At 54.2% G+C, this 230,686-nt stretch carries 205 protein-coding genes, 1 tRNA gene, 1 other RNA gene and 1 pseudogene (2 of these 208 only partly in view); 99 read left to right on the top strand and 109 right to left on the bottom strand.

Going from position 1 to position 230,686, the window contains the following annotated elements; genetic code table 11:
• From P1X16_RS06490 to P1X16_RS31305, 4 genes are all read left to right on the top strand, one after another.
• Window positions 1-1,747, top strand: partial view of a TonB-dependent receptor gene (locus P1X16_RS06490; RefSeq protein ID WP_277227090.1) — the 3' portion only. The gene continues 737 nt to the left of window position 1, outside the view; 1,747 of the gene's 2,484 nt are visible here — the last part of the coding sequence; its start codon lies beyond the left edge, outside the window; the stop codon is at window positions 1,745-1,747.
• Between the two features lie 179 nt (window positions 1,748-1,926).
• Entirely contained in the window at window positions 1,927-2,277 is a 351-nt protein-coding gene (locus P1X16_RS06485) for a TonB-dependent receptor plug domain-containing protein (protein ID WP_346771236.1), read from the top strand.
• A gap of 143 nt (window positions 2,278-2,420) precedes the next feature.
• Window positions 2,421-2,654 (top strand): hypothetical protein, encoded by a 234-nt coding sequence (locus P1X16_RS06480; protein WP_277227089.1) that lies wholly within the window; start codon window positions 2,421-2,423, stop codon window positions 2,652-2,654.
• A gap of 107 nt (window positions 2,655-2,761) precedes the next feature.
• Window positions 2,762-3,190 carry a hypothetical protein gene (locus P1X16_RS31305; protein ID WP_346771234.1) on the top strand — a complete coding sequence of 143 codons (429 nt, stop codon included), beginning with the start codon at window positions 2,762-2,764 and terminating at the stop codon, window positions 3,188-3,190.
• A gap of 85 nt (window positions 3,191-3,275) precedes the next feature.
• Here the strand turns inward: P1X16_RS31305 and P1X16_RS06470 are convergent, their stop codons facing one another.
• Window positions 3,276-4,844, bottom strand: coding sequence for a PglZ domain-containing protein (locus P1X16_RS06470; RefSeq protein ID WP_277227088.1), 1,569 nt, complete (start codon window positions 4,842-4,844; stop codon window positions 3,276-3,278).
• 376 nt (window positions 4,845-5,220) lie between these two features.
• On the opposite strand from P1X16_RS06470, the gene P1X16_RS06465 reads away from it, so the two are divergent.
• The 6 genes from P1X16_RS06465 (at window position 5,221) to P1X16_RS06440 (ending at window position 11,693) form a co-directional block, all read left to right on the top strand.
• The gene (locus tag P1X16_RS06465) at window positions 5,221-6,450 is read left to right on the top strand and encodes an HD domain-containing protein (protein WP_277227086.1); all 1,230 of its coding nucleotides are present in this window, start codon (window positions 5,221-5,223) and stop codon (window positions 6,448-6,450) included.
• Window positions 6,451-6,891: 441 nt separating this feature from the next.
• The gene (lpxD, locus tag P1X16_RS06460; protein WP_277227084.1) at window positions 6,892-7,932 is read left to right on the top strand and encodes a UDP-3-O-(3-hydroxymyristoyl)glucosamine N-acyltransferase; all 1,041 of its coding nucleotides are present in this window, start codon (window positions 6,892-6,894) and stop codon (window positions 7,930-7,932) included.
• Window positions 7,933-8,043: 111 nt separating this feature from the next.
• Window positions 8,044-9,438, top strand: coding sequence for a bifunctional UDP-3-O-[3-hydroxymyristoyl] N-acetylglucosamine deacetylase/3-hydroxyacyl-ACP dehydratase (locus tag P1X16_RS06455; RefSeq protein ID WP_277227083.1), 1,395 nt, complete (start codon window positions 8,044-8,046; stop codon window positions 9,436-9,438).
• A 133-nt stretch (window positions 9,439-9,571) separates the two neighbouring features.
• Window positions 9,572-10,369 carry an acyl-ACP--UDP-N-acetylglucosamine O-acyltransferase gene (gene lpxA, locus P1X16_RS06450; protein WP_277227082.1) on the top strand — a complete coding sequence of 266 codons (798 nt, stop codon included), beginning with the start codon at window positions 9,572-9,574 and terminating at the stop codon, window positions 10,367-10,369.
• Window positions 10,359-10,991: an ABC transporter ATP-binding protein gene (locus P1X16_RS06445; RefSeq protein ID WP_277227081.1), complete on the top strand. Its 633-nt coding sequence runs from the start codon at window positions 10,359-10,361 to the stop codon at window positions 10,989-10,991. The genes lpxA and P1X16_RS06445 overlap by 11 nt, the downstream gene beginning before the upstream one ends.
• A 351-nt stretch (window positions 10,992-11,342) precedes the next feature.
• A complete protein-coding gene (locus P1X16_RS06440; RefSeq protein ID WP_277227079.1) occupies window positions 11,343-11,693 on the top strand; it encodes a hypothetical protein in 351 nt (116 codons plus the stop codon).
• 127 nt (window positions 11,694-11,820) lie between these two features.
• Here the strand turns inward: P1X16_RS06440 and P1X16_RS06435 are convergent, their stop codons facing one another.
• Window positions 11,821-12,582, bottom strand: coding sequence for a DUF4197 domain-containing protein (locus P1X16_RS06435; RefSeq protein WP_277227077.1), 762 nt, complete (start codon window positions 12,580-12,582; stop codon window positions 11,821-11,823).
• Between the two features lie 150 nt (window positions 12,583-12,732).
• Window positions 12,733-13,560 carry a DUF4197 domain-containing protein gene (locus P1X16_RS06430; protein ID WP_277227076.1) on the bottom strand — a complete coding sequence of 276 codons (828 nt, stop codon included), beginning with the start codon at window positions 13,558-13,560 and terminating at the stop codon, window positions 12,733-12,735.
• Window positions 13,561-13,658: 98 nt separating this feature from the next.
• Here P1X16_RS06430 and P1X16_RS06425 point away from each other — a divergent pair, with 98 nt between their 5' ends.
• The 3 genes from P1X16_RS06425 to P1X16_RS06415 all read left to right on the top strand — a co-directional run bounded on the left by P1X16_RS06425 (window position 13,659) and on the right by P1X16_RS06415 (window position 16,991).
• A complete protein-coding gene (locus P1X16_RS06425; protein ID WP_277227075.1) occupies window positions 13,659-14,924 on the top strand; it encodes a competence/damage-inducible protein A in 1,266 nt (421 codons plus the stop codon).
• 322 nt (window positions 14,925-15,246) lie between these two features.
• The gene (locus tag P1X16_RS06420; RefSeq protein ID WP_277227073.1) at window positions 15,247-16,695 is read left to right on the top strand and encodes a dihydrolipoamide acetyltransferase family protein; all 1,449 of its coding nucleotides are present in this window, start codon (window positions 15,247-15,249) and stop codon (window positions 16,693-16,695) included.
• 89 nt (window positions 16,696-16,784) lie between these two features.
• Window positions 16,785-16,991, top strand: a complete 207-nt coding sequence (locus P1X16_RS06415; protein WP_277227072.1) for a hypothetical protein — start codon at window positions 16,785-16,787, stop codon at window positions 16,989-16,991.
• Between the two features lie 79 nt (window positions 16,992-17,070).
• On the opposite strand, the gene P1X16_RS06410 is transcribed toward P1X16_RS06415, so the two are convergent.
• The 4 genes from P1X16_RS06410 to P1X16_RS06395 form a co-directional block, all read right to left on the bottom strand.
• Window positions 17,071-19,203 (bottom strand): S9 family peptidase, encoded by a 2,133-nt coding sequence (locus tag P1X16_RS06410; RefSeq protein WP_277227070.1) that lies wholly within the window; start codon window positions 19,201-19,203, stop codon window positions 17,071-17,073.
• Between the two features lie 184 nt (window positions 19,204-19,387).
• On the bottom strand, window positions 19,388-21,970 hold the full coding sequence (locus tag P1X16_RS06405) for a TonB-dependent receptor (RefSeq protein WP_277227069.1): 2,583 nt from the start codon (window positions 21,968-21,970) through the stop codon (window positions 19,388-19,390).
• Window positions 21,971-22,626: 656 nt separating this feature from the next.
• Entirely contained in the window at window positions 22,627-24,663 is a 2,037-nt protein-coding gene (locus P1X16_RS06400; protein ID WP_277227068.1) for a S9 family peptidase, read from the bottom strand.
• Between the two features lie 311 nt (window positions 24,664-24,974).
• Window positions 24,975-27,617, bottom strand: coding sequence for a valine--tRNA ligase (locus P1X16_RS06395; RefSeq protein WP_277227066.1), 2,643 nt, complete (start codon window positions 27,615-27,617; stop codon window positions 24,975-24,977).
• A gap of 253 nt (window positions 27,618-27,870) precedes the next feature.
• On the opposite strand from P1X16_RS06395, the gene P1X16_RS06390 reads away from it, so the two are divergent.
• Both P1X16_RS06390 and P1X16_RS06385 read left to right on the top strand, forming a co-directional pair.
• Window positions 27,871-28,821 carry a carbon-nitrogen hydrolase family protein gene (locus P1X16_RS06390; RefSeq protein ID WP_277227065.1) on the top strand — a complete coding sequence of 317 codons (951 nt, stop codon included), beginning with the start codon at window positions 27,871-27,873 and terminating at the stop codon, window positions 28,819-28,821.
• Window positions 28,822-28,938: 117 nt separating this feature from the next.
• The gene (locus P1X16_RS06385; protein WP_277227064.1) at window positions 28,939-30,144 is read left to right on the top strand and encodes an N-acetyl sugar amidotransferase; all 1,206 of its coding nucleotides are present in this window, start codon (window positions 28,939-28,941) and stop codon (window positions 30,142-30,144) included.
• A 130-nt stretch (window positions 30,145-30,274) separates the two neighbouring features.
• Here the strand turns inward: P1X16_RS06385 and P1X16_RS06380 are convergent, their stop codons facing one another.
• Window positions 30,275-30,625 carry a 4Fe-4S dicluster domain-containing protein gene (locus tag P1X16_RS06380; RefSeq protein WP_245123887.1) on the bottom strand — a complete coding sequence of 117 codons (351 nt, stop codon included), beginning with the start codon at window positions 30,623-30,625 and terminating at the stop codon, window positions 30,275-30,277.
• 250 nt (window positions 30,626-30,875) lie between these two features.
• On the opposite strand from P1X16_RS06380, the gene P1X16_RS06375 reads away from it, so the two are divergent.
• Complete coding sequence (locus P1X16_RS06375) at window positions 30,876-31,889, top strand: acyl-CoA reductase (protein ID WP_277227062.1); 1,014 nt, start codon at window positions 30,876-30,878, stop codon at window positions 31,887-31,889.
• A 135-nt stretch (window positions 31,890-32,024) separates the two neighbouring features.
• On the opposite strand, the gene P1X16_RS06370 is transcribed toward P1X16_RS06375, so the two are convergent.
• The 8 genes from P1X16_RS06370 to P1X16_RS06335 form a co-directional block, all read right to left on the bottom strand.
• Window positions 32,025-32,897 (bottom strand): nucleoside phosphorylase, encoded by an 873-nt coding sequence (locus P1X16_RS06370; RefSeq protein WP_277227061.1) that lies wholly within the window; start codon window positions 32,895-32,897, stop codon window positions 32,025-32,027.
• 104 nt (window positions 32,898-33,001) lie between these two features.
• On the bottom strand, window positions 33,002-33,955 hold the full coding sequence (locus tag P1X16_RS06365) for a rhodanese-related sulfurtransferase (RefSeq protein WP_277227058.1): 954 nt from the start codon (window positions 33,953-33,955) through the stop codon (window positions 33,002-33,004).
• Window positions 33,956-34,044: 89 nt separating this feature from the next.
• Window positions 34,045-34,677: a NeuD/PglB/VioB family sugar acetyltransferase gene (locus P1X16_RS06360; RefSeq protein ID WP_277227057.1), complete on the bottom strand. Its 633-nt coding sequence runs from the start codon at window positions 34,675-34,677 to the stop codon at window positions 34,045-34,047.
• Window positions 34,678-34,823: 146 nt separating this feature from the next.
• On the bottom strand, window positions 34,824-35,894 hold the full coding sequence (locus P1X16_RS06355; RefSeq protein WP_277227055.1) for a hypothetical protein: 1,071 nt from the start codon (window positions 35,892-35,894) through the stop codon (window positions 34,824-34,826).
• 191 nt (window positions 35,895-36,085) lie between these two features.
• Window positions 36,086-37,384 carry a DUF2851 family protein gene (locus P1X16_RS06350; RefSeq protein ID WP_277227053.1) on the bottom strand — a complete coding sequence of 433 codons (1,299 nt, stop codon included), beginning with the start codon at window positions 37,382-37,384 and terminating at the stop codon, window positions 36,086-36,088.
• A 154-nt stretch (window positions 37,385-37,538) separates the two neighbouring features.
• Window positions 37,539-38,183: an outer membrane lipoprotein carrier protein LolA gene (locus tag P1X16_RS06345; protein ID WP_277227051.1), complete on the bottom strand. Its 645-nt coding sequence runs from the start codon at window positions 38,181-38,183 to the stop codon at window positions 37,539-37,541.
• A 119-nt stretch (window positions 38,184-38,302) separates the two neighbouring features.
• Window positions 38,303-41,284, bottom strand: coding sequence for a DNA translocase FtsK (locus P1X16_RS06340; protein ID WP_277227050.1), 2,982 nt, complete (start codon window positions 41,282-41,284; stop codon window positions 38,303-38,305).
• Window positions 41,285-41,411: 127 nt separating this feature from the next.
• The gene (locus tag P1X16_RS06335; protein WP_277227049.1) at window positions 41,412-43,136 is read right to left on the bottom strand and encodes a DUF6044 family protein; all 1,725 of its coding nucleotides are present in this window, start codon (window positions 43,134-43,136) and stop codon (window positions 41,412-41,414) included.
• A gap of 257 nt (window positions 43,137-43,393) precedes the next feature.
• Here P1X16_RS06335 and P1X16_RS06330 point away from each other — a divergent pair, with 257 nt between their 5' ends.
• A complete protein-coding gene (locus tag P1X16_RS06330) occupies window positions 43,394-43,657 on the top strand; it encodes a hypothetical protein (protein WP_277227048.1) in 264 nt (87 codons plus the stop codon).
• 75 nt (window positions 43,658-43,732) lie between these two features.
• Here the strand turns inward: P1X16_RS06330 and xerD are convergent, their stop codons facing one another.
• On the bottom strand, window positions 43,733-44,635 hold the full coding sequence (xerD, locus tag P1X16_RS06325) for a site-specific tyrosine recombinase XerD (protein WP_277227047.1): 903 nt from the start codon (window positions 44,633-44,635) through the stop codon (window positions 43,733-43,735).
• Window positions 44,636-44,799: 164 nt separating this feature from the next.
• Between xerD and aroQ the strand changes: the two genes are divergently transcribed.
• The 5 genes from aroQ to rnpB all read left to right on the top strand — a co-directional run bounded on the left by aroQ (window position 44,800) and on the right by rnpB (window position 48,111).
• The gene (aroQ, locus tag P1X16_RS06320; RefSeq protein ID WP_277227046.1) at window positions 44,800-45,246 is read left to right on the top strand and encodes a type II 3-dehydroquinate dehydratase; all 447 of its coding nucleotides are present in this window, start codon (window positions 44,800-44,802) and stop codon (window positions 45,244-45,246) included.
• A 152-nt stretch (window positions 45,247-45,398) separates the two neighbouring features.
• On the top strand, window positions 45,399-46,463 hold the full coding sequence (locus tag P1X16_RS06315; RefSeq protein ID WP_277227045.1) for an aminotransferase class V-fold PLP-dependent enzyme: 1,065 nt from the start codon (window positions 45,399-45,401) through the stop codon (window positions 46,461-46,463).
• Window positions 46,464-46,559: 96 nt separating this feature from the next.
• A complete protein-coding gene (locus P1X16_RS06310) occupies window positions 46,560-47,120 on the top strand; it encodes a MarC family protein (protein WP_277227044.1) in 561 nt (186 codons plus the stop codon).
• A gap of 93 nt (window positions 47,121-47,213) precedes the next feature.
• Window positions 47,214-47,681, top strand: coding sequence for a ribonuclease HI (gene rnhA / locus P1X16_RS06305; protein ID WP_277227043.1), 468 nt, complete (start codon window positions 47,214-47,216; stop codon window positions 47,679-47,681).
• 29 nt (window positions 47,682-47,710) lie between these two features.
• An RNA gene (gene rnpB / locus P1X16_RS06300) (RNase P RNA component class A) lies at window positions 47,711-48,111 on the top strand.
• Window positions 48,112-48,202: 91 nt separating this feature from the next.
• Here rnpB and P1X16_RS06295 read toward each other — a convergent pair.
• Together P1X16_RS06295 and P1X16_RS06290 are read right to left on the bottom strand one after the other, a co-directional pair.
• Window positions 48,203-48,649, bottom strand: a complete 447-nt coding sequence (locus tag P1X16_RS06295) for a c-type cytochrome (protein ID WP_277227042.1) — start codon at window positions 48,647-48,649, stop codon at window positions 48,203-48,205.
• Between the two features lie 8 nt (window positions 48,650-48,657).
• Window positions 48,658-49,944, bottom strand: a complete 1,287-nt coding sequence (locus P1X16_RS06290) for a PQQ-dependent sugar dehydrogenase (protein ID WP_277227041.1) — start codon at window positions 49,942-49,944, stop codon at window positions 48,658-48,660.
• Between the two features lie 285 nt (window positions 49,945-50,229).
• Here P1X16_RS06290 and P1X16_RS06285 point away from each other — a divergent pair, with 285 nt between their 5' ends.
• On the top strand, window positions 50,230-51,387 hold the full coding sequence (locus P1X16_RS06285) for a sigma-54 dependent transcriptional regulator (RefSeq protein ID WP_277227040.1): 1,158 nt from the start codon (window positions 50,230-50,232) through the stop codon (window positions 51,385-51,387).
• An 86-nt stretch (window positions 51,388-51,473) separates the two neighbouring features.
• Here P1X16_RS06285 and P1X16_RS06280 read toward each other — a convergent pair whose 3' ends face one another.
• Window positions 51,474-52,475, bottom strand: coding sequence for an acyl transferase (locus tag P1X16_RS06280; RefSeq protein ID WP_277227039.1), 1,002 nt, complete (start codon window positions 52,473-52,475; stop codon window positions 51,474-51,476).
• 117 nt (window positions 52,476-52,592) lie between these two features.
• On the opposite strand from P1X16_RS06280, the gene P1X16_RS06275 reads away from it, so the two are divergent.
• Window positions 52,593-53,165, top strand: a complete 573-nt coding sequence (locus P1X16_RS06275) for a hypothetical protein (RefSeq protein WP_277227037.1) — start codon at window positions 52,593-52,595, stop codon at window positions 53,163-53,165.
• Window positions 53,166-53,318: 153 nt separating this feature from the next.
• Here the strand turns inward: P1X16_RS06275 and P1X16_RS06270 are convergent, their stop codons facing one another.
• Entirely contained in the window at window positions 53,319-55,739 is a 2,421-nt protein-coding gene (locus P1X16_RS06270) for an alpha-ketoacid dehydrogenase subunit alpha/beta (protein ID WP_277227036.1), read from the bottom strand.
• A gap of 189 nt (window positions 55,740-55,928) precedes the next feature.
• Between P1X16_RS06270 and P1X16_RS06265 the strand changes: the two genes are divergently transcribed.
• The 4 genes from P1X16_RS06265 (at window position 55,929) to P1X16_RS06250 (ending at window position 60,737) form a co-directional block, all read left to right on the top strand.
• Window positions 55,929-56,702 carry a DUF1573 domain-containing protein gene (locus P1X16_RS06265; RefSeq protein ID WP_277227034.1) on the top strand — a complete coding sequence of 258 codons (774 nt, stop codon included), beginning with the start codon at window positions 55,929-55,931 and terminating at the stop codon, window positions 56,700-56,702.
• Between the two features lie 230 nt (window positions 56,703-56,932).
• A complete protein-coding gene (gene ald / locus P1X16_RS06260) occupies window positions 56,933-58,060 on the top strand; it encodes an alanine dehydrogenase (protein WP_277227033.1) in 1,128 nt (375 codons plus the stop codon).
• 158 nt (window positions 58,061-58,218) lie between these two features.
• A complete protein-coding gene (locus P1X16_RS06255) occupies window positions 58,219-58,818 on the top strand; it encodes a hypothetical protein (protein WP_277227032.1) in 600 nt (199 codons plus the stop codon).
• Between the two features lie 23 nt (window positions 58,819-58,841).
• Window positions 58,842-60,737, top strand: a complete 1,896-nt coding sequence (locus P1X16_RS06250; RefSeq protein WP_277227030.1) for an LTA synthase family protein — start codon at window positions 58,842-58,844, stop codon at window positions 60,735-60,737.
• 57 nt (window positions 60,738-60,794) lie between these two features.
• Here P1X16_RS06250 and P1X16_RS06245 read toward each other — a convergent pair whose 3' ends face one another.
• Window positions 60,795-61,250, bottom strand: coding sequence for a type I restriction enzyme HsdR N-terminal domain-containing protein (locus P1X16_RS06245; RefSeq protein ID WP_277227029.1), 456 nt, complete (start codon window positions 61,248-61,250; stop codon window positions 60,795-60,797).
• Window positions 61,251-61,461: 211 nt separating this feature from the next.
• Here P1X16_RS06245 and P1X16_RS06240 point away from each other — a divergent pair, with 211 nt between their 5' ends.
• The 3 genes from P1X16_RS06240 (at window position 61,462) to P1X16_RS06230 (ending at window position 64,545) form a co-directional block, all read left to right on the top strand.
• Complete coding sequence (locus P1X16_RS06240) at window positions 61,462-62,235, top strand: AMP nucleosidase (RefSeq protein WP_277227027.1); 774 nt, start codon at window positions 61,462-61,464, stop codon at window positions 62,233-62,235.
• A 143-nt stretch (window positions 62,236-62,378) separates the two neighbouring features.
• Window positions 62,379-62,813 (top strand): hypothetical protein, encoded by a 435-nt coding sequence (locus tag P1X16_RS06235; RefSeq protein ID WP_277227025.1) that lies wholly within the window; start codon window positions 62,379-62,381, stop codon window positions 62,811-62,813.
• A 79-nt stretch (window positions 62,814-62,892) separates the two neighbouring features.
• Window positions 62,893-64,545 (top strand): amidohydrolase, encoded by a 1,653-nt coding sequence (locus tag P1X16_RS06230; protein WP_277227024.1) that lies wholly within the window; start codon window positions 62,893-62,895, stop codon window positions 64,543-64,545.
• Window positions 64,546-64,621: 76 nt separating this feature from the next.
• On the opposite strand, the gene P1X16_RS06225 is transcribed toward P1X16_RS06230, so the two are convergent.
• From P1X16_RS06225 to P1X16_RS06185, 9 genes are all read right to left on the bottom strand, one after another.
• Window positions 64,622-65,137, bottom strand: coding sequence for a DinB family protein (locus P1X16_RS06225; RefSeq protein ID WP_277227023.1), 516 nt, complete (start codon window positions 65,135-65,137; stop codon window positions 64,622-64,624).
• A gap of 137 nt (window positions 65,138-65,274) precedes the next feature.
• A complete protein-coding gene (locus tag P1X16_RS06220; protein WP_277227021.1) occupies window positions 65,275-66,717 on the bottom strand; it encodes an MFS transporter in 1,443 nt (480 codons plus the stop codon).
• A gap of 64 nt (window positions 66,718-66,781) precedes the next feature.
• Complete coding sequence (locus P1X16_RS06215; protein WP_277227020.1) at window positions 66,782-67,411, bottom strand: nucleotidyltransferase family protein; 630 nt, start codon at window positions 67,409-67,411, stop codon at window positions 66,782-66,784.
• A gap of 72 nt (window positions 67,412-67,483) precedes the next feature.
• The gene (locus tag P1X16_RS06210; protein WP_277227019.1) at window positions 67,484-68,671 is read right to left on the bottom strand and encodes an XdhC/CoxI family protein; all 1,188 of its coding nucleotides are present in this window, start codon (window positions 68,669-68,671) and stop codon (window positions 67,484-67,486) included.
• A 372-nt stretch (window positions 68,672-69,043) separates the two neighbouring features.
• Entirely contained in the window at window positions 69,044-71,380 is a 2,337-nt protein-coding gene (locus tag P1X16_RS06205) for a xanthine dehydrogenase family protein molybdopterin-binding subunit (protein WP_277227018.1), read from the bottom strand.
• Between the two features lie 68 nt (window positions 71,381-71,448).
• Window positions 71,449-72,429, bottom strand: coding sequence for a xanthine dehydrogenase family protein subunit M (locus P1X16_RS06200; RefSeq protein ID WP_277227017.1), 981 nt, complete (start codon window positions 72,427-72,429; stop codon window positions 71,449-71,451).
• Between the two features lie 124 nt (window positions 72,430-72,553).
• On the bottom strand, window positions 72,554-73,192 hold the full coding sequence (locus P1X16_RS06195; RefSeq protein ID WP_277227015.1) for a 2Fe-2S iron-sulfur cluster-binding protein: 639 nt from the start codon (window positions 73,190-73,192) through the stop codon (window positions 72,554-72,556).
• Window positions 73,193-73,713: 521 nt separating this feature from the next.
• On the bottom strand, window positions 73,714-73,941 hold the full coding sequence (locus tag P1X16_RS06190) for a hypothetical protein (RefSeq protein ID WP_277227013.1): 228 nt from the start codon (window positions 73,939-73,941) through the stop codon (window positions 73,714-73,716).
• Between the two features lie 233 nt (window positions 73,942-74,174).
• On the bottom strand, window positions 74,175-74,444 hold the full coding sequence (locus P1X16_RS06185) for a hypothetical protein (RefSeq protein ID WP_277227011.1): 270 nt from the start codon (window positions 74,442-74,444) through the stop codon (window positions 74,175-74,177).
• Between the two features lie 339 nt (window positions 74,445-74,783).
• On the opposite strand from P1X16_RS06185, the gene P1X16_RS06180 reads away from it, so the two are divergent.
• Complete coding sequence (locus tag P1X16_RS06180; RefSeq protein WP_277227009.1) at window positions 74,784-76,907, top strand: prolyl oligopeptidase family serine peptidase; 2,124 nt, start codon at window positions 74,784-74,786, stop codon at window positions 76,905-76,907.
• A 225-nt stretch (window positions 76,908-77,132) separates the two neighbouring features.
• Here the strand turns inward: P1X16_RS06180 and P1X16_RS06175 are convergent, their stop codons facing one another.
• On the bottom strand, window positions 77,133-77,342 hold the full coding sequence (locus P1X16_RS06175) for a hypothetical protein (protein WP_277227008.1): 210 nt from the start codon (window positions 77,340-77,342) through the stop codon (window positions 77,133-77,135).
• A 304-nt stretch (window positions 77,343-77,646) separates the two neighbouring features.
• Window positions 77,647-78,012 (bottom strand): hypothetical protein, encoded by a 366-nt coding sequence (locus tag P1X16_RS06170; RefSeq protein WP_277227007.1) that lies wholly within the window; start codon window positions 78,010-78,012, stop codon window positions 77,647-77,649.
• Window positions 78,013-79,159: 1,147 nt separating this feature from the next.
• Here P1X16_RS06170 and P1X16_RS06165 point away from each other — a divergent pair.
• Window positions 79,160-80,461 (top strand): SBBP repeat-containing protein, encoded by a 1,302-nt coding sequence (locus P1X16_RS06165; protein WP_277227006.1) that lies wholly within the window; start codon window positions 79,160-79,162, stop codon window positions 80,459-80,461.
• Window positions 80,462-80,490: 29 nt separating this feature from the next.
• Here P1X16_RS06165 and P1X16_RS06160 read toward each other — a convergent pair whose 3' ends face one another.
• Window positions 80,491-81,045 carry a 2'-5' RNA ligase family protein gene (locus P1X16_RS06160; protein WP_277227004.1) on the bottom strand — a complete coding sequence of 185 codons (555 nt, stop codon included), beginning with the start codon at window positions 81,043-81,045 and terminating at the stop codon, window positions 80,491-80,493.
• Between the two features lie 595 nt (window positions 81,046-81,640).
• Between P1X16_RS06160 and P1X16_RS06155 the strand changes: the two genes are divergently transcribed.
• Together P1X16_RS06155 and P1X16_RS06150 are read left to right on the top strand one after the other, a co-directional pair.
• A complete protein-coding gene (locus P1X16_RS06155) occupies window positions 81,641-84,139 on the top strand; it encodes an outer membrane beta-barrel family protein (protein WP_277227003.1) in 2,499 nt (832 codons plus the stop codon).
• Between the two features lie 177 nt (window positions 84,140-84,316).
• The gene (locus P1X16_RS06150; protein WP_277227002.1) at window positions 84,317-85,342 is read left to right on the top strand and encodes an aldo/keto reductase; all 1,026 of its coding nucleotides are present in this window, start codon (window positions 84,317-84,319) and stop codon (window positions 85,340-85,342) included.
• A gap of 89 nt (window positions 85,343-85,431) precedes the next feature.
• Here the strand turns inward: P1X16_RS06150 and P1X16_RS06145 are convergent, their stop codons facing one another.
• Window positions 85,432-86,118, bottom strand: coding sequence for a hypothetical protein (locus P1X16_RS06145; RefSeq protein WP_277227000.1), 687 nt, complete (start codon window positions 86,116-86,118; stop codon window positions 85,432-85,434).
• Between the two features lie 232 nt (window positions 86,119-86,350).
• Here P1X16_RS06145 and P1X16_RS06140 point away from each other — a divergent pair, with 232 nt between their 5' ends.
• Window positions 86,351-87,199 (top strand): DNA/RNA non-specific endonuclease, encoded by an 849-nt coding sequence (locus P1X16_RS06140; protein WP_346771233.1) that lies wholly within the window; start codon window positions 86,351-86,353, stop codon window positions 87,197-87,199.
• A gap of 108 nt (window positions 87,200-87,307) precedes the next feature.
• Here the strand turns inward: P1X16_RS06140 and P1X16_RS06135 are convergent, their stop codons facing one another.
• The gene (locus P1X16_RS06135) at window positions 87,308-88,537 is read right to left on the bottom strand and encodes a DUF1343 domain-containing protein (protein ID WP_277226998.1); all 1,230 of its coding nucleotides are present in this window, start codon (window positions 88,535-88,537) and stop codon (window positions 87,308-87,310) included.
• Window positions 88,538-88,678: 141 nt separating this feature from the next.
• Window positions 88,679-89,137, bottom strand: coding sequence for a hypothetical protein (locus tag P1X16_RS06130; protein WP_277226996.1), 459 nt, complete (start codon window positions 89,135-89,137; stop codon window positions 88,679-88,681).
• A 403-nt stretch (window positions 89,138-89,540) separates the two neighbouring features.
• Between P1X16_RS06130 and P1X16_RS06125 the strand changes: the two genes are divergently transcribed.
• Window positions 89,541-90,785 carry a site-specific integrase gene (locus P1X16_RS06125; protein ID WP_277226994.1) on the top strand — a complete coding sequence of 415 codons (1,245 nt, stop codon included), beginning with the start codon at window positions 89,541-89,543 and terminating at the stop codon, window positions 90,783-90,785.
• A gap of 127 nt (window positions 90,786-90,912) precedes the next feature.
• Here the strand turns inward: P1X16_RS06125 and P1X16_RS06120 are convergent, their stop codons facing one another.
• Window positions 90,913-91,392, bottom strand: coding sequence for a hypothetical protein (locus P1X16_RS06120; protein ID WP_277226992.1), 480 nt, complete (start codon window positions 91,390-91,392; stop codon window positions 90,913-90,915).
• 34 nt (window positions 91,393-91,426) lie between these two features.
• A complete protein-coding gene (locus P1X16_RS06115) occupies window positions 91,427-92,023 on the bottom strand; it encodes a hypothetical protein (RefSeq protein ID WP_277226991.1) in 597 nt (198 codons plus the stop codon).
• 922 nt (window positions 92,024-92,945) lie between these two features.
• Here P1X16_RS06115 and P1X16_RS06110 point away from each other — a divergent pair.
• The 4 genes from P1X16_RS06110 (at window position 92,946) to P1X16_RS06095 (ending at window position 94,132) form a co-directional block, all read left to right on the top strand.
• Complete coding sequence (locus tag P1X16_RS06110; protein ID WP_277226989.1) at window positions 92,946-93,188, top strand: hypothetical protein; 243 nt, start codon at window positions 92,946-92,948, stop codon at window positions 93,186-93,188.
• A 139-nt stretch (window positions 93,189-93,327) separates the two neighbouring features.
• On the top strand, window positions 93,328-93,693 hold the full coding sequence (locus P1X16_RS06105) for a hypothetical protein (RefSeq protein WP_277226987.1): 366 nt from the start codon (window positions 93,328-93,330) through the stop codon (window positions 93,691-93,693).
• 5 nt (window positions 93,694-93,698) lie between these two features.
• Window positions 93,699-93,914: a hypothetical protein gene (locus P1X16_RS06100; RefSeq protein WP_277226986.1), complete on the top strand. Its 216-nt coding sequence runs from the start codon at window positions 93,699-93,701 to the stop codon at window positions 93,912-93,914.
• 14 nt (window positions 93,915-93,928) lie between these two features.
• Window positions 93,929-94,132: a hypothetical protein gene (locus P1X16_RS06095; RefSeq protein ID WP_277226984.1), complete on the top strand. Its 204-nt coding sequence runs from the start codon at window positions 93,929-93,931 to the stop codon at window positions 94,130-94,132.
• A 166-nt stretch (window positions 94,133-94,298) separates the two neighbouring features.
• On the opposite strand, the gene P1X16_RS06090 is transcribed toward P1X16_RS06095, so the two are convergent.
• Window positions 94,299-94,700, bottom strand: coding sequence for a hypothetical protein (locus P1X16_RS06090; protein ID WP_277226982.1), 402 nt, complete (start codon window positions 94,698-94,700; stop codon window positions 94,299-94,301).
• A 381-nt stretch (window positions 94,701-95,081) separates the two neighbouring features.
• On the opposite strand from P1X16_RS06090, the gene P1X16_RS06085 reads away from it, so the two are divergent.
• On the top strand, window positions 95,082-95,369 hold the full coding sequence (locus P1X16_RS06085; protein ID WP_277226980.1) for a hypothetical protein: 288 nt from the start codon (window positions 95,082-95,084) through the stop codon (window positions 95,367-95,369).
• Window positions 95,370-96,270: 901 nt separating this feature from the next.
• On the opposite strand, the gene P1X16_RS06080 is transcribed toward P1X16_RS06085, so the two are convergent.
• The 6 genes from P1X16_RS06080 to P1X16_RS06055 all read right to left on the bottom strand — a co-directional run bounded on the left by P1X16_RS06080 (window position 96,271) and on the right by P1X16_RS06055 (window position 103,459).
• A complete protein-coding gene (locus tag P1X16_RS06080; RefSeq protein ID WP_277226978.1) occupies window positions 96,271-99,621 on the bottom strand; it encodes a hypothetical protein in 3,351 nt (1,116 codons plus the stop codon).
• 37 nt (window positions 99,622-99,658) lie between these two features.
• On the bottom strand, window positions 99,659-99,949 hold the full coding sequence (locus tag P1X16_RS06075; RefSeq protein WP_277226976.1) for a hypothetical protein: 291 nt from the start codon (window positions 99,947-99,949) through the stop codon (window positions 99,659-99,661).
• A gap of 89 nt (window positions 99,950-100,038) precedes the next feature.
• On the bottom strand, window positions 100,039-101,493 hold the full coding sequence (locus P1X16_RS06070) for a phage terminase large subunit (protein ID WP_277226974.1): 1,455 nt from the start codon (window positions 101,491-101,493) through the stop codon (window positions 100,039-100,041).
• Complete coding sequence (locus P1X16_RS06065) at window positions 101,483-102,271, bottom strand: terminase small subunit (RefSeq protein WP_277226972.1); 789 nt, start codon at window positions 102,269-102,271, stop codon at window positions 101,483-101,485. Before P1X16_RS06065 ends, P1X16_RS06070 begins: the two co-directional genes overlap by 11 nt.
• Before the next feature lie 38 nt (window positions 102,272-102,309).
• A complete protein-coding gene (locus P1X16_RS06060; protein WP_277226970.1) occupies window positions 102,310-102,972 on the bottom strand; it encodes a hypothetical protein in 663 nt (220 codons plus the stop codon).
• Between the two features lie 7 nt (window positions 102,973-102,979).
• Window positions 102,980-103,459, bottom strand: coding sequence for a terminase small subunit (locus P1X16_RS06055; RefSeq protein WP_277226968.1), 480 nt, complete (start codon window positions 103,457-103,459; stop codon window positions 102,980-102,982).
• Window positions 103,460-103,806: 347 nt separating this feature from the next.
• Here P1X16_RS06055 and P1X16_RS06050 point away from each other — a divergent pair, with 347 nt between their 5' ends.
• A complete protein-coding gene (locus P1X16_RS06050) occupies window positions 103,807-104,091 on the top strand; it encodes a hypothetical protein (RefSeq protein ID WP_277226966.1) in 285 nt (94 codons plus the stop codon).
• An 866-nt stretch (window positions 104,092-104,957) separates the two neighbouring features.
• Here the strand turns inward: P1X16_RS06050 and P1X16_RS06045 are convergent.
• The 11 genes from P1X16_RS06045 to P1X16_RS05995 all read right to left on the bottom strand — a co-directional run bounded on the left by P1X16_RS06045 (window position 104,958) and on the right by P1X16_RS05995 (window position 114,140).
• Complete coding sequence (locus P1X16_RS06045; protein WP_277226964.1) at window positions 104,958-105,599, bottom strand: hypothetical protein; 642 nt, start codon at window positions 105,597-105,599, stop codon at window positions 104,958-104,960.
• Window positions 105,600-105,638: 39 nt separating this feature from the next.
• Window positions 105,639-106,520: a hypothetical protein gene (locus P1X16_RS06040; RefSeq protein ID WP_277226962.1), complete on the bottom strand. Its 882-nt coding sequence runs from the start codon at window positions 106,518-106,520 to the stop codon at window positions 105,639-105,641.
• A gap of 54 nt (window positions 106,521-106,574) precedes the next feature.
• Complete coding sequence (locus tag P1X16_RS06035; RefSeq protein ID WP_277226960.1) at window positions 106,575-106,889, bottom strand: helix-turn-helix domain-containing protein; 315 nt, start codon at window positions 106,887-106,889, stop codon at window positions 106,575-106,577.
• Between the two features lie 36 nt (window positions 106,890-106,925).
• A complete protein-coding gene (locus P1X16_RS06030; protein ID WP_277226958.1) occupies window positions 106,926-108,947 on the bottom strand; it encodes a primase C-terminal domain-containing protein in 2,022 nt (673 codons plus the stop codon).
• Between the two features lie 22 nt (window positions 108,948-108,969).
• Window positions 108,970-109,863, bottom strand: coding sequence for a hypothetical protein (locus tag P1X16_RS06025; RefSeq protein WP_277226956.1), 894 nt, complete (start codon window positions 109,861-109,863; stop codon window positions 108,970-108,972).
• Between the two features lie 61 nt (window positions 109,864-109,924).
• Window positions 109,925-110,326, bottom strand: coding sequence for a hypothetical protein (locus P1X16_RS06020; protein WP_277226954.1), 402 nt, complete (start codon window positions 110,324-110,326; stop codon window positions 109,925-109,927).
• A gap of 191 nt (window positions 110,327-110,517) precedes the next feature.
• Window positions 110,518-111,315: a KilA-N domain-containing protein gene (locus tag P1X16_RS06015; RefSeq protein ID WP_277226953.1), complete on the bottom strand. Its 798-nt coding sequence runs from the start codon at window positions 111,313-111,315 to the stop codon at window positions 110,518-110,520.
• Window positions 111,308-111,589, bottom strand: coding sequence for a helix-turn-helix domain-containing protein (locus P1X16_RS06010; RefSeq protein WP_277226952.1), 282 nt, complete (start codon window positions 111,587-111,589; stop codon window positions 111,308-111,310). Before P1X16_RS06010 ends, P1X16_RS06015 begins: the two co-directional genes overlap by 8 nt.
• A 100-nt stretch (window positions 111,590-111,689) precedes the next feature.
• The gene (locus tag P1X16_RS06005) at window positions 111,690-112,700 is read right to left on the bottom strand and encodes a hypothetical protein (RefSeq protein ID WP_277226951.1); all 1,011 of its coding nucleotides are present in this window, start codon (window positions 112,698-112,700) and stop codon (window positions 111,690-111,692) included.
• A gap of 815 nt (window positions 112,701-113,515) precedes the next feature.
• Window positions 113,516-113,782, bottom strand: coding sequence for a hypothetical protein (locus P1X16_RS06000; protein ID WP_277226950.1), 267 nt, complete (start codon window positions 113,780-113,782; stop codon window positions 113,516-113,518).
• Window positions 113,783-113,786: 4 nt separating this feature from the next.
• On the bottom strand, window positions 113,787-114,140 hold the full coding sequence (locus P1X16_RS05995) for a hypothetical protein (RefSeq protein ID WP_277226949.1): 354 nt from the start codon (window positions 114,138-114,140) through the stop codon (window positions 113,787-113,789).
• A gap of 219 nt (window positions 114,141-114,359) precedes the next feature.
• Here P1X16_RS05995 and P1X16_RS05990 point away from each other — a divergent pair, with 219 nt between their 5' ends.
• From P1X16_RS05990 to P1X16_RS05975, 4 genes and pseudogenes are all read left to right on the top strand, one after another.
• On the top strand, window positions 114,360-114,539 hold the full coding sequence (locus P1X16_RS05990) for a hypothetical protein (protein WP_277226948.1): 180 nt from the start codon (window positions 114,360-114,362) through the stop codon (window positions 114,537-114,539).
• A 74-nt stretch (window positions 114,540-114,613) separates the two neighbouring features.
• Window positions 114,614-114,910 (top strand): hypothetical protein, encoded by a 297-nt coding sequence (locus tag P1X16_RS05985; protein ID WP_277226947.1) that lies wholly within the window; start codon window positions 114,614-114,616, stop codon window positions 114,908-114,910.
• A gap of 99 nt (window positions 114,911-115,009) precedes the next feature.
• Window positions 115,010-115,096, top strand: a pseudogene (locus P1X16_RS05980).
• 235 nt (window positions 115,097-115,331) lie between these two features.
• Complete coding sequence (locus P1X16_RS05975) at window positions 115,332-116,153, top strand: DUF3667 domain-containing protein (RefSeq protein WP_277226946.1); 822 nt, start codon at window positions 115,332-115,334, stop codon at window positions 116,151-116,153.
• A gap of 147 nt (window positions 116,154-116,300) precedes the next feature.
• On the opposite strand, the gene P1X16_RS05970 is transcribed toward P1X16_RS05975, so the two are convergent.
• The 4 genes from P1X16_RS05970 to P1X16_RS05955 form a co-directional block, all read right to left on the bottom strand.
• A complete protein-coding gene (locus tag P1X16_RS05970; protein ID WP_277226945.1) occupies window positions 116,301-116,858 on the bottom strand; it encodes a hypothetical protein in 558 nt (185 codons plus the stop codon).
• A gap of 8 nt (window positions 116,859-116,866) precedes the next feature.
• The gene (locus tag P1X16_RS05965; RefSeq protein ID WP_277226944.1) at window positions 116,867-117,649 is read right to left on the bottom strand and encodes a PD-(D/E)XK nuclease family protein; all 783 of its coding nucleotides are present in this window, start codon (window positions 117,647-117,649) and stop codon (window positions 116,867-116,869) included.
• Window positions 117,650-117,656: 7 nt separating this feature from the next.
• Window positions 117,657-118,316 carry an Abi-alpha family protein gene (locus P1X16_RS05960; protein WP_277226943.1) on the bottom strand — a complete coding sequence of 220 codons (660 nt, stop codon included), beginning with the start codon at window positions 118,314-118,316 and terminating at the stop codon, window positions 117,657-117,659.
• Window positions 118,317-118,383: 67 nt separating this feature from the next.
• Window positions 118,384-119,352, bottom strand: coding sequence for a hypothetical protein (locus tag P1X16_RS05955; protein ID WP_277226942.1), 969 nt, complete (start codon window positions 119,350-119,352; stop codon window positions 118,384-118,386).
• A 346-nt stretch (window positions 119,353-119,698) separates the two neighbouring features.
• Here P1X16_RS05955 and P1X16_RS05950 point away from each other — a divergent pair, with 346 nt between their 5' ends.
• From P1X16_RS05950 to P1X16_RS05920, 7 genes are all read left to right on the top strand, one after another.
• A complete protein-coding gene (locus tag P1X16_RS05950; RefSeq protein WP_277226941.1) occupies window positions 119,699-123,154 on the top strand; it encodes a DNA methyltransferase in 3,456 nt (1,151 codons plus the stop codon).
• Between the two features lie 40 nt (window positions 123,155-123,194).
• Entirely contained in the window at window positions 123,195-124,862 is a 1,668-nt protein-coding gene (locus P1X16_RS05945; RefSeq protein WP_277226940.1) for a T9SS type A sorting domain-containing protein, read from the top strand.
• Between the two features lie 34 nt (window positions 124,863-124,896).
• Window positions 124,897-125,148 (top strand): SHOCT domain-containing protein, encoded by a 252-nt coding sequence (locus P1X16_RS05940; RefSeq protein ID WP_277226939.1) that lies wholly within the window; start codon window positions 124,897-124,899, stop codon window positions 125,146-125,148.
• Window positions 125,149-125,161: 13 nt separating this feature from the next.
• Window positions 125,162-125,572, top strand: coding sequence for a contact-dependent growth inhibition system immunity protein (locus P1X16_RS05935; protein WP_277226938.1), 411 nt, complete (start codon window positions 125,162-125,164; stop codon window positions 125,570-125,572).
• Between the two features lie 99 nt (window positions 125,573-125,671).
• On the top strand, window positions 125,672-125,974 hold the full coding sequence (locus P1X16_RS05930; protein WP_277226937.1) for a hypothetical protein: 303 nt from the start codon (window positions 125,672-125,674) through the stop codon (window positions 125,972-125,974).
• A 184-nt stretch (window positions 125,975-126,158) separates the two neighbouring features.
• A complete protein-coding gene (locus P1X16_RS05925; protein ID WP_277226936.1) occupies window positions 126,159-126,326 on the top strand; it encodes a hypothetical protein in 168 nt (55 codons plus the stop codon).
• Between the two features lie 108 nt (window positions 126,327-126,434).
• Window positions 126,435-127,436: a hypothetical protein gene (locus P1X16_RS05920; protein WP_277226935.1), complete on the top strand. Its 1,002-nt coding sequence runs from the start codon at window positions 126,435-126,437 to the stop codon at window positions 127,434-127,436.
• A gap of 383 nt (window positions 127,437-127,819) precedes the next feature.
• Here the strand turns inward: P1X16_RS05920 and P1X16_RS05915 are convergent, their stop codons facing one another.
• From P1X16_RS05915 to P1X16_RS05905, 3 genes are all read right to left on the bottom strand, one after another.
• Window positions 127,820-128,554 (bottom strand): hypothetical protein, encoded by a 735-nt coding sequence (locus P1X16_RS05915; RefSeq protein WP_277226934.1) that lies wholly within the window; start codon window positions 128,552-128,554, stop codon window positions 127,820-127,822.
• Window positions 128,555-128,801: 247 nt separating this feature from the next.
• On the bottom strand, window positions 128,802-129,512 hold the full coding sequence (locus P1X16_RS05910) for a porin family protein (RefSeq protein WP_277226933.1): 711 nt from the start codon (window positions 129,510-129,512) through the stop codon (window positions 128,802-128,804).
• A 156-nt stretch (window positions 129,513-129,668) separates the two neighbouring features.
• Window positions 129,669-129,923 (bottom strand): hypothetical protein, encoded by a 255-nt coding sequence (locus tag P1X16_RS05905; protein ID WP_277226932.1) that lies wholly within the window; start codon window positions 129,921-129,923, stop codon window positions 129,669-129,671.
• 301 nt (window positions 129,924-130,224) lie between these two features.
• Between P1X16_RS05905 and P1X16_RS05900 the strand changes: the two genes are divergently transcribed.
• Window positions 130,225-130,509: a hypothetical protein gene (locus P1X16_RS05900; RefSeq protein WP_277226931.1), complete on the top strand. Its 285-nt coding sequence runs from the start codon at window positions 130,225-130,227 to the stop codon at window positions 130,507-130,509.
• A gap of 28 nt (window positions 130,510-130,537) precedes the next feature.
• On the opposite strand, the gene P1X16_RS05895 is transcribed toward P1X16_RS05900, so the two are convergent.
• Entirely contained in the window at window positions 130,538-131,836 is a 1,299-nt protein-coding gene (locus P1X16_RS05895; RefSeq protein ID WP_277226930.1) for a Y-family DNA polymerase, read from the bottom strand.
• Window positions 131,837-131,847: 11 nt separating this feature from the next.
• Entirely contained in the window at window positions 131,848-132,315 is a 468-nt protein-coding gene (gene umuD / locus P1X16_RS05890) for a translesion error-prone DNA polymerase V autoproteolytic subunit (RefSeq protein WP_277226929.1), read from the bottom strand.
• Window positions 132,316-132,708: 393 nt separating this feature from the next.
• Here umuD and P1X16_RS05885 point away from each other — a divergent pair, with 393 nt between their 5' ends.
• Together P1X16_RS05885 and P1X16_RS05880 are read left to right on the top strand one after the other, a co-directional pair.
• Window positions 132,709-134,346, top strand: coding sequence for a M48 family metalloprotease (locus P1X16_RS05885; RefSeq protein WP_277226928.1), 1,638 nt, complete (start codon window positions 132,709-132,711; stop codon window positions 134,344-134,346).
• 57 nt (window positions 134,347-134,403) lie between these two features.
• The gene (locus tag P1X16_RS05880; RefSeq protein WP_277226927.1) at window positions 134,404-134,850 is read left to right on the top strand and encodes a hypothetical protein; all 447 of its coding nucleotides are present in this window, start codon (window positions 134,404-134,406) and stop codon (window positions 134,848-134,850) included.
• A gap of 370 nt (window positions 134,851-135,220) precedes the next feature.
• Here the strand turns inward: P1X16_RS05880 and P1X16_RS05875 are convergent.
• Window positions 135,221-135,308: transfer RNA gene (locus P1X16_RS05875), tRNA-Ser, on the bottom strand.
• Window positions 135,309-135,377: 69 nt separating this feature from the next.
• Window positions 135,378-136,427 (bottom strand): asparaginase, encoded by a 1,050-nt coding sequence (locus P1X16_RS05870; RefSeq protein WP_277226926.1) that lies wholly within the window; start codon window positions 136,425-136,427, stop codon window positions 135,378-135,380.
• A 169-nt stretch (window positions 136,428-136,596) separates the two neighbouring features.
• On the opposite strand from P1X16_RS05870, the gene P1X16_RS05865 reads away from it, so the two are divergent.
• Together P1X16_RS05865 and P1X16_RS05860 are read left to right on the top strand one after the other, a co-directional pair.
• The gene (locus P1X16_RS05865; RefSeq protein ID WP_277226925.1) at window positions 136,597-137,877 is read left to right on the top strand and encodes a glycoside hydrolase family 28 protein; all 1,281 of its coding nucleotides are present in this window, start codon (window positions 136,597-136,599) and stop codon (window positions 137,875-137,877) included.
• Between the two features lie 94 nt (window positions 137,878-137,971).
• Complete coding sequence (locus P1X16_RS05860; protein ID WP_277226924.1) at window positions 137,972-139,543, top strand: glycosyl hydrolase family 28-related protein; 1,572 nt, start codon at window positions 137,972-137,974, stop codon at window positions 139,541-139,543.
• A gap of 180 nt (window positions 139,544-139,723) precedes the next feature.
• Here P1X16_RS05860 and P1X16_RS05855 read toward each other — a convergent pair whose 3' ends face one another.
• From P1X16_RS05855 to P1X16_RS05835, 5 genes are all read right to left on the bottom strand, one after another.
• Window positions 139,724-140,497 carry a TatD family hydrolase gene (locus P1X16_RS05855; protein WP_277226923.1) on the bottom strand — a complete coding sequence of 258 codons (774 nt, stop codon included), beginning with the start codon at window positions 140,495-140,497 and terminating at the stop codon, window positions 139,724-139,726.
• Window positions 140,498-140,577: 80 nt separating this feature from the next.
• The gene (locus tag P1X16_RS05850; RefSeq protein WP_277226922.1) at window positions 140,578-141,681 is read right to left on the bottom strand and encodes a glycosyltransferase; all 1,104 of its coding nucleotides are present in this window, start codon (window positions 141,679-141,681) and stop codon (window positions 140,578-140,580) included.
• 68 nt (window positions 141,682-141,749) lie between these two features.
• Complete coding sequence (locus P1X16_RS05845; RefSeq protein ID WP_277226921.1) at window positions 141,750-142,355, bottom strand: polysaccharide deacetylase family protein; 606 nt, start codon at window positions 142,353-142,355, stop codon at window positions 141,750-141,752.
• 95 nt (window positions 142,356-142,450) lie between these two features.
• A complete protein-coding gene (locus P1X16_RS05840; protein ID WP_277226920.1) occupies window positions 142,451-143,605 on the bottom strand; it encodes a glycosyltransferase family 1 protein in 1,155 nt (384 codons plus the stop codon).
• A 76-nt stretch (window positions 143,606-143,681) separates the two neighbouring features.
• Complete coding sequence (locus P1X16_RS05835; RefSeq protein WP_277229464.1) at window positions 143,682-145,082, bottom strand: polysaccharide biosynthesis C-terminal domain-containing protein; 1,401 nt, start codon at window positions 145,080-145,082, stop codon at window positions 143,682-143,684.
• A 254-nt stretch (window positions 145,083-145,336) separates the two neighbouring features.
• Between P1X16_RS05835 and P1X16_RS05830 the strand changes: the two genes are divergently transcribed.
• The 3 genes from P1X16_RS05830 to P1X16_RS05820 all read left to right on the top strand — a co-directional run bounded on the left by P1X16_RS05830 (window position 145,337) and on the right by P1X16_RS05820 (window position 148,973).
• Complete coding sequence (locus tag P1X16_RS05830) at window positions 145,337-146,410, top strand: hypothetical protein (protein ID WP_277226919.1); 1,074 nt, start codon at window positions 145,337-145,339, stop codon at window positions 146,408-146,410.
• Between the two features lie 87 nt (window positions 146,411-146,497).
• Window positions 146,498-147,976: an O-antigen ligase family protein gene (locus P1X16_RS05825; protein ID WP_277226918.1), complete on the top strand. Its 1,479-nt coding sequence runs from the start codon at window positions 146,498-146,500 to the stop codon at window positions 147,974-147,976.
• Between the two features lie 160 nt (window positions 147,977-148,136).
• Entirely contained in the window at window positions 148,137-148,973 is an 837-nt protein-coding gene (locus P1X16_RS05820) for a class I SAM-dependent methyltransferase (RefSeq protein ID WP_277226917.1), read from the top strand.
• 92 nt (window positions 148,974-149,065) lie between these two features.
• Here the strand turns inward: P1X16_RS05820 and P1X16_RS05815 are convergent, their stop codons facing one another.
• From P1X16_RS05815 to P1X16_RS05790, 6 genes are all read right to left on the bottom strand, one after another.
• Window positions 149,066-150,304, bottom strand: coding sequence for a PP2C family protein-serine/threonine phosphatase (locus tag P1X16_RS05815; RefSeq protein WP_277226916.1), 1,239 nt, complete (start codon window positions 150,302-150,304; stop codon window positions 149,066-149,068).
• Between the two features lie 126 nt (window positions 150,305-150,430).
• Entirely contained in the window at window positions 150,431-151,618 is a 1,188-nt protein-coding gene (locus P1X16_RS05810; protein WP_277226915.1) for an ABC transporter permease, read from the bottom strand.
• A gap of 2 nt (window positions 151,619-151,620) precedes the next feature.
• Window positions 151,621-151,878 carry a hypothetical protein gene (locus P1X16_RS05805; protein WP_277226914.1) on the bottom strand — a complete coding sequence of 86 codons (258 nt, stop codon included), beginning with the start codon at window positions 151,876-151,878 and terminating at the stop codon, window positions 151,621-151,623.
• A 131-nt stretch (window positions 151,879-152,009) separates the two neighbouring features.
• Complete coding sequence (locus P1X16_RS05800) at window positions 152,010-152,522, bottom strand: cytochrome c (RefSeq protein ID WP_277226913.1); 513 nt, start codon at window positions 152,520-152,522, stop codon at window positions 152,010-152,012.
• A gap of 215 nt (window positions 152,523-152,737) precedes the next feature.
• Window positions 152,738-153,940, bottom strand: a complete 1,203-nt coding sequence (locus tag P1X16_RS05795) for a glycosyltransferase (RefSeq protein ID WP_277226912.1) — start codon at window positions 153,938-153,940, stop codon at window positions 152,738-152,740.
• Window positions 153,937-155,037 carry a lysylphosphatidylglycerol synthase transmembrane domain-containing protein gene (locus P1X16_RS05790; RefSeq protein WP_277226911.1) on the bottom strand — a complete coding sequence of 367 codons (1,101 nt, stop codon included), beginning with the start codon at window positions 155,035-155,037 and terminating at the stop codon, window positions 153,937-153,939. The genes P1X16_RS05795 and P1X16_RS05790 overlap by 4 nt, the downstream gene beginning before the upstream one ends.
• Window positions 155,038-155,099: 62 nt before the next feature.
• Here P1X16_RS05790 and ruvC point away from each other — a divergent pair, with 62 nt between their 5' ends.
• Window positions 155,100-155,723, top strand: a complete 624-nt coding sequence (gene ruvC / locus P1X16_RS05785) for a crossover junction endodeoxyribonuclease RuvC (protein ID WP_277226910.1) — start codon at window positions 155,100-155,102, stop codon at window positions 155,721-155,723.
• Between the two features lie 8 nt (window positions 155,724-155,731).
• Here ruvC and P1X16_RS05780 read toward each other — a convergent pair whose 3' ends face one another.
• Window positions 155,732-156,397, bottom strand: coding sequence for a DUF664 domain-containing protein (locus P1X16_RS05780; RefSeq protein ID WP_277226909.1), 666 nt, complete (start codon window positions 156,395-156,397; stop codon window positions 155,732-155,734).
• Window positions 156,398-156,584: 187 nt separating this feature from the next.
• Here P1X16_RS05780 and P1X16_RS05775 point away from each other — a divergent pair, with 187 nt between their 5' ends.
• From P1X16_RS05775 to P1X16_RS05765, 3 genes are all read left to right on the top strand, one after another.
• Window positions 156,585-156,803: a KTSC domain-containing protein gene (locus P1X16_RS05775; RefSeq protein WP_277226908.1), complete on the top strand. Its 219-nt coding sequence runs from the start codon at window positions 156,585-156,587 to the stop codon at window positions 156,801-156,803.
• 168 nt (window positions 156,804-156,971) lie between these two features.
• Window positions 156,972-158,237: a hypothetical protein gene (locus tag P1X16_RS05770; RefSeq protein WP_277226907.1), complete on the top strand. Its 1,266-nt coding sequence runs from the start codon at window positions 156,972-156,974 to the stop codon at window positions 158,235-158,237.
• A gap of 2 nt (window positions 158,238-158,239) precedes the next feature.
• Window positions 158,240-158,941, top strand: coding sequence for a hypothetical protein (locus P1X16_RS05765; protein WP_277226906.1), 702 nt, complete (start codon window positions 158,240-158,242; stop codon window positions 158,939-158,941).
• A 123-nt stretch (window positions 158,942-159,064) separates the two neighbouring features.
• Here the strand turns inward: P1X16_RS05765 and P1X16_RS05760 are convergent, their stop codons facing one another.
• On the bottom strand, window positions 159,065-159,859 hold the full coding sequence (locus P1X16_RS05760) for a PhzF family phenazine biosynthesis protein (RefSeq protein WP_277226905.1): 795 nt from the start codon (window positions 159,857-159,859) through the stop codon (window positions 159,065-159,067).
• A gap of 233 nt (window positions 159,860-160,092) precedes the next feature.
• On the opposite strand from P1X16_RS05760, the gene P1X16_RS05755 reads away from it, so the two are divergent.
• The 4 genes from P1X16_RS05755 (at window position 160,093) to P1X16_RS05740 (ending at window position 163,910) form a co-directional block, all read left to right on the top strand.
• Complete coding sequence (locus P1X16_RS05755) at window positions 160,093-160,647, top strand: RNA polymerase sigma factor (protein WP_277226904.1); 555 nt, start codon at window positions 160,093-160,095, stop codon at window positions 160,645-160,647.
• Window positions 160,640-162,196 (top strand): outer membrane beta-barrel protein, encoded by a 1,557-nt coding sequence (locus P1X16_RS05750; RefSeq protein WP_277226903.1) that lies wholly within the window; start codon window positions 160,640-160,642, stop codon window positions 162,194-162,196. The genes P1X16_RS05755 and P1X16_RS05750 overlap by 8 nt, the downstream gene beginning before the upstream one ends.
• 69 nt (window positions 162,197-162,265) lie before the next feature.
• The gene (locus P1X16_RS05745; RefSeq protein ID WP_277226902.1) at window positions 162,266-163,261 is read left to right on the top strand and encodes a hypothetical protein; all 996 of its coding nucleotides are present in this window, start codon (window positions 162,266-162,268) and stop codon (window positions 163,259-163,261) included.
• A 103-nt stretch (window positions 163,262-163,364) separates the two neighbouring features.
• Window positions 163,365-163,910, top strand: a complete 546-nt coding sequence (locus tag P1X16_RS05740) for a 2'-5' RNA ligase family protein (protein WP_277226901.1) — start codon at window positions 163,365-163,367, stop codon at window positions 163,908-163,910.
• Between the two features lie 108 nt (window positions 163,911-164,018).
• On the opposite strand, the gene P1X16_RS05735 is transcribed toward P1X16_RS05740, so the two are convergent.
• The 14 genes from P1X16_RS05735 to kduD all read right to left on the bottom strand — a co-directional run bounded on the left by P1X16_RS05735 (window position 164,019) and on the right by kduD (window position 181,449).
• Window positions 164,019-165,557, bottom strand: a complete 1,539-nt coding sequence (locus tag P1X16_RS05735) for an aldehyde dehydrogenase family protein (protein WP_277226900.1) — start codon at window positions 165,555-165,557, stop codon at window positions 164,019-164,021.
• A 164-nt stretch (window positions 165,558-165,721) separates the two neighbouring features.
• Window positions 165,722-167,077 carry a Gfo/Idh/MocA family oxidoreductase gene (locus P1X16_RS05730; protein WP_277226899.1) on the bottom strand — a complete coding sequence of 452 codons (1,356 nt, stop codon included), beginning with the start codon at window positions 167,075-167,077 and terminating at the stop codon, window positions 165,722-165,724.
• Between the two features lie 135 nt (window positions 167,078-167,212).
• Complete coding sequence (gene fbp / locus P1X16_RS05725) at window positions 167,213-168,253, bottom strand: class 1 fructose-bisphosphatase (RefSeq protein WP_277226898.1); 1,041 nt, start codon at window positions 168,251-168,253, stop codon at window positions 167,213-167,215.
• A gap of 168 nt (window positions 168,254-168,421) precedes the next feature.
• The gene (locus P1X16_RS05720) at window positions 168,422-168,895 is read right to left on the bottom strand and encodes a nuclear transport factor 2 family protein (protein ID WP_277226897.1); all 474 of its coding nucleotides are present in this window, start codon (window positions 168,893-168,895) and stop codon (window positions 168,422-168,424) included.
• 114 nt (window positions 168,896-169,009) lie between these two features.
• A complete protein-coding gene (locus tag P1X16_RS05715) occupies window positions 169,010-170,368 on the bottom strand; it encodes an MFS transporter (protein WP_277226896.1) in 1,359 nt (452 codons plus the stop codon).
• A gap of 75 nt (window positions 170,369-170,443) precedes the next feature.
• Complete coding sequence (locus P1X16_RS05710; RefSeq protein WP_277226895.1) at window positions 170,444-171,115, bottom strand: bifunctional 4-hydroxy-2-oxoglutarate aldolase/2-dehydro-3-deoxy-phosphogluconate aldolase; 672 nt, start codon at window positions 171,113-171,115, stop codon at window positions 170,444-170,446.
• A gap of 10 nt (window positions 171,116-171,125) precedes the next feature.
• Window positions 171,126-172,133, bottom strand: coding sequence for a sugar kinase (locus P1X16_RS05705; RefSeq protein WP_277226894.1), 1,008 nt, complete (start codon window positions 172,131-172,133; stop codon window positions 171,126-171,128).
• Window positions 172,134-172,246: 113 nt separating this feature from the next.
• Window positions 172,247-173,695, bottom strand: coding sequence for a glucuronate isomerase (gene uxaC, locus P1X16_RS05700; RefSeq protein WP_277226893.1), 1,449 nt, complete (start codon window positions 173,693-173,695; stop codon window positions 172,247-172,249).
• Between the two features lie 196 nt (window positions 173,696-173,891).
• The gene (locus tag P1X16_RS05695) at window positions 173,892-175,544 is read right to left on the bottom strand and encodes an altronate dehydratase family protein (RefSeq protein WP_277226892.1); all 1,653 of its coding nucleotides are present in this window, start codon (window positions 175,542-175,544) and stop codon (window positions 173,892-173,894) included.
• Window positions 175,545-175,687: 143 nt separating this feature from the next.
• Window positions 175,688-177,223, bottom strand: coding sequence for a tagaturonate reductase (locus P1X16_RS05690; RefSeq protein ID WP_277226891.1), 1,536 nt, complete (start codon window positions 177,221-177,223; stop codon window positions 175,688-175,690).
• Window positions 177,224-177,235: 12 nt separating this feature from the next.
• Complete coding sequence (gene pelA / locus P1X16_RS05685; RefSeq protein ID WP_277226890.1) at window positions 177,236-179,314, bottom strand: pectate lyase; 2,079 nt, start codon at window positions 179,312-179,314, stop codon at window positions 177,236-177,238.
• Window positions 179,315-179,392: 78 nt separating this feature from the next.
• On the bottom strand, window positions 179,393-179,734 hold the full coding sequence (locus P1X16_RS05680) for a cupin domain-containing protein (RefSeq protein WP_277226889.1): 342 nt from the start codon (window positions 179,732-179,734) through the stop codon (window positions 179,393-179,395).
• Window positions 179,735-179,740: 6 nt separating this feature from the next.
• Window positions 179,741-180,571, bottom strand: a complete 831-nt coding sequence (kduI, locus tag P1X16_RS05675) for a 5-dehydro-4-deoxy-D-glucuronate isomerase (RefSeq protein ID WP_277226888.1) — start codon at window positions 180,569-180,571, stop codon at window positions 179,741-179,743.
• Between the two features lie 107 nt (window positions 180,572-180,678).
• On the bottom strand, window positions 180,679-181,449 hold the full coding sequence (gene kduD / locus P1X16_RS05670) for a 2-dehydro-3-deoxy-D-gluconate 5-dehydrogenase KduD (RefSeq protein WP_277226887.1): 771 nt from the start codon (window positions 181,447-181,449) through the stop codon (window positions 180,679-180,681).
• Between the two features lie 307 nt (window positions 181,450-181,756).
• On the opposite strand from kduD, the gene P1X16_RS05665 reads away from it, so the two are divergent.
• The gene (locus P1X16_RS05665; protein ID WP_277226886.1) at window positions 181,757-182,809 is read left to right on the top strand and encodes a LacI family DNA-binding transcriptional regulator; all 1,053 of its coding nucleotides are present in this window, start codon (window positions 181,757-181,759) and stop codon (window positions 182,807-182,809) included.
• A 305-nt stretch (window positions 182,810-183,114) separates the two neighbouring features.
• Here the strand turns inward: P1X16_RS05665 and P1X16_RS05660 are convergent, their stop codons facing one another.
• The 4 genes from P1X16_RS05660 to P1X16_RS05645 all read right to left on the bottom strand — a co-directional run bounded on the left by P1X16_RS05660 (window position 183,115) and on the right by P1X16_RS05645 (window position 191,747).
• Entirely contained in the window at window positions 183,115-184,956 is a 1,842-nt protein-coding gene (locus P1X16_RS05660; RefSeq protein WP_277229462.1) for a DUF4350 domain-containing protein, read from the bottom strand.
• A gap of 400 nt (window positions 184,957-185,356) precedes the next feature.
• Window positions 185,357-187,036 carry a glycoside hydrolase family 28 protein gene (locus P1X16_RS05655; RefSeq protein ID WP_277226885.1) on the bottom strand — a complete coding sequence of 560 codons (1,680 nt, stop codon included), beginning with the start codon at window positions 187,034-187,036 and terminating at the stop codon, window positions 185,357-185,359.
• A gap of 52 nt (window positions 187,037-187,088) precedes the next feature.
• Window positions 187,089-188,753 carry a RagB/SusD family nutrient uptake outer membrane protein gene (locus tag P1X16_RS05650; protein WP_277226884.1) on the bottom strand — a complete coding sequence of 555 codons (1,665 nt, stop codon included), beginning with the start codon at window positions 188,751-188,753 and terminating at the stop codon, window positions 187,089-187,091.
• Window positions 188,754-188,777: 24 nt separating this feature from the next.
• Entirely contained in the window at window positions 188,778-191,747 is a 2,970-nt protein-coding gene (locus P1X16_RS05645) for a TonB-dependent receptor (RefSeq protein WP_277226883.1), read from the bottom strand.
• A gap of 286 nt (window positions 191,748-192,033) precedes the next feature.
• On the opposite strand from P1X16_RS05645, the gene pncA reads away from it, so the two are divergent.
• Entirely contained in the window at window positions 192,034-192,642 is a 609-nt protein-coding gene (gene pncA / locus P1X16_RS05640; protein WP_277226882.1) for a bifunctional nicotinamidase/pyrazinamidase, read from the top strand.
• Between the two features lie 129 nt (window positions 192,643-192,771).
• On the opposite strand, the gene P1X16_RS05635 is transcribed toward pncA, so the two are convergent.
• Window positions 192,772-193,206 (bottom strand): BLUF domain-containing protein, encoded by a 435-nt coding sequence (locus P1X16_RS05635; RefSeq protein ID WP_277226881.1) that lies wholly within the window; start codon window positions 193,204-193,206, stop codon window positions 192,772-192,774.
• A gap of 359 nt (window positions 193,207-193,565) precedes the next feature.
• Here P1X16_RS05635 and P1X16_RS05630 point away from each other — a divergent pair, with 359 nt between their 5' ends.
• Both P1X16_RS05630 and P1X16_RS05625 read left to right on the top strand, forming a co-directional pair.
• Entirely contained in the window at window positions 193,566-194,675 is a 1,110-nt protein-coding gene (locus P1X16_RS05630; RefSeq protein WP_277226880.1) for a mechanosensitive ion channel domain-containing protein, read from the top strand.
• 207 nt (window positions 194,676-194,882) lie between these two features.
• On the top strand, window positions 194,883-195,437 hold the full coding sequence (locus P1X16_RS05625; protein ID WP_277226879.1) for a GNAT family protein: 555 nt from the start codon (window positions 194,883-194,885) through the stop codon (window positions 195,435-195,437).
• Window positions 195,438-195,545: 108 nt separating this feature from the next.
• Here P1X16_RS05625 and P1X16_RS05620 read toward each other — a convergent pair whose 3' ends face one another.
• Window positions 195,546-196,664, bottom strand: a complete 1,119-nt coding sequence (locus P1X16_RS05620; RefSeq protein WP_277226878.1) for a spore photoproduct lyase family protein — start codon at window positions 196,662-196,664, stop codon at window positions 195,546-195,548.
• 592 nt (window positions 196,665-197,256) lie between these two features.
• On the opposite strand from P1X16_RS05620, the gene P1X16_RS05615 reads away from it, so the two are divergent.
• Complete coding sequence (locus P1X16_RS05615) at window positions 197,257-198,786, top strand: malate:quinone oxidoreductase (protein ID WP_277226877.1); 1,530 nt, start codon at window positions 197,257-197,259, stop codon at window positions 198,784-198,786.
• A 105-nt stretch (window positions 198,787-198,891) separates the two neighbouring features.
• Here P1X16_RS05615 and P1X16_RS05610 read toward each other — a convergent pair whose 3' ends face one another.
• The 4 genes from P1X16_RS05610 to P1X16_RS05595 all read right to left on the bottom strand — a co-directional run bounded on the left by P1X16_RS05610 (window position 198,892) and on the right by P1X16_RS05595 (window position 203,538).
• Entirely contained in the window at window positions 198,892-199,680 is a 789-nt protein-coding gene (locus tag P1X16_RS05610) for an SDR family NAD(P)-dependent oxidoreductase (protein WP_277226876.1), read from the bottom strand.
• A gap of 154 nt (window positions 199,681-199,834) precedes the next feature.
• Entirely contained in the window at window positions 199,835-200,758 is a 924-nt protein-coding gene (locus tag P1X16_RS05605) for an arginine deiminase-related protein (protein WP_277226875.1), read from the bottom strand.
• A 99-nt stretch (window positions 200,759-200,857) separates the two neighbouring features.
• Window positions 200,858-202,678: an OmpA family protein gene (locus tag P1X16_RS05600; RefSeq protein ID WP_277226874.1), complete on the bottom strand. Its 1,821-nt coding sequence runs from the start codon at window positions 202,676-202,678 to the stop codon at window positions 200,858-200,860.
• A 200-nt stretch (window positions 202,679-202,878) separates the two neighbouring features.
• Window positions 202,879-203,538 carry a methyltransferase domain-containing protein gene (locus P1X16_RS05595; protein WP_277226873.1) on the bottom strand — a complete coding sequence of 220 codons (660 nt, stop codon included), beginning with the start codon at window positions 203,536-203,538 and terminating at the stop codon, window positions 202,879-202,881.
• A 61-nt stretch (window positions 203,539-203,599) separates the two neighbouring features.
• Here P1X16_RS05595 and P1X16_RS05590 point away from each other — a divergent pair, with 61 nt between their 5' ends.
• Together P1X16_RS05590 and P1X16_RS05585 are read left to right on the top strand one after the other, a co-directional pair.
• Window positions 203,600-204,370 carry a DUF1003 domain-containing protein gene (locus P1X16_RS05590; RefSeq protein WP_277226872.1) on the top strand — a complete coding sequence of 257 codons (771 nt, stop codon included), beginning with the start codon at window positions 203,600-203,602 and terminating at the stop codon, window positions 204,368-204,370.
• A gap of 221 nt (window positions 204,371-204,591) precedes the next feature.
• A complete protein-coding gene (locus tag P1X16_RS05585) occupies window positions 204,592-204,957 on the top strand; it encodes a hypothetical protein (protein WP_277226871.1) in 366 nt (121 codons plus the stop codon).
• Window positions 204,958-205,055: 98 nt separating this feature from the next.
• Here P1X16_RS05585 and P1X16_RS05580 read toward each other — a convergent pair whose 3' ends face one another.
• From P1X16_RS05580 to P1X16_RS05570, 3 genes are all read right to left on the bottom strand, one after another.
• Window positions 205,056-205,484 (bottom strand): BLUF domain-containing protein, encoded by a 429-nt coding sequence (locus tag P1X16_RS05580; RefSeq protein WP_277226870.1) that lies wholly within the window; start codon window positions 205,482-205,484, stop codon window positions 205,056-205,058.
• A 255-nt stretch (window positions 205,485-205,739) separates the two neighbouring features.
• Window positions 205,740-206,933 carry a heparan-alpha-glucosaminide N-acetyltransferase domain-containing protein gene (locus P1X16_RS05575; protein ID WP_277226869.1) on the bottom strand — a complete coding sequence of 398 codons (1,194 nt, stop codon included), beginning with the start codon at window positions 206,931-206,933 and terminating at the stop codon, window positions 205,740-205,742.
• Window positions 206,934-207,362: 429 nt separating this feature from the next.
• Window positions 207,363-208,211 (bottom strand): hypothetical protein, encoded by an 849-nt coding sequence (locus tag P1X16_RS05570; protein ID WP_277226868.1) that lies wholly within the window; start codon window positions 208,209-208,211, stop codon window positions 207,363-207,365.
• 392 nt (window positions 208,212-208,603) lie between these two features.
• Between P1X16_RS05570 and P1X16_RS05565 the strand changes: the two genes are divergently transcribed.
• Window positions 208,604-209,551, top strand: coding sequence for an NmrA family NAD(P)-binding protein (locus P1X16_RS05565; protein WP_277226867.1), 948 nt, complete (start codon window positions 208,604-208,606; stop codon window positions 209,549-209,551).
• Between the two features lie 179 nt (window positions 209,552-209,730).
• Here P1X16_RS05565 and P1X16_RS05560 read toward each other — a convergent pair whose 3' ends face one another.
• Window positions 209,731-210,213 (bottom strand): hypothetical protein, encoded by a 483-nt coding sequence (locus P1X16_RS05560; protein ID WP_277226866.1) that lies wholly within the window; start codon window positions 210,211-210,213, stop codon window positions 209,731-209,733.
• A 710-nt stretch (window positions 210,214-210,923) separates the two neighbouring features.
• Here P1X16_RS05560 and P1X16_RS05555 point away from each other — a divergent pair.
• The 21 genes from P1X16_RS05555 to P1X16_RS05455 all read left to right on the top strand — a co-directional run.
• Window positions 210,924-211,370 carry a hypothetical protein gene (locus P1X16_RS05555; RefSeq protein ID WP_277226865.1) on the top strand — a complete coding sequence of 149 codons (447 nt, stop codon included), beginning with the start codon at window positions 210,924-210,926 and terminating at the stop codon, window positions 211,368-211,370.
• 324 nt (window positions 211,371-211,694) lie between these two features.
• Window positions 211,695-212,687: an MBL fold metallo-hydrolase gene (locus P1X16_RS05550; RefSeq protein WP_277226864.1), complete on the top strand. Its 993-nt coding sequence runs from the start codon at window positions 211,695-211,697 to the stop codon at window positions 212,685-212,687.
• Window positions 212,688-212,901: 214 nt separating this feature from the next.
• Window positions 212,902-213,342, top strand: coding sequence for a hypothetical protein (locus P1X16_RS05545; RefSeq protein WP_277226863.1), 441 nt, complete (start codon window positions 212,902-212,904; stop codon window positions 213,340-213,342).
• Between the two features lie 150 nt (window positions 213,343-213,492).
• Complete coding sequence (locus P1X16_RS05540; RefSeq protein ID WP_277226862.1) at window positions 213,493-214,227, top strand: YebC/PmpR family DNA-binding transcriptional regulator; 735 nt, start codon at window positions 213,493-213,495, stop codon at window positions 214,225-214,227.
• Window positions 214,228-214,322: 95 nt separating this feature from the next.
• Window positions 214,323-214,958, top strand: coding sequence for a hypothetical protein (locus tag P1X16_RS05535; RefSeq protein ID WP_277226861.1), 636 nt, complete (start codon window positions 214,323-214,325; stop codon window positions 214,956-214,958).
• Window positions 214,959-215,051: 93 nt separating this feature from the next.
• Window positions 215,052-216,095: a proline iminopeptidase-family hydrolase gene (locus P1X16_RS05530; RefSeq protein ID WP_277226860.1), complete on the top strand. Its 1,044-nt coding sequence runs from the start codon at window positions 215,052-215,054 to the stop codon at window positions 216,093-216,095.
• A gap of 136 nt (window positions 216,096-216,231) precedes the next feature.
• Window positions 216,232-216,543, top strand: a complete 312-nt coding sequence (locus P1X16_RS05525; protein ID WP_277226859.1) for a hypothetical protein — start codon at window positions 216,232-216,234, stop codon at window positions 216,541-216,543.
• A gap of 136 nt (window positions 216,544-216,679) precedes the next feature.
• On the top strand, window positions 216,680-219,550 hold the full coding sequence (locus P1X16_RS05520; protein ID WP_277226858.1) for an FG-GAP-like repeat-containing protein: 2,871 nt from the start codon (window positions 216,680-216,682) through the stop codon (window positions 219,548-219,550).
• A 174-nt stretch (window positions 219,551-219,724) separates the two neighbouring features.
• Window positions 219,725-220,828, top strand: coding sequence for a 23S rRNA pseudouridine(2604) synthase RluF (gene rluF, locus P1X16_RS05515; protein ID WP_277226857.1), 1,104 nt, complete (start codon window positions 219,725-219,727; stop codon window positions 220,826-220,828).
• Between the two features lie 334 nt (window positions 220,829-221,162).
• Window positions 221,163-221,558, top strand: coding sequence for an inner membrane protein YiaA (gene yiaA, locus P1X16_RS05510; RefSeq protein ID WP_277226856.1), 396 nt, complete (start codon window positions 221,163-221,165; stop codon window positions 221,556-221,558).
• Between the two features lie 95 nt (window positions 221,559-221,653).
• On the top strand, window positions 221,654-222,208 hold the full coding sequence (locus P1X16_RS05505) for a sugar O-acetyltransferase (protein ID WP_277226855.1): 555 nt from the start codon (window positions 221,654-221,656) through the stop codon (window positions 222,206-222,208).
• Between the two features lie 113 nt (window positions 222,209-222,321).
• Window positions 222,322-222,714 (top strand): inner membrane protein YiaA, encoded by a 393-nt coding sequence (gene yiaA, locus P1X16_RS05500; RefSeq protein ID WP_277226854.1) that lies wholly within the window; start codon window positions 222,322-222,324, stop codon window positions 222,712-222,714.
• Window positions 222,715-223,101: 387 nt separating this feature from the next.
• Complete coding sequence (gene bioB / locus P1X16_RS05495; protein WP_277226853.1) at window positions 223,102-224,097, top strand: biotin synthase BioB; 996 nt, start codon at window positions 223,102-223,104, stop codon at window positions 224,095-224,097.
• 47 nt (window positions 224,098-224,144) lie between these two features.
• The gene (locus P1X16_RS05490) at window positions 224,145-224,408 is read left to right on the top strand and encodes a hypothetical protein (RefSeq protein ID WP_277226852.1); all 264 of its coding nucleotides are present in this window, start codon (window positions 224,145-224,147) and stop codon (window positions 224,406-224,408) included.
• Between the two features lie 78 nt (window positions 224,409-224,486).
• The gene (locus P1X16_RS05485) at window positions 224,487-225,137 is read left to right on the top strand and encodes a hypothetical protein (RefSeq protein WP_277226851.1); all 651 of its coding nucleotides are present in this window, start codon (window positions 224,487-224,489) and stop codon (window positions 225,135-225,137) included.
• Window positions 225,137-226,270, top strand: a complete 1,134-nt coding sequence (locus P1X16_RS05480) for an 8-amino-7-oxononanoate synthase (protein WP_277226850.1) — start codon at window positions 225,137-225,139, stop codon at window positions 226,268-226,270. Before P1X16_RS05485 ends, P1X16_RS05480 begins: the two co-directional genes overlap by 1 nt.
• Window positions 226,271-226,403: 133 nt before the next feature.
• Window positions 226,404-226,976, top strand: coding sequence for a hypothetical protein (locus tag P1X16_RS05475; RefSeq protein ID WP_277226849.1), 573 nt, complete (start codon window positions 226,404-226,406; stop codon window positions 226,974-226,976).
• A 9-nt stretch (window positions 226,977-226,985) separates the two neighbouring features.
• Window positions 226,986-227,606, top strand: a complete 621-nt coding sequence (bioD, locus tag P1X16_RS05470) for a dethiobiotin synthase (protein ID WP_277226848.1) — start codon at window positions 226,986-226,988, stop codon at window positions 227,604-227,606.
• A gap of 79 nt (window positions 227,607-227,685) precedes the next feature.
• Window positions 227,686-228,993 carry an adenosylmethionine--8-amino-7-oxononanoate transaminase gene (bioA, locus tag P1X16_RS05465; RefSeq protein WP_277226847.1) on the top strand — a complete coding sequence of 436 codons (1,308 nt, stop codon included), beginning with the start codon at window positions 227,686-227,688 and terminating at the stop codon, window positions 228,991-228,993.
• Window positions 228,986-230,314 (top strand): beta-ketoacyl synthase N-terminal-like domain-containing protein, encoded by a 1,329-nt coding sequence (locus P1X16_RS05460; RefSeq protein WP_277226846.1) that lies wholly within the window; start codon window positions 228,986-228,988, stop codon window positions 230,312-230,314. The genes bioA and P1X16_RS05460 overlap by 8 nt, the downstream gene beginning before the upstream one ends.
• 230 nt (window positions 230,315-230,544) lie before the next feature.
• Window positions 230,545-230,686, top strand: partial view of a M20/M25/M40 family metallo-hydrolase gene (locus P1X16_RS05455; protein ID WP_277226845.1) — the beginning only. Its footprint extends 1,217 nt past the window's final position; 142 of the gene's 1,359 nt are visible here — the first part of the coding sequence; the start codon lies at window positions 230,545-230,547; its stop codon lies off the right edge, out of view.

Raw genomic sequence — 230,686 nt, 5'->3', positions numbered from 1 at the left:
CAGCAATGGTACCGTCAATGCCAGCTACGGCCTCGGCCGCTATGGCAATGGCAAGTACATTGCGGGTATATCGGCAAATCACCGGCAGAAGAAGCTGAACCTGTTTGGCAGCTACTCCTACGCCGACCGCGAAAACTTTGGGGCGTTAACCATCAACCGCGACTTTTTCAGCTACCCCAACCAGCAGAAGCAGTTTGAAGGCAGCACCTTACAGGAGAACTTCAGCCACAGCCTCGGTCGCTCGCACACCTGGAAAGCCGGCCTCGACTACAACTTCGGCGAGAATACAGTAATAGGCGGCACCGTCAACGGCCAACAGTACAACACCGTACAGGATGGCACCAACAACTCCGAGCAACTAAATGCCTTTGGCGGGCCGCAGAGCCTCTACCGCTCTACTAACGACCGGAGTTACGTCACATCCAACGTAGCGGCCAACCTGAATTTCCGCCACACTTTCTCTACCGACTCGGCAGGCGCCCGTGAGTTGACCGCCGACGCCGATTATGCCTACTACGACAGCCGCCGCCTGCAACAGCTCAATACGCTGTTCACCCTTCCCAAAGACTCAACCGATTTATTAGATGGCAACCAAAAAGGCGAGCTGACTATCAAGTCGGTGAAGGCTGACTACACGCACCCCATCAGCAAGCAACTACGTCTGGAGGCGGGTGGCAAGGTAAGTTGGGTACACGCCGATAATGACGTACTGTTTCGGGTTCCGGGGCCTGATGGTATTGGGCTGGTGCGCGACCCATTTCGCTCCAACCACTTCATCTATGATGAGAATATCAACGCAGGCTACGTAAACGTGAACTATACCCTCACCGGCTGGACGCTGCAAGGTGGTTTGCGCGGCGAACATACCGACGTAACCGGTCGGCCAGAAGACCCCAAAGACAATTTCGACCGCAACTACTTTCAGCTGTTTCCAAGCGCCGCCGTTAAGCGCACGTTCTCCGACAAACACGAAACGTCCTTGTCGCTGAGCCGCCGCATCGACCGGCCTTCATATGGGCAGTTGAATCCATTCAGGACGTACATCGACGCTACCACCTTCGGAGCCGGCAATCCGAATCTACGCCCACAAACCAGCTACAACTTCGAGCTGACGCACACGTTCCGCCAGAAATATAGTATTGGCCTAAGCTACAGCGTCACCTCCGACCCCATTATCGGCACAGTGCAGCCCGCCGACGACAGCACCCGCGCCGTGGTATCCACCAGCCAGAACCTAGGTCAGCAGCAATACGTGGCCCTTACGCTGAACGCGCCGCTGGAAATAGCTAAGTGGTGGACCATGAACAACAACGTGGTAGTTTACTACAACCACTTCACTGGCTCCTTGGCAGGTACCAACCTAAACGCGGGCAAGGCGGCCTACAACGTCAACTCGACCAGCACGTTTCCGCTAGGCAAAGGCTGGACGATAGACCTAACCGGTAGCTACCAGTCGCCGGAGGTGTATGGGTTCTTCCGGCTGCGGCCGCAAGGACAAGTAACCGCAGGCGTTCAGAAGTCGGTTTGGGAGCGGAAAGGCACCCTCAAGCTCAACGTCACCGACATCTTCTACACTGGTGTCACACGGGCCACTTCTACCTATAACAACTACGTCGAGCGATTCTACCAGCGCGGCGACTCCCGCGTGGCCACTTTTTCTTTCTCTTACCGCTTCGGCAACGAGAAAGTAGCCCCCACCCGTCGCCGCCAAGGTGGTGCCGAAGACGAGAAACGTCGGGCCGGCTAGTATTCATGATCTTTCCGGCATTCCAGGCATCAAGCGGCGAGAGGAATCCGAGTTGGATCATGCAACAATTTAACTCTGGTTCCTCTCGCCGGCATGAAAGAAGTATTTATAAATACCGCGTTTCAAAATGATTCACGTAGAGGAAGTTGTATCTTACCTCCACCACAACTTCCACTGCTATGAGCAAGCTAACTCTACGTGCTTCCTTCCTGATGAGTCTCCTGTTTCTGGGCGTTGCCATTGGCTGTATAGCGCAGGAGGCACCTAGGCTAAAGGCTAGCCAGCCACTCCCTCTCATCGATCAAAGCGCAAAGAAGGCAACAACTTTAAGTGTATCCAGTGGGGCTTTTGCTCAATCTAGGAATGCCCCCTTGTATGTTGTAGATGGAACCCCTATTACTGAGGAGCGCATGAAGACGCTGGAACCTAATCAGATTGATAATATTACCATTCTGAAAGACAGCAAAGCTACCGCTGTATATGGTCCTGCTGGCCTTAACGGTGTGGTGCTCATTACGATGAAGAAGTAAAGCGCAAAACTCAGACGCATTGCCAAGACTTGCCTTGACCTATCTATTTTTGCTTCCCCTGAACTACCAAACCAGTTCATTCTACTTAATGAAGCGTCACCTCTCCACTAGCCACGAATTGTAGGTATCAACCTACAATTCACATGAAACAACCCAAAAAACGTTGGGCTTGGACTGCCCGGCAACGTGGCCGCATTCGACTTTACAAGAGCTGGCAGTACCGCCTTTATCAGCCTAGCAAGAGCTTCATTCAGCTTCAATGGAACCAGCACCGGATGCAGACACGCACAGCCCTGCATCAGCTACGTCAAGGAGCACAGGAAACTGAGGTTCAGTTCTTCTATCACCACAAACACAACGGCCATTGGCTGTGCTGATAAACAAAAAGGAACGCTCATCTGAGCGTTCTTTTTTGTTTATCAGCAACCCTAGTTTTCAGTGAGCAACAGGTTCAGAAGAAATAAGTAGGAATCACCTGTGTGGAATGAAGCTAGTTGCGGCATCTAATAAAAAAGCAAGACCGTCGCTGATTCTACCACTCAACAATCATCAACTGATTCTCTCCATGTCTCTTAATCCCTTTCTGTTTACTATCAGCTTACTATTACCGCTTACCCAAACAGTCCACGCCCAACTTATAGATTCCACTCAAACCGCCAAAGCGCGTCAGCCTGGCTCCAATCAGATGCCTATTCGCATCATCTGTATATCATCTCAGCAAACTGGCAACGAGCCCCTGTACATAGTAGATCGAGTATTCATTACACGAGAGCAATTGAATGCGTTAGATCCGAACCGGATAAGGAAGATTGATATCTTGAAGGACACTCAAGCCACAGCTATTTATGGCTCACGCGGTGCAAACGACGTAGTCATTATCACGACAAAGAGACGTTTTAGAACTGGTAGATAAGCACATAATCCTGCATAAACAGAAAACCCGAGGCGAACTGTAATACAGTTCGCCTCGGGTTTTCTGTTTATTAGAACTACTATCGCTACCCTTTAGGTGTGAGCGTGATGTACGGGATGATGCATTCCTCTAGCGAGATGCCGCCGTGCTGGAACGTGTCCTTGTAGTAGTTCACGTAGTAATTGTAGTTATTGGGGTAGGCGAAGAAATAGTCACCTACTGTGAAGACGTAGGCGGTACTCACATTTTCGCGGGGCAGGAAAATGCGCTCCGGTTTGCGCACCGTGTACACGTCTTTGCTGTCGTCGAAGCCGAGGTTTTTGCCGTGCTTGTAACGCAGGTTGGTGTTGGTGTTCCGGTCACCCACGATTTTGTAGGGACGCTTTACGCGGATGGTGCCGTGGTCGGTGGTGATGACCAGCTTGCCTTTGCGCTCGGCAATCTGCTGGAGCATTTCGTAGAGCGGCGAGTGCAGGAACCACGAACGGGTGATGCTACGATACGCCGACTCGTCGGCGGCCAGTTCCCGAATCATGGCCATGTCGGTGCGGGCGTGGCTGAGCATGTCCACGAAGTTGTAGACGATGATGTTCAGCTTGTTGTTGTTATGCAGGTTGGCCATTTTGCCGAGCAGGTCTTTGCCCGCTTGCAGGTTGGTTACCTTGTTGTAGCTGAACTTCTGCTTCTGACCCGACTTCTGGAAGTTGATTTCTACCAACTCGGCTTCGTGCAGGTTTTTGCCTTCGTCGTCGTCGTCCCACACCCACAGATTGGGGTATTTCTTCTGAATATCACCAGGCATCATGCCCGCGAAAATGGCGTTGCGGGCGTAGGCCGTGGTGGTGGGCAGAATGGAGTAATACATTTCCTCCTGGTCCACGGTGAATAGCTCGGCGATAATCGGCTCCAGAATCTTCCACTGGTCGTAGCGCAGGTTGTCGATGAGCACGAAGTAAACGGGCGTGTCGCCGGTGGCTTTCATGAGCGGGAACACCCGGTCCTTGAACAGCTGGTGCGACATGAGCGGGGCGTCCTTGTCGTCGCCGTTCACCCAATCTTCGTAATCCTCGGTAATAAAGCGGCCGAAGTAGGTGTTGGCCTCGTCTTTTTGCATGTTGAAGACGTCGGCCATGCTCTTGCCTTCCGTCTCGTTGATTTCCAACTCCCAATACACCAGCTTTTTGTATACGTCGGCCCACTCACTCGGGGTGAGGCGGTCGGAGAGCTGCATACCGAGCTGGCGGAAGTCGCGCTGGTAGCCGGAGTTCGTTTTTTCAGAGACAAGGCGCTTGTTGTCGAGCACCTTCTTCACCGAAAGCAGAATCTGGCTTGGGTTAACGGGCTTGATGAGGTAATCGGCGATTTTAGAGCCGATGGCCTCTTCCATAATGTGCTCTTCTTCGCTTTTCGTTATCATGATAACCGGCACGGTGGGGCGCACGGCTTTAATTTCGGTTAGGGTTTCGAGGCCGGTGAGGCCGGGCATATTCTCGTCCAGAAACACAATGTCGTAGGTCTGCTCTTGAATTTGCTCGATGGCATCGGCTCCGGAGTTAACGCCCGTTACATCGTATCCTTTTTCTTTGAGGAAGAGAATGTGGGGCTTGAGCAGGTCGATTTCATCGTCGGCCCAAAGTATGCTATAATGTTGCATATGGGGGTTGGGGAAGGGTGTGCGTGTACTGCCAACTTATTTATAGTTGGCGTCTCATTAAACGAGCTTCAGCAACTAGTTGCAACGCCCGCAAAGTAGCTTAGACTACAAAGAGGCCACTTGGCTTAAACAGGTTGCAACTGAAGTTTCGTAAGTAGCTTTACTGCCAATCCCTGGTTTTTGATTTTAAAAAATTACTGCCAACCGATATTCCCATCAAACTCCGCCGTAAAGTAGCGGAAAATACTTGGGTTATGTTCCCGCCGAAAGAAAGTGCGAAGCTCCAGCCTCGCGTATCGTTGCGCAAAACACGTTGGCCCGGCGTCATTCTCATCCATTCCCCGATGCGCGAAGCTGGAGCTTCGGGCTACTGCTTATGAACAAGAAGAAAATCTTCAACGACCCGGTGTATGGCTTTGTAACTATCCCCACGGAGTTGTTGTTCGACTTGATTGAACATTCTTATTTCCAGCGCCTTCGGCGAATTCAGCAACTCGGCCTGACCATGTTCGTGTATCCGGGGGCGCTGCACACGCGCTTCCACCACGCCCTCGGTGCCATGCACCTCATGACGCTGGCGTTGCGCACGCTCAAAGATAAAGGCATCAAGATTTCGGCCAAGGAAGGCGAAGCGGCCATGGCGGCTATCCTGCTCCACGACATCGGCCACGGTCCGCTCTCCCACGCCCTGGAGCGCAGCATTTTCCATGATGTCGACCATGAGCAAATAAGCTTGCACATCATGCGCAAACTGAACGCCGAGTTCGACGGCGCTCTGGATCTGGCCATCGACATCTTCCAAGGCACCTACCATCGGCCGTTCTTCCACCAACTTGTCAGCAGCCAGCTCGATATGGACCGGCTCGACTACCTCAACCGCGACTCGTTCTATACCGGCGTGCAGGAAGGCCGCCCCGGCGCCGACCGCCTCATCAAAATGCTTACTGTGGTAAACGAGCGGTTGGTGCTTGAAGAAAAAGCAGTGTACAGCATCGAGAACTTCCTGGTAAGTCGCCGCCTGATGTACTGGCAGGTGTATCTGCACAAGACGGTCACGAGTGCCGAGCAGATGATTATCCGCATCATGCAGCGCGCCCAAGAACTGACCCGTGCGGGTCATAAAGTACCCGCCTCGCCGGCCCTGCATTTCTTCTTAGCCAAAGCGGTAAGCCAGGCAGAGTTTGAAGCCGATGATGTGATTCTGCGCCGCTTCACGCGCCTCGACGACACCGACGTGTGGAGCGCCGTGAAGCTGTGGGCCGACCACCCCGACAAAGTACTCAGTTACCTCGCCCAAAGCATTCTGGATCGGCATCTGTTCAAAATCAGCCTTCAAACCGAAGCTTTTGATGATGATTTTCAACTAGGCATTGTGGAGTTGATTGCCGAACGATTTAGCCTTACTCCCAATGAAGCCGCTCAGCTCATGATTGCCGGCCGCATCAGCAACAACGCCTACGACGCCGATGGCCAAGACACCATCGACGTGCTTACCAAGCGCGGCCGCGTGGTGAACGTTGCCGAAGCCTCCGACCTTCCCAACATCAAAGCTCTCGGCCAGCGCGTTGAAAAGCATTACATCTGCTACCCCAAAGAGATACTATGAGTTAGAACAACTGAAAACCACCATTCAGAGCTGGCCTAAACATTTAAAGTACTGCTGTCACCAATACCACCCGCCCGTCATGCTGAGCTTGCCGAAGCATCTCGCGTGCTGACGTTGCCAAATTTCCTGTCATGCTGAGCTTGTCGAAGCATTCCGCTCGAATCGTTGCAACGGCAAAGAGATTTACTACACTAGCCAGATGCTTCGGCTCCGCTCAGCATGACAGGCCAGTCTAATGAGTTGGGGCAGTAGCGGCACGCGAGATACTTCGGCAAGCTCAGCATGACAGTTGCTTTCTTTGTCAATATCATTTAACAGCAACACGTTGGCGAGGCATTTCTACTAGCGCACGTTAACCGTGCAGGTTATTGTAAACCTTTATTGCTGCCCTATATAAACGAGTACGATGCACCAGCACCAACTTTTATCTACTTTTGCCCGATGGAATTTACGGTAGGCCAGATAGCAGAAGTACTGCGCGGCGCAGTGGAAGGCGACGCATCTCAGCGGATTGATCGGCTGGCAAAAATTGAAGAAGCCCAGGCGGGCTCCCTCTCTTTTCTAGCCAACCTAAAGTACGAAGCCCACCTCTACACGACGGGCGCTTCGGCTGTTATTGTGAGCCGCAACCTGGAGTTGCGCCAACCCGTTGGAACCGCGCTAATCCGCGTCGACGACCCGTATTCCAGCTTCACCACGCTGCTGGAGTTTTACCAGCAAGCTACCCGCACTGGGCGGCGCGGCGTAGAGGAGCCAAGCTTTATTGGAGCCAGTTCCAGCATCGGCGGCAACCACTACCGCGGAGCGTTTTCCTATATCGGGGAGAACTGCCAGATTGGCCACGACGTCGTAATATTTCCGCACGTCTTTATCGGCGACCGGTGTAAAATCGGCAACGGTACCATCTTATATGCTGGCGCTAAGATCTACGCCGAAACTGTAATCGGTGAGCGGTGCACCATCCACGCGGGTGCCGTTGTGGGTTCCGATGGGTTCGGATTCGCGCCGCAGCCGGATGGTTCGTACCGCACCATTCCGCAAATCGGCAATGTGGTGCTGGAAGACAACGTCAGCATTGGCGCCAATGCCACCGTCGACTGTGCTACCATGGGATCCACCATCATCCGGGAAGGCTCGAAGATTGACAATCTGGTGCAGATTGCGCACAACGTAGAAATAGGACGACACACGGTAGTAGCCTCGCAAAGCGGTATTTCGGGCTCCACCAAAGTAGGCGACTTCTGCGTGCTGGCGGGCCAAGTTGGCTTGGCGGGCCACCTGACGCTGGCTAATCGCACCACCGTTACGGCACAGTCGGGCGTGGGCAAGTCTATCAAAGAAGAAGGGCAGTTCTTACAAGGTGCTCCAGCCTTCAATTTGCGGGATAGTCTGCGGGCCCAAGCAGTTTTTCGGCACCTGCCCGATTTGGAGCGCCGCCTTACCCAACTCGAGCGCCGTACGAACCCGCCGGAAAAGTCCTAGCTTTGCTGCTGTAAGTGCCGCTACACATCGTAAGTTTGGCGGCCTTTTCATTACCTGTTTTTTCGCCTTCTTCGCTTGCAGCTTACAGCTTATTGCTGATAGCTACCCAAAATGAACGACAAGCAACATACCATCAAGGCTCCCGTGACGGTAAGCGGCATCGGGCTGCACACCGGCGTTCAAGCCACCATGACGTTTTGCCCGGCCCCAGTTGGCCACGGTTACCAGTTCCAGCGCATGGATTTGCCCGATCAGCCCATCGTCGTGGCTGACGTAGACAATGTAGTGGACCTTTCGCGCGGTACAACCATCGAGCAGAACGGAGCCCGCGTAAACACGGTAGAGCACACGCTGGCTGCCTTGGTTGGGTTGCAGATCGACAACGTCCTCATCAAGCTTGATGGCCCGGAGCCTCCCATCATGGACGGTTCCAGCTATCAGTTTATTCAGGCGCTGGAAGACGCGGGCTTGGAAGAACAAAACGCGTTACGCAACTTCTACGAGATTCCCGACGAAATCCGCTTCGTGGACAACGGTCGGGCCGTGGAGCTTGCTGCCCTCCCCCTCAACGATTACCGCCTGACGGTAATGGTGGATTACAACTCCCCCGTGTTGGGCTCTCAGCACGCGTCGCTGACGGACATCAGCTTGTTTAAAAACGACATTTCCAGCTCCCGGACCTTCTGCTTTCTGCACGAGCTGGAGGCGCTCTACAAGCAAAACCTTATCAAAGGCGGCGACCTAAGCAATGCTATTGTGGTCGTGGACCGCGTAGTGAGCGAAGACGAGTTGAGTGAACTAGCCACCATGCTCGGCAAGCCTAAAGTGGCGGTGAAGAAGGAAGGCATCCTCAACAACGTAGACCTGCGCTACAAAAACGAGCCCGCCCGGCACAAGCTCCTCGACTTGGTAGGCGACCTGGCTCTAGTAGGCCGGCCGCTGAAAGGGCAGATTCTGGCGGCTCGGCCGGGTCATGCCGCCAACGTGGCCTTCGCCAAGAAGATTAAGAAGAAGATGATGGAGGCCAACTCCTCTCCCGTGCCGCACTACGATCCTGCGCGGGAGCCGGTGATGGACATCAACCAGATCATGCAGGTGCTGCCTCACCGCTACCCGTTTCTGCTGATCGACAAGGTGATTCACCTCGACGAAACGTCAGTGGCTAGCATCAAGAATGTAACCATTAACGAGCCGTTCTTCACGGGTCACTACCCCGGCAACCCCGTGTTTCCGGGTGTGCTGCAAGTGGAAGCCATGGCTCAGACGGGTGGTATTTTGGTGCTGAATACTGTACCGGATCCAGAGAATTATACCCCGTACTTTGTGGGCATCGAAAATTGCCGCTTCCGCCGCATGGTGAAGCCCGGCGACACGATCATTTTCCGCTGCTGGTTGCTTGCCCCCGTTAAGCGCGGCATTGCGAAAATGAGAGGCCAGGCTTTTGTGAACGGCAAAGTGGTGATGGAGGCTGAAATGAGTGCCGCCATCGTACGTAAAGAAGCCTAAGCCAATTGCCATTTAACAATCAGCATTTAAACAGGCGGCCAAGCGCAATATTCAGCCATCGACTATGCGTTTGCTTACTACTGCCTTGCTGTTGATTGCTACATGCTAATTGATAATTGTTAACCGAATCCGAATGAATCAGCCGCTCGCCTATATCCATCCCGAAGCCAAAATCGCGCAAAACGTGGTAGTGGAACCCTTCACAACCATTGATAAGGATGTGGAGATTGGAGAAGGCACTTGGATCGGCCCAAACGTAACGATTATGGCGGGAGCCCGCATCGGGAAGAACTGTAAGATCTTCCCGGGCGCCGTTATTGCTGCCATTCCCCAAGACCTGAAGTTTGCCGGCGAAAAAACTACGGTCCTCATCGGCGACAATACCGTCATTAGGGAGTGCGTGACGGTTAACCGCGGCACTGTGGACCGGCTAAAAACAGTAGTGGGCTCCAACTGCTTGCTTATGGCCTACGTACACGTCGCTCACGACTGCATCATCGGCAACCATTGCGTTCTGGCAAATGGGGTGCAGCTTGCCGGACACGTAGAAATCGGCGACCATGCCATCATCGGGGGTACTTCGGCTGTGCATCAGTTTGTGAAGGTAGGACAGCACGCTATGGTTTCGGGTGGCTCGCTGGTACGCAAAGACGTGCCGCCTTTCGTGAAGGCTGGGCGCGAACCGCTCACTTATGCGGGTATCAACAGCATCGGGCTGCGCCGGCGCGGTTACTCCGACCAGAAAATTTCCGAAATTCAGCAGTTGTATCGGTTGCTGTTTTTGGGCGGCATGAACAACAACGATGCTCTCGATAAAATAGAATTGGAACTAGCCCCCTCACCCGAGCGCGACGAAGTAGTGAACTTCGTGCGCAACTCGGGTCGTGGCGTAATCAAGGGCTATTCGCGCAACGGCAACGGTGCAGATTGAGGCTACCGGGCTCGGCAAACGCTATGCCCGTGAATGGATTTTCCGGGGCTTGACGCATACGTTCCTGTCGGGCTCCGCTACGGCTATTTTAGGCCCCAACGGTGCAGGCAAGAGCACCCTGCTCAATACGCTTTCCGGCCAGCAGCTCCCCACCGATGGCACATTGCGGTACCAGCATAAAGGCGCGGTGGTACCCGTGGAAGAGGTGCCGCCGTTGCTCGCCTACGCCGCACCGTATCTGGAATTGATTGAGGAACTCACGCTAACGGAGTTGCTGCATTTCCATACCCGTTTCAAACCTCTCCGGCCGGGCATTACGCAACCGCAATTAATCGAGTTGATGTACCTCGAGAAGTCCCGCCACAAGCTGGTACGCGACTTTTCCTCGGGCATGAAGCAGCGCCTCAAGCTGGCGTTAGCGCTTTACGCTGATACGCCCCTGCTCCTGCTCGACGAGCCTACCACTAACCTCGACCGTGCCGGCGTAGCCTGGTACCAAGAGCATGTGCATGCCACACTAACGGACCGTACTGTGCTTGTATCCAGCAACGTACCGGAAGAGTACGACTTTTGCACAGCGCAGTTGAATGTGACGGACTTTGGGGCACGCGCGGCCCGCTAAAGTGCTGCGTAGCCCATGCAGGTGATGCTATTTACGGAGGGGTATGCCGAAGGTATTGGCTGCGCTAATACCGATACTACTAGTCGAAATACACCGAAAAATTACCCAAGTAGGTTTAACTGTTGGAGGTTGCGAAACACTTCTTATGTAAAGAATAACCCCCTGTTTTATTGGGCTATGGCATTCTAAATCGGGGGCTTTTGCCTTGAAACGCCATAAACTTACCTGCTTTGTCTGCGCTTTTTACCAGCTCAACCGTTAACCCAAAACCTTCCGTCACGTATCTTCGCACCGGTACCCTTGCCATTAGAGCCTAATTTTTTATCCACTTCCCAAGCCCCTGACAAGGCCATGAGACAATACGACGACCTCGACGACGACCTGGATGACGATGACCTGGATAGCTTCGCTAAGACTGGCGGCAGCAAAACCCGTGGCTCTTCCGAAGATCAGCTTTCGGCCAAATATGCCGATTACCTGATGTGGCGTGATACAGGTTCCTCTCACGACGAGGCGCTGGACCTGGCCAGCATGACTGAAGAAGAATATACCACTGCCGAAGCTGCCGAAGACCCCGACGGCAGCCGCGGTTTCGGTAGCCTCGACGATGAAGATGATGACTTCGACGATGATGACGATGACGACCTAGGTGGTTCGAGCCGCCGCAGTGGTCGTAGCAACTTCGACGACGACGATTTTTAATCCTGTAGCTTAACTTCAGGCTCTTAAGCAATAACAGTCCGCCGACTAAACAAAACAGCCCGTGCTATGTAGCACGGGCTGTTTTGTTTAGTCGGCGGACTGTTGCGTGGGCAACGGTATTGCTCTACTAGCTTTTGCTCCCAAACACGCGCTTCAACAGCTCCGTAGTACGAGCCACGGGATTCTCGCGGATGTTGGCTTCTTCTTGCGCAACCAGGGTAAACAAGCCGTCAATAGCCTTGCCTGTAGCGTACTGATTCAGGTCGGTTTGTACGGGCGTTACCAACGGAATTTTGTTGTAGCGGGTCGAGAGGTCGGTGTAGTAACGGGTGGCACCTACCTTGTCGAGGCTCTGCTGAATGATAGGCTTGAAAGCCGTGGTGAGCTGCGGCGTAGTGGTACGCTGCAGGTATTGCGTAGCCGCATTTTTCTCGCCAGTCAGAATGTTCCACACATCCGTAAACGTCAGGCTTTTGATAGCCGACAGAAAGATGGGCTTGGCACTTTTCGCGGCATCTTCTGCGCCCCGGTTCAACGACAGCTCGAACTTATCTACTTGACTGCCGAGGCCAATGGAGCGCAAGGTGTTGGCAACGCGCTGCGCATCGGGCGGAAACGGAATGCGGATGAGGCGGTTGAGGTAGAAGCCATCCGTTTTGGAGGCTTGGTCGGCGCCTTTGCTGATGCCTTGCACCAGTGCTTCTTTGAGGCCATTGGCCGCCTCGGTATTGGTGAGGCTGCCCCGGCTCGTGTTAGCGGGGCTGGTAGATGTCTTGGGAGTTGGGAGCTTGATCTGCCCGATTTTAGGTAAAGAGAATATTTGGGCAGAAGCACTGAGCTGCAACCCCAATAGCACAAGTGGTAAAGCGAGAAAACGGCGGTAATTCATGGCGAGAAAAGACGAGGTGCGGTTTGTAGTTGGCTGTTTGCAGAAACCGGACCAAAACCAATGCAGCGCGCTATAGCGCGGAAGCACAGAAAATCTGCTCCACGATACGGCGCGCCACACGGACGGTACTGCTTGCTACAGCACAGGTAATTACTTTCCGAAAACTCGCTTTAGTAGCTCACTGCCCCGAGCGGCCGGATTGGCCCTGATTTTTGCTTCCTCGGCGGCCACCAGCGTGAAGAGACCGTCTACCGTCTTCTGGGAAGCATAAGGCGTCAGTTGGGGCTCCAGTTTCGTGACGAGCGGAATCTTATTGTAGCGGCCCACCATTTCGGCGTAGAGCTTGGTAGCCCCAGTTTGATCCAACGACTGCTGGATAATGGGTTGGAAAGCAGTTTTGAGTTGATCGGCGGTTTTTCCGTACAGGAAGGTGGTAGCTGCATCTTCTTCTTTGCTGGTAGCCAACCCAAGCGCATCCTGAAAACTTATATTCTGCACTGCTCCTAGGAAAATAGGCCCGGCTTCTTTCGCGGCCGATTCGGCGCTCCGGTTCAAGGCAACTTCAAAGTTGTCGACCAAAGCCCCCAAACGCAGCTTCCGCATCGTGGCCGCTACCAGCTCAGCTTCGGGTGGAAACGGGATGCGGATGTCGGTGTTGGCGTTGAAGCCGTCGGTGGCGGAGGCTTGCTCGATACTACGCGTGATGCTTTGCGTAAGAGCTTCTTTCAGGCCGCTACTCGCTTCCGAATCGGTGAGCGGCGCTTTTACGACAGCGGCTACCGCGGCAGCAGCGGTGGTTTTGGCTGTTGTGGTCTTGGTGGTAGTTGTTGTTTTAGCTGGCGCTTTAGCAGCGGGCTTTTTGGTTGTAGTGGTCTTTTTTGTGGTGGTAGTTTTTTTGGCTGTGGTTTGAGCCTGAACAGCCAGCGGAGCCGCCACGCTCAAGGTTATGGCAAAAGTTAATGCGCGAAAACAATTCATAATAAATAAAAGACTAAAACCAGACCGCCCTCGTGGTGGTCTTACGCGTCGTGGCACCAAATTGCGCCATTTCCCTCTCCTATCCTAACCTCCTCCTTATGTCCTTGCTCCCCGACGTTGAAATCATGACCATTGGCGACGAACTGCTCTACGGGCAAGTCATCGACACCAATTCAGCCTTTATGGGCCAGGAGTTGGCCACTATTGGGTTGCGCGTGCGGCAGATTTCCAGCGTCTCCGACCGTGCCGATGAAATTGTAACCGCCCTCGATTTAGCTCGTCAACGGGCGCAAGTAGTCTTGATGACCGGCGGCCTCGGGCCTACCAAAGACGACCTTACCAAGCACGTGTTAGCGCGTTATTTCCAGAGCGAGCTGGTGCTCCATCAGCCTACTCTCACGCACGTTGAGGACATCTTTCGCCGCTTCAACCGCCCCATGCTTGATGTTAACCGCCAGCAGGCTATGGTCCCGGCTAACTGCGAAGTGCTGTTCAACGCCGTAGGAACGGCACCAGGCATGTGGTTTGAGGACGCGGGTACAGTGTTCGTGAGCATGCCCGGCGTTCCGCACGAAATGAAATACCTGATGACCGAACAAGTGCTGCCGCGGCTGCAAGCTCGGTTTCAGGTGCCACCCATCGAGCACGTGGTAGTCCAAACTATCGGCTTAGGGGAGTCGTTTTTGGCCGAGAAGATTGCGGATTGGGAAGCGGCCCTGCCGCCGAATATCAAGCTGGCTTACCTACCCTACTTAGGTGGGGTCCGGCTGCGCCTCACGGGCCACGACGATGGGCTTCCTCATTTACGGCAGCGGATGGAAGCCTTGCTACCCGAGCTACGAGCAGCCATTGGCGAATACATTTTTGCGGAAGGCGAAGTAAAGATTGAGGCCGCCGTTGGTCAGATGCTGCAAGCCCGCAACCTAACGGTGGGCACGGCCGAAAGCTGCACGGGAGGCCTGCTAGCGCACAAAATAACGAGCGTGCCGGGTAGCTCTGCCTATTTCCGCGGCAGCATTGTGGCCTACCACAACGATATAAAAATGCAGGAGCTGGGGGTATTGCCCGAAACATTGGCCGCTTATGGTGCAGTGAGCGAAGCTACGGTCCGGGAGATGGCCGAGGGTGCCCGCCGCCGCCTCGGCGTAGATGTAGCACTTGCTACCAGCGGCATTGCCGGCCCCGATGGCGGCACCGAAACCAAGCCCGTGGGTACCATCTGCATTGCTTACGCCGACGCCCATCAAACCGTTAGCCGCCAGTTCACGTTCAACCGCGGCCGCCAGCTCAACGTGGAATACACGGTAACCATGGCACTTAACCTGTTGCGGCAGAATTTGCCGACCATTCCCGCGCAAGTGTAGCAGTATTACTTCTTCCCCATCCATCTCCTGTCATGCTGAGCGGAGTCGAAGCATCTCGCTAGTGTGGTAAACCCTCTTAGCAGTGCAACGAGTCGAGCGAGATGCTTCGGCTGCGCTCAGCATGACAGTCACTTTGGCAACGTCAGCACGCCAGATGCTTCGGCAAGCTCAGCAGGACACTACTTTGGCAACTGAAGCGCCAGCATATACGGTCTCGTATCTCAGTGGAACGCAGATGCCCTACGGCGTCCGGGTTTTCGGTTACCTTTGAGCTCGAAAACTCCCCACCCAATCACAATAACACAACCCCTATCCCTACCGCATGGCACGAGTGGAAATGGTGATGCCCAAAATGGGCGAAAGCATTATGGAAGGCACCGTTCTGAAATGGCTCAAGCAAGTCGGCGACCCGATTGAGCAAGACGAATCGGTACTGGAAGTAGCAACCGACAAAGTAGATACCGAAGTACCCGCTATTCAGGCCGGCGTGTTGCAGGAGATATTGGTGCAGGAAGGACAGGTAGTAGCAGTAGGAGCACCCATTGCCATTGTAGAAACCGAACCGGCTAGCGCTAGTTCGGATGCCCCAGCCGCAACCCCGGCCGCCGAAGCAGCACCTGCTCCTACCCCCGAAACACCCGCCGTTCCTGACAATGGCGTGGCCGAAGTTCCGTACATACCCGAACCCGGTGCCACCGCGGCGCAGCCCGTTGCGCAGCCTCAGCCTGGCCGTTTCTACTCTCCGCTCGTACTTAGCATAGCGCGCGAAGAAGGTATTTCGATGGCCGATCTAGAGTATTTGCCTGGCACAGGCAGCGAGAACCGCGTCACCAAAAAGGATATTCTCGACTACGTAGCCGCCGGTAAAAAGCCGTTGGCTGCCCAAGCTGCCGCGCCTCAACCAGCCGCCCCAGCTCCTGCACCAGCAACCCCCGAGGCTACCGCTCCAGTAATTCCTGCTCCACAGCCTACTCCTGCCCCTCAAGCGGCACCTGCTCCTGCGGCGCCGCAACCCGCCGCTAGCAGTCAGCCCGTACCCAAGGCGGTACCGTCCATCAGCGGTGGTCAGGAACTGATTGAAATGGACCGGATGCGCAAGATGATTGCGCAACGCATGGTGGACTCCAAGCGGATTGCCCCACACGTCACGTCGTTTGTAGAGGCCGACGTAACGGACATCGTGAACTGGCGCAACGCGAATAAGGATGCGTATAAGAAGCGCGAAGGCGAGAACCTAACCTTCACGCCCATCTTTATTCAAGCCATTGCCCGCGCTATACAGGACTTTCCAAACATCAACGTATCAGTAGAGGGGGACTACATCATCAAGAAGCGCGACATTAATATTGGGGTAGCCGTGGCTTTGCCTTCCGGCAACCTGATTGTGCCCGTCATTCACAACGCCGACCAGCTCAACCTCAATGGCTTGAGCAAGCGCGTGAATGACCTAGCCAACCGGGCCCGCATCAACAAGCTCAAGCCCGAAGATCTGGAAGGCGGCACCTACACCATCTCCAACGTAGGATCATTCGGCAATGTAATGGGTACGCCCATCATCATGCAGCCGCAGGTAGCTATTATGGCCGTGGGCGCTATCAAGAAGAAGCCAGCCGTTATCGAAACCCCGCAGGGCGACCTGATTGGCGTGCGGCACTTTATGTTCCTGTCGCACTCCTACGACCACCGCGTGGTCGATGGTTCGTTGGGCGGCATGTTCGTGCGCAAAGTGGCCGATTATTTAGAGCAATTTGACCCTAATACGGCTATTTAATGGGTTGATTGTTGGCTGATGTTTGTTCTACCAATGACCAAAACGACAAACAGTCAACAACTAACTTTCAACAACCAACAAGCCACTCCATGAACAAAGTGCTGCCTCTTGCTGCCCTGCTCATTTCCTTAGGCCTCATCATTTTTCTATACCTGCGCATCAACAAACTAGAGGAAGCGCTGAAACAGTCAGAGCAACGCTTCTCGGACTGTGAGACTGTAAACTTCCAGCTGCAAAACCAACTAGTAGCTGCTACCCGTGGTCAAGTACCCGATAGCCTGAAGGTGCGCCACTAAGCTTAGCCTGCTTCGTCTTCCAACAAAAAACCCCGCTATGCGCAACATAGCGGGGTTTTTTGTTGGAAGACGAAGCAGGCTAAGCTTTCATTCCTAGCAACATCAATATGAAGGCATATTGCCGGGCCACGTCGTTGATGGACTTGAAGCGGCCGGAGGCGCCACCGTGGCCAGCGGCCATATCGGTGTGTAAGAGCAGCAAATTGTTGTCGGTCTTCATGGTGCGGAGTTTGGCTACCCATTTGGCGGGCTCGAAGTACTGTACCTGCGAGTCGTGCAAGCCGGTCGTGACGAGCATGTTCGGGTACGCTTGGGCTTTTACTTGATCGTAAGGCGAGTACGACAGCATGTAGTCGTAGAACTCTTTCTTGTTGGGGTTACCCCACTCGTCGTATTCACCGGTGGTGAGTGGGATACTGGCATCGAGCATGGTGGTTACCACATCCACGAAAGGCACGGCCGCTACTACGCCTTTGTAGTATTCGGGGTGCATGTTTACTACGGCACCCATCAGCAAGCCGCCCGCCGAGCCACCTTGGGCGAACAGCTTATCGGCCGAGGTAAACTTCTGGTCTATCAGGTACTTGGAACAATCAGTGAAGTCGGTGAAGGTGTTTTTCTTGTTTAGCTTCTTGCCGTTTTCATACCACTGTCGGCCTAATTCCTGCCCGCCCCGAATGTGGCAGATAACGTAGGCAAAGCCTCGGTCGAGCAAGCTTAGGCGCGCCGCGCTGAAGGTGGCGTTGGTGGAATTACCGTAGGAACCGTAGGCGTATTGCAGCACGGGCGCGGTACCATCCTTCTTGAAGCCTTTCTTATACACAATGGAGAGCGGAATTTTTGTCCCGTCGGTGGCGGTGGCGTAGGCGCGTTCCGTCACGTAGTCTTCCTTCTTGAACCCACCTAGTACGGCCTGTTCTTTGAGCAGCTTCTTGCTGCGCGTGGCCATGTCGTAGTCGTAGGTGGAAGCCGGCGTGGTGAGGGAGGTGTAGCTGTAGCGTAGCACCGGCGTGTCGAACTCGGGGTTGACGCTCACGCCCGCCGTGTAGGTAGGCTCGCCGAAGTTGAGGTAATGCTCCTGCTTGTCTTTCCACCGAATTACCCGAAGCTGCAATAACCCTTCTTTTCTTTCGCCGAGCACCAAGTAATCTTTAAACAGCTCCATGTTTTCCAGGAACACGTTCGGACGGTGGGCAATTACCTCCTGCCACGCCGTCTTGGCGGTGTTCGTCACGGGCGTTTTCAGCAACCGATAGTTGGGCGCGCCAGCGTTGGAGCGCACGTAGAAGTCGTTGCCAAAGTGCTCGATGTCGTACAAGTGGTCGGCCTCGCGGGGCAGAAATACCTGCAAAGCGGCGGTAGGCTTAGCAGCCTCCAAAAAGCGGGTTTCCGACGACATCGTACTTCCCATCTGCACGAAGATGTACTTCTTGGACTTCGAACGGCCGATGTACGTGCCAAAGGTGTTATCCTTTTCCTCGTACACCAAGGCATCTTGCTTGGGGTCGGTACCGAGCTGGTGACGATACACTTGGTACGGCAGCAGCGTAGTGACATCCTTTTTGGTGTAGAACACCGTTTTGTTGTCGGTAGCCCACACGGCATTGCCGCTGGTGTTGGCAATTTTCTCGGGGTAGAGCTTGCCAGTTTTCAGGTCGCGGAAACGGAGCGTGTAGAGGCGCCGGCTGACCGTATCGGCCGAGTAGGCTAGCACCTGGTTGTCGTCGCTTACTTCATAGCCTCCAATCTGGAAGTAAGACCGGCCTTTCCCCATGGTGTTGCCGTCCAGCAGCACTTCTTCGGGCGCACTCACGCTGCCTTTTTTGCGGCAGTAGATGGGGTACTCGCCGCCTTTCTCGAAGCGCGTGTAATAGTAGTAGCCATTGTCGCGGTACGGCACCGATTCGTCTTGCTCCTTGATGCGGCCCTTCACTTCCTGGAACAGCTTTTCCTGCAAGCCTTTCACCGAGGCCATTTGCTGCTCGAAATAGGTGTTTTCGGCGTTCAGATAGCCGAGCACCTCCGGGTTCTCGCGTTCATTCAGCCAATAGTAGTTATCGGTACGGGTGCCGAAGGGCGATACCAACTGCTTGGGTTTAATAGTGGCTACTGGGGGCTTGACTGCCCCGGTAGTAGCCGGTGTTTGGGCCTCGGCCAAGCCTATGGTTAGCGTGCATAGGCCAACCAGTAAGGAGTGTAATTGCTTGTTCATAGAGAAAGGTAAACGAGTTCAGTGCCAACCAATTTCAGCTGCAAACTGGTAAAGCACAGCTGGAACTTGGTATAGTATACAGCTAAAGCTACACTCCAAGAGCCATAAAGCAAATTGGCGACGCCTGTAGGCGTCGCCAATTTGCTTTAAATCAAAGAAATGCGCTGTGGGGCGCGGCACCTAGTTAGGGCCGACCGCCTTGCTGCTGGCCACCATTGTCGTTGCCGCCTTCCTCTTTCTGGTCGTCGTTGTTAACCGATTTTTTACGCTTGGGTGGTGCCGTAGTCAGCTTACCAATTCGGTAGCTTAGGTTCACGCGGAAGCCCGTACGATACAGCACGTTGATGCTGTTCTGCGCCAAAATTGGTGAAGTAATTTCAGTGCGAATGTTGTTGCGCGGCGTAAAGAAGTTGTCGGCGCCTACCCCAATGCTACCCTTCTTCTCATTGAAATCTTTCTTAACGCCTAGGCTATAGACCCCGAAACCGCCTTGGTAGCCCTGCAACTGCACCTGACGGCCCCGATAGAAGCTGAAGAACTGCAAGCCCCATCCTTTGGTAAAGGCATAGCTACCTTGCATCCGGCCGCTAATCACCCACCCCTGGTTTTTGGCCCGGAAGATGGGGTCCGATAAGTTGTTGTTCAATACCGCATAGTACGTATCGAAACCGCCGCCAAGGGTAAGCTTGTTGTTGAGGTTAACATTGGCGAATACGCTGCCGCCGTACGCATTTTCCTGTCCGATGTTATCGAAAGTGGTTTTGATGGTATCGAGGTTGCTGGTGCGCACCGCTTGGATGGAGCCAGTCGTGTTACGAGCGAAAAGAGAGAAGTTGAGCGAGGTTTTCTTGATGAATGTGTTGTAGCCCAGCTCGAAGTTGTTGGTGTATTCAGGGTCCAGCTCCGGATTTCCTTGGGTAATATTCAAGGGGTTAGCAGCCTGCCGGTTGGGATTCAGGAATTGCAACGAAGGGCGCTGAATCCGGCGGTTGTAACCAGCCTTGAGTGTGTTACCGCTGGCAAACTTGCGCGACAAGTTCACGCTCGGCACGAGCACGCCGTACGAAGGAATGTCAACGTCGGTGTCGGAGGCCTGAAAGTTGGCTTCGATGGTGGTGTACTCGTAGCGGGCACCGGCTTTCACCGTGTAATTCTTCAGAAAGCCCAACGTGTACGAAGCATAACCAGCCGCGACGTTCTGGTCGTAGGTGAAGGTGTTGGATAAATTGTTTCCTACGGTTTGCACCCCGTCCGCGAAAGTGGCGTACTCGCTGTTCACCTGGCGCATGATGTCTTTAGCGCCTACTTCCACCATTTGGTTTTTACCAACCGGCATCTGGTAGTCGAACTGCAACGTCATCTCCTGGTTGTAGCTGTCGTTCTGGTTGCGAATCTGGCTAACCGAATTCTCGTCGAGGCTTTCGAGGATGTCGTTGGTGTAGTTGTTTGTGCGGTTGTTACGACTATAGAGAGCCAGTATACTGAACTCTTGCTGCGGCGTCTCGAACGTATGCGTGTAGTTCAGGTTCAGATCCAGCGTGTTCGACTCATCCAGCGTCCGAGCGTTGCGCAGCGTGCGGCTGCTCAGCGGATAGTCGCCAAATGAATTGAGGCGGTATGATTCGCTGAGCAGATTATCCTGGTAGTTGGTGCCGTTGCGCACTCCTAGCTGCACCGAAGCCGACAGGAAGTTGTACTTGTTGATGTCGTAGTCCCAGCCCAACGAGTAGCGGCCGAACAGGTTGTTGTTGCGGGTTTTGGCAGTTTGTGTGGCCTGAGCTAAGAAGGTCCCGTCGGTATCGAACGTATTTTGCGTGTTCGAGAAACGGCCAGGCGTGTTGTACTGCGCCCGGCCTCCACCGCCGAGCGAGAAGCCCATCTTGCCGGTGCGGTAGCTGCCATTCAAGCCAAAGTCAGCACTACGCAAACCGCCGCTGCCGCGTGCATCCAGCGTAAAGCCCTGCAGGTTGTTCTGCTTGGTCACGATGTTGATGATACCACCCGAGCCTTCGGCGTCGTACTTGGCAGAAGGCGAGGTAATAACTTCCACCGACTTGATTTGGTCGGCCGGAATCTGCTTTAGCGCGTCGGCAATGCTGTTGGCCGAAATGGTGGAAGGCCGATTGTTGATGAGCACCCGGATGTTACTGCTGCCGCGCAAGCTCACGTTGCCGTCCAGGTCTACCGACAGCATAGGCACCCGCTTCAGTACGTCGGTAGCGTCGCCGCCCCGGGTGGTTTCGTCTTTCTCGGCGTTGTAAACTGTGCGGTCAACTTTTTCCTCCACCAAGGCCCGCTGCCCTTCTACTACTACTTCCTTGAGCGCCTGCGCCGAAGAAGCTAGCGCAATCGTGCCAAGGGCCACGGTATTGCCCGCATCGGTAATGACGATGCCCGGCTTATCAATCGACTTGTAGCCCAGAAAGCTGATTTGTACGGTGTAAGTGCCAGCAGCCACTTTGCTGACGGTGAACTTTCCACTTTCATCGGCGGCGCCCCCATCTACGGGCTTGCCAGTGGCCGGATTGAGTAGCACTACCGTAGCGTAAGGCACTGGCTGCTTGGTTGCGGCATCGGTGATAGTGCCCGTAATACGGCCACTGCCTTGCTGCGGCTGCACGGGTCCGCCCAATGCCGGACGCTGTCCACCCGCAGGGGGCCCGCCTGCGGGTGGCCCACCCGCGGGACGACCAGCCCCAGCCGGTTGCTGGGCTACCGCCAGATAGCCACTACTAAGAAGTACTACTAGAAAGGAAAGCTTTTTCATACAATCAACTACTGCAACTGCCCAGCATCTTGGCTTGGGACTTTATTTGTTTTCTGGCAAAGAGAATCGACTTGTTGTGTCGAGTGACTTGACTTTTCAATGCACTTGCCTTGGTAGGGGCAACCAGCAACCGGAGCCACAGACACAGCTTCAAGCAATTAGTGGCTTCTTCTCGCTAATAATTTGTACATGTTTTCGGGTGCTATACAGGCGGCAAAACCAGTTGCATCCATTAGCCCTGACCCGCTCTTTATGCTCAGCTGTATTGCTTACCCTAACTATCCCACGAAGGTTACTTGGCTGATGCACTGTTTTTCGAAAGGGCGAAAGAAGATAACTGACGGTTTTTCAAGCAAATGGGCTACTAACCTGGATGTCATTAGACGGTATAAACCCGTATGCTTGACCTATTGACTCGAAAAACCGCAGTATGTTTACTTCCAGTGGGCTTTGAATTAAAAAATAATTTCTTCTTACCTAAAAATCAGCATCTTACAAATTAAAATACAGCCACCTATGCTAATTAACCTTTGCTTTAACTAAAAGCAGAAGCGCTACCTAGCTGTGTGCTAAGTAGCGCTTCCATTCTATGAGGACGTAGTTGTTTGGCGAGGCAAAAAGTATCACGCTAACTATCACGCAAAGCGTAACACGAGCTAGTTGAGAAGCAGCAGCATAAACGCAAACTGCCGCGCCGCATCATGGATGGATTTGAAGCGGCCCGATGCCCCACCATGGCCGGCTTCCATATCGGTGTGGAGAAGCACGAGGTTGTTGTCGGTCTTGGTGGCGCGCAGCTTGGCCACCCATTTGGCAGGCTCAAAGTACTGCACTTGCGAGTCGTGCAAGCCGGTCGTGACGAGCAGATTCGGATAGGCTTGTGCCCGGACGTTGTCGTAGGGCGAATAGGATAGCATGTAGTCGTAGTAGGGCTGCTCGTTGGGGTTGCCCCACTCGTCGTACTCACCAGTGGTTAGCGGAATCGTATCGTCGAGCATGGTGGTTACTACGTCCACGAAAGGCACGGCCGCCACTACGCCTTTGTAGTACTCAGGGTGCAAGTTGATAACAGCTCCCATCAGCAAGCCGCCCGCCGAGCCTCCGGCAGCAAACAGCGTATCTGGTGAGGTGTACTGCTCCTGAATAAGATAGGCCGAGCAGTCGGTGAAGTCGGTGAAGGTATTCTTCTTGTTTAGCAGCTTACCATCCTCGTACCATTGCCGGCCTAGCTCCTGCCCACCCCGAATGTGGCAGATAACGTAGGCGAAGCCTCGGTCAAGCAAGCTCAGGCGAGCCGCGCTGAAAGTAGGATCAATAGAAATGCCGTAGGACCCATACGCGTATTGCAGCAGCGGTGCGCTTCCGTCTTTCTTAAATCCCTGCTTGTACACGATAGACATCGGAATCTGGGTGCCATCTTGAGCGGTGGCGTAGAGCCGCTCGGTCACGTAGTTTTCTTTCCGAAAATCACCCAACACGGCCTGCTCTTTCAGGAGCGTTTTGGTGCGGGTGGTCATGTCGTAGTCGTAGGTGCTGGTGGGCGTGGTGAGCGAGGAATAGCCGTAGCGCAGCACCGACGTATCGAACTCGGGGTTGATGCTGATGGCCGCCGTGTAGGTGGGCTCGCCGAAGTTGAGGTAGTGCTCTTCTCCACCCTGCCACCGCATCACGCGCAGCTGTAGTAGCCCTTCTTGCCGCTCCCCGAGTACGAGGTAATCCCGAAACAGCTCCATATTCTCCAAGAACACGTCGGCCCGGTGCGGAATTATTTCCTGCCACGCCGTCTTGGCGGTGTTCGTCACGGGGGTTTTTAGCAGCCGGAAGTTGGGCGCCCCGTCATTGGACAGCACATAGAAGTTGTCCTCGAAGTGCTCGACTTCATACAGGTGGTCTTCCTCGCGGGGCAGGAACACCTGGAAAGTGCCCGTTGGGCTGGTGGCTTCCAAAAAGCGCGTCTCCGACGACATCGTGCTACCCATCTGCACGAAAATGTACTGACGCGACTTTGATTGGCTTACGCCGATGTGGAAAGTGTTGTCTTTTTCCTCATAAACCAGCACATCCTGCGCCGGATCGGTGCCAAGCTGGTGGCGGTATATCTGGTAAGTCAGGAGCGTATTTACGTCCTGCTTGGAGTAGAACAACGTCTGGTTGTCGGCAGCCCATACGGCTTCGCCGCCGGTATTCACTATCTGTTCGGGATACAACTCACCAGTTGTCAGGTTCTTGAGGCGCAGCGTGTACATGCGGCGGCCCACTGTGTCCACGCTGAAGGCCAACAGTTGGTTGTCGTTGCTGACCTGGAAGCCGCCAATTTGAAAGTAGGCCTCGCCTTGCCCCATGGCGTTGGCATCAAGCAACACTTCCTCTAGCGCCTCTAGGCTACCTTGCTTGCGACAGTAAATTGGGTACTCCCCACCGGCTTCATAGCGCACATAATAATAATAGCCGTTGTCGCGGTACGGCACCGACTCGTCCTGCTCCTTGATGCGGCTCTTGATTTCGGTGAACAACTCGGCTTGCAGTTCTTTTACCGGCGCCATCTGCTCTTCGAAATAGGCGTTTTCGGCCTTCAGGTAGTCGATTACCTCTGGGTTTTCCCGCTCATTGAGCCAGTAGTAGTTATCGGTGCGGGTGCCATGGGGAGAAACAATTTGCTTGGGCTTCAGCGCGGCAACGGGTGGAGTGAGCATACGACGGTTCAGGTTCAACAAGAGTACTGCCGCCCCTAAAGCCAGTTTGGAGGCAGCTGAAATAAAACATAAGCGGCAACAACGAAAAAGGTTAACGTTGCCTGATGCCGCTGCTACTAAAACTGGCCGTTCCCTACTACCGCATTGCGGCTTCAGAAAACGGCCAGTGTAGTGTTAGTTAAGCCCATTTGATAGGACCATTAGCTGTCATTCCGACGCAGGAGGAATCTAAGGCAGTTTGTCCAACGATATACCTAGATTCCTCCTGCGTCGGAATGACAGCTAGCAGCCTTATTATGACAGCCGTTTAACTACAAGCTATTGAGGCTTTGCTGGAGGGTGGCAATTTTGGCTTCGGCGTCGGCGAGCTTGTGCCGCTCCCGTTCTAGCACATCCGGCTTGGCATTCTGCACAAACTTCTCGTTCGAGAGCTTTTTCAGCACCGATTCGCGGAAGCCATTGGCGTATTCCAATTCCTTTTCAAGCCGAACCTTCTCTGCGCCTAAATCAATCTGACCTTCCAGGGGCACGAAGTACTCTGTCCCGCCCGTTACAAAGCTCACGGAGGCGGCTGGCGCCGTTTCCACCAGCGTGACTTCGCTTAGTGCGGCCAGCTTCCGAATGACGCCGTCGTAATCTTGCAACAAGGTGCCATCGTCGGTTTTGGCAGCTAGGGTCAGTGGCTTGTTGGGTCCTAGCCCTTTCTGGTTGCGAATGTTGCGCACGCCGGCTACAATTTCCAGCGCCTTTTCCATCCGGCTGAGCAGTTCTGGAGCCCCTGATACGGACTGTGGCTTGGGCCAAGCAGCTACGCACACATAGTCCTTGGGGCCGCGCTCTGCAAGTTCATGCCAGATTTCTTCAGTAATGAAGGGCATGAACGGATGCAACAGCTTAAGCAGCGTCTCCAAGAAGCTAGTAGTATAGCGCAACGTTTCCGGGTCGATGGGAGCTTGGTAGGCTGGCTTGACCATCTCTAGGTAGAACGAGCAGAAGTCGTCCCACACCAGTTTATAAATGGTCATCAGCGCATCGCTCATCCGGAACTTGTCGAAATGCTCGTCCAATTCGGCCAGGGTGGTGTTCAGCTTTGCGGAAAACCATTCCACAGCTTTGGCATTGGCAAACGGTAAGGCCGCATCCACCTCCCAACCCTTCGTGAGGCGGAAGGCGTTCCAGAGCTTGTTGGTGAAGTTGCGCCCCTGCTCGACCAGCTTCACATCGTACAGCAAATCGTTGCCGGCCGGCGACGAGAACAGCATACCCGTCCGGACACCATCGGCGCCGTAGGTGGCAATCAGGTCGAGCGGATCGGGCGAGTTGCCAAGCTGCTTGCTCATTTTGCGGCCCTGATCGTCGCGCACAATGCCTGTGAGGTACACGTTGCGGAACGGCACTTCCCGACGGTATTCCAGCCCGGCCATAATCATGCGCGCCACCCAGAAAAACAGAATCTCCGGAGCGGTTACCAAATCATTGGTAGGGTAGAAATAATTGACATCCGCATTGTCGGGGTCTTTGAACCCGTCGAACACCGAAATCGGCCACAGCCACGACGAGAACCACGTATCGAGTACGTCTTCATCCTGCCGCAAATCAGAAACTTGCAACTCCTGGTTGCCGCTCTTTTCGCGCGCTAGCTTCAAGGCTTCCTCAGCGTTCAACGCCACTACGTACGTGCCATCGGGCAGATAGAAAGCCGGGATGCGCTGGCCCCACCACAACTGGCGCGAGATGCACCAGTCGTGCACGTTCTCCATCCACACCCGGTACATGTTCTTGAACTTGGGCGGGTGCAGTTTGATTTCGTCGCTCTCTACTGCGGCTAGCGCAGGCTTGGCTAAGTGCTCCATCTTCAGGAACCACTGCAAGCTCAAACGCGGCTCAATTACCGCCCCGGTCCGCTCGGACGTTTGCAGCACGCTGGCGTACTCTTCTACTTTGTCGAGCAGCCCTGCGGCCTCCAAATCCTTCACAATATTGCGACGCGCGGCAAACCGGTCTTGACCAACATACAGTTCGGCTTTCTCGTTGAGCGAGCCATCGTTGTTGAGAATGTCGATGACGGGCAGGTTGTGCTTCAGGCCTAGCTCATAGTCGTTCAGGTCGTGGGCGGGCGTCACCTTCAGCGCGCCCGTTCCAAACTCTATGCTCACGTATTCATCCAGAATAACCGGAATCTCGCGACCGAGCAGCGGAATCCGCACTTTAGCCCCGTGCAGGTGCGTATAGCGCGAATCATTTGGATTTACGGCCACGGCCACGTCCGCCATAATGGTTTCAGGCCGGGAGGTAGCTACCGTCATGAACTGAGGAGCCTGCTGAGCACTATCTGCTACCACCTCGTACCGCAGGTGATACATTTTGGCCATGGTATCCTTGGCAACCACTTCCTCGTCGGATACAGCAGTGCCCCCTTGCGGGTCCCAGTTTACCATGCGGATACCGCGGTAGATGAGGCCTTTCTGATGTAGATCCACAAACACGCGCAACACGGCCTCGGTCAGTTCGGGCTCCATGGTAAAGCGGGTCCGGTCCCAGTCGCAGGAAGCGCCGAGCTTCTTGAGTTGCTCGAGAATAATGCCGCCGTATTTCTCTTTCCACTCCCAGGCATGCTCCAGAAATTGCTCCCGGGTCAAGTCTTTCTTCTCGATACCCCTTTCTTTGAGCAAAGCTACCACCTTTGCTTCGGTAGCAATAGAGGCGTGGTCGGTACCAGGCACCCAACAAGCTTCCTTGCCTTGCATACGGGCCCGACGCACCAACACATCTTGAATGGTGTTGTTGAGCATGTGGCCCATATGGAGCACCCCCGTCACGTTGGGTGGCGGAATAACCACAGAGTAAGGCGTTTTTAACGGGTTGGCCTTGGCTTTAAAAAAGCCTTGCTCCTGCCAACGCTGATACCATTTGGCTTCAACATCGGCGGGATTGTACGTTTTGGCGATGGACATCGACAATAGAAAAAAGACAGTTTATATTAGCCGCAAAAGTACGGCTTTCGTGTTGTGACTCTACAGAGGCCAATTGTTAATCAGTAACAGCTAGCTTAAATTCTGATTTTAGTCACAAATTAAGCCAGTAAAATCAATGATAAACACTAATTTTGGGATGCTAAATTGATAAATAGCTGACTTTGTGCTACATCTTACTATTTTGATATAAAATAGTAACCTACTTCATCATTGGCTTCCCCTTTTCCACTGTATGGCTGCTTTATTTAAATTCCGTAAAACTGCTTCCTCGCAGCCCGTAGCTCCTGCTGCTCCGGCAGCTGCTACAGTGGTTACTCCGGCCGCATCAGTCGATACAACTACTATCCGTATCGGCATGGGGCAGTTGCTAGTTGAGGGTGGCGAACCAGACCGCAACCTAGCACGTGCCGCCTTAATGATTGCCGAGGCTGCCAGCCGTGGTTGCAACGTTATTCTGTTGCCCGAAACCCTAGATTTCGCCTGGACTCATCCAAGTGCCCTCACGGAAGCGCAACCTATTCCGGGCCTCTACTCCAACCTGTTGTGCCAAGAGGCGGTTAGGCATCAGATTTATATTTGCGCTGGCCTCACTGAGAAAGCCGCCGATGGCCGAGTGTACAACGCTGCGCTGCTCATCAACCCCAAAGGCGAGATCATCAGCAAATACCACAAAATCAACCTACTCACAGTAGAACAGCCTTACTATGCAATAGGGCAAACGCTGAATGTAGTAGACACTCCCCTCGGAAAAATCGGAGTTAACATCTGCGCCGACAACTTCATCGATGGGCTTTCCATTGGTCACACGCTGGCTCGTATGGGGGCCGAGTTTATTCTCTCCCCTTCCTCCTGGACCGTGGATTACTCCATCACCGAAGAGCATGATCCGTACCGTGAGAAATGGGTGAAGCCATATTCCATTCTCGCGCGGCTTTATAATGTGGCCGTCGTGGGCACTACTTCCGTGGGGTATATTGTGGGAGGGCCTTACGAAGGCAAAAAAAGTGTAGGTTGCTCTTTGGCAGTGGATGCAGCCGGCATTCGAGCCCAAGGAAAATTCAATGAATTTGCCGGCGACCTAGTGGTGGTGGACATACCCAAACCTAACCGCGCCGAAAAAGGCACGCAAATTGGGGAGATGCTGTTGCGCAAAGGCTTTAAATTCGATACTCTTCCTTCCTGACCTCGTACTACTGGAGCCTACAAGGTTCCTTTTTGCTCTATTCTTCCTGCTCCACTTTGCCTACTGGAATCCGCAAGATTCCACAACCAACCTGCTCTTCCTTAATTGCAACTAAACATGGAGATTCGTACTCGCGAAGGCACCTTACCCCAGTACTCGACTGCTCAACCTTACCAACGTTGCACCCGCTGTATTATGGATACCACTGTTCCTGGTATCACCTTCGATGAGCAAGGAGAGTGCAACTTCTGCGAAGTACATAACCACATGGACCGGGCTTTTCCACTCGGAGAAGCTGGCCGTAAGAAAGTACAGGAAATAGCAGCCGACCTCAAACGCCTAGGACGAGGCAAGAAGTACGACTGTGTGCTTGGCGTGAGCGGGGGACGCGACTCGTCGTTTACGCTTTGGTACTGCGTGGTAAAGCTGGGGCTGCGCCCACTGGCCGTACACTTCAACGACGGTTTTGGCAATCCGGTAGCCGGCGAGAACATGGTGAAGGCCTGCCAAAAGCTTGGGGTAGAAATGCGCACCATAACCTCGGATTGGCGCGAATCGAAGGACCTGAAAATCGCCTTCTTGAAAGCCTCCACGCCCGACATGGAAGAGGGCACCGACGTAGGCATTGCAACGGCGCTATATGGAGTAGCTGCCAAAGAAGGCATCCAGCGCATTGTTATTGGGCAGTCGTTTAGAACGGAAGGCATTGCCCCACTCACCTGGAACTACCTGGACGGCAAGTACCTGAAAGCCGTGCACAAGCGGTTTGGCACGGTACCACTGCGCCCATGGAAAGCCGATGACCCCGGCTTTCACCTGGATCTGGAGCAGATGTTTTACTACGCCTTCATCCGCCGCATCAAAACTGTGACGCTACTCTACCACGTGGATTACGTGCGAGCCGACGTAGATGAGTTGCTGGCGCGGGAGTTGGAATGGGTGAACCCAGGAGCACACTACTTCGACGACCTTTACCAGAGCGTCATTTATTACCTCAACCGGACCAAGTTCAATATCGACCGGCGGCTGTTCAACTACTCGGCGCTAATACGCTCCGACCAAATGAGCCGCGAGGTAGCGCTGGAACGTGTAAAGCACATCAACGGCATCGAAGACGAGCGAGTAATCAATTTGTGCATTAAGCGCTTAGGATTAACCCGCGCAGAGTTCGAAGAGATTGTAAAGGCCCCGCCCAAAACATTCCGCGACTACCCAAATAACTACTCTCTGATCCGCAAGCTTCGTTGGCCAATCAAAATTCTAAGCCAACTTAACTTGATTCCGGAGTCGGCTTACGACAAGTACTTTAACTGTGGTACTTGACTAGCAAGATTACACAATCGTTTCAGTGCAAACAGGAAGGGCTTGCCGCTTGGCAAGCCCTTCCTGTTTGCACTGAACAACCTTAGCGTTTCCAAGCTCTAATCAGCTTAGATACCGTAAACAAGAAGCGTTACGCTTCGTTGTGCAGCCACTGTTTTTTGGCGGTCAGCTTCTCGCGCGACTCCCGATAATCGGGGTCATCTACGCAGCAGTCAACTGGGCATACAGCGGCACACTGGGGCTCTTCGTGGAAGCCTACACATTCGGTGCACTTATCGGATACGATGTAGTAATACTCATCGGAGATGGGCGTTTGGGGAGAAACACCGGATACAGTTGCGCCACCGTCAATGGTTACTTCTTTTAAGGCAGTGCCATCAGACCAGCGCCAGGCAGCACCACCTTCGTAGATGGCAGTGTTCGGGCATTCCGGTTCACAGGCACCGCAGTTGATGCACTCGTCGGTTATCATGATGGCCATAGCCGTAGAATCAGGTAAAGTGAGTAATGGAAAGCATGTACGCGAAAAAAATACGCATGGCGATTTTTTTGGCCCTCAAAAGTAGAAACTAACTCGTAGTCTTGCGAGTTTTTTGCAGATACGTACTAGTGAAGTTGCGAATTGATGAAAAGTGCGTTTACTGTTTTTGTTGCGCTACTTGTGTGGTTGAAACTTTATAAGCTACCCTTCATCACTTTATTGCCTCACTCCTCACCTCTTTAGTAGTAGAATGACCCACTCCGACCGCCTGGCTGCTTTTGTAGCCCTAGGCCAACACCTACGCCAGCTACCGGCCGATGTTCTAGCAAGCCTAGCAGCTCAGGCCCGTAACCGCAACGCCTGGTTTGATTTGCCAAACGTAACCTTAGCTATACACAGTGTGGCTGACATGCTTGATGAGGAACCATTGCGGCGTTGGGCAGCCCGCTACCGTGCCGAGCCCGATACGCCGCGCCAAGTGGGTGTGGTGATGGCCGGCAACATCCCGTTGGTTGGCTTTCATGATGCTCTCTGCGTGCTGATAAGCGGCCATACGTTGCTAGCCAAGCTTAGCAAAGACGACACGGTGCTTATGAGCTGGATCTTAGGAGAATTGGTGCGGCTTGAACCACGCTTTCAGGAGCGAATTCAGCTTGTGGAGCGCCTCAACACGGCAGATGCCTTTATTGCCACTGGCTCCGACAACACGGCTCGCTACTTCGACTACTACTTTGGCAAGCGGCCCCATATCATTCGTCGCAACCGCACCAGTTTGGCAGTGCTGACGGGCAACGAAACCTCGCACGAACTAGGACTGCTCGGGGAGGACATATTTCGCTACTACGGGTTGGGTTGCCGCAACGTCAGCAAACTCTTCGTGCCAAAGGGCTACAACTTCTCGCCCCTGCTCGATTCCTTGCAGCCTTGGCATCAGGTACTCGACCACCATAAATACAACAACAACTACGACTACAATAAGAGCATTTTGCTGGTTAATGGCGTACCCCATCTCGATACCGGTTTCCTGCTCTTGCTAGAAAGTCCGTTACTGGTATCGCCCATTTCCCTAGTGCACTACGGCACCTACACCCACGAAATAGACCTAGTTGATCAGTTGACCGATGTTGCTGCTCAAACGCAGTGCTTGGTATCAGGCAATGGGCAGTGGGCAGGCAGCGTAGCATTTGGGCAGGCACAAAGTCCAGGCGTTACAGACTATGCCGATGGTGTGGATACTATGGCTTTTTTGGCGGAATTGACATAAGCTAACTGTGGCTTTTAGTGTCGACGTAACCCTTTGATAGCAAAAAGCCGCTCCAGTTGGAGCGGCTTTTTGCTGCTTACTAAACCAAGATTTTTAGAAAGTTTGGTACGGCGCGTAACGCGAAAGAAAACTGCTTTACACCCGCTCTAAGGTTTTAGTAATCAAATCATGCATTACGGCGTCAGAGTTCGTGGCAAACTCGCCCGTAGCACGGTTGGCTACTATAGCGTTCAACGATACTACCTCGTGGCCCAACAGACGACCTAAGGCGTAATAGCCCGCGGTTTCCATTTCGAAGTTGGTGAGGCGGAATTCGCCTTCTGCGCTTTCGTAGCGGAAGTTCTGAAACTGCTCAATTAGGTCGGGGCGGCGCAGGTCGAGGCGTAGTACACGGCCTTGGGGGCCGTAGAATCCCGGGCAGGTAAGCGTATTACCGACCACCATGCCTGCTCCGAGTTGCTCGCGTAACAAATCGGCACCGCGGACGCAGTAAGGGCGGTAGTCGAGAGCCAAGGCTTGTTGCACACCGGTTGCTACTTCTATCTCCAACCCGGTTTCCACCAGTGGGTAAAACTGCATCAAGGAATCGAGCCCTACGGCGTGCTCCGTAACTAGGTGTGAGCCAACGGGAATATCGGCTTGTAATGAGCCACTGGTACCTACCCGAATGATGCGCAAGGCAATATGCTCTTCGTGGGGCCGCACTTCGCGGGTTACAAAGTCAATATTAACCAAGGCATCCAATTCGTTGAGCAGAATGTCAATATTGTCGGTGCCCATACCCGTGCTAATGACCGTGAGGCGCTTACCCTTGTAGTAGCCTACGTGCGTCACAAATTCACGCTTGTGAACTTGAGTTTCGATGGAGTCGAAATGCTCACTTATCAACGGCACCCGCTCTGGATCCCCCACTGTGATAATGGTATCGGAAATGTGGTCGGGCTGCAGGTTGAGGTGATAGATGCTACCGTCTTTGTTGAAAATCAGCTCGGATTCGGGAATGGGCATGTTGTTGTTCGTTTGTTGTCGACACCACAGGCATTTGCGCCTGCAACTGCATAAGTGCTCCCTTTAACGGCGAAAAATGAAAAAGAGCAACAACCATCTACGATCTAACGCACCGGTGTACGGTAGGAAATCAAGCCTTGCTCGGGGCGGTAGTGGTTGCTGATTTTGGGGTACGTGCCCGTACCATCGTAAGGGCGCTTATCGGGGTGCTCTTGGCAGGTGGGTGAGCAAGCGCCCTGCAGCTGCGCACCACACGATTCACAAAGTGGCACGTGTGCATTGCAGTGTGGGTTGGCGCAGTTCACCATCCTGTCGGAAGGCGTGTGACAGTGGTGGCACTGGCTGATGATGGAGGGGTTGACGTGGTTGACGTCTACTGCCACGCGTCCATCAAATACGTAGCATTTGCCCTCAAAATCCTCACCGCCCGCTTCCAAACCGTACTTGATGATACCGCCGTGCAGTTGGTACACGTTTTCGAAGCCCTGCTCCAGCAAGTAGGCACTAGCTTTTTCGCACTTGATACCGCCGGTGCAATACGTGAGGATTTTCTTGTCCTTGTACTGCTCCAACCGTTCTAGCCGATCCGGAAACTCGCGGAAGTTTTCGATGTCGAGCGTGACGGCGTTTTTGAAGCGCCCTAGCTCGTACTCGTAATCGGAGCGCACATCCAGAATCACCACGTCGTCCTGATCCTTCATGTCGCGAAACTCCTCGGGCGAGAGATGAACGCCGGTTCGCTCGTAGGGTTTGATGTGCGGCAAGCCCACGTGCACGATTTCTGGCTTCACGCGCACGTGCAGCTTTTGGAATGTGTGAGCCTCGGCCTCTTCCACCTTGAACTCCAAGGCATCGAAGCGCGGATCAGCCTTTACCAGCCGCATGTACTCGGCGCAATCATCCACTAGCCCCGAAACGGTGCCATTTAACCCTTCAGGCGCCACAATAATGCGTCCTCGCAGATTCAGGCGCAGGCAAAGCCGGTGATGCTCCTCCCGGAATGCCTCGACATCCTCGATAGGCGTGTAGCAGTAATAAAGTAAAACGCGGTAATCCATTTTAATAGAAGTGAGATGTTAAAAGCTCAGCACTCAGACAACGCAAAGACGCTTCTAGGTTCTAAACCCTCAACTCTATTTTCCTGACACTAAACCTTGACAGCAGGGTTGCCGAATACCGTTTGGTTGGCGGGTATATCAGCTACTACCACCGAGCCCGCGCCCACACGGGCCTTATTGCCGATCTTAACACCCGCCACGACCACCACGCCAGCGCCAATAAAGACCTGCTCTCCGACGACAACACCGGCGTTCAAAATAGCGCCAGCACTAAGCTGCGAATAGTCGCCCAACTCGGCTTTGGCATCTACCACGGCGTTGGCCCCAATCAGGCAGCCATTGCCAATCTTAGCAGTACCCGCCACAACGGCATTGGCTCCTACCTGATTACCGTGCCCTAGCCACGCGTGCGGCGATACGCTAGCGCGCTGGTGAATGGCGTTGACGGGCACAACTTCGTACTCGTCGTGGAGCATGGTGGTAAGGCTACGGCGGCTAGCCGTGTCCTCGGTGGCCACAAATACTTCGCACTTTTTGCCCAGCAGCTTGAGCAATTCTTTGTCGTCGGTGTTGCCCATCACGGGCACGTCGAACACTTCAGTGTTCTGGAGCTTGGTGTCGTCGTCGAGGAGGCAGTACACCACCACGTCGTTGGAAAGGAAAGCGTCGAGGGCAGCAATACCCACAGTTTGGGCACCAAGGATAATAACGGGGTTTTCCATACGTAGCGAGAAAGAGCCGACGGCGCGCCGACCAGATTCAAACCACAAAGATACGCCACTCTTCTTTGCTGGTTACTGATTGCTGTTTGTTGATTAATGCTCTTACATCTCGTTGGCGACAATCACCTACCGGCAATACCCAATCACTACAACCCGAAGCGGCGAAGCACCCGAGCGGCATATTCGTTTTGGAGGGCCAACCATAACACGAATGGCAGCAAAGCCACCCGGTAGCGGTTCATCGTGCCGAGGTTAGGGGTACTCAAACCAATCAAAGCCGCCAAGGCAATGCAATAGAACAGCATAGCCACCACCAATGCAAAGGGCAACTCACCAGCCCGTCCTCGCACTAAGGCCAGCAAAGCAGTTGCTAAAATACCGAGCAACAGCAGGTTTTCCAGCCCTAACGCCTTGTAGCCCATGCTTCCCTCCCAAAACCAAGGCCGACTTATTGCCTCCCATACTGCTTGCGGCGCGTTTTGGGCTACGCTTTCGATGTTGGGACTGAAATCATTGAATACAATACGTGGCCGCTCCCCTGACTGCTTGCTTAACTCGTTGTAGTTGCGCAAAAGTTGAAGCGTAATTCGGTTCGGACGAAAAACTAAAACCACTTCGCTCCCAAGCCATGCTCCGACACTGATTGTGGCAAAGAAAATCAGGACAATCATCCACCGTTGGCGTGCCACTCCCAGCTGCTGTAGCATGCGCACTATCGTAAGCCCCCCTAGCGCGCTAAAAAGCAGAGCAGCAAAGAAGTAGCGCATCTTGAACTGAAGAAACGCCAACAGCATCAACACGAAAACACTTGGAATAGAAAAGCGCGTTTTGCCATAAAGCCAGCTTACCGACACAGCTACCAGCCCCGCAGCACTTCCCACTACCAAGCTCTCCTTGGTGATGCCCGCCGACCAGTAAACGACCGTTGGCCACACCAAAAACCCAATCAGTGCAGCACCAACAGGCGTTTGTGGAAACGTATGGGCTACCGTGCGAACCAAAGCCCAGCAGGCCACAAAACAGAACAACGACAAGTATAGCCCATTCCACCAGCTGTTGCTATAGCTAGCCAAGTTGAGGACCGACAAGATTTTGGCCGTGAAAAAGGTATTGGAGTAGCCGTGGTAGATGAGGTACAGTTCCTTATTGTAATGAAACTCGTTGCCAAGCATAGCTTGCAGCCACGCCCCCGGTCTTTCCCAAAGCTGCAAGGTCATAGTTGTTGAAAACTGATGCATGTGCTGCGCATCGGAGCTAGGCTTCCAACAGGCAGCCCCCCAAGCCAGCAGCTTCAAGGTCAATACCGGTAGCAACCAGTGTCCTAACTGTGGTTCACGTAGTTGAGTACGGAGCCAGCGCCAGAATAAGACTGCCAAGGCTGCATTAAGTGAAATGGCAACGGCGAGCTTCAACGGGCAGCTAAGTTACGTTGCATGATTCGGCTACCTACGGCGCATTGCAGGCAGCGGCGTGGCGCGCAGTAGGCGCGGTGCAGCGCCAATAGACCTTGCGAATCGGCGGAGCTGCGATGCTGGAAACCCAACCCGGCATAGTCGTCGGTGATATGGTTGTGCTCGGCTGGCAGCAAACTAAGCAGCGCTAGTGCACTTTCCACTAGCTCGATTTGGCCTGTGTGGCGAGCATACGCTACCCGTAGCGGTACTACTACGTTGGCAACCAATAAATGAATGCTGCTTTTGCCTAACCCGGGTACCTTGCCCGCTACGCCTGGCCGGTAATGTTCACGCCAATACGCCGAGGTTGGCACTTGGAAGAACTTTGTGAGCGTTGGTAAGTCAGCAGCCGTTAGCATAGCGTCAAACAGAGCTGGGCGGGCGTGTAATATAGCGGCTAATTGAGCTAAACGCACCGTAGGGAAGTTTGCGGGCCGCAGCCGCAAGAAATTCCACTCATGCGCGGCCAGTGCTGTGCCGTGCAGGCTGTACTTGTGACGCAGGAAATTAAACTCCCGATGCAGAGCAGTTATGTACTCATCTTTTGCTGCGGTTTCATTTTCCTCTAGAAATCCCGCCTGCCCAAATACCATTGCTTCCAGTTGCAGAAGGTCATGCCGGTGGCGGCGTATAATAGTTAGCGGTAGCGCCTTGGCAAGCCTCGCCAGTGGCTCACTATTCTTCTGAAAGCCGAAAGCAGCGGCTAGTGTATGATAAGCAGTAGCCTCCCAATCGTCGTTGAGGCGCTGATGCAAAGCAGCTACTACAGAAGCTTTAAGTTCCACCCGCTCTAACAGGGCACGCTCTACCATGCTAGTCCGGGTAATTTCGGGTACGGCCTGTAGTTGCGTAGCGCAAGGCAGTACGGCAGCTGGTTGCCCCAGCAAATCATGATAAGCTTGTAGTAAGTCGGGCGCAATACGCGCTGCCAAAGCCAAGGCAGGCACCGTGCTGCCATCGAGGCGCTGCACCAACTGGTCGGCTTCAAAGATTATGTGCAATACTACCTGGTCGTATTTGGGGTCGGTTTGATGTTGGTGCCGGTGCCAAGCAGAAGCTTTCAGATGGATTTCTACAGCCCCATTCCATTCTACTTCGTCTAGCTGCAGACGAGCATTAAGAAAGTCCGGCCCCGCATCGGCGTTGCGGTAGCCGGGTTTTAAAACGGTGATGAGTTGGCCGTCGGTAGTGCGTAGATCTATTTTATCGAAGTATTGATGCTGCCAAACGTAATGGAGGAAATCTTCTTGCATAATTAATCGGATATAGAAGCACGAAATATAACTGTTGTCCTTCTGCATTTGATGCAGACGCCCTGTATTTAGGCTGAATTAGCATCAACTCAAAAAAGCGGCCCGCCTCCACACAGAGCGGAAGCGGGCCGGACGAATTGGCAGGCTCGAAGCCTTAGCGCAGGTCAATAACTTTTACGCCTTTGTACTTGGTCTTGTCGAAAGCAAACGTGGTAGCGTCAACGGGCACGTTAGGCGTGAACTTGTTGATTTTGACGGTGTAGCGGTTGCCGTTCTTTTTGAACATCTGCCAGCTTCTTACCGATTTATCAACCTTGCTCACTTTCATGCGCACCTTGAAAACTGGGTTACTCCGATCCTCAGGGGCTAGTTCAATTACATCTACTACTTCGCCACCTTCCTTGGCCTCCTGTACATAGGAGTACTTGTAACCTTTCTTGTAGAGCGAATAGATTTGAGCGGGCGAGATTTCTTGCTCATCCGACTCATAATCAGAGATGTTCACCTCGTTTTCGGCTTTCATGTAGGTGTACATGGTTTTGCCGTCATTAATAACTTCTTGGCCGCTCATCTTCAACCGGAACTTCTGGCCGCTCACGGTGATGTCGCCGCTCATGTTCTCTTTTACTTTGGCTGCGTCGTTTTCCAGCGTTTGCGTGAAAGAGGCCTTGTAGGCTTTCATAGCCTGATACTTAGCACTCATCTGGTCCAGAATCTTACCAGCTTTGGGGTCCTGCTGCGCCGTAGCGGTTGAGCATAGCGAAACCGAAAAGGCAAACAGGGCGAAGAATTTTTTCATTACAAAAAGGTGGTTCAGTAGAAGTAAGTACAAGACGTACGAAACCGAGCTTTGTTTAAGACTTAACAAAAAGAACTTTATAAATGATCCTTTTTGTGCCCTGCATCATGCCTTACTTACTATTTAGGCAACGTATTCAACAACTGTTCCAAACTATATTCGTCCGGAATCAAAACCTCGCGCGCTTTGCTGCCCTCAAAAGGCCCTACCACGCCAGCATGCTCTAGCTGATCAATAAGGCGGCCAGCGCGGTTGTAGCCAAGCTTTAGGCGGCGCTGCAACAATGACGTACTGCCCTGCTGGTGCGTGACAATAACACGGGCGGCTTCCTCAAACATCGAGTCGCGTTGGGCAGGGTCCATATCTTCAAGGTCGCCGTTACCCCCACCCGATTCGCCTACCACTTCGGGGAGCATGTAGGCGTCAGGGTAGCCTTGTTGTTCGCCCACAAAATCGCACAGGCGGTCTACCTCGGGCGTGTCGATGAAGGCGCACTGCACCCGAATAATGTCGGAACCTTGCGAAATGAGCATGTCACCCTGACCAACCAATTGGTCGGCGCCGCCGGCATCGAGGATGGTGCGCGAGTCAATCTTGGAAGTAACCTTGAAAGAAATCCGGCACGGGAAGTTGGCCTTGATGATGCCCGTAATAACGTTGACCGAAGGCCGCTGTGTAGCCACAATCAGGTGAATACCGATAGCGCGGGCCAACTGAGCGAGGCGAGCAATTGGGGTTTCTACTTCCTTACCGGCTGTCATCATTAAGTCGGCCAACTCGTCGATTACTAGCACGATAAACGGCAGGTAGCGGTGGCCTTTCTTCGGGTTGAGGCGCCGCTCGATGAACTTGCGGTTGTACTCTTTCAGATTGCGGCAGCCGGCATCTTTCAGCAAATCGTAGCGCCGGTCCATTTCCATGCACAAGGAGTTCAGCGTGTTCACCACCTTCTTGGTGTCGGTGATGATGGCTTCGTCGGTATCGGGTAACTTGGCGAGGAAGTGACGCTCGATCTTATTGAAGATGCTTAGTTCCACCTTTTTGGGGTCGACGAGCACAAACTTCAATTGGGCCGGATGGCGCTTGTAGAGCAACGAAGCTAGAATCACGTTCAAGCCCACCGACTTACCCTGACCGGTGGCACCAGCCATCAGCAAGTGAGGCATTTTGGCCAAATCCACCACAAACACTTCGTTGGTGATGGTGCGCCCGAAAGCAATGGGCAAATCCATTTCGGTATGGGCAAATTTCTCGGTGCTGAACACCGACCGGATGCTTACCATCTCCTTCTTGGCGTTGGGCACCTCGATACCGATAGTGCCTTTGCCAGGTATTGGCGCAATGATACGAATACCTAAAGCGGCGAGGCTCAACGCAATATCGTCTTCCAGGCTCTTGATTTTCGAGATGCGCACCCCAGCGTCCGGCACGATTTCGTAGAGCGTGACGGTCGGGCCAATCGTGGCCTTGATGCTGGCGATGTTGATGCCGTAGTGGCCCAACGTTTCGACAATGCGGTCTTTGTTGGCTTCCAGTTCTTCCTTGGTTACCTGCGCCTTGGCCTGGCCGTAGTCGTTGAGCAGTTCCAGCGTAGGGTACTGGTACCGCGATAGGTCCAGCGTGGGGTCATAGTTGACGGCTGGCATGGCATCGGCATCCTCGTCCTCCTCGGCAATGACGGCCATATCGGCCCCAGCAGCTGGGTCTAGTTCAGCTCCTTTGTTGGTGATTTGCAAGGCTGGTTGTGGGGCAGCGCTAGCTGAAGGCTGACTGCTGGCAGCGGGTAGTGGCGCCTTGTCGTCAACCAAATCAGAAAGCGAAAGCGGCGTAGGAACCCGGGACGGCATAGCCACTACAGGCTCCGGATCAACCGCCGTTTCGATGGAGAAGCTAGGACCTTTTGCCGAGGTTGTTGCGCCACCAGAAGCTACGGTAGCCGCCGCGCTAGCAGCGCTAAGGGCCGCACTGGCGGCAGGTGCAACGGTAAGCGGCAAGGCGGCACCAGCCGCCGTAGCTGAGGCTGCTCCCGCTACTACACCAGTTCCAGCACTCGGTGTCACGCTGAAGGCGGGCGAGGCTATAGAACCAGACGTAACAACCGGAGCATCGGGCTCATCGTCTTCTTCGGGCTGCAAAACAGCAGCCGGTCGGGCAGCAGGTACGGGCGGAGTAGGCCGTAAGGACCGCACCGTCATACCCAAGTCACGCTCTTCTTCTTCCTTGATACCTATGGAAGCCGAAGCTCCGTAATTTCCTGCAGGACGGGCGTGGTTCGATACACTCTGATTTTCAGTAGCTTCCTCCTCTTCTTCAGCATCTGTGCCAAAGCGAGGAAGGGTAAGCGACGTGACATTGAAAAAGAAGACAACAAAGGAAATTAGCAGGAAGGCAAGGAGAAGCACGGTGCCCCAACCAATTAGGCTATCGAGCCAGAGGGCCACTTCGTAGCCAATGCCACCGCTCAGAAAGTCGAGGCGATGCCCTAGCGTGGGGTCCGCATCGGGGGCTTGCATTGTGAGCACGACGTAGCCAAGCAGCACGCTCAGCCAGCCCATCAGGAACAAGCACAAGGCCAGCACATAACTTACCGACACCTCTGCCCGTCGAAACACAATCTTGTAACCCAGGAAAAACACGATGGGTATGAGAGCAAATGCCGCTACCCCAAAGCCTTTATAAATAAAGACTTGTGCTATCATGGCCCCGAGCAGCCCAAACCAATTACCAGTTTCCTGACCGGCCTCTTTCGTCGTTGTCCGATCTAGCCCGGCCACTACGCTTTGATCGGCGTGGCCCGTAAACAGGAACGAGAGGAAAGCAATGGTGAGGTAGAGAGAACCAAGCAGAAAGAAGAACCCGAGAAAAAGCTGGAACCGCCGGTCGCGCACGAACCCGAACATACCGCCTAGGTTGAAGGACGGTAATTTCAGGGGTTGCCGTGGCGGTTTAGGAGCCGCTTTGGCCTCGGAGGCCCGACGATTTTCGCGGGGCGCGGTGGTTTCCGTTGCAACCGGCCGGGGCGTAGTGGCACGCGGTGGCCGCGGCTCGTTACTTCGGCTGGCCGGTGTAGGTTGATCTTGTTTGTATGTATTTTTAGCCATTCTAACGCTCCAAAGGGCCAAATCTAGGCATTTTTCAATGGTGATGTAGTGAAATAGCTAGCTAATGAGTGTAGCATTTTAGTAGGCTGATAAACTATCAAACTGCTAAGAAGGCTACTCTCTAGAATCACTGGTTCATCACCTCGTACAGGTAAATCCGCCAATAGGCATCTGGCCGGCTGAACACGCCAACCGAGCGGAGGCCGCTTTGAGCGGGTTGAGCTAGCCGGGCCGCCGACAATACGTAACGGCCCCTCAACTTTCGGAAGGTACTAGGATCAAACGTGAAATCCTGCACAACACGCTGCTGAAACGCGCCTACGCGGAAATCCTTGCCCAACTCCGCTGAAAATAAGAAGCACCGGTTACCCCAGGCATCGAAGTAAGCCTGCAGCATCGGGCTCTTGGCCAGCTCCCCGGCAATCAGCGGCCGAAACTTGTGCTTGTAAGAAAGCGGGTAGTTGTTTTGATAAGAATCTAAGGTGTAGAAGTCGTTTAGCTGGGCTACGGCCGGCGGGAAACCCAAGCAAGCCACCCGATACTGCGCGGGCTCGAGGGTAGTCTGCTGCCGTATAGTTTGCTGCACCTGCTCAAACAACGGCGCACTAACGTACGCTGCATAATTGGGCTCCTGGGCCCTTGGCCTGCCCGCTAACTCGCGCAGGTTGTTCAGCCATTCTGCATTCATGCCCAAGCCGACCAGCAACTGCAAGCCAATCACAGTTACTTGCCAACGAACTGGTAAGTCGCGCAGCGCCAGCGCCAGCACCATAAACCAGATCAACGGGCTCAGGAAATGGAATCGGCCAAAGTTGAAAGCTCCTACCGCTGGCACCTGCGTTTGTACGGCGGCCACCAATTGTGGATAAAACCCGCTGAACAGGGCCATTCCAACTAGTACGAGTAACCAGGATCCAAACCGCTGCAGCTGCTTGGTCCGCTGCCCCGCCGGAGTCCGCAGCATCACCACCCCTACCGCCAGCAAAACGGCTATTCGTAGAAAGCGGCTGGCATGATATTGCCCTACAAAAAAGAACTGGGCTGCACTTCGTAAGCCTTCAATCAAGCCCATGGGCGTGATTCGACGCATATCAAATTCTAGCCGGTGCGGCACGAACTGCTTGGCAAGCAGCAAAGAATAGAACAGCGGCCATTCCACCACCAAGTACACGCCTAGCAGCAGTAGTAAGCCCGCTACCAGACGCGCCTTTAGGCGGCGGGTTTGCCACCAGTCGTAGACAACGAATAGGCCGAGGGCAGCTAGTACAAACGGCCCCACAAACGCAAATATGCTCCATAGCGGGAAAGAGCCGATGAGCAGCCAGTGCCACCACCGCGCCGGCCCTCGGCGCAGTTCCAGAAAGGCCAGCAACAGTCCCGCCTGCCCCGGCACCGACCATCCATACATTGTGTAAAGTGGCAGCAGCGCCCAGCACAGCGCCACTCCGGCTGCTACTGCCTTTTGGTGCGCTTCTCGCAGCCAGTGTCGCCGCAACAAGGCATACATAGCCACTAAAGCGAGTAGCCGCACAAGGGCTTGCTGCACCAAATAAACAGCCCAGGGCGGCAGCATTTCAAACAGGCCAACGGTTACGTTTAGCCCCGACCGGGCCGCGTTGCGGGGCAGCCCATCCATCACGGCGGGCAGCACCGTAGTTGGGTCATAATCAAGCGCTACTTTCTGTTTGACAAGCAGATACGGTATAGCAAACTCTGCCTCTAGGTTGTCGTCGATGGTGATGTAGCTATGGTCTTGCAACACTGCGAATGGCAGCAGAAACACCAGCAACCCCAGTAGTGTTATCAAAAAGGGCGATGCGCGAGATGAATTATATATCCTAGATGATGGCACAATGATTAGATTTGTTGCGAAATTACCATTGCTCTGCTACTTCCCTCACACCTGTTGCAATGCCTGATTAAGGTTTTTCTTTGTCCTTGCATTGTCCTATGTCTCCAATTACCTCGCTTTCAGCTGAGCAGCCATCCTGCCAAGTTGAATATGATGCCAACAATCAATGGTTACGCGCTAATTGGCGCGGCTTTATCAATCCACAGCATGCTTTGCAAAGCATAGTCTCCTCTTTAGGTGTGCTTAGCAATCCGGTAGTGACTTTATTTCTAAACGATAACAGTCAAGTTCTCAATCCTTGGTTTGATTCGCTGACCTGGCTGCGGTATGCCTGGGACAGCACCCATACGGCCCCGCCGGCTTGCGTAGCGCACGTAATGCAGCCCGGTGGCGACGCCAACGTTAGTGACCTCGACACAAACTGGACCCGTAACACGGGCACTGAATTACAGCTTTTCGAGTCGGTAGAAGAAGCCGAGGATTGGTTGCGGGGATGCCACCACAATTCATGTGACTGTTAGCGTACATGCATATCTGTTTAATGCTCAGTTCAGTTAGCTGGTGATTGCAGACACTAAACAGTTCTGTTAACTACTTCAGCTGCGAGGGTGGAATTCCGTGATTATCTGCCGCAGGTAGTCTCGGTCTAAGTGCGTGTAGATTTCGGTGGTCGTGATGCTTTCGTGACCGAGCATTTCCTGGACGGCTCGCAAGTCGGCTCCTCCTTCAATAAGATGGGTGGCAAACGAGTGGCGTAAGGTGTGTGGGCTGATGCTTTTGCGTACTCCGGCGGTGCTGGCAGCTTCCTTTATGATGTTGAAAATCATAATCCTGGAAAGCTTGGCTCCTCGCCGGTTCAAGAACACATAATCTTCGTTGCCGGGCTTGATGTCGAGATGCGTACGGATACTTTGTAAGTAAATCCCGATATGCTTCAGGGCGTCGCGGCCGATGGGCACGAGGCGCTCCTTGTTGCCTTTGCCCGTCACGCGCACAAACCCCTGATCGACATACAGATTTGAAAGGCGTAGTTCGGTTAGCTCGCTTACGCGCAGACCAGAGCTGTAAAGCACTTCCAGAATGGCCCGGTTACGGGTGCCTTCGGCAGTGCTTAAGTCTATGGCTTCCAACAACTGTACGATGTCCTGGTAGCTGAGTGTGTCAGGGAGCTTCCGGCCGGTTTTGGGAGCTTCCAGCGTGTCAGTAGGATCAATGAGCAAGAGGTCCTCCATAATCATAAAGCTGAAAAACGCCTTGATGCCGGAGAGCGTGCGGGCCTGTGAGGTAGCCGACATTCCGAATTCGCCGAGCCAGTCGAGAAACTCGCGCAGCAGGGCGGTAGTCACCTCCTTAGGATTGTTGGGCAAGTGCCGGATTTCCAGAAAATAGCGCAGCTTGCCTACGTCGCGCACATATGCCTCCACGGAGTTAGCCGACAATGATTTTTCGAGCTGTAAGTAGCCTTCAAACTGCCGCAGAGCAATAGACCAAGTAGACATAGATAATCAAAAATGCTGCTCATGGGATGGTCGTTTCTCGAACGGCGACCTTCATATTCCTGCAAGTTTAGCGAGACTTGCCAGAGAAATAGTTTCTACCGGTTTGATTTGCCTTGTTGTTGAATCATTCAACAAGCGCCCACTCAACTCTCAACCATAGCTTAATGCAAATCCTCATCCTCAACGGCCCCAATCTTAATCTACTAGGTCGGCGCGAACCGGGCATCTATGGCACCCGCTCCTTCGACGACTATCTACCCGAACTACGCAACGCCTTCCCCGAACTAACCATCGAGTATTACCAAAGCAACCACGAGGGTGCCATACTGGATAAGCTGCACGAGGTGGGCTACACCTACCACGGCATTGTGCTCAACGCGGGCGGGTACACCCACACCAGCGTGGCCATAGCCGATGCTATAGCCGGTATCAATGCGCCGGTGATAGAAGTTCACCTGAGCAACCTGCACGCCCGGGAGGAATTCCGGCAGAAGAGCTTGCTGGGCAAGCATTGCGTGGGCAGCATCAGCGGCTTTAAGCTGGAAAGCTACCGGCTGGCAGTGCAATACTTCGACAGCCTGCGGCCGAAGCGTTTAGGCTTCAAGATATAGCAAGCGGCGAAATAGTGAGGCAGCAGCCTGGTGCGTCCGGCGAGCTGCTTGTGCGCTGAAAAGCCTGCAAGCTCATCATTTCACTAAATCATTATTTCGCCACTTAAGCGTTCCTACCTTTGCACCTCCATTCTTCCAGACTTCACCTACCTATGTATACATTCAATCCCGGCCCGTCGCAGGTGTACCCGCAGGTGCGCCAGTATCTTCAGGATGCTTTCGATGAGGGTTGGTTGTCGGCTCCGCACCGGGGCGAGCGGTTCACGAGTCTGATGCGCCAGACGGTGGCCGAGCTAAAAAACAAGCTCAACATCCCCCAGGACTACATGGTGTTCTTCATGAACTCCGCTACCGAGTGCTGGGAAGTTCTGACCCAAAGCCTCACGCCCCGCAAGAGTTTTCACCTCTACAGCGGCGCTTTCGGCGAGAAGTGGTATGACTACGCCAAAGCCCTGCGGCCCGCCACCATCGGCTTTCCCTTCGGCCCCGACGAACTGCCCGACGTAACCGCCTTGCCCCTCCCCGACCAGGAAATTGACTTGGTGTGCATCACGCAGAACGAAACCAGCAATGCCACCCAGCTGCGCGACGGCTTCATCCTGAATCTGTATAACCGCTTGGGCAACTCGCTGTTGGCAGTAGATGCCACCTCTTCGCTGGGCGGCATTCAGATGAAGTACATCAAGGCGGATATTTGGTATGCCTCGGTGCAGAAGTGCTTCGGCTTGCCTGCGGGTTTGTCGCTGATGATTTTGTCGCCACGGGCCGTTGACCGGTTCCGGCAAATCAATGAGCGTAGCCACTACAACTCGCTCACGGCGCAGTACGAGAAAATGCTCAATTATCAGACTACCCACACACCCAACGTGTTGGGCATCTACCTGCTGAGCCGCGTACTGCAAGACCGTGAACCCATCAAGGCGGTGCACCAGCACCTGCAGGATCGGGCCACTAAGCTCTACGACTACTTCGAGCAGGCCACGCAGCTCTCGCCCCTCATTACCAACCCCGAAACCCGCTCCACTACCGTTGTGGGCTTGCAAGGGCCGCCGCCGCTCATCGACGAAGTGAAGCGCAAGGCTCTCGCCCAGGGTTTGCAGCTCGGCAACGGCTACGGTAGCTGGAAAGCTGGCAGTTTGCGCATCGCTAACTTCCCCGCCATTCCGGATGCAGCATTCGAGCAACTGGTGCAGTTTTTTGCTCGGGAATTCGCTTAAGCTACGCAGTGAGCTTGCGCAGTTGTGCCTGACTCTAAGGTTTATAGAACCAGGCACAACTGCACAAGCTTCCTCTTCATAACGCCACCTTTGTCCATGTTCAGCCTCAAGGAAATCTTCTCGGTCACGCTTACCCTCTTTGCCGTGATTGATGTGCTGGGCTCTATTCCCATCATCATTCAGATTCGGCAGCGCGAGGGCAAGATCCACTCGGAAAAAGCCACCTTGGTTGCGGGCATTCTGATGGTGGTGTTTCTGTTTCTGGGGCAGAGTATATTGTCGTTGTTCGGCGTTGATTATCAGTCGTTCGCGCTAGCAGGGGCTATTATCATCTTCCTTATTGGCATGGAAATGATATTGGGCATTCAGCTGTTTCGGCACGACCCGCTGGCTACCACGGGCTCTATTGTGCCGCTTGCGTTTCCTATTATCGTGGGGGCCGGCACCATGACCACGCTGCTCTCTCTGCGCGCCGCCTACTCCCTGCCCAACGTATTGGTTGGCATCGGTTTGAACTTGGTGTTCGTGTACCTGGTGCTCAAAAGCAGTGGCTGGATTGAGCGTAAACTAGGCAAAGCAGGCGAGGATATTTTGCGCCGCGTATTCGGCGTGATTCTGCTGGCTATTGCCATTAAGCTGTTCAAAAGTAATTTTTAGTTGAAACAGTAACTACTTGATTGTTTGCGCGCCGTGTGAAGATGACACGCAAACAATCAAGTAGTTACTGTTTCAACTCTTCAGTATCCAAAAATGATTTACCTGTTCACCGATGGTTCCTCACGCGGCAACCCTGGCCCCGGGGGCTACGGGGCCATCCTGCGTTTCGGCCAGCACGAGAAGGAACTGACCGAAGGCTTCCGGCTCACCACCAACAACCGCATGGAGCTGCTGGCTGTCATCAAAGGCCTCGAAGCCATCAACCGCCCCGAGTTACCCATCACCGTCGTGACGGACTCGAAGTACGTAGTAGATGCAGTGGAAAAGCGGTGGGTGTTTGGCTGGGAAAAGAAAGCTGACTTCGGCAAGAAAGCCAACGAAGACCTGTGGCGGCGCTTCCTCAAAGTGTATGCCCAACGCAAAGTATCTTTCAAATGGGTGCGCGGCCACAACGGCCACCCCGAAAATGAGCGTTGCGACCAACTCGCCGTGTGGAGTGCCACCCAAGGCAAGCTGCTTGTTGACGACGGCTACGAGCTAATTGAAGCTCGTCGCGCCTAAGGCAATAAATTGCGCCTTACCTTTGCCCCGTGATGAGTCGCTCCACCGCGGCGCCTTTCGGGGCGACGAGGAAAGTCCGGGCAACGCAGAGCACCCTGCTTCCTAACGGGAAGGACTGGCAAGTATAATGCAAACCAGGACAGCCAGTGCCACAGAAAACTACCGCCTACGTTGCCTTCGGGCAGCCGGTAAGGGTGAAAAGGTGCGGTAAGAGCGCACCAGCGGGCAGGTAACTGTCCCGGCTGGGTAAACCTCAGGGGTTGAAAGACCAAATAAGCGGATATGCAGGCCTTCGGGCCCGCACCGGGCGGCTCGTCCGGCGTCCGTGGGTAGGTTGATGGAGCCTTTCCGCGAGGACTGGCCTAGATAAATGGTGGAGACGCTGCTTTCGGGCAGTGGACAGAACCCGGCTTACAGGCTCATCACGCAACATGAAAACGGCCGCCGCAACACTACTTGTTGCGGCGGCCGTTTTTGCGTTCAGTAAACCAGTACGCAAAGCAGCATAAGGCTTATACCTCTTACTTCTTGTTTGCGGCTCGGATTGCTTTCACTTCCGCTGCACTAATGGGCGCAGCCTTGTTGCCGAAGCTGTTGCGCACATACGTTAGCACAGACGCAATCTGCTGATCGGTTAGAAAATCGTAGGAGGGCATGGCATTGTTGTAGGGCTCCCCGTCGATGTCCTCGCCCTGCAAGCCATTGAGCACCACTTTCACAATACGGGGTTTTTCACCGAGCACGTAGCTGGTTTTAATGAGTGGCGGGTTCAATCCATCAACCCCGCCTCCATCGGCTTGGTGGCAGCTCAGGCAGTTCTGGGTATAGATGGCTTTTCCCTCGGCAATAGCTGCTGATGAAGCAACTGCTGTTGCAGGGGCTGCTTTAGGTTTGGGAGCCGGCTTCTTTTGGGCCGATGCCGACAACCCACACAAGGTTAGCCCAATTAGGGCAACTATATTCTTCATTAAGGGGCTTATTTCTTGGCGTATACAATGCGGTAGATTGTGCCCATCTTGTCGTCGGAGACGTAGAGTGAGCCATCAGGTCCCTGGGCCAAGCCGCAGGGCTTGTGGTCGGCACGGCCAGAGGCCACTTTCTCGGGCGAGCCGGCAAAATTATCAGCGAATACCTCCCACTCACCGGCAGGCTTGCCATTTTTGAACGGTTGGAAAACTACGTAGTAACCTGCCTGCGGTTCGGGAGCCCGGTTCCAGGACCCGTGAAACGCAATGAACGCGCCGTTGCGATACTTTTCGGGAAACATGGTTCCGGTATAGAACAACAGCGCGTTGGGAGCCATATGGGCCGGAAACGCTGCTGCCGGGTCAATAAAGTTGCCAGTGGCTTCTTTCTTGCCGTCGCCACCGTATTCAGGGGCCATCATTTTCTTGCGCTGTAGCCCATCGTAATACATGTAGGGCCAACCGGCATTATCGCCTTTTTTAAGAGCGTACATACATTCGGCCGGTAACAGCGCTGACTGCTTGACGTCGTACATTTCCGGGAAAATATCGTGGAGTTGGTCGCGGCCGTGCTGCATCACGAAGAGCTGATTGGCTTGCGTGTTCCAGTCCAGGCCCACTACGTTGCGCAGACCGGTGGCATAGCGCGTACCGTCGCCGTAGGTTTGATTGAGCTTGTCGGCCCGGAATTGCCAAACGCCCCCGGCCGAATCGAGAATCGGGCAATTCTGCTGGCCGAGTGAGCCTTTCTGGCGGTCCTTGATTTGGCAAGAGTTGGAATAGGCTCCCACGTTGACGTAGATGTTGCCACTATTGTCGAGCGCCACCGACTTGCTTTCGTGCTGCCGCCGGTTAATGAGCCCCGTAATTATCTTTTCGGGCTGCTCGGGGTTGATTACTTCTCCCTTTGCGTCAAGCTTGTACCGAAACACCTCCTGGTCGGAGGAGGCATACAGGTAGCCATTTTTGACGGCAATACCGGTACCGCCGTAGTTACCGAATCCGCCGGCCACTTCGGCCTTACCTCCGCTGCTTTCGCGCAGCATCAGGATACTCTTACCGGTTTTGTCGGGACGGTTCAGCTTGACGTAAATGTTGCCTTGGGGCGTGATAGTCAGGTGACGAGTACGGGCCCCGGTTTCCACCACTTTTAAGGCCCCGAAGCCAGCTGGCAGTTTCAAGCCTGCATTGTCAGCGTCGGGTACAGGCGGCCCTACTTTGCTGGTTAAGGCATACAGTGCCAAACTGCCAACCAGAGCCGAGGGCAGTAGTACATAGCGGGTCAAAAGGTGTTTCATGTGGGTTGGGTTCTGTCAATAAAGAGTGTAACGCTGAGTATCAGATCAATAAGCCATCGGCTTAGCTCGCCTTGCTTACTGCATTCCCACAGCAGAGGTTGCTTCTGTTGCTGGCGCAGCGCGGCAAACTAGTTCCGCTACTGCGAAAAGCAAAGTCGGCGGGGTTATAACAGGAGTTGCAGCCACATCGCCGGAGGTCTGTATTTTGTTTGTGCACACGAACCAAGCACGGCTTTTCGTTACCTTCGTTACTTTCGCTTCCCCCTCTTTTGCCAAACCCGTTCTATGCCCCGCATTCTCATTATTGACGACGAAAAAGCCATTCGCAATACGCTGAAGGAGATTTTAGAATACGAAAGCTACCAAGTAGACCAAGCCGAGGACGGCCCCTCCGGCCTCGATATGCTGATTCGCGACAAATATGACGTGGTACTCTGCGACATTAAAATGCCCAAGATGGATGGCATCGAGGTGCTGGAACGTGCCCGCATTGTAGCGCCCGACACTGCCTTCATCATGGTTTCGGCCCACGGCAACGTGGAAATGGCCGTTGATGCCACCAAAAAAGGCGCCTACGACTTCCTGCAAAAGCCACCAGACCTCAACCGCCTGCTGGTAACGGTTCGCAATGCCTTGGACCGCACTAAGCTTGTAGCTGAAACCAAGACGCTCAAGAAGAAGGTTGCCAAAAATTCGGAGATGGTCGGCTCTTCGGCGGCGCTTGGGGCCGTGCGCAAAGCCATCGAGAAAGTGGCACCTACCGATGCACGCGTACTGATTACGGGACCCAACGGTGCCGGCAAGGAGATGGTAGCGCGCCAACTGCACGAGCAAAGTAATCGCTCTAGTGGTCCGCTCATCGAAGTAAACTGCGCTGCTATTCCATCGGAACTTATTGAGAGCGAGCTATTTGGGCACGAGAAAGGCTCTTTCACCTCGGCCGTGAAGCAGCGCATCGGCAAGTTCGAGCAAGCCGATGGCGGCACGCTCTTCCTCGACGAAATCGGCGATATGAGCCTTTCGGCTCAGGCCAAGGTGCTACGGGCGCTGCAGGAAAACAAAATCACGCGGGTTGGGGGTGAAAAGGAAATTTCGGTGAACGTGCGTGTGCTTGCGGCCACCAACAAAAACCTGCTTCAGGAAATAGCCGACCGCAACTTCCGCGAAGACCTCTACCACCGGCTCTCCGTCATCCTTATTCAAGTCCCCTCCCTCAACGACCGGCGCGAAGACATTCCCGACCTGATTCAGAAGTTTCTGCAGGACATTGCAAACGACTATGGCAACAAGCCCAAGAAGATTGATGCCGCAGCTCTTAAGTACCTGCAAAGCCTCGACTGGCGTGGCAATATCCGAGAGCTTCGCAACGTGGTAGAACGCCTAGTCATCATGAGCGACGACACTATTTCGGAAGTCGACGCTAAAGCGTTTGCAGGCAAATAAATACAAAGGCTAACTAAAACAGCCCATCACTCTGAACAAAGCTCAGAGTGATGGGCTGTTTTAGTTTCATTCTACGAGCCACTAGTTTACACCATTTGATTACAACCTCGCACGTCGGAATTATCAAGGCGACCGAGTACTTCGAAAGAGCCGTCGGGATGCATGCGGGCTAGGTCTTTGGTTTCGATAAAGCTACAGCTGTCTACATTGGCTAGGTCGATAATATTGATGGCGCCGTCAGGGCGGTCTTCCGAGACAGAAAACGGGTCGGCGGGGTCGCGGAGTAGTATGCGCAGTTGAGGGGGAGCGTGGAAGCGGCCGTCGCCTAGGCTGTAGGCTTGGCTGAGTAGCTCCGTCATGCCGTATTCTGAGTGAATACCCGCCGGGCCAAAGGCTTGCTGGAGTTCGTGATGTAGCTCTTCCCGGATCATTTCACGCCGACGGCCTTTCATGCCCCCAGTTTCGAGTACGGTTAGGTTCTGTAGCTCTGGCGCGAGGCCTACTTCAGCGGCCAAGTCCAGCAAGGCATAGCTCACGCCGAAAAGCATAACGCGGCGGGTAGAATCCTGCTTCGCCGCACGCAAAGCCTGCAGCAAAGCCACATGATCGTGCAGGAAAAAGGCGGGCTGCGTTTGGCCAGACTCCTTGGCGAAATAGTCCACCATGGCTACCAACGAAGAATGACCTTGCTCTAGATACGATGGCAGCAGCGCCAGAAACGTCCAAGTGGTAATCGGGCCATAGAACTGCTCGAAAATATGAGCGGCATTATGGCGGTAGAGCTGCGGGTCGCGAACGTGATGCTGGCTCCGCTGCTGCATGGTGGTGCCGCTGCTTAAAAACAGTTCCTGCGGCTCCCACGCCTCAGGGTCGGTGCGGACGTCGTGCGTCTTGAAGAACTCGATAGGCAGGAAGGGAATGTCGGTGATTTGCTCTATGGCGTCAGCGTTGCAACCTAATGCGTCTAAGTAGGCTCTATACGGCGGACAGTGCTTCGCCTGGTAGCGAAACAACCGTAAAGCCACCGCCGAAACGTCGGAGGTAGCTAGGTGAGGCAGCTGGTCCAAATGCTCTTCGCGGAAACTCATTGCAGGGTTATGGGGTTTGGAAAACACATAACAAAAGCAGTAAGTCTTCGTTGAGAAGCTGTACCTTTTACTCGCCGCTGAGGCGAAATTTCACTCGTCTTTTTAGTTTCTATGGCCATGTCTCGTACGCTTCACTTAGGCTTACTTTTCGCGCTGCTATGCGCAGCCGTTTCCTCATGTATCAGCCCGCCTGACTATCCTGACGCCCCTCGCATTAAGTTCAAAGAATTGGAAGTCGTGCGCTTGCCCAGAAGTGACCCTCGTGAGCAAGCTATTGACTCAGATACTATAACTATTTCTTTTGAGGATGGTGACGGCGACTTAGGGTTAAACCCTACTGATAACATGGCACCTTATAATGATGTGTCAGTAAATGGAAAACAAACTAATCCCAACTACTTCAACTACTATATTCAAGCACAACTTAAGAATAGAAATGGTCAATTCGTAGACTATATACTCGATGGGTCTAACGGTGAAGTAGGTCAATACAATGGCCGTTTTCCTCGCTTGACTACTGAGGCAACAAAAGAAGGACCCTTGAAAGGTAATTTGCGCTATAATCTAGGGCTGAGTTTGGGTACACCTTTTAACCCTGGTGATGAGATTCGATTTAGGATCAGTATTAGAGACCGTGCCCTTAATTTGAGCAACGAAATTTTCACTGAATCCTACGTTGTAAAGCCATAATCAACAGATAAGTACCTTCTTACGCTTGAAAGAGGGCGACGCTATTTAGTAGCGTCGCCCTCTTTTTTTAAGCTTCGAATAGGCATTACGTGTTGCTAAGCGAATAAGAAGTGCTGTTTCTAAGTACCTGTTAAAACAGCACTTCTTATTCGCTTAGTAAATAGCAGGGAAACGCTTCGGGTCGGCTTCGCGCATCATCTCGTATACAGTGTCAAACACTTCTTCTGCATTGGGCTTCGAGAAATAGTCGCCGTCGGAGCCGTAGGGCGGACGGTGGGCTTGGGCGGCCAAGCAGCGGGGAGCCGAGTCGAGGTAGCGGTAGGCATCCTGGTCGTCGATTACCTGCTGCATCATGTAGGCGGTGGCGCCACCGGGCACGTCTTCATCGGTGAAGAGCACGCGGCTGGTTTTCTGGATGCTGTCGGTGATGATGTGCTCTAGGTCGAAGGGCAGCAGGGTTTGTACGTCCACCACTTCCACCGAAATACCAACTTCTGCCAGTTGCTTGGCGGCGTCCAGCACAATGCGGCACATCGAGCCATACGTAACCACCGTTACGTCGGACCCTTCGCGCAGCACATCGGGCACACCTAGCGGCAGCGTGAACTCACCTACGTTGCTCGGGATTCGCTCTTTCAGGCGGTAGCCGTTAAGAGGCTCAATCACAATGGCGGGTTCGTCGGCGCGGAACAGGGTATTGTAAAAACCAGCCGCTTGGGTCATGTCGCGGGGCACACAGAGGTGAATGCCGCGGATAGCGCCTAGAATCATCTGAATCGGGGAGCCGGAGTGCCAGATGCCTTCTAGGCGGTGGCCACGAGTACGCACAATCAGTGGCGCCTTCTGGCCACCCTTGGTGCGGTATTGCAGGTTGGCTAGGTCATCACTCAGAATCTGAATGGCATACAGCAAGTAATCCAGGTACTGAATTTCGCTGATGGGACGCAGGCCGCGCAACGCCGCCCCAATGCCTTGCCCTACGATGGTGCACTCGCGGATGCCGGTATCGGTCACGCGCAACTCGCCAAACTTCTCTTGCAAGCCAGCAAACGCTTGGTTGACGTCGCCGATACGCCCCACGTCTTCGCCGATGGCAAAAATGCGTGGGTCGCGCTGGAAGTTGGCATCGAAGCAGGCTTGCAGTACTTCCCGACCATCTACTTGCGGGGCGTCGGGCGCGAATCGGGCAGGCACCACTTCAATGTTGCCGATTGCCTCTTCGCTTTGGCTGAACAGATACGAGTTGAAGCGGTCCGCATTTTCGGCCTCGGCCTGATCGAGCCAGTTCAGCAAGTTACGGCGGGCACCGCTGCGCTGGCCGCGCACGAGGCGCAGGGCGCGGCGTATAGTGCGCACAAGGTCGGCCCGAATTGGTGTTGGGTTTTGCCTTAGCGAATCCACTAGCTGCTGCACACCACTCTCGGGGCCAGACTCCGTTGCCAGCTGGTTCAGAAGCCCTAGCACCTCGTCGCGCTCCTGCTTGATAGGATCGAAGAAAGCGGCCCATGCTGCGGTGCGAGTGGCTTTCACTACTTCGCGGGCTTCCGATTCAATCTGCAACAGTTCGTCTTCGGTGGCGTGGCCTTCGGTTATAAGCCAGGCCTTCATTTTCACTAAGCAGTCGTGCTGTTGCTCCCACACTAGCCGGTCTTTGGACTTGTACCGCTCGTGGGAGCCGCTGGTGCTGTGGCCCTGGGGCTGCGTCACTTCCGTAACGTGGATGAGCACTGGCACGTGCTGCGTGCGGCATAGTTCGGCGGCGCGTTGGTAGGTATCAACAAGAGCTGGGTAGTCCCACCCTTTCACCACGAAAATTTCGAAGCCTGGTTCTCCTTCCCCATCGCGCTGCAAGCCCATGAGAATGGCCGAAATACTTTGCTTGGTGGTCTGGTACTCGGCCGGCACGGAAATACCGTAGTGGTCGTCCCACACGCTCATCAGCATTGGAATCTGGAGCACGCCGGCGGCATTAAGCGCCTCGAAGAACATGCCCTCGGAGGTGCTGGCGTTGCCAATCGTGCCAAACGCTACTTCGTTGCCGTTCACTGAAAACTGCTCGAACTGTTGCAGCTCAGGATTTTGGCGGTAGAGCTTGGAAGCGTAAGCGAGGCCTACCAGACGGGGCATTTGGCCGGCAGTAGGCGAAATGTCAGCCGAAGAGTTTTTGCTGGTGGCCAGGTTCTTGAAGTTGCCATCTTCGTCGAGGATGCGGGTGGCGAAGTGGCCGTTCATGGCGCGGCCAGCCGTGGCGGGCTCGGCCTCTACATCGGTGTGGGCGTAGAGCTGGGCGAAGTACTGTTGCAAGGTCAGCTCGCCAATGGCCAGCATGAAGGTTTGGTCGCGGTAGTAACCGGCACGCCAGTCGCCGGCCCGGAAAGCACGGGCCATGGCCAGTTGAGGCAGTTCTTTGCCGTCGCCGAAGATGCCAAATTTGGCCTTGCCCATGAAGACCTCTTTGCGGCCCGCCAAGGAGGCGTACCGACTTTCCCACCCGAGGCGATAGTCGCTCAGGAGTTCATCTTTACTGAGAGTGGCCACGGGGGCCAACAGGTCGGCAGATTCGGTAGTGGGCATAAAACGGATGGGGGTTGATGCCAGGAAAGGCTGGAAGGGCCCGCACATTGGGTACAGACGCGCAAAAGTACGGATTTGGCCGGCAGGTTTTGTTGAGACGCAAGGAGGGGCGTTTTTGTTTATCTTTGGCACGCAGAACGCCGTACTACAAGCCTCTGCCTCACCTTGTTCTACTCAACACCTACTCATATGAAACACTTTGCCTCGCTTGTCTTTGCCGTGCTGCTGGCCGTAGGCGCCCGCGCCCAAGGGGTTATTACTTTCGAAAAAGATCTGTACGACTTTGGCAGCGTGCCCGAGGGTACCATGGCTACGCACGAGTTCAAGTTCAAGAACACGGGCAACCAGCCCGTAGTTATTGCCAACGTGCAAGCGTCGTGCGGCTGCACCACTCCCGACTGGACCAAAACGCCGGTACTGCCGGGCAAGTCGGGCATCGTAAAGGCTATGTACAGCAGTGCTGGCCGCCCGGGTGTGTTCAACAAAACGGTTACGGTGACCAGCAACGCCAGCGTACCAAGCACGGTACTTACCATCAAAGGCAACGTGGTAAACAAAGAGCAAGCAAAAGCCACCATGACGCCCGCGCAACTAGCACAGTCGCCGCGCTTGGTGCTAGACCGCACCACGCACGACTTCGGCAAAATTGAGTCGGGACAGCAGCCCGTTGCTAAGTTCACGGTGAAAAACACCGGCAAGCAGCCGTTGGAACTCGGCATGATAACGTCGGCTTGCAACTGCGTGGGCTACAAATCGGTACCGCCAACGGTAAAGCCCGGCCAGAGTGCCGTAATAGAACTGTTGTACGCACAGCGTCAGACCGGCCCAATGTCGGATGTAGCTACACTGAGCTCCAATGATTTGAATGGCGACGTGAAGATTACGCTGAAAGCCAATGTGGTGCGCGACTTGAACAGCAGCAGCATGGTGAAGGAAACCAACGCGGTAGTACCATTTAAGTAAGCGCCCTAGTCAAGTGAGCTTCGCCAACAGGTCTGCTGGCTGCTTCCTCTTCATTTGAAATAATAAGAAGCCCCTGACGTGCTTATAGTCGTCAGGGGCATTTTTGTGTACGTAATTCTGTGCATGCGGCACTAGCGCCGACATTGCGGTGTTGTGGTTTCTCGCAATGACGGTAGTTCACCTATCTTTGCACTCTTCAATTTATCATCTTCTCACCTTCCCGCTCTGCCATGATCATCGGCGTACCGAAAGAAATTAAAAACAACGAAAACCGCGTAGGCTTAACGCCTGCTGGCGTAGCTGAACTCCGCAAGCAAGGCCACGAACTGTACGTGCAAAGCACGGCTGGCTTGGGCAGCGGCTTTCAGGACTCCGAATATTCAGAAGCAGGCGCCACTATTCTGCCGACCATTGAAGAAGTGTATGCCAAGGCGGAAATGATTGTGAAAGTGAAAGAGCCGATTGCGCAAGAATATCCGCTGATCAAAGAAAACCAACTGCTATTCACGTATTTCCACTTTGCTTCCGGCGAGGAACTGACCCACGCCATGATCGAGCGGAAAGCCATTTGCCTGGCTTACGAGACGGTGGAGCTTTCCAACCGGGCCCTGCCCCTGCTCATTCCGATGAGCGAAGTAGCGGGCCGCATGGCGCCACAGGAAGGTGCTAAGTATTTGGAGAAGCCGCTGAAAGGCCGCGGCATTCTGCTAGGCGGCGTACCCGGCGTGAAGCCTGCCGAAGTACTTGTATTGGGTGCTGGCATTGTAGGCACGCAGGCGGCTAAAATTGCTGCCGGCCTAGGTGCGCAAGTTACCATCATGGACATCAGCCTGAATCGTTTGCGCGAGCTCGACGACTTCATGCCCAAGAACGTGGTGACGCAGTACTCCAATGAGTACAACATCCGTGCTGCTATCAAAACAGCTGACCTCATCATCGGTGCCGTACTGATTCCAGGAGCCAAGGCGCCGCACCTCATCACCCGCGACATGCTCAAGACCATGAAGCCCGGTACGGTGCTGGTCGATGTGGCTGTAGACCAGGGTGGTTGCATCGAAACCTGCCGCCCCACCACGCACGAAGACCCGACCTTCATCATCGACGACATCGTGCACTACTGCGTGGCCAACATGCCGGGTGCCGTGCCTTACACGTCTACGCTCGCTCTTACCAACGCTACCTTGCCTTACGCTGTGAAGCTGGCTAACCTTGGCTGGCAGGAAGCTTGCCGCCGCGACGAAGCTTTGCGACTCGGGTTGAACGTGGTGCATGGCGAAGTGGTGTACAAAGGGGTAGCTGAAGCCTGGAACCTGCCATTGGTTGATGTACACAACGTGCTGGAAGAAGCAGCCGTTTAAGTGAATAGCTAAGTATGGAAAAGCCTTTCTGACCGAATAGGTTAGGAAGGCTTTTTCTGTAGCGTGAAGCTCCAGCCTCACGCATCGTTGCACGAATTTCAGTGAACCGGCCACGGCTACTCACTGATGCGCCACGCTGGAGCTTGGCGTTATTTCTTATGAAAGGCATTCTTTATACGGGCGGCGAGCTAACCGACCTTGCCACTTTCGCCCGTCTTCCGGTTTATCTTCAAACCTTTCTGCGCGAGCAAAACGGCGTAGTAGCCTATTTTGGTGGTCTGCACATACGCGGTTGCGTAGCCGAACCTACCTGGCATTCGCTGGATGCAGCCTGGCAAGGCCCCACCGCCTTTTGGCGCACCTACGACGAGGTAACAGAATCCGATATTCCGTTTGGCCAAGACTGCGTGGGCAACCAGTTCCTGCTGCGCGGCGACGCTGTGCTGCTGCTCGATACAGAAACCGGCGAGCTAGCCGACTTGGAGGTGGACTTCAAGCACTTCTTGTTCGGCGTGGAGAAGTATCCGCTTGATGCGCTGGGCATGGAGCCGCTGCGGGGTTTTCAGCAGCAGGGCGGGGTATTGCAGCCCGGTCAGTTAGTGAGCGTCTTTCCTCCGTTCTGCATAGCCGTCAATAGTGGCAAAGCACCCTCACTCAAAGCCGTTGCTGCTGCAGACCGATTGGCGTGGCTGGCTGATTTCCATCAAAAAATCAAGGACCTGCCCGACGGACAAACCATCCAGCTGACGGGCGAGTAGTTCCTTTTCTTGTTGTTCTGTTCATGATTTCACCACTTCTGCGTCTGCTGCTGCGCCGGTTGCTGCTGCTGATGGGCGCGTATGTGCTTTTGCGGCTAGGCTTTTATGTAGCCAACCAAGCCGTGTTTCGGGAGGCGACGACGGGGCAGGTGCTGATGGCCTTCTGGCACGGCTTCCGCTACGATATTTCGGCGCTGCTGCTACTCAACTTGCCGTTTCTGCTGCTCTCGTTGGTGCCAGCCTTTAGCTTCCGGTGGCAAGGTTTTTTGCGCGGCGTATATCTTACGCTCAATGCTTGTGGTATTGCGCTCAACTTAATTGATACGCAGTATTTCAAATTTATTGGGCGGCGTACCAGCAACGAGCTCTTTACCATCACCGACGATATTGAACGGCAGGCTGGGCAGTTGGTAGGCCACTATTGGTTTCTCCTGATTCCGTTTGCGGTACTGTTTGGGCTGGTGTGGTACTTCTATCCGATGCCGACGGCAGACGATGCCGCTTATTACCAAAGCGGAAGGCGCCGCAAACCAATACTCCGAACGGCACTGGAAATAGTAGTGCTAGCGGGCCTAACAATTCTCGGTATCCGGGGTGGATTTCAACTTAAGCCGTTGCGCACGGGCCATGCTTTCATGCAGACGCCGCCCATCCTGGGTCATGTAGCCTTGAACAGCACCTTTACTTTCCTGAAAAGCTTGCGTGCTGATGCCCCCGAGCGGCGCACCTATTTCCCGTCGATGGCGGCGCTACGGCCGGCGCTGGCCATCCGGCAACCTGGTCCGCGCCCCGGCGCCCCCCGCGACAATGTAGTGGTGCTGCTGATTGAGAGCTTTGCCTCTGAATACAACGGCATCGAAAACGGTGGGAAAGGCTACACCCCTTTTTTCGACTCGCTGGCGACGAAGGGACTGTTTTTTCGGCAGCACTACGCCAACGGCCGGCGCTCCATCGAGGCGCTACCAGCGGTGCTAGCAGGTCTGCCAGCCCTCACCGAAAACTCGTTTATCACCTCCAATTTCCAGACCGATGAGTTGCACGGCCTAGGTGAGTTGCTAGGCCGGAATGGCTATGCCACGTCGGTATTTCATGGCGCGCAGAACGGCACCATGGGTTTCAATACCTTCGCGGGCATTACGGGTATTCAACAATACTACGGCCTCGATGAATACCCTGGCAGCACCAAGAGCCCGGATTTCGACGGGCACTGGGGCATCTTTGACGAGCCGTATCTGCAATATTTTGCCCGCCAACTAGGCCAGCAGCGCCAGCCGTTCTTCTCTACGGTGTTCACGCTGACTTCGCACGAGCCTTTTCCTGTGCCGGCGCAGTACAAGAATCGGTTTTCGGCAGGCGAACTACCTATCCACGCCTCTATCGGCTATACTGACTTCGCGCTCCGGCAGTTTTTCAAGGCCGCTGCAAGTCAGCCCTGGTATAAGAACACGCTGTTTATTGTGCTAGCGGATCACACGTCGCAGACGCTACGGCCCGAGTACCAAAACACGCTTGGCTCCTACAAAACGCCGTTGCTGCTCTTTCACCCTAGCCGCCCGCTACCCACTGCCAACGTGGACCGCATCACGCAACAAGCCGATATTCCGGCTTCAGTGCTCGACTATCTTGGGTTAGCGGCTAATCAGCCCCTCCTACCCTTCGGCTACTCCGTGTTTGATACCGGCACAACTGGCCGCGCCCTTTTTCTGAGCGGCGGCAGCTACTTCCTGGTCCACCACGACTATGTAGCTGAGCTCACTGTCGACAACAAGGTGCGGCTTTACCCCTACCAAAAACACGCATTGCCGGCCACGCCCCTACCTGCTCCTGATCCGCAGAAACTCCGCCAGTACGGCGACGAGTTGAAAGCCTGCGTGCAGTTTTACTTAAACGGCCTAGCTGACAACGCGCTATACAAATAGTGAGTAAGTAGGGAACATTCTATTTGCGCTACTCTCGCCAATAGAATGTCGGCCACGCTATTTCACAACCTCACCGTACGCGGGCACTTCGCTCAGCATCTCGTTGGTGCGCTGCTCGAAGTTTACGCGCCAGCAGAAGTGCTGCAAGCCGTTGGTGAGCAGTAGTAAGGGTGCACCAATGGTTTGGTTGTAGGTAGCGGCTTGCTGGGCCACGGCGGCCGTTATGGGTACTGTGGGCCGTTTGCACTCCACGAGCAGCAAGGGCGTACCATCAGGCCCTAGGGCCCACAGGTCGGTGCGCTTCTGGCGCTGGTTGTACCGGTGGCCGCGCTCCAAGCTCAGCAAGCCCTTAGGGTAGCCACGGTGATTGATGAGGTAATGCACCACATGTTGGCGCACCCATTCTTCGGGCGTTAGTACCACCTGCTTGCGGCGCAGTACGTCCCAGATATATATAGTTTCGCCGCTTTGCGTAAGTTTGTAATCGAAAGGCGGCAGGTTTAGCTCTTGCATCACCTCCAAAGGTACGGCCCTGGGCTCTGGTTCCCGCTTTTCACTCCCGTACCGTCGCCCACTCGCTGGGTGGACGGTTTTTTTGTAACCAATTTATTTCAACATCTACTGAGCTTGACGACGTATCTCGCCTGTATTGCAGCTGCTAGTATAGACTAGAGCCCACATACGAGTTGCTTCGTGAAGCCCCGCAGAATAGAATTTCCCCTTTATGAAAACCAAATCAGACATTGTTGAAAATTGGCTGCCGCGCTACACCGGGGTTCCCCTCAAGGAGTTCGGGCAGTATATATTGCTCACCAACTTTATCAACTACGTGCACATGTTCGCCGAGCAGTTTGGCGTGGAAGTGAACGGCCTTGATAAGCCGATGCAAACGGCTACGGCTAACGGCATTACCATCATCAACTTCGGCATGGGCTCCCCCATGGCGGCCACCGTAATGGATTTGATATCGGCAGTGAAGCCCAAAGCGGCGCTGTTCTTAGGCAAGTGTGGTGGTTTGAAAAGCAAAACCAAGCTCGGCGACCTGATTTTGCCTATCGCTGCTATTCGGGGCGAGGGTACTTCCGACGACTATCTGCCGGCCGAAATTCCCGCGCTTCCCTCCTTCCGTTTGCAACGCGCGGTGTCATCGATGATCAAGAAGCACGAGAAGGACTACTGGACCGGCACCGTGTACACCACCAACCGCCGGGTGTGGGAGCACGACGAAAACTTCAAAGAGTATTTGCGCCAGATCCGGGCGATGGCCGTGGATATGGAAACGGCTACCATCTTCACGGTAGGCTTCGTGAACGAGATTCCGCACGGCGCGCTGCTACTCGTCAGCGACAACCCGATGACGCCGGAAGGCGTGAAAACGTCGGAAAGCGACAAGAAAGTGACGGCTGATTTCGTGACGACGCACTTGCAAATCGGCATTGATTCGCTGTTAGAACTCAAAAACTCAGGCGAATCGGTGAAGCATATGCGCTTCGAGTAGCGAAAACAACGCCTTTCGCTTAGCTTGCATAGCGGCGCTACCAGCAAAACCCCAGTGGCTCCAAACCGCTGGGGTTTTTGTTTGTACCCGCCACCTGTTATTGAAGTCATTGCGCGTCCTGTATTGCTCTGCTTTAATTTGCTATGGATTCATTCTCTACTCCTTACCTTGACGTCACGTATCATCCCGACCAACAACTGCTACACGGGCATTGGAAACGGGGCGTGATGCCGTTCGAACTCCAGCGAGGTTACGCAGCCATCCTCGACATCGCAGCCGAAATGAACTGCCGCTTCTGGCTGATTGATGTCCGGCGCCGAACAGGGGTGGATGCTTCGGATGTGTTCTGGATGATGGAAGATTTCTTCCCCCGTGTGTATCCTCGCCTTGGCCGCACCGCTTATGTAGCGCTCCTGATGGCGCCGCACCATCTTGCAGGCGCCATGGCCAATATTGGCATTCCTCAAAACAAGCCGGCTTCGCAAACCCTGCCCTACCTGATTCAGCGATTCACCGAGGAAGCCCCCGCCCGCATCTGGCTCGAAGAATGCCTGCAACAAGACTCCGTGGAGCGGTAGGAATAGTGATTTGGTGACGCAGTACTGTAGTTGGTGCACCGGCTAAACCACTACGTTACTAAATCATTACTTTCGCGGCATGCTTAAATCTTTCCGCCTATTTGCCCTGCTGCCGTTGCTAGGCTTTTTTAGTAGCTGCCAAAATTCCAGTCAGTCCGTTGATTTGGTGGTGTATAATGCGACGGTCTACACCGTCGACTCCGCTTTTGCTAAGGCTACGGCCTTCGCCGTGCAAGACGGGAAATTTGTGGCCGTAGGCGAAGAGAAGGACATCCGCAGCAAGTACACAGGCAAGGCAACCATTGATGCGCGCGGGCAATTCATTTATCCAGGCTTCTACGATGCGCACTGCCACTTCTACCGCTACGCCCTTGGGTTGCGCGATGCCGATTTAGTAGGCACTACCTCGTGGGAGCAAGTGGTGACCAAGCTCCAACAACAGCGCCAGCAATATCCGCAGGCAGCTTGGCTGACGGGACGTGGCTGGGACCAGAACGATTGGCCTAACAAGCAATTTCCAACCAAAGACACGCTCGATGCCCTATTTCCAAACACGCCGGTGTTTATTGTGCGCGTCGATGGGCATGCTGCCCTCGTAAACCAGAAGGCGTTGGACTTGGCTGGGGTAACCACTAAAACCCCCATTAGTGGCGGCACTATTACCAAAAACGCGGCCGGTCAGCTAACGGGGCTATTAGTTGACAACGCGGTGGATCTAGTGAGCACCAAAATTCCGGAGCCTACACCCACCGAAGCCAATGCCGCGTTGCTGGAAGCTCAGCAGCGGTGCGTAGCCGTGGGCCTTACCAGCCTCGCCGATGCAGGCCTCGACAAAGCCAACATCGACCAGATGGCCGCACTACAGCAGCAAGGCAAACTGAAACTGCGCGTATATGCCATGCTCAGCCCCACGAAGGCCAACAAAGACTATTACCTGAAGAACGGCCCGGTGTTCGAGGACCGTCTTACGGTGTGCAGCTTCAAGGTATACGCCGACGGGGCCCTTGGCTCACGCGGGGCCTGCTTGCTGCATCCCTACACCGACAAGCCCAAAGAAACCGGCTTCCTACTTTCTTCTATAGCCGACTATCGCACCTTAGCAAAAGAGCTGGCCGCTAGCAAGTTCCAGATGAATACCCACGCTATCGGCGACTCTAGCAACCGCCTGCTGCTCGATATTTATGGGGAAGTACTGAAAGGCAAAAACGACCGGCGCTGGCGTATCGAGCACGCGCAGGTGGTAAGCAAAGCCGACGTGCCGAAGTTTGGGCAGTTCAGCATCGTGCCGTCGGTGCAGCCTACCCACGCCACCTCCGATATGTACTGGGCTGGCGAGCGACTTGGCGCCGAGCGGCTAAAAACGGCCTATGCCTTCAATGATCTGCGCCTGCAATACGGCCAAGTGGCCCTCGGCTCCGACTTCCCAGTGGAAGATATTAATCCGCTGTTTGGCTTCCATAGCGCCGTAGCCCGTCAAGATGCCAAAAACTACCCCGCCAAAGGGTTCCAAATGGAAAATGCCCTTAGCCGGCCCGATGCTTTGCGCGGCATGACCACCTGGGCAGCACACGCGGCGTTTGAAGAAAAACAGAAAGGCAGCATCCGCCCCGGCATGGCCGCCGACTTCGTGGTATTGGATACTGACTTGCTGCAAGCGCCCAAGGAAAAGCTGCGCGGCGCGAAGGTGCAGCAAACCTGGATTGCCGGCGAGCAAGTATTTAGCGGTAAATAAATTACATGTAGGCAGTAACAAGAAAAGGGGTAGTAGTTACTACCCCTTTTCTTGTTACTGCTCATCTTCAGGCAAATTAGCGCTGAGGTGCCTCGTCGGCCGAGCCGCCGTAGATAGCAGGCACCGGAATATCGAGCAGACGCAGGTAAACGCTTAGCTGGCCCCGGTGATGAATGAGGTGATTTAGGACCAGAGTGCGGGCTACGGCAGTGCGGGGCATGGTCATGAACACCTGCTCTCCCCGACGCAACGACCATACTCCCTGAAGCATAGCGTCATCTATTTGCTCTAGCGCTTTGTGAATGTTTTCGCTGTTGACATCAAAGCGGCGCAGCACTTCATCGGTGCTGGTGGGTGAGTCGGGCATTTTGGTGCTGGCTAAGTCGGTTTCGGGACCAGCCATCGACATTTCCAGATAGCCCACCAGATTGGCCATATGCGAAGCAAGCGTACCAATCTTCATCGACTTGGGATGGGGCTGCCAGCTAAACTGCTCGGTAGGAACTCGCTCTAGGAGGCGCCGCGTAAGTTTCAACTCGTGTTTCAGTTCTTGGCTGAGAGCCGCTTGCAAAGTAGGTTGAGAGTCGGTCATGAGGTTGGGAGGATTAAGTTGAGCGTAGTGAGAGGAGATAAAAGTGAGTACGTGGCGGGAAGTTATTGGCTGATTTGGTAAGTAAACAAAAAACCCCGCTGATGAACGGGGCTTCTTGTTGATCTGTCGGGGTACGGTTATTTACGCGTAGCAGGCATGCCTACGTTGGGTGTAGCGGGTGGTGGCGCTACTGCCTCATCCCCTGCTCCTTGCACCTCGTCGCGCAATTTTTTGCCGCGCAGCGTCAGCAGAAAAAGCAGCCCGAGCACAAAGAAGACAATGAGCGACAAGATGCTATTGCGCATGGAACCCGTAATCTGGGCAATGACGCCGAATACCGCCGTGCCAATTACGATGCTCAGCTTCTCGGTCACATCGAAAAAACTAAAGAAGGCCGCCGTATTTGGGGTATTCTCGGGAATAATCTTGGAATACGTGCTGCGTGACAAACTCTGGATGGCGCCCATGGTGAGGCCAATAACCGAGGCCAGCGCGTAGAAGCTCCACCCGGCCTGCACGAAGTAGCCCGCCACGCAGATGCACATCCAGATAAACACCGACCAGCTCAGGGCCCGCGTATTGCCAATGCGCTCCGAAAGCTTGGCAAACAAATAGGCGCCTAGAATACCTACTACCTGCAGCAGCAAAATGGTAATGATAAGGGCCGTGCTTTCCAGATGCAGCTCCTTGTCGCCGAAGATGGTGGCTACGTACATCACGGTTTGCACGCCCATGTTGTAGGTGAAATAGGCGAGCAGGAAACGCTTTAGATTAGGCAACTGCTTGAGCTGATCCCAAACTTTGCCTAGCTCCCGGAAGCCGTTGAGCAGCCAGCCCGAATCGGAGGTGGCCACGGCGGCGGGACGGCCGGGGTCGGCGGGTAAGGTGAAGAACGGAATCTGCGCGAAACCCGCCCACCAAATACCCGTGAGCAAGAAGGAAATTCGAGCCGGCAGACGAGCCCCGTCGGGCGTAGAGGCATCAATACCCAATATACTAGGGAACTGATTGATGACCAAACAGATAATCAACAGCACCACCGAGCCGATATACCCCATCGAGAAGCCCCGCGCCGAAAGCGAATCATATTGCTCTTCCGAGGAAATAAGGGGCAGGTAGCTGTTGTAAAACACAATCGAGCCTGAGAAGCCGAAAGTGGCCGCAATGAAGACAAACGTGCTGAGCGTGAGTGTTTCGGGCGTAAAAAAGAACAGCGCGGCGCAACTCGCGGCCCCGATGTAGCAGAAGATCTGCATGAACAGTTTCTTGCGCCCCGAGAAGTCGGCCAACGACGTGAGAAACGGGCTGATTAAGGCCACAAGCAGAAAGGCCGCTGATATGGCATACGTCAGCAACGACGAGCCTGGCACTTGGAACCCTAAGAAGTTAACCACATCGGTTTTTGGGCTCAGCGTTTTGGTGACGGCACCCCAATAAATAGGAAAGATGCTGGACGTAATAACCAGCGGATACACCGAGTTGGCCCAGTCGTAGAACGTCCAGCCGCGGGTGATGCGCTTGTCGTCTTTGGGGATGTTCTCGAAGCCGGTGTCCGGCGCGGTAGCCGAGGCAGTTGTCATAGAGACAGAGTTGAGGATGTAGTACCGGCCAAGATAACGGGATTCAACGGTTGTGGTTGTTGAGCTATCGGGAATCTTGTTTGTGGTCGGACCGCGGGAGAGTTCCTTCTCCTAACAGTGCGGCGTATTGCTCGGGCGTGTCTACGTCAATGGCACCAGCCGCGAAGGGCACGGTGGCTACTAGTTGCGGGTGCTGCTTGAGTAGTTGGGCGGCTCCGGCAGCATCAGAAATCTCCTGAAGCAGCGGCAATACTTCGGGCCCGAAAAGCACCGGCACACCCCGCACGGCTCCGTATTCGGCGGCTACTATGGGCTGGCCCGTATGCCAGTAAGTTGCCGCTAACTGCTTGATGACAGTAGTTGTCACGTGCGGCTGGTCGCAGAGCATTACCGCAACGGTATCCCAGTTGTTGCACAAACTTTTTAAAGCTACCAACCCGGTTTTAAGAGAGGCACCCATACCTAACGCCCAGTTCGTACAGCGCACGGGCAATACAAGCAGCCCGGCTAATTCCGGCAGCAGTTCCTCGTGCAACGCACCTGTCACGACTACTACCGGCGCCCCCGCAGCGGCCGCTACGGCGGTTTCGGCGGCGCGACGGAGTAGGGTTTTCCCTTCGTATGGCAACAATTGCTTGGGCTGACCTAGGCGCGAAGACGAACCGGCCGCCAGCAAAATAACCGCAGTGGGCATAAGAGAATCTGGTTGTCTTTCTACAAACCTGTCGTCCTGAAACGCCAGCACAAGCGCACAATCCCTTTTGTGTTAAAGCTCACAGACAGCATCTACACGGCCTTCTGCTTGCAAGGGTCCATCGGAGTGCAGCGGCGGGTGAATGGGGTGGGGCGAGTCGCGCAGGAAGCCGGCCGGGCGCCCCGCTAGCACCGCCTGAATTTCAGCTATAATAGACAAAGCAATTTCTTCGGGAGTCTCGGCACCTAGGTTGAGGCCAATCGGGCTATGAAGCCGACCAGCCAAGAAGTTACCAGCCGCGGGTTCTTCTTTTTGCAGATCAGTAAGCAGCCGCTCATACTTTTTGCGAGGTCCTAGGAGCCCAATGTACTGCGTGGGGGCGTGCAGCAAGTGGCGCAGCACGGCCAAGTCGTAGTAGTAGTTGTGGGTCATGAGCAACGCAAAGCGAGTGTCATGAGGCTCCGCTCCTACTTCAGCCAGCGGTAATACGCGCACCAACTCCGCCTCCGGAAAACGTGCTGGTTGCGCTTGTATTGGCCGACCATCTACTACCTGCACTCGCCAACCTAACCCAGCAGCCAAACGCACGAGTGGCTGCACATCGTTGCCGGCACCATAGACCGTGAGGCGTACGGGGGGGCGTAATATCTCGAGGCATACCCGCACCGTGCCAGCGCCTACTGCATAATGACGAGTTGCCGGCTGCCTGGCTTGCAAGGCAGCACGAGCATCCGATAAGATGGTATCGTACAGCTCAGTGGAGGCTGGAAGTGTGCCTTGCACTGTGCCATCTGACAGCAGCAATAGCCGCTCTCCCATCTGGGCCGGAGCTTGCGCGCCAGCCAAGCTGAACACGGTAGCTACCACCGCGGGTACCTCCACACCCTCGGCCCAACGACGCAGCAGTTCTATCGGATTGTCCGGGTCAGCGAAGTCAAGGGGCTCCAACAGAATCTGCACTATGCCTTGGCAGCCTAGCGCAGCACCAAACTGCAAATCGTCCTCCGGGTCGGTGGAATCGTAGGTGACGACGGTGGGCCGGCCTTGCCGGATGGTTTTGTGCGCCCGCCGACGGGCATCCCCTTCCAAGCAGCCGCCGCTGATAGCTCCTGTAAGTTGTCCGTCTTCGGTTACCAGCATGCGGGCTCCCGGCCGCCGATAAGCCGAACCGGCCACATCAACCACCGAAGCCAACGCGCAAGCCCGGTTGGCAGCACGGTGTTCGTCGTATGCTAGAAGAAGACGTTGAAGCTCAGTCATACCGATAATTAGTTTGCGCTAAAATACTTTATACGAAGCATGAAAGCTTCCGACATCCTAAAGTTGCTTTTCTAAAGCCAGAAATTGAAGCTAAGATGCTCATGCCTTAACTAAGAAAGGAACAAAGGTGATTGACTTGTTGCTACTGACGCTGCTAAAGTACCTGTCATGCTGAGCGCAGTCGAAGCATCTCGCGTGTTGACACAGGAGTAGTATATACCACACTTGCGAGATGCTTCGACTGCGCTCAGCATGACAATAGTATTCTAACCTCAGCACGCCAGATGCTTCGGCAAGCTCAGCATGACAGACGTGGGTTGTTCTACTGTATTTCAATCACCTCTACTCTTCCCATCTGATCTGAGGACGATATTAAACCGACAATACACCCATCACCTTGTCTGGTGTAATGGGTAGGTCGCGGACGCGCTTGCCGGTGGCATGAAACACGGCATTGGCAACGGCGGCGGCTACACCTACCATTGATATTTCACCGATGCCTTTTACTCCCATAGCATTGATGTACGGATCGTGTTCCTCGATGAACTCCACTGTCATTTCCGGGATGTCGGCGTTGACGGGAATGTGGTACTCCCCGAGGCTAGCGTTGGTGTAGCGGGCAAAGTTCGGGTCGCGGAAGGTTTCTTCCATTAGTGCCGCGCCTATGCCGAAAATGTTGCCGCCGATAATCTGGCTGCGGGCAGTTTTAGCGTTTAGGATGCGGCCGGCCCCGTGCACGCTCACCCAGCGCGTAACGCGTACAGTACCTAGCTCAGCATCGACGTGCACCTCGCAAAAGTGCGCTCCGAAAGAGTGCATGGAATGGCCGCCTTTGTCGTCTTGGTGGCCAGAGTCGGCGGGACCGGGTGCTAGGCCGCTTTCGTAGCCAGCACCATACTTGCCGTTACCTGTGCCCTCGATGTCCGACATTTCGTTGCGCTTCATCAGGGCCGCGAAGTCTTCGCCTTTCTGCTTGTTGGCCTTGAGCACCATCCTGTTTTTCTCGACTATTACGTCCTCTACTTTGGCTCTGTACAGCGGCGACTTTTTGTCTGCTATGGCTAGCTTTTTCAGCTTCTGCCAGACCTCCTGCGCCGCCACATACACCGACGACGACACTGTGCCTGCCGCCACCGAGCCACCCGAGTTGGGAGCCGTGGGTAAGCGTGAATCGCCTAGCTCGAAGCGCACCTTATCGGGCGCTAAGCCTAAGGCATCGGCGGCTACCTGCGTCATAACGGTGTAAGTACCGGTGCCGAGGTCAGTGGCGCCGCTTTGCACCACGGCGTGCCCGTCGGCGTAGAGACGCACGCGAGCCGTGCCCTGCGAGTTGTGTACCGGGTAGGAGGCCGTAGCCATGCCCATACCGATTAGGTACCGCCCGTCACGGGTGTCGCCAGCTTTGGGGTTACGCTTGTTCCAGCCAAACAGTTCCGCCCCGCGGGCATAGCATTGCTTCAAACTTTTGCTCGACCAGGGCTTACCGTTGGTAGGGTCTTTCTCGGCGTAGTTGCGCAACCGAATTTCCAGCGGGTCGATGCCCAGTTGGTAGGCCAAATCGTCCATCGAGCACTCGATGGCAAATGAGCCAGGTGCCTCACCAGGGGCGCGGGTAAACGTAGAGGTCATTACATTGGCACGCGCCAGCTGATACGACGACTCGAACGTGGGGCAGTCGTAGAGTAGGTTAATGATGCGGCTGTTGGGTTCGGCGTAGTTGTCCCAGGGCGAGGTGGTCGAGGTTTTTTCGTGCACCAACGCCAGCAGCTTGCCTTCCTTGGTGGCCCCGATTTGCAGGGTTTGAGTTTGGTCTTCGCGGTGGCCCATGCCCGTGAACATCTGTTGGCGCGTGAGCACCAGCTTCACGGGCCGGTTCACGGCCTTGGCCGCCTGCACCGTTAGTACGGTGTGGGGCCAGGATGAACCTTTGCAGCCAAAGCCGCCGCCGAGGTATTTCGTCACCACCCGAACCTGCTCTTGCGGCAGCCCCAGCATGGTCGCCAACGACTTCTGCGTGCGCGTAATACCCTGCGTAGACTCATACACCGTTAGTCGGTCGGCCGATTCCCAGATGGCCGTAGTGGAGCCAGGCTCCATGGGGTTGTGGTGGTTGATGGCGTGGGTGTAGGTGGCCGAATGCTTGACAGGAGCCGACGCCAGGGCCGCTTGCGCGTCGCCGCGGCGAGTGTAGCCTTTGGTTTTGTCGTCCTGTACTTTTTCCGGGTTGAAGATTTCGGCTTTGGGGTCTTGGTATGAGGCCAACGGCTTTTCGACGGCATACTGCACTCGTACTAGCGAAGCCGCATGGGTGGCCCGCTCGAAGGTGTCAGCCACCACTAAAGCCACGGGTTGCCCTGCATAATGCACCACGTCGGAGGTAAGCGGCAGGAAGCCCATGGGTGCGCCAATGGCTTTCTTACCTTCCTGGTCGTTGGGCGTTTTGGCGAGTTTAGGCAGGTTTTGATGCGTGAGCACCGCCAGCACGCCGGGCTCTTTCATGGCCGCCGTGGTGTCGATGCTCTGGATTTTGCCTTTGGCAATTTCGCTGCCTTTCAGCACGCCGTACACCAGGCCCTGAAGCGGAAATTCGGCGGAATACTTGGCTTTGCCGGTTACCTTGTCGTAGCCGTCTACGCGGTTGAGCGGCTGCCCCACCACGCCGCCAGTACCGGGGCCATTAGTCTCAAAAAATCGTGGTTCAGTATCCATGCGCGTGATGCTAACTCGTGAGGGGGTCAAACACCAAGCTGCAACTCGGTGCCTGATGGATGGGGTTACTAAGCTGTTATTTCCTGCAAAGCCCGAACAATGGTTTTCTGGGCCATTTCCACTTTGAAGCGGTTGTGCTCCCGCGGAGCCGCACCCCGCACGGCAGCGGCAGCGGCAGCCCGGAAGCTAGCTTCCGTTGCGGGCTTACCGACCAGCATTTTTTCCGCTTCCAGCGCCCGCCAAGGCTTGGTGCCGACGCTGCCCATAGCAATCCGCGCCGATTGAATCTGGCCGCCCTGCACATCGAGGCCCACAGCTGCTGACACCAGCGCAAAAGCGTAGGAAGCCCGGTCGCGCACCTTCACGTAGTGCGATTTGCGCGCGTGCGCCGCGGCCGGCACCGTAACGGCCACAATCAGTTCGTCGGCCTCCAAGATGGTTTCGCGCTGGGGCGTGGTGCCGGGGAGCAGATGGAAATCGAGTAGCGGCACGCGGCGTTGCTTGCCTTTACTGTTCTCCAGGGTCACTACCGCATCCAAAGCTACCATGGCCACGGCCATGTCGCCGGGGTTGGTGGCAATGCAGGCAGTGCTACCGCCCAGGATGGCGAGGCCACGGTTGTCGCCGGTTTGGGCCGGGCAGCCAGAGCCAGGGTTACGCTTGTTGCAGGGGAAGGCCGTGTCGCGGAAGTAGGTGCAGCGGGTGCGCTGCAGCAGGTTGCCGCCGATGCTAGCCATGTTGCGCAGTTGGGGTGAGGCACTAAGCAGAAGCGCCTCGGAAATAGCAGGATATTGCTGCACCACCAATTGGTTTTCGCCCACGTCGCTCATGCGCTCCAACGCCCCGATGCGCAGACCGTCGGCAGTTTCGCTGATGCCTTTGAAGGGCACCATATTGATGTCGACCAGCTGCGGGTGTTGCTCGACGTTGAGCTTCATCAAGTCGAGCAGCGTGGTGCCACCGGCTATGAAAGCCGCCTGCGCACTGTCTTTGCGCACTCCGGTGGCTTCTTTGGCCGTGGTGGCCGTGGTATAGCTGAAGTTGTTCATTCTGAATAGTGGTGAGAGTGTGAAGCGGTGAGTTTGCGTAACCGTGCGAAAGTGAGTCTGCCGTTCTGGCTCTGGCACTTAGGCCAGTAAGGCGTCAAACCCACTATTTCAGTTTTTCACAACGTCACGCTTTGCCCGCCACTTCGCGCACTGCGGCCACGATGTTGGGGTAAGCACCGCAGCGGCAGAGGTTGCCGCTCATCCACTCCCGAGTTTGCGCGTCGGTGGTGGCGTGACCCTCTTTCACGCATGCCACGCCCGACATGATTTGGCCCGGCGTGCAATAGCCGCACTGGAAGCCGTCGTGCTTCACGAAGGCAGCCTGCATAGGGTGCAGTTCCTCGCCTTTGGCCAAGCCTTCGATGGTGGTGATTTCCTTGCCTTGGTTCATCACGGCCAGCGCAAGGCAGCTGTTGATGCGGCGGCCATCAACGAGCACGGTGCAGGCGCCGCACTGACCATGGTCGCAGCCTTTCTTGCTGCCGGTCAGGTTCAGGTTTTCGCGCAGGGCATCGAGCAGGGTTACGCGCGGTTCGGCGCGCAGCGCACGGGCGGTGCCGTTCACGCGCAACGTCATTTCCGTTACGCCTTCCACGGTTTTGGAGTAGGCAGTCAGGCGTTCGGCTTGGCTAACCAACGGCGGCGTAAGGGCCAGCCCCAAAATACCACCGGCCTGCTTCATGAAGGAACGACGCGAGCCATCCTCGGGCCGGGTGCCAGATGGCTCACTGGCAAAGTCGTCTGGCGTAGGATAAGTTGACATAAAGCAGGAAGTGAAATGTTGAAGTTGAGAGCCGCCGTGTATCCGCGCCCCTAAGCCTACTCACGGTGTATAGCCACCTGATCTGATGCAGAAACAACCTAATGGTCGAGCAGTGGTTTAGCGGAACGGTAAACAAACTACCCGCTGCTCGAATCCTTTGGCACTGTTTAGCTACGATACGGCGTACTGTCCAGTCGAGTTTTGACAACAACCGAGTAACTACAGTTGACCTACTACAACTGCTATATTCTGATAATCAGACAGTAGCTTTTGCGCTGTACCTGATGCACCACACCTCCGTGTAGGTCACCACACGTCCTGGCCTATTCCTGTACCCGTATGTTCTTCACCCTTACCATTAAGTCGTGGGTACTAACGCTTGTAGTTGAGACTAGCAGACACCCTACCCGGCTTATTTGACGCACTACTATGCGGGCTATATCAACTGGAAAGGCCGCGCAAAAACAAACCCCTCGCCGGTACGACGGAGGGGTTTAGCAGGGCGCCCTTTTTGTAGCAGATTACTGTTCACCAACGGCTTTCGGCTGCTTGGTTTTGCCTTTTGCCTTCTTGGGGTTCAGCATGTACTTACCATCCGCAGACTTCTTTTGATCTTTTTTCATCCTCTCCCTCACCTTGGCCGTGTCGGTTTGAGAAGTAGTTTGGGTTGGGGCCGTTTGGGCGTAAGCCGGGCCCATTATACCAAGCAAGCAGGCCGCAAGGCAGGCGGTGAAGAGGGATGTTTTCATAGCATGGAGATGAACGTGAAGGGATGCACTAGCCTGCGCTAGTCATGCGCAGCAGTTTCCTTACCTACGCAGCTTCCAGTAAAGTCGGTATCTCAGTCAGCGAGAATCCTTGAATAAGAAGTCGGAAGCTAAACTATTGGGTGATGGCAGCTTTTCTAGCAACTGCCTTAGACGCTAAAAGGCCCTACCAGAGCTAGTCTGGTAGGGCCTTTAGTGTAGGCTTTAAAGCAAAACTACTGCTTAGCGGGAGTCTCTTCTACTGCTTTGTCAGCTGGCTGGTCGCGCACTACAGCTGTGTCGCCAGCTTCAGGAGCCATTTCGTTGGCAGCTTGGTCGGCAGTGTTTTCTACTGCGTCGCCAGCTTTTTCGGTAGCGTTAGCAGCGTCCGAAGCAGCGCTTTCGGCAGTTGCTTCAGCATTTTCCTTGGTTGCCTGCGAGCAAGAAGCCAAAGCGAAAGGAGCGAAAGCAGCAAGAACGAGCAGGGATTTAACAGAGAATTTCATGGCGGATGAGTTAGGTTTTTCTATGGATTGATATCACCTTGATACCTTATCTTTCAAAAAGTAACCTGCTCAATGCTTTAAATTACTTGAAAATAAAAGCAAAGCCCTTGGGTACTCATTCGCTTTGCTTTCTGCTTTTCACTTCCTATGCCCTTTGTTCAGCATCAAGAATCAATTTACAATCGCCTTGCTATCAACTATATAACTCATTGAACGAGTTGCTATTCCTGCCGAGCTTGTATTACTAAGCTGGCCAGCAACACTTTGCTTGTTGCGTAGCGCCTGTCTTTCTCGGCACACGCTCCTTTCTCCGACCTTCTTTCACGTAACGTTTCCTTTATGAGAAGCCTTTTTACCTCGTGTGTGGTGCTACTGGCTGGGGCGCAGGCCTATGGCCAAACTGCCATCAAGCCCCTGCCCTACCCCCAAACCAAAAAAGTTGATACTGTCAATACGTATTTCGGGACCAAGGTAGCTGACCCCTACCGCTGGCTGGAAAACGACCAAGCGCCCGACACCAAGTATTGGGTGCAGGAAGAAAACAAAGTAACCCAGAATTACCTCAGCCAGATTCCGTACCGCGACGCTATCCGCAAGCGCCTTGAAACGCTGTGGAACTACGAGAAATACAGCGCGCCCTTCAAGGAAGGCAAGTACACGTACTTCAGCAAGAATACGGGGCTGCAAAGCCAGTCGGTGCTGTACCGGCAGCAAGGCACGGGCGCGCCGGAAGTGTTTCTGGATCCTAACAACTTTTCGAAAGACGGCACTACGTCGCTGGCGGGCATCAACTTCACCAAAGATGGCAGTTTGGCCGCCTACCAAATTTCGGAAGGCGGTTCGGACTGGCGCAAGGTGATTGTGTTGCGCACCGCCGACAAGTCCATCGTGGGCGACACGCTGAAGGACGTTAAGTTCTCGGGCACTGCTTGGAAGGGCAACGAAGGCTTCTACTACAGCAGCTACGACAAGCCTAAGGCCGGCAGTCAGTTGGCTGGCAAAACCCAGCTGCACAAGCTGATGTACCACAAGCTGGGTACGCCCCAAAGCACTGATGTGCTTGTATTTGGCGGTGAGAAAACTCCCCGCCGCTACATCAACGGCTTGGTGACGGAAGACCAGCGCTTCCTAGTTATTTCGGCCCGCAACACCACTACCGGCAACGAACTTTACCTCCAGGATTTGAGCAAGCCCGGCAGTGCAATTGTGCCCGTAGTAGACAATGAAAAGACCATCAACCAAGTGGTCGACAATGTGGGCAGCAAGCTCTATATCTTCACTAACCTCAACGCGCCCAACAACCGCGTAGTGACCGTAGACGCCGCCGCTCCTACGCCCACCAACTGGAAAAACCTGATTCCGGAAACCAAAAATGTGCTGGATGTAAACACGGCCGGCGGCAAACTATTCGCCGTTTACCTCAAGGATGCCACTTCGGTAATTGAGCAGTACGATATGGCCGGCAAAAAGGAGCGGGACATTGCGCTTCCTTCAATAGGCTCGGCTAGCGGCTTCAGCGGCAAGAAAGAAGAGAAGGAAACCTACTACACCTTCACCTCCTACATCTACCCGCCCACCATCTTCAAGTACGACATTGCCATCGGCAAATCGACGGTGTATAAGAAGGCAGGCGTGCAATTCGATCCTACCAAGTACGAGTCCAAGCAGGTGTTTTATACCTCCAAGGATGGCACTCGCGTGCCCATGATTATCACCTACAAGAAAGGGGTGGTGCTGAACGGCAAAAACCCCACGCTGCTTTATGCCTATGGCGGCTTCAACGTCAGCATGACGCCTAGCTTCAGCACCTCAAACATCATTTTGCTCGAAAACGGTGGCATCTATGCCGTTGCCAACCTGCGCGGCGGCGGCGAGTACGGCGAAAAGTGGCACCAAGCCGGCACCAAGCTGCAAAAGCAGAATGTATTCGACGACTTTATTGGCGCCGGCGAGTACCTGATAAAGAACAACTACACTTCCAAGGACTACCTCGCCATTTCGGGCGGCTCCAATGGCGGCTTGCTGGTGGGTGCCGTCATGGCGCAGCGGCCAGAACTGTTCAAGGTAGCTTTTCCGGCCGTTGGCGTAATGGACATGCTGCGCTACAACCAGTTCACGGCCGGCGCCGGCTGGGCCTACGACTACGGCACCGCCCAGGATTCCAAGGAGATGTTTGAGTATCTCTACAAGTACTCGCCCTATCACGCCCTGAAGTCCGCCAACTACCCCGCCACCATGGTCACCACCGCCGACCACGACGACCGGGTAGTGCCCGCACACTCGTTTAAGTTTGCCTCACGCCTACAGGAAACACAGCAAGGTGCTGCCCCGGTGCTGATTCGCATCGAAACCAAAGCCGGTCACGGAGCCGGGCGCTCTACTGCACAAGTAATCAGTGAGCAGACTGACAAGTGGGCGTTTATGTTTCAGAATATGGGCGTGCCTTACAACGTGGCCAACTAGCTAGCCTACTTGATTTTATATTTTGCTAGTCGAGCCTAAAACAAGAGCGGGTTGCCAGCAAGGCAACCCGCTCTTGTTTTACTTATCCGTACATACACCAGGCTTTGGTTACTGGAGTTCATCCTTGCTTAGCCTGTGACAACCTTAGGCCTGGCAGTGCCTCACCGAGTTTGCCGCTTCTATGACGGTGTATGCTGCGCTGATGAGATGAATTCAGCAAAGCCGCTATTGGCTGTCTTTGTCTGCCTTCACTTTAGCCTTGCCTTTCTTGTTGTTTACCTTGGCTTTTCCGTCAGTGGTTTTCAACTTTTCCTTCTTGCCGTTAGCTTTCACTTTTGTGGTATCACCCTGTACGGGAGCAGTTTGCGCAAAAGTTGGGGCAACAGTGCCAACTAAGAAAGCAGCAAGGGCGGCGGTGAACAGTGTCTTTTTCATGGAATGAAGTGTAAACTGTGAAAGAACCAGAGTATCACTATCTATGCAGGTAAGCCCATAGATCAGGTGTGCGTACGAAAGTTCGGTTCTATGTGTTTTCGTACGCATCATTAAGCTTTTGTAATGATCCTTCGTGCAACTCTGCCAATTGCACGAAGAAGCAATGTCTTCCCTTAGCCATCCTACCCGCTATCGGATAGCTGATGACCTTAGAGAGGTGCGCAATAAAAAAGCCACCCACTCGCGCTGAGTGGGTGGCTTTTCGTTTGATATCTATGCCTTTTGGCACAGAGTAGGTGTGTTATTAGCGGGTAGTAGTACCGCCCGTGGTACCCGAAGTGGTAGTACCCGTAGTACCCGACGTAGTGCTACCGGAGGTAGTACCCGTGGTGGTGCTGCCCGACGTAGTACCAGTGGTAGCGCCCGAAGTAGTACCGGAAGTAGTTGTACCGGTAGTAGTAGAGCCGCTCGTGGAGGTACCATCGGTAGTACCGGAAGTGCTAGTGCCAGAAGTGCTCGTTCCTGTTGTAGTCGTTCCAGCATCACTACCCGAAGTGGAGCTGGCAGGAGTGTCGGTGCTGGTGCTCGTGCAAGAAGAAAGGGCCGCACCGGCACTGAAGAGAAGAGCAACTACACGGATGGTCCAGGCTGAATTCTTAGTCTGTTTCATAGGGGTCTTGTGTGATGGTGATGAGGTGGACGGTGAACAGGCACCTTGATGTTTGTGAAGCCCTTCTACGCAGGTTCTTGTGAAATTGATATAAAACATGTGAAAAAAACCACATATTTTTTTCGATGGCATGTATTAGCGCTCTTATATCTACTATCTTTTTCACACCATAATTCACTGTAAATCAAAATTTTAAATCCCTACAAGAGCACTTTTTTTCTTGGCTACAATTTTCAAGCATTTTTTTTCAGCGCAAGGCTAATAACTAGTCAACTCACCTCCATGCGCAAGTATTTAACACTAGGATTAGAGAGTACAGATTTTGATTTTTGCCTTCACTCAGGAGCACAGAAATCCCTAACCCAGCCGAGATTCCGGCGATTAAGAAACGTATCAGACTGCTACTATTTGCTACGGTAGAGCTATCTTCCGGTTCCTTTCTACAAGCTTATCCTATACTCTGTGGCTTACCCCAAATTTATAGCCTGCTGGAGCCTAGTCAGCGGCGCAAAGCGCACCATTATGGCCTGTATCTGGCATGCCCTTACAACTAATCAGGCATAGCCGGATTACTCTCCCACACACGGAGGGCTCCTACGAGAATGGGCTATGCAATTCAACCACGTTGCCCGCAATTACTGATACTGCTGTGCCATAAACAGGCCACCGCTGCATGCTATAAAGTGCTGCGCGCGTCAGGTAGTCAGCCTATTTAGATGCTTTTTTCCATATGAGTGGTCACGTTACCTTTTAGTTATTTATGCAGTTTTCTACACGTATTCTTTACCGCACTGCTCACATAGTATTTCTTGTACTCAGTGCATGTCTGAGTGCCTTATCCCAATCTGCTCCTACCTGGCAAAGCGCCCGTGCTACGGGACACGGCTCCACAACTTTTGGAGATATTGCTGTAGACGCCATAGGAAACACGTATGAAGCAAGAAGCTTTGTTGACTCTGTCACCATACATGGCGTCAAGCTTATTAGCCAGGGTGACTTTGATGGGTATTTAGCAAAATATACCCCCGCGGGCACGCTGGCTTGGGTGCGTCAGATAGGCTCAACCGGCGATGATTTCGCGTACGATGTAGTACTCGACGTTGCTGGTAACAGCTATATCACAGGCACATTTACGAGTTCTTGCACATTGAGCAGCACTTTGATGCTCGACGGTGGTATTGGTAGCGGATCCAAAGCATTTGTAGTGCGCTATTCGCCCCAGGGCGAACCTGAGTGGGCGCAGCAGAGCAGCGCCGCAGCAGCTTACTCGTTTGTTGAAGGCAACAGCATAGGAATTGATGGCGCTGGCAATATTTATGTTACTGGCTCGCTGGATGATAGCGTAACCATTGGATCTGTTACGGTCAGACTTCCCAGAACTAATAACACCGGATTTACTGGACTTACTATAGGAGGCTATTTAGCTCGCTTCTCGGGTAGTACGGGGGCACTACAGGTGCTAGTACCAGCCTACCACTATAGCACCCCCATCAATTTTCTTGCTTATAGTCATCCGAAGCTGGCAGTAGCCTTTAATGGCGATGTATTCCTCCTAAATCATTTTTCTCACTCTATTGTGTTCGCCGACACCACTTTGACCTCTCGCGGTCAATCTGATATAGTGGCAGCTAAGTACGGGGCACAAGGCGACTTTCAATGGGCGCAGCAATTCGGAGGAGCACAAGCCGACGAAGTTGGCGAAGGCGTGGCAGACGAGTCCAGCAACTTGTATATAACAGGTTCGTTCACCGGACTCGCCGCTTTTGGCAACATTACAATGGCCGGAGCAGGCAATTCTGATGGTTGCCTTATCAAATGCTCGCCTCAAGGAACAGTACAATGGGTACAATCAGGCGCTGGCCCTGGCTCAGATGGGTTGCATGATATAAGCCTAGATGCTGCCGGCAACTTGTGTGTAGTAGGCCACTTCAGCAACACAGCTCGCTTTAATTCTGCTACGCTCACTAGCGCTGGCGACACGGACATCTTGGTAGCTTCTTACAACAGTCTAGGGCAGTTGCACTGGCTACAACAGGCGAGTGGGCCTGCTTACAATTTAGGCTTCAATATTGGCCTCGATGCCTCAGGCGCCTTATATATAATGGGCAGCTTTACCGATACCAGCGTTTTCGGTTCCATTACAATTACCAGCAAGGCGCCGTATGAAGCCTTCATTGCTAAGTTGGCTTATGTTACCCTATCCACACACACAACCTCTTCAACTTCAGTAGCACTCTACCCCAACCCTGCTTCCTCGGCAGTCCACTTGTCAGGAATACCTACCAACAGTGCCGTGCAGTTGCTTGATGCAACAGGGCGCGTAGTACGCACTACCACTATTACCTCAGGCACCACTGTGTCGGTGCAAGGCCTACTACCTGGCTTGTATGTAGTGCGGGCTACCGATGCGCAAGGCCGGCTATATGCCGGGCGGTTACGGGTAGAATAACCGCCTATCAAACTCTTATTCTCGTCTATTTAGCTTGTTTTACTCTGGTTTGGCAGCGCGATAGTGGCCCGTGGCTGCCATTGCTGGCCATCGTGACGAAACAGAGTGAGGGTTTGCACGGGAAACGTGGCGGCGTAAGGGCGTGCCGAAAAAAGCTGACGCAACTCAGGTACTTGCGCGGCTGGCAAGTCGCGGGTAGCTAAGGTCATGTGTGGCGTGAACGGCCGCTTTTCGCGCGGAACGTCTGGCAAGTGAGTGGCACACCAGTCGGTTAGGGCCACGTGGAAGGCCTTTATGGGTCCGGCCTCACTCACGTGCACAAACAGGGTTCGGTTACCGAACCAAGCGAAATCATGCAAGCCCACTGTGAATGCCGTTTGGGTAGCGGCAAAATCGATGAGGGTGGCGGCGCATTTGGCCTCGAACTCGTCGGGCTGACGGATAGGTGGTATCAAGGTGATGTGCGGCGGCAGGCGTACGGCGTTGCGGCTGCCCGTGAGGTGGTGTACCTCCTGTTTCATAGCCCAGACTTGCGAAAACACAGGTTCGGGCGGGAGTACGGCCACTAGATAAAGCGTATGCATAAGTAGAACAGGCTAGTTGCGAATAACAGAGCTGCTGGTCTGGTTTAAGGCGCTACGTTTTAGGTTAAGACACCAGAATAGCTTTGCCTTTCAACGATTCAAGGTATTGCGTGGATAACCCTACTTGGATTATTGCTTTCGTTCACCCATGCCAGAGGCTTATCAGGGTTTCTTCCAAGGAAGTGGACATGAACAGCCATTTGCGCAACAGCGAACCTACCTCAAATGGGAATAGAAGAAGCTCCAGCTGTTTTCCGCGGATAGAAAAAAGTTTGCTGTTGGCTGTAACGTTTGACTTGAGCGGAAGTATTCCTTTCAACTTCCGGAAAAACTACCCTTTCTCGCACCGTGCACTGCAACCCGACATCGAAGCGCCACCTAATTCGATGTCACACAATTCACCTTTCACCGCTGGTGTGCGCCACTGGTTTCAGGAGCAAGCTAAGTAGCCATACCGGGCTTCTAGACTGCTACCCTGCGCGGGCTTAGAGCTGCTTTCACTTCTTCTGGTCATCTGTTCTGCCTGCTTCACTGCCGGCAGCCGCTCATTCGCGTGCCTTTTCCAAAGCCGCCAAAACCCCTCAACTATCTATTCATGAAGTACTTATTACCTACCCTCGCCTTATTAGCACTCGGCCAGCCACTTCTAGTCCAGGGGCAAGTACCCGCCGCTGCCTCAAGTGCTACCAGCCAGGGCCAACTCGTGGGCACTGTGCTTCATGCTACTACCAAGCAGCCCGTCGAGTTTGCTACTGTGGCCTTGCTCACCCAAACCTCGGGGGCTGTGGTGGCTAGTAGCGTCTGCGACACGGGAGGCAAGTTTTCGTTTCCGAAAGTGGCTGCCGGCGAATATAAGTTGTCTATTAGCTTCGTTGGGTTCGAAACCAAGGTTGTGGAGCATATTCAAGTGGGCAGTAGTTCGCCAAAGCTAGAGACCTTCTTGCTGGTGCCTACTGCGCAGCAGCTCGGCGAAGTAAAGGTCACTGGCGAGCGGGAGCTTGTCGAAAACAAAGCGGACCGCTTGGTGTACAACGCCGAAAAAGATCAGAGCAACACCGGAGGCACCGCTGCCGACCTGCTGAAAAAAGTGCCGATGCTCAGCCTAGACCCCGATGGCAACCCGGAACTGCGTGGCTCAACCAGCGTGCGGGTGCTCATCAATGGCAAACCTAGCGGCATGCTCGCCAACAACATTGCCGATGCCCTGCGCCGCCTGCCCGCCGACCAAGTGAAATCGGTGGAAGTTATTACCAGCCCTTCGGCCAAGTATGACGCCGAAGGCTCGGGCGGCATCATCAACATCATCCTGAAAAAGAATGCTGCTTCGGGTACTACGGGCTCTTTCACGGCCACGGCAGGCAATATGAACAACAGCCTAAACACCAGCCTCAACAGCCGCCGCGGCAAGTTGGCCGTGACGTCGGAACTTGGGCTGGCGGCTTACTACAACCGCTACCGCAGCGTAATCAGCCGCACCGATGTGCTGGCGCCCAGCGAGTTTGCCGAACTCAACCAACGCACTTTCACCCGCAATTACAATCAAGGAATTACCGGCCGCCTGAACCTCGACTACGACCTGACCGAGAAAGACGTGCTGACACTCGGCGCCAACACCGAACTGTTTCGCTACCGCGGCACCCGCACCGTTACGTCCACCTACCTGGCTCCTAGTTTACTCGACGAGGCCTACAGCCGCGACGTTGAGTGGCCGTACGCCGACAACCGTTTCCCGAGTGTGGACGTCAATGCCGGGTACACGCACACAGGCAAGCAGCCGCGGCAAGAGTTGAGCGTGCTTGGTTTGCTAAGCACGAGTGTGGGCCGGCAAGCCTATTTTCTGAACCAGACCCGCGGCGAAGGCATAGACTACCGCGAAACCAACGTGAATACCAGCCGCAACCGCGAGCTTACCCTTCAAGTTGATTACGCCCAACCCACCGACAGTACCGGTTTGCTAGAGGTAGGGAGCAAGGCTATTCTGCGCACCGCTGGCAGCGACTATGTTATTGCAGCCGATAGCCTCAATGGCCGGGGCTTGGTGCAGGTTCCTTCCCGCTCCAACCAATTTGACTACAGCCAAGATGTGTACGCGGGCTACCTTTCCTATGGCTTCAGCGTGCGGAAGGTGTACAGCTTCAAGGCTGGCACCCGAGTGGAACACACACGCGTGACCGGCGACTTTGTGAGCTCTGAAGCCAATGTTAGGCAGCAATACACCAACATTGTCCCGAACTTGCTTTTCTCGCGGGATTTTGGGGCCGATAAAGCTCAGAAACTGAAGATCAGTTATACCCGGCGCATTCAGCGGCCCTCCATTTGGTTACTCAACCCCTACCTCAACGTAAACAACGGCCGCTCGGCTTCCTCCGGCAACCCCAACCTGCGTGCTGAACTAACCGATGCTTACGAGCTTGGCTACAGCACCAGCCACAAAAGCAGCACCCTGAACCTGTCGGGTTACTGGCGGCAAACCAATAATGCTATCCAGAACGTGTCCACTACGCTACCGGCCCGTGCCATATTCCCCGACGATACCACCAACACCAGCGTACTCTACAATACGTTTCAGAACGTGGCACGCCGCTCCACCTACGGCCTAAGCGTGACGGGCTCCACAAAGCCGAACCCAAAGTGGACCCTTAACGCCACCGTAAACGCCTTCTACCTCACAGTGAAAAGTCCACTTCTCAGCGTCGGCAACCAGGGCCTGATGTACAACGGCAACTTGACCTCGGCCTGGACGTTTGAGCACGGCTACAGCCTCCAAGCGTCGATGTACGTGAACTCGCGGCGCATCCTGCTGCAAGGCGACGCTAGCGGCTTCCAGACGCACACGCTATCCGTGAAAAAGGAACTATTCGAGAAGAAAGGCAGCCTCACGCTCAACTTAGAAAACCCCTTCTCCCGCACCATCCTTTTCCGCACCGACCTCGCCGTTCCGGATAGCTATTCTCTCCGCAGCGACACCTACGCTTACAACCGCGCTATCCGGCTTAGCTTCAACTACCAGTTCGGCGCCACCAGCTCCGACCCGGCCCGGCCCCGCAAAAGCATCCGCAACGACGACCAGAAGAAAGGCGAAGGCGGCAACTAGCCTTGCATAGCCTCGATAGGTACAAACAGGTGCTACTATGCAAGGGCTTTCCTCCACTCAACGGCACGTGGTGCGTTTATAAACACAGGAATCCTTCCCTCAATTTCTGCGCAGCCCGCAACCAAGCACACGCTTAGCTGTTCTTGCTTTCATTGTCCTTCTACTTCAAGACAGATCATGGAATACAGACAACTAGGAGCTTCGGGGCTGCATGTACCCGTCCTGAGTTTTGGCACGGCCACGTTTGGGGGCGGCAACGAGTTTTTCAAAGCCTGGGGCAGCACCGATGTAGCCGAGGCACGCCGGCTGCTGGATATTTGCCTGGAAGCAGGCGTCAACTTCTTCGACACGGCCAACGTCTACTCCCAGGGCATGGCCGAGGAAATCTTTGGGGAGGCGCTGAACGGCCGCCGCCAAGAGGTACTCATTGGCACTAAAGCCACCTTCCCCATGGGTGAAGGACCCAACGACTTCGGCTCGTCGCGCCTGCACTTGGTTAAAGCCTGCGAAGACAGCCTGCGCCGCCTACAAACCGACTACATCGACGTGTACTACCTGCACGGCTTCGATGGGCGCACTCCAGTTCAGGAAACCTTGCGCGCGCTCGACGACCTCGTGCAAAGTGGTAAAGTGCGCTACATTGCTTGCTCCAACTTTTCGGGCTGGCACCTCATGAAGTCGCTTTCGGTGTCGGAGCGCTATGGCTGGGCGCGGTATATCGCCCATCAAGTATACTATTCGCTCATCAACCGCGAATATGAGTGGGAACTGATGCCCCTGGCGCTGGATCAGGGCGTGGGAGCTGTTGTTTGGTCACCGCTGGCAAGTGGGCGCCTCAGCGGCAAAGTAAGGCGGGGCCAGCCCATTCCGGCTAGCAGCCGCTTGCAGCAAGGCGGCGGCCAAGGCCCCGACGTACCAGAAGAACTGCAATACAACATTGTAGATGTGCTCGACGAGCTAGCGGCCGAAACCAACAAGTCGGTGGCGCAGGTGGCGCTCAACTGGCTGTTGCAGCGCCCAACCGTTACAAGTCTGGTGTTTGGTGCGCGCAATGAGGAGCAGCTACGCGAAAACCTAGGCGCGGTTGGCTGGAACCTCACGCCCGAGCAAGTAGCCCGCCTCGACAAAGTAAGCGACACGCCCCCGATCTACCCCTACTGGCACCAGCGTAACCTACCCCAACTCAATCCGCTGCCGGTATAAGGTTGTCTGCCTTCCAAGCTGGAAATCAATTTATGGCTACAAAAAGCGCCTCTTTAGTACAAAGAGGCGCTTTTTGTGTTTCACATGGGTTAGAATACTAGGCTTAGTTTAACTCCAAGCTCCAGATCTAGCCTTGGTGGAAAGCGTTTGTATTTATAGCTGTAATAATTATTAGTCAGTTCACGATAAACCTGTTCATCGTTGGCAATACCACCACCAGCGTAGGCATCTACCAACCCGTGGCCTCCGAGTCGCCGTTGCATTCCCCAGAGAGCAACTAAGTTGCTGTAATCATACCGCAAGCCTCGGTTGTAGTACAAATTGTTATCCCAATTACTACTTGATTGCAAGGCTACATAATTGCCAGTGAATGGACCGGTAGACCTTCCGTTCTTCCGCCGCTTTTCCTGGTTGTAATAGCGCCGTACGCCAAGATCAGCACTTACTGTGCGTAAATACACATACCTGGACCTGTCAAACGAATTTTGTCCGCCACCTGCATTGATGCCTGTAACTCCATTAACGTAGATATTCCAACCCGGCTTCACAGCGTACTCAGCACCAACTGCGAAGGGCAAGGTCACCCCTGCATAGCCGCTAAATTCTGCACCGCGAATTAATCCTGTGCCTAACTTAAATAGGACTGCCCTAGATGTGGCGGCGGTTTCATTCAGAGCAACCGGTGCTACAGATTCAACTGGAGTCGTTTGGGCGGCAGCGGTAAAATTTTTTCCGAGCAGAAATAGGCTGCTCAGCAATAAGACGCGAGAAAGCATAGATAAGAAAGTAAATAGTGAAAGGACGATAGGATAGTAAAGGAAGTAATCCTTTGCGCTGAGCTAACGTGACGAGCAACAGTTTTAGTGAGGTAGCATCAACTATATTTCACAAGCTGCCGCCAGCTTTATCAGTTGGTTGAGATACACTTCAAATTCCTAGTACAGCCAGAGGGAAGGTTAGTGCTATGTGCCCAACGGCACCTAACTAGCGTCGCTTTACCTTTGCCCTATGATGCTAGCTTTTTCCCGCTTCCGTTTTCTGTTGCCCTGCCTGCTGTTGGCCTTACTTGCCGGCTGCGAATCAGACGATACCGCCGAACCAGCCCCCGACCACTTGGCCCTTGGCAACCCCAGCGGCGCCACTGCCGACGTGAATCAGCCTACCAATTATCTGCTTAGCAAGCCGCAGTACACGCTCTCCTACCACCGCGACCGGGGCATTCCGAACTGGGTGAGTTGGCACCTAAGCACCGAATGGCTAGGCAGCGCCGCTCGTCAGGATGATTTTCGGGCCGATGCCTCTTTACCGGCAGGTTGGTACCAAGCACAGAGTAGCAGCTACACGGGTTCAGGCTTCGACCGGGGCCACAACTGCCCCTCGGCCGACCGCACCAAAACGGTGGCCGACAACTCGGCTACCTTCCTCATGACCAATATGATACCGCAAGCCCCCAACAACAACCAGCAGACTTGGGGCGACTTAGAGGAATACTGCCGCACGCTCGCCAAAGCTGGCAACGAGCTCTACATCATTATGGGGCAGTACGGCACTGGGGGCACAGGCTCGAACGGCGCCAAGTCGACGCTGGATAATGGCCGCATCACCGTGCCAAAACGCATCTGGAAGGTTATCGTCGTGCTGCCAGAAGGCTCGGATGACGCAAGCCGCGTCGGCAGCAGCACGCGTATCATTGCCGTCGATACGCCCAACAACAATTCCCTGAACACGGATTGGGCAAGCTACCGCACCACCGTCGATGCTATTGAAGCTGCTACTGGCTACGACTTGCTATCGGCTGTGCCCGTTGCAACGCAGCGCGCCGTGGAGTCTCGCGTTGATACCGGGCCTACGCAGTAAGCTGAAAGCTACTTAAGACAGAAGTAACCACGTCGTATTCTTGTGCAAAGCACCTTTCGCAGGCCGCTGTAAAACAAGCAGCTTCATACCCGATGATTTGCTTATAGCTCAGGGATATAGTGTGTATTTCTTGCGCATGACCTTGTAGGCAGAAAGCTGCGGCTCCCACGTTTTACGAATTTCCTGCTCGCTTTTGCCTGCTATAATCTGCTCTTTCAGAACCGTAGTACCGGCCAGCGCATCAATGCTGCCCATCTGTTTGCTCTGGTTTCTATCAAAGAACTTCTCTTTAGCTGGATACGCTTTGTACATCTCTAGCAGCCAGTTGAGGTTGATCTTGCCAGCCTTGCGGTAAGCAGTCAGATCATACTTTCTCAAATCCAGCCCATAACAAACTTGGTCTTGGTGCAGGGGTGTTTCCGATTTGCCTGGTATGCTTACCGGAGTGAACGAGAAGCTGTATTTGCCTTTCAGCTCCGGGCTGCCGAGCACTGCGAATGGCATGTACGTGCCTCGGCCTTGGCTCACAATAGTCCCCTCGAACAGGCAGAGGGAAGGATAAAGCAAGATGGATTGCTGCGTATTCAGATTAGGTGAAGGGCTTACGGGCAGTGTGTAGTCGAGGGCGTGCGTATAGTTCTTCAGGGAAATGATTTTCAGCTTGCACTTCATTTGATTGGGCAGCCATCCTTGCCCGTTTATCATTTGCGCAAACTCGCCAATGGTCATGCCATGGGTGATGGGCACAGGAAACTTGCCAATTCCCGATTTCAGCTTCATGTCTAGCACCGGTCCATCCACAAAGCCGTTTGGATTCGGCCGGTCCAGTATCACCAGTTCCTTACCCGATTCCGCGCAAGCCTCCATTACGTCGCTGAGCGTATTGATATTGGTGTAGAAGCGGCATCCCACATCCTGAATATCAAACACCATAACATCTAGGGCATCCATGTCGGCTTTGGAAGGCTTGCGTTTGGCGCCGTACAACGATACAATTGGGATACCGGTGGCTTGGTCTACTTCGTCTTGCACGTGGGCCCCGTTGCTGGCATTGCCCCGAAAGCCATGCTCGGGCCCAAACACCTTCACAATGTTTATTTGCAGCGCCTGAAGACTATCCACCAAGTGCCTTTTGCCGATAATCGACGTCTGATTTCCAAGAATCCCAACCCGTTTGCCTTTCAGAAAGGGCACGTACTGCGCAGTTTGCTCGGCCCCTGTTTGGATAGGCTGTTTTGCAGCGGCAGCTACCGGCTCTGCTGCATCGAAGTATGAAGCGGCAGGCCGTTGAAAAACCGAAACCAGCAGTAAGGCCAAGCAACTGGCAAGCTTGCTCATAACTATCCGTTTTTGGTGGAGTGCTACATGTAGTTTCCCTCTTCTACAAGAAGCATATAGTCGTAAATAAAGCACGCTTTTCCTTAGCCAATCTTCTCATTATCATGATGATTGGCTAACAACGCTCTGAAAACGGACTGCTTAGTGCCGCTCGTAAGCAAGTTTGCCTTCGGGGTAAAGCTTTGCTAACTTCTCAAGCTCGGTGAAGGTGATGCTGTTGGCACCTCGCAGGCCATGAGAAGGATATTCCACCGGATTGAATTTCACATCAAACATGGTGGCCATTACATAGTCGCCCATAACCCGTAAGGTGGCGGGTGCTGTAGGCGAAGCACTGATTCTGATGGTAAGAAAAATAGGCGCTGTATAGGTGGTTAGCTGCCGAGGCCTGCTAACCAAAACAAGAAACTCCTTGTCTACTTTATCCACCATGTACCCCTGTCCTACCAAGGCTAACCCCATTTTATGCAGGGCAGTGGCAGCACTATCTGCCGTAAGCACCGTGATGACGTTGGCTGACTTGAATGGTGCCGGCTGGCTCTGAGCACGTCCAAACAAGCTAAATAATACGAGGAGGAGAGTGAGTAGAGGTTTCTTCATACTAGCTAAAATAGCTAAACCTCAACTATTTCAATACACGATTACCAACAATATTTCACTTATTCGATACTCCTGTATTCGCTTGCATTTACAAGTGCAGGCACTCCTATTAACGGACAATTGAAACTTAGGAAACTCGAAATGGGGCGCTATTAAAAACAAAACCCTGTCTCTTATTCAGAAACAGGGTTTTTGCAGAGAGGAAGGGATTCACCTCTTGTTTGTGATACGCTATCCATCCCGACAGAAAGAACCCTCCTAATAGCGTAACAGGGATGTTTATCTGATATACTTGTCAGCATACAGTGGGTAATGTCGGGATAAATCGGCCTGTTTGTACCCCCACCTGTACCCCGGGGCACAGAAATCAGTAGCTTTAGTGCGGCACTTCTCCCTTCTAATTATGGCGACCATCTCCTTTCACCTCAAGCGGCCTACAGCTCCCATTCCGACGGCTATTGTGGCTTTAGTAACTATGGGCGGCGTACGTACCAAAGTATATACCGGCCAGTCCATCTTGCCCAAGCAGTGGCTCAAAGATCAGCAGCGGGCTCAGACCCGCGGCTATGCCAGCAATGGTGCCCTCAATGACCGGTTGGACACGTTGGAAAAGCAGTTGCAAGCGTGCTGTGAGCAGCATTTAGCCCTTGGCCAAGTGCCGACAGCAGTGACGCTGCGAACGCTCGTGCAACTCCTACCCGCGGAGGCGCCAGCCGCAGCCCCAACGCGCTCGTTTCAGGACTACTTCACGGAGTGGACAACGCTGACCCGGGCGAAAGGTAGAGTACGCACGGCGCAGGCAGCGGAAACAACGCTTCGTTATCTGGTGCGCTACGAGCAGGTGGCACGCTACGCCGTCGACTTTGATACGATCACCCCGGCCTTTGGCGATGCCTTCGTGCTCTTTCTTCTCGGGCCCGGGGGCCTTACCGATAATACCGTTGCCAAGCACCTGGACCGGTTGCGGCGCTTCATGCGCTATGCGGTGGAGCGCGGCTTTACCACTGCGAGTGGTTGGGAGCGGCTGGCTTGGAAGCGGCAGGAGCCCGACATCATGACGTTGACGGCCGAAGAGGTCGAAGCGCTGGAAGGGTTGGAGTTGCCCGCCGGTGGCTACCTCGATAACGCGCGGTCGTTGTTTTTGCTCAGCTGCTACACGGGCTTGCGCTACTCGGACCTAGTCAGCATCCGGCCCGAGCACGTGCGGGGCAACACGCTGCGCATTACCACCCAGAAAACGCGCGAGATGGTAAATATTCCGCTGCAGGCCCGCGCCCTGCTTATCGTGACGCGCTATTTGGCCGGTGGGGTACGCCTTGTCAGCAATCAACGGCTTAATGATTACCTCAAAGAGCTAGGACAGCTGGCCGGTATTGATTCTCCGTTAGAGGTCGTGCGTTTTAGCGGGGGCCGTCGTGAATCGCGAACAGTAGCTAAGTGGGAGAAGCTCGGCTGCCATACTGGTCGCCGGACTTTCGTTACACTAAGCTTGGAACGGGGCTTACGCCCGGAACTGGTGATGAAGATCACCGGGCATAAGACGTGGAAGTCATTCCAGCGCTACGTCAACATTACCGAGCAGACGGTAGAAAGGGAATTTGCTAAGGTTTATGAGATGCCAGAGTTAATGAAGGTGGCAGGGAAATAGAGGTCCATATTTACCAGCGCTGCTCAAGCAAGTTAGTACTGCATTGCGTTTATTGGGGTTATGCTATTCGATAGCCCTAGGCAAAACGTCTAAACAAAAAGCCCCACCGATTGGCGGGGCTTGTGATTTAAAGAAACTTCATAAAGTCTTTGGTCCTCAATTTATACAAGTTGTTAAACAATTCACGAGTGCCAAAAACAGCATACTTGATAAGGCCTTCGCATCCTTCGCTTAAAGCAGGTTCATCAGTTGGGTGTACGTGTGCAGCTTCAAGACCTTCATCATTGTCGGCTGAATCATCTTCCTCTGATAATTCTTCATCACCACCAACAGGACATTTTACGTGCTTACAAGTTGGGCCATCGACCTCTTGAGAAAATCCGCATGCTTGAATAAATACTATTATTCTATATTCGGGCTTAGTATCCTGAACCCTTCTGTAGCGCACACCTGGAATTGCTAAGTTCCCTGATAACGCTTCGGTTGCTTCTAGAGGGTTTGCTTTAATTATCGCACACTCCTGTGTGAGTAGTGCAACATGTTCTGGGTTTCTAACCTTGCGAAAGTGTTTACGAAATTGATTCCCTCTGATAGAGCGGTATGCCACAGTATAGCGAATAATTAATGACTCTTTTGTTGCACTAGGCAACCCTAGTGCCTAGTGCAACAAGAAATTCAGCATACTCGGGGGATTCCTCATCAGCGTCAGGTGTAGTGACGAGGTGATTCACCAAATCGGTTAGCTCGCTCAATCTCTTGTAAAATCGATTGAAACTCCTGTAAACCAATTCTACTTCAGATAGATTTTTAGCATGAGCAGGACGACGCGCCTTCGCTTTAGCAACGCCAGATTTCCCCAAATTGAGTACTGTTTCAGCAATATCGCGCACAACTAGCAATTTATCCAGTTGTATTACTAGCTCCTCATTCGTGCTGTAGAGAGCATCGCTTTCCATCTCGTCTAATGCCTCAATAGCTTTTTTAATGCTAGCTAAGAGCTGTGTTTGTTCGCCTGTATTAAAAGTAGAATTAGAGGGTTTTCCTTTCGAGTTAGCGCGGCTGGATTTTACCAACACTTGACTTGCCTCGCGTAACGGCTGCATTAGACTAGCCGCGTTGTCATGCGATGGGGCATATACAGCTTGAGCTATCATATTCTTTTCTCTGAAATAATTTTCCTGTTTACTCAGCCAAGAAAAACGCTGCGAAAAAAGTCCCAATCCTTGGTATATGGACATAGAGGGTCATTATCCGTGCAGTATTATTCTTATCAGAATCAGAAACACTAATTTCATTTCTTCTGACCTGCCTAATAACTAACCTAAATGATGAATTCAGAAAAGGAATTCATCATTTAGTCGTTCTTATACTATCGTTGTATCCAGTCCTGCCTTCCTATAGTCAGGCAGGAAGAACGTTGCAGAAAATGCAACGATAGGCTTTGAAGGCTTCAAGTAGGTCAGGAAAAACAAGTAACCCCCTAGTCCCCCTTACAAACGTGAAAGATGGACTAGAGAATAACTGCTTTCCTGACCAGAAATGCACCCGATGAGTATTTTGTCGTCAACGAAGTGAGGCTGAACGCAGGTAACAAGTAACCAGAAAAACTTACGCCCATTTAACAGGATGAGAACCGCCGCCGCGCTACCAAGTAGCACAGGGGACTTTAAGACCGTCCCGCCTAAGGGCTACCGTTTTCGCTCCAGTGCTTAAACACCAGCGGGCCTGAAAAGCAAAAGCCCGAACGAAGGGCCAGCTTACGTTACGGGCTTTTAACACTCACCCGTTTAGTTTTTTAAACGAAGTAAGCATGAAGTCGGTACCGCACCTGGCCGTGCGCGCAGCTTATCAGCTGCCTAGCAAACATACAAAGTATATCAATCAAAGGTTGCTAAAAACAACAAATAATTTAATTCATCCTAGAAAACCATATGATTATACCGATAAAAATATCATTAAAGGACCGCTAGATAATTGATCTTGGCAAGATTCTTCGACTAATGCCCATAGTTGCTATTCTCAATGACGGCATTTACTATGTGACTGCGTTGCCGACGAGCTTATACAGTTGTTTGGATGTAACTCTAAAAGTAAAACTATAGGCAATGAACTGGCCGTGTTTTTGCTGACCGACCAAATTTCTATATTACTACCGTACTTATGCATACGCTCGCTGTCTCTACCCTAGACTCTGCTACTACCAAGCGCCACCAACTATTTACCACGCTTGTCGGTGTGGTAGCTGACCGGCATAAAGCTTACCTTGACGAAGAGGCCACTGTGATTGAGGCGTGCTATACGCTGGAGCTACATGACGGCCAAGCCCACATCGAAATGGCGCAGTGGGTGCCGTTGACTCTCGGCTACGAGCTGTATCACTGCTTTGCCAAGAGCTTAGAGTAATGAATAGGCCGTGGCGTCTGCCATGGCTTTGTTTTCTTTTACGCTTCCCGAGCTTGGTGCTGCACAAGTTTGCCCGGGGAGGTGGCCCCTGCTGCTATCAGTTAGTTTATCTATCCTATTATTACCCACTTACCCCTTTATGCCTACCCTACTAGCGGCTAAGCTCCGACGTATCCTCTTGCGCCTGCAGAGTCAAAACAACATCTATTACTCCTCTCTGGATCGGCACTACCTGGTTCGCACGCTTTCGGCGACTATCACCGACTTGTTCCACCGCTATCCCGATAAGCTCTCCTCTCCGCAACATCTGTTGCTGCATCAGCTTATCCTGCTCGAGCAAGCGGTGAGGACGTGGCCACCTGCGGCGTGTGAGGATCTAGCGACGTGGCAGGCCTTGCATCACGCGCTGCAGACGTATCTGCAAGAAGCTTTTTGCAGTGAAAGCACTGGCATCAGCTCAATAACGCATTCGCTTACAACTAACGCCCGAGACTTTTCCCTTTAGCCCCCATGGCACACGGTTACCGACCTGAATCTGCCAAGTGGCACAACCAGACGTGGCTGGTGCTGCTGCTGTGCTTGGTGGTGTTTCCGCTGGGTTTCTACGGGCTGTGGAAATCCAAAACCATTCCACCCCTGGTGAAAGCCATCCTCGTCGGGGCCTGCGGCTATCTGCTCTTTACACTAGTTCGCGCGGTCGTTGGCCATTACGGCTTTCAGGAATAGACTACCTTGACCCTATGATTCAGATCTACAACGACGGCAAAGGGCACGCCACCTCGTTTGAAGCGACCATCGCAGACCACGAAACATGGGGGCTACAACCGATCTACGGACTGGGCGCCTCGCCCCAGGAAGCAGCCTTAGCTCTAAGGAAGGCTATCGAGCAGCACATTGCCAATCTGCAGGCTCTTGATTACACGGAAGTAGTATTCATTGAGTAGTACCGGTAGTACCTGCTGCTTGAACGGCGCCTGATCCTGCTGCGCGTTTAGACGAATCTAGTGCAACACAAAGCCCCATCCGTTACCAAGAATGGGGCTTTTGTTTGAGGCATACTGACTACTTGCTTATAGGACTAGTAGCAAGTGAAGTTGGGTGCGCGCATCGCTAGCGTGCTGCGACCACCATCGAAGCCGGTTGATAGTCGACCACCAGTTTGCGCACGCACGCCGTGGAGCGTCCGGCATGGGTCCTAACGCGCACGCTATAGTAGTAGCGTGCCGGTCCCACTTGGAGCTCGACTTGGTAGCGCCCGCTCGGGGCCCGGTCAAAGCTAAAGCGCTGCCCATAAGCTGACGCAGTATACGTTTCCCTAAACAAGGGCTGCTGCGTGCTGAGCCGCACCACTTGCACGTGTCCGGTCGCGTGGTCAGGATTGGCAACGCGCAGGCGCAAGCTGGCCGGCGCCACTTGCGTCAGGCTAACGGGCTCGGCACCCTGCGCAACGGCTGGGCTAACGCCGCTTAAAAGGAAGAGCAGGAACGGGGCAGTGCATAAAACGGGGCACATGGACATGGGAAAGAGAATAGAGGTTGACAACTATCCCTGGACAAGTTGGAAGCCGGCCCGCTGCTAGCGATATACTAGGGGATGTTCTCTCTTATGCCAAGGAGTACGCCAACTTTACAATCCGCTTACCTTCAACTTTTTATGCTGTTGGTGGCTGCTCATGGTCCCGTGCGTTGTTCTATTTTCGAACACTAGGTGTTCGCTTATGACTCGTTTGCCCGCGTCCCCTTACGCCCTATAGGTTGGCAGCTAATAACCAAACGTCCAGTGGAGCACTAGCTAAGCACGTGCCAAAGGAAGTGGTTGTGTTTATGCTCGTTTCAGAACTGTATTAGCAACCTAGCAATTACATTGCATGGCATTAAGCTAAACATCCAATCCATGCGCTACGAATTCCGGGAGGTAACCTATAAGGGTAAAACTATACGCTTTATCAAGGCAGTTAACTTTGACAGCGACGGGCTTGTTACAGGCCCCATTAATGAACTAGTAGAGATACAGGAACATATAGAGCGCACGGAACCCAATACGATAGTAGTCGCGATGATAGGCAGAAGCGACACTGCGGTATCTTCAACCAATGCGCTTTTAAGTGAATATTATCAGTTGCACCCCCGCACGTATGATGATTATTATGCGTGGCACATAGGGGAATATATCAAGCCCTAAAAGCCTTTTCGGGGCGTTATTACTACGCATCCGGTTGCGCGGCTAGCGCGCTACATCGCTTTATATGCAGAGAAGGGGGCGTAAAGGGCACACGTACAGGCGCACTATTACTTTGACTGATGCAGAGTGGGGAAAGCTCATAGCCCTTGCATCTGCAAAGAAGATTAGTGTTAGCGAGTATGTAGCTCTGTATCTACGTCTGATACCGCCTGACCCGTTTGACGACCCACCTGAACCGCCCACACCAAGCGACTTTGAGCTACGCTGCGATTAGGCAAAGGGGGATTGCTGATGAGTAGATCAAACAGAGAATTGCGTAAATATGAAACTGCGCAGGGAATATGTAGTAATATTTTTCTACATCAAGTATCACTTTTGACTTGTACAAGTAATGTCAACACCAACAACCACTTACCATTACCGTAAGTGGCCTTGGTTGCTGTATATGAGGGGTTTAGTGGGAAAAAATATTCTCACATTTGATTGCGTTAACTATATTTGATACGCAATTAATCGTAAAAACAAAAAAAGGAGAGCCAACCCAGCAGGCTGACCCTCCCTAACAGCTTTAAGAATAAAAATAGAGGTAGAGGTCTACCGCTATCTTTAGCACGGTCGCAAAGACACCTAGTATCCTTGCGTTTCGGCGAAGCCACCTGCCAGCAGCAGCCAGCATCGCCATAACACGTTTCTTCATTGTGAGTAGAAGATAGGTGAATCCCCACCTGCTTCTTAAAACCCCGGACTGTTCTAACCAGCCGGGGTTTTTGCTTTTCACGGCAACTCGCTTTGGTGAGGCGGGGTTAACCGCCACGTATTATGGAGCTAAAGGTAAATAATGATTTTTAGAATTGTTGGATTTATAGTAGCACAAACCAAAATCATTAAGAGGTATAGCACATTAGTTCACGTAGCTAGTAATCGTAGTGCTGTTGGTTACGGGGTCAAGTGCCAATACCCTACCGTCCGTAAGAGGCACACGCTCTATCTTATTGGCCGTAGTGCCGACGTGTTGTCGGATTGCAGCCAATTCCTTTTGCACGGCTCTAAGCTCCGCCTGTAGCGGCCCTAATTGCATATCAGCCTGTACCTGTAGCCGCTGTTCAATTACGGCTTGCTGTTCAGCGCGTAACTGTTTTGGCAAGGCATAATCAGGCAACAACTTCTGCATTTCCGGCAAGCTCCAATCTATATCTTGAGGCCGATTCTTATGGAGCGCTTCAAATAAAGGATAGCGGTACTTCTCGGTTACATCGGCAGTATGTACAAATTCTTTGCCGTGTACTACGCCGCGTTCCTCCTTCTTGTCATTGCCTCCGGTATAGCCCCCTCTGTAGAACCCCTCAGGTTGCTTGCCAGCGGCGGCAAATGCCTTTGCTTTCGTGGCAATAAACGTGGTGACGAGCAGCGCAGCTGCAACTAGGTTAAAGGGTACTGGCAAGGCCGCCAGTGCGTTCGCTACAGCGACGGCAACGCTGCTCGCCTGCGTTAAGGTATCAAGGATAACTTGCTCTCTAGCAATTTTGCGCTTGTCATTCAACGCGTCGCGGCGGGCAGCCTTCTCGGCCGCTATTTGTTCCCGCAGTCCCGCAATATTAGAGGCGCTGCCCGCTTTGTTGAGCTGTATCTCGGCCGCAATCTGGCTCTGTAGGTCGGCTATGTTGCGGTCGGCTTGCCCAACACGCGCGTCGGTGGCTTGCTGCTGCGCTTGCAGCGACTGCGCATAGAAGTCGACGACAGCACCTAGCGTATCATCGAGTGCTTTACGGCCTTTACCTTCCTCATCATCACTCTCGCCTAGGATCAGACTGTAGATGTCGAAGCCTTTGGCATCCTGCTCGGCTTTTTTGCGTTCCTGTGCTAGCAAGGCCAGCTGCTTACGCGCCTCCGACCGAATGGCCTCCCCTTTCTCGGCTTCAAACCGCACAGAGTTGGCAATCTCGTCTTGGTAAAACTTTTCGTCCTGCGCGATTAACTCGAGCCGCTCCTGCTGCCGGGCCTCTCGTTCGCTGCGACCGGTGCCCGGGCCAGCGACCGTGGCACGCACTTGGGCGTTGTTGGTTTCTAAGTTGCGGCGTATTTCCAACCTCTTCTGCTCAGCACTCGCCTCTAAGGCTAGCAATTCGGCTTGCTTAGCGGCCTCTAGGGCCTGCAGTACGTCGCTTTGTCCTTGCGCAGCGGCACGCTCATTCTCGTAGCGGCGTTCTAGCAGTTCGCGTGATTTGGCGTCGGAATCCTCTTGTAAATTGAGCAGCCGATCATACTGCTCTTGGTTGATTTTGAACAAAGCATCGGCATAGCGCTTCTCGGCTGCTTGGGTCAGCACTTGCACTTGCTGGCGCTGTACCCCGTCGATCACCCCATCAGCACTGCTGCCCTTGCCGCCAGCCTTGCGCACGGCGGCTTCCCGGTCTTTGAGGCTCTGCTCGATCTGCGCAATCTGCAACCGGTCTTGCCGCAACTGCTCGGCGGCGCGGGCTTGGCCCTGGTCTTTTAAGCTATCGAGTTCGATTTTGGCGGCGGTTTCCTGCAACTTCTCCTGTTCGCTCCGCAGGGCCTTGAGGGCAGCTTCGCGCTCACGCAAGGCTTTCTCCAAGGCCTTTTGATTGACCTTCACTTGGGCTACTTGCGAGGCATTGATGCGAGTCGCGGCTTTTTCGAGGGCCGAACCCTGGGCGGCCACGTCCTTTTCGTTGACGCCGAGCAGCGCCACTTTGTTTTTCGGGTTGAAGGTGCGGTCTAGCCCTTCCTGAATGTTCTTGCCAACCTGCTCGCCGGTATTGAGCAATGTAGCCTTCAGCGCTTTGCCCGCGTCGTTGTAGCCCTGTTTGATGAGGTCGAAGTCCAGCGTGAACACGCCCTTGACGACTTTACCGGCCGCAACCAACTCATTTACCAGCAAGCCAATCGAGCCCTTGGCGACAGCGACGCCGTTTTGCAGGCCAACAAAGAGGGTGTTGACGCCGAGCCGGAAGGCCGTGGACGAGTTATACAACTCAACGAAGTAGTTGGCAAACTCGCGCAATGGCCCGCCGCTCTGCTTGATAAAGCCGAAGAGCTGCACGAGCGTTTGCAGCAGGAAGGCAAACACGGGCCGCAATCCTTGGCCGACTTCGTTCTCCAACTGGTCGGCTTGGTCCTTGAGGTTGGAGAGCTGCCCTTCGAGCGTCTGCGATACTTTGGCCGTGGTGCCGGCCACGCCGTTGAGTTCGCCGAAGGAAACGAGCGCGTCCTTGATGGCGGCTGGCGTGTTGGCGACCGTCTTGTTGACACCCTTAAACGAGAGCTCGATCTGGTTGCCGGTCTTGCTGCCCTGAATACCGAATTCCTTGAGCCGCTCAAACTCACCGGTGCCCGCATCAAGCACCGCCTCGGTCAGCTGGTCGAAGGACTTGCCCTGCGAGGCGGCCACATCCCCGAGCTTGAGTAGCTCCGCTTGGGAGGGGACGATGCCGCGGTTGACGAACTTGATGTAGGACGCCGTCAGTTCTTCGACCGAAAACGGGGTCTTGGCGGCTAGGTCCTGAATGCGCTGCAAGGCCTCGGCGGCGGCGGCTTCACTACCCAACGCGTTGCTTAGGATCGCTTGGAAGCTCTCGTACTTGGCCGTGGTTTCGAAGATGTCTTCCCCGAGCGAGGTGACCGCCCCGGCCAGCGCCGTAACGCCGCCGATGATGGCCCCGCCGGTCAGTACATTGCCCACACCACCAACGGCAGGAGTGGGAACGTCGGGCGTGGAAGCGCCTTTTACGAACCGCCCCTTGCTATCCCGATTGCTCGCCGCGGCACCTGCGGCTTTCTCGGCCGCTTCCTGCTTGCGAATCTCGGCCGTGATAGCTGCTTCTGCTGCTTTCTCTTTTTCGAGGGCTGCGGTATTGAGACTGATTTCGGCGCGGACCTTCTTCTGCTCGGCTTGGTTTTGCTGCAGCAGGCTCTTGATCTCGCGTAGCTTGGCGGGCTCCTTCGTGTTGGCCTGCGCTTGGGTAAGCTCCCGCTCTTGCAGTACGAGGTCGCGCACGACGGCTCGTAGCTCACGGTGTACGGCCGTGGCTTGCTGCACTTCGGCGGCAGCGTTGCTTAAGCGGTTCTGGTAGGTAAGCGCCGCTTGGGCAGCGTCCGTAAACTGCTGTTTGTTGACCGCCTGCGACGTCTTCACGGCATCGGCAAACTGTTTTTCCTTGGCCGCCAGCCGGTCCAATGCGGCCTCAGCTGCCGACGTATCCAGAATATAAAGAGTGCCGATATCAGCCATAAAGTGAGGAGGTAGCAGGGTAGAAAAGAAAGCGGGTCTATTGATGCAGGAAGCTCTTGATCATGTGCTGCCGTTCCCGCAGCGTGTCGACAAAGCCTTGATTGGCCGAGGCCACGCAGCTAGCGAAGAGGCGATCGTGCAGCGCCTCTCCTTCTGCGAGCGGCATCTGATTGACGGTGCAATAAACTTGCAGCAGCAGGCCAGAGAGCAGGTTGATGGTTGCTTGCTGCGTGATAACAGTCACGCTCAGCGCGTGCAGCAGTTCGTCGGTCGTGGCGGCCGGGATGGTAATACCGAGCGGGGTAAAATCTGAGGACTGATCAGCCATGGGGCGTTTGGGGTGAAGTAGTAAGAAGCGTTACTCTGGGACGAAAAGTAGCCGCGAAGTAGCCGCGCGGGAAGGAAATCATTGGGTAGCTAGTCGTCACGGCCAGCGACAAAGGCCTCGTAATGCTGCTGCAAGAGGCTCAGGGTGATGTAGTCAAACACATCGGCGCAATGCCCTAGCTTCTCGTAGGTGGCCCCCAGGGCTTTGTCGTGCACCTTGGGCTTGACCTTGCCCTCCACGCCGGTCTGTACCTGCTCGAGGTCTTCGATGAGCTTCACGCAGCCCGGGTCGATCTGGATTCGCACGCGGTCTAAGCCCCCGCGTAGCACATAATTGATGAAGTCGCGCCGGCGCATCACGCCCGCGTTGCGGCGGGGCCACAGGGCCGTGCTGTTGCTGTGCAGCGCCGACTGCACGGCGGCCTGTACATCTTCGAAGAGGCTACTGCGCTCCTCCCCTATTTTGCTGTTGCGCAGCGTCGAGTCGCCCGTCAAAAACACGGGACTTGTGGACCAGCCGTTGGCGGTGCGATCCAAGAGGAACTGCTTGCCCGTGTTGCGAATACCACTCCGCGGCGGCGGCAGGGTGTACTCATAAAAGAAGCGCAGCGTCAGCACCTTGTCTTCGGTTATCGGCTGGCACATAAGCATGGCCGAATAAGGCAAGGCGTTGGCGTCCCAGCCCTGCAGAATGGGTTTATCAGGCACGTAGGGCGTGGGCTTGACGTGCAGACCGCGCCGGAAGGACTCGTAGAACTCGTTGTCGGTGCGCCTAGTAGCCCACAGGCCTAAGTACCAAATGCGATACAGGTACTCGTCGTACACTTGGCCCGTCTCGGGGTTCACGTCCCCATAGCGCTTGTAGCGGGCAATTTCCTCTTTCTTAGCCCACCGGTTGTCGCGAATCGTAGAGTGCAGCACCTCGTAGGGCTCAGCAATGATCTCCCCGTCCATCTCGGTGGAGAGCATGTCCGAAAACGTAGTGCAATTGGGATGACCCGTGTCACGGAAGAACTTCTGCCAGAGCCAAAACTGCTGATAGTCGCCTTCCTGGTCGGGGTTGAAGAGAAACACTTCCTGAATCACGGCATCGGGCCGCGAACTGCGCAGCGTGGTCGACACCACCTCGAACTCGTCTTCGCTGGTTTCGTTAGCCTCCTCGTAAATGGCGTGCGTAGGCTCGCGGGTGGACTTGATCTTCTTGGGGTTATCAAGGCCCCGGGCCAGGAAGATGTTGTCGTTGAGCAGGCACTTGATGACCAGTGGGCTGGTACCGAAGAAGAAGTACTGCTCGAGCCCCTCCCGCTCGGCTACGTCCTTCAAGGTGGCCCAGATACTGCCCTGGATGGTGTCAGCCACCTTGCGAATCATCAGGCACTTGAAGTAGGGCAGCACCAAGCACTGCATGAGCAAGTCCAGCATCGCAAAGTCGCTCTTGCTGCTGCTGCGCCCGCCCCAGAACAGGCGGTAGCGGGCCCGGCTCAGCAGATACGGCCGAAACACGTCGTTGACGGCATCTTCCTGTACGTCCAGCTTAAGTTTCATCGCTCACGGCGGGTTGGGAAGAGATCGTGCGCCCGCCGATCGTAATGGTTACCTCGGCTTTTTTCTGCTGGTTGTGCTTCTCGTAGCGGCCGTTGAGCTTGAGAATATCCCGGGCCGCATTATCCGCCGCGTAGGTTTCGACTTCCACCCCCTCTTTGGTGTGCTTGAACTTCTTGATGCGGCCCACATCCTTGGCCTTGGCCAGCGCGACTAAATCAAACTCGGTTACTTGCGCGACGATGGGCCGGCCCGGCACCAGCCGCGCCACGTCATCACCGAAGCGCTCAATCTCGATGTCGTAGCCGACGATTTCGATATGCAACTCGGCAATAGAAGCGTCGAAAGGATTGTTCTTCTTAGGCAGCTTCTTCGCTGCTTCCTGCAGGCGCTTGAGCTTGTTCTGCGCGTGCGTTCGCAACACGGTCACGTACTCTTCCCGCATCTCGTAGCCCTGCACTTCCCGCACTACTAGAAAGTCATTGAGGCGCGTGGCGGCCATATCACTCAGATGCCGTGTGGCCTCGTCGGCTGACATGGTCAGGGCCTTGTGCCGCTCGTCTACCAAGGCCATCAAAGCCGGATTCTGCTTGTTTTGATATCCCATATCTGCGGCGGACTCCGCCGAATACCCGGCGTCCCGCGCGGCCCGACTCGCATTGAAATGCTTGGGGTACTCTTCCACCCACCGCAGTTGTTTCTCGGTAAGTTTCTCGGGTTTTTTCGGGTTGGCATCGGGTGCATCACCCACGGAACGCTCGCTTTGATTTGGGGACTGCATAAGGCACTGGTAAGCAGAATGAGACTACAAAGGGGCAGTTACCGCCGTTTGCGCTTGAGGCGTTTGCGCTCCTGCGCTTGCTTGACGCGGTATCGATGGTTTTGCGCGGCCGACATGGACGCTGGCAACGGCTGCGCAGCAGCGACCGGGGCAGCTGGTACCGGTACAGCGGTATGGGAGCCGACGGGACCGGAGGGCGTGTTCCTTTCCCTAGGCGCAGGTGAGGGAAGGTGACACGAGCACGGCACGGGTGGCGCGTGGCGCTGGCCTCGCTTCCATTGGCCTTGTCCTAAGGAAGCCGCCCGGGCGTGCTTGTCGTCGCAGAGGCGTTGATCGCAGGGCTCTTCCAAGCGGTGCTGCACCGACCGCTCTTGCCCGAGCACATGCCAGACGAAGCCGACGAGGGTGGAAGTACGAAATATCTGCGCGGCCAAGGCTAGTTCCTTCGCGCTCATGCGCTCTAAGAGTTCCGGCACCTCGTACTGCAGGCGCTCTTCAGCAGCAAACCGGCGCTTGCCGTGGCGCTCCCCAAAGCAGGCCAGGATCAGGGCATCAATATCCCACCAGTTCAGCAGCACTTCCTGGTAGGCCTTGCGCAGGCGCTCCTGCAGGGCGTAGGCGGAGGCGGGGTTGCGGCTCTCGTCGGCCGGGTAGAAGGGCTCGATGTGCGGCCCGCGGGCGGAGGCATAGAGTTGCATCACGACCGACCTAGAGGCTAGCAGGTTGCTCTGGGGCGCTCTTCTCGGCCGGCGCTTCGTAATCGGGCGTGATGGGCGCTGGGTGCAGCTGCTGGTTGTGGCGCCCGAAAAAGCCGATGTGTTTACCCAGCAGCTCCAGCGCCGCCACCGCGCCCGTACTGTCGAAAGACCAGACGCCTTCCCCGGTTTCATCGAGTGCCTGCTGCAGTGTGCCGTCGGCCTGTACCCGCACCACAGGGCGCGGGGCCATGCAGCGCTCAATGATCGTGGTGAGCTGCTGGCGCACCCACTGCTCGCAAAAACCGCTTAAGACGGTGCGGGCGTACTGAGTGCCGGCAATCGCGGCCACCACCCGCGGATCGGCCAGCCACTGCTCGGCTAGGACTTGTACATTATCGGCTCTGCAGCCGCTGGCTACGGCGGCCTTGATGGCATCGCCGTGCTGTAAATACTCTTGGATGAATAGCTCTTTCTGGGGGCTTAGCAGCATAGCGGTTTGCGTAGGTGAGACACGCAAACCTATTTTTGACACCCCCGCGCCCAAAGGCGTGTAGCTGACCCGCTTAGCAGTTGTAAACAGTGGTTTCCATAAAAGCGTGTTTTGACGTTTTTATGGAAATGGTGGGCAATATCCACCTTGTAGGGCGCCCCCAAAACCAATAGTCCCAAACAGTCTCATTCCCACAAGTGGGACACGGGACTGTTTGAGACTACTTAACTTACCCCACCAGATTAAGGATAACTGAAGTTTTGCGGAGAGCTTCGTAAAACCCGGGACTCTGGGTTTTATGGTTACAAGCCTAGAGGGTTACTATCTTCGGGCTTTTCTGCGTCCACATGAGTTCGAAAAAGCTTTCCGATCCAATAGAGTTAGATGCCTACCGTGAGCATCAAGCCTTCATCCGTATTTTCAAGTACAAACCGCTCAACCAGTTCGACCACCTGCTTTGCATTCATGGGGACCGGGGGCAGGGTACACGAGGAGAAGTAGCCCACCTCAAGATTTCGGAAACCACCTACGAGGCTATTGCGTCCCGCTTTCCGATTGCGGAACGCGAATCCAACCTGTTCCGAAGCGAGTTCTTCACTGTCGAAGAAGTAAGCACTGAGTTACTGCCGTAGTGCGTAGCGATGGCAAAAAGAAGAAGCTAAAACAAGGTATCTGTCAAGGGTCAGGCAATCAGACCATTCTCGCAAAGTTCAGCAATAGCAATAATCTAACAAGGCTGCTTACATTTGTCACCATTATTAATCCGCATACAGCAGTTATAATGCATACAGCACTATTCTCTCGTTTGTTTACAATTTATCTTTTTTTTGCTCTGCTAGCGTGTAAAAAGGAAGAAACCGCGCCATTAGGTAGTATCGTTGGCGATTGGCAATTAGTGTCCGAATCAACCGCGACATACGATAACCGAGGGGTTAAGTTGTCTGATGTCACAATAGAACAAAAAGGAGACTATTACAGTGTAAGATTCTCAGCAGATAAGTCAATTCAGTTTTTAACACACCTTAACGGGACTAAGTCAATTTACATGAGTGGAACTTACTCAATAACATCAGAGACGTTAACAACGAACTATCCCACGTACAGTCTTACGTCTACGATTGAGCTTTTTACTACCAAAAAACTGACTTTAGTCGACGATCTTCGCCGCAGCAATAAGGAAGGCAGCGTAGAGACAAGACGTTATACTAAGTATTAACCAAATGTAGAGAGAACAGAAGCAGACGGTTGTCGTCGAGCAACCGAGTTCCATACTGTTGTTAATCGCCCGCGGTACGGCCACGCCGGAAGTAGTGGAATTCGAGAACGGCTCGCAGATGAAGGAGGCTATTCCGTCGGCTACCAGCGGGTTATTGCGACCCTCTACGAGCAGGGATATGTGCTGCAAAGCACGGTTGGCGGGAGCGGCAAGGGCGGCGTTGATAATATTTCCACCTACAGCACCCTGATCTTTGTTAAGCCCCCTAAACCGTAAGCGGCGCTACGCTATCAGGCTGAGAATCTGCCTTAAATCACCGCGGGCGTGCGCTAACTCCTGAATGCGTTGCATGTCGTCGGCGTAGGTGGTGGCAAACAGGCTTTCCTCTACCGCTTCAAGCACTGCTTTGTTGCCGGCGCGCAGCAGCTCACTACGAGTCATCGGCCGGCAGTCACCTACTTCATCGAAGCGCATAAGTACGCCGTCTTGGCCCGTTGCATCCCGCTCAGCCCGCTCGGCGGCTACTTCGGGTAGGAGCTCTATAAATCGTAGCAGCGCGGGGCTTAAAGTGAGGCAACTGATATTGGCGCCACCAGCCAGGTAGCCTAGTATATCGGTATAGGGGTCGTAGGGCAGCAGGGGCACTTCTGGCGCTTCGGTAAACTCGTAGCCGTACTCTTCAAACCCTTCGGGGGCAGTACCGGCCAACCCGTGGTGGCAGGCGGCTTCGATGGCGCGCAGACTATCACAATGGTCCTCGATTTCCGCTTGCATGATCGTGCCCTGGCCGACGCTCTTGGTATAGTAGTCGAAGGTCTCCGGCGTGAATTCGTACTGCTCGACGCGCAGCAGGCGGGTGATGAAGTAGTGCAGGCGCATGGTCAGGTGCGTGTGCACGGTTTCGAGTTGCGTGATCTTGCTCATGGCGGGTATAGACTATGGAGAGGACAGGGAAAAGAGGGATTATTCGGCAGCGAAGCCCTTGGGGGGTTCGAAGCGCGGTACTTCATGCACCAGCTTGTGTAGCCAGCCGCAGAGCTGCACATAGCGTGGTAAGTCATCGGGCGCCATTTCGCGGTAGAGTTGCCCTAACTCCTCGCACTTGTAGAGTACGGCGTTGAACTCGTTGGCGAGCGACGTATTGACGAGGTCTTCGTTGAGCTCGTCCTCAATTTGATCGGCGAGCGAAACCGGTACCATCTCCCCCTCGGGGCCGACGCTGTGGAGGGTGATATCCTGCTTGAGCCCGTGCGAGAACATCTTGCGCAGCGAGAGCTCCGTCTGCGTGGCCACGGCGTGGGTGTAGACGGCAAACTCCGAGGGGTGGCTGGTACCGATGTACTCACCGCGGGTATCGTGGCCGTTAAAGAAGCCGGCCAACTCGTTGTGCAGGCTGTAAGGCGCCAGGCTTTCAGGGTCGTCCTTGTAGGCTACCTTCCATACTTGGCCTTCCTCGTCGAAGCCGTCGGGCTCCCAGTCCGTCTCGTCATCGCTGCCCCACTCATCGATGGTTTTCAAGCGTTTTTCGATGGCGTACTTGGTCAGGTCTGCCTGGTAGGTTTTTAAAAAGTTTTCGAGCAGGGCCAGCGCCCCTACGACTTGGCGGTGAACGCTGTGGAGCGAGTTGCAGAGCACCGTCATCTCGTAGTAACGGCGGGCCTGGTCGGTAATGGAGTGCTTGGGCTTGTCGCCCTGGGCTTCCCGCTGGAAAGCGGCGTTGCACTCGGCCATCGTCTCGCGCGGCACCGTCACGAGGTCGAACGTGGAGAGGCCGCGCAGGTAGGCGTTAAAGAGCAGGGCCAGGTTATCCGTGGCGTTGATGGGTTCTAGGATGCGGTGACGCATGGGGTAACAGAAGTAAAGGTGAGAGATGGGGTCACTTAGCAGACACTGTAGGGGCTACCCTCCTCGCCTGCCCTTGTGGGTGCGCTGCGCACCTGTGAGGGCGGCGAGCACATCGGTTTTCTTGAGGTAGGTGCGGCCGCCCATCTTGTGGTAGGGCAGCAAACCGCGGCGCTTCCACTCGTGCACGGTCTGTGGGCACACATCGAGCAGCGTGGCGGCTTGCCGGATGGTGAGCAGTTCCTCCGCCTCGCTGGCGGGCGCCGCCGCCGTACCGGTGGCCTGCGTCAGATTCAACTCGTGGCGGATGAGCGCACGCAGGTCTTCGAGTAATTGGGCGTAGGCGACGCCAGAGGTGATAACCGTTTGCATAGACCGGGGAAATAAGGGGGATGGGAGTCGTTGGGCTTAGAAGGGATCGTTGTCGCCGGCGGCTTTGCGGGCCTGCCTGTTGAATTCGCGCACAAACGTGTCGTGATCGGGGTAGTCGTGCAGCGGGGCCGCGCTCACGCCGAAGGATTTGCGCAGCCCGTCGAATTCAAGCAGTTGGTTGAGCATCTTGCCCGAGCCGCGCTTGTTGTAGTACTTGACGTGGGCCAGGTGCGGGGTGTACTGGATGTTGTCGGGCGTGGACTTGACCCGGTCGATGATATTGGCAAAGCAGAGTGAAAAGTCGGAGTTATCGAGAATCTTTTCCGAACCCCGCACGAAGGGGCGGGCATCCCGCGTATGCGCCGCGCAGGCCTTGGTGGTGTGGCAGATCAGCAAAATGAAGAGGTTGTAGCGCTTGGCCAGCTCTTTCAATTCGAGCGTGGTGCGGCTGTAGCGCTCCGTCTCTTCCCCCTTGCCCCCCATGGCCGAGAGGCCGTCAATGACGAGTCCGTCCAAGGAGCCGTAGAGTTGGATCGTCTGCTGAATATCGCGCTCGTAGTCCTGCGTTGTCTTGCCGCCGTTGCCGGTGAGCACCAGTTGGTCGGCGATGGCTTGGGAGCCGGCTCTAAGTAGTTCGCGGGTTTGTTCTTTGCTTTGGCGGGCGTAGCCCTGCAGCACCCGGCTGGCCGGCATTCCTTCTTCGGCGTCGAAGTACATGTCCAAAAAACGGTTGACCGTCTCGGGCTTGCCCATTTCCATGGATGAGTACAGGAAGCGGTTGCCGTAGCCGAGCACGTTTTGGGCAATCACGTTTTGGGCAAAGTAGCTTTTGCGCGTGCCACCCGAACCGATGAGCACGGCCAGCTTGCCCTTGAAGCTCTGCTGCTGGTCCTCGTCGATTTCCGGCACTAGGCACGTCATCGGGCTCGGCTGCTGCGTGTAGTAGTCGAGCCACTCCTCGGTCCAGTTACTCCAAATCTCCACTTGGTTGGTCGCGGCCGCCGTCGCCGTTAGCACGGAACTGCCCGCAGTGGCTTTGTGGCGCTGGGTGGTTTTAAAAGCCGAGCGCACGATGCGCTGCACATCCGCATCGGGCAATGGCTCGCTCGTGGCCTGATTGATGGCGGCGATGAGCTGTAGCACGTGCGTTTCGTAGAGGGCGGAATGATCAAAGAGGTGGCAGGCCTGCTTGAAGAGGGTGTTATCGCGCTCTCCGGGTTGGGGCGGGGCAAAGAAGTCGCGGTCAATACTGCCTTGACCGGTGCCATTTTTCGCGCCGAGCGTCGCTTTGGTAAAGGCAGCCATGTCGAAGGTGCGGGCGTACTCCCACAGACCGGCCAGTTCCGCAATAGGCGTCAGACTCGTGAGCTTGGCCTCGGGCTTGTAGTCCGGGCGGGGCGTGTTGGCGAGGGCCAAGATCTCGTCGAGCGACAGCGTCAGGAGCTCGGTACTGGTCAGGCCCACCTTGTAGCGGCCCTTTTTGTTGCGGGAGTTGAGGACCCGGAAAATGCGGTTGTTGTTGTAGATGCCCAGATCGACGCTCGCAAACTGCGTCCCCGCCTGTTTGGCTTCGTAGGCTTTGGCTTGCAGCTGAGCCAGGGTCAGCTCGTGGCATTCCGCCAGCAGCCGGGCGGCGAGCACGTTGAGCTGGGTCGGCAGTTGCGGCGAGGGCGTAAACCCACCGAATAAGCTCTGGTGCAACCCGACATGGAAGCCCTTGCTGCCGGAAAAGGAGAGAAACAAGTGCTTGGGCGAGAGCTGAAAGCGGGCATAGAGGCGTTTGAGCAAATCCCGGGTCGCTTCCAAACTGCCAGGCAGATCCCCTTCGCGGTCGATGTCGAAGTAGAGAAACTCGGCGAAGTAGCTCCCCGCAAAGCCGGCCACGGTGGACTTGCCGGTCTGCGGGTCGCGGTGGACTTGCAGGTGCTCGTAGATGGTGTTGTCGAAGCCGAACATGGAGAGGTAGAACTCCTCGTCCGTGGGCTGCAGGATAATCTCGGATTTGGGCCGCACGGTCCCGCGCATGTGGGGGCCGCCTTGGCAGACTTCGTAGTTCATGGGGAGATGCCGGTAGCGGGCGTTAGGAAGAGAGGGCGGCTTCACGCTTTTTGCGCAGGCGCAGCCAGGCTTGCACGGTGAGATTGGCCGAGTCGTAATCGGCGTGCAGGGTGCGACGGTTCTGCATGTCGAGCAAAATGCTGGTCACCTCCCCGCTGCCATGCTTGTGGGTCAACTCCACGAGTTGTTTGGGCAATAGCGGCTCGACCATGGAGAAGACCTTGGGCAAGGGGTTCTCTTTTTCCCACGCCACGAAGCGGGCCCAGGTGGACTGCCCTTCCGCGTCAAGCTCGGCGACGAGTTCCGGCCAGCGGGTTTCGAGCGGAGGCGGCGCGGCCGGCGCCGGGCGGGCGGCGCGGGGTTTGCTTTTCTTTTTGCCAGGTGAAGGCGCCCCTTTGGGTGGTTCTGCTGCCGACTTAGTTGGCAGTTTGGAATCCACCATCGAATCAGAAGCCTGCGCACCCGCGCACCCTGTGACAGCGTTAGCTGTCTCTTCTTTTGTTTTGTTTAGTTTAGTTTTATGTACTAGGGGGGTTGTCGGGGGTGAAAAGGTAGGCGAAAAGGGGGGCGAATAGGGGGAGATAAAGGGGGTGTTTTTCTGCCCCCTTTCTGGATTCTCTTCCGGTTCCTGCAGCGGGGTGGCCAGCCAGTAGGTGGTCGTGTGGCCCCGCCCCTGTCCGTTCCGAAAGTCGAGCAGGCCGGCTTGCTTTAAGCGGTTGCGGGCCGTATCCAACGGGTCCTTGGTTCGTAGTCGCAGCTTCACCAGTAGTTCATCCACTGAGAAGTTGAAGGGATTCTTCCACCCTAATGCGTTGCAGCGCTCCAGTAGTCGGAAGTACACGGCGATGTCATTGGGGGTGAAGGAATGCTCCAGATCCTTGGCCCAGAAAGCATTGATGAGCGTAATGTAGTTCATGGGGCGGGCACGTAGAAAGGAATACCTGGCCAGGCCCTACAGCCGGCGAGGTGATGTCTGGCTACCGGGTAGAAGCCACCGTCGCGATCATCAACCGAAGCGGCTTGAACTGCGGCTGCGGCGCTTCCCTTGACGCCCGTGCAGGTACTGCGGCCGACGTTTTAATGGGTGGCTGCGGATGGGGTGCTGCTTGGTCCACCACGGTAGGCTGAGGCTTCGCGATTGGTACCGGCTCGCCGCTTGGGAGAGAAAGTATCCCTGCGGGCAAGGGCAGCCGGTAACGCCCCGTGGGGGCTACTTCGACCAAACCCACAGCCACTAGTTCGGACAGGGTTTCGGCGGCATCGCCAGGCCAGTACGCGGTAAGGTTGGCGAGCAACTGTTCTTCTCTTAGGAATGGGGCCGTAAAGAGCGCGGCCACATACGCCTGGTAGTGCGCATACTCCTGCTCCGGGCTTAGCATACACCGGCGCCGGACTGCGGCGTGCTAGAAGAGCGGAAAGAGTATGCGAATCCATCGGCGCGGACAATCCTTCTGTGCCGCTCTTGTTTTTGGCCCTGAAAAGCCGATAAGTGCGTGGTTTTCATTTTCTTTGCGAAAGTTTTATGGAGTAGTTTTTTAGGCAGGCACCTGTTGGAGGGGGCCTGCCTTTTTTACTGGCCCGCGGCGCGGGGATGGCCGGCGGTGTGGGCGACGAGCATCTTGGCTACTGCCTCGGAGGCCCGGAAGCACTCAGCCGCGCAGCCTTGGTTGCCGCGGGCGTTCTTTTGCTCGATGCTCTCGGCCGCCATGAGTTCGGAGAGATGCAGCGCCACGAGTTCTTTCTCGCTCATGTGCTCGCGGGTATTAGCTTTTTCGGACAGGTTCTTGCGCTGCCGGATGACAGCGGCTGGCCCGCCCCAGAGCGGCGTGTAGGTCGCGTTGGTGCAAAGCCGGTAGCCCTGCTTGCGTACACCATGGGCGGCCAATACAGTCACAAGGCGGTTGCGCGTGGCCTTGCCTTGGAAGCGGGCTCGGATCTGACTCTCCGTAAAGCCGCGCCGGCGGTACGTAGCTTCGGCCCGGTCGAGGATCAGGTCAGGGTTCTTTTCCTCCTCGACCCGTTCTAGGAAGATTTGGTTAACCGCTACCGCTAAATCGGGACTCAGGTATTGGGCATACTCCAATGCAATCTGCACATGAGCATAAGTACCTCCTCCCCTACCAACAGTGGAAACTAAAAGGTCAGATTTTTTGACCTTTAAAAATCGTTCGGTGGCACTCAGAAAGCCGAGAGTGGTAGGCAAGGTGATCCAAATCGCAGGTCGGTTGCTGCGCAACCTTCCCATTCCTATCCATATATCCGTAACGCTTAAGCGTCCATCTTTATCTCTATGGATTCTATGATCATTGATCGTGATGACATCATTATTCTTGCAGATAATGATGCGTGGGGTTGCAGAGCTAGCCATTTGCCACCTCCTTTCCGACGCGGGTGCCTTGCTCTACCCAGGCTAGGAGGTCAACTCGGTTGAAGTAGAGCTTATTGCCACGTTTGCTGTGCGGAATCTGCCGGGTAGATACCAGCGTGTATAAGCGAGCCTTACTCAGGCGGGTTACTTCCTGAGCCAGTTCAAGCCCGCCTATTTCGACAATAGGTTGAAGAGCGTTGCGCTGCAGTGCTTGATGAATTAAGACCTCAATACTATCTAGCTTGGCATTGAGAATGTCGAAAGGATTATTCATAACTACCGTCTGTTGGTGATGACGGCAGCAAGGTTGTTAGGGCTTGTCAGGCATTGTTACCTAATAGGAAATACAGGAAATGCAGGAAAAAGAGTAGCATCTATTTCTTTTCCTTTTTACCGTCCTTATGCTTATCCAATTCCTGATTTACTGCTATGAAGATCCTTTTTGAATGCCCTTTAAAATCTTCACTATCAGTTGCGTCTATGCAATTGCTTAGCGTTTTACGTATTGATTTTGAACCAAGCCCTTCGAATTCGCACTCAGTCGCCCACCTGTCAATTGCATAAGCATTTCCTATTAAAAATTTCCTTGCTACTAGAGCAGTAAACGCGGCCGCCCATTCACCAGCCTGATTATAGATGGAGCCTATGTTAATCTCAATGAATATAGCTCGGACTTTCTCTAAGCTTATATTCTGCAGCTTTGCTACATCAGGCTGACGCCCCCTGTGGTTTTTGCTGATTGTCGACTTAGAAACTGCCTCATGGGAAACTATATCTTGCTGCTTTAGTAATGAGCTTGGTGCTGGTTCTCCTGTTAAGCTGATTATCCCTTCTATGCTTTCTGAATTTATTTGAGAGCCTGAGCTTCTTGCTTTAAGTTCAGCTTCGAACTTTAATGGCGTTACCTCATGCAGCCAACTCAGGGCTCTCTCGAGCGAAGACTTCTGATATTCTTGATTCTGGAGTCCCTCTTCTAGCACATCAATCAGGTAGAGATAATCATTTGCACTATGAAGGGAATGTTGATCACAAAATTGATTAAAGTGTATGATCGCATCCCACCGCTTAACTGATGACATGCTTTTCAAGAATTCAGCAGCAAAAGCAGGATGGTAAGGATGGAGCCGTCCATATTGCTTCTCACATTCCTCTACTTTTTTCGCAAATTTCTTTGCCTCGGCAGTAAAGTATCCCAACGCGCCGTACTTTTCTTCAATGCGAGAATATACTACCTCTGGGTTGTCGGTAAATTCTTCATCACCGAATAAAGCCACACCAACTAGAATTAGCACTTTCTCAACCGCCTGATTACGTTTACGCAGATACTCTGCATTAAAAAGGCTATCTCGTAGGCTATTACTTGTTGGCATTTGTGGTAAGTACAATATGAAAAAAGTAAGAGCTTCTCATTCAAAGGATGAAAAAGTGATAAGCACTTAGTACCTGAGCTACATTTCATGGTTTCTTACAGGATCCTCTGATACCGGTAAACATGGTTCTAACTTGTAAGCATCCACGGATTTTAGCTTGAATTCAGTCTGAAAACATGAGTTCCAGCTTCATCAGCTTTAGATCAAATCTGGAAGCTTAGTAACGAAAAAAACTTGCTGACTGAACTAGCGCATGTAATGCGTAACTCTATACAAGATAAACTCAGGTGCTAACCAATCTAGAAAACACAGTACGTTTTCATTACGGTTGTCTTGGGTTAGCATTATACCATTCGAACACTTAGTATTGAGTATGGCGCTTTCCAGCCTTCCCATAGCCACCGCGCCTCCCGTAATCCAAATGTAGACGGCCGCGGGAAGCATTTCTCCAGCCGCTACTCGCTGCCCTACTACGATAGTGCCCTTTGGGAAGCGCGGGGCCATGGTATCTGTGTCAATTAAACACATCTGTTGATGATGCCCAAGCATTGAGCCAGCACGCCAAATAGGCAAGTTGGGTTCAGGGCCAATCTTGGTGCACAGGTCAGAGTAGCTTCCGAGGCAAGCAGTGGTTGGGGGAACAGGCTCGGGGTTCAAGGCACGCCGCTTAGAAAGTGTATTGCTAATCTCAGTCAGTGCCTTTTCCAAATTATTGATGTCGCGTCCTTCTAACTCATCATTGGTTAGCACAGCTGCAATTCTGGCCTGCTCTTTTCTGAGTTCAGGCGTAGTGCAGTATACAGGCCTTCTAACATCTAGCAACGTAGCAATCATATTTCCTGCCCTCCTTGCTCAATGCGCCGAACTGATCCCATTTGCTTTTCTGTCTTTTCCCGCTTCTCAATAGCGGCTAGCAGTAACTCATGCACCACGCCCATACTGGTACGCTTGCTCACCTCAACCGTTAATGTTTTGTCGCCTGCTGTAATGGTGACGTGCGTCACGTTGCCGACAAAGAACTCATCTAAGACCGTTTCTTCCTCGCGAATCGCGGCGGCGCGGCGGTTGAGTTCCGCCAAATCATAGACTGCTGCCATAAGACTAGGAGGCCACCGCCATTAAAAAAGTGGAACCATCGACAAAGGGTAACCGGAGCGCGTTGCGGCGCTCTGTGAATACCCGATACACGTTGCAATACCAGCGGTGCAGCTGTGGGATGCTCTCGCACTGAAACACCCTATCATTGGCGCGTAGTTGCTCGTCTGCGGCGAAAAGGTCGGCCTCACACATCATGGACATGATGTTGGAACGCATAGCCGAGAGCGTGAGCAGGTGCCTGTTTTGGGCCAACTTAACTTCGGCCTCCTTTTTAAACTTCCGGCCCAGCGGGCCAGTGTACTTGGTTGTGGGGGAAGCAATTAGCATAGCAGTTGCTTCCATGGTTGCAGTTAGCATACCTTTGGGGTTAAGTAGATGAAGTAATAGGGCTTGCCCGCCCTGTTTCGAAATCGGAGGTCGTTCCTTGCCCGGAGCGGCCTCTTTTTTTGTTGAACACTCAGGTTCAACTCTTCAAATGTACATACTTTATGCAAATGTAAAAACAAATGCTCAAATTAATTTACAATTGTTTTTACGCATTGCCTAACCCTAATATTTATTTATCTTTGATCCACCATGGATGAAAAACCCAAGCGCACCGGCCGCCCGCCGAAAGACCCGGCCCGCCATAAGCGCAACCGGACGCTTTCCTTCACGGATGATGAGTACAATAAACTGATGCGCATTGCAGAGGCAGCCAACCGTGGAGTGAGTGAATACATTATCGAACAGTTCGGACTTAATCTGCCCGACTAGGAGGCGCTTTCCAGTCAGCCGCTGAGTCACTTGTACAGTATTTGCTGTCTGCTTAATTCTCACGCTTCTACTATATGAAAAACCAACAACAGGTTTCTACTCCGCCTTTTATTCAATTAGGCACGAATGCCTACTCTATTTTTAATACTGCAGAAATTTCTACTATCTCTCGTTTTAGTGTCGACATCACAGAGGACAATCGTGAGCAGAACAAAGGCTTTATTACTCCTGATGGGCAAGTCTACGTGATTCGCATAAGCTTAAAAGGAGGTATACAACGGGAGATCAAATGTTCTTCTCTTGAGTCTTGGAACAACGCCTTTATGGAACTAAGCACGGTACTCAATACGCACGTAATTCTACCTTCATAGAATATGTTATTACAAATACTTCCTCAAAGAGCCTATTTGTTCACTGTAAGTGTATGAAGCTCGGTCAGTAGCTGGGCTTCATAGGTTCTTCTGAGAATAACCAGGATTGCCGAGAGGTGATGGCGGGTCTGCTTGCAGGCCGCAGGTGACACTAGTCCCTCGTGGGTTCGACTCCCACTCCTGGTGCAGGCGAAGTGGGAAAGATTTGGTGCGGCAAGGGACAACAGTATGGGGTTCAACGCGCCTAAGGCTATACCCGTCCGCCCCCGGTAGCACCCCGCCTTGACGAACAAGCGGTTATCCGGACCGTACTGTCCACCCGACCTAGCATCGTGATAACAAGGGTATAAGCAGTATTTTTTATTTATTTGGTGGCTGCTGGTAATCAGCTGCTCAGCCGTGCTACTTAACCCCCTGCATCATGGAATCTGTTGTAGCAGCCCCGGCTGCTGATGCGCACAACGCAGTGGTCAAAGAAGCCGCCTGCCTAAACTGTGGCCACGCGATGGCGGAAGGGCTATACTGCCCGCACTGTGGACAGCAGCGACCACACCGACTGTCGGTCACGCATGTGCTACACGAAATGATGCACATCTTTACCCACGCCGACAAAAGCATTTTTGCCTACATCGGGCAAGTGCTCCTGCAGCCTGGCCAAGTCGTAGCCGACTACCTGGCCGGCCGACGCAAACGGTACTTCAACCCCTTCCAATTTCTGCTGCTCGCAGTAGGTGCCGCTACCTTGTTAACAACCCTAGGGCATTACTACGAAGCTACCGGCCACGGCCTACAGCAGCAGATGCAAAGCCGCTTAACGGCCGAGCAGCTAGTACGTGTGGAGTCCTACTTTCACTTCTTAGGCAAATATCAGAACCTGTGGTGGCTGTTATTGCTGCTGCCCATTTATTCGCTAATTGCTTGGGGGGTGTACAGCCGGCGCCGGGTGAATTATGCCGAGGCGTTTGTGCTACTTGTGGTAGTGGGCGCCGCCTTTCATATTGTCTGGGTAGCGGTGCTGCTAGGACTGGTGCTGTTTATGGGCCAATTCTCAGGAACCAGCAATATGGCGGCACTGCTGCAAGTGGTGGTTATGTTTAGCTACCTCGCTCTAATCGGCCGCCGTGCACTTGGGCTGAGCACAGCGGGTAGTCTGTGGCGAGCGGCCGTTATTGTGCTGCTCGGCGCTGCATGCGGGGCAGGGCTCAACTACGTTGCGTTCCGGCTCTACGTGTTTGGGGGGTAGCTTAAGCAACTCATGGTAAACGAACGCATTATACCTGCCGCAGCAGCGGGAAAGACTCTGCAGAATTTCTCAGGGCCCTGGGGGAATTAGGCAGCAACTGCCATCGACACGGTGGAACCATCGGTTAGGGACGAGCGCAGGACCTGGCTACGCTGTTAAGTCGATCCTAGCTTCCTTGTTGATTCGATTCAGCAAGTCACCGTACTTATCTATAAAATCAGTAAACAGAGCTGCCATATTTTTTATCGACTCCTCACGGCGCCCTGGTAGAATTCTTTCCAAGGTTTGTTGTTGCCTAAAGTCATACTCTGTTAGGTGGCGATAACAAGGCCATGGATCACTGCGCTTAGACATGTTTTCTTTTTGGCGCACTTTAGCCGCATCCAGTAAGACATCGACTTTTGCTCGATCAAATTCATCTGGATCACAATGAATGCCCATATCTGGCTCGGTATTCAGAAAATCGCAGCCTAAGCCCATACCGTTCCAAGCAGATTGATGAACAGAGAACAACTCTCCTGTTATCAACTCCACTTCAAAACCTGTACTTGAGAGTTGTTGCTCTAATTCAACCTTCAGTGCTTGCCAGAAGTCAATAATAAGTCGTTCATCAACGGCTCCTAATTGACTGGCTATCTGCTTAGCAGACCGGTAATTCTCCGGTTGTGTGAGATAGGTATAGATTTCGTCGTCGTAGGTATGCATGAATGGAGTTATAAAGCAGTGATGACCTGTTGGTACTGCATGATAATTGCGCGCACGGTAGGTGCCTCCACATGAGGCAGAGCGCGGGTCAATACGGAATTGATTTCGTTCTTGTAAGAGATACACCCGAGTTGCCCGACGGCCTCCAGTTCCGCTCGGCGTACGGCCTTAATAGAATGCTCTGCAGGCACACAATCCGGCTGTGGTGTCAAATACAGTAGCAGATGTTGGTTAGTGAAATGCAACTGCAAATAAGCCTGATAGCGCTCCAGTTGCTTGTGCTGATCACCAGCGTAAATCTTGTTTTCGATAGCAATAGCAAAGCTTCTTTCAGGTGCTTGATAGGTCAAGAGTATATCAATGTACCCGTCCCCGTCACCCGTTAAATTCCCTGTAGCCACTTCGGTCGCAACCTGCACAAAGTATGGGTCACGGACTTGGTACTGTTCTACGGGCAAACTACGTCCTCGCAACAGTTCCAAGAGAGCCTCATAAAATAGTATGCCTTGCTGGTGAGTACCGTTGGGATTGAGCAGGTCTGCCAGGAAAGGAGAATGTAAGCGCGTCTCGTCGCGGTACAGATTTTTAAGCAGCCAGAAGATATTATAGTCCGGCGCTTGGGTCCGTTGGTGCTTAGCTGCCAGGTGCTGCAGCATTTGCCAACCGCTAAGTAAGCGCGTGTAGGACAGCGTATCAGCAGCTATTCGCTTGGATTCGAGAGAATTAACAAAGCTTTTATAATCTTCAAGAAATGCCTGCAATTCCAATACTGGCGGTGCACTAGGAAGCATAGGCGTATTACTTGATTGGAGGCTTACAAGCTGTCACGAACGCATACCCAAACAGTGTCGGCTCAATAGTGGTGTAACCGTTTGAAGAGAACAGGGTAGTAGTTTTAGCAGGAGTGTTCTTTGCACATAATCGCAATCGGAGCAAGTTATCCATACACCGCTCAAATTGTGCAAACTCTAGCTTAAGTGCCTCTCGAACCTGTCGCTCGTTCAAAGTTTGCCGCCCCCAAGCTTCGTCTTGAAGATGAGCGCCATTCACTTGCTTGTAAAGTTCATCTAGGATTTGAGCCTGTACAGGCGTGAGTTGACGCAGTACATCAGCAAAGCTAGGCTCGACGAGCATATCTCCTTGATGCGTGGCAGCATTGGCCAATAGGGCGGCCCACTTGGTAGCCAGCACCTCATCTTCTTCCACAGAAGCGCCTTCCATCAATGGCAGCAGCAGCTTTAAGTTGACCTGTTTGGGTTCGATACCTGCGACCGTCAACATCTGCTGCGCTGCCCGAAAGAGTTTAAATTGGTTCTGTAAGCGGAATAGGCGTACGCGTTCTCCTAACATCAGACCAATTTCATCAGCCGCGGGCCCAAGCATTTTGTTGATGAAGGGCACAGCAATGCCGCTGCCAGCACCGGTTAGGATAGTAGAGAGGGAGACTACTTCAGCCACAGTAGTAAGTCTGTATAAGAGTGGGCAGTTCTAGCGGACCAAATAGGATAGCCATGTCCCTGACGGCTTATTTGCCTTTTTTCGCTAGGTAGGCCTCGGTAGATTTGAGCAGAGCTTTCTGCGCGTCGGCAATAGTGGTTAAGTCGTTGATCCGGGCGTAGTAGCGGTCCATTGCCTTGTTAACCTGACGGAGGCTTGCTTGTACATCCTCCTTCACCTTCTTTGGATTAGCTGTCGGCTCTTGGCTGGCCGTAGCAGCGCCAAGACGGTTAAACTCACTTACGGCTTTGACCAGTTGTTCGCCGGCGATAAGTTTCTCGGTCAGCGCCGCTTCCTGAATGAGTTGGGTGGCTACCTTCTGATCAAATTTGTCGGTTGCCAGCAAGTCGTTAAGACTACTGACCGAGAGCGGGGAGGGCATCGACGGGGGAGAGGCGAGGTCGAATCCAAATAAGCTAGAGGTCAGCGAGGTAAGCGTATCGCTGTACGCCTTGACGTTATTTGTTAGCTGCGCACCCTCCTGTTTTTTCCACCACGATTTGTCCGTCAGGACTTTGGTAAGGTTTCCCAGTTGGCGTTGGGCTTCCGGCGACAGCTGCTGGGCTTGCAGTGCCGTGGACACCTGCCCGGGCAAAAATACGTCGCGGTAGTTTTTGACGGCCAGCCGGGTCAACTGCTTGTCGTCCTTTTTCTGCTGCAGGGCCGCCTGTTGCGGATTCGCGGCTGGGTGCTGCTCCCGCTTGCGTTGCTGCTCCTGCGCGAGTTGCGCCAGTTTGCCATTTGCATCCTGCTCTAACTTTTCCTGTTTTGCTTTGGCCTGCAGCTGTGCCTCCCGGCTCATTGGTTGGCTACTGTATCCTCCCCGGTTTTTTTGCAGCTGCCGCATCTGAAAGTCCTGCGTGCGCTGATTGGTCATTCGATTGAAATCCTGGCGGGATTGCATATTCTGCTGCATAGTCGGGCCAGTGTAGCTAGGCCGATATTGCGCAAATCCTGAGAGTGGCAGCAGAAAGAAGAGGAGTAAGGAGTATTTCAATGTATAAAAAATAAGGAGGTGAAAAAAGCTATTTGAAATCGTGAGTACTAAAGCTTGAATGCAAGCGCGGTGAGCTTTCATCATTGCGCCGTCAATTAGTTTTCTGGTGTGGCTGTGTCGCAACGAAGCCCGTCTGTTGTTGATAAAATCAAGCGTATCTTGATTTATTTCAATAAAATAAATTATTTTATATTTTAGAGGGTTTGAGGCGCGATACTATGCATAATTATTGATATTTGCCCTCACTATAACTACCTCATTATCCTATGCCCTACCGGGTAAGCTATGATTCAGGCTGTGTCGAACGAGTTCAATTTTTCGTTTCCTTCTTAGCCCACTATACTTCTTGGATTACCAACTATTCGAAGCCCGCTGGAAGCCAGCAGGTGGCGCGGAGCGTGCCAATTATGGCTTATTCCTGAGCGATCTATGCGCCCTATTAGGCGTTCCCCAACCCAATCCCACTACCGACAATCCTGCCAACGATACCTACGTTTTGGAGCGCACCGTCCAGTTCAACGACGGCAGCAAGAAGAGCCTAGGCCGCATCGACCTCTACAAGCGCGGGTGCTTCGTGCTGGAAACCAAACAGGGCACGGACTCGCCTGACCTGCAGAAGAAAGCACAACTTGCCGAATTAGGCTTGCCTGCGGAAAAGCATCGCAAAGGTCACGCGGTTCGTGGCACGACTAAATGGGCCGAGATGATGCAGAGCGCCCGCCAGCAAGCGCTACGCTATGTGCGCGCCCTACCTTCTACGGAACCCTCCCCCCTCTTTGTCATCGTAGCCGATGTGGGCTACTGCATCGATGTGTACAGCAACTTCACCGGCGTTGGAGAAGCGTATATGCCGTTTCCTGATCAAGGTAGCTACCGGCTATCTCTTTCGGACTTAGCCGACAAGAGCACGCGTGAGCGGCTGCGGCAGATCTTCCTGGCTCCGCGCGAACTGGACCCTAGCCGGAAAGCTGCTCGTGTCACCCGGGAACTAGCGGGCTACCTAGCAGGCATATCGGCTCAGTTAGAACGAGCCGGCCACGATGCCGAAGTAGTAGCGCAATTCCTGATGCGCTGCTTGTTCACCATGTTTGCCGAAGATACAGGCCTTATACCAGTGGAATCCTTTACCGGCATGCTGCGTGAGTATAACACGCCTGACTTACGAGACTGCTTGCCTGATGCCCTACTGAACCTGTGGCAGAAAATGGACACGGGCGGGTTCTCCTCCGAATTCAAGACCCGCGTGCGGCGCTTCAACGGTAAGCTGTTTCACAATGCGACGACCTTGCCCCTGACGACGGAACAGATAGCTCTGCTCTTAAAAGCCGCGGAAGCGGATTGGAAGGAAGTGGAGCCGGCCATTTTTGGTACCTTACTCGAGCGGGCGCTTGATCCCAAAGAACGACACCGGTTAGGCGCTCACTACACACCCCGCGCGTATGTGGAGCGACTCATTATTCCGACTATCATCGGACCCTTGCGTCGAGAATGGAGTGCAGCGCAAGCCGCTTCTGCACGGCGCCTAGACGAAGATAAGCCTAAGGAAGCGCGAGCTGAGTTGGTTCGTTTCCTCACCCGTTTGACGTCGTTGCGGATACTGGATCCGGCCTGCGGGAGTGGAAACTTTCTCTATGTAACGCTGGAGCACCTCAAGCGACTCGAAGGCGAAGTATTGGCGGCCATCAACAGCTTTGGCCATACGAAGATGTTGGATCTAGCGGGCGGCACTACCGTCAGTCCTCATCAGTTCCTAGGGCTAGAATTGAACCCACGAGCCGCTACGGTAGCTGACGTAGTACTTCGTATTGGCTTCCTACAGTGGCATCTACGCACTCATGGGTTGAGCGAAATGCGTGAGCCGCTGCTGGACGAGTACCAGAACATTCGGCAGCAAGATGCTGCCATGCAACACGATACGCCTGTACCCCGCCTAGATGCATATGGCCAGCCTGTCACACGTTGGGATGGTACCACTCGCCTACACCCCTCAACTGGTGAGACTGTACCAGACGAAACCGCACGCACGCCCGTTTTAGACTACCCCAATCCACAGCCCGCCGAGTGGCCTCAAGCTGATTTCATTGTGGGTAACCCGCCGTTTTTAGGTGGCAAAAAATTACGTGAGGAGTTAGGGGAAGGATATACTGAAGCGTTACGCAAGTGTTACAAGGGTAAAGTGCCAGATGCAGCCGACTTAGTAATGTATTGGTGGCTAAAAGCGGCCGAGGCTCTTCAGAATGGAAATACTGAACGGTTCGGCTTTATAACTACGAACAGCTTAAAACAGAACTTTAACCGACGTGTAATTCAGCCATTTCTAGAAGATAAGGCAAAGCCTGTCAATATCTGTTTCGCAATTCCTGATCACCCTTGGATTGACAATGCAGATGGTGCTGCTGTTAGAGTCGCTTTTACGGTTGCTAATAAGACAGTTAACGAACAAATTGAAGGTGAACTACTGTCCGTAATCAGCGAAAAACCTATTTTGGATGACGATGCAGCGGAAGTGACATTCAATTTTCGAGAAGGAAAAATTCAATCTGACTTAACAATTGGGGCTAATCTTGATAGTGCATTACCATTGATTGCAAATGATAAAGTAGCAAGCCCTGGAGTAAAACTCCATGGTGCTGGCTTCATTATTAGTTCTGAAAAGGCAGCGTCTTTGGGACTTGGATCAGCCCCTGGTTTAGAATTGCACATCAGGCAATACCGCAATGGTAAAGACGTAGCGGATAGACCTAGAGGTGTAATGGTCATTGATTTATATGGTCTCACTGAAAATGAAGTGCTGAATAGATTCCCTGTGGTTTACCAACACGTTCTGGAAACAGTCAAGCCTGAGAGAGAGCATAATAATCAGGCTTCGTATAGGGAAAGTTGGTGGACATTTGCTGTTCCACGAGCCGGGTTAAGGTTAGCATTAAATGGCTTATCTCGCTATATAATTACTGGTGCCACTTCCAAGCATCGGATCTTTCAGTTCATGGATAACAGTATTTTACCGGACGATGCTCTCATCACTATCGGTATAGATGACGCATATACTTTAGGCGTTTTATCGAGCAGAACTCATATGACTTGGGCTTTTGCTACAGGAGGCAGGCTAGGCGTAGGAAATGATTCTAGATATAGCAAAACTCGCTGTTTTGACCCCTTTCCTTTTCCTGCCGCCACGGAACAGCAGCAGGCGCGCATCCGGGAACTGGCCGAACAGCTCGACGCTCACCGCAAGCGCCAACAAGCAATGTACCCCGTTCTCACCATTACTGACCTCTATAATGTGGTGGAGAAGCTGCGGGCAGGCCAACCGCTGACGGCAAAAGACCAGATTGCCCACCAACTAGGTCTAGCTTCCGTTGTGTTGAGTCTGCACCAACAATTGGACACGGCGGTAGCTGAAGCATACGGCTGGCCGGTTGATTTACCTGATGCGGAGATTCTCTCTCGCCTGGTGCGCCTCAACCACGAGCGAGCTCGGGAAGAACAAGCGGGCCAAGTGCGCTACCTGCGCCCCAGCTACCAAGCACCAGAGCAGCAGGCAACCCTTACAGTGCCGAACCCATTTACTACCCCGACTACTACGGCTATTATACCTTCAGGCCCTCAACTGTGGCCAACGGAGCTTGCGCAGCAGATGCAAGCCGTACGTGATGCCGTGCAGCAAGCTGGTCACCCACTCAACCTAGAGCAGGTAGCCGCGTGCTTCCGTCGGACAAAACCCGAGAAGGTGCGACCGCTGCTCGATACGCTCACGACTTTATCGCTGCTCCGGCTCACGGAGAGTGGCTATGCTTCTTAGGCATCCAAGCTCCTTATCATATCAAAATACTCCTAGGTTGATGCACACCCCTCCTATTCTACGCCAAGCGTACTTCCTGCTGGCTATCCTATTTCTAAGCTTTAACACCTCAGCCCAAACGGCTCCGACCTGGCAAAGTGCTCGCGTGATGGGGAGTGCTCGACAAGGGGTGACTGAGACCGCCATGGATGCTGCGGGTAACCTGTACGAAGTAGGTCACTTCTCCAGGCCTATCACGTTCGATGGCACTACGCTCACCAGCGTAGGTGATGTGGACGGCTACCTAGCCAAATATACGGCTGCCGGTACCTTAGCCTGGGTCCGACAACTAGGGTCACCCGGTTGGGACATGGGACATGGGGTAGCCGTTGACGCAACCGGAAATGTCTATGTAACCGGGGCATTTACCGGCTCGATTGCACTCGGCAATAATCTATCGCTTGAAGGCGGCAGCAATCCATCACGCAAAGCTTATGTCATCCGTTACTCCCCCCAAGGGACGCCGGAGTGGGTGCAACAGAGCACTTCTAATGTGGCGCCTACCACGGAAGGCTACAGTATTGGCCTTGATGCCAACGGCACCGTCTCTGTTACGGGTACACTAAACTATACTTTTACCATTGGGTCCACGACCATCACGCTAACGGGAACCAATCAGGCCAACAATACCGGCGCTTACCTGGCTCGCTTTTCGGGTAGCACAGGGGCGTTGCTGTCCCTGCAGCCCGCTTTCTATTACTTCACCAACACCGGCTCAATCGCATATAGCATACCTAAGGTGGCCGTAGCCCCTACTGGCGAGACGTACCTGCTTAATACCTTTTACAAGTCTATTGTCTTTGGCAATACGACCCTTACCACGCGTGGCGAAGCGGATATCGTGGTGGCCAAGTACAGCGCTCAGGGCACTTTTGAGTGGGCTCAACAGTTTGGCGGTGCTTCTAACGATTATATGGGCGACGGAAAGTTAGACGCGGCGGGCAACCTTTATCTGGTCGGTGACTTTACGGGCCCGGCCACTTTTGGTACGACCACCTTACCCGGATATGGTACCCACGATGGCTTCCTGCTTAAATGCTCGGCACAGGGCGCTTTGCAATGGGTGCAGCCTAGCGGCGGCCCTGGCTCTGATGGCTTCGCTGATGTAGAGGTAGATGCCGCCGGCAACCCGTATGTAGTCGGTACCTTCAATGGCACCGCTCAGCTTGGGCCCCTATCGCTTCGTAGTGCCGGCAGCGACGACATACTAGTGGCTAGTTACACGCCGCAGGGGCAGGTACGCTGGGTACAAAGCGCTGGGGGACCGGGCGCCGATATGGGCTATACCGTAGAGCTTGATGCCGGGGGCAACGTGTATGCCACGGGCGCTTTCGCCAGTTCCTGCTCATTCGGCTCCCTCACGCTGACCACTACTGCGGCCTCTGAAAAGTTTATGGCGCGCCTGGGCAGCGACCCCCTAGCTACTCGTACCAACCAGGCAGCACCGGCGAGCCTGTACCCCAACCCGGCTACGACTACCGTGCACATTCCTTCAGTATCTGCCGGTAGCCAGGTACAACTGCTTAATATGATGGGCCGGATAACATGCACGCTGCAAGTAGCTTCTGACGCGACTATACCGCTACAAGGGGTGCTACCCGGGCTGTATGTGCTACGTGCCACTGATGCGCAGGGGCGTCAGGTTACGGGGCGACTGGTGGTCGAGTAATCCTTCGTCTTTGCTTCTGATTTACCCACTATTCATGTTCGCTATTCTACTCCTAATAGGTAATGTCGGCGCCGCCGAGTTGCTCATCATCATGGGCCTACTCCTAACCCTGATCTTGGCCGCGATCTGGCGCTTATTGCGGCCTGCCAAACAGACGGTCGTAGTACAGCAGCCAAGTGCGTCTGTTTCCGTGGCCAACGAGTTGCTCAAGTTGCAGCAACTGCTCCAACAAGGCGTGCTCACGCCAGCCGAGTTTGAGGAGCAGAAACGGCGGCTGTTGCGCTAGATTGCCAACCGTAATGAAAGATGACCTCAATAAATCGATCAATGAGTTGGAGGGGGCAGAATCCGAGCTCGATTCAAATCAGCAAGAATATCCTTTAGCAAGAAGATGCTCTGAGCTCAGGGAAAAGCCTCTCAAGAACTACACGGTGGAGGATTTAAGACTCATGATTGGGCAAGGCATTGGCCTATCCTGGTTGGTCCCTGTCGCTATAGAAAAACTAGCTGAGAACCTCTTCAGCGAAGGAGACTTCTATCCAGGTGATTTGCTTATAAACGTGCTCAGGATAGAGACAAACTACTGGATTACTCATGCAAGAGAACGAGCCGCTTTACTCAGATTGCTTGAAGAGAAACTACCCTTCACTGAGAAAGCAGAAATTCCCAAATCCGTCTTGAAAGCAATTGAAACTGTTCTGACTGAGTAGAGGCCGAATGTAGCGAAGAGGCCATGTATTACCTTAGGAAGCAAGGATAGCGCCTCCTAAAGAACTAGGAACTGTTTTGATGTCTAATGCTTCTACTTTATGGGTCGACGTTTAAAAATAGTCAGTGCAGTTGCTTTAGCTGTGATAGCATTGACTCTCATAAGTGAAAATATTCCTGACTCCCTATTTGTTGGCCCTATAGATACTGCAGCTCTAATTTGTCTTCCTCTCCTGCCCGGCTACATTGGTTATATCATCGTTACCGGTGACATTCATGGATGGCAGCCGGGGCCCATTGGCTATGGAGGAAGAGTGGCCGTTTCCTCTTTTTTCAATATACTATTCTGGCTACCTATTGTCTTTAAGCTGATAAAACGAAAAGCAAAGAACGTGGTCGAGTAGAGCGTACTTCCGATACCAGCGATGTCTTTGTCTACTTGGCTATCGCTTATCGTCGTCTGTAGTACGTAGCCCTTCTCATGCAGCTTAGCTATAATTTGCTGATATAAATACAGCAGATTCCTCATCATCTATCTTCTCGCGGCTTCGGCGGTATGAGGGGTGGAGTGACGAGGCAGTATAGGCCATGATGGGCGACACGGTACAGGTAATGAACGCTTCGTACTCGCGTATTTCGGAAACGCGCATCAAAGTCGAGATGAATAATCTAGCCGACCAACCCATCCGTAAATTGATACCGCTGCCCCGCCCTATGACCGCTGATTACGAGCCGAGTACGGGCACTGATAATTAAGCTACCTAATCACTTAAAAAATATCTACAACACATGTGTAATGTTTGCAATGGATAGGCTATTAATGATGACTTAGCTTTAAGTCTCTCCAAAACTTCCCTTTATAAAATGCCTACTGAACACAACTCCACTTTTCACGATACACTAGACAAGCTTTATAGTGCTTGGTTAAAACTCGATGCTGGGGATGCTATAAACATAGTGGTACCAGTAGTTTTATTTTTTGCTGGTTTGTTTTTTAGCAGATGGATAGAAGACCGTAAGGAGAGTGCTAGATTAAAAGAAATTGAAGCATACTACTTATCTATTCTGAGTTATTTATACAATTCTATTATCAGTCAAAAGCAATGTATTGAAGACACCAAGGATATATTACGAAAGAATTATTCAGAGGAGAGTCTTGCAATAGAAGTCGTGCCTACGTTTACTACAGAACATATTAAGAAAATACCGCAAACAGATTTGTATAAAATATTTATAAATAGAGGAAACAAAAGATTAAGTTTAAAAAAACGATTTTTGTCACTATTTAAAAAAAAGAAGAATAGTCTCAACACCAACATATTAAATTTTTATAATATTCAAGCTATCCTTGATTTTATTGATGTTGTGAAGCCTAAATTAACTAGGCAATCTGAATTGATAATTGCTGAAGATAATGCGATCAAAGAAGATGCCGTAAAGTATGAGCAAATGTTAGTGGATGAATATAACAAAAGAACTAGCATTTCTTTTGCTGGTGGGGCTCCTCCACCAAAAGATGCTCTTACAAGTCTTATTGAATCTATATTGACTAGAATGAACAGTGAGCAAACACGCTTATCTATTCATGATCGGTATAGAAATTATGTACAGCCTATAGCAAGTTTTTTACAAAGCCAGCCAAATAGCGTTAATAATCTAGAATTTGGTCGTGCAGTTATTCTTTATCATTCAAACTATGTAAGATTCGTTGCTAATAGAGGCAATCATATAAAAACCTTGGGAGAAAGAGCTACTAATCTAAATGTAGCAGCGGAGCAGATGAAACAGGCTGTTCAAGATTTAAATACTGACTTTGTAGTCGAAACGCCTGCCAAAGCTATAATTGCTAATTCACCCGCTTCATAAATTCCTTCTTCACCACTGGCTGTAGCTCGAACCATTCACCTATGACCCCTCGAATGCTTCGCTTGTCCGAACGCACGCGCCTGCGCCGTAATTGGTCGAAGAGCGATGCTTATGCCAGTGGGTTGTTTAAAACGAGGTGGCATTGGTACTACTGGCGCCGCACGGGCAAAGAGGCGCAGGGTTAACGGTTGTTCTCCCGTGCCTGCTGTCTAAGCTCTGCTGTATGCCTTTCATCAGCCGTTTGCAGTGTAATAATACCTGTTGCATGCAATACCCATACTACCACGCATGCGATAAGAGTTAACCAAAAATAGAGCTTCAGCTTGCTGGCTGACCAGCCCCCGCCGTAATATTTATCCATTTAATGCTTATTTTATCTTTGTTTAATCTTTAGGACTAATACTCATTAATGCTGGGCCTTCACCTTGCTGCATATCTTTTATCTGTATATTATTTTCTAATGCAGCGGTTGCAGTAGCTTGGATAACTGAACTTTCAATAATGGGAAATGTAATTTTTAGAAAATCAATTAAATTATCAATATTAACTTCAATTCTTTTAAATGTCATTTCTCTAGTTTTTTTATTAAAAGTTTCTTTTATAACATATACCAGATTTAGATTGAATACTCCTAGAGCATTCGCAAACCTTGTGCCTTTTATATATAGTTTAACAGGCTGTTCAGTAACCTGGCTTGGACCTAGAAGGATACCAGAGCGCGCTATATGTGTAATTGCCCTTTCCTGGCCGTCTTCTCTACTTTGCCAGTATATCTGACCAAATAATGAGTCGCCATTATCTTTAAAATAAAGTTTGATTCTTTCCTCTAGATGGTGGAATGAATCACGCAATTCTTTAATATCAGCAAGTATCTTTATGTGTCTAACGTCATTAATTTTTAATCCAACTATTTCAAATAGAGGCAGCAATCTTCTTGTATTATCTATTATACTCCATATATCATGAACTAACAGCGCCATATCTGCATGAACCGTTTCATCACTCGGTTCATTACTGAGCTTAATAAGCCTTGCTTCTAATCTACCTGATGTGTCAGCAATGATGTGCGCTATATGTCTTATACCATCAAATGCTAACGCCTTTTTGGTGTCTCGCATTCCTAGATAAGATCTGATGAATTGATGATTATCTGAATAGTTTATTTTTAATGACATAGGCAGTATAATTTTGGACGATTTACGCCATTTATATATTAGGAAGCCGAATTTGATCTGTATACGCTTCTAATGACCCGGTGCTGACAAAGGTGCGGCAGTGGTGCAGGGGGCTGCGGCTGTCTTAACAAACAGCAAGCCGCCGCGACATAAGCGCGGCGGGTTGGCTGATTGGTCTAGCGGCAAGAGTCTACTCGAACAGGTAAGTGAGCGCAAGCTGGAAGTTGCCATTATGCACTTTGATGTCGGGCCGTTCCCCCTCATACTTAGGAACCCGATTGGCTAGGCCCAAGCCATAGCCTACTTGAACTTGAATGGCGTCCACCTTGTAACCGACCCCAGCGTTGAGCCCGTAGTCAAGGGAACGGACATAGGCCTTGTTTAAGTCGCTGCCAGCCTCGCTAGCAAATACTATTTCTGGTTCCCAGTCGTCCCGCTGGATTACGCCATTCTGCGTCTCTACTTCTTCAACTTTGACTTTGCCGTTCAGGCCTAAGGCTACATACGGGCCGACAAACACTTGGAAGCCCCCATCCGCCCCTTTAAGGCTATAGACTAGATTTAGGGGAAGTTCCGCGTAATTCAACCGGACAGATGACTTGGCTTTATAAGTAGAACTGCTAGTCGCTACATCTACCTTGGATGTGTTGCCCTTCATCGAGAAGAGTAAAGCGGGCTGCAAAGCCAACTTGCCAAATTGTGCATTCAACGCCAACCCAATTTGGGCGCCGGGCAGCAGATTAGACACCGGCTTGTCTTTAAAGTCAACGTCACTATAATCGTAGTTTGTATTAGATAAATTCAGGCCGATGCGAGGGCCAAAGCTAACTTGCGCTTGCGCACTCATTGCGGCAAGCATGGGGACAACAAGTAGACCAGTAATACGCACAATTCTGTTCATATAATTAAATAGACTATTGGGTTTAAGTATAACGGGCAATTAGTATACCATACCCTATAGCTATTCCTTATTTTAATTGAGTTTATTTCATTGCACTTTACAAATAAAGCATACGAAAACCAGGGCAGTCCGAGCCTTATCCTATAGCAATAGACTTTATAAGCTAGGAAGCCTAATTTGATCAGTATAGGCTTCCAGCGGCCCCGTGCTCACAAACGTGCGGCAGTGATGCAGGTGGTTGATTTCCGGATCGTAGTACACCTCGGCAAAGAAAGTGCCCATGTGGTAGAGGTTGATGCGGTCGCCGTGCTCGCCAAAGCGCATTGTTAGATAGGTGCCTTCCCCAAGCACAATGCCTAGCTGCTCTGCTAAAGGCAGTTGGTTGAATCTGTATAAGAATGGAATAGCCATACAGCTAAGATATAATGCCTGGTTTTTACCTTCGTGCTCATGCGGGAGAAATTGCGTTACATCGGTCCGACGACCCCAGAGTTTGAGACGGGCAACGTATACAAAGTCCTCATCGAAAAGCAGGACGGCTGCGTCCTGCTTTCGCGTAAACGCCGGCGTAAGTACCGCTACGATAGTCAGCCACAGTTGCTGGCAGACTGGCAATCCTTTCGAATACCCTATGCTGGAGCGAACACCTGATCTAGCGCTGGTCTGGCTGCGAGGACGCTTGGCGGTAGCGGGTCCGCAAGTAGAGGAGACGATGCCTCAATTCATCCAGCAGTTGCGCACTCTGCCTGGCTTTACCCTCGTTTGGCGCGGGCCCCCTGCCTCCATCAAAGAGTACCAGGTCCAGCACTGGTTGCAGCGGCAGCCTAATTCGCTCGGCCACAAGCTCGCCCATAACGATTATATGGACTACCGCCATCCCAAGCGGCCGAATGACGGCATGCCCACTGCGCGGAAGTCATTTGCCTCCGCCATTGCAGTGCTCGCTCATCTTGCCGGGCATGTTCCCAAGGAAGTGATTGTTTTCTCGGTGGACTAACCCCTTCCGGACAGCATCCCAGCTCCCCTTAATAGACGGTGAGCAGATCCTGTAGGCGCGTGGTGTAAGCCGGGGAGCACCACTGCGCCTTGCCTTCCCAAGGCGCTCGGCCTTTGCCGCGGCCCGTCAGCGTTGTGGCTAGGCGCACCGTGTTCTTGCCAAAGCGGCGGTTGAGCGCATCGAGTTCTACCATGAGCCGGTCCCGCTTGCCGGTATCGGGCGCCGATTCAAACAGCGACAGTTGGGCATGGCCGGCGGGCTCCAAGCCATCGAACACCACACCGGCCTTGGTGTAGCGGGTGTCTGCTTGCCAGAGGCGCTTGAGTGCCATCCGCGCAATACGTAGCAGCTCGGTCGTGTCGCTGGTGGCTACGTGGAGCGTGATCACCGTCGAGCAGGAATACGGCGGGGGCTCAAGCCCATACCGGTTTTTGCTCAGAAACACCGTCATCAGGTGGGTGGCATCTCCTTGCCGGCGCAGCTTCTCCGCCGCCCGTGACGTGAAGGCCGCCACGGCCGCCAGCACATCATTAAAGGCGCTCAAAGGCTGGCCGAAGGTGCGGGAGCAACTGATGCTCTTGCGGGAGAGCGATCCATCTTCACTCGGCAACAGCCCCTGGCACACGCGCCCTTGCAATTCCTGCACCAGCCGTACCCCCACTACCCCACCCAAGTGCTTACGGGCCCAGGCGTCTGAGCAGTTGGCTAGGTCGGCCGCCGTGTATATGCCTGCGGCCATGAGCTTGGCCGCGTACTGGCGGCCGATGCCCCACACGTCTTCGACGGCTACTTGCTTCAGAGCCCATAAGCGCCGCGCCTCCGAGCGCAGATGCAGCACCCCGCCGAGTTCGGGGCGCTTCTTAGCTAGCCGGTTCGCTAACTTGGCCAGCGTCTTGGTGGGGGCAATGCCGACGCAGGTCGGAATACCCGTGCGCTTCTTGATGTTGGTACGCAAGGTGCGGGCAAACGCATCGAGGTCGTTGGCCACGTATTTTTCCATGCCGTGCAGATCCAAAAACGCTTCGTCAATGGAATAGATCTCGACCTCGGGCACCTGTTGCGCTAAATACCACATCACCCGTCGGCTCATATCGCCATACAGGGCGTAGTTCGACGAGAAGACCTGTACGTTGTTGATCTGTAAGTCGTGTTTGACTTGAAAATACGGGTCGCCCATCTTAAAGCCCAATGCCTTGGCCTCGTTGGAGCGGGCAATCACGCAGCCGTCGTTGTTGGAGAGCACCACGATCGGTTTGCCTTCCAGCCGGGGTTGAAAGACTCGCTCGCAGGAAGCGTAGAAGTTGTTGCAATCAACCAGGGCGAACATAGGCAGCTAGGTTAGTCGCGGGTGTTGAGTAGCGCCGATCGCTTACTAGGTACCAGTTCATGCACCACGTGGGTAACCACGCCCCAAATGCTTACCTCGTCTGTATTCTTTATCTCATAGGCCTTGAACTTGGGGTTGGCCGGTTCAAGCCACCACGTATTGCCCTTGCACACGAGCCGTTTCACTGTGCATTCCCCCTCCACCACGGCGACCACAATATGGCCGTGGTCGGCTTCCATCTGCTTATCGACCGCTAGTAGGTCCCCCGTATGAATTTCGGCCCCCGCCATGCTTTCCCCAGCTACGCGCACTAGGTACGTCGCGTCGGGATGGCGCAGCAGCAACCGGTTCAGATCAAATAAATCCTCAATATGGTCACTGGCTGGTGACGGAAAGCCAGCCGGCACTTCGCAACTGAAGAGCGGCAGAAAGGAGGGAAAGTCAGTAACCGAAACCGGGATTAATTCAATGTCACTCATGGGCCACTGGAGGAGGTAGACCACAAGTATACGGGAAGACTAAATAAGTTAGTTATACTCTGCTAAATAAAATAGTAATTCTATTATAGCGTTTATTCTATTTATGCTCGGGCTTGTGCATACGCTGGTACCGTTCTACTCAACCTGACAAGAAACACCATCATACTAAAGTCAATAAGCATTAAGCAATTATTCAGTGCTAGCACTGATGTGCTGTAAGTAAGAGTAAGTTGATTTTTGCTCTTCTACATACTTCAATCCTTGTGGATAATTTTAATTATCAAATTTAGGATTTATATACAAAGCATCTACAATTAATTAGTTGGCTCTAATCTGCAAAAAATCTATGATTAAGAAAGCGCTAAAATGATTCAACTTTAACTGTTGAGGTATATGACCACTAATTTTACATTAAAACAAGAGGCTTATCTAAAAGCTATTTCGAAAGGAACAACAATACAGGCTGCAATTCCACTAGCCCTAATGTACGGGCTCGTTTTTCTTCCTGTAACTGCCAGTATCTTGCCAATTACTACACAAGATCCTTTATCAGCGTGTATAATTTTTGCAATATTTTTGTTTATTATGGCAATAATATTTGTGCTGCACTATAACTTTTCAATATGGATTATAAATAAGTTTTTAAAAGTAAAATGGGTCAAAATAAACGACTTACCGGTTGACTGCCAAATTTTTATAAATAATTCATGCAATACATTAAAGTTAAATATTCCAGTTATTGGCATTATTGAAACAAACGACCCAAACGCTTTTACTTATGGTAATAAAAATCGACCAATTATTGTATTAACATCAGGATTATTAGAAATATTAACGCCCCAAGAAGCAAATGCGGTAATTGCACATGAGCTTGGGCATGTTTATCACCGTGATTTTATCTTTATGATGATGGCGGCAATAGTCCCAATGATATTAGGCTATACTACTTGGCAATGTGTCAAATTTTCTAGAAGCGATAAAATATCAGCCATTCTTCTGCCATTAGCATTTGTATTAGGCCTATTTTATCTATGCTCTAAATTATTAATAGCTAAAATATCACGTGATCGAGAATATAAAGCTGATCAATTTGCAGGTTTTTTAATTGGCAACCCTAATACTCTTGCAACAGCCTTATTAAAAATCACTTCAAAATCATCAGTTTTTAAGAGACATGGCCAAGCAACATTGAACAGCCTCGAAAGAGGTGAAGCACGTCAAGTTCGACGCCGATTAGCACAGTTACAATCAGCAGCGCTACTAGGAATAGCTAGTGATAGTATAGGAGCAGAAACAAAAAGCTCTGCTTTACTAGCTATGTCTTGGGAGTTATCTAATGTCTGGGCAAAATGGTATGAGATACGGTCTACACATCCATTAAGTGCAAAAAGAATCCAGCATCTATTAGGGCAGGCTAAAAGTTTTGGCATTTCTCCTTCTTTCATAATATCTTCTAAAAAAGGAAAGTTTGGCCCTTTTGCACTTGAATTCATTGTTAAATTCTCTTCAATAATTGCGTATTACATTGCTTATAGCTCTCTACTTACATTTGATATGGAATTACAATACTCCTTCTTTGGCCTGATTATTTTTCTATTATTAATTACAATAATACTATTAGAAATTGGACTTAGTTACTCTAATAAGTTCACATCATTTTCAATAACTGACTTACTTTCCAATGTTGAGGCCTCTCTAACAAGAAGCATTCCTACCTCATTATCAGGGGTATTAAAATTTGAAAATCCAGGGAATGATTGGTCAAGAATATTTATTCAAGAAGATGAGAACATGATAGAAATAAAAATACCCAAATTAAATTTCGGCAAACGCGAACAACTAGAAAGTTTAAATCTATGCAGAATATCTATAAAGGGATGGTACAGACGCGATCCTAACCCAGTTTTTCAGCTTTCTTTTGTTAATAACTACAATGAAAATAAAAAAATAGAATTCTTTCAATCAGGTTTTCTCCTCAGAAAAATCGCGGTTTTGCTGTTAATAATAGCTTGTTTAAGGGCTATATTTTGATTTAAAACTTCGTTCACATAAGGATTTTGCCTCCCACTCATCATAATGTGTTAACTCATGAATATAGATTGGAACACTAAAATGTTTATAGCATCCGTGCTTGGGTCACTTGCTGCTCTGTTTTGGCCTGTTGCTATACACGTATGGCGTGTTGAAATTGCTAGATACCAGGCATCCCTATCAACTTCCGGTGTTCCAGGGGGTATGATTGGTGCAGGAGGAAGGCGTGGGCGATCTCTATTAATAAAATGGATTGAAAAACTTGTTAAACTGATAGTCCTGCCGTTCTTAAAAATTGGCGCGAGATGGATTCGATTCGGTTTACTAGCCTTATTTATAGCATCTATAGCTTCTGCTGTAGGTTTTGCTGGCTTCCTTCAGAACGACGAGGTTAGGAAAAAACTACAGGAATTAGGTGCTTTAGGCTTCTTTGCTGCATTCAATTATGGTTTTACAGCATCCTCTTTAGTTGAAGAGGCTTTAAAAACACCAGCCAAAAATTAACTAAATAGCTTTCCACGTATTGTCTTTTAAGCAACAAGTAAACTGGGTCTGGGACGAAGGCCAATATCTCGCCACCCGCTATGAGGAGGAAGACACCATTGGCTTCTACTACATGACGGGTCGATTCTTCGTGAACTGTACTACGACCACGTCGCCAACGTGCTGCAAACGGAGTTGCGAACCTTCACCAGTATCAACTGCCTAGAAGCCTATACCAGCTATATCAAGCTCGATGATTTAGCCTTGGATTAAGTGGGTCTACTTTATTTAAGAGTAGCAGCGTAATGACAGAGGCTTCTACTTATTGTACCCCTACACGTACCCCCGGAAAGCAAAAACCCCGCTTCTGATTCAGAAACGGGGTTTGTTGTAGAGAGGAAGGGATTCGAACCCTCGATGAGCTTTAGACCCATACACACTTTCCAGGCGTGCTCCTTCAACCACTCGGACACCTCTCTAGGTGCGGGATGCGGGCACAAAATAGCACCCGATTTTCCGGATACGCAAATCACTCCCCCAACAACCTCTCAGCTACCCGTTATTTCTCCTCGCAAATCGTAGGCGAGCAGGCGACTGGTTTCAGTGGCAGAGAGCTTCAGCCCAAGCACAAACATAAGTTTGGTGATGGCGGCTTCCCGCGTAATATCGTCGCCGCCGATGATACCGATTTCGGTGAGGTGGGCGCTGGTTTCGTAGCGGCCCTGAATTACGCGGCCTTCTTCGCACTGACTCACGTTGAGGAACTGGACGCCCCGCTCCCGCGCATCGCGCAAGCAGTTCAGGAACCAGGCCGCAGTGGGCGCATTGCCGGAGCCATACGTTTCCAGGACGCAGCCGCGCAGGCCTTCTACCTCTAGTTGGGCCCGGATCATGCGCTCGGTGAGGCCGGGGAAGAGAGGCAGGAGCGTCACCTGCTCGTCGAGGTAGGTATGGGCGTGCAAGTGGGTGGCGGGTAGCAGGCGAATCTGCTTGTCGTTGAACTCCACTTCAATTCCGGCGCGGGCCAGGGGCGGGTAGTTTTCCGAGCGGAAAGCATTGTACTGCTGGCTTTCCACTTTTTTGGCGCGGTTACCCCGAATCAGCAAGTCGTTGAAGAAGATGCACACTTCGGGTACCCGCACGGTGCCTGCCACCCCATGGCGGGCTGCGGCTATTTCCAAAGCAGTAATTAAGTTGCGGCGAGCATCAGTGCGGATGCGGCCTACGGGCACCTGAGCCCCCGTGAAGATCACCGGTTTGCCTAGGTTTTCAAGCAGAAAACTGAGCGCCGCCGCCGAATACGCCATGGTATCGGTGCCGTGCAGAACCACGAAGCCGTCGTAGAGGTCGTAGTTTTCCTGGATGAGCGCCACCATCTTGTACCAGTTGGCTACCGTGACGTTGCTGGAATCGATGGGCTCGCTGAAGCTGACCACTTCTACGCGCATGTTGAGTTGGCGCAGCTCGGGCATCTTCTTGCGAATCTGATCGAAATTCATGGGGACCAGTTCACCCTTCTTATTGTAGGCCATGCCAGCGGTGCCTCCGGTGTAGACAACGAGGACAGAAGTTTCGGGGCGATTATCGGGGGAAGGCAAAGCAGACGAGGTTGGAATGGAAGCGCCAAGTTAACGACGTCTGCGAACCTGGGCGCTGGGGCCGGCTTACGGAATTTTGGGTTGCAGCAGGAAAGTGCAGAACGGCTCCGCCAAACGGAATGCCCAACTTCCCTCCTACTCCTTACTCGGTCTTACCTACATCCACCCGATGACACAACGAAACTGGACAGTCCTTGCGGCGCAGTGCCTCTTGCTGGTATTGCTGGCGTCGTTTACCGCTTGGCAGCCGCCCAAGCGCTACAACATTGCGGCCAACGGCGCCATTGGTGATGGCCAAACCTTAAACACGCAGGCCATTCAGGCGACCATTGACAAGTGTTCGGCGGCGGGAGGCGGCACGGTAGTGGTACCCAAAGGCACTTTCAGAACCGGCGCTATTTTCCTGAAAAAAGGCGTAAACCTGCTGATTGAGAAAGAAGGCGTGTTGAAAGGCTCGACGCGACAAGAAGACTACCCGCAGGTGGCCACTCGTTGGGAAGGCACCGAGCAAAACTTCACCGCAGCCCTAGTAAATGCCACCGACTTAACCGGCGTGACGGTGGAAGGCGAAGGCACGATTGATGGCTCAGGCGAGGAATGGGGGGAAGCTGCCCGCCAAGCACGCCTCCAACAACCCCCCGACCCAACAGCCCCACGCCTAGGCCGCCCCCGACTGATTTGCTTCCAGAACTGCCGTAAAGCACGCATCGCTAACTTACAGCTACGCAACCAGGCGGTATGGTGCTTGCACATCTTGTACTGCACGGGCCTAGTGGCCGAAAACCTAACCATCCGGGCCGCGCACAATATCCCGAGTTCCGACGGCATCGACATTGATTCCAGCCGCGACGTGCGCATCAGTGGCTGCGACATTGATGTCAACGATGACTGCATTTCCATTAAGTCGGGCAAGGATGCCGACGGCTTGCGCGTGAACCGGCCGAGCGAGAATATTCTCATCGAGAAAACCCGGTTCGGTTACGGCCACGGCGGCGTGGCCATGGGCAGCGAAACATCGGGCGGTATTCGGCGGGTGGAAGTGCGCAACTGCGTGGCCGAAGCCGACAATTGGGCGCCCATCCGGTTCAAGTCGCAGCCGAGCCGCGGGGGCGTGGTCGAGGACATTACCTACCGGGATATGGTGCTGCGCAACACGCGCCAAGCCTTCGAGTTCAACATGGAATGGCGCATGGTCCCGCCTATTGCCCCACCCGCCAAGGTGCTGCCCCTCGTGCGCAACGTGAAGCTCATCAACATCACCGGCACGGTTGCGTCGGGCGGGCGCATGCACGGCCTCAAGGACAGCCCCATTGAAAACGTCAGTTTCAAAAACTGCGTGGTAACAGCCCAAAAGGGCTTGGTGCTGGAAAATGTGCGCGGCCTTGATACCAGCGGCCTGAAACTGACCGTAGCAGAAGGCGAAGCCATTGTGCGGCGCGATGCGCAGTAGCAAGTATCCTTACTGATACAGTCAGGCGTCGCCAAGCGGGCGCCAGATCAGGCATGCTATTCTTTTTCCTACGCTAGTACTTCACCCCTCCCCTATGCGGTATTTTCTGCTCGTTGTTGCGCAGCTACTCGTTGGTTTCGCTCTGCTGGCTCAACAGCGCCCCGGTTTCTATAACGTGCGCGCCTATGGGGCCACCGGCGATGGAAAAACCTTGGACACACCGGCCATCAACAAGGCCATTGACGCGGCAGCCGCGGCCGGGGGTGGCACCGTGTATTTCCCGGCGGGCACATACGCCAGCTTTTCTATCCATCTGAAAAGCAACATTGCCCTGTTCATCGACCAGGGCGCTACCGTGTTGGCGGCCGAGCCACCGGCCAATGGCACGGGAGGCTATGATGCAGCTGAGCCCAACGAGTCGACCAAGTTTCAGGATTTCGGGCACAGCCACTGGCACAACAGCCTGATTTGGGGCGAAAACCTCGTAAATGTCTCCATCCTCGGCACCGGCCTTATTGATGGCAAAAAGGGCCTGACGCGGGAAGGCACGCGCACTCCGGGTATGGCCAACAAAGCCATTGCGCTGAAGCTGTGCCGCAACGTGCTGATTCGCGACATTACGGTACTGTACGGCGGGCACTTCGGCATCCTGGCCACCGGCATCGACAATTTCACCGTCGACAATGTAAAAATGGATACCAACCGCGACGGTATCGACGTGGACTGCTGCCGCCACGTGCGCATCTCGAACTGCACCATCAACTCACCCTTCGATGATGCTATTTGCTTGAAAAGCTCCTACGCTCTCGGCTTTGCCCGCGCCACCGAAAACGTAACCATCACCAACTGCGAAGTAAGCGGCTTCGACCGGGGCACCTTCTTCGATGGCACCTACCAGCGCAAGGAAGCCGCTTTGGTACCCGATAAAATGGACGTGACAGGCCGCATCAAGTTCGGCACCGAGTCGAACGGAGGCTTTAAGAACATCACAATTTCCAACTGCGTGTTCGAGTTCTGCCGGGGCTTAGCGCTGGAAACCGTGGACGGCGGCATTCTGGAAGACGTGACCATCACCAACATCACCATGCGCGACATTGTGAATTCGCCGTTTTTCCTGCGCCTCGGTGCCCGGATGCGTGGGCCGGAAGGTACGCCGGTGGGCGTGTTGCGCCGCGTCAAAATCAGCAATGTGGTGGTGTACAATGCTGACGTGAAGTACGGCTCCATTATCAGCGGCATCCCCGGCCACGACATTGAGGACGTGACCCTCGACAATATTCGCATCGAGTTCCAGGGCGGCGGCACCAAAGAGCAAGCCACCATCAACCCGGCTGAAGGCGAGAAAGACTACCCCGACCCCGGCCACATGGGCGACATGCCTTCCTACGGCTTCTTCATGCGGCACGTGAAAGGTATAGAAATGCGCAACATCGACATTCGCTACCAGAAAGATGACCAGCGTCCGCCCTTCGTGCTAGTCGATGTGAAAGACATCAACCTGCGCAACATCAAAGCGCAGCACCTTACCTCCGTACCTGCCTTCACTCTGCAAGCTGTGTCTAACCTCAGTATTAAGGACAGCGAAGTTCTAGCAGACAAAAAGGTAAAGCAGATGGTGAAGGGGAAATTGCAGCAAACTGTTGAACCAGCATTAGCTCAACCCTAAGGTTGTGCCCTACCCTTGTCATCCTGAGCTTGCGAAGGATCTTCTGCCAGGAGAACGAGTCGTTGGTACGTCTGTTGTTCTTTGGTCATGAGGTCCTTCGCAAGCTCAGGATGACAAGGGTCGGGTACAATCTATTAGGGTTTTTTCAACCAGATTTACTTAAGATTTAGAAGGCAATAATTAGGAGGCTGCGCTGAATAACTCCTTCGTGTTGCGAGTAGTAGCTTCCACTACTTCTTCCTCGTCTTTGCCTAAGATGTCGGCGACGCGGCGGGCTATTAGGGGTAGGTAGGCTGGCTCGTTGCGTTTGCCGCGGTGCGGCATGGGGGCCAGGTAGGGGCAGTCGGTTTCGAGGAGCAGATGTTCCAAGGCAATGCCGGGGAGGGTTTTGTCGAGGCCGCCATTCTTGAAGGTTGCTACGCCGCCTATACCAAGCTTGAAGCCTAGTCGGATAACTTCTTCGGCTTCTTCTTTGGTGCCTGAGAAGCAGTGAAACACACCGCGCAATGTGCCATCCTGTGCCGCTTCGACGAGGTCAGCGGTTTCGCGGAAGGCTTCGCGGGTGTGGAGCACGAGGGGCAGCTTGTGTTGCTTGGCCATGTTCATTTGAATGCGGAGGGCTTCTTGCTGCTCGGCCAGGAGGGTTTTATCCCAATACAAGTCGATGCCGCACTCCCCTACTGCCACAAATGGGCGCTTGCCTAGCCACTCCTCCACTTCGTAGAGTTGCTTTTCGAAGTGCTTTCCCACCGAACAGGGGTGCAAGCCCATCATGGGGTGGCACTGCTGCGGAAAGCGTGCTTCGGTCTCCAGCATCACGTCGATGCTGGTGTGGTCGATGTTGGGCATGTAGATGGTGTGGACGCCGGCCTCGTAGGCGCGGTTGAGCATGGCATCCCGGTCTGGCTTGAACTGCTCGGAATAGACGTGGGCGTGCGAATCGGCTAGTATCATGAGATTAGTTGGTCGTTGGGACTACTTGCGGTTTGGTGTTGAGAGTCGACTCAGCAACTCCCACGCAACAAGTAGCGCCATCAGGTGTAGCGCCGACCTTTCCAATTGAACGCAATTGGCAGAAGGCGAAAGGCGGTGAGGGTAAAGGTGAGCGTGAAAGAATAAAGTTCGAATAAGGGCATTAGCCACAAAGGGGCCCGGCGACCGGCACGTTTGAAGCTAAAGTAGGCCAACATGCCTTGTAGTAGCATTTTAACTACCAACACCCATCCGGCCACTGTTGGCCCGGCCACCCACGCCAGCAGCAACAAAGCCGGGTAGAATCCCGCGTGGTAAAGCAACCCGATGCGTAGCCACCGTGGCAAGCTTTCGGCCCCGCGCATCCAGCGGCGGCGCTGATGCAACAAGTTTGCGAGGGTACGCATGGGCAAGGAAGTAGCTAACACTTCCGGCCGGAACAAGATGCGGTAGCCGAACCCCAATCGTATGGTAGCACGAAACAACTCATAGTCTTCGGTGACCGAAAAAGGCAGGTTCTCGTAGCCGCCCGTGGCTTCATAAGCGGCCCGCGTGACAAGCATGTTGTTGCCCATAGCCGTGACGGGCCGCCCCTGATCCGACACCACTTGCACCAGCCCCAACGACATTAGCCAGTCGAGGCCCTGTAGTTTATCGAAGAGGCGCGGCCCGTCTACCAGCGTGAGGCCCGTAACGGTACCCACGCCGGGAGCTGTGTGGGCTAGTAACCCTTGTACCCATGTGCGCGGCACGGCAATGTCGGCGTCGGTGATAAAGAAAAAATCTGTGGTAGCTGCGCGGGTGAGGTGGGCCAGCACGTTGGCTTTGCCGCGGGCCAACCCTAACGTTTCTTGGATGGGCAAAATGCGGAAACTGCCCGCAAAACCGCGCATAGTTTGCGTAGCTACGGCGCTGGTGGCATCGGTGGAGGCATCATCGCCGAGCAGTACTTCGAGCAGATGCGCCGGGTAATCGAGTTGACGAATAGCAGTCAGGCAACGGGCAATAGCAGCTTCCTCGTTGCGGGCGGCAATCAGGATACTAACGCGCGGCAGCGGGACCGGCAACGGCCCCGGCTGGCTGCCCGGCCGCGCCGCAAAAAGCAGTGTGGACGTTGCCAGAATCAGAAACCAGCCAACCAAAAAGATGGAAAGGAAAAGCAACAAGTTCGAGAGTGGAATGCCCTTGACAACAAAGCTACATCAGACTCTAACACCAACCTTTCGCTATGGGTTTACAGGGTTTCAAACGAATACCCCTGTGCGGCGCAGGCATCCAGGTAGTGAGGCAGCACCGCACGCAAGTTGCGGTGCGCTTTTTGGCTGTCGTGGAAGACGACAATAGAACCAGGCCGGGTGTGGGCTAGCGCCGCACGCAGGCATATTTCGGCCGGATACGTAACGTCGTAGTCGTAGGTAAGCACGTCCCACATAATCAGACGGTAGTTGGGATGCAGCGCCGCTGCTTGGGCCCGCGTAATACGCCCATAGGGCGGGCGCAACAACGGGCGGAGCGTTTCCCCGAAGGCACTTAGCACCTGCTGGCACTGTTGCACTTCTGCCAAGTAAGCCGGCAACGGTAGTTGCCAACCACTCACGTGGTGGTGCGTGTGGTTGGCGAGCCGGTGCCCAGCGGCCAACGCTTGCCGAGCTACATCCGGATGACGCTCCAGGTTCTGGCCCACACAAAAGAACGTCGCATGCGCATCGTAACGCGCTAACTGTTCTAGCACAAAAGGGGTTTCCTCGGGAATCGGGCCGTCGTCGAAGGTAAGGTAAAGCGGTTTTTTGCCTTCCAGCACCGGACCACGCCACTCTGTATGAGGCAGTAAGCGTTGCAAGAGTTTAGGAAGCCGGTGCAAACGCATAAGTCTATACGGAATAAAGAATAGGTGGTAGAGACGCTGTTCTGGTGACTTAGAATGGATATATCAACTCACTTGCTAACACTGGGCTTATTTTTCAGGCTTCCAATTGAAAGAATAGCCTCCCACAAAGCTTCAGCGCTTTTGTCCCAGGAAAACCGCTGTATGTTCTGCAACCCTCTTGCCACTAGTTCCTGACGTAAGCCCGGCTCCTGCCAGAGGCGCGCTAACGCAGCGGCAATAGCCGTGGGACTAAATGGGTCGACTAGCAAGGCCGCCCCGCCTGCTACCTCGGGCATGGAGCTACGGTCGGAGGTAACAACAGGGGAAGCACAAGACTGTGCCTCAATGATAGGAATGCCAAAGCCCTCGAAATAAGGAACGTACACCGTAGCTAAAGCTGCCCCATAAAGTTGCACCAGTTCCTCCTCGGAAACGCGGCCGGTCAGGTGCACATCGGAGCGGTGCTGCATCTGTTGGTAGGCGTCGAACATAGGCCCGGCTTTCCAGGCCGTCCGGCCCACAACCAACAGTTTGGCTTCGGCCCCAGTTTGTTGCTTGAACTCGTCGAAAGCCTTAAGCAGGTTTACTAGGTTTTTGCGTGGATGTAAGGCTCCCACAAACAAAAAATACGGCTTACCGTCAGCAAAACGCTCCCGTGTAGTCTGTTGAACCTCGGCTGGTAACGGCCGGAAATGTGCACCGGCGGCATTGTAAACAACCTGAATATTGGCAGCCGGTACGCCATATGACTGCACTACATCTTGCTTGGTGGCGGCCGACACGGCAATCAGCTGCTCAGAAGCCCGGGCAAAGCGCGGCGCAAAATACTGGTAATACTTGTGCTCGAGCACGCTCATGTGCTCTGGAAAATGCTCGAAAGCTAAGTCGTGCATCACCGTAACACGGGGCACTCGGGTGCCCAACGTCGTGTAACCATCAGGGCTAAAGAATACGGCCGGGCGGTGCCGGTGCAGCCACCAAGCCACTGCCCCTTCAAACCAAGCCACCCACAAAAACGGGTGCCGCGCTGGTGGAAACAATACATGCGGCACCACATTCGGCCCAAACAGATAGCGCCGATCAAACGCCCTATCGAACAGGAAGTGGAACGTATGCTCGGGATGCGCTGCCACCATCCGCTTCAGCGTCTCGTACGTGAAACGTCCAATACCCTCTAAATGGTCGCCAGGAAGCAGAAAGCGGGTATTGACGGCTATATCCAAGTGATGAGGTAGTGAACTAGTGAAATGGAAAGAAGTGAAGTGTGAACTAGATCTGCTGGTGTCTCTCTTCAGCACCTCATTTTTGCAGCAGCTTACGGAGTTCAGAAATACGCACCACGCTGGTCAGAAACAGGATACCAACGAATGCCACACTAGCTACCACCGATTCTAGCAGCCAATGCAACGCCAAGCCGGTTTGTAGTCCATACCAAACCGCACAGAGCAGCCCAAACGCTAAGCCTAACCGGGTTATCCACCCCCAGGGCACGGGCACACCCGTGCGTTTTTGCACCAGCCACAGGTAGCCCACCGACACAAACACGGCGCATACCAAGGTATTGATAGCCCCGGCAACGGCGCCGAGCGTCGGCATCAGCAGTACGTTCAGCACCACATTTAGTACTGTGCTGGCAACTACCAGCCAACTCACGGCCCGCTCGTGGTTGGTGCTCGTAAGAAGAGTGCTGTAGATGGCAAAGAAGGCGTGAATCAACACACTCGCAAACAATATCTTCAAGCAAAGTACCATCCGCGCTACTTCTGAAGCGGTGCTATGGGTGAACTGCCAAAACAATACTTCTCCCCGAAACAACACAAAGGCGCAAACCAACAGCATAGGCACCGTTACTACGCGCTGCCCAAACCATAATACGTCGCGCTGCTCATCAGGCTTGTCGAAGACGTAGGCAAATTTGGCGAAAAACAGTGGCAAAATGGTCCAGAGGTACATCATAACGGTGTCGCCCCAGCGGTAGGCAGCAGCATAGTAGCTAGCCTCGCGCGCCGATACCATTCGTTCGAGCATCAGCATGTCAATCCGCTCGTTGAGGCCATAAACCAGTGTAATCAGAGCCAATGGCAAGCTAGCTTGGAGCACCGTGCGAGCATGCTCCCACCGCAGCTTCAGCTTCACTTGGCCGTAAAGGCGCCTCATTAGTCCGTAGAGCACAACAAACGTGAACCCAATAGCCACTGAGCGAGCTGCCACGTAGTTGTTGAGCGTAATACCTATAGGAATAAGCCCAAGCACGAGACCAAGCAACAGAAACTTCTCTAGCACTGACAGCAATGCATCGGTATTGAAGCGTTGATGCGCTTGCAGTACTCCTCGCAAAAACAGTGTGTACTGCGCCAGTAGCATTCCTATCTCAATTAAGGCCAGTAAGGTGAGTGTATGACCTCGGTAGCCCAGCACCCACCCCATTGCCACCACAACGCCAAGAAAAAGCACCGACAAGCCGCCCTTCAAGGGCACTAGCGTAGGAAAGTACTCGGTAAGAAACGCAGGGTTAGCGGCGACGCGCTTGGTAGTAAGTTGCGTGGTACCTAAGTCTGATACGGCGGCCATAACGCTAGCCAGCGTGAACAACGCCGTGAATGTTCCGAAGGCATGATGCCCCAATCGGTCTTGCACTAAGTTCTCAACCACCACCCATCCGGGCTTCACCAGCAGGTTGAGTAGCACAACGAGACTAATATTTCCGAAAAAGCGTTTGATAGGCGCAGATGTGAAGGAAGGGAGCGCAAAAGTAGGGTTTGAAGCGCTTGCACAAGCATAAACAAAGCATTAATACCCGCCAGATTGCAGCTTGTCATTCATGCGCTTACCTTTCCTAACTAGTCGGACCCAATTCTGACGCTACTCAATTAACACTTTTTCCAGCTAGATTTGCCTCGTTGTGGTAGGGCCAGAAGTCTGGCGCTGCTTTATAGTTGTCTTTTTTTGCTTATATGTCATCCCCCACCTATTCGCTTTTGGGCCTATGGCCTGTTATCAATCGTTGGAAATCGTTGGTGTTAGGGGCCTTACTACTCGCCCTGATAGTAAGTACAGTGGTAGCCTTGATGCTGCCTAATGTTTATAAATCAACCACGGTCTTCTACCCAACTAACCCTCAAACTACTGACCCTGACCGCATTGTAACGGAAGGCGGCAAGTTGGAATTAGGGGGTCGTACCGAAGACTTAGACCGGGTAATCACCATTGGTGAATCGCAGCCAGTAGCTGAGCGCCTCATCAAGCGCTTCAAGCTACACGAGCACTATAAGTCTGGCCCCATTGGCGATGATGGCGCCGATCAAGCAGCACTAGATGAGTTTGCCAGCAACTTGCGGATCGTGCACAACGACCGGGATGCTATTGAATTAACCTTCGAAGACAAAGACAAAGTGCTGGCGGCAAGCATTGCCAACGCCCTCGTGGAGAATATCGACTCGGTCAACCAGCAGCTAACACTTGCCAACCGGCGCAAAGTACTGGAACTATACGCGCAGCGACGTGATTTCCTGGAGCGTGAGTACAAGTCTACTTATGATAGCCTAGTAGTGGGGCGCCGTCGCTACGGCATTTACGGTTTGACAATGGAGTCGCGCTATCTGGCCAAGGAAATCATTGACACAGAAGAAGAATTGCGCCGTGCCGAAGGGGAAGGCAACAGCAGCAAGGCAGCAGGCCTGCGGCGTGCGCTGCGGGGTCTCACCAAAACAGATGGTGGCAACATTTTCAACCTAGAAAGCTATAGCGCTGGCATCGACCAGATGAACACGCTTTATGCTCGCTTCAACGATCTGCAGACCCGTCTAATTAATGCCCGTAGCGCTTACGAAACGGCGCGAGTAGGTATTAGTGGCCGAATTTCCAGCATCTATGTGGTACAAGAAGCTTATCCTGCCACCAAGAAGTCCAAGCCGGTTCGCTGGCTAATTGTTGTTTCGTCGGTGCTTATCACATTTGCTTTGTCGGTGGCCTTCATTACGCTGCTAGAGCTGTATCGGGGCAATCTGAGTATGGGTAGAACGCGGTAACTCGCTTGATATAAGAGAGAACTAGGGGCAAGCACTCCCAATTTGCTTAGCGGCTTTGCTTGTTTTTGCATCCGCGCTTTTAACACTATGAATTTTCTCGCCTCGTTACGTCCTCAAAACTCCGACCAACGCCTGTTTATGGCGTTTGTGGTGGTAGTACTTGTGGCCGGAGTGGCTACGCTTGCTTCTGATTCCATTGCGTGGTTGGCCCTGCCAGTGGTAGTGCTAGGCGTTGCAGTTTTGCTTATCGACTGGCGCTGGGTTTATTATCTGTTGCTTGGCACACTGGCTTTTTCGCGCGAAGTACAACTGCCCGCGGGCTTGAGCATGGATGTGCCGTCGGAGCCACTAATGCTTGTCTTGTTGGCTTGCTTTACTGTCAATGTGCTGCTAGGGCGCAGTGAAGTGCCCGGCCGGCTTTGGCGCCATCCGCTGGTGCTGCTTATCGGCGCTGCCTTGCTGTGGTCGGTTGCCTCAACAGTTTCTTCCGTGGACATGCTGAAGTCCATCAAATACCTGCTAGCCAAAACGTGGTACATTGTGCCCTTTGTGTTTGTGACCATGGCCCTGGTACGCACGCCGCGTGATGTATGGCGTTTGGTTGCCTTTTATGGCGTCGGAGTCAGTATAACAGTGGCCTATACCATGGTGCGCCACGCGGGTATGGGTTTTGGCTTCGATACCATCAACGTGGCTATCCAGCCCTTCTACCGCAACCACGTAATTTATGCGGCGGCGGCGGCCCTGCTAGCGCCTTACGCCTACTACGCTGCCCGCTCCGCAGCCACCAAAAACAGCCGTCGGTTGTGGTACCTAGCCCTGTTTCTGGCTGTGGCAGGCGTGTCGCTTTCCTACACCCGCGCCTCGGTACTGTCGCTTATTGTGGCGGTGCTCTATTATTGGGTGATCCGCCTGCGCCTTACCAAGATAACCTTGATAGGTGCTACTGTGGCAACCATACTCGGTGTGAACTACTTCATTACCGGTAACAATTACATGGAGTATGCGCCCGACTACGAGAAGACTATCTTCTATGGCAACAACTTTCAGAAACACCTCGAAGCTACCTACAACTTAGAGGACGTTTCGGGTATGGAGCGGGTGTACCGCTGGGTGGCGGCAGCTCACATGATTACCGAGAAACCTATCATAGGCAGTGGCCCATCTACCTTCTACCCCGAATACAAACGCTACACAGTCAGGAGCTTCCAGACTTATGTGAGCGACAACCCCGAGAAATCAACCACGCACAATTACTTTTTGCTGCAGCTGGCCGAGCAGGGCATTCCTGGCTTTGTATTGTTCACGGCCTTGATATTTGCTACTCTCGTGCTTATCGAGCGGCTCTATCATCGTGCCCGCAGTACGCAGCAGCAGAACCTAGTTATGGCAGCAGGCCTTTCGTTTGTGGTTATCGTTTTCCACTTGTTACTCAATGAGTTGCTAGAAGTCGATAAGATTGGTTCCTTCTACTACATTTCCCTGGCCGTGCTTATGCGCATACAGTTCTGGCAGGAAGATGAGGCAGATGAAGCCGCTCAACTACCTGCTGCCGAGCAGCAGTAGCCATAGAACCCGCCGCGTAGGTATAGCTACTACCTACAAGTTTGTCTTGATTTGGCTGCCTAGAACTTAGGGCGCAGCTTACTTGAGTTTCGGTTTAGACTGTACCTTCGCCGAACGAAGTTGCTTTACCCCTTATTACCATTCTCCTTTTACGCCTACCATGACGGTTAATGAATTCTTTGATTTGTTGCTAGAAGAGTTAAAAAGCAATCAGCAACTAACCAGCTACTATAAGTTTTTAGAAAGTCCGGCGAGCTTCGAGTTTCGCAAATCGTACGTTATACAGCGCTTACACTACATCCAAGACCATCTTCCTAATCGGGACGCCGCTATTCTGGACTGCGGCTGCGGCTACGGCACCACGGCTATATTCTTGGCCCTAAATGGCTATAAGGTACACGGCACCACGCTGGAGTTCTACTTCAAGCATATTCCGGAGCGCCTCCGCTACTGGTCGCAGTTTGGCGATGTTTCAGGCTTCACGTACAGCTACGAAAACCTCTTTGACTCGCCCCCGGCTCCGGCTTCCTACGATCATATTATCATTCAGGACACGCTGCATCACCTCGAGCCGTTGCAAGACGCGTTGCGCATCTTTCATCAAGCACTGCGTCCGGCTGGCAACCTGATTATTGTGGAAGAAAACGGCGGCAACGTCGTGCAGAACCTGAAGCTCTACCTACGCCGCGGCAACAAGCGTATTATTACCATTTATGACGAGCAGCTCCAGAAAAATATCCTGCTCGGCAACGAAAACATCCGCAATCTGGCCACTTGGCGCCGCGAGCTAGCCAAGCAGGGCCTGTACATCTACCCGGCCGACGTGCAGTACATCCGGCTGTTTCCGCCGTTTATGTTCAAGAATGGCAATTCAAAGGAGTTGATGGCTCGGGAAGGGAAGTTGTGGCGTACCAACTCACTGCTGAAAGAAAACTTGTTTTTCGGGCTCAACTTTGTGGTTGGGAAAACGCCTACGCCAGTCACGAATCCGGCTTAGTTGGTAATTTAACTTAAGCTTACAGGTGACCAGCCTAAACAGAAGAAGCCCCCTCGTGCGAGGGGGCTTCTTCTGTTTAGGCTGGCCCCTGTTTACTTGAACCGGCAGCTCAGAATGGTAATGTCATCGGCAAAATGACTGTCGTTTACGTTGAAAGCTTGTATTTCTCTTAGCAGCTCCTCGTGCAAACGAGGCAGCGGCAAAAAGCGGTTCTGCCGCAGCACACGCAATACGCCTTCCTCACCAAACTCGTCGTTTTCGGCGTTGAATACTTCCGTCAGCCCATCGGTGTAGGACAGTAACAGCGTACGGGGGGGCACTTCCACCTCTCCTACCTTCAGCATGGGCAGTTCATCCATAACGCCGAGCATAATGGTGCCTTCTTTGAGCAGAATCACGGTATCCTGGTCGGATAACAACAACGGGTCGTTGTGGCCGGCATTCACGTATTGTAGGCGGCGTGTGGTTCGGTCGTAAAGGCCGAAAAAGACGGTAATGAACTTGTCGCCACCGGCGTTGCGGAAAATTAGGTTGTTGAGTTCGTTGGCTACCGTTGCTAGGTCGGCTTGTTGGCGGAGCAACGTGCGCAAGCCCGCCTGGAAATTCGACATCAACAACGAAGCCGCTACGCCCTTGCCCGACACGTCGGCAATGCAAAACAGAAACCGGTTTTCGTCGAGCGTCACGACATCGTAGTAGTCGCCTCCGACGGCGGTGTGGGGCACATAGGAGGCCGCCACAGCCACATGGGAGTCGTTGGGTAGCACGCGCGGGAACAGCATGGTCTGCACTTCCTGCGCAATTTCGATTTCCTTGCGCATGGCGGCCGCCGCTATACGCTGCCGACCAAGTCGCCGATTTTCAATGGCCCCAAGCAGGATATTACTTAGCGTTTCTAGGAACTTGGTGGCCTCACCACTGGCATAGTCCTCGTGCATGTTGCCAATGAACACGTAGGCTACTACCTCCTCGTTGCGCACCACCGGAATAACGGTTTCCAGCAGCCGCCAATTTGCATCGAGTGGTAAACTGGCGACGGGCGCGGGCGCAGTGGTGCAATTCTGAATTATCACATCGGGCAGCGGAATCCGGCAGTAGTCGGGCAATTGCGCCCCAAACGACACCACGCAGTGCCACACTCCTTCGTCTTTCACATAGAGTACCAGCCGCCGAATATTGAGCTGACCCAATAGCGTGAACTGAAATATCTTGTAAAGGGCAGGTTCGCCAAGATCCTGGTTGATGGCCTGCGTGATTTCCAGCAGCGCCCCCAACTCCCGGTCTTTTAGAAAGAGCCGTTTTTCAGCGGTTATAGGAATAGCGTTAGGCATGATTTCGATTGTTGAATTGCTGATTGGTGCTAGTTACTAGGTAGTTGGTGCTTGCTGAATAGTCTGCTGTACATAACGAGCAGCCGACTATCCAACCATCACCACTTACCTAGCAACAATTCACAATCAACTCAATGGTGTTTTGGGGTCATACGCGTCGCGGAGGCCGTTGCCGAGAAGGTTGAAGCTCAAGACCAGCAAGCTAATGGCTAGTCCTGGCAGCAGCGTGAGCCACAAACCGGCTTCGGTGCCTAGCAACTGGAATCCTTCATTTACCATGAGCCCCCATGATGGAGCCGGTGGCTGCACGCCCAACCCTAAAAAGCTCAGCCCCGCTTCCAACAGTATGGCCGCTGCAAAATTACTAGTTGCAATGACAATAAGCGGCCCCGTCATGTTGGGCAGCAAATGCCGGGCAATCAGGCGGCTCTGTGGTAAGCCCAACACCCGACCCGCTTCCACGAAGGTTTTCTCACGCAAACTCAGCATCTGGCCCCGCACCACGCGGGCGACATCCACCCACATGGTTAGGCCGACAGCAACAAAAGAAGTCCAGACGCCTTTCGAGTCGAGGGCCAGCGAAATAGCAATGACGAGCATGATGCCCGGAATGCTCCACACCACCGTCATCAGCCCTAGCAGCAAACTATCGACCCAGCCGCCAACGTAGCCTGCCACCGCTCCGATAGCCATACCGAGTACCAGCGAAATCAGGACGGCCACCAGCCCGATACCGAGTGAGATGCGCGTGCCCAGCAGCAAACGGCTCAGCTCGTCGCGCCCCGCTTTGTCGGTACCTAGCCAATAGGTACGCCGGACGAGCTGCTCTTGCTCTACGGCTTGGCGCAACTCAGCGGGAGTGCCCTGCCGGCCGACCAGTTGCGTTAGCGCGTAGCGCCGGGGCTGGTCGGCTAGGGCCGAATGGTTGCGGTAAGGCTGCGTGAAAAGCGAATCGCCTTCGAAACGGTAGCTCTCGATGGGAACTTCCTGGTAACGCGGCGTGCGGCCCCGGAGCCAAGTGGCAAATAAGTTATCGGCAGTTGGCGCGGCAGCGGCTCCGGCAACTGGCAAGCGCAGAATGGTAGCGTGTAAGCCCGGTGGCTCTTTCTGGAGCTGCACGAGGCTGTTGTTGGCATTCGGGGAGTTGTCGGGTAGGACCCAATAGCCTAGCAACGCTACCAACGTGCAGAGCAGGATGAAGCCCAGCCCAGCCATAGCCGGCCGGTTTTGGAGCAGGCGTTGGCGGACGTAGTAGCTTGGCGGCCGGGCAACGGCCGCGGCGCTCGGCTGCCCGAAAATTGCGGCCCCAGCCACGACTAACGAGTGTTGTGCTTAAGCAAGCCTTCCTTGGAAGCCAGATAGTAGCAGTCCTGGCTGATGGCGCCAAACGAGCTTTCCTCGTACGCCAGTTCGGTATCCGGGTCGGGCCAAAAACTCCGGGCAAGCCCTTGCTCCAACAGGCCTCGCAATCCTTCTTTTAAGCGAGGAGCAGGCAAACCCGTTTTCTGAAGCAGGTCGCGGAAGGAAGTAACGAAATACAGCTCGTCGAGAATGTCGAATTCAGAGTCAGTCACAGGCAAATATGAACGGAAGTAGAGACAAAGGTAGCGTGACCAAGTTGAATTCAGAACCCAACCGTGGACTGAGTAACCTGATTACGCTTACTCTAACATACACTTATCTATTGTAACTGTGCAGGTCCAACTTAGTTGAGTGCCACTGCCGACCCGGAAACACCAGCGGCGTTGCCCTGCACTTTGAGGTAGGTAAGAATAGCTGTGATTTCCTGATCTGACAGCTGGAAGCTAGGCATTTGCTGCTTCTGGTATTGATCGAAGAGCTTTACCGCATACTCGTCGCCGCTGGCAACTACTTTGCTGGAGTTTTTAATCCATGGAATCAGCCACGAGACAGGGCGCCGCTCGTGCAAACCAGCCAATGCTGGGCCCACTACCACATTATTCACGGCATGGCACTGGGCACAATTGCTTTTAAACAGCGTTTCGCCGGCTGCGGCGGCCTGAAGCTCTTCCGGTGAGGCCAGGTGGGCCACAGCATTCGAGTCGGGAGCGAGAGGAGCATTGGCTACGGTATCGGCAGTTGCCTTGGGAGCAGTAGCCTGGGCCGCATCAGCAAAAGGAGTAATAAGACCGGTGGCAGCGAAAAATACGCTGCCCGTTAAGAACACCAACAGCACAACCAACAGGGGAAACATCATTTTTAAGCTGAAATGAGACATAGTGCAGCGGTTAAAATGAAACTGTTCGATTACGCTGAAAAGTAGCCCGCAAATGATGGTTACCCAACCATTTGCTTGAGTTTATTTCAACACTGTTAATCTAAACAGTTATGCTGCAGAGCTGCTCCGGCGGGGCGGCCTCCCCTACCCTCTTTGCCAAGTCTAAAACCTCTTCACATTAAGGTGTTAGCCAGCTACTTACTGCCTTTCACTTGCCGGCCCTTCCACTCGTAGCCGCCACGCAAACCAGCCACCCCGACCAGCAACGCATAGGGCGCATAGGCCAGTTGTAGCACGGGCACCCACAGCAGCCAGCGCAGGCGGTCGAAAAACCGCAGTACGGGCGTCAAGAACAACATGTCGGCTCCTAGTTTCACTACCCAAGCGGCGGCAGTCCAAATTCCCAAACCTGGTTGCCATGGTAGCGCCAGAACGCCGGCCGCCAGGGCCACATTAGCCGCCAGCACTAGCACAGCCAACCTGCGCGGGGCCGCCGTGCGGTAATGCTGCCACTTGCTGGCCCAACGCACCCGCTGCCGCAGTAGCTGCCGCACAGTAGATTGAGCCGCAGTGCTGACTGTGGCCTGTTCGTGCTTTAGAAATCGAATACCTGCGGGGTAAGCGGCGTGCAGCTTGTGGAGCAGAAACTCGTCGTCGCCGCTGGCTACGTGGGTGTTACCGCTGAAACCATTTACCGCCTCGAAGCTGGCACGCCGGTAGCTTAGGTTGGCGCCGTTGCACATGGTTGGGGCGCCTAACAAAATACCAGCAGCCCCACTTGCTACCAAGCCTGCTAACTCTAGGCCCTGTAATTCAGCGAATAGCCCCCAGCCAGTAAGCAGCACCGGGCCACTTACAAAGCAGGCATCAGCATCGTGCGCGGCGCAGTGAGCAAGCAGCCAGTCCGGCGATACCCGGCAGTCGGCATCGGTGCAAACCACCCAGGGTGCGCGGGCGGCGGCTATGGCCTCTTGCAAAGCAGCTTTCTTGCCCGTGCGAGTGGGGCCAGGCAGATCCTGTAGCCGCAACAGTCGCAGTGCAAACGCACTATGGTGTGCTGCTTCATGGACTATAGCTGCCGTGTTGTCGGTAGAGTGGTCATCGACCACAATGACTTCGAATTTGAATGCTGCCAGACGCTGCCGCTGCAAATCAGCTAACAGTAAGGGAAGATTATTGGCTTCGTTGCGAGCAGCAACCAAAACAGACAGTTGAACAGGCTCTTCCGGCTGCAAGTCAGCGTGATTTGTTTGATGCTCAGCCGGAACGGTGGCAAACGGTACTGCCGTAGCTTGGTATAAGTGTGGAGCGGAAATCCAGGCGCGGCGGAATTGCAGCATCCGAACGGCGTAGGTGGCCGGAGCAAGCAGCAGCAACAAGCCCAGCAGCGTGTTCATAAATTAGCAGCGGGCGTTTCAACTGGTGCCTGGTGCTTAGCAAGTGCCGTCTTTTTCTTACGGAAAAGCTTGAGCCGCAACACAAACACCAGCCCAGTTGCGCTTGGCAACGCAATATTGAGCACCCACAAGCTCAGGCTGGCACTAAGCACCGGCAGAACAGGCTCGCCGAGCAGCCCAAACAGATGTGTAGCCGAAAGTTCACGCACGCCCACGTCGGCCAGGGCATTGAGAGACGGCACCAACGACTTAAGCAGAAATGTGCCCGCTATGGCCGCCGCGCCCGGCCCAAGCGGCGCGTGCGCTCCGTAGGCCTGCAGCAACAAGCCAAACTGCAAGCAGAACACGCCGTACCGCAGCCCCGACAGCGCCAGCACCGTATGAATAGCCCGCGTCGGATAGGTGGGCATAACCGCCAGAAACCGGCGAAACCGGCGCAGCGGCGGCACAGCCATGAGCACGGCCAGCAACATGCGCGAACGGTAAAGCGGCAGCAGCACCGCAGCATTTACGAGCACGGCCGCTACTACCACACCTAAACCTGTAGCCGGATAATCTTGCAAATAAAACGTGAGCAAAAAATACACTAACCCCGTTGTGCCGGCCAGTACCGTGACTACCAACTGCCCGAAACGCCCTAGAAACACGGCGCCTAGCGCGTCGAGCCGCCGGCTTTTCAGTTCTATAATGCGCCCTGCGTAGTCGCCTACTCGGTTGGGCGTTACGAAACCTAGCGTAAGACCTACCAATACTGCCCGAAAGCTGCGTTGAAACGAAACCGGTTCCAGATGCCGGGCCAGCCGCCACCACTTCCACGCTTCCACGCCCCAGTTGACGGGCACTAGTGCCAGGGCCAACAATACCGGGGTGCGGCCTTGGCCGGTGAGCGTGGAAGCTAGCAGGCCACGCCAAGCAGCCGCCGTAGCCGCATCGGCAACTACCGAGTGCCAGAGCAAACCGAGCGTCAGTGCTGTTACGAGCAACTTGCCGGCCACTGCCAGCCAGCCCCAATGCGTGGTGCGTTCCGGCTTTTGGGCGTAGTTTTGTAGTTTACTGGTAATCAAGAAAGCGGCGAGGACTGCGGTTGACTTCGGCAAGTTACCGACGGAAACGCAACAGCAGCTTTATTACTTGTTACTTAGTACTCTATCCTGGAAAAATGATTCTGCCCATAGCTTCAACCGATTTATTACCCAAAGTCATCATGGGCGTCGACCCCGGCACCAACATCATGGGCTATGCTTTGATTGAGGTGCAGGGTCAGCGCGTACGCGTGCTGCGCTACGACGTGATTGATATGCAGAAGCTGGGCACAAACCACGCGCTGAAGCTGAAGCGAATATTCGAGCGGATGCTGGAGCTTATCGACGAGTTTCTGCCCGATGAACTGGCAATTGAAGCGCCCTTCTACGGCGTAAACGTGCAGAGTATGCTCAAGCTGGGTCGGGCACAGGGCGTAGCCATTGCCGCCTGCCTCTCCCGCCAGATTCCGTACGTGGAATATGCCCCTACCAAAGTTAAGCAGTCGGTTACGGGCACCGGCAATGCTACCAAGGAGCACGTGGCCCACATGCTGCGCCAGACGCTCACGCTGCCGCCGGTAGCCGAAGCGTCGAAGTTTCTCGATGCTACTGATGCACTGGCTGTGGCTCTCTGCCACCACTATCAGAAAGGCAACAACCAAAAAGCTGGTGGCAAAAGCTGGGGCAAGTTCCTGGCCGACAACCCCGACAAAGTAGCCGCACCCGTGGCCGGCAAGAAAAAGAAGCCCGTTGCGAAATAATGGTGGCTCTAGTCATTGCCTGCCTTCGCGCCGGGTAGTCGGCTTTTGATCCACTTGATTTGGCCATTGTGGTTGGATTCGTGCTCACACACGTGAAACCATTTGCAATAGGTGTTGGTGGGACCCCAGGGCCATTCTTCGTCCACAGCCATCAGCCATTTATCGTCTCGGTTCTTTAATTCCCGGAGCGTATTCTCGCGCACTTCTTTCAGAGTGCTTAGGTAGTAGTCGAGGTTGTTGCCTTTGATTGATTTCCGAGCTTTTTCTCCTAGTCCCATCGGGATATCCCACTGTTTCTTGGTCGCGTCGTCCCAGGTACCCCATTTCTTCTTTTCAAAGGAGTGCAGCTGATAGTAGCGCTCCGTTGCGGCCAGGTGCAGGAGCATAGACCCTATGGTGTTGGACTTCGGATCATGCAAGTAGTCGAGTTGCGCTACGGTCATGTCGCGCACCGAACTTAGCACCACCATGCGCATCCAGTCCAGCATGGAAACCAACGTCCCGATTTGCGGCGAATAGGCTTCTTTGGGGCCAATGATGTTGATGCCTTCTTCTGCTTTATTGGCACAGGAGCCAAGCTCTGGAAGCAAGGAAAAGCCAGCAAACCCCGCCGAAACGGTGGTAGCTGTTTTGATGAACTGTCTGCGGTTGGAACAATTACCGGCGTTTTTCATGGAAGAGTGCGTGTTAAAATCTACTCCCGAAAATCGTTTTATAGCTCAACTTCCTGATTGTAAAGACTATTAGAAATATAGCAATTAGGCCCTGCTTGCGGTAGTTGTGCGTGTGTTTTCTAACGCCGTAACTTACTCTCCGTCTCGTTTAACCACTACCGCCTACTTCCATCTTATACCATTCCTTATGCAACGCCGCCCTATCCGTTCTACTTCCCTCAAAGCAGTTGGCTACGACGCCGCTACTCTTACGCTGGAAATCGAGTACCGCAACGGCAGCCTTGTGCGCTATATTGGGGTACCGGAAACCATGTACCAAGCGCTGCTAGCCGTGGCGGGCAAGGCTCTGTTTGTGGAGCAGGTGGTGGAACGCGGCGGCTACGAGCGGGAGCAAGTGCGGGGGTAGCCTGTGCTAGTCGTTCGGAAGCGGAAAAGGATAGGCTTTATCTTTTATAGAAGATATTTTCTATTGGCTTGCAACTTTCAGTTTGGGTGTAGGCTCTGAAGAGTATAAAGGTCGCCTTGTCAGCGGCGTATGTGCTTTTCCTTCCTCACCCTTTCCCGCAGTTGCTATATGACTAGAATATCTACTTATCTGTTTGGCTGGATCATGCTGCTGATACTGGCAGCCTGTTCTTCCACTGAGGAACCCCAGCCCGTCACGGGCTACTACGACGGATATTGCCCCCAGCTGATGGAGCGCGCAGTGCTGGAAAAGTCGGTGGAAGCCTTGTCGGCGCGGCCCATGCATAATACCGGCAAAATCTACGTGCGCGGCCATTATCTGTTTATCAACGAGAAGTACGAAGGCATTCACGTAGTCGACAACCAAAACCCGGCAGCACCCCGCATCATCAGTTTTCTGCGCATTCCTGGCAATATCGACATGGCCGTGAAAGGCAACCTGCTCTACGCCGACAACGGGCCTGACTTGGTGACCATTGATATAACCAACCCCGCCGCCGTACAAGTAAAAGGCCGCGTGCGTGATGCCTTCCGCGAGTTGCCGCCGCCCGAAATGTGGATGGTAGCACCAGAGTGTGGGCCCGAAAGCCGTCCGGCCAACACCGTTGTGGTTGGTTGGCAGAAAACCAAAATACCGTATACCTACAACCCTTCTTGGCGGAACAACGGACCCCTCTTTTTCTCTAGTGCTGGTACCAGCGCAGCTGCTTCGGCTCCGAGCGCAGCAGGCAAAGGCGGCTCGTTGGCACGCTTCGCTATCCTGGGGCAAAGCCTTTACACCGTAGACGAGCAAAGCCTGCGCCTGTTCGATCTTGCCAACCCTGCCGCACCCACACCGGGCCAGAAGATACCGCTGCAATTCGGCGTGGAAACCATATATCCCAAAGACCACTACTTATTCCTGGGCACTCAGCGCGGCATGTACATTTTCGATGCGGCTACGCCCCAATCGCCCCGGCAGGTGGCCTACTACCAGCACGTAGTGAGCTGCGACCCGGTGGTAGTGGACGACCGGTACGCCTACGTAACATTGCGCAACGGCCGCAGCTGCGGTGGTGGCCCCAACCAGCTGCAAGTCATCGACCTGACTACGCTCAGCCAACCGCGCCTAGCCCGCACCTACTCTATGACAGGCCCGCAGGGGCTCGGCGTTGATGGCACGCAATTGTTTGTCTGCGACCTCGACGGCTTGAAAGTATTCGATACCAGCCAAGCCCCGTTGCTCACGCAAACCCAATCGTTCCCTATTAAGGTAGTTGACGTGATTCCCGATGCGGGCACGCTCATGGCTATTGGCGCCGACGGCCTCTACCAGTACAGCTACACGGGCGCTGCGCTCAAGCAACTAAGCTTGTTACCCATCAAGCCGCTTTAAGTATGTGTACAACTCGTTTGCTGGAGCGTAGCGGGTGGCTGCTCTCCCTGCTCGTGCTGCCCATGTTCGTGCGCGCGCAGGGACAAGATGTGTCCCCTAATCGGACATTACTTGTGAAGCTGATTCCTCAGTACGTAGTAGTGAGTGGTTATTGGCTGGAGGTAGAAAAAAGCTGGAATCAGCACCCGCGTCAGAGCTTCACCCTCACCCCCCAAGTATATGCTGGTCGCCTTGGTCAGCCCAATGCTCCTACTGCTCCTGCCATAACCGACCCCAAGGAAACCGTGCGTGGTGCCGGCGTACAACTACAACACCGACTCTACCTAAGCGCCACGCAGGCTAATTATCCGGCTGGCCTTTACGTCAGCTATGGGCCTAATTACCAACATTTTGCTGTATCGGGCCGAGAGATAGGCTGGATAGAAGTGCATGGACCCACCGGCCTCCCGCAGTATGAGTACAGCAACGGGCCTCTCTCCGAGAAAATCAACCGCTACGGCGCTACCGCCCAAGTGGGCTACCAAGCACCTTTGCACCCTGGTCGCTTTTTTCTAGACGTATACGCTGGCGCAGGTTGGCGTACAAGCACGAGTCGCCGCGAATCAGAGAAAGTTGAGAGTCGGTATCGCACCGGTACTTCCGATTATGGCCATGAAGGGTTCTATTTTCCAGCTGGCTTCAAGGTCGGAGTAGCGCTACGCTAAGTCGAGTTTGAAAGCGCGCCCCCATCTACAAAAAGTAGACGGGGGCGCGTTTTGCTTTATAGTCAGCTTACAAATACCAATCAAGAAGTAGGGCTACTTCCTGAACAGGTGCTAAATGCGGCCTTATGCCACCTCAATTTCGCCACGCAGATACGTCACGGCATAGCCGCTGATGCGTACCCGGTCGCCGCGCAACTCGCACCACAAGTCTCCGCCACGGGGCGATACCTGACGGGCCTTGAGGGTGGTTTTCCCCAGCTTTTCAGCCCAATAAGGAATGAGCGTGGTGTGCGCTGAGCCGGTAACCGGGTCCTCGGGCACTCCCACCCGCGGCCCAAAAAACCGCGACACGAAATCAACGCCATCGGTACCTGGAGCGGTAACGATAACTGCACGATACTCCACGCGGGCCAGTTGGGCGAAATCGGGGCGGATGGCGCGTACCTCCGCTTCACTGGCGAAAAGGGCTACCAAGTCGGGACCGGCTAACACGTGCAAGGGAGTAGCACCGAGGCCATCCAGCAACCCATCGGGGTGACTAGCCAGCGGCTGAGGCGGACGGCTAGGAAAGTCCAGCGTCAAGCGGCCATCGGCTTCGCGCAGAACGAGCAAGGGGCCACTACGAGAATGAAAGGTGATTTCAGTGCCTTCAAACCCTATGTACTGATACAGCACATGTGCCGAAGCCAAGGTGGCATGGCCGCACAGTTCCACTTCTACAGCGGGTGTAAACCAGCGTATTTCATACTCGCTGCCGCTCTTGGGCACGAAGAAGGCCGTTTCAGCCAGGTTGTTTTCGGCCGCTATGGCCTGCATGGTTTCAGTGGGCAGCCAGCTTTCCAGCGGGCACACGGCCGCAGGATTACCAGCAAAAGGCCGATCGGAAAAAGCGTCGATTTGGTAGATAGGCAGGTTCATAGCGAAGCGCAGGGTTGGACAGCAGCATGCTGCTTATAAGAAGACGAAACTAGATATTGTCGGCTAATTCTAGGCATAACCAGATGTACTCACCAGGTAGAAAAGCTCTGGCTATGCCTCCCTCTATAGTTATTGAAAATATTTAGTAGCCCACGCAACGCCAACTCGTCGGTGCTGGTCATGGGTGCAGAACGCTAGCGTACGACATTTCTATTTCTCTATCATAGCTGCTAATGGCTGATACTCTTGACGCGATACTAGATGGCTGCCGTCGGGGGCGACCGTCCGCCCAACGCGCCCTCTACGATCAGCTAGCTTACCGGCTTATGGGTGTGTGTTTGCGTTACTGTCCGTCGCGGGTTGAAGCCGAGGATGCGCTGCAACTCACGTTCGTAAAAATATTTACTCGCCTCGACCAGTTTCGGGGCCAAGGACCATTTGAAGCGTGGGCTCGGCGCATTGCAGTTACTACGTCGCTCAATCTCTGGCAGCAGCACAAACTGCGCGGCCCCCAAGTGGAAGCCGAGGAAGCCACCGAAATACAACAGCCCGGTGGCACACCGCTCGACCAGCTTTCCGCCGACGAACTGATCAACCTGATTAACACGCTGCCGCCGGGCTACCGCACAGTACTCAACCTCTACGCCATCGAAGGCTATTCGCACGCTGAAATAGGCGAGTTGCTTGGCATTTCAGAAGGCACCAGCAAGTCGCAACTCTCGCGGGCGCGCCGCCTCCTTGAGGATCGGATGCACGCGCAGGCCCACATCTTTCCTAGTCATGACTGAACGCGAATCCAAAGAATTTTACGACGAACTGCGGCGCAAGCTGGAGGATTACGGCAGCCCGCCGCCCGAATCGGTGTGGGCTGGTATCCGGCAGCAGGTTCCGGTTAAACGGCGTCGGTGGTGGCGCGGGGGGCTGGTGGTGCTTCTACTAACGGGCATTGTAGCTTATTTGGCTATCAACACCCGTACTTGGCGCCAAGAAACAGGCAAGCATGCGGCCTCTTCTCGTTCAGAATATGCCACTGGTATAACGTCCTCGTCTACAACGCACCTTGCCGATTCCGCTCATCCAGCCACGCCAGCTACTAAGCCTATTTCTGCGCAAGAAAGCACAACTGCAACGTCTGCTACGTATATAGCATTAAGCAGCCCAACAGCGCAGACGGCTAGTGAAAATGCCCCTTCCGGTAGTCAAGTGTCTCGAAGAAAGCAGACAGCTAGTGACGTTACACTTGCAGCTCCCAAACTGCCACATCGTTTATCACTAGCACAGGCAGTTACGGACAGTTCCGCTCAATTAATTAATGAGCCAGCGTCTACAACTACGAAGCGCAGAGTTACACCCTCCGAAACACTGCGCCCTACTCGTAACCAACCGCTTCGGCAGCAGACTGGAAAGCTTGTTGCCTCTTCGTCAGCCAAACAGGGCAGCGTCAGCAGGTCGGTGAACAAGGTAAGCCTAGCTGCATCGGCAGCGAAATCAACAAGGCTGCCCGTCAACGCCGTTCAAAAGTCAGTAGTAGAAGCTTCCACTGCGCGTATTCTTTCTCTGGCTACACAGTCCGCTACTTCTGGACTTGGTGCTGAAGCGCAAGTAGCCTTCAAGCCTATCTACTTGCATCGGCTGCCATTTGGTGAGCCTGTGGTGCAGCCGGTGGCTGTTGACTCAGTTGCCAAGGCACCGCGTTTTCAACGCTGGAGCGTGGAGGTACTAGCGGGACCGGCAGTTTCTTACCGGCGCCTCGGTGCTACTCATGATAGTACCCCAGGCAACCAGCTGCGGCAACTGGAACGCGCTGCTCTGACTTACGCAGCACAGGCCCAACTTCGCTATGCTTTCACTCCACGCCTAGCAGTATCGGTAGGCCTCGGCTACACACAATATGCCACCCAGCTCAACTACGTGTTGCGCAGGCGAGGCGCTAACGACTCTCTATTAAACACCGAAGAGTTGGAGCGCTACGATACGTACCGCTACCTCACGGTACCTGTGCAAGTGCGCTATATGTTAGGCCAACAAGGGCGCTTCCAATATAGCGTGCTAGGCGGCGGTAGTTTGGGACTGTATGTGGGTGGGCGCACCAGCGTGGGTACGGCGTGTGCCTGTGAGCAGCAACGCTGGACAAGTGCTAACAGCCCTTTCCAACCGGTTAGTCTAGCCATCAAAGGTGGCTTTGAGGTTCGCTACCTATTAGCACCAGGCTGGTCCGTCCTAGCTCAGCCTTATTTTCAGTACGGTATTCAAAATATTTCAAAGCCTGAAACCGGGCCTTCCCGCTACCCTTTCGTGGGGGGGCTGCTCACTGGTTTCTCTTACAATCTGCGCTAATGCCACCCCGACTGGCCACCGGCTGGCTACCCGCAGGTTTAATTTTTTCGCCTTTCTCTGCTACTTATTATGAAATCGTATGCCCTTTCCTTGCTGGCCGCTGCCCTGCTCCTATTAGGCAGCTGTAAAAAAGAGGCGGATGTAATTGATTGCATCGAACCATCCGTCAGCGCGCTTGCCACTCTTATTGCCAAGCATGAAGTTCCGGTACAGCAGTTCTCGATATTACCAGGCACATCCTCTAACATTAAAACGGCGGCAGGCTATCAAATTTACGTGCCAGCTGACCTAGTACGTATTGATGGTGGTCGTCTTTCTACTAGTCCGGTACAGGTGCAGGTACGCGAAATAACAAATCGGGGTGAGATGATTTTCACTCATACCCCTACTGCATCCGGTAGACGATTGCTGGAGTCGGGTGGCATGTTCAACATCACATTCAAGCAGGATAATCAGCCGCTGCAATTATCTAGCAACTCTAGCCTGATTGTGCTTACAACAGCCCCACGCAACTTAAGTACATCTGAGGGAATGCGCCTATTTATGGCCCAACCCGATAGTGTTAATTCGCAGCAAGTTGGCTCTTGGACTTCTCTCCCCGTTCAAGCGCAGGATACAACCACTCGTATTTTCACGCAAACGACTACTCCAGGTACACCTGCAAGTGGTTCTTGGGTTCGGTTAAGTTTCGGCGTTTATAACTACAATCTGCAAGGGTTGAACTGGATTAACTGTGACCGATTTGTAACGGCTACCCCTACTACAGTGGTTCGAGTTACTATTGATAAGCCGGCTGTCAACAACTCAAATACCCGAACGTTTCTGGTGTTTAACACACTCAATTCGGTGCTGATGCCCAACTTAAATTATGTATCCGGTGACGTTTTCCACGAATACGGTGTCCCGGTAGGTTACTCGATAACAGCAGTGGTGCTGCACCACGATGGCAACCAGCTATACTTCGGCAAGCAAACCGCAACTATAGCAGCTAACCAGCAGTTCAGGCCTACGCTGCGGGCCATAACCGAAGAGGAACTAGTTTCCGAAATCGAAGCTCTGAAATAAGCTACTGGTAGAAAGAGCCTATTTGTGCCTGTTAAATGCTTCTGCATCTCACGCACCCGAAAAGAGCGGCAACTCCACAGCAGCAAATAGGGTATTCTCTTGGATGCCTACTTCTCCCCTTGTCACTGCCCACACTGCCCTCATTCTGACACTGGCCCTCGATACTGAGGCGCAACAGTTTTTCGATGAGCTGCGCAAGCAACATTTCCCCTCGGAACGCAATTTTCTGGCGGCCCACCTTACGCTGTTTCACCACTTACCGGGGGCTGAATACGCTGCTATTACAGAACACTTAGCAGAACTAGCAGCCGTGCAAGCGCCCTTAACGCTGGCAGTATCGGGGGTGCGATTCTTAGGGCGCGGTGTGGCCTACACGCTGGAATGCCCGCCCCTGCAAGTGTTGCACCGGGCGCTCCAGACTGCTTGGCAGGCCCACCTTACGCCCCAAGACCAGCAAAAACTTAACCCGCATGTAACAGTCCAAAACAAGGTAGATCCGGCAGTAGCGCGTGCTTTGCACCAGGAGCTAGCAGCTAGCTTTCAGCCTTTCGAGGCTACCGGCACGGCCTTGCATCTGTGGGCTTACCGGAATGGACCGTGGGAACTACTACGCACTTTTGAGTTTAAGGCCACTGCCGAGCATGCATAACATAAAGCGCTGCTTCACAACTTGCGAAACGATTCCGCTGGCGCGTCGTCGTTTCGCAAGTTGTGAAGCAGCGCTTCGCGTTTATCATTCAATTCAATTAGGCTTCGGCTAGATTTTCTCGGGCAACAGCAGCGCCTCTGGGTAGTTTCCGAGCACCGGCTTGTTGCCTTCCGTCACGGCTTCTACTAAGAGCGCTCCGCCTACGAAAGCTCCTTTCCAGGATTCGCCCAGGCCACCGAAAACCTCGTCCCGGTCGCCACGCGAGCGGAGTTTGTTGAGGCCTACTTTAAAGGCGCGCACTTCCTTAGCGGTGCGTGCGGCCCATTTTTGGTCGTCGGAAGCTACGGCGGCCACAAGGGCGCCGTTGCTGATGTTCATCTCCCCTACCAGCTCTTCCACTCGGTCAACGAGCACAATGCTGTCGATAGGACCGAAAGGTTCTTTGAAGTATAGCTCGCTCTGACGAGGCAGGTTCACAAGCGCCCGAGGGGCGCGGTAGGCCGAACGGTCTTGGCCGGGCAAAAACAGGTTATCATCGAGTTTGCCTTCGTAGATGGGGGTAGCACCGGTTTGCAGCGCGTTGGCATAGAGCCGGTCTAACTCCTGCGCTTGCGTGGCGTTGATAACGGGGCCAAATGCCAAGTCGGGCAGCGCGTCGCCGGGGTTATCGACCAGGGTGGGGTTGCCTACTTTCAAGCTGCGAATTGCCTCCCAATAGGTTTCCAAGAATTGCGGGAACAAACGACGCTCCACCACGAAGCGCACGTAGGCTGTGCAGCGCTGCTTACCGTAGTCGTAGCCCTTCTTGAGTTGATCGGCTAAGCCAGCCCAGTCCGAGTAGTTCCAGATACCATAGGTGTTCACGCCTTCCATTTCCAGCATGTAGCGCTTGTGCACCGAACTCAGGGCGTCGGCAATGTTGCGGCCGTTGTAGCGGCCCCCCACGAAGCTGAGGCAGTCGATGGCATCGTGCTTCACGAGCACGTCGCTTAGCTCGCCCCCCGAACCACTTACCAGCGTCACGGGCAAGCCGCAACGACGGGCAATAGCAAAGGTTAAGCTCAACGAAATGAACCCGCCGTCGGTAGGCGTTTTGGCAATGACCGAGTTGCCAGCCAGGGCCTGCACCAGCACGGCGTGCAGCAGCACCGACATCGGGTAGTTCCAGGAGGCAATATTGCTCACTAGCCCGAGCGGCTTGCGCTGGCCCAACATGTCTTCGATATTGTCGACGTACCACTGCACGCCTTCAATAGCACGGTCGATGTCGGTGAAGCCAAGCTTGTAGGTTTTGCCGATTTCCCACATGATGAGCTTACCAGTCAGCTCTACTTGCTCGCGGAGCTGGTTGAGGCAGTCCTGCACGCGGCTTTTGCGCTCGTCGAGGTCGGTGGCAGCCCAAGCAGTGGCTTCGGCTTTGGCAAATTCTACGGCCCGAAGCGCCGTTTCGCGGTTCAGCATAGGCATCCAGCCCAGCGACGTACCATCAATAGGTGAGGTGAATTCGCGGGGCTTACCCGTTTCTTGCCACCGCCCTTCCATGAGGTTTAGAATCTTACCATCCGGCGAAAAAGCCTCTGGTGTAACAGCTTTCATCTGGTTCAGCAAACCGCCGAACTCCACTTGGGGCGAAATGATCTTAGACATGAGGAAGAAAGGAACAGGCTGGAAAGTTGAACACAACGCTGCTCTCAAAGGGTGAAATAAATTGATTCGGCAATACTCGCACTTAAAGCAAACAGAAATTAACACGAAATGGCCCTACAAACCCCGCAATACGGTTCGTAGGGCCACCCAAGTTGCAAAAACCTTTAGGCCTTAACGGCGACTGGCTTAAGATCAGTTAGATCGGCAATACGCACCGGCTGACCACTGGCTACGCTTTTGCGGGCCGCAATACCTACCAGAATGGCCATGGCCCCGTCGCGGCTACCAGCAGCTTGGCGGTAGGTGTCTGCTGCTTCGGGGTGCCGGAACAACTGCGCCCGCAAGAGCTTGTCGCCGCCGCCGTGGCCTTCGGCTTGGGGCACCTGGATGTACTCCACCTTACCGAAATTATGCGACACCATAATTTCGTCGTAGGGCTCCATTTTCATCTCGCCCGATTCCTTGATCCAGGCGTCAATGCGACCTTTGGTGCCATTGAAGGCAATGCGGTAGCCCTCATATGGAGAATACGCCGTGAGCGAGTAGCTGACTTGCGCTCCGTTGGCGTAGCCAATGGTAGCCGCCATCTTGTCGTAGATGTTTACGTCTTCCTTGTACACGCAGCCATCGCGCAAGTAGCCGTCGTACTGCTCGTTTTGGGCGTACAGCGCCATCAAACGAGCATCTTTGGTCATATCCCAGTAGTAGGCGCACTTGTCTTTGTGCGGGCACGGCCGGCAATTGCTGAAGCGGAACGGGCCGTTTTTGCCGTAGTTCTCTAGTGCTGCCTTAGCATACACCGTCTCGGGCTCCGACTCCAGCCACCAGTTCAGTAGGTCAAAATGGTGACTGGCTTTGTGCACCCACAGCGAGCCACTGTTCTCGGTCAGGCGGTGCCAGCGCCGGAAATAGTCGGCGCCGTGGCGGTTGTCGAGGTACCAGTGAAAATCAACCGATGTAATCTTACCGATGGTGTCTTTGCGGAGCAAGTCGTAGATCTTCTGGCGGTGGGGCGAATAACGGTAGTTGAATGTGACCGTCACTTTCTTGCCCGTCCGCTTTTCGGCATCCAGAATGGCTTGGCACTTGGTTTCGTCGGTGGTCATGGGCTTTTCCGACACAATGTTGGCGCCCATTTCCATACCCTTGATAATGAACTGGTCGTGGGTGGCATCCACGGTGGTCACAATCAGAATTTCGGGCTTGGCTTTGCGCATCATCGTCTCGAAGTCCGTGTAGGTAGGGCACGAGACGCCCATCATTTTCTTGGCCGTTTCGGCCCGGCCTTTGTTTTTATCGCAGAGGCCCACAAACTCGATAACGTCGCGGTGCTCTTCGAGTAGTTGAGTGCCCCACATGCCGCTACCGCGGTGGCCGGTACCCACCATAGCAACGCGCCGCTTGGCTGGCCCGGCGGCACCAAATACCGACAAGGGCAGCGGCGTCATGAGGCCGGCCGTAGCAAGCATCGACTTTTGTAGAAAATCCCGTCGAGAAGTGTCGTGTTGAGTTGAGTTCATGGAAGGGGAATTTGGAAGTGGATAGGTCGGAAGCCTGCGTACCCGCTTGGGTATTTTTCAGGCATAGAGGACAGCTTTCTGGTAGCTGAAAGCTGTTTTGAGTCAAGTAAAGAGCCCTGTAATTGCTGTTTCGATTCAAGAAGTAGCCTCTAACTCGCTAGCTGATGCCAACACTGATTCGGCGGAGAATAGCGTGCGCACCATTTCGGTGGAACCAATGAAGATGGGCGTGCGCTGGTGCAATTCGGTAGGCGCTACATCAAGGATGGGCTCATTGGCCGACACCACGGCCTGGCCGCCGGCCTGCTCGATGAGCATGGCCAAGGGGTAGCACTCGTAAAGCAAGCGCAGCTTACCGCGCGGATTTTTGCTGGTGGGCGGATAGAGGTAGATGCCGCCATTGAATAAGTTGCGGTGGTAGTCGGCTACCAACGACCCGATGTAGCGCCCCGAGTACTCCTTGCGTTTGCAGTCCATCAGGAAAGTCCGGATGGATTCCGGGTAATCAAACCAGTAGCCTTCGTTGCAGGAGAAGATGCGGCCGTCTTGCGGAATGCGAATATCGGGGTGCGAGAGGAAGAACTCACCCAACGACTGTTCGTAGGTGAAGCCCATCACGCCGTGCCCGGTGGTGTACACGAACATGGTGCTGGAGCCATACAGGATATAACCTGCCGCCACCTGCCGCCGCCCGCCTTGTAGGAAATCTGCTGCCGTAGCTTTCGTCCCGACTGGCGTCACGCGGCGGTAGATGCTGAACAGCGTGCCTATGCTCACGTTCACGTCGATGTTGGAGGAGCCGTCTAGCGGGTCCATAGCTACCACGTAGTTGCCGGAATCGTTGTCGATGTGAATGATTTCCGCTTCTTCTTCCGATAGAATGGCGCACGCTTCGCGGCCATTTTTCAGGGCTCGCACAAACCGAATATGCGCTTCCATATCCAGCCGCTTTTGCTGCTCGCCTTGTACGTTTTGCGTTCCTAGGCCGCCAGTAATATCTGCCAACCCAGCTCGGTTAACATCTCGGTGCACAATTTTGCCCGCCAGCGCCAAATCACGCAACAGCTGCGACAACTCGCCCGTGGCAAACGGGAATTCTGCCTGTGCGCGCATGATGTAGCGCTCCAGCGTGATGCCAACCGGCTGAGCCAGGGTATTTTCCTGATTGATACTCATGGAACAGGAGATGCTAATAGGTAAAAATTTGGACAGAGCTACCCCAGCCCCTCCGCAAGAGGGGAGACATTAGGGGCTTAGTACATGGGGAAACTAGAGCTAAAACGCTCTAGATGAAGCACTCAACGCGCAAAGACAACTATATGCGCGTGAGGCTAGCAAAGAGCACTAGCTCTTTACTTCAGGCTGCTTCTGGGACTGCCAGAGCACTACTTGCCAGCCTTTCTTCGGGTCCTTTACCTGCACTACCACGTACTTGAGGTGTGCAACGTTGGGCGTGCCGTCGGGCTTGTTGGGTTGGTAGATGGTGATGGTACCATTGACCACGGCCGTCTTGCCGTCGTTGTAGGCGCGCACGTTCAACGCTTCCACGTCTATCTTATCATACACGCTTTTGCCTTCCCGAATCGACTGGATATACTCAGTCTTGTTGTTCTGCTTGCCGTTGGAGTGCGTATAGACCAGGTCTGCGCCGAATACCTTTTCCAGCACGGCGTAGTCTTTTTTCACCTGCGCCTCGAAGCGCTGACGTTCTAGCGCTTCCACTTCTTTGGCCGCTGCCGCATCCTTGGCGTTTTGGGCGAAGCTCATGGCGGGTAGTACAAAAAGTAGTAGCGTCAGAAGAAACGACAGTTTTTTCATGGCAGTAAGGAAGTAGCGCCCGGCAAAAGCCGGGCGAATTAGAAGAAATTCGAAGTCTAAATGGAAGCTTCTATGTAAAGAAAAGCCAGTTACTTCTTGGCTTCATCCTGTACTCTACTGCTCCGGATTATCTAAGTTTATGAGCTTCATCTTAGGCACCAGTATCTGCATCAGAAGCCAGGCAGTGAGGTAGGCGCCACCGCAAATCAGGAACATGATGAAGTAGGCCTTATCCAGCTGGTTGATGCTTTCATAGTACACAAACATGCGTTTCTGCACCAAAGCAGTTAGCAGGATGCCGCCCAAGCCCCCAGCCATGCCGCCAATGCCCGTCACTGAGGCTACGGCCCGCTTCGGGAACATATCAGACACGGTTGTGAAGATGTTGGCACTCCAGGCTTGGTGAGCAGCAGCGGCAATGCCAATTACAATAACGGCCAGCCACATATTCACTTGTCCTAAGCGCTGCGCAAACACAATCGGGAATACGCAGAGCGCAATGAGCAGCATGGCCATTTTACGAGCTTTGAACGGTACCATACCGCTCTTCATGAAGTTCAATGGTATCCAGCCGCCGCCTACGCTGCCAATGCTGGACAGCACGTACACCAGCGCTACCGGAAAGGCTACGTCAGTGCCTTTAAGACCATACTGCTTGTTGAGGAAGTCGGGCAACCAGAACAGGTAGAACCACCAGATAGGGTCGGTGAGGAATTTACCCAGCACGAAGGCCCACGTCTGCCGGAAGGTCAGAAGCTTAAACCAGGAGACTTTCGGCTTGGTCTCGACGGCTACGGCGGCCAGATCGTCTACATCACTATGGATGTAATCGAACTCCGCTTTAGAAAGGCGTGCGTGTCGAGCTGGCACTTCGTAGTAAATAAACCACAAAACCAGCCAGACAAAACCCAGCGCGCCGGTGATAACGAAGGCCCACTTCCACCCTATCGTTTCGGCAATGAGTGGCACGGTGAGTGGGGCAATGATGGCGCCCACGTTGGAACCCGAATTGAAGATACCAGTAGCCAATGCCCGCTCCCGTTGCGGAAACCACTCGGCTGTAGTTTTGATGGCCGCCGGGAAGTTGCCGGCTTCCGTTACGCCTAGGAAAGCACGCGCTACACTAAACCCAAAGGTGCTGCTCACAAAAGCGTGCCCGATGGCCGCCAAACTCCACAAGAAAGTGGATATAGCATAGCCCATCTTCGTGCCCAGCTTGTCGATAACCCGGCCCACTCCCAACATGCCAAACGAATACGCCATCTTGAAAGCTATTTCGATGTTGGCGTAGTCGGCAGAATTCCACTTGAACTCCGTCTCTAAGTAAGGCTTGAGCAGCGAGATAACGGCCCGGTCGAGGTAGTTAACCGTAGTGGCGAAAAACACCAGCGCGCAGATGGTCCACCGGTATTTGCCCATGGTGGAGGTATCGACTGGTGGCGCGGGCGGGGATTGGGTCGGGGATGGTATCATCGAGTTCGGGAATTAAAATCAGAACTACTCGTTGGGGAAACCGACGGCGCAAGCAACGCGCCACCTGGCGCAGCGTTACTTTTTCACGGTATCGACAAACTTCAGCAAACCAGCAATTTTCTGGCTGAGTGCTTCGGTATCGTCGGCATTTTTGAAGAGTTGGGAGCCCATGCCTACTACATTTACGCCGGCTTCAAACCACTCCTTGAGGCTTTCCTCGGTGGGCTCCACGCCGCCTGTCACCATGATGGGCACTTTCGGCATCGGACCGCGCAGGCTCTTAATGAATCCCGGGCCCACCACGTTGCCGGGGAATATCTTGACGATGGCCGCGCCAAGCTTAGTAGCTTGGTACACTTCCGCAACCGTCATGGTGCCGGGCAGCCACGGCACGTCGTGGGCCCGGCAAACGGCGGCTACCTCTGCCGTGAGGCAGGGCTGCACGACAAAGTCGGCACCAACGGCAATAAATCGCTCGGCATCTTCGGCTTCGTAAATGGTGCCGATGCCAAGTAGCATATCCGGGCAGTTTGTATGCACAAAGTCCACCAGTTCACTGAACACTTCAAAGGCTTTTTCACCTCGATTGGTGAACTCAAACACGCGCAACCCACCCGCGTAGCAAGCCTGCACAATACGCTTGGCATACGTGATGTCGGCATGATAGAAAACGGGTACTACTGGGTATTGCAGTACTGTTTCGAAGGCTTCGGCGGCTGAGAATCGGGACTTATTCTTGGTTTCCATTTGCTGTTTTTTACCGGACCAAACGACCGGTGGTGTTGCCTTGCATAACGTGCTCTACTTCGGCTGCCGTCACCAGATTCACGTCGCCGTGGATGGTGTGCTTGAGGGCAGAAGCGGCCAAAGCGAAGCTTAAAGCTTCGGCTGGCGTAGCGTAATGCAATGAGCCATAGATATAACCGCCCATGAAGGCGTCGCCTCCGCCTATACGGTCGACAACGGGCGTGATATCAAGGTACGGGGTTTCCGTGTAAGAGCCATCGTAGAGCATGCCTTTGATGCGCTCGTGCGAGGCGCTTTGGGTTTTGCGGCGAGTTGAAATCACCTGCTTGATTTGGGGAAAGCGCGCAATCAGCTGCTCCCCCATGGAAGCGAATTTGTTGTCGGCGCCGGGCGCCGGCTGAATCCCGAACAGGTCGTCGGCGTCGTTTTCCGAACACACTACCACGTCGCAACCGGCTACCAATTCCGTCATCACTTGCTGCGCGGTCTGGCCGTACTGCCACAGGTTGCGGCGGTAGTTGACATCGGCCGAAACCGTGATACCCAACCGACGTGCGGCAGCAATAGCATCGGCGGTGGCTTGGGCCGTAGCGGCAGAAATGGCGGGCGTAATGCCGGTCCAGTGTAGCCACTGCGCGTTCTTCAGAATCTCGTCCCAATTGAAAGCAGCCGGGTCGAGGTTGGCGAAAGAAGAATTGGCCCGGTCGTATACCACTTTGCTCGGCCGCAGCGAGGCGCCTACTTCCAGGAAGTAGAGCCCGAGTCGTTGGCCGCTGTACACGGTATGCTGCATATCCACGCCGAGCCGTTGGAAGCTTTGCGCGGCGGCTTGGCCTAGCTCGTTTGGGGGGAAGCAGGTTACGTGTGCGGCGGGTACGCCCATGCCGGCCACGGCAGCGGCCACGTTGGCGTCGCCGCCGCCGTAGTTCACTTCCAGGCTAGCCGACTGCGTGAGCCGGTAGTTCAGGGGCGTCGAGAGGCGCATCATGATTTCCCCGAAGGTGACAACCTGTTTCATTCTGTTGCTATATACCACGAAGCAGTGCTTCGTATCGTTGCTGAAGTTTGAATTTAGCGCGAAGTCGAGCTTCGCACTTACTAAGGGCCGCCAACTGATTGGCAGTGTATGCTCTAGGAGCGAGTTGCGGCGGCTTCCAAGGCTGGTTCTGCTACCGCGTCGAAACCGAAGTATTCTTTGGCGTTGCCGTAGCAGATATTCTTAACGATGGTACCGAGCAAGTCCATATCGTCGGGCAGTTCGCCGTTTTCTACATCCGTACCGATGAGGTTGCAGAGAATACGGCGGAAGTACTCGTGACGAGGATAAGACAGGAAGCTGCGCGAATCGGTGAGCATGCCCACAAAACGGCTAAGCAGGCCCATGTTCGACAAGGCATTGATTTGCTTTTCCATGCCATCTTTCTGGTCGAGGAACCACCAGCCCGAACCAAACTGCACCTTGCCCGCTACCGAGCCATCATTGAAGTTGCCAACCATAGTGGCAATCAGCTCGTTGTCGGCAGGATTTAGGTTGTAGAGGATGGTTTTGGCTAGTTTGTCCTGCCCGTCGAGGCGGTTTAGGAACTGCGACAGGGCGCGGCCTTGCGGGAAGTCACCGATAGAATCCCAACCCGTATCGGGGCCGAGCTGACGCAGCATGCGGGAATTGTTGTTGCGCAGAGCACCCAAGTGATACTGCTGCGTCCAGCCCTTTTCCCAATCCATTTCGGCCAGCAGCACCAGCATAGCCGACTTAAACTGCAATATTTCGTTGGCGGCTAGCTCCTCCCCGCCCCTTACCTTGGCGAAGATGTCGTTGATTTCCGATTCCGTATACTCGGCAGCATAAATCTGCTCCAAGCCGTGGTCCGATAAGCGGCAGCCGAGGGCAGCAAAGTAATCGTGGCGCAGGCGCAGCGCGGTTTGCAGGTCGAAGAACGAGCGAATGTCAACGGCGGCGGCTTCGCCTAGCTTATCGAGATACTGGTTGTAAGCAGCAGGATCTTCCGGCGACATGGCTTTATCGGCGCGGAAGGTGGGCAGCACGCGCACCTCGAAGCCACTGGCGGCTATGGCGCGGTGGTGTTCCAGCGAGTCGGCCGGGTCGTCGGTGGTGCATACCACTTCCACATTCATGCGGCGCAACAGGTTCTGAACGCTGTATTCCGACGTCTGAAGCTTGGCGTTGCACTCATCAAAAATACGGCGGGCGCTTTCTTTGTTCAGCAATTCGGTGATGCCGAAATAACGCTGCAATTCCAGGTGCGTCCAGTGGTAGAGTGGATTGCGCACGGTTTGCGGTACGGTTTCGGCCCACTTTTCAAACTTTTCCCAATCCGACGCATCCCCCGTGATGAAGCGCTCCGGCACCCCGTTGGTGCGCATGGCGCGCCACTTGTAATGGTCGCCGTAGAGCCAAATTTGGGTGATAGTCTCGAACTGCCGGTCCTGCGCAATCTGATCAGGAATCTGATGCGAATGGTAGTCGATGATGGGCATCTGCTTGGCATACTCGTGGTAGAGTTGCTGCGCAGTTTCGGTTTGCAGTAGGAAATCCTCGTTTAGAAAGGGCTTTTTCATACTTTGATTGAGCTAGATACCGGAAGCGAGAAAGTGTGGTTCACGCCAGTTCAGAAAGATAATGCGCTGATGTTTGTGTGCTTCCCTGTAGTCTCCTACTACTGCTGGATTTTCAGGCAAGAAATTATTTGATGCTGGCCGTCATGCTGCGTTAGCCAAAGCATGACGGCCTTGTTCTAGCATCGAGTCAGGAGAATTACAGCGAGACGCCGCGTTTCCAGGGAATAAAGTCAGTTTGACCGTGGCGCACGGCGGCTACTTCTTCGCCGCTGGCTACTCGAATCACATAATCCAGAATCCGCTCCCCGGCTTGCTCGATGGTTTCCTCGCCATCGATAACGGTGCCGGTGTTTACGTCGATGATGTCGGGCATCCGCTTCGCCAGGGCCGTGTTGCTGGAAATCTTGACAACGGGCGCAATGGGGTTGCCGGTGGGCGTTCCGAGGCCGGTGGTGAAGAGTACCACGTTGGCCCCCGACCCTACTTCAGCCGTGGTCGATTCCACGTCGTTGCCGGGAGTGCAGAGCAGGTTCAAGCCAGGCTTGGTCACGAGTTCTGGGTAATCGAGCACGGCTACCACCGGGGAGCTACCGCCTTTGCGCGCCGCACCCGCCGACTTCATGGCGTCGGTAATCAACCCGTCGCGGATGTTGCCGGGGGAAGGGTTCATGTCGAACCCGGAGCCTACTGCCACGGCGCTGTCGCCGTAGGCTTTCATCAGGGAGCTGAACCGCTCAGCCGTAGCGTGGTCTACGCTGCGGTCAACTAACTCTTGCTCTACGCCGCACAGCTCGGGGAATTCGGCCAGAATAACCGAGCCGCCCAAAGCCACCATCAAATCCGACACGTGTCCTACGGCGGGGTTGGCGGAAATGCCAGAGAAGCCGTCGGAGCCACCGCACTCCAGACCGATGCACAGCTTGCTGAGCGGTGCGGGCTGGCGCTGCACTTGGTTGGCTTGCATCAAGCCCGCAAAGGTTTGGCGCAACGCCGTGCTGATCAGCGTTTCCTCGGTACCAAGCTTCTGCTGCTCCAGGATGAATAGCGGCTTGCTGAAGTTGGGGCTACGCTTGTTGATTTCGTCTTGCAGCATGCTTACCTGAGCGTTCTGGCAGCCAAGGCTCAGCACCGTAGCACCCGCCACGTTGGGGTGAGTGATATAGCCTGCCAGCAAGCCGCACAGGCTCTGCGCATCCTGCCGAATACCACCGCAGCCGCCTTCGTGGCTCAGGAACCGAATACCGTCAATGTTCGGGAACAGCTTGGGCTTCTGATGCTTGCCTTCAGCGCTGTGCAAGTCGGTGGCCAGGATTTCTTCTACCGATTTGCCGGCTTGCATCAATGAAATCAGCTCCTGCGTTTGGGGCTGATACGATTTGCGGCGGGCATAGCCCAAGTCATTTACCAGGGCTTCTTCGAGTACCTGAATGTTGCGGTTTTCGCAGAATACCAGCGGAATCACCAGCCAGTAGTTGGCGGTGCCCACGCTGCCATCGGCGCGGTGGAAGCCCATGAAAGTACGGTCCTCCCACTTCGATACGTCGGGGGCAACCCAGGCCGACCGGCGCTCCTGGCTTTCGCCGTAGCTGTCGGTGGCGTGGCGGATGTTGCCGGTGGTAAGAAGGCCTCCAACACCAATGGCTTGCGCCGCCTTGCCAACCAGCACCCCGTACATGTGCACCGGGTCGCCGGGGGCCAAAAATTGCATAGCCAATTTGTGCTTGGCTGGTATCCGTTCGGTGGTCGTGACAGTAACGCCATCGTACGTGACGGGCGTGCCAACAGGTAAGTCCTGCAGAGCGACCAGCACGTTATCGTCCGGGTGGATTTTAGCTACTAAATGCTTCATTGCTTGGGTCTTGTTTTACGGTCTTTCAGACCGAGGAGAGGCTTTAAAGTACCATCTCTTACTGCTAACTGTGCTTTGTATTGCTACCTAAATTAAGCAGAGGGCTTGATTTGTGCGGAGCTAAAACAAACAACAGTTCAATTTCATTTCACGGCGGCTTGCTGGTCTACCGTCTGGTTCAGCAGCTTATGTAGCGTGGCTTTTCCACCTTGCTCGATAAGCTGTTCCAAGTAGTTGCTCACCTCGTCGGCAAAGCCGGGCACGGTCAGCAAATCGTGGCCCCACAACGCGCTGTTGTGCAGCACCATGCGCGTTAGTTCAGTTGGACCAAGCCGGTTCCAGAGGTCGGCGAAATAGCCGGCTTTGTCGTCCTGAATCAGGTACTCCGTGCCGTGTATTTCACCGTGCCAGCCGCTTGCTTCCTGGCGGGTGCCGCGCATGAACAGCAAGTAAGCCGCAAAACCCAATGCCACATAGTGCGGCACGCCGCCAACTTGGCGCGAGTAGTGCAGCAACGTGGGCACGTTGCGCATTTGCTGCTTGGTGGTGTAGTTGAGGCTGATGCTCAACCAGCGGTGCTCGATGTACGGGTTTCGGAACCGGTCGAGGACCTGCATGCCGAAACGCTGGCCTACTTGCTCATCAATAGCGTAAGGAATGCCGGGCAGCAAATCAGTGAGCATCAGGTTCTGGACGAAACTGGCGAACTGCTGGTCTTCCATGGCCTCGCGCACCGTTGTGTAGCCGCAGAGGATAGCCAGCGCGCAGCTGAGCGTGTGCGTGCCATTGAGCAGACGCAGCTTCAACTCCCGGAACTGGTTGATGTCGGGCTGGATGACCACACCTTTGTCTACCTGAGAGAAAGACAGTACCTCTTTCACGTGCTCGTCGCCTTCAATGGCCCACAGCGTGTACACCTCCGACATGGTCAGCAGCTCGTCGTCGTAGCCAAGCTGCTCGGCCAAGCTGTCCTGCATGGTCACGTCGGGCCGGCCGGGCACGATGCGGTCCACCAGCGAGTTGCAAACGGAGTTGGCCGTTTCCAGCCAATCGATAAACTCGGCGGGCAGGTTGTTGCGGTGCGCTTGCTCGAGCAGGATGCCTTCGAGTTTGGTGCCGTTATCGACCACAAGTTCCGTAGGCACAATCACGAGGCCCTTGGTTTTGTCGCCGTTGAAGGCTTGGTAGCGGGCATACAGGAAAGCCAGCAGCTTGCCCGGAAACGACACGGGTGGCGTCTGCGTCACATCATCAGCCACCAGTTGAATACCTACTTCGGTGGTGTTGGAAATAACAACCGTCAGTTCGGGGTTAGCGGCGCAGGCAAGTATTTCGTCCCATTGGCTTTTGGCCGAGAGCACCCGGCTGATGGCCGAACAAACCATGTTCTCTTCCACCGTTTGGCCGTCTTCGATGCCGCGGACCACCAGCGTGTACAGGCCATCCTGGCGCTCAAAGGCCGTAATGTCGCCGCCGTCGGTGCTCTTCACCACCACAATGCGGCCGTTGAAGATGCCTTGGCGGTTGGCTTTCTCGATGAAGTAGTCCGGCAGACCGCGCAACAGCACGCCGGTACCGAATTGAAGCACCTTTTCGGGCAGCTCGAAATGCGCGGCGGTGGGGAGGGATGCCACTGTGGAAGGGGCAGAAAGAATGAGGGATTTCGAAAGGTGGGGCATAGCGGAAACTAGTTATTTACTTGCCTGCGGGGTGGTAGTGGCCGCATATTTCTGCTGCCACTGCGGGTAGGTTTTCGTGAGCAGTTTTGCTGGCCAAGTACCCGCGTAGAGGTAGCCCGCCCGCCGCTCATTTTCTATTTCAGCCAAGGCGTAATGCACTTTGCTGTCGCGCCCCACATAGATGGGACGGTTGGTGTCAAGTTCATAAAACCGAGCCCACAGCGTGGCTCCTGGCTCGGACACAAGTACCCGGTCGCGGCCAGTGGGTTGGGCTGGGTCTTTGATTTCTTTCATGGCCATGTTCGGCATTTTCACTTGCTCGAACCACGCCACGGCGCTGACAATAGCTTGCTTCACTTCCAGCGAAGGGTCCTCGATTTCCATCAAAAACTCTACAATCCGTGCCGACTCGAAGCCGCTCAGTGAAGCCAACTCGAACGCCCGGGCTTTGGCCGGCAACAGCGTTTTCTCGTCGTACTGCGCGCACCAAGCCGTGCGTTTGCCTTTTTGCAGGTACTGCGTTTTCACAATGCAATCCACGCCTCGGTCCACGGCTTGCTTGGCTGGTCCCACCAAATCCGGATTAACGAGGGCAAACTCGCCTTGCTGCTTGGCCACGCTCCGCAGCAAGTCCAACACCCGAATCATGGCGTTGTCGTTGTAGGTGATGAGGTGGCGGTAGCTGCTGGCATCGGGGTAGTACTGCGGAAAGCCGCCGTTGGGGTACTGCATCTTCAGCAGGTACTGAATGCCCCGCTCGGCACCCTGCCGGTAGGCGGGGTTGTTGGTGCGCTTGAAGGCTTGCAGCAAGTAGGTGATTTCGCGGGTAGTGGCGTTGTTATCAATGGTGGCGTCGTTGCGGCCGGCATCGGCTAGGGTACTGGCCCGCTTGGCCGCCGACAGGGGTTTGGTGTAATCCACCTTCTCTTCTACCGACGCAATTTTCACGGCCTTGGGCCAGCCACCCACGCTACGCTGGTACACCAGCATCTTTTCGGCCACGCTGTCGGCCTGGTCGGCGCGCAGATTGGCAGCCGTGGGCATAACTGAATTGGTATTGGCGGGGTTGGATGGCGCCAGTGCTACGGTTGCCTTCTTGCCCGATACGGGGTACCAACGCCCACCATAGGTCCAATCGGCCGTAATGCTTGAGGCTTTGGGGGCGCCTTCGGCCGTGCGTAGGTTGTCTTGGTGCCACGCATAGTCGCCGCCTTCGCGGTGGCAGTTGGCGTAGTACACGCGCCGCCCCCACTGCTTGGCTCCTGGCCCCGACGTAGCCCAGTAGATATCGGCGTCGGCCATGTTCTTGGCAAATTTGCAATCCAGCAAATAGAACTGCGCCTCGCGGTGGAAGCGGCCTAGCTTGAAGTTGTCGTCGCCCTCGAAAACGCAGTTTTTCAGCACCGTCTTCGAGTCCTTGTTGCCGGAGCCGTCGTGCCAGATGGCGGCATTGGGATTGTGGCAAATGAAGCGGCAATTTTCAGCATAGGCCCACCCGCGGGGGCAATAGAAATCTACGCCGCCTTCCATGGTGCAGTCTTGGAAGTAGTACAGGCCCGCATCTACGTCCCAGGGGCTGACGGTGTCACCGCCTAAGGCGCGGAAGGTGCAGTGCTTCACGATCAGGCGGGTGGTACCGGGCATGGTACGCAACGCCATCTGGTGGCCGGTTTTGCTGATGGTTTTCTTTTTGGTTGGGTCGGTAGGGCAGTCGATGGTTACTTCGCCTTTGGCGTCGAAGCCATAGGTGTTGAGCACCGTTAGGTTTTCGAGCGTAATGTCGGGGGAGTTGCGCATGTTGAGCGTAGCTACGCCCCAATCATCGGCGCCGCCTTCCGGGTTGCAGCGCCACTCGTCGCGGGCCTGAGCATACGTCAGAATTACGCCCTTTTCACTCTGCCCTTTCAGAACAATCTGCTGCTTGCCATCCAAGAATACCTTTTCGCGGTAAGTGCCATTCTTGATGTACACTGTGCGCGGTTTGGTGGCTTGGTTGGGCAAACTGTTGAGCGCGGCCTGGATGGTCCGGAAATTTCCCGAACCATCCGCCGCCACTATCACCTGCTGGGCCCGGGCTGAAAAGATCCCCATCCCCCCTATTCCCGTCAGCAGGAGCAGTAGTGTTCTTACTATGGTTAGCTGAAGTCGCATCAGGTTGAAATGAACCAGCTAGATAAAGTCTTCGCGCATGGGGCTGAATGTATCCACGAGCACTCCGGCTTCCAGGCATTCCACGCTGTGCCACACGTTGGAGGGCGCGTAAAACACGTCACCAGGGTGCATCACGCGCGTTTCCTCGCCCACTACCGCCTTAAACACCCCGCTTTGCACGTAGGTAATTTGGGTGTGCACATGGTGATGCAAGGCGCCAATGCCTCCCTTCTCGAATGCCACCCGGACCAGCATCATCTGCGGATCATAAGCCAGCACCTGGCGGCGCATGCCTTCGGCCACCTGCACCCAAGGCTGGCTATCGTTGCCGAGATGGAAGTTGGTTTCAGTAGTTGACATAAGAGTTTAGCGGAGTTGGTCGATGGTAACGGGGTCCATGTCGGTGTACTCGAGGTTCTCGCCGGCCATGCCCCAGATGAAGGTGTAGTTGCTGGTGCCGCAGCCCGTATGAATCGACCACGGGGGCGAAAGCACCGCTTGGCGGTTGTTTACCCACAAAGGCCGGGTCTGCTGCGGCTGGCCCATCATGTGCAGCACCCGCTGGTTTTCGGGCAAGTCGAAGTAAACGTAGACCTCCATGCGCCGGTCGTGCACGTGGCTAGGCATGGTGTTCCACACCGAGCCGGGCTGCAGTTGCGTCAGACCCATTACCAGCTGGCAGCTCTGGAGGCCTTCGAGGTAGATGTATTTATAGATAGTGCGCGCATTGGCCGTTTCCTGACTGCCGAGCTGCACCGGTGTAGCCTCCGCCTGCGTCATGCGCCGCGTGGGATAAGCGTGGTGAGCCGGAGCCGAAAGCAAGTAGTACTGCGCGGGCTGGTTGGCATCAGCAGAGGCAAAAGTTACCTCGCGCGCGTCTTTGCCTACGTACAGGCAATCCTGGTTGCCAAGCTCGTGCACCGTGCCATCGACGGTGACGGTGCCCGCGGCGCCGATATTGAGGATGCCCAACTCCCGGCGCTGCAGGAAAAACTCGGCCTTCAGGTTTTCGGGGTTGGGCAGCGGCAGCGGCTCAGTGGTGGGCACCGCTCCGCCCACAATCATGCGGTCGTAATGCGTATAGACCAACTCGATGGTGCCCGCCACAAACAGGTTCTCCAGCAGGAAATTCTCCCGTAGTTCGTCGGTGGTCATTGCCGCTGTTTCGCGCGGGCCGATGGCATAGCGTTGGGTCATGAGGGAAAGGAAGTGAGTGAGGTAGTAAGGTTTGTTGAGGAAGGTACTAGAACGGTGCGAAAGGCAGCTTAGGTAACCAATTCAGGGCGGCGTGGGTGCTCCTATGGTTAGCGGCCCATCCAGCCACCATCAACGGTGAGGATGGTGCCGTGCACATAGTCGGCCGCCGACGAGGATAGGAAGACGGTAGGGCCTTTAAAGTCGTCGGGGGTGCCCCAACGGCCAGCCGGGATACGGCCCAAGATGCTAGCCGACCGGTCGGGGTCGTTGCGCAGGGCCTCGGTGTTGTCGGTGGCAATGTAGCCGGGCGCAATGGCATTGACGTTGACCCCGCGGCCGGCCCACTCGTTGGCTAGGGCTTTCACAACGGAGCCAATGGCGCCTTTGCTGGCGGCATAGCCGGGCACGTTGATACCGCCCTGGAAGGTGAGCAGCGAAGCGGTGAAGACGATTTTGCCGGAGCCCTGCCGCAGCATTTGGCCGCCGATGGCGCGCGCCAAACGGAACGGCGCGTCGAGGTTGATGCGTAGTACTTCATCCCACAACTCATCGGAATGCTCGGCGGCCGGCGCCCGCTTAATGGTGCCGGCGTTGTTGATCAGGATGTCGATATGCGGGAAGTCGGCTTGCACTTGCGTTATGAAAGCATCCACCTGCGCCCGGTCGCCGAAGTCGGCTTTATAGGCTTTGAAGTCGCGGCCAAGGGCCCGCACCGCTTGTTCGGTTTCACTGCCTTCCAGCGCTAAAGAGGCCGACACTCCGATAATATCGGCGCCGGCTTCGGCCAATCCGATGGCCATCGCCTGGCCGATACCCCGGGTGCAGCCCGTTACCAGTGCGCGTTTGCCAGTCAAATCAAAGGAAGCAGCTAGAGCCATGCGAATAGGAGTTTGTAAACTTTTCGGGAGAAATTAATGTACTTTTCGTACGACAAACAGCACATCTGTTAGGATAAGATTAAAAGTTGTAAACCCCAAAAGGAAGAATAGCACAATGTTTATTCGCGCAAACGTTATCGGGAACGTTGCCGATGTGCGTCTTGACTGGTAGCGATAGTTAAGTTTAGAGAAATTCGGCCAGCTATTTATACTTTCAGCCCCGCAAGCCCCATTCCACTGCTTTTTGCAGGCATTGCACTTTAGAAAGTCTACTCCCTACCCCACTCCTTCCAAATTCGTTTGACCGTTGGAAACATTCACGATAAAAGACATTGCCCGCGAGCTAAACCTTTCCACTTCTACCGTGTCCCGCGCGTTGCGGGGCAGCTACGAAATCAACCCGGAAACGAAGCGGCTGGTAATGGAATGCGCGGAGCGGCTCAACTACCGACCCAACCCTATTGCGCTCAGCCTCAAAGGCAGTTCTAGTCGTGCTATTGGCGTTATTGTACCCCAAATTGCCAACTACTTCTTCTCGCAAGCCATCAATGGCATCGAGGCTATTGCGTATAACCGTGGCTACCACGTTATCATCTTCCAAAGCCAAGAATCGTACGAGCGGGAAATGGCCAACGTCAACCAGGCTATGTCGCGCAAGGTGGATGGCCTGCTAATTTCTCTTTCCAGCGAAACGTCGGATGTGGCGCACCTGCGCGACGTAATCGACAAGAATGTGCCGGTGGTATTGTTCGACCGGGTATCGGCGGAGCTAAACGTGACGCAAGTAGTAGCCGACAACTTCGGCGGAGCTTTTGCCGCTACCGAACACCTCATTTTGTCGGGCCGGCGCCGGATTGCGCACCTTACCATTCAGCCGTGGCTGAGCATCACGCAGGAGCGCCTGGCGGGCTACCGCGCCGCCCTCGAAAAGCATGGTCTGGAATTCGACGAAAACCTGATCCGCTACGGCACCTTCGGCCCCGACGAAGTAGGCCCGATGGTAGACGAGCTCATGGCCCTCGACCCCATTCCCGATGCTTTCTTCACGGCCTCCGACCGACTGGCCGTTGGCTGCCTCAAAGCATTGCACCAGCGCCAGCTTGCCATTCCGGAAGACGTATCCCTTATCGGCTTCACCAACTTGAACGTGGCCGATCTGCTGTCTCCATCTTTGAGCACCGTGGTGCAGCCAGCGCAAGAAATTGGGCAAGTAGCCGCCGAAAGACTAATCGATTTAATCGAGAACAAGCAACGCGCGAAGCCAGTCGACACCGTCAAGATTCCAACCGAGCTTGTCGTCCGCGACTCCACAAACTTTGTTGAACACGCCGAACCTCTTGGCGCCGCCCGCACCCTGTAGGTTTCTGTTGTAGAGTTATTCACCTGCCTAGGGAAGTCAACCTATCCTGTGCAGTCGCCATAGTAAACGCCTGAGCGGGCCAACGGCAAACATTGTGCATTGCTGTTGGCCCGCTCAGGCGTTTACTATGGTTGCTGTACTACTTGCTTTAAAGGTTGACGCGGAAACTTGTGTTGTCTCGTTTATCTGGCTTGCCTCTACAAAGCCTACAAGAATTGTGGAGGCAAGCCAGAAACGAAGAAGCGCACCTTGGTAGCTAGCCAGAGCCTCTCACCACAGGTTCCAGCAAACTAGGTGCGCTTCACTTAACGCCCAGACTGTTGCAGCAGCCAGGTCGCCAGGTCTTTACCGGCCTCGAAGTTGTCGAAGGTGTCCGGGATTTTGCGGCCGTCGGTGTACTCGTTGTAGAGCCATGGGTCGCCGATGGCAAACACGGTTCCTTTGCCCAATTTGGCAGTGGCCATGATAACGCTGCTACCGGTGCTAACCAGCGGCGTGGCCGGGCTCTTCACGTCCAGCACCGATAGTTCTTTGACGTAGGCCGTTTTGGCGGTTTTGAAAACGGCATTGCCCGCCGGGAATTTTACCAAGCCTTGCTCGAATTGGTCGCCTTTCACCATGTTCATGCTGGTGTTGGTGAAAGTGATTCCAAACGCTTTGGCTAGGGTGTTGAAGCGTGGAATCTCGCAGTTCGACGTGTCATTGGCCATCAGTACGAGCGTGCCACCGGCTTTCACCCAATCCGTCACGGCCTGCACATCGGCGGGCTTCACGAAGTTAGGCTGCGGCGACTCTTTCTTGCTGTCCGGATCGACGATGATGTACACGTTCACGCCTTTCAGAGAAGCCGCCGTGGGAGCAGTGGGCACGGTTACGGTTTTGGCGCCTAATTCGCGGAACTGGTTGCCCCACAAGTAGAAGCCGCCGTGGGTGCGCTCTTCCCAGGTGTAGTGCCAGGATTCGGTTTGCCCGCTGAGGTTGTTTTTGCGAGTTTCGTGATTGAAGTAGTTGTCGACAGCCACCGTCTTGCCTTTGCCTAAGGCGCTTTCCGCCGCAACTTCCATTTCCACGCTGGCTAAGATGAAGGGACCCACACCTTTCAGGTCGTTTTTGCGGAGTGGCTCACTTAGGTAGTACTCGAAGCTACCGTCGCGGTAGGGGTTGCCGCCGAGGCCCCCCACGCTTACTGTCCCATTGAAGGCCAGCGCATTGCCCTCCGTAGCCACGAAGGTTTTCAGCAGCCCGTCGTAGCCTTTCTTGGCAACGGCCGCGTACTTGTTGTCTAGGTAGCCCATCCGCACGCCTTTCGCCAACGCGTACACAAACATGCTGCTGCCCGAAGCTTCGGCGTAGTTGCCTTTGCGGGTGGCTTGGTCTACTACCAACGACCAAGTGCCGGTTTTGGGGTCTTGGTACTTAGCTAGCACCGGAGCCAAGCGTTGCACATCCTTGATAAGCTGCGCCCGTTGCGGATGGTTGGCGGGGAAATAATCCAGCACATCTACTAAGGCCATGGCGTACCAGCCCATGCCCCGGTCCCAGAAGTTGGGCGACTGGCCAGTGGTTTTGTTGGCCCATTTCTGCTCCTTGCTTTCGTCGTAGCCGTGGTAAAGCAGGCCGGTTTTGGGGTCCACCAGGTTTTTCTCGATGAGAGCAAACTGCTTGGCCACGTCGTCGAAACCAGCGGGCTGATTGAATAGCTTGCTGTACTCGGCGTAGAAAGGCTCGGCCATGTAGAGGCCATCGAGCCACATTTGGTTGGGGTAGATTTTCTTGTGCCAGAAGCCACCCGCTTGGGTGCGCGGCTGGCCGTCAAGCTGCTTGCGCAGGAGCTGAGCGGCTTTCACGTACTTCTGCTGCGTTGCCTGGCTGCCCAACGACAGCTGGCTTAAGAGCAACAGTGCGTGGCCAGTAGTGAGGTTATCGAGGTTGTAGTCTTCCAGCTTGTAGGTGCGAATAGTGCCGTCGGGCAACACAAACTGGTCGAGGTCTTTTTGGATGTACGTGAAGTAGCGGGCGTCGCCGGTACGCTCCCATACGCGCTCCAAGGCTTTCATCATCAGGCCTTGTTCGTAGTCCCAACGGGCGGTTTTACGGGTGCCAATCAGAATGGAATCAGGGTGCCAGCTAATGAAGGCATCCGCCATGCGTTGCGACATAGCCGGACCAGCGGCCGGCTTGGCTGGCGTTTGCGCGTTGGTGGTAAGGGAGGCCAGCAGCAGGCCAGCGGAAAGGAAGCGGCGAAAGGACATGCAGTGAATTTAAACTGAGACTTTACTAGACTAGAAGCTAGTTGCGCGCCCCATGAAGGAGCGGCCGGGGTGGTTGAATGCTATTTTTTACCTCGAACGTCATGCGCTGACAAGCTTGCCATGACGGTCATTTCAACTACGGTAGCACAGTGGTTGGAGCAGCATGTGCTGTGTAAGTGTAAGCAGGATGCCTCAACTAAACAACTTTCGCACCGATACTAACAACCCCGATTGCGCTGAAGAGCAACTTCCTCTTCTCAAGTGAGAAGAGGAAGTTTGCCTTAACAATCTGCGGCTACCGTTGCGAAATCGTGACCACCTTCTTGGCTACTTTCTGGCCGACTTCCACGTCCTTTTTAGCTGACTTAGTATTGGTGTTAACAAGCTTCACCGCTTTGCTTCGGTCGCCGGTGACGCGCAGCAGCAGGTCGGCGCCGGCAGCATACCGGATGTTGTCGAGGGTGATGTTCTGGCTGTTCTGCACTTCCAGCACGGGCTTGGTTTCGGTGGAAAACAACGCCACATTTTTGAAGCTAATGCCACTACCTTCCTGGCACACCAACCCTCTTTTGCTTTCCAGCACCGCGTTTTCAATTTCGATATCCTTCACATTCATCTCCGGCAGCCCGCGCACCAAGATGCCCGTAGCCGCGCCTTTGCACGTCACGTTTTTGATGCGGAAGTTGCGGAACACGGGCGTGCCCTCCCCTAGTGGCTCGGCTTTGATTTCGGGAATGGAAAACGCTTCGCCGTTCACTTGCACCGGGTCTTTGGCGGCGTAGTACATGTCGAACAGGATGGCTTCGCCGGCAATGTCGGTCATGTCAACGCCATCTACGAAGATGTTCTCGACCACACCACCGCGGCCCCGCGCGGTCTTGAAACGCAGGCCCACGTCGGTACCGATAAACGTGCAGTTGCTCACGTATAAGTTGCGCGCCCCGCCCGACATTTCACTGCCAATCACGAAGCCACCGTGGGCGTGGTAGACTTTCGTGTCGCGAATGATGAAGTTCTCGGTGGGTACGCCGCGCTTGCGACCCTGCTCGTCGCGGCCCGACTTGATGCAGATTCCATCATCGCCCACGTCGAAGGTGCAGTTGTCTACAATGCCGTTGCGGCACGATTCCAGGTCAAGAGCATCGGTATTCTGGCCGTACCAGGGGTTGCGGGCTGTTACGTTGCGGAGCGTGATGTCTTCGCAAAGCAGCGGGTGAATGGTCCAGGCGGGTGAGTTTTGGATGGTGAAGTCTTCGAGCAGTACCTTCTTGCAGCGCTGCAAACTCAGCATATTGGGCCGCAGAAAGTCTTTGATATCGGCGAAATCAGCAACGTCCTTGCCGGGCTGCAGGATGCCGGGCTTTGAAGTAGTGGAGCCCTTCAACGACTGCGCCGTGGGGTACCACGTGGTGCCTTTCGCATCGAGCACGCCGCCCGACTTCACTAGCTTCTGCCACTGGCCTTCGCTGAGTTTTTCTTTCTTCACCATGCGCCACGCATCGCCAGCCCCATCAAAAGTACCTTCCCCGGTGATGGCAATGTTTTGCAGATCGTAGCCCGAAATCGGCGACTGGTTGCGCACGGCGTCCACGCCTTCCCAGTTGGTTTTTATCAGCTTGAAATCCGAGAGCTTGTTGCTGAACTGCACCAGTGCGCCGCGCTTCACGTGCAGGTTCACGTTGTTTTTCAGCTCGATGGGGCCTGTGAGCCACAAGCCGCGCGGCACCAACACCACGCCACCTTTCTGGCTGCATGCCTCAATGGCCTTGCGAAACGCTTCGGTGTTTAGGGTCTGGCCGTCGGCAACCGCGCCATACTTTACAATGTTGAAGGTGTCTTTGCTAAACGAGGGCTCAACTACTTTCGGCAGGTCGGGCACGGCAGACGCACTGGCTACCGGCTTTGCGGCCGCGGGCCGAAAGGCGAGAGTAGAGCTGGCAATGAGAGCGAAAAGGCAAACGGTGAGTTGTTTCATAAGTACAAGTAAAACCCCACCAACGAGCAGTCAGTGGGGTTTCGGGAAAGTGTTATCTGTATCCTTGGTTCTGCGTGAATTCCGCTCTGTTTTGGATGGCATCTAATTGCCGCTGCGGAATGGGCCGTAGCATGTGGTAATCTTGAATGCTAGCGCCCGCTTCGGGGTTGTTGGCTTTCACCCGTGATACCAGTTTACCGGTACGCTTGAGGTCAAACCAGCGCAGCTGCTCGCCGGCTAGTTCCCGCGCCCGCTCGTCCAGAATGAAGTCCAAGCTCAAATTAGAGGCCGCTATTTCCATCTGCGACTCTTTGCCCGGGATGGCCGCCCGCCGCCGCACCGTGTTGATTTGGGTGACAGCCTTTGGGAGGTTGCCGAGCTTGAAGTTAGCTTCAGCGGCCATCAAATACACGTCGGCCAAGCGGATAATGTAGGCGTCGCGGGCGCTTTGCTCTTCAGCGATGGTAGGACGCGTTGGGTCGTCGAACTTACGTAAGCACACGTAGTGCAGCCGGTCGCCGACCACCGCACCCGTGTTGGGATTATACACCTTGCTTAAATCGTAGGTGCGGTAGTTCTTGGCGTTTTCAACGCTGGTTGGAATTTCCTTTTTGGTGGCCAGAATAGCAGTATCGCCTTTGGCCAGGGGCTTGGCCCCGGTCACGGCCGTGTTAGCAATCCAGGCGGTTTTGAACGAGGCGAGGTAGCGCGAATCCTTCGTCTCGTCGAACAGCCTGAGTAGGAACAGCGACGGCATGTAGCGGTTGAAGGGGCGGCCATTAGCTATGTCGCGCGTCATGCCGGGCTGGTCGTCGTACTTCATCGTCCAAAGCAAGTGGCCGTTGTTGCCGCCGCGGGGGTGCCCATAAGGCTCCGGGAACAGGTTTATATCTACCCGGTCGTTCAAACTCAGCTCTTTCGCGTAGTTGACCGCCCACAAAACTTCCTTATTTTCCAAGTTAGTCATCGACCACAAATCGGCGTAGCTTTTCTGCAGCGTGAAGCTGTAGCCGCTGATTACTTTTTCGGCTAAGTCGGCGGCCTCCTTGTTCTGGCCGCGCGTCAGATACATTTTGGCCAGGAAAGCTTCGGCCGCAGGCTTTGTTACCCGGCCATAATCGGTGGTGGTAGTCGGCAGGTTGGCTACTGCAATGTTCAGGTCCTCGAAGATCTGGTTGTAGAAAGTGTCGACGGGCGTGCGGTTGGCCGTGGTTTGCACGGTGGTCGTTTCTTCGGTGGTGAAGTGCACGCCGCCCCAGGTTTCCACAATGTGCCAGTAGTAGAAGGCCCGCAGGAAGCGCAGTTCGCCTTCGCGTGTTTTCATCTGCGCATCCGTCATGCCCGATTGCCCGATGCGGTTGATGCCCGCGTTGCAGAGGTTGACGGCCGCATACAGTTTGCCCCACAAGCTTTCAAGCGCCCGTGAGCTGCCTTGGAGCGTGGTATAATCGGTCAGGTCGGGGTTTACGTCACCGGCCCCGCGCTGCCACAGGTCGGTGCCCATTTCGGATATGCTGTAGCCGTCTTCCTTACCGTACCACCAGCGGTTGTACGAGTAGGCGGCGTTAACCAGCGTTTCAAAACCAGCCGGCGTGGTGTATACGTTTTCGGCCGTGAGGCCCGAGGGGTTGTATTCTTCTAGCTGCTTTTCGCAGGCGGGGAGCGTAAGCGTGAGCATCCCGGCCGCCAGCACAAGTTTAAATTTCGAGTATTTCATGTCTGTTCGTGCGTGAGGATGATTTTAAAAACCGAGGTTGATTCCCGCTAACACCACGCGCGGAATGGGCGCCGTAATGGCCCCGCCACGCTCCGGGTCATAGTCCTTGATGTCGCTCCACGTCACGAGGTTCTTGCCTTGTATATACACCCGCAACGACGACATGTGCAGCTTCTCCAACACCGATTGGGGAATATTGTAACCAAGCGTAGCGGCGCGCAACTTCACGTACGAGCCGTCGCGGTAGTACAGCGTGTTGCCATACAGGGCGTTTTGCTGCGTGGTTTTCGACAAGCTCGCATCCGGCCGCGGGTAGTCGTTTGAGGGATTTTCGGGCGTCCAGTAGTTCTGCTGCGAGCTGTTCTCGATGCCTTGCGGGTCGAAATAGCTGTTGTATTCGTAGTTGAACATCTGGCCCATGCGGGCAAAGAACTGGAACGACAAATCGAAGCCTTTGTAGCTGAAGTCGCTGTTAAAGCTGCCGTTCCACTTGGGCACGCGCCAGCCCAGCACTTTGCGGTCGGCGCTGGCCGTAATCTGACCGTCGCCGTTCAGGTCGCGCACCTTGATCTGACCGGGCTTCTGCCCGTAGGCTTTGGCCTCGTCGGCTTCGTCTAATTGCCAAATGCCGATTTTCTCGTAATCGTAGATCACGCGAGTAGGCGAGCCAATAAACCAGCCATTGGAGATGTCGCTGTTGGCTCCGCCCAAGTCCACGATTTCTTCGCGGTTGAGAAACCACGTCGCACCCGCGTTCCACTTGAAGTTCTCGTTGTCGATGATGCGCCCATTCAGGCCGACTTCGATGCCCTTGTTGCGGGTTTTGCCAATGTTCTGCGTGATAACCGATACGCCCGAGCTTAGCGGCAAGAACCGGTCGAGCAACAGGTCGCTGGTTTCGGTGTCGTACACGTCAACCGAGCCCGTGATGCGGTTGTCGAGCACAGCATAGTCCAGACCGATGTTTTTGGTGTTCGACAGTTCCCACCCTAGCTCCGGGTTGCCGATGCGGTTGGCAAAGGTGTAGCCCGCAGCACTGGTTTCGCCATAAGCAAACGGAATACGCGCCAGCAACGACTGCGACGAATACACCGGTACGTCGTAGTTGCCGGCCCGCCCATAGCTCACGCGCAGCTTCAAGTCGGAAATGGCGCTAACCCCTTTCATAAAGTCTTCATCGATGACGCGCCACGCCACGGCAGCCGACGGGAAGAAAGCCCATTTGTTGCCCGCCGCTAGCTTCGAGGAACCGTCGCCGCGGCCTGTGAGGGTGAGCAAATAGCGGCCCTTATAGCCGTACTGCACGCGGCCCGTAAACGAAATCAGTTTGCTGTCTTCGTAGCCGCTGTTGATACCAATTTGCTGGTTGGCGTTGGCCAGGTTGTAGTAAAGCTGCGAAGCCAGCAACTGGTTGCGGCCTTGGGCGTTGGAATTCTCGGTGTTGAACGTGAGCAACGACGTAACGCCAGTAGCCGTGAGGGAATGGTCGCCGAACGTCTTGTTGTAGTTGATGATGTTTTCCCAGCTCCAGTTGGTAAGAAACTGGGTACCGTACGACGATTGCGGCACCGAGCCGTTGCGGTCCAAGGTGTTACTACCCTGGTAGATACCCGTGCGGGCATTGGACAGCGTGAGGCCTAGGTTGGAGCGAATGTTCAGGCTCGGCAGAATCTGGTAGCTAACATAACCCGTCGTGAAGGTGCGCGTGGTGCGGGCGTTGTTCTCGTAGTTGCCGTTTACCTCATCAATGATGGGGTTGATAAAGTTGCCACTGTTGGGGAAGATGGCAATGTTGCCGTTCGCGTCGTAGGGCGTGAGCAGCGGGTTGATCTTATTGGCCTGGTTGGTGGGGTCGCGCCGGGTGCTCTGGTTGTAATATGTGAGCTGGCTTTGCAGGCCAATAGTGATTTTCTTGTTGATCTCCTGATCGATGTTAAAGCGAATGGAGTAGCGGTTGAGGTTGTCTAGTTTGAACAGCCCTTGCTCGTTGAAATAGTCGAACGAGGTGTAGAACTTAGTTTTGTCGGAGCCGCCCGACAGGCCGATTTGGTGCTCCTGCTGCACGCCTTTACGGAGCAGCAAATTCATCCAGTCGGTCGAACCCCCGTTGGCAATCGACTCTAGCTCGTACGGCGTGAAGATCTTAGGATCATCCGCCGCGCTGTTCCACAAGCCCGTTGTGCGGTTGGCTTCCCGCTTTTGCGCCGCGTACTGTTCGGCGTTGTTTACCTTAGGGTAGTACGCAACGTCGGTCTGGCCGTAGTAAGAGTTGATGGTAACCCGTGGCTTGCCTGAAGAGCCGCGCTTCGTGGTAACGATGATAACGCCGTTGGCGCCGCGCGAACCGTAAACGGCCGTGGAAGCGGCGTCTTTCAACACCTCCATCGACTGAATATCGTTGGGGTTGATATCCTGAATAGAGTTGTACTGCACCCCATCCACAATGAACAGCGGGCCGTTGTTGGCCGTGAGCGAACGGTTGCCGCGCACCGTCACGTTGACGCCCGATGTGGCCGAACCGCTGCTGCGCGTGATGTCTACACCGGGCAGGCGCCCCTGCAACGACTCCATTACGTTGGCCGCCGGGGTCTTTTTAATGTCCTCTTCTTTTACCGACACAATAGCGCCCGTTACGTCGCTCTTCTTCACCTGCCCGTAGCCAATTACCACTACTTCGTCCAGCGCCTTAGTATCCGACGCCAATCTGACTTTCAGGTTGGCTTCGTCTTTGGCCGTTACGGTTTGGGTGACGTAGCCGATGTAGCTTATCGTGAGCTGCACCTCGCTGGTCGTAGCGGGTACGCTTAGCGTGAACTGCCCGTCCATGTTGGTGGACGCGCCATTGGTGGTGCCTTTCACCAGCACCGTCACCCCGGCCAATCCTTCGCCGGTGGCTGCGTCCAGCACTTGCCCTGAAAGTTGCCGAGTCTGCTGAGCCCAAGCCGGAGCGGCTGCGCACAACAGAATAGCAGGTAGTAATAAACCGTGCTTCATACTAGTGGGAATTGAAGTGAAGAAAGGAAGCAAATCGACACGGTACGCTTAAACTGTGGCCTAGCCAGAAGTTACCGTTGTCTGATATTAGATAACTCAAACCTTTGCGAATCAGAAAGAGGGCTGTTTTTTTATGCAATCGTTACCGGCAACGTTGCCATCGATTGCAGCTGCTTGATTCTTTTCTTGGTTCCTGCGCTAGTTTTAGCGCTCGAAACAAAACCGGTTTTATCTTGGACGGAAAGAAGCCCCCCTTGGTCTTCGCCTTCACTTTTTGTGTTCTTTCATGAAAGCCCTCTTGCTGATCGACATCCAGAATGACTTTGTACCCGGCGGCGCACTCGCCGTAGCCGATGGCGATGCTATCATTCCACTAGTCAATGACTTGCAGCCCCGCTTCGACTTGGTAGTGGCTACGCAGGACTGGCATCCGGCCGGGCACGGCAGCTTTGCCAGTAGCCACCCAGGCCAGCAGCCTTTTCAGCAAATCGACTTACACGGCCTGCCCCAAACGCTATGGCCCGACCACTGCGTGCAAGCCACTCCCGGCGCCGAGTTCCATCCCGCCCTCGACCAGCACCGTATCGAGGCCGTCTTCCGCAAAGGCACCAACCCCGATATCGATTCATACAGCGGCTTCTTCGACAACGGGCATCGCAAAGCCACCGGCCTCACCGACTACCTGCGCGGCCGCGGCGTAACGCAAGTCTACCTCGCCGGCCTGGCTGCCGACTACTGCGTGTACTTCTCGGCAAAAGATGCGCTGGAGCAGGGCTTCGAGGTGTTTTACATTGAAGATGCTACGCGCGCTATTTCCGCCGAGGGCTACCAACAAGCCCGCGCCGACCTGCTGGCGCACGGCGCGCATTTCCTAGCCGCTGCCGACGTTCAGTAAAAGCTCTTGCCGGCCCAAGCAGAAAGTCCAACCACAGTTAGCTTACCGAACTAACTGTGGTTGGACTCTTTGCTTAAGTAAAAATGGCAGTAGCGAAATGGGCTACAACAAGCCAATGAGCCTGTAGCGTTACAGGCGGAATGGGGATTCTTGCTTGTGGCAGAACTCTTTTAGGAGGTCGAGCACCTCGTTTTCGGCCGGAATCGGGGAGGATGCCGGAAAGGATGCGGCATCGGGGTTGAAATAGCCAAGCAGCCGCTCGAAGTCCTTGGGAGCAGCTGTTGTGAATCCCATCGACCAGTCGGGAAAAGTGCGTTGCGTAATCTGGCCGTCTGACAGCTTCATAATTCGCGTGTGGCGAAAGTCCCGCTCGATTACTTGGTAGAGTTCCGCTACTTCGTGCTGTTCGCCTTCCAGCACTTGCATGATGTTGTCGTCGCAGCAAAGCAGCATGCCGGTAATGCCGCGGCTGGTGTTTTTAACTCTCGATTTCAATAAGATGGTTTTCAATTGTTGCTCGTCGAAGCTTCCGACTACCGAACTCAGATACACAATGTGATACATAGGTGCTTACTCGTTTTCTTAAACTATCTGTCGTTGCCGTTTAGCGTCAGCTCAATAAATATTAATCACAGTCCATATTTACGACTTTCCGGGGTAAGTTCCCGAAACGGCGCGGCAGTTCCGCCAACTCTTTTAAGCGGCAAGACCTTGGGAAAGTAGCAATGATTGTGGCAGCTAGACAACCACTTACAAGTCAATCAGTAAGCATACTACTAATTGAATAGTAGGGCTACCACCTGCTCGTGTAATCCTGGTGCTGTCACCTGCTCGTGAGCTTGTTGCTGCTAAGCCAGAAAATGCGCTGCAAGCAACCTTTCGACTTGGAGCCGGGTACTGTCAGATGAATTTGCTTGTTGCGCATGAAACTGAACTTACCGGAACTTCTGCCCGATCAGGCGGAAGCTGTTTTGCACACACTGGCCTTGGTAGCGGGTGGTTTGGCCGTAGGGTTGCTTATCAAATTTGTTGTCTTCCGGGTACTACGTGCGTACAATAAGCGCGAAACCACGCTCCTCTCCCACTCTGTTGCCAAACACCTGAACCACGCCAGCACCTTCTTTTTCCCGGTGCTTACGCTGCTATTTGTATTGCCATTGGTTCCGCTTTCACCCAAGCATTTGGGAATCCTAGAGCGCGTGGCGGTAACGGCCTTCGTGGTCACGTTTGCGTGGGGACTGGTGAAAACCGTGGACGTAATCGAGGACCTAATAAAGCAGCACTACCAGCTCGATGGCGACAACAACTTGCAGGTTCGCAAGCTGTTCACGCAGTTGCAATTCGTGCGCAAGTTGGTGGTCTCCATTATCATATTCGTGGCCATGGCGCTCATTCTGATGAGCTTCGCGACGGTACGTCGGATCGGGACCGGCCTGCTGACCTCGGCGGGTATTGCCAGCGTGATTGTGGGCTTTGCGGCGCAGCGTTCCATTGCCAACTTGCTGGCTGGCTTTCAGATTGCCTTCACGCAGCCTATCCGCATTGACGATGTACTGGTGGTAGAGGGCGAATGGGGCCGGGTCGAGGAAATAACGTTTACGTATGTGGTGCTGCGCATCTGGGACGAGCGGCGGCTGGTGTTGCCCATCAACTACTTTATCGAGAAGCCTTTCCAGAACTGGACCCGCACCGCGTCGCAACTTATCGGTACGGTTTTCATCTACACCGATTACACGCTGCCGGTAGACGAAGTGCGCGCTGAACTGAAACGGCTCGTGGAGAAGAACCCGCTCTGGGACAAGCGCGTGTGCGTGCTGCAGGTCACCGACTCCAAAGAGCGCACCATGGAACTACGGGCCCTGATGAGCGCCTCGAACTCCAGCCGGGCCTTTGATCTGCGTTGCGAAATACGGGAACAATTAGTGGCTTTTATCCAAACGAACTACCCCGACAGTCTACCCAAGACCCGCACTACCATGGACGCGCCGGAGCAGCCTTTCCTACCCTCGGGAGCAGTAGCGGAAGCAAGCTAGACAGCAACTATTCTTGGAAAAAAGGGCACTCCCCGCCTTGTTTTGGGGTTCTATACGACTGTCCATTGCATAATCGCAGCTAGTTACGCTGCCTAATATCTGTTAGCCAAGCTCAACAGTGGCTGACGATGTCGTATCTTGGCAGGTTCACACTCATCTGGCGTGTCACTCTTTTGCTAGAGCACGCCTCTTCTTACTGCCGATTTTATGATTCAATTAGAATATTTCACTCCCGCCGACTTCAAGCAATTGATTGGCTGGATTCAGGACCCGGAATTGCTCCAAAACTGGTCGGGTTCACTATTCAGCTTTCCCCTAACCGAAGACAAACTTGCGTGGTACCTAGAAGGCACCAACAACCCACCCGAATCGGACGCGCTGGTATACAAGGCCATCGAATCAAGAAGTGGTGAAACGGTGGGACACATTTCGCTCGGCGGCATTAGCCAAAAAAATAATTCGGCTCGTATCAGCCGCGTGCTCGTGGGCAATACTACGGTTAGAGGCCGTGGCGTGTGCCAGGGCATGATAAAAGCAGTGCTGAAAATTGGCTTCGAGGACTTAGGCCTGCACCGCATCGACCTTGGTGTTTACGATTCCAACACGGCGGCTATTGCGTGCTACGAAAAGTGCGGCATGAAGAAAGACGGCATCATGCGTGATGTGCTCAAACACGGCGACAGTTATTGGAGCCTCATAGAAATGAGCATGCTGGAGCACGAATGGTACGAACTCCACGGCAAGAAAGCCGCTGTTTTGTAAGTGTAACTGGCAGTATTTTTCACGAAGTACTGCTAACCCTATACAAGCAAAGAGGGCGCGCAAACCTAGGTTTGCGCGCCCTCTTTGCTTGCAAGCACTGTGCACAGGCTACGTCCAATACTGAATGGGAGCGTTAGGGAAACGCTGTTGCCACTCTTCGTAGAAGAACTGCTTGAGCGGGCGCATGTCGTCGGGCTGGTAGACGTATTTCACGCCGCCAAACTTGTTGCGCTTAGCGGCCCGGATGCTTTCGTCGAAGTTGAGCGACGTATTGGGGTACCACTCGCGCAGCACATCGCGCGAGCCCGGCGTGAAGCGGTGCGTAATGAACTCCACGGTCAGGTCGCAATCGAAGTCGAGGGCAGCAGCTACCCGGTCGAGCAGATTAGTGTAGTGCTCGCGCCAGTCAGGAACCAGCATAATGGGGGCCAGTACCACCCCTACCGGGTAGCCACCCCCACCCTGCTCGACCGGCAGGGCCAGCTTGCGCAGCGCCTGGATGCGGGCTTCCACTGAGGCGGTGCCGCCTTCCATACGCCGGGCCACAGGCTCGGCATTCAAGCTGACGCGGGCACGGGTGTGCCCCTGGTGCGGCAAGTCCAGCAGCGAATCGACGTGGTTGTACTTGCTCACGAAGCGCAGCCGCGACCCTTCGCGCGTGCCGTAATACCGAATGCACTCGGCCAGGCTACCCGTCAGGTGCTCGATGCCTAGCACGTCGGTGTAGCAGCTTACCTCGAAGCTGGTGAGGCGGCCGGGCTGCTCGTAGTTGGCGGTGTTTTCGAGAAGCTGGGGCAAGTTGGCAAATACGCGCACTACCGGCGGGCCCTGCAAGCTACCGGCTAGGTAGCAGTACTGGCAGTGAGCGGGGCAGCCTTCGGCTAGGTTCATCTGCCAGTCGGCGGAAGGCGGCGTGGGCTGCAGGCGCAAGGCACCGGCGGGGGCCTTTACCACGGCCAGCGTGTTTTTGGCGTTGCGGTAGGTTTCACGCGCATCGGCACCGCGCAGGTTGGTGAGGCGGTTGCTCTTCAGCACTTCCACCTCCAAGTCGTGCGCCGTTACCCGCTCGTAAATCTGCTGACCGAAGGGCTCGTCGAGCGCATCGGGCGTGAAAAGCACCCGCTTCGGCAGCCACAGCTTGGCCGACTTCGTGAGGGGCTCTGGCGCAACAAAAGGAGCTGGCGCCGACTGATCGAATAGCGGTAATACGGGCAGGGAATCGAACATGAATATGCGGATTTGGTAGCTGTTGATAGAACACCAAACCCTACTATATAGGTCCTTAAAACCGCTCAAATACCCGTATTTTACCGCTTTTTTAAAGGTTTTTTACGTTGTTAAACACGCGTTTTACAAGCCAATGTTACGCCAGCGGAACTAGGTAAACAGCAGCTTTTTCTGCGGCCTTATGGAGTAGCCTACTTACTCTAATACCTGCTTGTTGAAGTACCTCGTGCTCTATCAGTTAGATAAGATCAAGCAAGAGAAGCGGTACGCTTGGCGCCTAGAAAACCGGCTTCCTTTAGGAGGCTAAGCTTCTTATCAGCTGAAGTAGAGTGGTGCTTTTAGAGTTCTAGCACTAGTTTTACGCCACTAGTTCCACGAGTACAACTTCATGCTAGCGACAGAATAGCCCACATATTTTGGCGGGCCCTCAACTACCTAAATTGCTCCTGCTGACCCTCAACAGCACCTTTTCTGCATGTTTCTTCGTACTCTGGAATTCCGCTCATCTAACTATTGTCTTTCCTAGTCTGCCCCGGCCTGATGCTTTCCAGCAGTAAGCCGGGGCGGGTTCTGTAACTCTGCTTCTCAACCTATGCCAACCAACGATATTTCCGCTGATCAGCCCGTAACCGACGTCATTCTCATCGGTGCGGGCATTATGAGCGCCACGTTGGGGATGATGCTCAAAGAGCTGGACCCTAACCTAACTATCACTGTGTTCGAGCGGCTGGACGTGGCGGCCGCCGAAAGCTCCGACGCGTGGAACAATGCCGGTACCGGCCACTCCGCTTTCTGCGAACTAAACTACACCCCAGAGCGCCCCGACGGCTCCATCGACATCAGCAAGGCCCTGAAAATAGCCGAGCAGTTCGAGGAGTCGAAGCAGTTCTGGTCGTTTCTAGCTGAGCGCTACGAGGTAAAAGATATTCAGCGCTTCATCAACCACATCCCGCACATGAGCTTTGTGTGGGGCCTCAAAAACGTGGAGTATCTGCGCAAGCGCCACGCGGCCCTCACGCAGTCAGCGCTGTTCAAAGGCATGGAATTCTCGGAAGACCGGGCGCAACTGCAAGACTGGATGCCGCTGGTCATGGAAGGCCGTGACCCCGAGCAACCCGTAGCTGCCACCCGCATGGATCTGGGTACCGACGTCAACTTTGGCTCCCTCACCCGCGGCATGTTCACGCTGCTGCAAAACAAGCCAGGCGTCACGTTCCACTTTCACCACGAGGTGCAGAAGCTCCGGCAGAAGCAAGAAGACGGACTCTGGCGCATCAGGGCCAAGAACCTGACTACGGGCGAGACCGTGAAAGTGCGCGGCCGCTTTGTGTTCATTGGGGCCGGGGGTGGCTCATTACCGCTACTCGAGAAATCCGGAATTCCAGAAGCCAACGGGTTTGGTGGCTTCCCGGTGAGTGGGCAGTGGCTGAAATGCATTAACCCGGCCGTAATTGCCCGGCACCAAGCCAAGGTGTACGGCAAAGCCGCCGTGGGCTCGCCGCCTATGTCGGTGCCTCACTTGGATACGCGCATGATTGAAGGCAAGCGCGAGTTGTTGTTTGGCCCCTATGCCGGCTTCAGCACCAAGTTCCTGAAAACCGGCTCTTACCTGGACTTACCGGGCTCGATTCAGCTCAACAACCTGCGGCCCATGATTATGGCCGGCCTTAAAAATATTCCGCTTACTAAATACTTGATTCAGCAGGTGCGCCAGTCGCCGCAAGACCGGGTGGCGGCATTGCGGGAGTATTTGCCCGAGGCCCGGCCCGAAGATTGGGAATTAGCTATTGCCGGTCAGCGCGTGCAGGTTATCAAGAAAGACAAAAAGGAAGGCGGTGTGCTGGAATTCGGTACGGAGGTAGTAAGTGCCGCCGACGGTTCTATTGCCGCATTGCTTGGGGCCTCACCGGGTGCCTCTACGGCCGTGAGCATCATGGTGAACCTTATTCAGAAGTGCTTTCCGCAGCAGTCGGCTACGCCCGAGTGGCAAGCTTGCTTCCGCGAAATGCTACCCTCGTTTGGCAAGTCGTTATCCGATGACCCAAAACTAGTAGAGCAGGTGCGGGCCCGTACCAATGCCGTGCTAGGACTGAACGTAGAACAGGTGGCGGAGAAGCAATAAGCGCCTTTTGACGCAACAAGAAGGGCTGGAATCCGGAGTAGGTTAGTTGACAACCTAGTCCGGATTCCAGCCCTTTTCTGTGCTCGTGCTACAGCCAACCTAGCTTTAGCGGTTGTTCATTTGCTGGAATATGTCGTCCAATTCAGTCCGGGAGGCCAGCCGGTTCCTTTCCGAGGTACCGAAGCCCACCTCGATTTCGCCAGCCGCCAGCCGCGCCATCACCGAATCGGCAAACTCATCTACGGGCACCCCAAAGGTGTGCAAGCCGGGCCCGCCCAGATCGGTGTTTACCGCCGGCGGAACAATCTCCAGCACCTTGATATGCGTGTCTTTCAGCTGATGACGCAAGGACAGCGTGAAGGAATGCAGCGCCGCTTTAGTAGCGCTGTAGATAGGCGCAAACGCCGCCGGAGCAAAGGCCAAGCCCGAGGTCACGTTGATAATGGCCGGATCGGGCTGCTCGCGTAGGTGATTGATGAACAGGATGCTTAGATGAATGGGCGCATCCACGTTGATGGCAATTTCGTGCTGGCGCGTTTCCCACGACTCGGTATCAGTAGCGAATTGCACCCGGTTCTGGATGCCCGCATTGTTGACCAACACGTTCACTGTCGGAAACTCCGACCGTACCCAGGCGAGCAGGGCCACTCGTTCGGCGGCCACGCCCACGTCACAAACACGGGTGTGCAGGCCGGGCAGCTTCTGCTTGGCCTCCTCCAGCTTGTCGGCGCGGCGGCCACAGACGATAACCGTGCTGCCGGCTTTTATGAAACGCTCGGCCAAGGCGAAACCAATACCTGAGGCACCTCCGGTAATAAGAACTGTATTTGCGGCTAGATTCATGGGGGTGGTTGTAGTAAAGACGAAAACACCGAGCAAGTGACGGTGGCTCATACCATCACCTCCGGCTATCAACAAACCTTACTACGACTGGCGCCACGGGGTTGTGCTATAACTCGTATTAGAAGAAGCGCACCTGCTCCCTAGGCTCGCACCTTCCTCACGCAAACACACTTGCAATTCAAGCCACCTTCCGCCTTGCTTGTCATCACCGAATAGCCGGCAGAAACACTTCCGCTAGCATACACCGGACACTTCCACCCCCAATGGTTTCGATGGTAGGAATGGGCAGCGGCAGCAGTTCGCAGTACTTGCTTAAGGTAGCGTGTTGCGTTGGCGTGAGGGCGTCGAAAGCACGTTGCGACATAGCCAGCAGAGTAGCGCCTGTAGCTGACTGTAGCGCCAACATATTGCCAGCGAAGTGTGCTACCTGCGCCAGCGAAATATCCACGATTTCGTGACCGGTGAGCGAGAAAGAAGCAACCACAGCGGCGCGTTCTGCGGTATTTACTATGCTTTCCAGACACACCACCGCAAACCCCGACCCAATGCTCAGCATCACGTTGGTGTGGTAGATTTCCAGACCGTGGGCATCGTGGGCGTGGAAAGTAACCGGCCGGTACCGAAGTTGAGTTGCTACCTCGGCAAACAAACCCGCATCGGTGCGGGGCGAAAGGCAGGCGTAGGCAATGCGGTGCTCGTGGTCGAAGATGATGCTGCCCGTGCCTTCCAGATACCGCCCCTCCTGTTCGTGGGCCGATAAGTCGAGGACTTCCGTGACGGTAAAGTGTTGGCGCAAGGCGTCCAGAATATCGGGGCGGCGCTCCGGGCGCCGGTTGGGGGCGCACATTGGGTAGAGCAGCACCCGGCCATCAGGATGCAGCGTCAGCCAGTTGTTGGGGAATACTGCATCGGGCTTAGCAGGCTCTGGCGTGTCTTCGAAAACCACTACCTCTATTCCTTTCGCCCGCAGGCTGGCAACCATGGCGTCAAACTCAGCGAAAGCCAGCGCTTGCACAGTGGGTGCATCAAGGTCGGCAATAGCTTGCTGAAAATAGTTGGAAGCAGCCGTTTCAAGGTTGAAGCCAAAGCGCGCTGGGCGCACCAGAAAAACCGTATTGGTGGATTGCATGACTTTCGCCTGGAACTGGAGTAAGAAGAACAGCCAAAAGTAGCTGGCTTCTCCTGGAAGTATGCTCTGGCTTCACTCCATAGTTGCTGCCGGGTTGTTTTAGGGCACCGACTCAGTGGATGCGGAGTCATCGGCCCCGGACGGTGTGTCCTCCGTGCTATCTGTTCCTGGGTCTGACGGAGTGGGAGCTACGGCTTCATCTTCCGAGAGCTTTTGCAGTTCTTTAAGTTTCAGCCAGCCAGTAGCCAGGGCGCCGTTTGGGTTCCAGAACTTAATCTTTACTAGGCCGTTGCGCTCAGCTCCCCCATACAATATCTCGCCTTTGCGCAAATATCTTTTGGTGGCCTTTGCTTGGTTGGGTGCCGCAAAAAGATACGCCATTCGCGCGGTTACTTGATAACGACTATCGGCTTCCGTCTGCTCAATAACGGGCTCTACCGGCCCTTCACCGGGTGCTATCCCCGTTGCTATAACTGGTTCATCGGTCAGTTGATTGGCGGTATCCTGCGGCAACGGCACTTTCGCGCCAGAACTATCCGCTGGCTTTGCTACTGCAGCCAGCAGCGGCGCGGCAGGGGTTGCTAACAAGGGGCCCAACTTGTTGATGACTTTGATACGAAGTTGCCGGTCAGGTGCCTGGCTTACCGCCGTGCTGTTGGGAGTAGCCGGCGCCGCGTCGTTGTAGCCGGCAGCCTGAAGGCGGCGTGGCGAAATACCTTGGGCAACCAAGGCTCGTATAGCCGATTGCGTCCGGGCTTCGCTCAGGCGCGAATTTTTCGGGTTGCCGGGGTAGCCGCCCAACAAGAGCTGGGCCCGCGGAAAAGTGCGCAGAATGGTCGCCAGATTACGCAGCTGTTCCCCGGAGTTAGCAGTCAAAGTAGCCTGCCCTGGGTTGAAAGACACTTGGTCCACATTGATCCAGCCGGCGGCAGCATTCAACGGATCGACTTGCTGCGTTGGGTCGGCCAGGAAATGATACAGCTGATACTCGGTGGAACTGGAGTTTACCTTCAGGGTGGTGCCGTTGAAGAGCGTGATAACCAGCGGCTGGCCAGGCCGCACTTTGGCAACGGGCACAGTGGCGTCGGTGGGCGGGACCGCAGCACGGGGTTGGGTTGTAGCGCCGGTATAGGTTGCGGGTACCACCGCCTCCGTTGCAACTGATGCCATTGGCGCATACGTCCAGCGGAAAATGCCATATCCCAGCGCCAAGCCCACCAGCACCAGCAAAGGCCACACCCAACGATGCCGCTTGCTGGCTTTCACTTCTGGCGCAGCGGGCTGAGGTATAAAAATACTGCCCCCACCTACCTCCTGCCACTCACCGGCTCGCGCCACAAACGTAGGAGCCGGGGTAGGTTTGGTAGGCGCGGTCTGGCGGGTAGTTGCCGACCGAGAAGCGCCCACGTCGGCGCTAGGCTGCGAAACGCTTGCGCTACTAGTGCGCTGCTTTTCACTTTGGAGCCAAGCGCCTAACTCAGTTGTTCCCAAATCGTGCTCGGTGGTGTACTTGGCTAGGGCCCCAAGCACGGCAGCAACTGCTACTTCCAACAGCGGCGCGTACGAGGCGAGAGAAAGGCCCGCCTTCGTAGCCAACCGATAAACAGTGGTTTGGTAGGCATCGCCAAGCAGTTCTCGGAGCAACAGAACTCCACGCCCCTGCCAGTTGGCCACGTCCATAGCATCGAGCTGCCTAAGCACCTGATCGGCCTGCGCCTGCCGGGTTAAGTCCCAAACGAAGTCAACGCCATCTGGGTGACTAGCCCGTTGGGCCAGCGTGTCAATCACCAACGGCAACAGTTGCGTCAGCGCCTGCCCCGTCGTGGCGGCACTCTGGCCGACTAGCACGCTTAGCTGGTTGAGGTGCTCGGCGCGTATGCAACTGCTTACCACTTCAAGTACCGTTTCTTCCCGCTTCATGCCCATTGTTTGGTGAAATTTTTGGCCTGGTTACTTCCAAATCACACTGGAATATCATAAACCATACCACACAAAGTTCCGCTTATTTACATTCAGTCAGGTTCTTACACATATTTTCATTGCCTTAAAGCTTCCGCTTTCAGCTACATCCGTGTCTTAGTTTTTGTCTCAAAACTTCGACTATTGGTGCGTTAGAGCCTTTATTCCGGCTGAATCAGTGCTGGCTTGTTTACCCGGCCGACTACCGCAAAAAGTGGGTCGGAACGGCGGGGTGCGGGGCTACGGTCGAGCAGCTCGATGGCGTGCCAGTGGTTGGCAGCCTGCAAGTATTGCTGCACAAGCGCCAAGTGGCCCCGGTCGTCGAGGGCGTGCCAGGCGGCTATGGCTTTGCTTGGGAAGCAGCGGTTGGAGAAGGTGATGACGAGGGGCGCATTGGGTAGCATAACCCGGGCTAGTTCGCGCAGCACCGTCACGGGCTGCGTGAGGTAGTCAACGGACACGCAAATGGCCGCACCATCGAAGGTATTGTCGGCGAAGGGCAGCAGGGGTTGCTGATTGAGGTCCTGCACCACGTAGTCGGCCAGGCGCGGGTTGGCGCGCAGTTCCCGTTCGTTCATGCCCAAGCCCACCACCCGCTCGTAAGGCACTTCGGCGGGCAGGTGGCTAACCCAACTGCTCATCAAGTCGAGCAGCGTGCTGTTGGCCGCGAAATACTCCCGGTAAAGCTGCGTCACGGCAGCAATGGCTGCGTCGTCGATGTGCGTAACGAAGCGTGGCTGGCGGTAAAATTCAGCGTCGGGCGTTTCGTCGTAGCGCCGGAACGCGTCTTGCGGAAAAGAAGGGCTGCTGTCTTGGCTCATGGGTGGCGTTTATCTATTCAAACAGCCCAGCCCCTAAAAGGTGAGGCGTGCTCCTGCTTTTGTGGCACCTACTACGCACGCGCAGCAGCCAGCAGCACGACGGGCCACTCTCCTATTCTGCCTACTCGCCGACGAGCTAGATAACGCCCCTACTAGCTCAACAGGGCAGAAAATTGGCACCTCGGCCACAGTTGAAATACTTAATGCGGCGTATAAAAATGCAGACCAACTGCAAGCAGAACCGCCCGTGTACCCCAACCAACCCCCTACAGAACCAACACCCTCAACCGGCACTGCTCAAATTGTCGAGCGTAATATTCGGGCGCTTCTGGAGCGTGAACAGCAAAGGGACCGGCAAAAAAGCTGGCAGAACCGAGTGGCCGACGTGGTTACGGGTTTCACAGGCAGCATGACGTTCGTGTTTATCCACTTAGCTCTGTTTGGGGGCTGGATAATGTGGAACCTCGGCTGGCTCGGGCTCAAGCCGTTCGACCCTTCTTTTGTGGTGCTGGCTATGTTTGCTTCCGTAGAAGCCATTTTCCTATCCACATTTGTGCTGATCAGCCAAAACCGTATGGCCGAGCTGGCCGACCGCCGGGCTAACCTCGATTTGCAAGTAAGCTTGCTGAGCGAGCATGAAATCACGCGGCTCATTATTCTAGTGACAGAAATGGCCAAGAAGATGGATATCAAGGAGGCGCACGACCCTGAAATACCAGAACTGGCGCAGGATATTCGGCCCGAGAAGGTGCTGAACACCATCGAGCAGCACGAAGCGCGCTTCGCGGATCAGCAGACTAACTCCGCCGCCAGCTCAGCGCCCACCACCTAATGTGCAGAAGGCAGCGGCCGGACAGATGGCAACGTCGGGTAGATGGGGCAAATGGCAGACACAACTTGGCCATTGGTAGATGAATCAGGGCAAAGCGGCCTGACTGCGCAAAGTAGGCCCCATGCTTGCAAGTGGAGTATCAAGCGCTTAGCACTACTACAACGGTGGTTTGCTTGCTTAACCCAACAGATACGCTACCACTTTTCAACCTTTCCAAAGTCATGAAAAAAGCCTTGTTTTCCCTCGCCACTGCCTTCGCCTTGTTGTCTTCTAGCACTTCGTTTGCCGCTCCTACCCCCGACCGCCACGACGACAAACGCCGCCAAGAGGTTAGCCGCTACGACGACCGTAACGATAAAGATTTCAACTACGGCTACGACAGAAAGCACAGAGTAACTGCCCAAGAAAAGGCTCGTTGGGAAGCCGCCCATCGTAACGACCGCCGCGACAGCAGCTACGGCCGCTACGACAACGACTTCAACTACGGCTACGATAAAAAGCACAAAGTGACGGCCCAGGAGAAAGCGCGGTGGGAAGCTGCTCACCGCAATGACCGCCGCGACTACCGCAACGACAGCCGCCGGTAAGTACGAGCATCACCACCTTAGGAAACAAGAAAAGCGCCCACCTAGGTGGGCGCTTTTCTTGTTTGTACTGTCGATTAAAACAAACTGTCCGGGTGCCTCTAAGGATGAGTGCCGTCGTTGAGCACGAAAGACTTCAGCAGCACGAGCATACTCTCGTCGATTTCTGGCAGATGAGCATCCAGAAAGTTGGAACGATACGGATTGATGTATCCGGTGAGGCGCACGAAATCATCACTCTTCAGGGGTTGAAAGCCCATTGACCAGTCGCCGAAGATGCGCCGCTCAATAGGCCCATCCGACAATTTAAGGACGTGCATGTGACGCTGGTCAACCACTATTTTGGCATAAACGAGCCGAAGTGCCTGCTCTTCACCCTCCAAAACCTGTAGGAAGTTGCCATTGCCGTAAAGCAACAATCCTGTAATACCAAGGGCGGAATTGTTGGTGCGTGACTGCTGCAGCAACCACTTCAAATCGGCTGTGGTCGGGTGTCCCACGGCCGTACTTTGATAAACAATGTGGTGCATATACTACAATACTGAAATACTGAGCCTAGAGGTCCGAAACAGGGTCAACGATACGCAGCGGCCAGAACTAGCCTAGCACATCAAAACGAAAATTTAGCAGCTTGAAAGAATCGATCTGCTTAGCAACACGCTCGGCTATCGACCGAACACCGACCAACCCCACCAGTTTCGATGATTATACCAGAGGGCCTACCAGTGGTTGAATTTAGAAATACCTACGACTAATTCCACGGCACTCGGCGCTTTCCTGACAGCCTACAAATACGACAGCCACCAGTAGGAATGCTGCTGTTTAAAACGCTGATACCATCGGCAAGGGAAATACAGCGTCACCACTACCCCAACCCATACCACGTAGGCTCGCAGTAAACTTGAGTGATAGGCGGCAGGCCAATTTTTAACTTCAAGAAACGAGAAGTTTACGGGTCGCCCGAAGGCTAGCCGCGTCCAGACCCACGCAGATGCACTAATCAGTAGCAGGTGCAGGATGTAGTAGAAAAACGGCACCTGCCCGAAAGTACGCAGCCATTGGCTTGGTCGGCTTGTGGCGGTTTCGGCAGCACTTAGCAAGAGCAACGCCACTCCGAGCGTGAGGCACAGAAACAACAACGACGGCGGATACTTGGTGATATTTAGAAACGACAGCACACTATACAGTAGGCCCCGCGGCTGCACGCTCCAGGGCACCAAGTCGCCGTACCAATTGGTGGCGCGTAGCGCCACAAACCCTACCAGCAAAGCCACTCCGGCTCGGCGCAACAGCGGCTTCCGCTGCAAGAGAGGCAACTGAAACCAGGGCCCAATCACGTAGCCGGCCAGCATAACGCCTAGCCACGGCCCAATGGAGTACGCCACCAAAAAGGGCGGCAGGGGTGCAATAGGCACCACGAACGGCGTGTTGTGAAGCAGCGCCCAGCCGAGGTTTGCAGCCGTTACGGGTTGGATAACGGGCAACAAGTTGTGCCCCGCCACTATTACAACGGCGAGTACGGCCAACACTGCACGCGGCAGCCAAATCAGCGCCGCCAACAGCACCATGCCCCACCCTATCACCCAAATAACTTGCAGCAACAGCAGATTGTAGCCCCATTGCAGGATGAAGTTGATAACCACCAACTCCAGTACTACCAGCCACAACCCGCGCGTAATCAGAAACCGACTTACCACCGGCCGCTTCGCCTGTTTCTGCTGATAAAGCCAAATGCTAACCCCCGACAGAAAAACGAACGTTGGGGCGCAGAAATGCGGCATCCAGCGAGTGAAAAACAGCAACGCGGAAGCCTGCGTCACGTCCTCGGGGCGCACCGTGGTTGGGGACCAGAACTCGCGTATGTGGTCGAGCGCCATAATCACCATAACCAGCCCGCGCACCACATCCACCGCTTGCACGCGCGACGACATGACGCGGTCAGAGGCTGAAACCTGAGCAGGCACGACGGACTGTAGCATACTACACGTGGCAAGACATGAATGGGATTGGGATGCTCCCCCGTCGAACAGTACCCTGAAAGAAAGCTGCTTGACGACTTTTCGCCAGCAGGCACCGACGGTACCTACTCGGCGGCAACGGCCTGTTAATAGTCGTTACCTAGTGACGAAATGCCGGGTCAGAAAGTATATAAAATTTTTATAATGAGCTTCATATCTATTGCCCAATCTTCCTTTTGGCCTTGTCTACTATACTAGCTCGCCCTGACCTGCGGTATCTGTCAGGTTTCCTTTGAGTTGCTAGAGCCAGCAGGCGTTTTTAAAGACATGCAGTTCTACTCGTTGGCCATGACTTTACCCATAGCCGCCGTGACAGCGTTAAGCAATACATTGCTTAGCTACGCGTACCAAGCGCTTGGCAACTTGCTAAATGCACGCGGCTTTTTGAGGCTAGCGTAAGGCGCCCTTCCGCATCCAGCCGGTAGTGGTTACCTTTTCCCAGTTGGTGAACGTGACAAACACGGCATCACCGCGGGATTCGCCGAGCTGTACTTTGTCGCCGCGCACGCAATGGGCTTTGCGGGGTTGCGTTAGGTCGGGCGAGTTATAGAAGTAAGACCGGTCTACCTGCACCACCGCCGTTGCGTTGCCGCTGGCCTCAGCAGCCTCGGCTGGAGCACTTGAGGCTTGCCCGCTTTCATAGGTATCATCGGGCTGTGAGGCAGTTGCCGACGGGCTGGCTGCTTGTGTTGGCTGGCTGCTCCTTGACCGAACAGAAGTTGGGGTAGCTGCTAGCTTGCTTATTTCTTGTCTTTTCAACCACCCCGTAACCGTGGCCCCGTTGGGGTTCTTGAAACGAGTTTTCACGAAGCCATTGCTTTCTTGCTCCCCGTAAATCACGTCGCCGCGCAGCAGGTATTTTCCACTGGGCGTCCCTTGCTCGGGAGCATCGAAAAAATACGCCGTTTCGGCTGTTACGCGGTACCGGCTACCGGTGCCCCGCATCTGCTCTGTGGGCGTGGCGGCATTGTCGGGCGCAGTTTCTTCGGTTTCTGAGGTGGGCTCTTCTTCGGCGGCAGTTTGGCTGATGGGCTCTTCCGAGGCTTGGCTGCTGGATTTGTCTTCAAAGCAAGAAGTCAGCGCCGTCATGAGCCCAATCAACAGCAGCACCTGCCAGCCTCCTCTTCTACCCTTATCTGCGCTAAGCCCGGCGTCACTTATCAAATGATTGCAGTGCGGAGCGGATACTTGGGAATTAGGTGTACGCTGTATTGCAGAGGTGGGCTTTTGCGGGTTCATCGGCGTGTTGTTGCTAGGTGACTACGGGCGGTGCATCGCAATACGTAGTTTCCAGTTAAGCCGGTGGCCAACAGGCCAGCTTATCTATCCGGGCGAGCTAGGATCAGGCAGACTATCATAGGCGCGAATGCAGGCATTAAGCCTATATCATACGGTGCATCCTCTATTCACAGGAAGCTTCTACTATCGGTTTAGCTCTAATTGCGTATGGATGAGCTAGCCGGGAAAACACTCCTTCTTAGCCATTCACTGCCCTGAAGATGTTCCTGTTTCTCACGGTGGCTGGTTGGCAGCGGCTGCTGTCAGAAAGTTTCTCGGATAGTATTCCAACTTAAAACCTTCGCGCGAAAACACTCTTATCAATCCGTAATTGTCTCATCCAACACCACCCTATGACTTCGCTCCCGCTAGAGGATAACACAAATTCTTTACCTACTACGAACCCTGAACCGGCAACCATCGTGCTGGCTGGCGCTACCGGAGCCCTTGGTTTGCTGATCGCGCACCATCTTCTCCAAAGGGGAGCCACTGTGCGGGCGCTCGTACGGCCCGAAGCCAGCACCAAGGCAGAAGCCGAATCGTTGCGGCTGCAAGGCGCTACGATAGTGAAGGTTGACTACAACGATAAGGCGGAACTTACCAAGGCTTGCACTGGCGCTACCTGCGTAGTGTCGGCGGTGTCGGGGCTGCGGGAGGTGATTGTGGAAACCCAGACGCGGCTGCTGGAAGCGGCTGTAGCTGCGGGCGTGCCCCGTTTCATTCCCTCCGACTTTTCAGCCGACTTCACCAAGCTTCCCGAAGGCTCGAACCGCAACTTCGACCTGCGCCGGGAGTTTATGCGGCGCCTCGACCAAGCGCCTATTCAGGCCACTTCCATTCTCAACGGCATGTTTATGGAGCTGCTGAAGGGCCAGGCACCACTCATCTTGTCGGGCCCGCGCCGGATTCTGTATTGGGGCGACGCCGACCAGCCCCTCGACTTCACCACCATGGTGAATACGGCCGAGTTTACGGCGGCCGCCGCTCTCGACCCAAGCACGCCTCGCTACCTGCGCGTGGCGGGTGAAGTGGCCAGCATCCGTGGGCTGCAAGTTGCCGCTACCGAGGCTATGGGCAAGGAGTTTCGCTTGTTGCGGGCCGGTAGCCTGGGCTTCCTTGGCACCTTAATCAAAGTAACTCAAACTATTGCGCCGGCGAAAGAGGAAGTATTTCCGCCGTGGCAGGGGATGCAGTATCTGCACAACATGCTCAGCGGCCAAGCTAAGCTGGCTACCCTAGACAATGCCCGCTACCCCGGTATTCGCTACACGCAGGTACGGGAGTTGCTGGCAACGAAGTAGCAAGGGCCTGACCGACGTAACGAAAGCGCCGGCCAGGCTTTTTTCCACGCTATGGCAACGACTAGGGCAGGGTTAAGTCAACTGCCTTTTCGCTAGGCCATTCGGGGTTCTAGCTGTTTTCCAAGGGATTGAATGATAAGCTACCGGTGCAGCAGGCCGTTTTGCAAAGATAACCTCGGCTAAGGCTTCACCAGCGGCCATTTGAAACTGATGCCTTTGGCCTCCTCGGTTATTAGATCGAGCTGGCCTGGCTTGGGCTTTACGGGCTTGGTTTGCAAGTAGGGCGTAAGCTTGCCATTGGCGCCTACTATCGCCAAATTTTCATAAGCAATAAACACATGCAGATGGTCACCCGACTGATACATGCCGACTAAAGACCGTAAATCTACTTGGGGTTGATTGACGAGCATACTACCCAAAAGAGGGCGCCCGTGGCGTACCAATGTCAGTTGTGCATTTCTAAATCGTAAGTTTCCCTGCGTTGGACACCCGGCGTCGGGAATAACGCGCAAGGTTACGCTTGGGAACAACGCGCTGCCCGTTGCAGGCACCTCCATGTTGTTGCGCAACAGCTTTATTATGGGCGTAGCGCAGTCGGATTGAGCGGTGGCGGCAGAAGAAGTGGCAAAGAATAGTAGCGGTAAGAATAGCTTAGGTAACATGCACAGTTTGAATTGGTATGGCCAAAGCTGAAAGTTAAGTTTTCTGAATGCTTAGGCAACACCAGATTAGGCAAAGCCAGCCGCTGTGTTTTAGGGAGTACAGCAAAGCTACTTCAGCGAGTTACCCAAATCGTAAACCCCTATCGATAAGTAAGTTATTGACCTTATACAGTATATGAAGCCTGAAATTGCGTGGCTTGCTTCCGCGGCTTGCATACAGCCTAGCCTAGCAAGCAGGCTGGACCTGTTCACTTAATCTTAATCTGACTTTCTCGGCCTAAAAACAAAAACTTCCGTATCGGTCCGGGGCTAGCGTAGTGGCGCCTTTCCAAATCGGCTTGTTTAAAAAGATTATGCGTCCTTTTGCAATTTTTTTTCGGTTGTTCTTATTTCTCGTCCTCCTTGTTGGGGGAGCAGCCAATCGGCAACCAGACTTGCACCAACAATCCTCTAGAAAACGCCTTGCAAGCCCCAAAAAGGAAGTAACGCGCCATTCTCTGATTTCCAAGCTGAACCGGCAACTGCTTTGCGTAGGTAGCTTAAAGAGCTTAGCGAAGCTCAACAGTTATAACAAAATCAAGATTTATTAGTCTATTCCGGGTTACCTCCCGTTGAATGGCTGTATAAACAGCAAGTTACACAGTTACCCTACCAGGCTAACTGCCGTAATCGAAGTAGTTCACCCCACTCTTACCAACCAAAACAAACTTATGAAAAAGGTATTGTTCCTGGCCCTAGCGGCCGCCTCGTTCACTTTCTCTTCTTGCGGTAACAATGCTGGCGAAGGCAGCCAAGCTGGCGGCGAAAGCAGCGGCGCTTCCGGCACTTCAACCGAATCGTCAACTTCTGATGCTGGCACCGGTTCCGACGCTGGTATGGGTTCTGACTCTTCTATGTCGGGCGGCTCAACGGCTGGTGGCTCGATGGGCACTAGCGGCAGCACTGCTGGCAGCACCACCGATGCTGGCACTACGGCTGGTACCACGGGCGGCAGCACCGCTGGTGGCGCTTCTACGGCTGGTGGCAGCACTGCCGGTGGCACTTCAACTGGCGGCGCTTCTACGGCCGGCGGTAGCACCACGGGTTCTTCTACGGCTGGTGGCGCTACTACAGGCAGCGCCTCGACTACTGGCGGCAGCACAACTGGCGGTATGTAAGTCGTACTGACGTACAGCACTTTCCTATAAAGAAAAGCAGCTCCTCGGTATCGGGGAGCTGCTTTTCTTTATAGGAATCTAGAAAAGGCCCCGCTAGTAGCTGGTTTTAGCAACCAGATTTCCAGCGAGACCTTATTAGTGCAGTACTAGGCAATCAAACGAAACACTATGCTAGCTTATGTTGCATTGCTATGTAGTGAACAAGGGAATTGGCCGGGCTGAAAGATGTTGAACTTAACCTTTCTAAGAGAGAAACCCTGCTTTCCTGTGCTACTCTTCAGGTAGAATCCCGTACTACTTGCCAGACCTTATGCATCTGGATTTATGAAACAAGTAGCTGCTGGTGTATACCAGCTTACCATCCAACGGTTTGTAAACCTTTACTTCGTTGAAACAGACACCCTCGGCGAATGGGTGCTGGTAGATACGGGCCTACCTGGTTCCGAAAAAAGTATCATTGCAGCGGCCGACGCGCACTTTCACTTCGGCAGCCGTCCACAGGCTATCATCTTGACCCACGGGCACATGGACCACTCCGGCTCGGCGTTGGCGCTGGCTGAGCATTGGCAGGTGCCCGTGTTTGCGCACCCGCTCGAGCTGCCTTTCCTCACGGCCCGAGCCGTGTATCCGCCCGCCGACCCTACCGTGGAAAATGGCGGTTCCTTGGCCTTTGTTGCCCGGTTTTTCCCGCCCCAGTCGTTCCAACTGAGCAGCGTAGTGCAGGCCCTCCCCGCCGACTCCGACACCGTGCCCTTCCTTCCCGACTGGCGCTGGTACCACGTACCCGGTCATGCTCCGGGCCAAGTGGCCTTATTTCGGGAGAAAGACGCTACCCTTCTCGGCGCCGATGCCTTTGCCACTACCAATCACGAGTCGGTGCCGTCGGTGCTGCTGCAACGGCCGCAAATAAGCGTGGCGGGCGCCCCCTTCAACTATAATTGGCAGCAGGTGCGCGAGTCGGTGCAGAAGCTGGCAGGTTTGCGCCCGGTAGCTATTGGCTGCGGACACGGCCCAGCCATTCAAGGGGCCGAAGCCACCGATGGCCTGCAAAAGCTGGCGAACTTCTTCCCCATGCCCACCTACGGCCGCTACGTCAACGACCCGGCGCGCCTCGATGTGAACGGGGTGGCCTACCTGCCCATTGCCCCCGACGACCCAATGCCCCAGCGCCTAACCCTGGCCCTCACGGGTGTGGGGCTGTTGGCAGGGGCCGCCTTACTACTTGTATTACAGCGCCAACGGCGCCGCAAGCAGCAGACCTTTCCTACCACCGACTACGTATCCTCTCGCCGCTTCGCAGTGGGCTCCAGCCGATAAGCAGGCTAAACACAAGCCTTGCTAGCCGCGCTAGGCACATCAGCGGAGCGAGGCCAACTCTGTCGGTAACCTTATAGCCTCGGCTTCTACTCGTGTATGAGCCGAGGCTATTTGCTTTTCGCGGCTGAGCAAAGTCTTGTCACCGCCTTCAATGACTAGCCCGAACTGCTTGCTTTGTGAGCAAGGAAACCGCGTGGCGGTAGTACATTTCGGGATGATTCGTCTTCTCTTCTTTCTTGCCTGCCTCGTATTGGCCGCTCCATCGGCTACGCTGGCACAACGAGCGGCCACACCGGCTCCCACGCTTAAACCGTCGTTTTTTACCACCTATACCTACCTCACCTACGATATTCTGGATAAGAGCAGCGGCCCCACTCCCATTGCCGCCAAAGGGGTAGGTGGCACGCTGACCCTCAGCCCCAACGGCACCTACCAAAAGCACTTGCAGCTAGCCAATGCCGGCACCACCATGAGCTTCGACCAAACCGGCCGGTTCACGTTCTCTGGCGACCAAATCAGCTTCTCCTACACCGACAAGAAAGGCCAGCCCCGCACCGACCAAGGCTCTTTTCGCTTGCGCAATAATCTGCTCACGCTCACCATCCAGGGCTTTCCGGCCGGCAACTATAGCACGTACACGCTTCGGGCTCAATAGCCGTTTTCCGGAAGCCTTGGCACGTTAGGCCACCCATAGTGTGAATAGCAATTGCGCCCCGCTGGGCTTTCTGTTAACTTGCACGCCTCTTTCGGCCCACCCTCGCCGACACAAAACTCACCAATTCACATTTATACCAACTTACCATAGATGGGACGCGCATTTGAATTTCGTAAAGGCCGCAAAATGAAGCGCTGGGACCGGATGTCTAAAGACTTCACCCGTATCGGCCGGGAAATTGTGATGGCCGTAAAGGAAAGCGGCCCCAACCCCGATACCAACTCCCGCTTGCGCACGGCCATGCAGAACGCCAAAGGCGTGAACATGCCCAAAGACCGGGTTGAAGCCGCCATCAAGCGGGCTAGCAGCAAAGAAGAAAAGGATTATCAGGAAGTGGTATATGAAGGCTACGCTCCCCACGGTGTGGCCGTCGTGATTGAAACTGCCACCGACAACCCTACCCGCACCGTAGCCAACGTGCGCATGTACTTCAACCGCGGCAACGGCGCCCTCGGCACCGCTGGCTCTTCCGATTATACCTTCACCCGCAAAGGCGTATTCCGCCTCGCCGCCGAAGGTCTCGACCTCGACGAGCTAGAGCTAGAGCTGATTGACGCCGGCGCCGAAGACGTGTACGCCGATCAGGAAGAAGACGAGAACGGCAACGTGAAAGACTTTATCGTGGTGGAAACCACCTTCCAGGATTTCGGCCAGATGCAGAAGGCCCTCGAAGAAAAAGGGTTGGCCGTAGTTTCGGCGCAACTCCAGCGTGTACCCAACACCACCGTGCACCTGGAAGGCGACCAGCTAGAAGAAGTCATGAACCTCATCGAGAAGTTCGAAGAGGACGACGACGTGCAGGCTGTGTACCACACGCTCGGATAAAGCTTCAACTTAGCTGGCCTTAGCAGTTTTTATACTTACAACGGGTAGTTCTACAAATAGAGCTACCCGTTGCTTTTTATGGTATACCTGTTTTTATGAAATTATCTTACCACGCTTACTTTCTTGTAGGCGTACTGCTTACAAGCTGTGAGACAAAGTCTCGTCCAGAAGATGTTCAAATCATTGCCCAGCTGAAGCAACGAATAATTAACCTAAACCAGCAGATAGTTACTCAGCACGACAGTGTTCGCTATTTGCAGGAAGATTTAGCTAGAGCAGCGGCAACTGTAGCAACGCAGGAAGCGCAACTACACCCTGTCAAGCAGACTGTTACAACCGTCGTGCCGACAAAGGGCATTTTGTACCATACGCCGGAGGTGTCGAAGCTAAAGGACACGGAAATGGCAGAAGTACTAAGCCTAGCTGACTCTACCATTTCACTAACTGCTGAGGATTATCAAGTGCGAGCGTATCGCGTCTGCAATGGACCAGCCGATACCACGCTGGATTACTGCAATTGTTCGCACTACGTGTATGTAACCGTCAGTACGTACGATATTCCGGAGGAGTATCATCTATTTCGTCTCGGGCCGTTTTATCTGGCAAAATTTGTTTCTGCAAAGGGTAGCACTAAAGAGCGGCCGCTATTAGCCATTAGTCATGATATGAAGGGCCACCAACGCACGGATGTGTTTCTTATATCGCCGAGTAGTGTGCGCTACATGCAATAGCTGACTTGTAGGAGCTAATCAATGGAGAAGCGTGGTTCTTTTAAGTTTACATTGGTATCCCAACTACGCTCGTCACTGGCTCTTACGATGAAAATGAATTTAACTCAAGGCTTTCTTCTACTGCTCCTCACCGCCTGCACCACACAGCCCAAGCAAGAAACAGCTGCCTCTCCCGCTACTACCTACTTCCAACGCACTGAATCAGGTGTGCAGGACGGTGGCGTACAAGTCATCCCGATTACCACGCCTAAAGGCAAGTTCAACGTCTGGACCAAGCGCTTCGGCAACAACCCCAAGATGAAGGTGCTGCTGCTCAACGGCGGCCCTGGGGCCACGCACGAGTACTTCGAGTGCATGGAAAACTTCTTGCCTGCCGAAGGCATCGAGTTCATCTACTACGACCAGCTCGGCTGCGGCAACTCCGACAACCCCAAGGACACGGCCATGTGGAGCTTGCCGCGCTGCGTAGAGGAAGTCGAGCAGGTGCGCAAAGCCCTTCACCTCACCAACGACAACTTTTACCTGCTCGGCCACTCCTGGGGTGGCATCCTGGCCGCCGAGTACGCCTTCAAGTACCAGCAGAACCTTAAGGGCCTCATCATTTCCAACATGATGATGAGTTGCCCGGAGTACGGCAAATATGCCAACGACGTGCTGGCCAAGCAGATGAAGCCCGAGGTGCTAGCGGAAATCCGGCAGATTGAAGCTCGCAAAGATTTCGAGAATCCGCGCTACATGGAGCTACTGATGCCCAACTTCTACGTCGAGCACATCTGTCGCCTCCCGCTCGAACAGTGGCCCGAACCCGTCAACCGTTCGTTCGCCAAGATGAACCAGTCGCTCTACGTGACCATGCAGGGCCCAAGCGAGTTTGGCATTGCTGGCAAGCTCACCACCTGGGACCGAACCAAGGACTTGCCCAAGCTTTCGGTGCCCGTCCTCTCCATCGGGGGCAAGTACGATACCATGGACCCAGAGCATATGCGCCGCATTGCCATCCAAGTGCAGAACGGTACGGCCCTCATCTGCCCCAACGGTAGCCACATGAGCCTCTACGACGACCAGCAAACCTACATGAATGGCCTAATCAAGTTTGTGTTGGGTGTGAATAAAGGCGAAAAGAAAGTGGCGCTATAAACTGCCTTAGCCACGCTTACAAGCAGGTCTTTAGTGGTTAACTACTAAGTAGAACTGTTTTCGCATTCCAAGAACGCCAACGGCTCGGTTCACTAGCGCATTCTATGCTGGTGGCCTGAGCCGTTGGCGTTGTTGGATGAAAGGCTTGTCTGAAGGCGGCACTAAGAACAATCTGCTTTTTGCGAATCTGCACGCCAATTTTGTAACAATATTTATTAGTTTTGAACAATACCGTTCCATTCTAAGTACACGCTTTACTGCCAAGAACCGGAAGCTTTCCTGTTCGATGAAAATCGAGAATAAGAAAAAGCGGCGTCTCGATAGCCAGCAGCGCAACGGAAAGCAGAACTACCTACTGCTTCAGCGGAGCATCAAGAACACGATCTGTTGCTCCACTCTTCCTGTTCAAGAAGCTGCTACACTCAGGCACCTGCTTCCTGAATCCTGATTTTCTTCCATGAACAGAGTGCGGTAATACAACAATTACCGAGGGCACTTCCGTTTTGACAGCGCAACGCAGCATGAAAAACAACTACTTTTCTTCGACTTCACCGGGGCAGCCATTGGCTCTAAAGCACTCAGCTGTGGATGCACGAGTCGCAGCCACTTCCTCTCTTCGTTGGGCGCTGCACATTGCTACACAACGCTTGGCTGGTATGTTGGGCACTCTCCTACTAAGCTTGGCTCCGGCTGGCGCAGTTCTGGCCCAAGGCCCAACGGTCACGGCGCTTTCGCCAACGCGCAACGCCGTGACAGCCGCCCGCGCCACGCCTGTGGCAGTTACCTTCTCCGGGACTATCGATGCCGCTACGGGCAACAACCTTACGGTATATTCCTCGCAGGCAGGAGGCAAGAAAGCTGGCGTATACACGACCAACGGCTCTACCGTTACGTTTGATCCTACCACTGATTTCAAGCCTGGTGAAACGGTATTTGCTACCATTCCGGCCACGCTGAAAGGCACAAACGGCGCCGGAGTCAGCAAGCAGGTGTTTCAGTTCACTACCGCTACGGGCGGTGGTGGCAAAGGCACCTTCAGCGGCAACCTGAACGTGGGTGTGGGCTCCAATCCTAGAAACTCAGTTCTAGCAGACGTAAACGGGGACGGCAGCCTGGATCTACTAACAGCCAACGCAGGCAGCGGCACAGGTGACCGTCCCGGCACGGTGAACGTGCGCTTCAATGACGGGGCGGGCACATTCAGCACCACTCATCAGAACGTAGCTGTAGGAAAAGTCCCGTATTACGTGGCCACCGGGGATGTCGACGGAGATGGGGACTTGGATTTGCTTTGTGCGAACGGTGGCAACTCAAGCCAGACCGCAAGCAGCACGGTAAGTGTACGCCTCAACGATGGCAGTGGTACTTTCACTGATACCGGCCAAAACGTGTCTGTGAGTAATGACCCTGCTAGTATGGTACTAGGTGACATTGACGGCGATGGGGACCTGGACTTAATCGTAGCTAATAATTCTGGTAGTTCTCTGAGTGTACGCCTCAATAAAGGCAATGGCGATTTTGAAGAGAATCGTCAGGAGCTATCCACCGGTAACCAAGTTAGGGTTGTAGCAATAGGTGACATAGATGGTGATGGCGACTTAGACCTGCTTGCTACCAGCAACAGTCAAAACAGGGTAAGTACCCATTTGAACGGAGGTGATGCTACTGGCTCAAATACAGGCGTATTCACAAGAGGCCAGGATGTAACAGTGGGCACTCGCCCTCAAGGCCTAGCAGTAAGCGATGTGGATGGCGACGGTGACCTTGATATACTAGCGGCAAACAATGGAAATCCTGGCAATTCCAGCAGCAGCACAGTGAGTGTGCGCCTCAATGATAGCAATGGCAACTTCAGTGGTAGCCAAGAGGTACTTGTGGGCTCGACGCCACAAAGCGTGACAGTAGGTGACGTAGACGCCGACGGGGACTTAGACTTACTCACAGCGAATAATGATCCTAATGGTACCGTAAGTGTGCGCCTCAATGATGGCACTGGTAATTTTGATGGTAATCAAGACGTTACAGTAGGTCTAGATTCTCGTAGTGTAGCGGTAGGCGACTTGGATAATGATGGCGACTTAGACTTCGTGACGGCCAATTTCCTAAGTGGTTCCTCAAGCGTACGCCTCAACCAAGATCAAGCGCAAGTACCTACTATCACCAGCGTGAGCCCAGCCGCCGAGTTGCCGGGCATGCCCGTAACCATCACCGGGACCAACTTCACCAACAACAGCACGGTTAGCTTCGGCGGCGTGCCGGCCAGCAGCGTAACGTTAAACTCCTCTAGCTCCCTTACAGCCATTGTACCGGCTGGTGCGGCGGTGGGCAATAGCCCCGTAGTCGTGACCAATTCGCCTGGCAACGACGCCAGCAATCCAGCCTTCAATGTGTTAAAAGTGTTCGATGGCACAACCAGCTGCCTCACGTCGAATACCATCAATGCTACCGGTGACGGGGCTTGGCATTACTTGTTTACGGCAGAAGGTGATGTAATAGCTGCCATCCAGGACACGCGCAATAGCTTGGTCACCGTTGCGGTTGGTCTCCAAGTAATCGAATCCAGTACGCCTGTGCGCCAAGACGGACGCAACCACTATTACCTCGACCGCAACTTTGTGGTAACGGCCCGAAACGGCAACTTCCCAAACCAAACCATAAACATGCGCTTCTATGGTCTGAACAGTGAGATGGCGCGCCTCCAGACTGTTGACCCAGCCGTAAGTTATAGCAACCTCAAGGTCACTCAATACAGTAGCGAAAACAATGATGAAGACTGCGACTTTGAAAACAACGACTTCATCTACGGCAATTCCGTTGTGCTAGCTGCCCCAGCCAGCACTCCTGGCAACGACGTGCCCTGGTTTGTGGCAGAGGTAGCGGTAGCCGACCATTTCTCGGAGTTTTATCTCACGGGCAGTTCCCGGCCGCTACCTGTAGAGCTCACCAGTTTCACGGCCGAGCAGCGTAATACCTCGGTACAACTACGTTGGCGCACAGCCTCGGAGCAAAACAGCGCGCGGTTTGAAGTGGAGCGCAGCCGCGACGGCCGCACCTTCCAACCCATTGGTCAGGTAGCCGCTCAAGGCACCAGCACTCGCCCCAGCGACTACACTTTCGATGATGCAACATACCCAACGGATGTGGCCTTGCTCTACTACCGTCTGCGGCAAGTCGACCAGGATGGTACGGCCACTTACTCGCCGGTACGGACAGTAGCCCTGGGCGACGTTGCCCGTACGCTGCGCGTGTACCCCAACCCAGCCCATAGCCAGCTCACCGTAGCCGGGGTTGCGCCAGGGGCCGTAGTTGAGGTGTTCGATGCCACCGGACGGCGGGTGATGCGCATCACCGCCGACGAAAATGGCAGCAAAGAATTACGCTTGCCGGATGGGCTACCAGCTGGGGTGTACTTGGTGCGCAGTGGCGCCCAATCGAGCCGCCTAGCGGTGCAGTAAGTGGCCTCAACCAAGTACGACTGCCTTTCGGTCGTGCGGGAAAAGGCACCGGCTAACTGCGTGTTGCCTTACCGCCCTACTTCCGTCGTACCTTTACGGCCCGCCAACGTTAAATGCGTTGGCGGGCTTTTTTCCGCTGGGCCATGTACCAGCACTCAATAACCAGCAACGACTATGACCACCCGGCTCAATAAGTATATCAGTGAAAGCGGCTTCTGTTCCCGGCGGGAGGCCGACAAGTTTATCGAGCAAGGCAATGTGTTCGTGAACGGCAAGCGGGCCAAGATTGGTGTACAGGTCGGCAGCAAAGACCGGGTGGTAGTAAACGGCCACGCCATCGAGCCACGAGCCGAAGAAGATGCTGTGTACATTGCCTTCAACAAGCCGCCAGGCATCACGAGCACCACCGAGCGCGGCGTGAAGGGCAACATCATCGACTACATCAAGCACAGTGTGCGCATCTTCCCTATTGGCCGGCTTGATAAAGAGTCGCAGGGGTTGATTCTGCTGACCAGCAACGGCGACATCGTCAACAAGATTCTGCGGGCCGGCAACCGGCACGAGAAGGAATACATTGTGATGGTGGATAAGCCCATCACCGACCAGTTCATTGAAGCCATGGCCAATGGCGTGTCGATTCTGGGCGTGATGACGCAGAAGTGCGAAGTAAAGAAGGAAACCAGCTACATCTTCCGCATCACCCTGATTCAGGGCATGAACCGCCAGATTCGGCGCATGTGCGAGGCGTTCGGCTACGAGGTGGTGCAGTTGGAGCGGATTCGGGTAATGAACGTCTCGATTAAAGGCCTAGGCGTGGGTGAATGGCGCGAGCTAACCGAAAAAGAGCTGAAAGTGCTGTTCGAGATGATAGAGCACTCCAGCGGCACCGACGACGGCTCCGTACCGCGCCGCCGCAAAACCGTTTCCACCGCCGAACAATGGGCCGACCGGCCGTCGCGCAAAACGGCTCGTCCTATCACGAGCACGCCTGCTATTGCACGCCCTGCCTCTGGTTCACTTGATGAGAATACACCCCGCAAGCCCAAAACCAAGCTCGCGGGCACCTGGATAGAGAAGCCTTCGGGCCGCAAGCCGGCTGCTCCCCGTGGCTTAGCTACGGCCGGGCGTGCGGCCGGCTCAGGACGACCGATTAGCCCGCCTGGTGCCCGGCCTGGCCGCCCGGCAGGTCCCGCAAAAGGACCGGCTGGGGGCAATGCCAAGCCCAAGAACTCGACTCGTGGCACCCGCGGAAGCGCTAGGCCCGGCAAACGCTCATAGCTACAACGAGCCGCTCTAACCGAGCGGCTCGTTGCGTTTTAGGGCCGCACTGGCAGTTATAATAGAGCGCAGTAAAGTCTAATTTCTCGCAATTGAACAGGAAGCAGTCAGCAGCCGATGTCATGGCGAAAACACGTACTACATACTTGAAACAGGTGTTCCAGTAATTAAAACTACGCCTCTGAGATGTCTGCGCATCGAATTATAGTTGAATTTCAAAAGTCTAATTGAGGCGGAAGTTTGGATACAAGGTTGATGGGGTAGCCTGCTATGTTTGGCTTGTCGTCCGGCTACTCCCCGGCTTTCTTTATCCAACCCAAACTTCCTAGTACCGATGAACTCCAAGCCCTCCAACGCATTCGTTGCTGCCTCCTGGGTGGCGCTGCTGGCCGGAATGGCCGCCTTTATTATTGGCCTCTGGAATGCGCAGATGCTTCTCAACGAGAAAGGCTACTACTTCGCAGTGCTGATGTACGGTTTATTTTCGGCCGTTTCGCTGCAAAAGAGCGTACGCGACCAACTAGAAGGCGTTGCAGTAACCAACATCTACTATAGCCTGAGTTGGTTTTCTACCCTTCTGACGGTAGCGTTGCTGGTAGTAGGCCTGTGGAATGCCACGCTGGCGCTAAGTGAGAAAGGCTTCTACGCTATGGCCTTCATGCTCGCTCTGTTTGGCGCCATTGCGGTGCAGAAAAACACCCGCGACAATCGCAGCAGCAACCCTCTGTAGCAGTTAATCCCGTCCTTAGCCTTGCTGCCCGAGCAGTGCCGCTAAGGTTTGCCTACGCCAACGCCATATTGCAGTGGATTTCACTTAAGTGTTGTATGAGCGTTAGAAACGAAAAAACGAAGATGTTAGCCGGCGAGTTGTACCAGGCCAACGACCCCGAACTGGTAGCGGAGCGGCTACAGGCCAAGACCTTGTGTCACCGCTACAACCAGGAGCCCGTGCAGCTCAACAAGCAGGTGCTGGCCGAACTGCTAGGCTACGAAACCGATGCCCACATAGAAGCTCCGCTGCGCTGCGACTATGGCTACAACATCAAAGTAGGGCGCAATTTCTACGCCAACTACAACCTCACCATCCTCGACTGCGCCCCCGTCACCATTGGCGACAATGTGTTTATTGCCCCGAACGTGCTGCTTAGTACGGCGGGCCACCCCGTAGAAGTGGAACCACGCATAGCGGGATGGGAATTTGCCCGCCCTATTACCATCGGCGACAATGTATGGCTGGGGGCTGGCGTGCTGGTTATGCCTGGCGTGACCATTGGAGAGGGCACTACTATTGGGGCGGGCAGTGTCGTAACGCGCGACATTCCGGCTAATGTAGTGGCCGTGGGCAACCCGTGTCAGGTGCTTCGTGAGTTGCCTGCCTAACAGCAACTTACTTGCTGGGAAGGCATCATATAAACTTATCACTATGTTTGAAGTAACAGACCGCAGCTTTGCTGGCTGGCGGCCGTTTCGCTAATTCTTACACAGCCTGTTTTATGAACTCCAAGCCTTCCAACGCCTTTGTTGCCGCTTCCTGGGTTGCCTTGCTGGCCGGTATGACCGCCTACGTTGTAGGGTTGTGGAACGCCTCCATGCTCCTTAACGAGAAAGGCTATTACTTCACCATTCTGCTGTTTGGCCTGTTTGCGGCCGTTTCGCTGCAAAAAAGTGTGCGTGACCAACTGGAAAACATTCCCGTCACCAACATCTATTATGGTCTCTGTTGGTTTGCCACTCTGGCCGCCATTGTGCTACTAACCGTGGGCCTGTGGAACGCCACGCTGGCGCTAAGCGAAAAGGGCTTTTATGCCATGTCGTTTATGCTGGCTTTGTTTGGGGCCATTGCTGTCCAGAAAAACACGCGCGACTCCCGTAGCACCTCCGAGTAACCATTCTGGCTTATTTTCTTTATCCAAGCCTGCTACCACCTGGGGTGGCAGCAGGCTTGGATAACGAGTGTTGCAATGAAAACAGCCAGGACCAGCAAGCTTGTATATACTTGACTAGCAACACGAAACCAAATATCAGCAGGCAAATCAACTCCCGACGAAACACGCCCCCACCTTGGCCCTGGCGGGGCGGCCACCGGCAGTGCAACGCCTAGCCACTGGGGCTACACGCAGACTACGAGGGTATGTGTAACTGGCAGACACTAGCTCATTCTGCATTGCCGAAACTACTTCTCCTGTATCTTGCGGACCGCTGTGCAATTCCGATGCTGGCGGGCTGCTTTTCTTGCCAGGTTGGCAGCCGTCGAACCCAATCCTTCCCCACACATGATTCGCACTGACTGGACCCTCGAAGAAGTAAATGCCATTTATAACCAGCCCGTACTGGAACTCGTGACGCAAGCGGCTGCCATTCACGCGCAGACGCAGGCCACCGGCGAGGTACAGGTATGCACCCTGTTGAGCGTGAAAACCGGCGGTTGCCCCGAAGATTGCGCCTACTGCCCCCAAGCTGCCCGCTACCACACGGGCGTGCAAGCCCATAAACTTCTCCCCGATGCCGAAGTACTTGCTGCGGCCCAACGCGCCAAAGACTCGGGCAGCACCCGCTTCTGCATGGGTGCCGCCTGGCGCGAAATCCGCGACAACAAAGACTTCGACCGGGTACTAGGCATGGTGGAGCAAGTAAATGGCCTTGGTCTGGAAGTGTGCTGCACCCTGGGCATGCTCAACGAGTACCAAGCCGAGCGCCTCAAGCAAGCTGGCCTCTACGCCTACAACCACAACCTCGATACCAGCGCCGAGCACTACTCGGAAATCATTACCACCCGCACCTACGACGACCGCCTCAACACGCTCGAACACGTGCGCAAAGCTGGTATCTCGGTGTGCTCGGGCGGCATTATTGGCCTCGGCGAAACCGACGAAGACCGGATTGCCATGCTGCACACCCTCGCTACGCTGCCGGCTCACCCGGAGTCGGTGCCGGTGAATGCGCTGGTGCCGGTAGCTGGTACGCCCCTTGCCGAGCAACCCCGCGTGAGCGTATGGGAAATGCTGCGCATGATAGCCACAGCCCGCATCCTGATGCCGAATACCATGGTGCGTCTCTCGGCTGGTCGTCAGGAAATGCCTGTTACCGAGCAAGCGTTGTGCTTTCTGGCTGGCGCTAACTCCATCTTCAGTGGCGAAAAGCTACTTACCACGCCCAACCCTGACTTCGATGCCGACAAGCAGATGTTTGCTCTGCTAGGCTTGAAGCCCCGCAAATCGTTTAAAGATGTGCCCGAAGGCGCAGTGGTATTGGGCCGGGAATTGGTCTAGCTTCACTTAGTTAAGTTTTCGCCTTCTGTCTACTTATTTTTTCCTCAATGGATATTACGTTTCAACTAAATATAGAGCATCATTACGCCGAGGAACTACGGCAGCAACACGAGCCCATTGAAGCTCAGCGTTTAATTACAGACCTAGAAGATAAAATCGGAGCCGCGGTCAACCTCCTTTTTGAGCGTCACCATGTGTTACCCGGTGTAGGCGACCGGGTAGAGGTTGACTCCGACTGGTTGGTTGTTAGCTCGCGCAGCTTCGGACAAGACGGCTCCATCTGGCTATCGGTGAAGCGCTTCGACGCCTAATTGTTGATTTGCCTGTAAAGGTAGTACGCTTGATATTACCTGGCTTCAAAAAACGCTCTTTCGGCTTAGGCTTTCCTGATGCTGAAAGAGCGTTTTGATTGTCATACTTGTATGCATTCTGTTTTGGCTTCATCTGCCCGCATCTTCTTCCTACTCAGCGTTGCATTTTATTTTCCCGAAGAAGTTTACGCGCAAGTTACTACAGGTCCCATGCCTAGCATGCGCATATTAGACTCCGTTTATAGCGTACATGGTATTCAGCTTGGTACACCTAGCTATACCATGACTTGGCTGCGGCTTGAAGCTAACATAGGGAAGCGCTGGAAGCACACCGACACCTTCAGGTTGTGGGAAGACACTGCCACCATCATGCACCATCCGGCAGCTGCGAGCTTTTGGTTTCGGGGAGACCAATTTATTGGTGTCACCTACAGTCTGAAGAAAGAGGAGAAAACGCGTGCTGTTTTCCAAGAACTTACTCGCCGTTATGGCCCGCCCAGAGTAGGCAACGTGGAGGGAGCCTACTATTGGCTAGGCAAGCGCACCTATATACTTTATGAAGATGCGTTGCCTAGTACCATAGTCCATGTTGCTGGCTTGGGTATGCTTAACGAGCAAATTATAGAAACATCTGTCCGGCAAGAAGCACGAAAGTCATTGGGCTGGCAGCCCGATTCTTTGGGTATGCCTCGGCAATTTCCGCTGTCCACCGAAAAGAAAAAGAAGTAGTGTCAACTCACTCTCTCCTCTACCAGCGCCTAAGTCAGCAACTCGCTCAGCGCGAAGCAGAAGGCACGCGCCGCCGCCTAACGCAATCCGCGGCCGGTTTGGTGGATTTCAGTTCCAATGACTACCTCGGGCTAAGTCGTCACTCGGCCATACAAGCCGCCTTACAACTTGCCGCTACAGCAGCAGCCGGAAGCACCGGTTCCCGGCTACTCACCGGCAACTCAGCGGCGGCCGAAGCTTTAGAAACTCATCTAGCCGAGTTTCATCGGGCCGAAGCAGCATTGCTCTTTAATTCCGGCTATGCGGCCAACATGGGCTTCTTCTCGGCCGTGCCCCGTCGTGGCGACACCATCCTCTACGACGAAGCCTCGCACGCCTCCGTCAAAGACGGTATCCGCAGCAGCTTCGCTACGGCCTGGAGCTTCCGTCACAACGATTTGTCGGCTTTGGAGCGGCGCTTGGCCCGCGCTACCGGTGCCGTGTTTGTTGCTGTGGAAGCTTTGTATTCTATGGACGGCGACATGGCGCCGATGCCAGAATTAGCGGCATTCTGTCGGGAACGGGGATTGTACTTGGTAGTAGATGAGGCGCACAGCAACGGCATCTATGGTCCCAACGGCGAAGGCTTAGTGGCTGCCTTGGGGCTGGAAGCCGATGTATTTGCCCGCATCCTCACGTTCGGCAAAGCCCTAGGTAGCCAAGGTGCCGCAGTAGCTGGCCCGGCCGTATTGCGCGACTATCTTCTCAACTTTAGCCGCCCCTTCATCTACACCACGGCTCTGCCTCCACTCACCGTGGCTGGCTTAACGGCGGCATATCAGGTATTGCCGCAGCTAGCAGCGGAAAGGCAGCAGCTATTTGAGCTTTCTGAATATCTAAAACATACACTCAATACTGTGTCCGGCCTGCGGGTGCCTTTGGAAAGCCACATTATCCATCCTGTCTTCTTCCCTGATAATCCTGGACCCGAAGCAGTTCGCCACATTGCCGCTGCCGCCCAACAAGCCGGCTTCGACGTGCGCCCCATCGTGTCGCCAACGGTGCCAGTCGGGACGGAGCGACTGCGGCTTATCGTGCACAGCTATAATACTGAAGCAGAAATTGACAGACTTGCAGCAGTGCTGAGTCAGTAGTGTTGGCAAAAGAGCTACTGGCTGAGGTTCCGACACAAGAAGTAATATAGCTCTTGCCTGTAAATAAGCCATTCATATTCACAAAGCCCTTTATTCTCTACAAATAAATAACTAGCAATACTTTATAAAGCTTATGAAATATATCTCCTTCGCTTTATTATTTCTTTCCTCTTGTGAAGGCAGGAATACAGCAAAACTCAATTATTCCAAAGAAATTAATAGGCCGACAGAAATTCTTAAAATTTTTAAGACAACAAATTATAGCTTCGGCAGAATTTCTACAGAAGTTTATGACACAATAAAATCGACCCAGAAAAATATTGATATTTATTATTTCAAAAAGCATTTTCATCGTCCCTATTATTTACCTAACAGTTTGACGAGTGGCCACCACAAAGATACAGTTATTACCATTTGGGGTAACCTGAAATCAACGGGACTATATGACTCTAACTGGACAAATACTTACACATATGACAGTTTAGGACATGTAGCAAATTATGCATACTCAAGTTGCATAACCTGTTCTAGTTTTGCTTTTAATTATATTATAACTTATAACTCCTTAGGGCAAGTTAATACCATCAAGAATACACTTGGCGAGCAAGACAGCTACGTAATACATTATAGCAAGACAAACGACATAAAAGAACTTAATATATATTCTTCTGGAGAACTTGAGGCGAGTATAGCCGCAATTAAGTAACCTTAAAAATTGGAAAGACTTTTCATTACCGGTATCGGCACGGATGTAGGCAAGACGCTGGTATCGGCCGTCCTGACTGAGGCATTACAGGCAGATTACTGGAAACCGGTGCAGGCGGGCCTCGAGCCTGCCACTGATGCAGCCACCGTGCGCAGTTTGGTGCAGAACTCGGTGAGTAAGTTCTGGCCCGAGCGGTATCGGCTACAGATGCCGGCTTCGCCCCACGCTGCTGCTGCTGCCGAAGGCTTGGAGCTGCGAGCTACTGATTTTCAGCTGCCCGCTACTGATAATCATCTGATTGTAGAGGGAGCGGGCGGACTGCTAGTGCCGCTGGCGCCGGGCTTGCTCATAGCCGACTTGGCGCAGCAATTTCAGCTCGAGGTGGTGGTAGTTTCGCGCAATTACTTGGGCAGCATCAACCATACGCTGCTCACGCTGGAAGCCTTGCAGGCGCGCGGGCTGCGAGTGCGCGGCCTAGTGTTCAATGGGGAGCCGACGCCAGCCACCGAAGACTTTATCAGCCAACACACCAACGTTCCGCTGATGCCCCGGCTGCGCCCGGAAGCGGAAGTTTCAGCAGCGGTAATGAGCGGGTACGCGGCCATCTTCCGGGCGTGGTTCGAGTTGTAAACCGGTCGTATTCGGGCCTGGTGCGGGCTGGCAATTCGGCGGAGCCGTTACCTTTGCCGCCCCAATTTGTTATTGCGCCATGCCTACTCTTGCCGAACGAGACCACGCCGTATTGTGGCATCCTTATACTCAAATGCAAACTGCACCGCTGCCCGTACCCATCGTGCGCGGTGAAGGTTCCTGGCTGATTGCAGAAGACGGCACCCGTTACCTCGACGGTATTTCGTCGTGGTGGGTGAATCTGCACGGGCACGCGCATCCGCACATTGCGGCGCGAGTCAGTACGCAGCTAAGTACGCTGGAACACGTGTTGTTTGCCGGCTTCACGCACCCTACAGCCGTGGAGCTAGCCGAGCAATTGCTGGAAATCCTGCCCGCCAATCAGGCCCGCGTGTTCTACTCCGATAACGGCTCGACGGCCGTGGAAGTGGCCCTCAAGATGGTGATGCAATACTTCCACAACCAAGGCCAGCCGGAACGCCGCACGTTTATCTGCTTCCGCGACTCTTACCACGGCGACACGTTCGGGGCCATGTCGGTGAGCGGGCGCGGGGCTTTCACGGCGCCATTCGGACCGTATCTGTTTGATGTAGAATTTATTGACGTACCAGTACCAGGCCGCGAAACTGAGGTGTTAGCTCAGCTAGGTGCCGTAGTGGCTCGGCCCGATGTAGCTGGCTTCATCTTCGAGCCGCTGTTGCTGGGCACCGCGGGCATGGTTACGTATTCCGCTGAAGTGCTTGATGAACTGGTGCGCCGCTGCCACCGCCACGGCGTGCTGTGCATTGCCGATGAGGTGATGACGGGCTTCGGGCGCACCGGGCCGCTATTTGCCAGCGAATTGCTGACCGAGCAGCCCGACATTATGTGCTTTTCCAAGGGCCTGACGGGCGGTACTATGGCTATGGGCCTCACTACTTGCACCGCGAGTATTTACGAAGCCTTTTTAAGTGAAGACCGGCTCAAAACACTCTTCCACGGTCACTCCTACACCGCCAATCCCGTAGCCTGCGCGGCGGGCCTGGCTAGCTTGGAGCTCACTCGCGCCACTGAGTGCACCAGCCAACGGGCACGCATTGCCGCCGCCCACGCTGCATTCCGGCAGGAAATAGAGGGGCAGCCAGGCGTTCGGGCAGTGCGCCACTTAGGCACCATGCTGGCCGTAGAGTACGACCCCGGGGAAGGCACCAGCTACTTCAGCAACCTCCGCGACGCACTTTATCAACTGGCGCTACACAACCACGTGGTTTTGCGGCCGCTTGGCAACGTGGTGTATCTGCTCCCCCCCTACTGCACTACCAATGACGAGTTAGAGAAACTCTACCAAGTTCTGCGGCAAATGCGGGAGTTGGTACTTACGCTTACGTCTTCCGCTGCCCATGCCTAACGCAGAAGGCCTGATTGTTATTCGGGGGCGGGGGCGTGCGTGCGCGCTCGGCACTGACCTGGCAGCCTACTCCGCTAGTGAGACCTCGCCGTTCCAAATTCGAAGTGTAGGCGCGCACCAGTTGCCAGTGGCCGCGCTGCCTGCTACCACCGAAGAAGCTGTAGCAGCTCTCCGCCGCGCCCATCCGGCTTACCGCCAACTCGACCGGACGGTGCTGCTGGCGCTGCTGGCCGCTCGCCAATCTACAGCTGAAGCGGGTTGGGTTGCCGAGGCACCTAGCACTGTGGTTGAACAGGTGGCTGCTTTTGAGGTCCCAGTAGGGAACAATGGGCTTACCAAGGCAGCAAGTAGCAACAATACGGGTACCCTCAATCAACAAGCATCCGTCACCAATCAGCAACCTGAAATCAGCGTGAGTATTGGTTCCAGCCGTGGGGCTACGGAGCGGCTAGAGCAGTTTCACCGCGAGTTTCTGGCCGATGGTGTAGTACCCGTGGCCGCTTCGCCACTAACTACGCTTGGCAATGTGGCGAGCTGGGTGGCGTTTGATGCGGGCAGTACTGGCGGCGCGGCCCTTAGTCATTCAAGCACGTGCAGCAGCGCGTTTCAGGCGCTCGGCAATGCTGTGGCGTGGCTGCGGGCGGGCATGGCCTCCCGCTTTTTGGCCGGCGGCACCGAAGCGCCCCTCACCGATTTCACGCTCACCCAGATGCACACCCTGGGCATCTACTCCACCTTTCCAGCTATTGATTGGCCCTGCCGGCCCGGTGCCGGCCGGCCTTCGTCTTTCGTGTTAGGCGAAGGAGCCGCCGTATTCGCACTGGAAAAGGTAGATGCTTCCGCGTTGACGACCGAACTCCGGCAGCCCGGACAACCGGTATTTGTGTTGGAAGCCGTAGGGTTTGGGTTTGAAGCCATAGCTAGCAAAACCGGGCTCTCACCTGACGGGCAACATTTTCAACAAGCTATTGGCCACGCTTTGCGCCAAGCGGGCCGTACGCCAACCGATATAGACGCCGTGGTGCTACACAGCCCCGGCACTCCAGCCGGTGACGCTTCGGAACGGGCAGCACTGCGCGCAGTTTTCGGCGAAGAACTGCCCCCGCTCCTTTCCAACAAGTGGCTGGTAGGCCACACGTTAGGAGCATCGGCGGCGCTTAGTTTGGATTTTGCGCTGCATGTGCTTGCAACGCAACAGTGGCTCCCGGTTCCGTTTGCTACTGACTTAGCGCCAGCCCCAACTCGACCTATTCGGCGCATTCTGGTAAATGCAGCCGGTTTCGGGGGCAATGCAGCTAGTGTGTTGGTGTCAATGCTCTAGCACTAGATGTCTTTGGTGTCTGATTAGCGGCATTGATTAAAGGGCACGACTGCCTCGTTAGCAACCGGCGCACTCATTGCCGTTTGTTGACGCATGACTTCCAGAATTGGAATTGAGAAGGTTGAATTACTGAAAGTGCTATAACTTCCCGTTCGCGTTATATTGCGTACTGGCCGCAACGGCCAAGCGCTTTGGCGTGTCTCTGCTCTTGTCTCTAATCAACCAACTGAATGCTGCGTTCTACTCTTTTCTTGCTTACCCTTGGCCTTACGGCTTCGGCTTTCGCTCAAACCAAACCAAGCACTACCCCCGACCCTGCCATCACCAAAATGGTGGAGGAAATTTCAGAAAAGAATCTGCGCGATGATATCG

Source organism: Hymenobacter sp. YC55, assembly GCF_029433095.1.
Classification (GTDB): Bacteria; Bacteroidota; Bacteroidia; order Cytophagales; family Hymenobacteraceae; genus Hymenobacter.
This window is presented reverse-complemented; position numbering and strand designations above follow the sequence as displayed.

What these genes read in the sequence shown, in the direction of transcription:
- P1X16_RS06110 (WP_277226989.1), top strand. Translation starts at nt 92,946, where the DNA reads ATGCATACGCTCGCTGTCTCTACCCTAGACTCTGCTACTACCAAGCGC.
- P1X16_RS05970 (WP_277226945.1), bottom strand. Translation starts at nt 116,858, where the DNA reads ATGCATACCTACGACGACGAAATCTATACCTATCTCACACAACCGGAG.
- P1X16_RS05710 (WP_277226895.1), bottom strand. Translation starts at nt 171,115, where the DNA reads ATGGAAACCAAGAATAAGTCCCGATTCTCAGCCGCCGAAGCCTTCGAA.
- P1X16_RS05985 (WP_277226947.1), top strand. Translation starts at nt 114,614, where the DNA reads ATGAAAAACCAACAACAGGTTTCTACTCCGCCTTTTATTCAATTAGGC.
- P1X16_RS05740 (WP_277226901.1), top strand. Translation starts at nt 163,365, where the DNA reads ATGCCTACTTCTCCCCTTGTCACTGCCCACACTGCCCTCATTCTGACA.
- P1X16_RS06025 (WP_277226956.1), bottom strand. Translation starts at nt 109,863, where the DNA reads ATGAACTACATTACGCTCATCAATGCTTTCTGGGCCAAGGATCTGGAG.
- P1X16_RS05705 (WP_277226894.1), bottom strand. Translation starts at nt 172,133, where the DNA reads ATGAAACAGGTTGTCACCTTCGGGGAAATCATGATGCGCCTCTCGACG.
- P1X16_RS06135 (WP_277226998.1), bottom strand. Translation starts at nt 88,537, where the DNA reads ATGAGCAAGCTTGCCAGTTGCTTGGCCTTACTGCTGGTTTCGGTTTTT.
- P1X16_RS05925 (WP_277226936.1), top strand. Translation starts at nt 126,159, where the DNA reads ATGATGGGCGACACGGTACAGGTAATGAACGCTTCGTACTCGCGTATT.
- P1X16_RS05660 (WP_277229462.1), bottom strand. Translation starts at nt 184,956, where the DNA reads ATGGCGGATGCCTTCATTAGCTGGCACCCTGATTCCATTCTGATTGGC.
- P1X16_RS06415 (WP_277227072.1), top strand. Translation starts at nt 16,785, where the DNA reads ATGAACAAAGTGCTGCCTCTTGCTGCCCTGCTCATTTCCTTAGGCCTC.
- P1X16_RS06055 (WP_277226968.1), bottom strand. Translation starts at nt 103,459, where the DNA reads ATGCTGCTAAGCCCCCAGAAAGAGCTATTCATCCAAGAGTATTTACAG.
- P1X16_RS06270 (WP_277227036.1), bottom strand. Translation starts at nt 55,739, where the DNA reads ATGCCCACTACCGAATCTGCCGACCTGTTGGCCCCCGTGGCCACTCTC.
- P1X16_RS06380 (WP_245123887.1), bottom strand. Translation starts at nt 30,625, where the DNA reads ATGGCCATCATGATAACCGACGAGTGCATCAACTGCGGTGCCTGTGAA.
- P1X16_RS06095 (WP_277226984.1), top strand. Translation starts at nt 93,929, where the DNA reads ATGATTCAGATCTACAACGACGGCAAAGGGCACGCCACCTCGTTTGAA.
- P1X16_RS05625 (WP_277226879.1), top strand. Translation starts at nt 194,883, where the DNA reads ATGATTCAATTAGAATATTTCACTCCCGCCGACTTCAAGCAATTGATT.
- bioB (WP_277226853.1), top strand. Translation starts at nt 223,102, where the DNA reads ATGATTCGCACTGACTGGACCCTCGAAGAAGTAAATGCCATTTATAAC.
- P1X16_RS05505 (WP_277226855.1), top strand. Translation starts at nt 221,654, where the DNA reads ATGAGCGTTAGAAACGAAAAAACGAAGATGTTAGCCGGCGAGTTGTAC.
- P1X16_RS06365 (WP_277227058.1), bottom strand. Translation starts at nt 33,955, where the DNA reads ATGGATTACCGCGTTTTACTTTATTACTGCTACACGCCTATCGAGGAT.
- P1X16_RS05945 (WP_277226940.1), top strand. Translation starts at nt 123,195, where the DNA reads ATGCACACCCCTCCTATTCTACGCCAAGCGTACTTCCTGCTGGCTATC.
- P1X16_RS05975 (WP_277226946.1), top strand. Translation starts at nt 115,332, where the DNA reads ATGGAATCTGTTGTAGCAGCCCCGGCTGCTGATGCGCACAACGCAGTG.
- P1X16_RS05680 (WP_277226889.1), bottom strand. Translation starts at nt 179,734, where the DNA reads ATGTCAACTACTGAAACCAACTTCCATCTCGGCAACGATAGCCAGCCT.
- P1X16_RS05460 (WP_277226846.1), top strand. Translation starts at nt 228,986, where the DNA reads ATGCCTAACGCAGAAGGCCTGATTGTTATTCGGGGGCGGGGGCGTGCG.
- P1X16_RS06245 (WP_277227029.1), bottom strand. Translation starts at nt 61,250, where the DNA reads ATGCAAGAGCTAAACCTGCCGCCTTTCGATTACAAACTTACGCAAAGC.
- P1X16_RS06050 (WP_277226966.1), top strand. Translation starts at nt 103,807, where the DNA reads ATGAGTTCGAAAAAGCTTTCCGATCCAATAGAGTTAGATGCCTACCGT.
- P1X16_RS06285 (WP_277227040.1), top strand. Translation starts at nt 50,230, where the DNA reads ATGCCCCGCATTCTCATTATTGACGACGAAAAAGCCATTCGCAATACG.
- rnhA (WP_277227043.1), top strand. Translation starts at nt 47,214, where the DNA reads ATGATTTACCTGTTCACCGATGGTTCCTCACGCGGCAACCCTGGCCCC.
- P1X16_RS05775 (WP_277226908.1), top strand. Translation starts at nt 156,585, where the DNA reads ATGCAACGCCGCCCTATCCGTTCTACTTCCCTCAAAGCAGTTGGCTAC.
- P1X16_RS06360 (WP_277227057.1), bottom strand. Translation starts at nt 34,677, where the DNA reads ATGGAAAACCCCGTTATTATCCTTGGTGCCCAAACTGTGGGTATTGCT.
- P1X16_RS05745 (WP_277226902.1), top strand. Translation starts at nt 162,266, where the DNA reads ATGAAATCGTATGCCCTTTCCTTGCTGGCCGCTGCCCTGCTCCTATTA.
- P1X16_RS06410 (WP_277227070.1), bottom strand. Translation starts at nt 19,203, where the DNA reads ATGAACAAGCAATTACACTCCTTACTGGTTGGCCTATGCACGCTAACC.
- P1X16_RS05650 (WP_277226884.1), bottom strand. Translation starts at nt 188,753, where the DNA reads ATGAAATACTCGAAATTTAAACTTGTGCTGGCGGCCGGGATGCTCACG.
- P1X16_RS05530 (WP_277226860.1), top strand. Translation starts at nt 215,052, where the DNA reads ATGAATTTAACTCAAGGCTTTCTTCTACTGCTCCTCACCGCCTGCACC.
- P1X16_RS06350 (WP_277227053.1), bottom strand. Translation starts at nt 37,384, where the DNA reads ATGCAAGAAGATTTCCTCCATTACGTTTGGCAGCATCAATACTTCGAT.
- yiaA (WP_277226854.1), top strand. Translation starts at nt 222,322, where the DNA reads ATGAACTCCAAGCCTTCCAACGCCTTTGTTGCCGCTTCCTGGGTTGCC.
- P1X16_RS06160 (WP_277227004.1), bottom strand. Translation starts at nt 81,045, where the DNA reads ATGCATACGCTTTATCTAGTGGCCGTACTCCCGCCCGAACCTGTGTTT.
- P1X16_RS06180 (WP_277227009.1), top strand. Translation starts at nt 74,784, where the DNA reads ATGAGAAGCCTTTTTACCTCGTGTGTGGTGCTACTGGCTGGGGCGCAG.
- P1X16_RS06485 (WP_346771236.1), top strand. Translation starts at nt 1,927, where the DNA reads ATGAGCAAGCTAACTCTACGTGCTTCCTTCCTGATGAGTCTCCTGTTT.
- P1X16_RS06175 (WP_277227008.1), bottom strand. Translation starts at nt 77,342, where the DNA reads ATGAAAAAGACACTGTTCACCGCCGCCCTTGCTGCTTTCTTAGTTGGC.
- P1X16_RS06215 (WP_277227020.1), bottom strand. Translation starts at nt 67,411, where the DNA reads ATGCCCACTGCGGTTATTTTGCTGGCGGCCGGTTCGTCTTCGCGCCTA.
- P1X16_RS06085 (WP_277226980.1), top strand. Translation starts at nt 95,082, where the DNA reads ATGCGCTACGAATTCCGGGAGGTAACCTATAAGGGTAAAACTATACGC.
- yiaA (WP_277226856.1), top strand. Translation starts at nt 221,163, where the DNA reads ATGAACTCCAAGCCCTCCAACGCATTCGTTGCTGCCTCCTGGGTGGCG.
- fbp (WP_277226898.1), bottom strand. Translation starts at nt 168,253, where the DNA reads ATGAGTATCAATCAGGAAAATACCCTGGCTCAGCCGGTTGGCATCACG.
- P1X16_RS06125 (WP_277226994.1), top strand. Translation starts at nt 89,541, where the DNA reads ATGGCGACCATCTCCTTTCACCTCAAGCGGCCTACAGCTCCCATTCCG.
- P1X16_RS05795 (WP_277226912.1), bottom strand. Translation starts at nt 153,940, where the DNA reads ATGAACACGCTGCTGGGCTTGTTGCTGCTGCTTGCTCCGGCCACCTAC.
- P1X16_RS06195 (WP_277227015.1), bottom strand. Translation starts at nt 73,192, where the DNA reads ATGTCAACTTATCCTACGCCAGACGACTTTGCCAGTGAGCCATCTGGC.
- P1X16_RS06280 (WP_277227039.1), bottom strand. Translation starts at nt 52,475, where the DNA reads ATGAGTTTCCGCGAAGAGCATTTGGACCAGCTGCCTCACCTAGCTACC.
- P1X16_RS06405 (WP_277227069.1), bottom strand. Translation starts at nt 21,970, where the DNA reads ATGAAAAAGCTTTCCTTTCTAGTAGTACTTCTTAGTAGTGGCTATCTG.
- umuD (WP_277226929.1), bottom strand. Translation starts at nt 132,315, where the DNA reads ATGAGTGACATTGAATTAATCCCGGTTTCGGTTACTGACTTTCCCTCC.
- P1X16_RS06230 (WP_277227024.1), top strand. Translation starts at nt 62,893, where the DNA reads ATGCTTAAATCTTTCCGCCTATTTGCCCTGCTGCCGTTGCTAGGCTTT.
- P1X16_RS06455 (WP_277227083.1), top strand. Translation starts at nt 8,044, where the DNA reads ATGAACGACAAGCAACATACCATCAAGGCTCCCGTGACGGTAAGCGGC.
- P1X16_RS05855 (WP_277226923.1), bottom strand. Translation starts at nt 140,497, where the DNA reads ATGATACTAGCCGATTCGCACGCCCACGTCTATTCCGAGCAGTTCAAG.
- P1X16_RS06265 (WP_277227034.1), top strand. Translation starts at nt 55,929, where the DNA reads ATGAAACACTTTGCCTCGCTTGTCTTTGCCGTGCTGCTGGCCGTAGGC.
- P1X16_RS05780 (WP_277226909.1), bottom strand. Translation starts at nt 156,397, where the DNA reads ATGAAAAACGCCGGTAATTGTTCCAACCGCAGACAGTTCATCAAAACA.
- P1X16_RS05540 (WP_277226862.1), top strand. Translation starts at nt 213,493, where the DNA reads ATGGGACGCGCATTTGAATTTCGTAAAGGCCGCAAAATGAAGCGCTGG.
- P1X16_RS05735 (WP_277226900.1), bottom strand. Translation starts at nt 165,557, where the DNA reads ATGTCTAAGATCATTTCGCCCCAAGTGGAGTTCGGCGGTTTGCTGAAC.
- P1X16_RS06155 (WP_277227003.1), top strand. Translation starts at nt 81,641, where the DNA reads ATGAAGTACTTATTACCTACCCTCGCCTTATTAGCACTCGGCCAGCCA.
- P1X16_RS05800 (WP_277226913.1), bottom strand. Translation starts at nt 152,522, where the DNA reads ATGATGTTTCCCCTGTTGGTTGTGCTGTTGGTGTTCTTAACGGGCAGC.
- P1X16_RS06080 (WP_277226978.1), bottom strand. Translation starts at nt 99,621, where the DNA reads ATGGCTGATATCGGCACTCTTTATATTCTGGATACGTCGGCAGCTGAG.
- P1X16_RS05865 (WP_277226925.1), top strand. Translation starts at nt 136,597, where the DNA reads ATGACACAACGAAACTGGACAGTCCTTGCGGCGCAGTGCCTCTTGCTG.
- P1X16_RS06075 (WP_277226976.1), bottom strand. Translation starts at nt 99,949, where the DNA reads ATGGCTGATCAGTCCTCAGATTTTACCCCGCTCGGTATTACCATCCCG.
- pncA (WP_277226882.1), top strand. Translation starts at nt 192,034, where the DNA reads ATGAAAGCCCTCTTGCTGATCGACATCCAGAATGACTTTGTACCCGGC.
- P1X16_RS06000 (WP_277226950.1), bottom strand. Translation starts at nt 113,782, where the DNA reads ATGGCAGCAGTCTATGATTTGGCGGAACTCAACCGCCGCGCCGCCGCG.
- P1X16_RS06255 (WP_277227032.1), top strand. Translation starts at nt 58,219, where the DNA reads ATGAAAGGCATTCTTTATACGGGCGGCGAGCTAACCGACCTTGCCACT.
- P1X16_RS06185 (WP_277227011.1), bottom strand. Translation starts at nt 74,444, where the DNA reads ATGAAATTCTCTGTTAAATCCCTGCTCGTTCTTGCTGCTTTCGCTCCT.
- P1X16_RS05565 (WP_277226867.1), top strand. Translation starts at nt 208,604, where the DNA reads ATGACTTCGCTCCCGCTAGAGGATAACACAAATTCTTTACCTACTACG.
- P1X16_RS05630 (WP_277226880.1), top strand. Translation starts at nt 193,566, where the DNA reads ATGAAACTGAACTTACCGGAACTTCTGCCCGATCAGGCGGAAGCTGTT.
- P1X16_RS06040 (WP_277226962.1), bottom strand. Translation starts at nt 106,520, where the DNA reads ATGCGTCACCGCATCCTAGAACCCATCAACGCCACGGATAACCTGGCC.
- P1X16_RS06240 (WP_277227027.1), top strand. Translation starts at nt 61,462, where the DNA reads ATGAAAACCAAATCAGACATTGTTGAAAATTGGCTGCCGCGCTACACC.
- P1X16_RS05830 (WP_277226919.1), top strand. Translation starts at nt 145,337, where the DNA reads ATGTCATCCCCCACCTATTCGCTTTTGGGCCTATGGCCTGTTATCAAT.
- kduI (WP_277226888.1), bottom strand. Translation starts at nt 180,571, where the DNA reads ATGACCCAACGCTATGCCATCGGCCCGCGCGAAACAGCGGCAATGACC.
- P1X16_RS06430 (WP_277227076.1), bottom strand. Translation starts at nt 13,560, where the DNA reads ATGAATTGTTTTCGCGCATTAACTTTTGCCATAACCTTGAGCGTGGCG.
- P1X16_RS06150 (WP_277227002.1), top strand. Translation starts at nt 84,317, where the DNA reads ATGGAATACAGACAACTAGGAGCTTCGGGGCTGCATGTACCCGTCCTG.
- P1X16_RS06140 (WP_346771233.1), top strand. Translation starts at nt 86,351, where the DNA reads ATGATGCTAGCTTTTTCCCGCTTCCGTTTTCTGTTGCCCTGCCTGCTG.
- rluF (WP_277226857.1), top strand. Translation starts at nt 219,725, where the DNA reads ATGACCACCCGGCTCAATAAGTATATCAGTGAAAGCGGCTTCTGTTCC.
- P1X16_RS06395 (WP_277227066.1), bottom strand. Translation starts at nt 27,617, where the DNA reads ATGTCCATCGCCAAAACGTACAATCCCGCCGATGTTGAAGCCAAATGG.
- P1X16_RS06145 (WP_277227000.1), bottom strand. Translation starts at nt 86,118, where the DNA reads ATGCTTTCTCGCGTCTTATTGCTGAGCAGCCTATTTCTGCTCGGAAAA.
- P1X16_RS05900 (WP_277226931.1), top strand. Translation starts at nt 130,225, where the DNA reads ATGCCTCAATTCATCCAGCAGTTGCGCACTCTGCCTGGCTTTACCCTC.
- bioA (WP_277226847.1), top strand. Translation starts at nt 227,686, where the DNA reads ATGCCTACTCTTGCCGAACGAGACCACGCCGTATTGTGGCATCCTTAT.
- P1X16_RS05825 (WP_277226918.1), top strand. Translation starts at nt 146,498, where the DNA reads ATGAATTTTCTCGCCTCGTTACGTCCTCAAAACTCCGACCAACGCCTG.
- P1X16_RS06170 (WP_277227007.1), bottom strand. Translation starts at nt 78,012, where the DNA reads ATGAAACAGACTAAGAATTCAGCCTGGACCATCCGTGTAGTTGCTCTT.
- P1X16_RS06130 (WP_277226996.1), bottom strand. Translation starts at nt 89,137, where the DNA reads ATGAAGAAACCTCTACTCACTCTCCTCCTCGTATTATTTAGCTTGTTT.
- P1X16_RS06375 (WP_277227062.1), top strand. Translation starts at nt 30,876, where the DNA reads ATGACCCACTCCGACCGCCTGGCTGCTTTTGTAGCCCTAGGCCAACAC.
- P1X16_RS05580 (WP_277226870.1), bottom strand. Translation starts at nt 205,484, where the DNA reads ATGCACCACATTGTTTATCAAAGTACGGCCGTGGGACACCCGACCACA.
- pelA (WP_277226890.1), bottom strand. Translation starts at nt 179,314, where the DNA reads ATGGGGATCTTTTCAGCCCGGGCCCAGCAGGTGATAGTGGCGGCGGAT.
- P1X16_RS05690 (WP_277226891.1), bottom strand. Translation starts at nt 177,223, where the DNA reads ATGCCCCACCTTTCGAAATCCCTCATTCTTTCTGCCCCTTCCACAGTG.
- P1X16_RS06440 (WP_277227079.1), top strand. Translation starts at nt 11,343, where the DNA reads ATGAGACAATACGACGACCTCGACGACGACCTGGATGACGATGACCTG.
- P1X16_RS06355 (WP_277227055.1), bottom strand. Translation starts at nt 35,894, where the DNA reads ATGACCTTGCAGCTTTGGGAAAGACCGGGGGCGTGGCTGCAAGCTATG.
- kduD (WP_277226887.1), bottom strand. Translation starts at nt 181,449, where the DNA reads ATGGCTCTAGCTGCTTCCTTTGATTTGACTGGCAAACGCGCACTGGTA.
- P1X16_RS05930 (WP_277226937.1), top strand. Translation starts at nt 125,672, where the DNA reads ATGGGTCGACGTTTAAAAATAGTCAGTGCAGTTGCTTTAGCTGTGATA.
- P1X16_RS05760 (WP_277226905.1), bottom strand. Translation starts at nt 159,859, where the DNA reads ATGAACCTGCCTATCTACCAAATCGACGCTTTTTCCGATCGGCCTTTT.
- P1X16_RS05645 (WP_277226883.1), bottom strand. Translation starts at nt 191,747, where the DNA reads ATGAAGCACGGTTTATTACTACCTGCTATTCTGTTGTGCGCAGCCGCT.
- P1X16_RS05765 (WP_277226906.1), top strand. Translation starts at nt 158,240, where the DNA reads ATGTGTACAACTCGTTTGCTGGAGCGTAGCGGGTGGCTGCTCTCCCTG.
- P1X16_RS06345 (WP_277227051.1), bottom strand. Translation starts at nt 38,183, where the DNA reads ATGAAAAAATTCTTCGCCCTGTTTGCCTTTTCGGTTTCGCTATGCTCA.
- P1X16_RS06420 (WP_277227073.1), top strand. Translation starts at nt 15,247, where the DNA reads ATGGCACGAGTGGAAATGGTGATGCCCAAAATGGGCGAAAGCATTATG.
- P1X16_RS06020 (WP_277226954.1), bottom strand. Translation starts at nt 110,326, where the DNA reads ATGCTAAGCCCGGAGCAGGAGTATGCGCACTACCAGGCGTATGTGGCC.
- P1X16_RS06465 (WP_277227086.1), top strand. Translation starts at nt 5,221, where the DNA reads ATGAACAAGAAGAAAATCTTCAACGACCCGGTGTATGGCTTTGTAACT.
- P1X16_RS06220 (WP_277227021.1), bottom strand. Translation starts at nt 66,717, where the DNA reads ATGACAACTGCCTCGGCTACCGCGCCGGACACCGGCTTCGAGAACATC.
- P1X16_RS05750 (WP_277226903.1), top strand. Translation starts at nt 160,640, where the DNA reads ATGACTGAACGCGAATCCAAAGAATTTTACGACGAACTGCGGCGCAAG.
- aroQ (WP_277227046.1), top strand. Translation starts at nt 44,800, where the DNA reads ATGCAAATCCTCATCCTCAACGGCCCCAATCTTAATCTACTAGGTCGG.
- P1X16_RS06400 (WP_277227068.1), bottom strand. Translation starts at nt 24,663, where the DNA reads ATGCTCACTCCACCCGTTGCCGCGCTGAAGCCCAAGCAAATTGTTTCT.
- P1X16_RS05990 (WP_277226948.1), top strand. Translation starts at nt 114,360, where the DNA reads ATGGATGAAAAACCCAAGCGCACCGGCCGCCCGCCGAAAGACCCGGCC.
- P1X16_RS06205 (WP_277227018.1), bottom strand. Translation starts at nt 71,380, where the DNA reads ATGGATACTGAACCACGATTTTTTGAGACTAATGGCCCCGGTACTGGC.
- P1X16_RS05860 (WP_277226924.1), top strand. Translation starts at nt 137,972, where the DNA reads ATGCGGTATTTTCTGCTCGTTGTTGCGCAGCTACTCGTTGGTTTCGCT.
- P1X16_RS06100 (WP_277226986.1), top strand. Translation starts at nt 93,699, where the DNA reads ATGGCACACGGTTACCGACCTGAATCTGCCAAGTGGCACAACCAGACG.
- P1X16_RS06015 (WP_277226953.1), bottom strand. Translation starts at nt 111,315, where the DNA reads ATGGCTAGCTCTGCAACCCCACGCATCATTATCTGCAAGAATAATGAT.
- P1X16_RS05535 (WP_277226861.1), top strand. Translation starts at nt 214,323, where the DNA reads ATGAAATTATCTTACCACGCTTACTTTCTTGTAGGCGTACTGCTTACA.
- P1X16_RS05655 (WP_277226885.1), bottom strand. Translation starts at nt 187,036, where the DNA reads ATGAAACAACTCACCGTTTGCCTTTTCGCTCTCATTGCCAGCTCTACT.
- xerD (WP_277227047.1), bottom strand. Translation starts at nt 44,635, where the DNA reads ATGTCTACTTGGTCTATTGCTCTGCGGCAGTTTGAAGGCTACTTACAG.
- P1X16_RS06385 (WP_277227064.1), top strand. Translation starts at nt 28,939, where the DNA reads ATGGAGATTCGTACTCGCGAAGGCACCTTACCCCAGTACTCGACTGCT.
- P1X16_RS06190 (WP_277227013.1), bottom strand. Translation starts at nt 73,941, where the DNA reads ATGAAAACATCCCTCTTCACCGCCTGCCTTGCGGCCTGCTTGCTTGGT.
- P1X16_RS05905 (WP_277226932.1), bottom strand. Translation starts at nt 129,923, where the DNA reads ATGGCTATTCCATTCTTATACAGATTCAACCAACTGCCTTTAGCAGAG.
- P1X16_RS06200 (WP_277227017.1), bottom strand. Translation starts at nt 72,429, where the DNA reads ATGAACAACTTCAGCTATACCACGGCCACCACGGCCAAAGAAGCCACC.
- P1X16_RS06010 (WP_277226952.1), bottom strand. Translation starts at nt 111,589, where the DNA reads ATGAATAATCCTTTCGACATTCTCAATGCCAAGCTAGATAGTATTGAG.
- P1X16_RS05915 (WP_277226934.1), bottom strand. Translation starts at nt 128,554, where the DNA reads ATGCGAGACACCAAAAAGGCGTTAGCATTTGATGGTATAAGACATATA.
- lpxD (WP_277227084.1), top strand. Translation starts at nt 6,892, where the DNA reads ATGGAATTTACGGTAGGCCAGATAGCAGAAGTACTGCGCGGCGCAGTG.
- P1X16_RS05770 (WP_277226907.1), top strand. Translation starts at nt 156,972, where the DNA reads ATGACTAGAATATCTACTTATCTGTTTGGCTGGATCATGCTGCTGATA.
- P1X16_RS06065 (WP_277226972.1), bottom strand. Translation starts at nt 102,271, where the DNA reads ATGCAGTCCCCAAATCAAAGCGAGCGTTCCGTGGGTGATGCACCCGAT.
- P1X16_RS06435 (WP_277227077.1), bottom strand. Translation starts at nt 12,582, where the DNA reads ATGAATTACCGCCGTTTTCTCGCTTTACCACTTGTGCTATTGGGGTTG.
- P1X16_RS05820 (WP_277226917.1), top strand. Translation starts at nt 148,137, where the DNA reads ATGACGGTTAATGAATTCTTTGATTTGTTGCTAGAAGAGTTAAAAAGC.
- ruvC (WP_277226910.1), top strand. Translation starts at nt 155,100, where the DNA reads ATGATTCTGCCCATAGCTTCAACCGATTTATTACCCAAAGTCATCATG.
- P1X16_RS06235 (WP_277227025.1), top strand. Translation starts at nt 62,379, where the DNA reads ATGGATTCATTCTCTACTCCTTACCTTGACGTCACGTATCATCCCGAC.
- P1X16_RS06115 (WP_277226991.1), bottom strand. Translation starts at nt 92,023, where the DNA reads ATGTCCATATACCAAGGATTGGGACTTTTTTCGCAGCGTTTTTCTTGG.
- P1X16_RS05695 (WP_277226892.1), bottom strand. Translation starts at nt 175,544, where the DNA reads ATGAAGCATTTAGTAGCTAAAATCCACCCGGACGATAACGTGCTGGTC.
- P1X16_RS05995 (WP_277226949.1), bottom strand. Translation starts at nt 114,140, where the DNA reads ATGCTAACTGCAACCATGGAAGCAACTGCTATGCTAATTGCTTCCCCC.
- P1X16_RS05485 (WP_277226851.1), top strand. Translation starts at nt 224,487, where the DNA reads ATGCTGAAAGAGCGTTTTGATTGTCATACTTGTATGCATTCTGTTTTG.
- P1X16_RS06470 (WP_277227088.1), bottom strand. Translation starts at nt 4,844, where the DNA reads ATGCAACATTATAGCATACTTTGGGCCGACGATGAAATCGACCTGCTC.
- P1X16_RS06290 (WP_277227041.1), bottom strand. Translation starts at nt 49,944, where the DNA reads ATGAAACACCTTTTGACCCGCTATGTACTACTGCCCTCGGCTCTGGTT.
- P1X16_RS05920 (WP_277226935.1), top strand. Translation starts at nt 126,435, where the DNA reads ATGCCTACTGAACACAACTCCACTTTTCACGATACACTAGACAAGCTT.
- P1X16_RS06390 (WP_277227065.1), top strand. Translation starts at nt 27,871, where the DNA reads ATGGCTGCTTTATTTAAATTCCGTAAAACTGCTTCCTCGCAGCCCGTA.
- P1X16_RS05910 (WP_277226933.1), bottom strand. Translation starts at nt 129,512, where the DNA reads ATGAACAGAATTGTGCGTATTACTGGTCTACTTGTTGTCCCCATGCTT.
- P1X16_RS05715 (WP_277226896.1), bottom strand. Translation starts at nt 170,368, where the DNA reads ATGATACCATCCCCGACCCAATCCCCGCCCGCGCCACCAGTCGATACC.
- P1X16_RS05815 (WP_277226916.1), bottom strand. Translation starts at nt 150,304, where the DNA reads ATGCCTAACGCTATTCCTATAACCGCTGAAAAACGGCTCTTTCTAAAA.
- P1X16_RS05755 (WP_277226904.1), top strand. Translation starts at nt 160,093, where the DNA reads ATGGCTGATACTCTTGACGCGATACTAGATGGCTGCCGTCGGGGGCGA.
- P1X16_RS06105 (WP_277226987.1), top strand. Translation starts at nt 93,328, where the DNA reads ATGCCTACCCTACTAGCGGCTAAGCTCCGACGTATCCTCTTGCGCCTG.
- lpxA (WP_277227082.1), top strand. Translation starts at nt 9,572, where the DNA reads ATGAATCAGCCGCTCGCCTATATCCATCCCGAAGCCAAAATCGCGCAA.
- P1X16_RS05935 (WP_277226938.1), top strand. Translation starts at nt 125,162, where the DNA reads ATGAAAGATGACCTCAATAAATCGATCAATGAGTTGGAGGGGGCAGAA.
- P1X16_RS06340 (WP_277227050.1), bottom strand. Translation starts at nt 41,284, where the DNA reads ATGGCTAAAAATACATACAAACAAGATCAACCTACACCGGCCAGCCGA.
- P1X16_RS06310 (WP_277227044.1), top strand. Translation starts at nt 46,560, where the DNA reads ATGTTCAGCCTCAAGGAAATCTTCTCGGTCACGCTTACCCTCTTTGCC.
- P1X16_RS05720 (WP_277226897.1), bottom strand. Translation starts at nt 168,895, where the DNA reads ATGAAAAAACTGTCGTTTCTTCTGACGCTACTACTTTTTGTACTACCC.
- P1X16_RS05940 (WP_277226939.1), top strand. Translation starts at nt 124,897, where the DNA reads ATGTTCGCTATTCTACTCCTAATAGGTAATGTCGGCGCCGCCGAGTTG.
- P1X16_RS05730 (WP_277226899.1), bottom strand. Translation starts at nt 167,077, where the DNA reads ATGAACTCAACTCAACACGACACTTCTCGACGGGATTTTCTACAAAAG.
- P1X16_RS05490 (WP_277226852.1), top strand. Translation starts at nt 224,145, where the DNA reads ATGGATATTACGTTTCAACTAAATATAGAGCATCATTACGCCGAGGAA.
- P1X16_RS05545 (WP_277226863.1), top strand. Translation starts at nt 212,902, where the DNA reads ATGATTCGTCTTCTCTTCTTTCTTGCCTGCCTCGTATTGGCCGCTCCA.
- P1X16_RS05600 (WP_277226874.1), bottom strand. Translation starts at nt 202,678, where the DNA reads ATGAAGCGGGAAGAAACGGTACTTGAAGTGGTAAGCAGTTGCATACGC.
- P1X16_RS06090 (WP_277226982.1), bottom strand. Translation starts at nt 94,700, where the DNA reads ATGTGCCCCGTTTTATGCACTGCCCCGTTCCTGCTCTTCCTTTTAAGC.
- P1X16_RS05475 (WP_277226849.1), top strand. Translation starts at nt 226,404, where the DNA reads ATGAAATATATCTCCTTCGCTTTATTATTTCTTTCCTCTTGTGAAGGC.
- P1X16_RS05575 (WP_277226869.1), bottom strand. Translation starts at nt 206,933, where the DNA reads ATGCTACAGTCCGTCGTGCCTGCTCAGGTTTCAGCCTCTGACCGCGTC.
- P1X16_RS06370 (WP_277227061.1), bottom strand. Translation starts at nt 32,897, where the DNA reads ATGCCCATTCCCGAATCCGAGCTGATTTTCAACAAAGACGGTAGCATC.
- P1X16_RS05595 (WP_277226873.1), bottom strand. Translation starts at nt 203,538, where the DNA reads ATGAGCCAAGACAGCAGCCCTTCTTTTCCGCAAGACGCGTTCCGGCGC.
- P1X16_RS06225 (WP_277227023.1), bottom strand. Translation starts at nt 65,137, where the DNA reads ATGACCGACTCTCAACCTACTTTGCAAGCGGCTCTCAGCCAAGAACTG.
- P1X16_RS06295 (WP_277227042.1), bottom strand. Translation starts at nt 48,649, where the DNA reads ATGAAGAATATAGTTGCCCTAATTGGGCTAACCTTGTGTGGGTTGTCG.
- P1X16_RS05605 (WP_277226875.1), bottom strand. Translation starts at nt 200,758, where the DNA reads ATGCAATCCACCAATACGGTTTTTCTGGTGCGCCCAGCGCGCTTTGGC.
- P1X16_RS05570 (WP_277226868.1), bottom strand. Translation starts at nt 208,211, where the DNA reads ATGAACCCGCAAAAGCCCACCTCTGCAATACAGCGTACACCTAATTCC.
- P1X16_RS05560 (WP_277226866.1), bottom strand. Translation starts at nt 210,213, where the DNA reads ATGTTACCTAAGCTATTCTTACCGCTACTATTCTTTGCCACTTCTTCT.
- P1X16_RS05550 (WP_277226864.1), top strand. Translation starts at nt 211,695, where the DNA reads ATGAAACAAGTAGCTGCTGGTGTATACCAGCTTACCATCCAACGGTTT.
- P1X16_RS05635 (WP_277226881.1), bottom strand. Translation starts at nt 193,206, where the DNA reads ATGTATCACATTGTGTATCTGAGTTCGGTAGTCGGAAGCTTCGACGAG.
- ald (WP_277227033.1), top strand. Translation starts at nt 56,933, where the DNA reads ATGATCATCGGCGTACCGAAAGAAATTAAAAACAACGAAAACCGCGTA.
- P1X16_RS05895 (WP_277226930.1), bottom strand. Translation starts at nt 131,836, where the DNA reads ATGTTCGCCCTGGTTGATTGCAACAACTTCTACGCTTCCTGCGAGCGA.
- P1X16_RS05615 (WP_277226877.1), top strand. Translation starts at nt 197,257, where the DNA reads ATGCCAACCAACGATATTTCCGCTGATCAGCCCGTAACCGACGTCATT.
- P1X16_RS06480 (WP_277227089.1), top strand. Translation starts at nt 2,421, where the DNA reads ATGAAACAACCCAAAAAACGTTGGGCTTGGACTGCCCGGCAACGTGGC.
- P1X16_RS06275 (WP_277227037.1), top strand. Translation starts at nt 52,593, where the DNA reads ATGTCTCGTACGCTTCACTTAGGCTTACTTTTCGCGCTGCTATGCGCA.
- P1X16_RS05555 (WP_277226865.1), top strand. Translation starts at nt 210,924, where the DNA reads ATGAAAAAGGTATTGTTCCTGGCCCTAGCGGCCGCCTCGTTCACTTTC.
- P1X16_RS05885 (WP_277226928.1), top strand. Translation starts at nt 132,709, where the DNA reads ATGACCACTAATTTTACATTAAAACAAGAGGCTTATCTAAAAGCTATT.
- P1X16_RS31305 (WP_346771234.1), top strand. Translation starts at nt 2,762, where the DNA reads ATGAAGCTAGTTGCGGCATCTAATAAAAAAGCAAGACCGTCGCTGATT.
- P1X16_RS05525 (WP_277226859.1), top strand. Translation starts at nt 216,232, where the DNA reads ATGAAAGGCTTGTCTGAAGGCGGCACTAAGAACAATCTGCTTTTTGCG.
- P1X16_RS06045 (WP_277226964.1), bottom strand. Translation starts at nt 105,599, where the DNA reads ATGAGCAAGATCACGCAACTCGAAACCGTGCACACGCACCTGACCATG.
- P1X16_RS05585 (WP_277226871.1), top strand. Translation starts at nt 204,592, where the DNA reads ATGAAAAAAGCCTTGTTTTCCCTCGCCACTGCCTTCGCCTTGTTGTCT.
- P1X16_RS06210 (WP_277227019.1), bottom strand. Translation starts at nt 68,671, where the DNA reads ATGACTGAGCTTCAACGTCTTCTTCTAGCATACGACGAACACCGTGCT.
- P1X16_RS05610 (WP_277226876.1), bottom strand. Translation starts at nt 199,680, where the DNA reads ATGAGCCACCGTCACTTGCTCGGTGTTTTCGTCTTTACTACAACCACC.
- P1X16_RS05965 (WP_277226944.1), bottom strand. Translation starts at nt 117,649, where the DNA reads ATGCTTCCTAGTGCACCGCCAGTATTGGAATTGCAGGCATTTCTTGAA.
- P1X16_RS06070 (WP_277226974.1), bottom strand. Translation starts at nt 101,493, where the DNA reads ATGAAACTTAAGCTGGACGTACAGGAAGATGCCGTCAACGACGTGTTT.
- P1X16_RS05880 (WP_277226927.1), top strand. Translation starts at nt 134,404, where the DNA reads ATGAATATAGATTGGAACACTAAAATGTTTATAGCATCCGTGCTTGGG.
- P1X16_RS06035 (WP_277226960.1), bottom strand. Translation starts at nt 106,889, where the DNA reads ATGCAAACGGTTATCACCTCTGGCGTCGCCTACGCCCAATTACTCGAA.
- P1X16_RS06425 (WP_277227075.1), top strand. Translation starts at nt 13,659, where the DNA reads ATGTCCTTGCTCCCCGACGTTGAAATCATGACCATTGGCGACGAACTG.
- uxaC (WP_277226893.1), bottom strand. Translation starts at nt 173,695, where the DNA reads ATGAAAAAGCCCTTTCTAAACGAGGATTTCCTACTGCAAACCGAAACT.
- P1X16_RS06030 (WP_277226958.1), bottom strand. Translation starts at nt 108,947, where the DNA reads ATGAACTACGAAGTCTGCCAAGGCGGCCCCCACATGCGCGGGACCGTG.
- P1X16_RS06315 (WP_277227045.1), top strand. Translation starts at nt 45,399, where the DNA reads ATGTATACATTCAATCCCGGCCCGTCGCAGGTGTACCCGCAGGTGCGC.
- P1X16_RS05620 (WP_277226878.1), bottom strand. Translation starts at nt 196,664, where the DNA reads ATGTTCGATTCCCTGCCCGTATTACCGCTATTCGATCAGTCGGCGCCA.
- P1X16_RS06250 (WP_277227030.1), top strand. Translation starts at nt 58,842, where the DNA reads ATGATTTCACCACTTCTGCGTCTGCTGCTGCGCCGGTTGCTGCTGCTG.